Annotated in this window: 201 protein-coding genes and 5 pseudogenes (2 of these 206 cut by a window edge); 111 read left to right on the top strand and 95 right to left on the bottom strand. The window is 64.1% G+C overall.

Features of this window, described 5'->3' with window-relative positions:
* The 6 genes in view from AB4Y43_RS03320 to araH are tightly spaced (at most 56 nt apart) and all read left to right on the top strand, a layout consistent with a single transcriptional unit that may run on beyond the window.
* Positions 1-1089 carry the 3' portion of an MFS transporter gene (locus AB4Y43_RS03320; protein WP_342949032.1) on the top strand. Its footprint begins 267 nt before the window's first position, so 1089 of the gene's 1356 nt are visible here — the last part of the coding sequence; the start codon falls outside the window, past its left edge; its stop codon occupies positions 1087-1089.
* Positions 1090-1129: 40 nt separating this feature from the next.
* Positions 1130-2059: a dihydrodipicolinate synthase family protein gene (locus AB4Y43_RS03315; RefSeq protein WP_368727028.1), complete on the top strand. Its 930-nt coding sequence runs from the start codon at positions 1130-1132 to the stop codon at positions 2057-2059.
* Between the two features lie 56 nt (positions 2060-2115).
* Complete coding sequence (locus tag AB4Y43_RS03310) at positions 2116-3045, top strand: Gfo/Idh/MocA family protein (RefSeq protein WP_368618771.1); 930 nt, start codon at positions 2116-2118, stop codon at positions 3043-3045.
* A 56-nt stretch (positions 3046-3101) separates the two neighbouring features.
* Positions 3102-4106, top strand: coding sequence for an arabinose ABC transporter substrate-binding protein (locus AB4Y43_RS03305; RefSeq protein WP_069265832.1), 1005 nt, complete (start codon positions 3102-3104; stop codon positions 4104-4106).
* A gap of 55 nt (positions 4107-4161) precedes the next feature.
* Positions 4162-5700, top strand: a complete 1539-nt coding sequence (araG, locus tag AB4Y43_RS03300; protein ID WP_141710724.1) for an L-arabinose ABC transporter ATP-binding protein AraG — start codon at positions 4162-4164, stop codon at positions 5698-5700.
* A 27-nt stretch (positions 5701-5727) separates the two neighbouring features.
* On the top strand, positions 5728-6738 hold the full coding sequence (gene araH / locus AB4Y43_RS03295; RefSeq protein ID WP_069265834.1) for an L-arabinose ABC transporter permease AraH: 1011 nt from the start codon (positions 5728-5730) through the stop codon (positions 6736-6738).
* Positions 6739-6803: 65 nt separating this feature from the next.
* Here the strand turns inward: araH and AB4Y43_RS03290 are convergent, their stop codons facing one another.
* From AB4Y43_RS03290 to AB4Y43_RS03255, 8 genes are all read right to left on the bottom strand, one after another.
* Positions 6804-7529, bottom strand: coding sequence for a FadR/GntR family transcriptional regulator (locus AB4Y43_RS03290; RefSeq protein ID WP_069265835.1), 726 nt, complete (start codon positions 7527-7529; stop codon positions 6804-6806).
* A gap of 55 nt (positions 7530-7584) precedes the next feature.
* Entirely contained in the window at positions 7585-8394 is an 810-nt protein-coding gene (locus AB4Y43_RS03285; RefSeq protein WP_069265836.1) for an ATP-binding cassette domain-containing protein, read from the bottom strand.
* The gene (locus AB4Y43_RS03280) at positions 8394-9407 is read right to left on the bottom strand and encodes an ABC transporter permease (RefSeq protein WP_069265837.1); all 1014 of its coding nucleotides are present in this window, start codon (positions 9405-9407) and stop codon (positions 8394-8396) included. Before AB4Y43_RS03280 ends, AB4Y43_RS03285 begins: the two co-directional genes overlap by 1 nt.
* A gap of 27 nt (positions 9408-9434) precedes the next feature.
* Entirely contained in the window at positions 9435-10538 is a 1104-nt protein-coding gene (locus AB4Y43_RS03275) for a sugar ABC transporter substrate-binding protein (protein WP_342949029.1), read from the bottom strand.
* A 233-nt stretch (positions 10539-10771) separates the two neighbouring features.
* Positions 10772-11911: a galactofuranose ABC transporter, permease protein YjfF gene (yjfF, locus tag AB4Y43_RS03270; RefSeq protein WP_083245333.1), complete on the bottom strand. Its 1140-nt coding sequence runs from the start codon at positions 11909-11911 to the stop codon at positions 10772-10774.
* 40 nt (positions 11912-11951) lie between these two features.
* Positions 11952-12989, bottom strand: a complete 1038-nt coding sequence (locus AB4Y43_RS03265; protein ID WP_342949028.1) for an ABC transporter permease — start codon at positions 12987-12989, stop codon at positions 11952-11954.
* The gene (locus tag AB4Y43_RS03260) at positions 12986-14509 is read right to left on the bottom strand and encodes a sugar ABC transporter ATP-binding protein (RefSeq protein ID WP_069265840.1); all 1524 of its coding nucleotides are present in this window, start codon (positions 14507-14509) and stop codon (positions 12986-12988) included. The genes AB4Y43_RS03265 and AB4Y43_RS03260 overlap by 4 nt, the downstream gene beginning before the upstream one ends.
* Before the next feature lie 95 nt (positions 14510-14604).
* Positions 14605-15573 (bottom strand): ABC transporter substrate-binding protein, encoded by a 969-nt coding sequence (locus AB4Y43_RS03255; protein ID WP_069265841.1) that lies wholly within the window; start codon positions 15571-15573, stop codon positions 14605-14607.
* Positions 15574-15841: 268 nt separating this feature from the next.
* Here AB4Y43_RS03255 and AB4Y43_RS03250 point away from each other — a divergent pair, with 268 nt between their 5' ends.
* Complete coding sequence (locus AB4Y43_RS03250) at positions 15842-17584, top strand: IlvD/Edd family dehydratase (protein ID WP_069265842.1); 1743 nt, start codon at positions 15842-15844, stop codon at positions 17582-17584.
* A 46-nt stretch (positions 17585-17630) separates the two neighbouring features.
* Here AB4Y43_RS03250 and AB4Y43_RS03245 read toward each other — a convergent pair whose 3' ends face one another.
* Positions 17631-18638, bottom strand: coding sequence for an NAD-dependent epimerase/dehydratase family protein (locus AB4Y43_RS03245; RefSeq protein WP_368727027.1), 1008 nt, complete (start codon positions 18636-18638; stop codon positions 17631-17633).
* A gap of 130 nt (positions 18639-18768) precedes the next feature.
* On the opposite strand from AB4Y43_RS03245, the gene AB4Y43_RS03240 reads away from it, so the two are divergent.
* Entirely contained in the window at positions 18769-19665 is an 897-nt protein-coding gene (locus AB4Y43_RS03240; RefSeq protein WP_368727026.1) for a LysR family transcriptional regulator, read from the top strand.
* 8 nt (positions 19666-19673) lie between these two features.
* Here the strand turns inward: AB4Y43_RS03240 and AB4Y43_RS03235 are convergent, their stop codons facing one another.
* Positions 19674-20597, bottom strand: a complete 924-nt coding sequence (locus tag AB4Y43_RS03235) for a LysR family transcriptional regulator (RefSeq protein ID WP_368727044.1) — start codon at positions 20595-20597, stop codon at positions 19674-19676.
* A gap of 121 nt (positions 20598-20718) precedes the next feature.
* On the opposite strand from AB4Y43_RS03235, the gene AB4Y43_RS03230 reads away from it, so the two are divergent.
* Together AB4Y43_RS03230 and AB4Y43_RS03225 are read left to right on the top strand one after the other, a co-directional pair.
* Complete coding sequence (locus AB4Y43_RS03230) at positions 20719-21489, top strand: transporter substrate-binding domain-containing protein (RefSeq protein WP_368727025.1); 771 nt, start codon at positions 20719-20721, stop codon at positions 21487-21489.
* Positions 21490-21547: 58 nt separating this feature from the next.
* Entirely contained in the window at positions 21548-22666 is a 1119-nt protein-coding gene (locus tag AB4Y43_RS03225) for a succinylglutamate desuccinylase/aspartoacylase family protein (RefSeq protein WP_368727024.1), read from the top strand.
* Positions 22667-22681: 15 nt separating this feature from the next.
* Here AB4Y43_RS03225 and AB4Y43_RS03220 read toward each other — a convergent pair whose 3' ends face one another.
* From AB4Y43_RS03220 to AB4Y43_RS03195, 6 genes are all read right to left on the bottom strand, one after another.
* Positions 22682-23923 carry an ATP-binding protein gene (locus AB4Y43_RS03220; RefSeq protein WP_368727023.1) on the bottom strand — a complete coding sequence of 414 codons (1242 nt, stop codon included), beginning with the start codon at positions 23921-23923 and terminating at the stop codon, positions 22682-22684.
* 323 nt (positions 23924-24246) lie between these two features.
* Complete coding sequence (locus AB4Y43_RS03215; protein WP_368727022.1) at positions 24247-25581, bottom strand: epoxide hydrolase family protein; 1335 nt, start codon at positions 25579-25581, stop codon at positions 24247-24249.
* Positions 25582-25725: 144 nt separating this feature from the next.
* Positions 25726-26193, bottom strand: a complete 468-nt coding sequence (locus AB4Y43_RS03210) for a MarR family winged helix-turn-helix transcriptional regulator (RefSeq protein ID WP_028202370.1) — start codon at positions 26191-26193, stop codon at positions 25726-25728.
* Between the two features lie 140 nt (positions 26194-26333).
* Positions 26334-26603: a hypothetical protein gene (locus AB4Y43_RS03205; RefSeq protein WP_368727021.1), complete on the bottom strand. Its 270-nt coding sequence runs from the start codon at positions 26601-26603 to the stop codon at positions 26334-26336.
* A gap of 62 nt (positions 26604-26665) precedes the next feature.
* The gene (locus AB4Y43_RS03200; RefSeq protein WP_368727020.1) at positions 26666-27112 is read right to left on the bottom strand and encodes an Ohr family peroxiredoxin; all 447 of its coding nucleotides are present in this window, start codon (positions 27110-27112) and stop codon (positions 26666-26668) included.
* Between the two features lie 269 nt (positions 27113-27381).
* Complete coding sequence (locus AB4Y43_RS03195; protein ID WP_368727019.1) at positions 27382-27855, bottom strand: OsmC family protein; 474 nt, start codon at positions 27853-27855, stop codon at positions 27382-27384.
* Positions 27856-27974: 119 nt separating this feature from the next.
* On the opposite strand from AB4Y43_RS03195, the gene AB4Y43_RS03190 reads away from it, so the two are divergent.
* Positions 27975-28628 (top strand): GntR family transcriptional regulator, encoded by a 654-nt coding sequence (locus tag AB4Y43_RS03190; protein WP_368683422.1) that lies wholly within the window; start codon positions 27975-27977, stop codon positions 28626-28628.
* A gap of 111 nt (positions 28629-28739) precedes the next feature.
* A complete protein-coding gene (locus tag AB4Y43_RS03185) occupies positions 28740-29381 on the top strand; it encodes a GNAT family N-acetyltransferase (protein WP_368727018.1) in 642 nt (213 codons plus the stop codon).
* Between the two features lie 13 nt (positions 29382-29394).
* Here the strand turns inward: AB4Y43_RS03185 and AB4Y43_RS03180 are convergent, their stop codons facing one another.
* From AB4Y43_RS03180 to AB4Y43_RS03170, 3 genes are all read right to left on the bottom strand, one after another.
* Complete coding sequence (locus AB4Y43_RS03180; protein ID WP_368727017.1) at positions 29395-30966, bottom strand: EAL domain-containing protein; 1572 nt, start codon at positions 30964-30966, stop codon at positions 29395-29397.
* A 193-nt stretch (positions 30967-31159) separates the two neighbouring features.
* On the bottom strand, positions 31160-32890 hold the full coding sequence (locus AB4Y43_RS03175) for a diguanylate cyclase (RefSeq protein WP_368727016.1): 1731 nt from the start codon (positions 32888-32890) through the stop codon (positions 31160-31162).
* A gap of 202 nt (positions 32891-33092) precedes the next feature.
* Positions 33093-33734 carry an HD domain-containing protein gene (locus AB4Y43_RS03170; RefSeq protein WP_368618759.1) on the bottom strand — a complete coding sequence of 214 codons (642 nt, stop codon included), beginning with the start codon at positions 33732-33734 and terminating at the stop codon, positions 33093-33095.
* A gap of 337 nt (positions 33735-34071) precedes the next feature.
* On the opposite strand from AB4Y43_RS03170, the gene AB4Y43_RS03165 reads away from it, so the two are divergent.
* Positions 34072-35559, top strand: a complete 1488-nt coding sequence (locus AB4Y43_RS03165; RefSeq protein ID WP_368727015.1) for an ATP-binding protein — start codon at positions 34072-34074, stop codon at positions 35557-35559.
* Between the two features lie 24 nt (positions 35560-35583).
* Here AB4Y43_RS03165 and AB4Y43_RS03160 read toward each other — a convergent pair whose 3' ends face one another.
* A complete protein-coding gene (locus AB4Y43_RS03160) occupies positions 35584-36081 on the bottom strand; it encodes a thioesterase family protein (protein WP_069265858.1) in 498 nt (165 codons plus the stop codon).
* Between the two features lie 296 nt (positions 36082-36377).
* Between AB4Y43_RS03160 and AB4Y43_RS03155 the strand changes: the two genes are divergently transcribed.
* Positions 36378-37361, top strand: a complete 984-nt coding sequence (locus AB4Y43_RS03155) for a response regulator (RefSeq protein WP_368727014.1) — start codon at positions 36378-36380, stop codon at positions 37359-37361.
* An 18-nt stretch (positions 37362-37379) separates the two neighbouring features.
* Here the strand turns inward: AB4Y43_RS03155 and AB4Y43_RS03150 are convergent, their stop codons facing one another.
* A complete protein-coding gene (locus AB4Y43_RS03150) occupies positions 37380-39161 on the bottom strand; it encodes a methyl-accepting chemotaxis protein (RefSeq protein ID WP_368727013.1) in 1782 nt (593 codons plus the stop codon).
* Positions 39162-39311: 150 nt separating this feature from the next.
* Entirely contained in the window at positions 39312-40343 is a 1032-nt protein-coding gene (locus AB4Y43_RS03145) for a LacI family DNA-binding transcriptional regulator (protein ID WP_368727012.1), read from the bottom strand.
* 202 nt (positions 40344-40545) lie between these two features.
* Here AB4Y43_RS03145 and AB4Y43_RS03140 point away from each other — a divergent pair, with 202 nt between their 5' ends.
* The 7 genes from AB4Y43_RS03140 to AB4Y43_RS03110 all read left to right on the top strand — a co-directional run bounded on the left by AB4Y43_RS03140 (position 40546) and on the right by AB4Y43_RS03110 (position 48521).
* Entirely contained in the window at positions 40546-41718 is a 1173-nt protein-coding gene (locus tag AB4Y43_RS03140) for a sn-glycerol-3-phosphate ABC transporter ATP-binding protein UgpC (protein WP_342949010.1), read from the top strand.
* A gap of 23 nt (positions 41719-41741) precedes the next feature.
* Entirely contained in the window at positions 41742-43742 is a 2001-nt protein-coding gene (locus AB4Y43_RS03135; RefSeq protein WP_368727043.1) for a beta-galactosidase, read from the top strand.
* A gap of 71 nt (positions 43743-43813) precedes the next feature.
* Positions 43814-45076: an ABC transporter substrate-binding protein gene (locus AB4Y43_RS03130; RefSeq protein WP_368683428.1), complete on the top strand. Its 1263-nt coding sequence runs from the start codon at positions 43814-43816 to the stop codon at positions 45074-45076.
* Between the two features lie 143 nt (positions 45077-45219).
* Positions 45220-46119 carry a carbohydrate ABC transporter permease gene (locus AB4Y43_RS03125; protein ID WP_368618811.1) on the top strand — a complete coding sequence of 300 codons (900 nt, stop codon included), beginning with the start codon at positions 45220-45222 and terminating at the stop codon, positions 46117-46119.
* A 22-nt stretch (positions 46120-46141) separates the two neighbouring features.
* Positions 46142-46993: a carbohydrate ABC transporter permease gene (locus AB4Y43_RS03120; RefSeq protein WP_324159796.1), complete on the top strand. Its 852-nt coding sequence runs from the start codon at positions 46142-46144 to the stop codon at positions 46991-46993.
* 95 nt (positions 46994-47088) lie between these two features.
* Positions 47089-47592 carry a pyridoxamine 5'-phosphate oxidase family protein gene (locus AB4Y43_RS03115; RefSeq protein WP_342949008.1) on the top strand — a complete coding sequence of 168 codons (504 nt, stop codon included), beginning with the start codon at positions 47089-47091 and terminating at the stop codon, positions 47590-47592.
* Between the two features lie 125 nt (positions 47593-47717).
* Entirely contained in the window at positions 47718-48521 is an 804-nt protein-coding gene (locus tag AB4Y43_RS03110) for an FRG domain-containing protein (protein WP_069265867.1), read from the top strand.
* A 27-nt stretch (positions 48522-48548) separates the two neighbouring features.
* Here the strand turns inward: AB4Y43_RS03110 and AB4Y43_RS03105 are convergent, their stop codons facing one another.
* Positions 48549-48845 (bottom strand): YciI family protein, encoded by a 297-nt coding sequence (locus tag AB4Y43_RS03105; RefSeq protein ID WP_368727011.1) that lies wholly within the window; start codon positions 48843-48845, stop codon positions 48549-48551.
* Between the two features lie 34 nt (positions 48846-48879).
* Positions 48880-49467: an NUDIX domain-containing protein gene (locus tag AB4Y43_RS03100; RefSeq protein ID WP_368618754.1), complete on the bottom strand. Its 588-nt coding sequence runs from the start codon at positions 49465-49467 to the stop codon at positions 48880-48882.
* 103 nt (positions 49468-49570) lie between these two features.
* Here AB4Y43_RS03100 and AB4Y43_RS03095 point away from each other — a divergent pair, with 103 nt between their 5' ends.
* Complete coding sequence (locus AB4Y43_RS03095; protein WP_368727010.1) at positions 49571-50326, top strand: DeoR/GlpR family DNA-binding transcription regulator; 756 nt, start codon at positions 49571-49573, stop codon at positions 50324-50326.
* Positions 50327-50797: 471 nt separating this feature from the next.
* Here the strand turns inward: AB4Y43_RS03095 and AB4Y43_RS03090 are convergent, their stop codons facing one another.
* The 7 genes from AB4Y43_RS03090 to AB4Y43_RS03060 all read right to left on the bottom strand — a co-directional run bounded on the left by AB4Y43_RS03090 (position 50798) and on the right by AB4Y43_RS03060 (position 57316).
* Entirely contained in the window at positions 50798-51664 is an 867-nt protein-coding gene (locus AB4Y43_RS03090) for an MBL fold metallo-hydrolase (RefSeq protein ID WP_368727009.1), read from the bottom strand.
* A gap of 24 nt (positions 51665-51688) precedes the next feature.
* The gene (locus AB4Y43_RS03085) at positions 51689-52378 is read right to left on the bottom strand and encodes a class I SAM-dependent methyltransferase (RefSeq protein ID WP_141710726.1); all 690 of its coding nucleotides are present in this window, start codon (positions 52376-52378) and stop codon (positions 51689-51691) included.
* On the bottom strand, positions 52362-53885 hold the full coding sequence (mctP, locus tag AB4Y43_RS03080; RefSeq protein WP_368727008.1) for a monocarboxylate uptake permease MctP: 1524 nt from the start codon (positions 53883-53885) through the stop codon (positions 52362-52364). Before mctP ends, AB4Y43_RS03085 begins: the two co-directional genes overlap by 17 nt.
* Complete coding sequence (locus tag AB4Y43_RS03075; protein WP_069265872.1) at positions 53882-54106, bottom strand: DUF3311 domain-containing protein; 225 nt, start codon at positions 54104-54106, stop codon at positions 53882-53884. The genes mctP and AB4Y43_RS03075 overlap by 4 nt, the downstream gene beginning before the upstream one ends.
* The gene (locus AB4Y43_RS03070) at positions 54103-55335 is read right to left on the bottom strand and encodes a PLP-dependent aminotransferase family protein (protein ID WP_368683432.1); all 1233 of its coding nucleotides are present in this window, start codon (positions 55333-55335) and stop codon (positions 54103-54105) included. The genes AB4Y43_RS03075 and AB4Y43_RS03070 overlap by 4 nt, the downstream gene beginning before the upstream one ends.
* A gap of 165 nt (positions 55336-55500) precedes the next feature.
* Positions 55501-56403 (bottom strand): LysR substrate-binding domain-containing protein, encoded by a 903-nt coding sequence (locus AB4Y43_RS03065; RefSeq protein ID WP_069265874.1) that lies wholly within the window; start codon positions 56401-56403, stop codon positions 55501-55503.
* Between the two features lie 118 nt (positions 56404-56521).
* The gene (locus AB4Y43_RS03060; protein WP_368727007.1) at positions 56522-57316 is read right to left on the bottom strand and encodes an SDR family oxidoreductase; all 795 of its coding nucleotides are present in this window, start codon (positions 57314-57316) and stop codon (positions 56522-56524) included.
* Between the two features lie 128 nt (positions 57317-57444).
* Between AB4Y43_RS03060 and AB4Y43_RS03055 the strand changes: the two genes are divergently transcribed.
* Positions 57445-58362 (top strand): LysR family transcriptional regulator, encoded by a 918-nt coding sequence (locus tag AB4Y43_RS03055; protein WP_368727006.1) that lies wholly within the window; start codon positions 57445-57447, stop codon positions 58360-58362.
* On the opposite strand, the gene AB4Y43_RS03050 is transcribed toward AB4Y43_RS03055, so the two are convergent.
* Positions 58339-59319, bottom strand: coding sequence for a LysR family transcriptional regulator (locus AB4Y43_RS03050; protein WP_368727005.1), 981 nt, complete (start codon positions 59317-59319; stop codon positions 58339-58341). The genes AB4Y43_RS03055 and AB4Y43_RS03050 overlap by 24 nt on opposite strands.
* Before the next feature lie 294 nt (positions 59320-59613).
* Here AB4Y43_RS03050 and AB4Y43_RS03045 point away from each other — a divergent pair, with 294 nt between their 5' ends.
* On the top strand, positions 59614-60714 hold the full coding sequence (locus AB4Y43_RS03045; protein ID WP_368727004.1) for a YeiH family protein: 1101 nt from the start codon (positions 59614-59616) through the stop codon (positions 60712-60714).
* 70 nt (positions 60715-60784) lie between these two features.
* Here the strand turns inward: AB4Y43_RS03045 and AB4Y43_RS03040 are convergent, their stop codons facing one another.
* Positions 60785-61156 (bottom strand): DoxX family protein, encoded by a 372-nt coding sequence (locus tag AB4Y43_RS03040; protein ID WP_368602415.1) that lies wholly within the window; start codon positions 61154-61156, stop codon positions 60785-60787.
* Between the two features lie 79 nt (positions 61157-61235).
* Positions 61236-62108, bottom strand: coding sequence for an NmrA family NAD(P)-binding protein (locus AB4Y43_RS03035; protein ID WP_368727003.1), 873 nt, complete (start codon positions 62106-62108; stop codon positions 61236-61238).
* Between the two features lie 276 nt (positions 62109-62384).
* On the opposite strand from AB4Y43_RS03035, the gene AB4Y43_RS03030 reads away from it, so the two are divergent.
* From AB4Y43_RS03030 to AB4Y43_RS03005, 6 genes and pseudogenes are all read left to right on the top strand, one after another.
* A complete protein-coding gene (locus tag AB4Y43_RS03030; RefSeq protein ID WP_069265879.1) occupies positions 62385-62804 on the top strand; it encodes a helix-turn-helix domain-containing protein in 420 nt (139 codons plus the stop codon).
* Positions 62805-62900: 96 nt separating this feature from the next.
* Complete coding sequence (locus AB4Y43_RS03025) at positions 62901-63509, top strand: TetR/AcrR family transcriptional regulator (RefSeq protein WP_368602417.1); 609 nt, start codon at positions 62901-62903, stop codon at positions 63507-63509.
* An 80-nt stretch (positions 63510-63589) separates the two neighbouring features.
* Positions 63590-63793, top strand: a pseudogene (locus AB4Y43_RS03020) (short-chain dehydrogenase/reductase); the annotation flags it as partial.
* Positions 63794-63836: 43 nt separating this feature from the next.
* Positions 63837-64838: an NADP-dependent oxidoreductase gene (locus AB4Y43_RS03015; RefSeq protein ID WP_368727042.1), complete on the top strand. Its 1002-nt coding sequence runs from the start codon at positions 63837-63839 to the stop codon at positions 64836-64838.
* Positions 64839-65238: 400 nt separating this feature from the next.
* Complete coding sequence (locus tag AB4Y43_RS03010; protein ID WP_368610295.1) at positions 65239-66219, top strand: helix-turn-helix domain-containing protein; 981 nt, start codon at positions 65239-65241, stop codon at positions 66217-66219.
* 160 nt (positions 66220-66379) lie between these two features.
* Positions 66380-66679: a hypothetical protein gene (locus AB4Y43_RS03005; RefSeq protein ID WP_069265882.1), complete on the top strand. Its 300-nt coding sequence runs from the start codon at positions 66380-66382 to the stop codon at positions 66677-66679.
* Positions 66680-66691: 12 nt separating this feature from the next.
* Here the strand turns inward: AB4Y43_RS03005 and AB4Y43_RS03000 are convergent, their stop codons facing one another.
* The 3 genes from AB4Y43_RS03000 to AB4Y43_RS02990 form a co-directional block, all read right to left on the bottom strand.
* Positions 66692-68239, bottom strand: coding sequence for a methyl-accepting chemotaxis protein (locus AB4Y43_RS03000; RefSeq protein WP_342948995.1), 1548 nt, complete (start codon positions 68237-68239; stop codon positions 66692-66694).
* Positions 68240-68633: 394 nt separating this feature from the next.
* Entirely contained in the window at positions 68634-68903 is a 270-nt protein-coding gene (locus AB4Y43_RS02995; protein ID WP_254315880.1) for a hypothetical protein, read from the bottom strand.
* Between the two features lie 333 nt (positions 68904-69236).
* Positions 69237-70088: an intradiol ring-cleavage dioxygenase gene (locus tag AB4Y43_RS02990; RefSeq protein ID WP_342948994.1), complete on the bottom strand. Its 852-nt coding sequence runs from the start codon at positions 70086-70088 to the stop codon at positions 69237-69239.
* Between the two features lie 166 nt (positions 70089-70254).
* Here AB4Y43_RS02990 and AB4Y43_RS02985 point away from each other — a divergent pair, with 166 nt between their 5' ends.
* Positions 70255-70611 carry a hypothetical protein gene (locus tag AB4Y43_RS02985; protein ID WP_368727002.1) on the top strand — a complete coding sequence of 119 codons (357 nt, stop codon included), beginning with the start codon at positions 70255-70257 and terminating at the stop codon, positions 70609-70611.
* Between the two features lie 77 nt (positions 70612-70688).
* Here AB4Y43_RS02985 and AB4Y43_RS02980 read toward each other — a convergent pair whose 3' ends face one another.
* The 5 genes from AB4Y43_RS02980 to AB4Y43_RS02960 all read right to left on the bottom strand — a co-directional run bounded on the left by AB4Y43_RS02980 (position 70689) and on the right by AB4Y43_RS02960 (position 75604).
* Complete coding sequence (locus tag AB4Y43_RS02980; protein WP_256094804.1) at positions 70689-71147, bottom strand: PRC-barrel domain-containing protein; 459 nt, start codon at positions 71145-71147, stop codon at positions 70689-70691.
* 235 nt (positions 71148-71382) lie between these two features.
* A complete protein-coding gene (gene motB, locus AB4Y43_RS02975) occupies positions 71383-72321 on the bottom strand; it encodes a flagellar motor protein MotB (protein ID WP_368727001.1) in 939 nt (312 codons plus the stop codon).
* A 10-nt stretch (positions 72322-72331) separates the two neighbouring features.
* A complete protein-coding gene (gene motA, locus AB4Y43_RS02970; RefSeq protein ID WP_368727000.1) occupies positions 72332-73201 on the bottom strand; it encodes a flagellar motor stator protein MotA in 870 nt (289 codons plus the stop codon).
* 43 nt (positions 73202-73244) lie between these two features.
* Positions 73245-75197: an EAL domain-containing protein gene (locus AB4Y43_RS02965; RefSeq protein ID WP_342948991.1), complete on the bottom strand. Its 1953-nt coding sequence runs from the start codon at positions 75195-75197 to the stop codon at positions 73245-73247.
* 20 nt (positions 75198-75217) lie between these two features.
* A complete protein-coding gene (locus AB4Y43_RS02960) occupies positions 75218-75604 on the bottom strand; it encodes a hypothetical protein (RefSeq protein WP_368726999.1) in 387 nt (128 codons plus the stop codon).
* 285 nt (positions 75605-75889) lie between these two features.
* On the opposite strand from AB4Y43_RS02960, the gene AB4Y43_RS02955 reads away from it, so the two are divergent.
* From AB4Y43_RS02955 to AB4Y43_RS02915, 9 genes are all read left to right on the top strand, one after another.
* Complete coding sequence (locus AB4Y43_RS02955) at positions 75890-77797, top strand: PAS domain S-box protein (RefSeq protein ID WP_342948989.1); 1908 nt, start codon at positions 75890-75892, stop codon at positions 77795-77797.
* A gap of 342 nt (positions 77798-78139) precedes the next feature.
* Positions 78140-79081, top strand: a complete 942-nt coding sequence (locus tag AB4Y43_RS02950; protein ID WP_342948988.1) for a MurR/RpiR family transcriptional regulator — start codon at positions 78140-78142, stop codon at positions 79079-79081.
* Positions 79078-80073 (top strand): isoaspartyl peptidase/L-asparaginase, encoded by a 996-nt coding sequence (locus AB4Y43_RS02945; protein ID WP_342948987.1) that lies wholly within the window; start codon positions 79078-79080, stop codon positions 80071-80073. Before AB4Y43_RS02950 ends, AB4Y43_RS02945 begins: the two co-directional genes overlap by 4 nt.
* 47 nt (positions 80074-80120) lie before the next feature.
* The gene (locus AB4Y43_RS02940; RefSeq protein WP_069265894.1) at positions 80121-82022 is read left to right on the top strand and encodes a dipeptide ABC transporter ATP-binding protein; all 1902 of its coding nucleotides are present in this window, start codon (positions 80121-80123) and stop codon (positions 82020-82022) included.
* An 87-nt stretch (positions 82023-82109) separates the two neighbouring features.
* Positions 82110-83654, top strand: coding sequence for a glutathione ABC transporter substrate-binding protein GsiB (gene gsiB, locus AB4Y43_RS02935; protein ID WP_069265895.1), 1545 nt, complete (start codon positions 82110-82112; stop codon positions 83652-83654).
* 69 nt (positions 83655-83723) lie between these two features.
* Positions 83724-84644: a glutathione ABC transporter permease GsiC gene (gene gsiC, locus AB4Y43_RS02930; protein WP_368602428.1), complete on the top strand. Its 921-nt coding sequence runs from the start codon at positions 83724-83726 to the stop codon at positions 84642-84644.
* Positions 84645-84651: 7 nt separating this feature from the next.
* Positions 84652-85545: a glutathione ABC transporter permease GsiD gene (gene gsiD / locus AB4Y43_RS02925; protein ID WP_368726998.1), complete on the top strand. Its 894-nt coding sequence runs from the start codon at positions 84652-84654 to the stop codon at positions 85543-85545.
* A complete protein-coding gene (locus AB4Y43_RS02920; RefSeq protein WP_368726997.1) occupies positions 85542-86618 on the top strand; it encodes a P1 family peptidase in 1077 nt (358 codons plus the stop codon). The genes gsiD and AB4Y43_RS02920 overlap by 4 nt, the downstream gene beginning before the upstream one ends.
* Positions 86615-87448, top strand: coding sequence for a M55 family metallopeptidase (locus AB4Y43_RS02915; RefSeq protein ID WP_368726996.1), 834 nt, complete (start codon positions 86615-86617; stop codon positions 87446-87448). The genes AB4Y43_RS02920 and AB4Y43_RS02915 overlap by 4 nt, the downstream gene beginning before the upstream one ends.
* 101 nt (positions 87449-87549) lie before the next feature.
* Here AB4Y43_RS02915 and glgX read toward each other — a convergent pair whose 3' ends face one another.
* From glgX to AB4Y43_RS02885, 6 genes are all read right to left on the bottom strand, one after another.
* Positions 87550-89727, bottom strand: a complete 2178-nt coding sequence (gene glgX / locus AB4Y43_RS02910; protein ID WP_368726995.1) for a glycogen debranching protein GlgX — start codon at positions 89725-89727, stop codon at positions 87550-87552.
* Positions 89728-89954: 227 nt separating this feature from the next.
* Complete coding sequence (locus tag AB4Y43_RS02905) at positions 89955-90278, bottom strand: antibiotic biosynthesis monooxygenase (RefSeq protein WP_069265901.1); 324 nt, start codon at positions 90276-90278, stop codon at positions 89955-89957.
* Positions 90279-90582: 304 nt separating this feature from the next.
* Entirely contained in the window at positions 90583-91752 is a 1170-nt protein-coding gene (locus AB4Y43_RS02900) for a betaine/proline/choline family ABC transporter ATP-binding protein (protein WP_069265902.1), read from the bottom strand.
* The gene (locus tag AB4Y43_RS02895; protein WP_069265903.1) at positions 91749-92402 is read right to left on the bottom strand and encodes an ABC transporter permease; all 654 of its coding nucleotides are present in this window, start codon (positions 92400-92402) and stop codon (positions 91749-91751) included. The genes AB4Y43_RS02900 and AB4Y43_RS02895 overlap by 4 nt, the downstream gene beginning before the upstream one ends.
* Positions 92403-92417: 15 nt before the next feature.
* Positions 92418-93341 (bottom strand): glycine betaine ABC transporter substrate-binding protein, encoded by a 924-nt coding sequence (locus tag AB4Y43_RS02890; RefSeq protein ID WP_368602433.1) that lies wholly within the window; start codon positions 93339-93341, stop codon positions 92418-92420.
* A complete protein-coding gene (locus AB4Y43_RS02885; protein WP_342948980.1) occupies positions 93338-94054 on the bottom strand; it encodes an ABC transporter permease in 717 nt (238 codons plus the stop codon). The genes AB4Y43_RS02890 and AB4Y43_RS02885 overlap by 4 nt, the downstream gene beginning before the upstream one ends.
* Here AB4Y43_RS02885 and AB4Y43_RS02880 point away from each other — a divergent pair.
* The 7 genes from AB4Y43_RS02880 to AB4Y43_RS02850 all read left to right on the top strand — a co-directional run bounded on the left by AB4Y43_RS02880 (position 94053) and on the right by AB4Y43_RS02850 (position 101780).
* On the top strand, positions 94053-94181 hold the full coding sequence (locus AB4Y43_RS02880; protein ID WP_256094806.1) for a hypothetical protein: 129 nt from the start codon (positions 94053-94055) through the stop codon (positions 94179-94181). The genes AB4Y43_RS02885 and AB4Y43_RS02880 overlap by 2 nt on opposite strands.
* 714 nt (positions 94182-94895) lie before the next feature.
* The gene (locus AB4Y43_RS02875) at positions 94896-95921 is read left to right on the top strand and encodes a M23 family metallopeptidase (protein WP_368726994.1); all 1026 of its coding nucleotides are present in this window, start codon (positions 94896-94898) and stop codon (positions 95919-95921) included.
* Positions 95922-96091: 170 nt separating this feature from the next.
* A complete protein-coding gene (gene eat, locus AB4Y43_RS02870) occupies positions 96092-97525 on the top strand; it encodes an ethanolamine permease (protein ID WP_368726993.1) in 1434 nt (477 codons plus the stop codon).
* 20 nt (positions 97526-97545) lie between these two features.
* Positions 97546-98943 carry an ethanolamine ammonia-lyase subunit EutB gene (locus tag AB4Y43_RS02865; RefSeq protein WP_368726992.1) on the top strand — a complete coding sequence of 466 codons (1398 nt, stop codon included), beginning with the start codon at positions 97546-97548 and terminating at the stop codon, positions 98941-98943.
* Positions 98940-99740 (top strand): ethanolamine ammonia-lyase subunit EutC, encoded by an 801-nt coding sequence (gene eutC, locus AB4Y43_RS02860; RefSeq protein WP_368683454.1) that lies wholly within the window; start codon positions 98940-98942, stop codon positions 99738-99740. Before AB4Y43_RS02865 ends, eutC begins: the two co-directional genes overlap by 4 nt.
* Before the next feature lie 217 nt (positions 99741-99957).
* Positions 99958-100980 (top strand): helix-turn-helix domain-containing protein, encoded by a 1023-nt coding sequence (locus tag AB4Y43_RS02855; RefSeq protein ID WP_368726991.1) that lies wholly within the window; start codon positions 99958-99960, stop codon positions 100978-100980.
* A gap of 17 nt (positions 100981-100997) precedes the next feature.
* Positions 100998-101780, top strand: coding sequence for an alpha/beta fold hydrolase (locus AB4Y43_RS02850; protein ID WP_368726990.1), 783 nt, complete (start codon positions 100998-101000; stop codon positions 101778-101780).
* Between the two features lie 15 nt (positions 101781-101795).
* On the opposite strand, the gene AB4Y43_RS02845 is transcribed toward AB4Y43_RS02850, so the two are convergent.
* Both AB4Y43_RS02845 and AB4Y43_RS02840 read right to left on the bottom strand, forming a co-directional pair.
* A complete protein-coding gene (locus AB4Y43_RS02845; protein ID WP_342948973.1) occupies positions 101796-102332 on the bottom strand; it encodes a GNAT family N-acetyltransferase in 537 nt (178 codons plus the stop codon).
* 16 nt (positions 102333-102348) lie between these two features.
* The gene (locus AB4Y43_RS02840; RefSeq protein ID WP_342948972.1) at positions 102349-102921 is read right to left on the bottom strand and encodes an XRE family transcriptional regulator; all 573 of its coding nucleotides are present in this window, start codon (positions 102919-102921) and stop codon (positions 102349-102351) included.
* 251 nt (positions 102922-103172) lie between these two features.
* On the opposite strand from AB4Y43_RS02840, the gene AB4Y43_RS02835 reads away from it, so the two are divergent.
* From AB4Y43_RS02835 to AB4Y43_RS02825, 3 genes are read left to right on the top strand one after another with little or no spacing between them, the layout of a single operon-like run.
* The gene (locus AB4Y43_RS02835; RefSeq protein ID WP_368726989.1) at positions 103173-105716 is read left to right on the top strand and encodes an EAL domain-containing protein; all 2544 of its coding nucleotides are present in this window, start codon (positions 103173-103175) and stop codon (positions 105714-105716) included.
* Positions 105717-105762: 46 nt separating this feature from the next.
* Positions 105763-106071, top strand: coding sequence for a hypothetical protein (locus AB4Y43_RS02830; RefSeq protein WP_141710729.1), 309 nt, complete (start codon positions 105763-105765; stop codon positions 106069-106071).
* Between the two features lie 15 nt (positions 106072-106086).
* Complete coding sequence (locus tag AB4Y43_RS02825) at positions 106087-107721, top strand: methyl-accepting chemotaxis protein (RefSeq protein WP_368726988.1); 1635 nt, start codon at positions 106087-106089, stop codon at positions 107719-107721.
* A 4-nt stretch (positions 107722-107725) separates the two neighbouring features.
* Here the strand turns inward: AB4Y43_RS02825 and AB4Y43_RS02820 are convergent, their stop codons facing one another.
* Entirely contained in the window at positions 107726-108469 is a 744-nt protein-coding gene (locus tag AB4Y43_RS02820) for a FadR/GntR family transcriptional regulator (protein ID WP_368726987.1), read from the bottom strand.
* A 389-nt stretch (positions 108470-108858) separates the two neighbouring features.
* Between AB4Y43_RS02820 and AB4Y43_RS02815 the strand changes: the two genes are divergently transcribed.
* From AB4Y43_RS02815 to AB4Y43_RS02800, 4 genes are read left to right on the top strand one after another with little or no spacing between them, the layout of a single operon-like run.
* Positions 108859-109986, top strand: a complete 1128-nt coding sequence (locus tag AB4Y43_RS02815; protein ID WP_069265916.1) for a sugar ABC transporter substrate-binding protein — start codon at positions 108859-108861, stop codon at positions 109984-109986.
* Between the two features lie 37 nt (positions 109987-110023).
* Entirely contained in the window at positions 110024-111592 is a 1569-nt protein-coding gene (locus AB4Y43_RS02810) for a sugar ABC transporter ATP-binding protein (protein ID WP_342948968.1), read from the top strand.
* Positions 111589-112569, top strand: a complete 981-nt coding sequence (locus AB4Y43_RS02805) for an ABC transporter permease (RefSeq protein ID WP_069265918.1) — start codon at positions 111589-111591, stop codon at positions 112567-112569. Before AB4Y43_RS02810 ends, AB4Y43_RS02805 begins: the two co-directional genes overlap by 4 nt.
* Positions 112566-113552, top strand: a complete 987-nt coding sequence (locus tag AB4Y43_RS02800; RefSeq protein WP_368618717.1) for an ABC transporter permease — start codon at positions 112566-112568, stop codon at positions 113550-113552. Before AB4Y43_RS02805 ends, AB4Y43_RS02800 begins: the two co-directional genes overlap by 4 nt.
* A gap of 54 nt (positions 113553-113606) precedes the next feature.
* Here AB4Y43_RS02800 and AB4Y43_RS02795 read toward each other — a convergent pair whose 3' ends face one another.
* Positions 113607-114410, bottom strand: coding sequence for an SDR family NAD(P)-dependent oxidoreductase (locus AB4Y43_RS02795; RefSeq protein ID WP_368726986.1), 804 nt, complete (start codon positions 114408-114410; stop codon positions 113607-113609).
* Positions 114411-114552: 142 nt separating this feature from the next.
* Between AB4Y43_RS02795 and AB4Y43_RS02790 the strand changes: the two genes are divergently transcribed.
* The gene (locus tag AB4Y43_RS02790; RefSeq protein ID WP_368727041.1) at positions 114553-115506 is read left to right on the top strand and encodes a GlxA family transcriptional regulator; all 954 of its coding nucleotides are present in this window, start codon (positions 114553-114555) and stop codon (positions 115504-115506) included.
* Positions 115507-115520: 14 nt separating this feature from the next.
* On the opposite strand, the gene AB4Y43_RS02785 is transcribed toward AB4Y43_RS02790, so the two are convergent.
* Both AB4Y43_RS02785 and AB4Y43_RS02780 read right to left on the bottom strand, forming a co-directional pair.
* Positions 115521-116516 (bottom strand): GlxA family transcriptional regulator, encoded by a 996-nt coding sequence (locus tag AB4Y43_RS02785; RefSeq protein ID WP_368726985.1) that lies wholly within the window; start codon positions 116514-116516, stop codon positions 115521-115523.
* Between the two features lie 39 nt (positions 116517-116555).
* Positions 116556-117953 (bottom strand): MFS transporter, encoded by a 1398-nt coding sequence (locus AB4Y43_RS02780; protein ID WP_342948964.1) that lies wholly within the window; start codon positions 117951-117953, stop codon positions 116556-116558.
* Between the two features lie 161 nt (positions 117954-118114).
* On the opposite strand from AB4Y43_RS02780, the gene AB4Y43_RS02775 reads away from it, so the two are divergent.
* A complete protein-coding gene (locus tag AB4Y43_RS02775) occupies positions 118115-118402 on the top strand; it encodes a hypothetical protein (RefSeq protein ID WP_069265923.1) in 288 nt (95 codons plus the stop codon).
* A 20-nt stretch (positions 118403-118422) separates the two neighbouring features.
* Here AB4Y43_RS02775 and AB4Y43_RS02770 read toward each other — a convergent pair whose 3' ends face one another.
* From AB4Y43_RS02770 to AB4Y43_RS02760, 3 genes are read right to left on the bottom strand one after another with little or no spacing between them, the layout of a single operon-like run.
* A complete protein-coding gene (locus AB4Y43_RS02770; protein WP_368726984.1) occupies positions 118423-120717 on the bottom strand; it encodes a molybdopterin cofactor-binding domain-containing protein in 2295 nt (764 codons plus the stop codon).
* On the bottom strand, positions 120714-121175 hold the full coding sequence (locus AB4Y43_RS02765; RefSeq protein WP_069265925.1) for a (2Fe-2S)-binding protein: 462 nt from the start codon (positions 121173-121175) through the stop codon (positions 120714-120716). Before AB4Y43_RS02765 ends, AB4Y43_RS02770 begins: the two co-directional genes overlap by 4 nt.
* Positions 121172-122473 (bottom strand): cytochrome c, encoded by a 1302-nt coding sequence (locus AB4Y43_RS02760; protein WP_368726983.1) that lies wholly within the window; start codon positions 122471-122473, stop codon positions 121172-121174. Before AB4Y43_RS02760 ends, AB4Y43_RS02765 begins: the two co-directional genes overlap by 4 nt.
* Positions 122474-122611: 138 nt before the next feature.
* On the opposite strand from AB4Y43_RS02760, the gene AB4Y43_RS02755 reads away from it, so the two are divergent.
* From AB4Y43_RS02755 to AB4Y43_RS02725, 7 genes are all read left to right on the top strand, one after another.
* Positions 122612-123511, top strand: coding sequence for a LysR family transcriptional regulator (locus AB4Y43_RS02755; protein WP_069265926.1), 900 nt, complete (start codon positions 122612-122614; stop codon positions 123509-123511).
* Positions 123512-123680: 169 nt separating this feature from the next.
* The gene (locus tag AB4Y43_RS02750) at positions 123681-125009 is read left to right on the top strand and encodes an MFS transporter (RefSeq protein WP_368683469.1); all 1329 of its coding nucleotides are present in this window, start codon (positions 123681-123683) and stop codon (positions 125007-125009) included.
* 34 nt (positions 125010-125043) lie between these two features.
* The gene (locus AB4Y43_RS02745; protein WP_069265928.1) at positions 125044-126084 is read left to right on the top strand and encodes an amidohydrolase family protein; all 1041 of its coding nucleotides are present in this window, start codon (positions 125044-125046) and stop codon (positions 126082-126084) included.
* A complete protein-coding gene (locus AB4Y43_RS02740; protein WP_368683470.1) occupies positions 126081-126752 on the top strand; it encodes an RraA family protein in 672 nt (223 codons plus the stop codon). The genes AB4Y43_RS02745 and AB4Y43_RS02740 overlap by 4 nt, the downstream gene beginning before the upstream one ends.
* A 79-nt stretch (positions 126753-126831) precedes the next feature.
* Positions 126832-127224: a hypothetical protein gene (locus AB4Y43_RS02735; RefSeq protein WP_069265930.1), complete on the top strand. Its 393-nt coding sequence runs from the start codon at positions 126832-126834 to the stop codon at positions 127222-127224.
* A gap of 627 nt (positions 127225-127851) precedes the next feature.
* A complete protein-coding gene (locus AB4Y43_RS02730; RefSeq protein ID WP_342948950.1) occupies positions 127852-128997 on the top strand; it encodes a hypothetical protein in 1146 nt (381 codons plus the stop codon).
* A gap of 225 nt (positions 128998-129222) precedes the next feature.
* Positions 129223-129366 (top strand): hypothetical protein, encoded by a 144-nt coding sequence (locus tag AB4Y43_RS02725; RefSeq protein WP_368602458.1) that lies wholly within the window; start codon positions 129223-129225, stop codon positions 129364-129366.
* A 119-nt stretch (positions 129367-129485) separates the two neighbouring features.
* Here AB4Y43_RS02725 and AB4Y43_RS02720 read toward each other — a convergent pair whose 3' ends face one another.
* On the bottom strand, positions 129486-129752 hold the full coding sequence (locus tag AB4Y43_RS02720) for a DUF4148 domain-containing protein (protein ID WP_069265932.1): 267 nt from the start codon (positions 129750-129752) through the stop codon (positions 129486-129488).
* A gap of 191 nt (positions 129753-129943) precedes the next feature.
* Positions 129944-130981: a GGDEF domain-containing protein gene (locus AB4Y43_RS02715; protein WP_256094807.1), complete on the bottom strand. Its 1038-nt coding sequence runs from the start codon at positions 130979-130981 to the stop codon at positions 129944-129946.
* Positions 130982-131232: 251 nt separating this feature from the next.
* Here AB4Y43_RS02715 and AB4Y43_RS02710 point away from each other — a divergent pair, with 251 nt between their 5' ends.
* On the top strand, positions 131233-132486 hold the full coding sequence (locus AB4Y43_RS02710; protein WP_368683472.1) for a serine hydrolase domain-containing protein: 1254 nt from the start codon (positions 131233-131235) through the stop codon (positions 132484-132486).
* A 210-nt stretch (positions 132487-132696) separates the two neighbouring features.
* Here the strand turns inward: AB4Y43_RS02710 and AB4Y43_RS02705 are convergent, their stop codons facing one another.
* The 3 genes from AB4Y43_RS02705 to AB4Y43_RS02695 all read right to left on the bottom strand — a co-directional run bounded on the left by AB4Y43_RS02705 (position 132697) and on the right by AB4Y43_RS02695 (position 134447).
* Positions 132697-132930 carry a 4-oxalocrotonate tautomerase family protein gene (locus AB4Y43_RS02705; RefSeq protein ID WP_018442101.1) on the bottom strand — a complete coding sequence of 78 codons (234 nt, stop codon included), beginning with the start codon at positions 132928-132930 and terminating at the stop codon, positions 132697-132699.
* Positions 132931-133054: 124 nt separating this feature from the next.
* A complete protein-coding gene (locus tag AB4Y43_RS02700; protein ID WP_368602462.1) occupies positions 133055-133765 on the bottom strand; it encodes an SDR family NAD(P)-dependent oxidoreductase in 711 nt (236 codons plus the stop codon).
* Positions 133766-134024: 259 nt separating this feature from the next.
* On the bottom strand, positions 134025-134447 hold the full coding sequence (locus AB4Y43_RS02695) for a VOC family protein (RefSeq protein WP_368726982.1): 423 nt from the start codon (positions 134445-134447) through the stop codon (positions 134025-134027).
* A gap of 258 nt (positions 134448-134705) precedes the next feature.
* On the opposite strand from AB4Y43_RS02695, the gene AB4Y43_RS02690 reads away from it, so the two are divergent.
* The 5 genes from AB4Y43_RS02690 (at position 134706) to AB4Y43_RS02670 (ending at position 140246) form a co-directional block, all read left to right on the top strand.
* Positions 134706-135143: a MarR family winged helix-turn-helix transcriptional regulator gene (locus AB4Y43_RS02690; protein WP_368726981.1), complete on the top strand. Its 438-nt coding sequence runs from the start codon at positions 134706-134708 to the stop codon at positions 135141-135143.
* An 87-nt stretch (positions 135144-135230) separates the two neighbouring features.
* The gene (locus tag AB4Y43_RS02685; RefSeq protein ID WP_342948943.1) at positions 135231-136793 is read left to right on the top strand and encodes a DHA2 family efflux MFS transporter permease subunit; all 1563 of its coding nucleotides are present in this window, start codon (positions 135231-135233) and stop codon (positions 136791-136793) included.
* A 105-nt stretch (positions 136794-136898) separates the two neighbouring features.
* A complete protein-coding gene (locus AB4Y43_RS02680) occupies positions 136899-137336 on the top strand; it encodes a MarR family transcriptional regulator (protein WP_342949097.1) in 438 nt (145 codons plus the stop codon).
* Between the two features lie 56 nt (positions 137337-137392).
* A complete protein-coding gene (locus tag AB4Y43_RS02675) occupies positions 137393-138916 on the top strand; it encodes an efflux transporter outer membrane subunit (RefSeq protein ID WP_368726980.1) in 1524 nt (507 codons plus the stop codon).
* A gap of 34 nt (positions 138917-138950) precedes the next feature.
* On the top strand, positions 138951-140246 hold the full coding sequence (locus AB4Y43_RS02670; protein ID WP_368726979.1) for an HlyD family efflux transporter periplasmic adaptor subunit: 1296 nt from the start codon (positions 138951-138953) through the stop codon (positions 140244-140246).
* 95 nt (positions 140247-140341) lie between these two features.
* Here the strand turns inward: AB4Y43_RS02670 and AB4Y43_RS02665 are convergent, their stop codons facing one another.
* The 3 genes from AB4Y43_RS02665 to AB4Y43_RS02655 are packed head-to-tail and all read right to left on the bottom strand — an operon-like array spanning position 140342 to position 144074.
* Positions 140342-140641 carry a helix-turn-helix transcriptional regulator gene (locus AB4Y43_RS02665; protein WP_069265940.1) on the bottom strand — a complete coding sequence of 100 codons (300 nt, stop codon included), beginning with the start codon at positions 140639-140641 and terminating at the stop codon, positions 140342-140344.
* Between the two features lie 25 nt (positions 140642-140666).
* Positions 140667-141233: a DJ-1/PfpI family protein gene (locus tag AB4Y43_RS02660; RefSeq protein ID WP_368726978.1), complete on the bottom strand. Its 567-nt coding sequence runs from the start codon at positions 141231-141233 to the stop codon at positions 140667-140669.
* 18 nt (positions 141234-141251) lie between these two features.
* Positions 141252-144074: a 2-oxoglutarate dehydrogenase E1 component gene (locus AB4Y43_RS02655; RefSeq protein ID WP_368726977.1), complete on the bottom strand. Its 2823-nt coding sequence runs from the start codon at positions 144072-144074 to the stop codon at positions 141252-141254.
* A 311-nt stretch (positions 144075-144385) separates the two neighbouring features.
* Here AB4Y43_RS02655 and AB4Y43_RS02650 point away from each other — a divergent pair, with 311 nt between their 5' ends.
* Entirely contained in the window at positions 144386-145351 is a 966-nt protein-coding gene (locus AB4Y43_RS02650; protein WP_342948937.1) for a GlxA family transcriptional regulator, read from the top strand.
* Positions 145344-145910, top strand: a complete 567-nt coding sequence (gene mug / locus AB4Y43_RS02645) for a G/U mismatch-specific DNA glycosylase (RefSeq protein WP_368618697.1) — start codon at positions 145344-145346, stop codon at positions 145908-145910. The genes AB4Y43_RS02650 and mug overlap by 8 nt, the downstream gene beginning before the upstream one ends.
* Here mug and AB4Y43_RS02640 read toward each other — a convergent pair.
* Positions 145896-146918: a LysR family transcriptional regulator gene (locus tag AB4Y43_RS02640; protein WP_368726976.1), complete on the bottom strand. Its 1023-nt coding sequence runs from the start codon at positions 146916-146918 to the stop codon at positions 145896-145898. The genes mug and AB4Y43_RS02640 overlap by 15 nt on opposite strands.
* A gap of 503 nt (positions 146919-147421) precedes the next feature.
* Between AB4Y43_RS02640 and AB4Y43_RS02635 the strand changes: the two genes are divergently transcribed.
* The 6 genes from AB4Y43_RS02635 to AB4Y43_RS02610 all read left to right on the top strand — a co-directional run bounded on the left by AB4Y43_RS02635 (position 147422) and on the right by AB4Y43_RS02610 (position 159635).
* Positions 147422-149047, top strand: coding sequence for an MFS transporter (locus tag AB4Y43_RS02635; RefSeq protein WP_368618695.1), 1626 nt, complete (start codon positions 147422-147424; stop codon positions 149045-149047).
* 12 nt (positions 149048-149059) lie between these two features.
* Positions 149060-150148 carry an HlyD family secretion protein gene (locus AB4Y43_RS02630; RefSeq protein ID WP_368726975.1) on the top strand — a complete coding sequence of 363 codons (1089 nt, stop codon included), beginning with the start codon at positions 149060-149062 and terminating at the stop codon, positions 150146-150148.
* Positions 150145-151668, top strand: a complete 1524-nt coding sequence (locus tag AB4Y43_RS02625) for an efflux transporter outer membrane subunit (protein WP_368726974.1) — start codon at positions 150145-150147, stop codon at positions 151666-151668. The genes AB4Y43_RS02630 and AB4Y43_RS02625 overlap by 4 nt, the downstream gene beginning before the upstream one ends.
* A gap of 55 nt (positions 151669-151723) precedes the next feature.
* Complete coding sequence (locus AB4Y43_RS02620; RefSeq protein WP_368726973.1) at positions 151724-152050, top strand: LysR family transcriptional regulator; 327 nt, start codon at positions 151724-151726, stop codon at positions 152048-152050.
* Positions 152051-152319: 269 nt separating this feature from the next.
* Positions 152320-157848 carry an AAA family ATPase gene (locus tag AB4Y43_RS02615; protein WP_368726972.1) on the top strand — a complete coding sequence of 1843 codons (5529 nt, stop codon included), beginning with the start codon at positions 152320-152322 and terminating at the stop codon, positions 157846-157848.
* A gap of 269 nt (positions 157849-158117) precedes the next feature.
* On the top strand, positions 158118-159635 hold the full coding sequence (locus tag AB4Y43_RS02610; protein WP_368726971.1) for a CoA-acylating methylmalonate-semialdehyde dehydrogenase: 1518 nt from the start codon (positions 158118-158120) through the stop codon (positions 159633-159635).
* A gap of 103 nt (positions 159636-159738) precedes the next feature.
* Here AB4Y43_RS02610 and AB4Y43_RS02605 read toward each other — a convergent pair whose 3' ends face one another.
* From AB4Y43_RS02605 to AB4Y43_RS02590, 4 genes are all read right to left on the bottom strand, one after another.
* Positions 159739-160128, bottom strand: coding sequence for a nuclear transport factor 2 family protein (locus AB4Y43_RS02605; protein WP_368618689.1), 390 nt, complete (start codon positions 160126-160128; stop codon positions 159739-159741).
* The gene (locus AB4Y43_RS02600; RefSeq protein ID WP_342948930.1) at positions 160106-161140 is read right to left on the bottom strand and encodes an LLM class oxidoreductase; all 1035 of its coding nucleotides are present in this window, start codon (positions 161138-161140) and stop codon (positions 160106-160108) included. Before AB4Y43_RS02600 ends, AB4Y43_RS02605 begins: the two co-directional genes overlap by 23 nt.
* Before the next feature lie 114 nt (positions 161141-161254).
* Positions 161255-162154: a LysR family transcriptional regulator gene (locus AB4Y43_RS02595; RefSeq protein WP_368726970.1), complete on the bottom strand. Its 900-nt coding sequence runs from the start codon at positions 162152-162154 to the stop codon at positions 161255-161257.
* A gap of 92 nt (positions 162155-162246) precedes the next feature.
* A complete protein-coding gene (locus AB4Y43_RS02590) occupies positions 162247-163167 on the bottom strand; it encodes a LysR family transcriptional regulator (protein ID WP_368726969.1) in 921 nt (306 codons plus the stop codon).
* Positions 163168-163309: 142 nt separating this feature from the next.
* On the opposite strand from AB4Y43_RS02590, the gene AB4Y43_RS02585 reads away from it, so the two are divergent.
* The 9 genes from AB4Y43_RS02585 to AB4Y43_RS02545 all read left to right on the top strand — a co-directional run bounded on the left by AB4Y43_RS02585 (position 163310) and on the right by AB4Y43_RS02545 (position 175587).
* Positions 163310-164539, top strand: a complete 1230-nt coding sequence (locus tag AB4Y43_RS02585; RefSeq protein ID WP_368726968.1) for an MFS transporter — start codon at positions 163310-163312, stop codon at positions 164537-164539.
* A gap of 75 nt (positions 164540-164614) precedes the next feature.
* Positions 164615-167803 (top strand): efflux RND transporter permease subunit, encoded by a 3189-nt coding sequence (locus AB4Y43_RS02580; protein WP_368726967.1) that lies wholly within the window; start codon positions 164615-164617, stop codon positions 167801-167803.
* The gene (locus AB4Y43_RS02575) at positions 167793-168971 is read left to right on the top strand and encodes an efflux RND transporter periplasmic adaptor subunit (protein WP_368726966.1); all 1179 of its coding nucleotides are present in this window, start codon (positions 167793-167795) and stop codon (positions 168969-168971) included. The genes AB4Y43_RS02580 and AB4Y43_RS02575 overlap by 11 nt, the downstream gene beginning before the upstream one ends.
* Positions 168964-170388 (top strand): efflux transporter outer membrane subunit, encoded by a 1425-nt coding sequence (locus AB4Y43_RS02570; protein WP_368602538.1) that lies wholly within the window; start codon positions 168964-168966, stop codon positions 170386-170388. Before AB4Y43_RS02575 ends, AB4Y43_RS02570 begins: the two co-directional genes overlap by 8 nt.
* Positions 170389-170415: 27 nt before the next feature.
* Positions 170416-171810, top strand: a complete 1395-nt coding sequence (locus AB4Y43_RS02565) for a 1-deoxy-D-xylulose-5-phosphate synthase N-terminal domain-containing protein (RefSeq protein ID WP_368726965.1) — start codon at positions 170416-170418, stop codon at positions 171808-171810.
* 123 nt (positions 171811-171933) lie between these two features.
* On the top strand, positions 171934-172134 hold the full coding sequence (locus AB4Y43_RS02560) for a hypothetical protein (RefSeq protein WP_069265958.1): 201 nt from the start codon (positions 171934-171936) through the stop codon (positions 172132-172134).
* A 296-nt stretch (positions 172135-172430) separates the two neighbouring features.
* Complete coding sequence (ilvB, locus tag AB4Y43_RS02555; RefSeq protein ID WP_368726964.1) at positions 172431-174296, top strand: biosynthetic-type acetolactate synthase large subunit; 1866 nt, start codon at positions 172431-172433, stop codon at positions 174294-174296.
* A 186-nt stretch (positions 174297-174482) separates the two neighbouring features.
* Positions 174483-175124 (top strand): DsbA family protein, encoded by a 642-nt coding sequence (locus tag AB4Y43_RS02550; RefSeq protein ID WP_133179775.1) that lies wholly within the window; start codon positions 174483-174485, stop codon positions 175122-175124.
* Between the two features lie 100 nt (positions 175125-175224).
* The gene (locus AB4Y43_RS02545; RefSeq protein ID WP_368618684.1) at positions 175225-175587 is read left to right on the top strand and encodes a nuclear transport factor 2 family protein; all 363 of its coding nucleotides are present in this window, start codon (positions 175225-175227) and stop codon (positions 175585-175587) included.
* 65 nt (positions 175588-175652) lie between these two features.
* Here the strand turns inward: AB4Y43_RS02545 and AB4Y43_RS02540 are convergent, their stop codons facing one another.
* On the bottom strand, positions 175653-176360 hold the full coding sequence (locus AB4Y43_RS02540; RefSeq protein WP_342948920.1) for an SDR family oxidoreductase: 708 nt from the start codon (positions 176358-176360) through the stop codon (positions 175653-175655).
* A 172-nt stretch (positions 176361-176532) separates the two neighbouring features.
* On the bottom strand, positions 176533-177495 hold the full coding sequence (locus AB4Y43_RS02535; protein ID WP_368726963.1) for a GlxA family transcriptional regulator: 963 nt from the start codon (positions 177493-177495) through the stop codon (positions 176533-176535).
* Positions 177496-177824: 329 nt separating this feature from the next.
* Between AB4Y43_RS02535 and AB4Y43_RS02530 the strand changes: the two genes are divergently transcribed.
* The 4 genes from AB4Y43_RS02530 (at position 177825) to AB4Y43_RS02515 (ending at position 180777) form a co-directional block, all read left to right on the top strand.
* Positions 177825-178484, top strand: coding sequence for a response regulator transcription factor (locus tag AB4Y43_RS02530; protein ID WP_069265964.1), 660 nt, complete (start codon positions 177825-177827; stop codon positions 178482-178484).
* A 206-nt stretch (positions 178485-178690) separates the two neighbouring features.
* Entirely contained in the window at positions 178691-179035 is a 345-nt protein-coding gene (locus AB4Y43_RS02525) for a response regulator (RefSeq protein ID WP_176732913.1), read from the top strand.
* 201 nt (positions 179036-179236) lie between these two features.
* The gene (locus AB4Y43_RS02520; RefSeq protein WP_368626498.1) at positions 179237-180211 is read left to right on the top strand and encodes a LysR family transcriptional regulator; all 975 of its coding nucleotides are present in this window, start codon (positions 179237-179239) and stop codon (positions 180209-180211) included.
* 338 nt (positions 180212-180549) lie between these two features.
* Positions 180550-180777 carry a hypothetical protein gene (locus tag AB4Y43_RS02515; protein WP_069265966.1) on the top strand — a complete coding sequence of 76 codons (228 nt, stop codon included), beginning with the start codon at positions 180550-180552 and terminating at the stop codon, positions 180775-180777.
* 5 nt (positions 180778-180782) lie between these two features.
* On the opposite strand, the pseudogene AB4Y43_RS02510 reads toward AB4Y43_RS02515, so the two are convergent.
* Positions 180783-182236: pseudogene (locus AB4Y43_RS02510) on the bottom strand (PLP-dependent aminotransferase family protein).
* Between the two features lie 435 nt (positions 182237-182671).
* Between AB4Y43_RS02510 and AB4Y43_RS02505 the strand changes: the two are divergent.
* The 6 genes from AB4Y43_RS02505 (at position 182672) to AB4Y43_RS02480 (ending at position 187016) form a co-directional block, all read left to right on the top strand.
* Positions 182672-182875 (top strand): DUF2970 domain-containing protein, encoded by a 204-nt coding sequence (locus AB4Y43_RS02505; protein ID WP_069263591.1) that lies wholly within the window; start codon positions 182672-182674, stop codon positions 182873-182875.
* A gap of 188 nt (positions 182876-183063) precedes the next feature.
* On the top strand, positions 183064-183228 hold the full coding sequence (locus AB4Y43_RS02500; protein ID WP_368602544.1) for a hypothetical protein: 165 nt from the start codon (positions 183064-183066) through the stop codon (positions 183226-183228).
* Between the two features lie 184 nt (positions 183229-183412).
* On the top strand, positions 183413-183724 hold the full coding sequence (locus tag AB4Y43_RS02495; RefSeq protein ID WP_069263593.1) for a DUF485 domain-containing protein: 312 nt from the start codon (positions 183413-183415) through the stop codon (positions 183722-183724).
* On the top strand, positions 183721-185391 hold the full coding sequence (gene actP / locus AB4Y43_RS02490; RefSeq protein WP_368726962.1) for a cation/acetate symporter ActP: 1671 nt from the start codon (positions 183721-183723) through the stop codon (positions 185389-185391). The genes AB4Y43_RS02495 and actP overlap by 4 nt, the downstream gene beginning before the upstream one ends.
* A 23-nt stretch (positions 185392-185414) precedes the next feature.
* Positions 185415-185969 (top strand): cytochrome b, encoded by a 555-nt coding sequence (locus AB4Y43_RS02485; RefSeq protein WP_368618680.1) that lies wholly within the window; start codon positions 185415-185417, stop codon positions 185967-185969.
* Positions 185970-185972: 3 nt separating this feature from the next.
* Entirely contained in the window at positions 185973-187016 is a 1044-nt protein-coding gene (locus tag AB4Y43_RS02480) for an NAD(P)H-dependent flavin oxidoreductase (protein WP_368726961.1), read from the top strand.
* Between the two features lie 24 nt (positions 187017-187040).
* Here the strand turns inward: AB4Y43_RS02480 and AB4Y43_RS02475 are convergent, their stop codons facing one another.
* Positions 187041-187991: a LysR family transcriptional regulator gene (locus tag AB4Y43_RS02475; RefSeq protein WP_368618678.1), complete on the bottom strand. Its 951-nt coding sequence runs from the start codon at positions 187989-187991 to the stop codon at positions 187041-187043.
* A gap of 101 nt (positions 187992-188092) precedes the next feature.
* On the opposite strand from AB4Y43_RS02475, the gene AB4Y43_RS02470 reads away from it, so the two are divergent.
* The 3 genes from AB4Y43_RS02470 to AB4Y43_RS02460 all read left to right on the top strand — a co-directional run bounded on the left by AB4Y43_RS02470 (position 188093) and on the right by AB4Y43_RS02460 (position 191619).
* Positions 188093-188770 carry an MOSC domain-containing protein gene (locus AB4Y43_RS02470; protein ID WP_368726960.1) on the top strand — a complete coding sequence of 226 codons (678 nt, stop codon included), beginning with the start codon at positions 188093-188095 and terminating at the stop codon, positions 188768-188770.
* A 1158-nt stretch (positions 188771-189928) separates the two neighbouring features.
* A complete protein-coding gene (locus tag AB4Y43_RS02465) occupies positions 189929-190381 on the top strand; it encodes a MarR family transcriptional regulator (RefSeq protein ID WP_342948910.1) in 453 nt (150 codons plus the stop codon).
* A 14-nt stretch (positions 190382-190395) separates the two neighbouring features.
* Positions 190396-191619, top strand: coding sequence for an MFS transporter (locus tag AB4Y43_RS02460; RefSeq protein WP_368726959.1), 1224 nt, complete (start codon positions 190396-190398; stop codon positions 191617-191619).
* 42 nt (positions 191620-191661) lie between these two features.
* Here the strand turns inward: AB4Y43_RS02460 and AB4Y43_RS02455 are convergent, their stop codons facing one another.
* Positions 191662-193017, bottom strand: coding sequence for an MFS transporter (locus AB4Y43_RS02455; protein WP_368726958.1), 1356 nt, complete (start codon positions 193015-193017; stop codon positions 191662-191664).
* A 417-nt stretch (positions 193018-193434) separates the two neighbouring features.
* Here AB4Y43_RS02455 and AB4Y43_RS02450 point away from each other — a divergent pair, with 417 nt between their 5' ends.
* Both AB4Y43_RS02450 and AB4Y43_RS02445 read left to right on the top strand, forming a co-directional pair.
* On the top strand, positions 193435-194994 hold the full coding sequence (locus AB4Y43_RS02450) for a methyl-accepting chemotaxis protein (protein ID WP_368726957.1): 1560 nt from the start codon (positions 193435-193437) through the stop codon (positions 194992-194994).
* 53 nt (positions 194995-195047) lie between these two features.
* Positions 195048-196145: a lactonase family protein gene (locus tag AB4Y43_RS02445; protein ID WP_368726956.1), complete on the top strand. Its 1098-nt coding sequence runs from the start codon at positions 195048-195050 to the stop codon at positions 196143-196145.
* A 144-nt stretch (positions 196146-196289) separates the two neighbouring features.
* Here AB4Y43_RS02445 and AB4Y43_RS02440 read toward each other — a convergent pair.
* Positions 196290-196622: pseudogene (locus tag AB4Y43_RS02440) on the bottom strand (transposase); the annotation flags it as partial.
* A 602-nt stretch (positions 196623-197224) separates the two neighbouring features.
* Between AB4Y43_RS02440 and AB4Y43_RS02435 the strand changes: the two are divergent.
* From AB4Y43_RS02435 to AB4Y43_RS02410, 6 genes are read left to right on the top strand one after another with little or no spacing between them, the layout of a single operon-like run.
* On the top strand, positions 197225-199597 hold the full coding sequence (locus AB4Y43_RS02435; RefSeq protein WP_368726955.1) for a type VI secretion system Vgr family protein: 2373 nt from the start codon (positions 197225-197227) through the stop codon (positions 199595-199597).
* A gap of 6 nt (positions 199598-199603) precedes the next feature.
* Entirely contained in the window at positions 199604-201991 is a 2388-nt protein-coding gene (locus AB4Y43_RS02430; RefSeq protein ID WP_368726954.1) for a hypothetical protein, read from the top strand.
* Positions 201988-202743 (top strand): hypothetical protein, encoded by a 756-nt coding sequence (locus AB4Y43_RS02425; protein ID WP_368726953.1) that lies wholly within the window; start codon positions 201988-201990, stop codon positions 202741-202743. The genes AB4Y43_RS02430 and AB4Y43_RS02425 overlap by 4 nt, the downstream gene beginning before the upstream one ends.
* Before the next feature lie 11 nt (positions 202744-202754).
* Entirely contained in the window at positions 202755-203126 is a 372-nt protein-coding gene (locus AB4Y43_RS02420; protein WP_368726952.1) for a PAAR domain-containing protein, read from the top strand.
* Positions 203126-204442 (top strand): hypothetical protein, encoded by a 1317-nt coding sequence (locus AB4Y43_RS02415; protein ID WP_368726951.1) that lies wholly within the window; start codon positions 203126-203128, stop codon positions 204440-204442. The genes AB4Y43_RS02420 and AB4Y43_RS02415 overlap by 1 nt, the downstream gene beginning before the upstream one ends.
* On the top strand, positions 204408-208061 hold the full coding sequence (locus AB4Y43_RS02410; protein WP_368726950.1) for an ImcF-related family protein: 3654 nt from the start codon (positions 204408-204410) through the stop codon (positions 208059-208061). Before AB4Y43_RS02415 ends, AB4Y43_RS02410 begins: the two co-directional genes overlap by 35 nt.
* 140 nt (positions 208062-208201) lie before the next feature.
* On the opposite strand, the gene AB4Y43_RS02405 is transcribed toward AB4Y43_RS02410, so the two are convergent.
* From AB4Y43_RS02405 to AB4Y43_RS02350, 12 genes and pseudogenes are all read right to left on the bottom strand, one after another.
* Positions 208202-209416, bottom strand: coding sequence for an MFS transporter (locus AB4Y43_RS02405; protein WP_368726949.1), 1215 nt, complete (start codon positions 209414-209416; stop codon positions 208202-208204).
* Positions 209413-210204: a DeoR/GlpR family DNA-binding transcription regulator gene (locus tag AB4Y43_RS02400; protein ID WP_368726948.1), complete on the bottom strand. Its 792-nt coding sequence runs from the start codon at positions 210202-210204 to the stop codon at positions 209413-209415. Before AB4Y43_RS02400 ends, AB4Y43_RS02405 begins: the two co-directional genes overlap by 4 nt.
* Before the next feature lie 228 nt (positions 210205-210432).
* The gene (locus AB4Y43_RS02395) at positions 210433-211563 is read right to left on the bottom strand and encodes a patatin-like phospholipase family protein (protein WP_342948903.1); all 1131 of its coding nucleotides are present in this window, start codon (positions 211561-211563) and stop codon (positions 210433-210435) included.
* A gap of 143 nt (positions 211564-211706) precedes the next feature.
* A complete protein-coding gene (locus tag AB4Y43_RS02390; RefSeq protein WP_368602602.1) occupies positions 211707-212420 on the bottom strand; it encodes a GGDEF domain-containing protein in 714 nt (237 codons plus the stop codon).
* Between the two features lie 49 nt (positions 212421-212469).
* Entirely contained in the window at positions 212470-212856 is a 387-nt protein-coding gene (locus AB4Y43_RS02385) for a DUF1987 domain-containing protein (RefSeq protein WP_368726947.1), read from the bottom strand.
* Between the two features lie 18 nt (positions 212857-212874).
* On the bottom strand, positions 212875-213438 hold the full coding sequence (locus tag AB4Y43_RS02380; protein WP_069263628.1) for a SiaB family protein kinase: 564 nt from the start codon (positions 213436-213438) through the stop codon (positions 212875-212877).
* Positions 213439-213452: 14 nt separating this feature from the next.
* A complete protein-coding gene (locus tag AB4Y43_RS02375) occupies positions 213453-214685 on the bottom strand; it encodes a SpoIIE family protein phosphatase (protein WP_368726946.1) in 1233 nt (410 codons plus the stop codon).
* Between the two features lie 177 nt (positions 214686-214862).
* Entirely contained in the window at positions 214863-215171 is a 309-nt protein-coding gene (locus tag AB4Y43_RS02370) for a non-heme iron oxygenase ferredoxin subunit (RefSeq protein ID WP_069263630.1), read from the bottom strand.
* 43 nt (positions 215172-215214) lie between these two features.
* Positions 215215-216285 carry a fatty acid desaturase family protein gene (locus AB4Y43_RS02365; RefSeq protein ID WP_368726945.1) on the bottom strand — a complete coding sequence of 357 codons (1071 nt, stop codon included), beginning with the start codon at positions 216283-216285 and terminating at the stop codon, positions 215215-215217.
* Positions 216286-216424: 139 nt separating this feature from the next.
* A complete protein-coding gene (alr, locus tag AB4Y43_RS02360) occupies positions 216425-217546 on the bottom strand; it encodes an alanine racemase (protein ID WP_368726944.1) in 1122 nt (373 codons plus the stop codon).
* Between the two features lie 134 nt (positions 217547-217680).
* Positions 217681-218000 (bottom strand): annotated as a pseudogene (locus tag AB4Y43_RS02355) (alpha/beta fold hydrolase); the annotation flags it as partial.
* 95 nt (positions 218001-218095) lie between these two features.
* Positions 218096-218989, bottom strand: coding sequence for a LysR family transcriptional regulator (locus AB4Y43_RS02350; RefSeq protein ID WP_368618666.1), 894 nt, complete (start codon positions 218987-218989; stop codon positions 218096-218098).
* Positions 218990-219091: 102 nt separating this feature from the next.
* Between AB4Y43_RS02350 and AB4Y43_RS02345 the strand changes: the two genes are divergently transcribed.
* The 3 genes and pseudogenes from AB4Y43_RS02345 to AB4Y43_RS02335 all read left to right on the top strand — a co-directional run bounded on the left by AB4Y43_RS02345 (position 219092) and on the right by AB4Y43_RS02335 (position 220383).
* A complete protein-coding gene (locus tag AB4Y43_RS02345) occupies positions 219092-219517 on the top strand; it encodes a VOC family protein (RefSeq protein WP_368726943.1) in 426 nt (141 codons plus the stop codon).
* Positions 219518-219668: 151 nt separating this feature from the next.
* Positions 219669-219773: pseudogene (locus tag AB4Y43_RS02340) on the top strand (choloylglycine hydrolase); the annotation flags it as partial.
* 127 nt (positions 219774-219900) lie between these two features.
* Positions 219901-220383: a hypothetical protein gene (locus AB4Y43_RS02335; RefSeq protein WP_368726942.1), complete on the top strand. Its 483-nt coding sequence runs from the start codon at positions 219901-219903 to the stop codon at positions 220381-220383.
* 129 nt (positions 220384-220512) lie between these two features.
* Here the strand turns inward: AB4Y43_RS02335 and AB4Y43_RS02330 are convergent, their stop codons facing one another.
* Positions 220513-220824, bottom strand: coding sequence for a hypothetical protein (locus AB4Y43_RS02330; RefSeq protein ID WP_342948895.1), 312 nt, complete (start codon positions 220822-220824; stop codon positions 220513-220515).
* 350 nt (positions 220825-221174) lie between these two features.
* On the opposite strand from AB4Y43_RS02330, the gene AB4Y43_RS02325 reads away from it, so the two are divergent.
* Complete coding sequence (locus tag AB4Y43_RS02325) at positions 221175-223385, top strand: TonB-dependent siderophore receptor (RefSeq protein ID WP_368726941.1); 2211 nt, start codon at positions 221175-221177, stop codon at positions 223383-223385.
* 63 nt (positions 223386-223448) lie between these two features.
* On the opposite strand, the gene AB4Y43_RS02320 is transcribed toward AB4Y43_RS02325, so the two are convergent.
* The 6 genes from AB4Y43_RS02320 to AB4Y43_RS02295 all read right to left on the bottom strand — a co-directional run.
* The gene (locus AB4Y43_RS02320) at positions 223449-224114 is read right to left on the bottom strand and encodes a DUF2278 family protein (protein WP_342948893.1); all 666 of its coding nucleotides are present in this window, start codon (positions 224112-224114) and stop codon (positions 223449-223451) included.
* A 160-nt stretch (positions 224115-224274) separates the two neighbouring features.
* Positions 224275-224628, bottom strand: coding sequence for a RidA family protein (locus tag AB4Y43_RS02315; RefSeq protein ID WP_342948892.1), 354 nt, complete (start codon positions 224626-224628; stop codon positions 224275-224277).
* Between the two features lie 55 nt (positions 224629-224683).
* A complete protein-coding gene (locus AB4Y43_RS02310) occupies positions 224684-225865 on the bottom strand; it encodes an NAD(P)/FAD-dependent oxidoreductase (protein WP_368726940.1) in 1182 nt (393 codons plus the stop codon).
* Positions 225858-227288 carry an FAD-dependent oxidoreductase gene (locus AB4Y43_RS02305; protein ID WP_368726939.1) on the bottom strand — a complete coding sequence of 477 codons (1431 nt, stop codon included), beginning with the start codon at positions 227286-227288 and terminating at the stop codon, positions 225858-225860. Before AB4Y43_RS02305 ends, AB4Y43_RS02310 begins: the two co-directional genes overlap by 8 nt.
* Complete coding sequence (locus AB4Y43_RS02300; protein ID WP_368726938.1) at positions 227278-227652, bottom strand: (2Fe-2S)-binding protein; 375 nt, start codon at positions 227650-227652, stop codon at positions 227278-227280. The genes AB4Y43_RS02305 and AB4Y43_RS02300 overlap by 11 nt, the downstream gene beginning before the upstream one ends.
* Positions 227653-227659: 7 nt before the next feature.
* Positions 227660-228041, bottom strand: partial view of an NAD(P)/FAD-dependent oxidoreductase gene (locus AB4Y43_RS02295; RefSeq protein ID WP_368726937.1) — the final stretch only. The gene runs 761 nt beyond the window's last position; only the last 382 of its 1143 coding nucleotides appear in the window; its start codon lies off the right edge, out of view; its stop codon occupies positions 227660-227662.

The raw sequence follows: 228041 nt of genomic DNA, 5'->3' as shown, positions 1-228041 counted from the left end.
GCGCTCGCGCGCTTCGGCGCGCGCGTGTGGTTCGCGCGCATCCTCTTCACGTGGGGCGTGATCACGATGCTGATGGCGCTCGTGAGCGGCCCGAAGAGCTTTTACGCGTTGCGCTTTCTGCTGGGCGCGGCGGAGGCCGGGCTCTATCCCGGCATTCTGTATTTCCTCACGCAGTGGTTCCCCATGCGCCACCGCGCGCGCGTGATCGGCCTGCTCGTGCTCGCGCAGCCCATCGCCGGCATCGTCACGGGCCCGATCGCGGGCGCGCTGCTCGAAACGCACGGCTTTTTCGGCATGTCGAGCTGGCAGACGCTCTTCGTCGTGAGCGGCCTGCCTGCCGTGCTGCTGTGCATTCCCACGCTGCGTCTGTTGCCCGAATCGCCCGCGCATGCACGCTGGCTCGACGACACTGAGCGCCGCTGGATCGCGCGCGAACTCGCCGCCGACCAGCGCACCTACCGCCTCGACACGCATCGCAACCCATTCAGCGCGCTCAAGGACCGCCGCGTGCTGCTGCTTGCGCTGCTGTTCCTGCCGTTTCCGCTGTGCATCTATGGTTTGTCGCTCTGGTTGCCTACCATTATCAAGGCGTTCGGCGTGAGCGATTCCACGGCGGGCCTGCTTTCCGCGGTGCCGTATCTGTTCGCGGTAGCGGGCTTGCTGATCGTGCCGCGCCATTCGGACAAGCATCGCGAACGCTACGGCCACATCGTCGTGGTCTCGGGCGTCGCGGCGCTGACGATGGCCGCGAGCGCGTGGTTTCACGCGCCGGCGCTGCAACTGCTGTTCATCTGCCTGACCGCTTTTTCGATCTACTCGATTCAGGCCGTGGTCTGGGCGCTGCCCGGCGAGTTCCTCACCGGCGCGAGCGCGGCCGTGGGGATCGCGACGATCAACTCGCTCGCGAATCTCGGCGGCTATCTCGGCCCCTATGGCATCGGGCTCATCAAGGACGCGACGGGCAGCCTGGCGGCCGGGCTTTACTTTCTCGCGGCCACGCTGGTGTTCGCGGTGCTTGTGACGTTCGCCGTGCGCGCGGTGCTGCGCACGCCTCGCCGCAGCACGGGAGAGCTGGCGAGCGAATCGTGAAGGCGCGGCCTGACACTCTTTCTCAAGCAGGACTGAAGACATGACTACGAGCCGTACGCCCCGATTCAGGGGCATTTTCCCCGTCGTGCCGACCACGTTCACCGAAACGGGCGAACTGGATCTGGCAAGCCAGAAGCGCGCCGTCGATTTCATGATCGACGCGGGCTCGGACGGCCTGTGCATTCTCGCGAACTTCTCGGAGCAGTTCTCGCTCTCCGACGACGAGCGCGAAGTCATCACGCGCACCGTACTCGAGCACGTGGCAGGCCGCGTGCCCGTGATCGTGACGACCACGCACTACGGCACGCCGGTTGCCGCCGCACGCAGCAAGCGCGCGCAGGAGCAGGGCGCGGCGATGGTGATGCTCATGCCGCCGTACCACGGCGCGACCTTCCGCGTGCCCGAGCAGCAGATTTACGACTTCTACGCGCGCGTGTCCGATGCGATCGACATTCCGATCATGATCCAGGACGCGCCTGCGAGCGGCACGGTGCTCTCCGCCCCGTTCCTCGCGCGCATGGCCCGCGAGATCGCGCAGGTCTCGTACTTCAAGATCGAAACGCCGGGCGCGGCAAACAAGCTGCGCGAGCTGATCAAGCTGGCGGGCGAGGCCGTCGAAGGCCCGTGGGACGGCGAAGAAGCCATTACGTTGCTCGCGGACCTGAACGCCGGCGCGACCGGCTCGATGACGGGCGGCGGCTTCCCGGACGGTATTCGCCCGATTATCGTAGCCCACCGCGAAGGCCGCACCGACGACGCATTCGCGCTCTACCAGAAGTGGCTGCCGCTCATCAATCACGAAAACCGCCAGGCGGGCATGCTCGCCTGCAAGTCGCTGATGAAGGAAGGCGGCGTAATCGAGTGCGAACTGCCGCGCCACCCGCTGCCCGCGATGCATCCCGCGACGCGCGCCGAACTGATCGACATCGCGCGCCGCCTCGATCCGCTCGTATTGCGCTGGGGTAGATAAATCATTCGTCATGCAGAATAAAAAATCTCCCTGAAAAGAAGGGGCGGAGATACGTCATGAAAGCGTCCTATACGTTGGGTATCGTCGGCGTGGGCAAGATTGCGCGCGACCAGCATCTGCCCGCCATCGCGGGCAATCCCGGCTTCGAACTCGTCGCGAGCGCGAGCCGCAACGCGCAGGTCGAGAACGTGCGCAACTACAAGGACATCGGTGCGCTGCTGGCCGCCGAGTCCGATCTCGACGCCGTGTCGCTGTGCGCGCCGCCGCAGGTGCGCTACGCGCAGGCGCGCGCCGCGCTCGAAGCGGGCAAGCACGTCATGCTCGAAAAGCCGCCTGGCGCGAGCGTGAGCGAAGTCGAGGCGCTGCGCGAACTCGCGCAAAAGCGCGGCCGCACGCTGTTCACCACGTGGCATTCGCGCTGCGCGAGCGCCGTCGAACCCGCGCGCGCGTGGCTCGCCGAGCGCACCATTCGCGCCGTGCACGTGCGCTGGAAGGAAGACGTGCGCCGCTGGCATCCGGGTCAGCAGTGGATCTGGGAACCGGGCGGCCTCGGCGTGTTCGATCCGGGCATCAACGCGCTTTCCATCGTCACGCGCATCCTGCCGCGCGAAGTGCTGCTGCAGGGCGCGACGCTGCATGTGCCGAGCGATTGCTCGACGCCGATCGCAGCCGAACTCGATTGCATCGACACCGATGGCGTGCCCGTGCGCGCCGAGTTCGACTGGCGCCACGGTCCGGTCGAGCAATGGGAAATCGATGTGGAGACCACGGACGGCCTGCTCTCGATCGCGGAAGGCGGCAAGCGCCTCGCGATTGCGGGCGAGCCGGTCGCGCTCGACGCGGAACGGGAATATGCGGCGCTCTATGAGCGTTTTCACTGGTTGATCGCCCACGGCACCGACGACGTGGACGTGCGCCCGCTGCGCCTCGTGGCGGACGCGTTCCTGCTCGGCAGGCACGTCGAAGTCGAGGCCTTCGGGCATTAAAGACGCTTCTTTCAAGCATTACACACGCAGCACACCACACCTGAGGAGACAGGAGCATGACCAGCAAGATCCGCCGTTTGACCCTTCGTGCCGCATTCGCGGCGATGTGCATCGCCCCGCTCGGCATGAACGTGGCGGCGCACGCCGACTCGCCCGTGAAGATCGGCTTCCTCGTGAAGATGCCGGAGCAGGCATGGTTCATCAACGAGCAGAAGGCCGCTACGGCACTCGGCCAGAAAGAGAACTTCTCGGTGGTGAACATCGGCACGCCGGACGGCGAGAAGGTGCTCGCCGCCATCGACAACCTCGGCGCGCAAGGCGCACAAGGCTTCGTGATCTGCGCGCCGGACGTGCGTCTCGGACCGGCCATCCAGGCGCGCGCCAAGCGCTACAACATGAAGTTCGTGACGGTGGACGACCAGCTCGTCGACTCGTCGGGCAAGCCGATCGCCAGCGTGCCGCACCTCGGTATGTCGGCGCTCAAGATCGGCAATCAGGTCGGCCAGGCGATCACCGACGAAATGAAGCGCCGCGGCTGGAAGCCGGAAGAAGTGGGTGCGCTGCGTATCACCGACTATGAACTGCCCACGGCGAAGCTGCGCACGGACGGCGCGACGCAATCGCTGCTGGCCGGCGGCTTCAAGAAGGAAAACATCTTCGACGCCCCGCAAAAGACCACCGACGACGAAGGCGGCTTCAATGCGGCGTCGCCGGTGCTCGCCCAGCATCCGAACATCAAGAAGTGGGTGGTGTTCGCGCTCAACGAGGAAAGCGTGCTGGGCGCCGTGCGCGCGACCGAACAGCTGCACATTCCGTCGGCCGACGTGATCGGCGTGGGCATCAACGGCGCAGGCGAAGCGTTCGCCGAGTTCCAGAAGAAGCAGCCTACGGGCTTCTACGGCACGATCGCCGTGAGCTCGACGAACCACGGCAAGGAAAGCGCCGAGAACCTCGTCGAGTGGATCCGCGACGGCAAGCAGCCGGCCGCCGACACGCAGACCACCGGCAAGCTGATGACGCGCGACAACTGGACGGCCGTGCGCAGCGAGCTGGGTATCTAAGGACTGCGTAGAAGACTGAGGCGAAGCAAAGGGCAGGGATGCAATGACTGAAACGATGACTGATGCGAACGCGCAAGCGAACGCGGTGAAGGGCGCTCAACAGGGGAATCGCGCGTACCTGGAGCTCGACGGCATTACCGTGAGCTTCCCGGGCGTGCGCGCGCTCGACCGCGTGGCGCTGGAAGTGCGTGCCGGCGAAGTGCACGGCTTGATGGGCGAGAACGGCGCGGGCAAATCCACGCTGCTCAAGGTGCTCTCGGGCGTGAACCAGCCGCAGGAAGGCACGCTCGAGCTGAATGGCGTGGAGCACCGCTTCACGACCACGAAGGCGGCGCTCGAAGCGGGTATCGCGATCATCTATCAGGAACTGCATCTCGTGCCCGAGCTGACGGTGGCGGAAAACCTGATGCTCGGGCAGTTGCCCAATCGCCTCGGCGTGCTCGACGAAGGCACGCTCGTCAAGCGCGCGATGGATGAACTCAAGCGGCTTGGCGAGCGCATCGATCCGCGCACGCCGGTGAAGAATCTCTCCATCGGCCAGCGCCAGATGATCGAGATCGGCAAGGCGCTCATGCGCGACGCGCGCGTGATCGCCTTCGACGAACCGACCAGCTCGCTCTCGGCGCGCGAGACGGAGAACCTCTTTCGCATCATCAACGCGCTGCGCGCGGATGGCCGCGCGATCATCTACGTCACGCACCGCATGGACGAAGTCTATGAGCTCTGCGACCGCGTGACGGTGTTCCGCGACGGCAAGCGCATCGAGACGTTCGATTCGGTAGCCGATCTCGACCGCAATCGCCTGATCGCGGCGATGGTGGGCCGCTCGATCGAGGACGTGTACGGCTATCGTCCGCGCCAGGCGGGAGACGTGCTGATCGAAGCGAAGGGCCTGCTGGGTCCCGGCCTGGCCGAGCCGGTATCGTTTACGGCGCGGCGCGGCGAGATCGTCGGCTTCTTCGGGCTCGTGGGCGCCGGGCGCTCGGAACTCATGAAGCTGATCTACGGCGCGACGCGCGCCAGCGCGGGGCATGTCGAACTCGACGGCAAGCGCGTCAATTTCGCGAGCCCTCGCGACGCCGTGCGCGCGGGCCTCGCACTATGCCCCGAGGACCGCAAGCAGGAAGGCATCGTCGCGATCGCCTCGGTGGCCGACAACCTCAACATCAGCGCGCGCCGCCACTTCAGCCCCGCGCGCTTCCTCCTCGATGCGCGGCGCGAGCGCGATCTCGCGCAGGACTACATCAAGAAGCTCGCGATCAAGACGCGCAACGGCGACACGGCCATCGGCACGCTCTCGGGCGGCAACCAGCAGAAGGTGATTCTGTCGCGCTGGCTCGCCGAGCGCATCGAGGTGTTCCTGATGGACGAGCCCACGCGCGGCATCGACGTGGGCGCGCGCGCCGAGATCTACAACCTGCTGTACGAGCTCGCCGAAGCGGGCAAGACCGTGATCATGGTGTCGAGCGACCTGGCCGAAGTGATCGGCGTGTCGGACCGCATCATCGTCATGCGCGAAGGCCGGATTGCCGGCAGCCTGCCGAAGGCCGAAGCTTCGCCCGACGAACTGATCAAGATGGCGCTGCCGCGCTGAAATCCTTTTTGTAACGATGAACCAGAAATGAGTGAAGCCATGCAGCCACAGGGCACGCCTACCGTCAACGAAGCCGCCGCGCCGATTACCCCCCAGCGCGCGCGGGCGTGGGACATGATCAACAAATCGGGCATCGTGGTGGTGTTCGTGGTGCTGTTCGCGGTGCTATCCGCCACGGTGCCCGACTTCCTCACGACCCGCAACATTCAGGGCCTGCTGCTCTCCGTCACGCTGATCGGCTCGATTGCCGTCACGATGATGTTCGTGCTCGCGCTGGGCGAGGTCGATCTTTCGGTCGCCTCGATCGTGGCGTTCGCGGGCGTGGTGGCCTCCACGGTCATCACGCAGTCGCATAGCGTGCTGCTCGGCATTACGGCCGGCGTGCTCGCGGGCGGCGCGGTCGGGCTCGTGAACGGCGTGCTGATCGCGCGCTTCAAGATCAACTCGCTGATCGCCACGCTCGCGATGATGGAAGCGGTGCGCGGCCTCGCCTTCCTCACCTCGAACGGCGACGCCGTGATGATCTCCGAAGAGCGCTTCTTCGATCTGGGCGGCGGCTCGTTCCTGGGCATCTCGTACCCGATCTGGAGCAACATCATCGGTTTCGTGGTGTTCGGTTTCCTGCTCAAGAAAACCGTGTTCGGCAAGAACGTGCTGGCGGTGGGCGGCAATAGCGAAGCGGCGCGGCTTGCCGGCCTGCCGGTCACGCGCATCAAGATCACGGTGTTCGTGCTGCAAGGGCTCATTACGGGCTTCGCGGGCGTGATGCTGGCCTCGCGCATGAGCCTCGGCGACCCGAAGACTTCGGTGGGCCTCGAACTCGGCGTGATCTCGGCCTGCGTGCTGGGCGGCGTGTCGCTCACGGGCGGCGTGGCGACGATCTCGGGCGTCCTGGTGGGCGTGCTCATCATGGGCGCGGTGCAGGACGCCATGAGCCTCATGAACGTGCCGACGTTCTATCAGTACCTGATTCGCGGCGGCATCCTGCTGCTCGCGGTGCTGTTCGACCAGTTCCGCCGCAGCAAGCGGGCGGTGTGAGGCAAGCGCACGTCGATGGGCCGCGCAATGCGGCCCAGGTGCGGCGGCGCTTCAGTCTGCGACCCTCAGGTTTCCAGCCCCGCCCCGCCCAGAATCGACTTGGCGTCGGCGCGCGCATTGTCGAGTTGCACGACGCTCGCCTGCCGCGCCGCAAGCGCGTCGCCGTGCTCGATGGCCGTGAGAATCGCCTTGTGGCGCGGCAACGAAAGGGCGTGTGTGTTGGGATGGCGGCTCGTGAGCTTGATCGACTCGGAAAGCGCGAGCGAGAGCATGTTGCCGATGTACGCCAGCATGTTGTTATGCGTGGCGGCCATGATCGCGCGGTGGAATTCCAGATCGGGTTCGAGCAGGTCGGCGGCAGTCTCCGCCTGCTCCATGCGGGCGTAGGCCGCGGTGATGCGGGCGCGGTCTTCGTCGTTTGCTGAAATCGCGGCAAGTGCCGCGGCGGCGGGTTCGATGATCTGCCGCACGGTCATGAGCGAGCGGAAGAACTCGCCTTCGGGAATGCTGTTGACGGTCCAGTACAGCACGTCGGGGTCGAGCATGTGCCATTCTTCGCGCGGGCGAACGACACTGCCCACGCGCGGCTTCGACACCACGAGACCCTTGGCGACCAGCACGCGCGTGGCCTCGCGCAGCACGGGCCGGCTCACGCCGTAGGTTTCGCACAGCGTGGGTTCGGGCGGCAGGCGCTGCCCGGGGGCGAGCGTGCCGCCTACGATCTGCATGCCGAGCTCCTGCACGATGCGCGCGTGCATGCTCTTGCGTTTCTCTAGATTGCGGTAATCCATGATTGTCCGGCCGGGGGCTACCCGATCGGAGCGTCCCCCCTGTATGTGGGAACCATTACGCGCTGGTGGTGCGCATGGCCCGATATTCCCGCCGCACGATATCCATCAGTTCAGCCACCGATGTATTGGCGCTGTGCTGCTCGTATGTCACGCGGCCTCGCTGCATCAACATGATGCGATCCGCAATATCGAGCGTCTGCGCATAGTTGTGCATGATCATGATAATCGATAGGCCGCCTTTTTCCTTCAAACGCATGATGAGATCGATGATCAGACCCGCTTCGCGCGCTCCCATCGCGGCGAGCGGCTCATCGAGCAACAGGATTTTTGCGTTCGAATGGACGGCGCGCGCCACCGCGATCGCCTGGCGCTGACCACCCGAAAGCCGCTCCACAGGCAGGTCCACGGAGGGCACGTGCACGCCGATGTCGTCGAGCAGTTGCGCCGCGCGCTGGCGCATCTGCTTGTGATCGAGCAGTTTGAAGGGCCCGCGCCGCACAATCTCGCGGTTCAGGAACATGTTGTGGTAAATGCTCAGCGAATTCGCCAGCGCGAGGTCCTGATAAACACATTCGATGCCGAGCGAGCGCGCATGGTCCACCGAGCGCAGCAGCGTCTCGCTGCCGTCGATCTGCAGTGTGCCGCTCGTTTGCTGATGAAAACCCGTGAGGATTTTCACGAGCGTGGACTTGCCCGCGCCGTTGTCGCCGAGAATGCCGAGGATTTCGCCGCGGCCGAGCGTGAGCGAAACGCCGTCGAGCGCCGTGACCGCGCCGAAGCGCTTGACGATGTTCTCGCCGCGCACCGCGAGCGGGGCGTTGGCCGTGGCGGTTGCGCCGCCGGGGGAGGCTTGCGATTCGTCCATCATCGGCTCCCTTTGCGGCGCAGGCGCCCAACGTGGATGTTGAAGACCATGGCGGCGAGAATCGCGGCGCCGAGGATGATGTTGAAGGTGAACGCGTTGATGCCGATGAGCGTGAAGCCGTCGTTGAGAATGCCGAGCACCGCTGCGCCGATCAGGCCGCCCACGATCGTGCCCGAGCCGCCCGTGAGCGGCGTGCCGCCGATCACGGCCGAAGCCACGGCGAGGAACATGATCTGGTTGCCGCCCGCCTGCGGGTCGATCGAGGTGATGCGAAAACCTTCCAGAATGCCGGTGAAGCCCGCGAGCACGGCGGCAATGATGAAATTGCCGAGGCGCAGCCGGTTCACGTGAATACCAGCCTCGCTCGCGCCTAGCGGATTCGCGCCGGCCGCCTGCGTATGCAGGCCCCAGCGCGTGTGGCGCAGCAGCACGTGCATGGCAAACGCGATGACGATAGTCCAGAGGATCTCGCTATAGCCCCACGCGCCCATGAAGGCCGCGAATTCGGGCGAACCCGGCGTCTGCACCGGGGTGCCGCGCGAAACGGTGAGCGTGATGCCGTTGATGAGGAAGAGCGTGCCGAGCGTCGTGACGAACGAGGGCAGACGCAGCCACACGGTCACGGCCCCGTTCACGAAGCCGACGATGCCCGCGGCCACGAGCCCCGCGATCACGGCGAGCCACATGGGCGCGCCCGCGTCGTTGGCGAACACCATCATGAACGGCGCGAAGGCGAACACCATGCCGGCTGAAAGATCGATGTCGCCGCCGATCATCAGCATGATTTCGCCGAACGCGATGATCGCCACCGGCGCGATGAACTGCGAGAGGTTGACGAGACTCGCGTTGGTGAGCAGGAAATCCCGGTTGGAAAACTCGAAGTATGCCGCGAGGATCATCGCCACGAGCAGAATACGCAACTCGGGCGCCCACGCGGAGAGCCATTGCCCGCGCGGGCGGGCAACAGCCCGCGCGGAGACTTCAGCCTTGCCGGTTTCGTTCACAGAGTTCATCACTCGTAGTTCATTGCACTGGGTTCATTACGACTTGATCGCACCGCTCATCGGCACGATTTGCGGCTTGGTGGTCTTGCCTTCGAAACGCGTCGAGGTATTGAGGTACGGCTCGACGGTTTCCTTCGTCACGAACTTCAGACCCGTGTTCGTGTCGGCCGGCCCGACCAGCCCGCCCGAGGCGAGCGTCACGAACGCCTGCATCACCGTATAGAAGCCCTGCACGTACGGCTGCTGGTCGATCGTGAAGTCGAGATAGCCTTCGTGGATGAGCTGGACCGTGGTGGGCAAGAGGTCGAAGCCGCCGCCGTGCACGCCCTTCGAAGGCAGGTTGTTTTCCTTCATCACCTGCGCGACGCCCTGCGTGCTGCCCGCATCGACAGCGAACATGCCCTTCAGGTCCTGGTGGCCCAGGTAGAACGACTTGATCTTCGAAAGCTCTTCGTTGACGGTCGCGCCCGTGGCCACGGTCTGGATGTCGATCTTCTTGCCGGACTTCTTGATGGCGTCGCTCGCGCCGTCCAGACGCGGCTGGATGTTGAGCTGGCCAGGCGTGGCGATGAAGAGGCCGACGAGGCCGCTGTCGATCAGGCTCACGATACGCTCGCCCATCTGGTAGCCCGAGAGATACAGGTCCTGGCCGATATAGGCAAGCCGCGGGTTCTTCTTGCCGCGCGGCGCGTCGGCGTTATAGGCGAAGACGGGAATGCCCGCGTCGAGCGCCGCCTGAATGGGCTTGTCGAAAGCGGTGGGGTCGACGATCGGCACCGCGATCGCGTCGGCCTTTGCGGCGATGGCCGAATTCACGGCGCGCACCATTTCGCCCGCGTCGGACGTGGCCGAGCCGGTCCACTGGTAGTCCATGTTGAGCAGCGAGCACGCGTCCTGAATGCCGTATTGCGTCGGCACGAAGAACGGATTCGTGGTGACGTGATTGACGAACACGATCTTCCACTTCTTGTGCGAAGGGAAGCCCGATTCGGCGGCCTGCGCCGTGGAAATGAATCCGCCGCCGCCCACCGCACCGAGCAGCGATAGTGCCGCGCCCAGTCCCGCACCCTGCATCAGGCCGCGCCGGCCCGTGTCGATCAAGCCCTTACCGTCTTTTGTGTCATCCCGATCCTGCGCCATGTTTTCCTCCGGTCTTGTCATCGTGGTCGATGTAGGCGACTTTTCGTCGAAAAGCGTGCAGATACTGGCCAGTACCGGGGGAACGCGCTAGACATCCGCAGCGAACATGGGTTCGCCAGGCGCCGACGGTACCGCAAAAATCTTAGTGCAGCGTGATGAGGCCTCCTAATCCATGTATACCCGTAACTACTCCATACGCGCTGCCATGGCGACGATCGTCCATGACAAGCGGCTTACGCACCGCCCTTCGCCTCCTGCATGTGCGGCGGCGGGCTGGCGAGCTTGGCCTGGTCCATCGGCGCGGCGGCTTGCGGCCGCGTGGTGCGCGGGGCGCCGCGGCCTGTGCCGGTGGACTTGCGGCGCGCGGCGTGGCGCTCGGTTGCGCGCTGCATGAGGCAGAACGCGCAGAGCAGCGCGCCGATCACGATGCGCGTCCACCACGAGCTGAGCGTGCCGTCGAAGGTAATGAGCGTCTGGATCGTGCCCAGAATGCCCACGCCGAACACCGAGCCGATCACATAGCCCACGCCGCCCGTAAGCAGCGTGCCGCCGATCACGGTCGCGGCGATGGCGTCGAGTTCCATGCCTTGCGCCTGCAGCCCGTAGCCCGACAGCACGTAGAGCGTAAACACCACGCCGCCGAGCGCCGAGCAAAAGCCCGAGAGCGCGTACACGCCGATCTTGGTGCGCGCCACCGGCAGGCCCATGAGCAGCGCGGAGCGCTCGTTGCCGCCGATCGCGTAGACGTTGCGCCCAAAGCGCGTGAAGTGCGCGATGACGATGCCCGCAACGAGCATGGCGATGGCCGTGAGCGAACCGGTGGTGAGCGAGCCGCTGCCCACCGGAATGTTGAATTCGGAGAGCGCGTGAAAACCGGGGTCGTTGATCTGGATGGATTCGGTGGTGATGAGAAAGCAGGTGCCGCGCGCGAGGAACATGCCCGCGAGCGTGATGATGAAGGGCTGCAGCCGGAAGAAGTGGATCAGCGCGCCCATTGCCGCGCCGTACAACGCGCCGCAGAGCAATACGAGCGGCACGACCACGAGCACGGGCCAGTGCAGTTTTTCGGTGCCCACGGCGCAGAGAATCGTCGTGAGCGCGACCACGGCGCCGACCGAGAGATCGATGCCGCCCGAGATGATCACGAATGTCATGCCGATGGCGACGATCAGCAGGAACGCGTTGTCGACCAGCAGCCCGAAGGCCACCTGAAGCGAGAAGAAACCGGTGTACATGACCGAGCCGAAGCCGAACAGCACGGCAAACAGCACGACGGTCACGACGATGGGCAGCACGCGCGGATCGACGAAGCGGGTGGCGCCGCGCCGGCACGCTGCGAGCGTGTTCGAAAAGGACAGGGCAGGGCGGTTCATGCTCGGCTTCCCCCGAATGGGTGCGCTCGTGCTCAGGCGCTCAGGCGCGCGCGCGGCGCGCGAGAGCGATGCGCTTGAGTTGTTGAAAAGCGAAGGTGCGCGCGGCGGGCGACTGGATCAGGCACACGAGCAGCACGACCACGGCCTTCACGACGAGCGTGGCCTCGGGCGGCACGCCGATCGAATAGGTGGTGTAGGTGAGCGTCTGGATAATGAGCGCGCCGAGCACCGTGCCCGCGAGACTGAAGCGCCCGCCCAGCAGCGACGTGCCGCCGAGCGTCACGGCGAGAATGGCGTCGAGTTCGAGCAGAAGGCCCGCGTTGTTGCCGTCCGCGCTGCGCACGTTCGAACTGATGAGAATGCCGGCGATCGCGGCGGTCACGCCGCAGAACGCGTACGCGCCGAACACCACGGCTTGCGACGACAGGCCCGCAAGTCGCGCGGCCACCGGATTCACGCCGATCGAGCGGATGAACAGGCCGAGCGCCGTGCGGTTGACGATCAGCGCGGTGAGCGCGGTCACGGCAATCGCGATCCACACGGCGCACGGGATCAGCGCGAAATAGCCGCCGCCCGCGAAGAGATAACCGGGCGCGCCGATGGGGATGATCTGGCCGCCCGTGAGCAGCTGCGCCACGCCGCGGCCCGCCACCATCAGGATGAGCGTGGCGATGATCGGCTGCATGCCGACGAACGCGACGAGCAGCCCGTTCCAGATGCCGGCGAGCAGGCCCACCGCGAGCGCCGCGCCGAACGCGAGGCCCACGCGCGAAGGATCGGCGGCGAGCACCGTGGCGGCCGCCGCACCCGCGATCGCCACGACTGCGCCCACGGAAATGTCGATGCCGCGCGTAGCGATCACGAGCGTCATGCCGAGCGACACCACGACGAGCGGCGCGGCGCGCATGAGGATGTCGATGGGCGCGCCGAACAGGTGGCCGCCCAGCATCGTGATCGAGAGGAAGTTGCCGCGATGCACGACGTCGACGACGAAAAGCGCGATGAGCGTCACCGCGGGCCACACCAGCGGATGCCGGATGACGAGCGAAAGCCAGACGGGGAGGGCGGGGCGCGTCATCGACGGTCTCCGGCAATGAGGTCGTAGACTTCGTGCTCCGAGCGCGCCGCGCCCGAAAGCTCGGCCACCTTGCGCCGGTCGCGCAGCACGGCGATGCGGTCGGAGACACGCACCACCTCGCTGATCTCCGACGAAATGAACAGGATGCCGAGGCCCTTTGCGCAAAGCGCGCGCACGCGGTCCATGATTTCGAACTTGGCGGCCACGTCGATGCCGCGTGTGGGTTCGTCGAGGATCAGCAAACGCGGCTTCGTCGCAAGCCAGCGCGCGAGCAGCACCTTCTGCTGGTTGCCGCCCGAAAGCAGGCCAATGGGCTGTTCGGCGTCGCGCGCCTTGATGCCGAGTTGCTCGATATATTCGTTGGCCAGTTCGCGCTGGCGCGAGCGCCGTATCATGCGCCACCAGCCCAGTTGCGCCTGCAGCGCAAGCACGATGTTTTCGCGGATCGACAGATCGGCGACGATGCCTTCCTTCTTGCGGTCTTCGGGACAGTAGGCCATGCCGTGGCGCACGGCGTCTCGCGGCGAAGAAAGCTTCACCGCTTTGCCGTTGATATGCAGCGTTCCCGCATCGGCTTTGTCCGCGCCGAACAGCAGGCGGGCGGTTTCCGTGCGGCCCGAGCCGAGCAGGCCAGCGAGGCCGAGAATCTGGCCCGGCTGCACTTCCAGATCGAGCGGATTGAGCACGCCGCGGCGCGCCACGCCTTGCGCCGCAAGATACGGTTCGGCGTTCGTTGCCGCCGTCTCGCCGTGCACCGTTTCGGCTTGCGTGAGCCGCTCGCCCGCGTTCTGCAGGCCCACCATTTTCGCGACCAGCGTTTGCACCGGCAGGTCGGCGGCGAGATATTCGCCTTCGCGCTCGCCGTTGCGCATCACCGTGATGCGATCGGAGATCGCATAGGTCTGCTCCAGAAAATGCGTGACGAACAGGATCGCAATGCCCGACGCTTTCAGCTTGCGCAGCACGTCGAACAGGCGCGCGACTTCGCCTTCGTCGAGGCTCGAAGTCGGTTCGTCGAGAATCAGAATGCGCGCATCGACGGACACCGCGCGCGCAATCGCCACCATCTGCTGCATCGCAATGGGGTAGGTGTCGAGCGACTGCGTGACGTCGAGAGAGAGATTCAGTTGCGCGAGCGCTTCTTCTGCGCGGCGATGAATCGTTTTCCAGTCGATCAGGCCGAGGCCGCGCTTGCGCGGCTGGCGGCCCGCGAAAATGTTCTCCGCAACCGAGAGGTTCGGGCAGAGATTGACCTCCTGGTAGAGCGTCTGGATGCCGGCGGCTTCCGCCATCTGCGGCGTCGGGAAGTGCACCGCCTCGCCCGCGAGGCGTATCTCGCCCGCCTCGGGCTGGTGCACGCCGGTCAGCACGTTGATGAGCGTGGACTTGCCGGCGCCGTTCTGCCCCATCAGCGTATGGATTTCGCCGGGGTACAGACGAAAATCGACCCGGTCGAGCGCACGCACGCCGGGGAAGGTTCGGGTAAGACCGACGGTTTCGAGTATCGGGGCAACGCTCATAAGCAACCGTGAAAGAGGCCAGAGCGCGCGGTGTGCTGAGTCAACTCCTTAAATACTAAGGGCAACGAAGCACGCCGCGCCGCTTGCAGCGAAGTTTAGTACTTGCGCGACGGGAGCACCTGTGCCGCCACGTCCTCCGGGAACACCGTTTCGTTCGTCACGATGCGCTTGGGCAACTGCTTGCCCGCCACGACGTCCTTCACGGCGCTCATGAGCTGCGGCCCGAGCAGCGGGCTGCACTCCACGTCGACATTCATCTTGCCGGCGATCATCGCCTGGAAGCCGCCCTTGGTGGCGTCGAACGACACGACGCTGATGTCCTTGCCCGGCTTCATGCCGGCTTCTTCCATGGCCTGGATCGCGCCGAGCGCCATGTCGTCGTTATGCGCGTAGACCACGTTGATCTTGTTTCCATACGTCTTCGCGAATGCTTCCATGACCTGCTTGCCGCCGGCCAGCGTGAAGTCGCCGCTTTGCGACGCGATGATCTTGAACTTCGGATCGTTCTTGATCACTTCCATGAGGCCCGAGTGACGGTCGTTGGCCGGTGCGGAACCCACGGTGCCTTGCAATTCGACGATATTGATCGGGCCGGGGTTGTCCTTGTAGTGATCTTCAAGCCACTTGCCCGCGCGGCGGCCTTCTTCCATGAAGTCCGAGCCGATCATCGTCACGTAGAGCGACTGATCCTTCACGTCGATGTTGCGGTCCGTGAGGATCACGGGAATCTTGGCGCGCCTGGCCTCCTGCAGCACCGGCTCCCAGCCCGATTCGACCACGGGCGAGAACGCGATCACGTCCACCTTTTGGGCGATATACGAGCGGATCGCCTTGATCTGGTTTTCCTGCTTCTGCTGGGCGTCCGAGAACTTGAGGTTGATACCGGCGTCTTTGGCGGCCTGTTTGACCGACACCGTGTTTGCCGTGCGCCAGGCGCTTTCCGCGCCGACCTGCGCAAAACCTAGCGTAATCTGCTTGTCTTCGGCGTGTGCGACACCCGCCGCCAACGAGAAAGCGGCCGCCGCAGCGACCAACCCGCTTACCATGCGTGTTGCCAGTTTCATGCGTGTCTCCGATGTAGCTCTGTGCGTTGTATTTCTTTAATTCATGGCGCTACACCCGCGTCCATCACGGCCGGACAGTATCACGAGAAGTATCGCGCCATCCCTGGCCTTCGGTTATATCCTCTCGGTATACCGTTGGCCGCCCCTGCTGACCACAATAGACAAACTATATGCAACGACCAGGACGGTTTCGATTAGCGTTTTCCCGATAATCGCAGTCCATATAGTCATGCTATTTATAGGACTTTCTCACTAAGTGGGCAAAGCCATGAACACCCGTAAGCCCAAGCTTCGCTCGGCCGCGTGGTTCGGCACCACGGATAAAAACGGCTTCATGTACCGGAGCTGGATGAAGAATCAAGGAATACCGGATCATGAGTTCGCCGGCAAGCCGATTATCGGCATTTGCAATACGTGGTCGGAACTCACGCCGTGTAACGCGCACTTTCGCAAGCTCGCAGAGCACGTCAAGCGCGGCGTCTATGAAGCCGGTGGATTTCCGGTCGAGTTTCCCGTGTTCTCGAACGGTGAGTCGAACCTGCGGCCCACGGCCATGTTCACCCGCAACCTCGCTTCGATGGATGTTGAGGAATCCATACGAGGCAATCCGGTCGATGCCGTCGTGCTGCTGGTCGGCTGCGACAAGACCACGCCCGCATTGCTGATGGGCGCGGCCAGTTGCGACGTCCCTGCGATTGCCGTGACCGGCGGCCCGATGCTCAACGGCAAGCACGAAGGGCGCGATATCGGTTCGGGCACGGTGGTGTGGCAACTGAGCGAGCAGGTGAAGGCGGGCAAGATTTCGATCCACGAGTTCATGTCGGCGGAGTCGGGCATGTCGCGCTCGGCGGGCACCTGCAACACCATGGGTACGGCTTCGACGATGGCGTGCATGGCCGAAGCGCTGGGCGTCACGCTGCCGCACAACGCGGCGATTCCGGCCGTGGACGCGCGCCGCTACGTGCTCGCGCACATGTCGGGCATGCGTATCGTGGAGATGGCGCTCGAAGACCTGCGCCTCTCGAAGCTGCTCACGCGCGCGGCGTTCGAAAACGCCATTCGCACGAACGCGGCGATCGGCGGCTCGACCAATGCGGCGATCCACCTGAAAGCGATCGCGGGACGCATCGGCGTGCCGCTCGAACTCGACGACTGGACGCGCATCGGGCAAGGTACGCCGACCCTCGTCGACCTGCAGCCTTCGGGCCGCTTTCTGATGGAGGAGTTCTATTACGCGGGCGGCTTGCCCGCCGTGCTGCGGCGCCTCGGTGAAGCGAACCTGCTGCCGCATCCCGATGCGCTCACGGCCAACGGAAAAACGCTGTGGGAAAACGTGCGCGAAGCCCCCATTCACAACGCCGAAGTCATTCGCCCGCTCGACAATCCGCTCGTCAAAGACGGCGCGCTGTGCGTGCTGCGCGGCAATCTCGCGCCGAACGGCGCGGTGTTGAAGCCGTCGGCGGCCACGCAGAAGCTGTTAAAGCATCGCGGGCCCGCCGTGGTGTTCGAGAACTTCGACGACTACAAGGCGCGCATCGGCGACCCCGATCTCGACGTCACGGCCGATTCCGTGCTCGTCTTGAAGAACTGCGGGCCCAAGGGATATCCGGGCATGGCCGAGGTGGGCAACATGGGCTTGCCGCCCAAGCTTCTTGCGCAGGGCGTAACCGACATGGTGCGCGTGTCGGACGCGCGCATGAGCGGCACGGCGTACGGCACGGTGGTGCTGCACGTGGCCCCTGAAGCGCGTGCGGGCGGCCCGCTCGCGATCGTGCGGGACGGCGACTGGATCGAGCTGGACTGCGAGGAGGGCGTATTGCGCGTGGATATCAGCGACGAGGCGATCGTCGCGCGGCTCGACGAGTGGGCTGCGAACCAGCGGCCCATCCCCGCCGATCGCAGCGGTTATCGCAAGCTTTATGTCGAGCACGTGTTGCAGGCCGACGAGGGCTGCGATTTCGACTTCCTGGTGGGTTGCCGCGGCTCGGACGTGCCGAGCCACTCGCATTGACATTCGGAATCCGTATCAAATCGCGCAGCGCCTGAAGGCGTAACCATCAAGCCGCCTTCGGCGCGCGCTCGTCGGCGCCGAGGCAATTCAGACCCATGAGCGTCGCCTCGACGGCTTCGTCGAGCGGCGTATGCGGCTCGCGCCCGAGTTCGCGGACGAGGCGGGCGTTGTCGAGCTGCAACGGCTCGCTCCACAAATAGCGCATCTCCATCAGTTCGCGCAGCGTCGTCACGAAGGGCGAGATGGCGCGCATGAAGGCCCAGGCGAAGGGCTTGCTCTGCGGCTTCAGTCCGTGACGCCGGGCGACGCGGCAGATCGCTTCGACGAACTGCGAGCCATCGGCGTCCCAGTGGCCGGCCATGTGGAACACTGCGAACGCGGGCAGCGTGTCGCGCCGCTCGATCAGTTCGAGCATCGTACGCGCGACATCGGGCACGTACGACCACGCGTGGCCCACGCCGCGCGTCCCCGGCTGGCGTACGACCTGCACCGGCTCGTCACGCTTCACGATCCCTTGCGCAAACCAGCTATTGCCCACGTGCGGCCCGAAAAAGTCCCCCGCACGCACGACGATCGAGCGCACGCCATGCTCGCTCGCGGCCCGCATGCGCCGCTCCAGTTCCACGCGAATCGCGCCCTTGCGCGTGAGCGGCTGCTGGGGCGAATCTTCACGCAGTACCGGGAAGGTGTCGGGCCCGAAGTTGTAGATGGTGCCCGGCAGCACGACGGTCGCGCCCACGGCGGCCGCGGCGGCGAGCGTGTTGTCGATCATCGGCAGCACGACTTCCGCCCAGCGCCGGTATCCGGGCGGGTTCACGGCGTGCACGATCACCGCGCAACCCTGCGCGGCGCGTACCACCGCTTCGCGCGAGAGCGCGTCGCCGTCGACCCAGTCGATGGCGCCGGCGGCAGCCGTGCCCGGCGCACCGCCGCGCCGCAGCGCGCGGACTTGCCAGCCGGCGTCGAGCAACTGGCGCGCGACTTCGCTGCCGATTCCGCCGCTGGCGCCGAGTACGAGTGCGCGGTTCTGTCGATTGATGCGGGTGGCGTTCATGCGGGTTCTCCTGACGGGTGAGCGGTGATGAGGGGCATTCTGCGCCGCTTGCCGTCAATAGAAAATTGGCGAAAATAGACCATAAGCTATACATTTATGTATAGCCTGCGATCTGAATTGGGGACGAAGTATGGCCGACAAGGAACCGAACTGGGAGTGGTACCGGAGCTTTCTGCAGGTCCTGGAAAGCGGCTCGCTCTCGGCGGCCGCCCGCGCGTTGGGCATCACGCAGCCGACCGTCGGCCGCCACGTCGAAAGTCTGGAGGCGGCGCTTGGACTCACGCTGTTTACGCGCTCATCCGATGGGTTCTCGCCAACCGAGGCGGCCAATGAACTGCGGCCGTACGCGGTCGGCCTTGCGATGACGACGGCCGCCTTGCGCCGCACGGCGAGCGGTCACGGCTCGGGCGTGCGCGGGACCGTGCGGCTGACGGCGAGCGAAGTTATCGGCGTCGAGGTCTTGCCGCCGATCCTGGCGGCGCTGCGCCACCAATATCCCGAGCTGAGGATCGAACTCGTGCTGTCAAACAGGGCGGACGACCTCCTGCGTCGTGAAGCGGACATTGCGATACGCATGTTCCGGCCAGTGCAGGAGGCGCTGATCGCCAAACGTGTTGGCGCGATCGACGTCGGGCTGCATGCCCACGAACGATATCTGGCGCTTCATGGCGTGCCGAAGTCGATGAAAGAGCTGACACGCCATTCGGTCATCGGCTTCGATCACGAGAACGCGTTCATTCGTTCGGTTCAGCCCAGGTTCGCAGCCTACAGCCGTCATAACTTTGCATTTCGCGCCGACAGCGACCTTGCCCAGTTGGCCGCGATACGCGCTGGTTTCGGCATCGGCGGGTGCCAGTCGCCGTTGGCGGCAAGAGACCCGAAGCTGGTGCGCGTTCTGCGCGACGAGTTCTCGCTGAGCCTGGATACGTGGGTCGCCATGCATGAGGATCTGCGCACGAGCGCGCGTTGCACGGTAACTTTTGCGGCGCTGGCGTCGGGGCTTAGCGCTTACATAGAAGGCGCGTAACGATCGCCTCAGCGCGGCGCGCGGCCCGCCCGCGCATACGAAGCGAGCATGGTCGCGAGCTCCTGTGCGGCAGGCGTGAGCGGCACGGCCGCGCGCTGCAGCAAACAGACCTGCTGCGCCGCCGGCCGCTCGGCGATCCTGATGCGCGCGAGCCGTTCGGCAAACGGGCCGCGCGTGGCGACCACCGACGACTCCAGCGCGAGGCAATCCGTTTCGCTGACCCAATGCAGCGTTTCGAAGAGCCCCTCCACCGTCGCGACGATGCGCGGCGGCGGCAACCCGTGGTCGGTGAAGAACGTCGTGAGCCGGCTCGAAGCGAAGGCGTCCGCGATATTGGGCGAGCGCGTCGCGAGCCAGTCGCAGTGCGTGAGCGAGCGCAGCGTGCGCGCCCCCGCCTTCGGGTGGTCGCGGCGGCAGACGACCACCGGGTCCGACGGGTAAAGCTCCGTCACCGAGAGATCGGTCGTATCGGTCTGGTCGGAAACGAGTGCGAGCGCGAAATCGAGTGTGCCTTCGCGTATCCACGAGATCATCATGCGCGACGTGCCCGTGCGCAGACGCAGCGCCACGCGTGGAAACCGCGTGTTGTACTGCCCGAGCACGGGCACGAGCGCGTCCATGAGCGGATCGGTCGTCAGGCCGAACGCCACTTCGCCCGCGTAATCGCCGCGCAGTTGCTGCGCCTCTTCGCTCGCGCGCTCGCACTCGCCGAGAATCGACGCCGCTCGTACCAGCATGCGCTGGCCGAGCACCGTGAGCGTCACGCCGCGATTCGTGCGTGTGAGCAGCGGGCCGCCCAGTTCGACTTCGAGATTCTGCAACTGCTGCGTCACGCCGCTTTGCGCCACGCCGAGCGCGCGCGAAGCTGCCCGCACGCTGCCGCGCTGGGCGACGGCGACGAAGACGCGCAATTGGGAGAGCGTGAGACTCATGGGCGATGACTGACTGCGATCGGTATGAGTGATCATGATAGACGAATTCGAGCTTTTCCCGAACGCAGCGTCGTCCTACCATCGGTCGGCAGGAGACCCCCACGTTCACTGATCGCTCATCATGAAAAAAATCCCGTCGATCCTTCTTTCGCTCGCGCTGACGCTAAGCAGCAGTGCCTTTGCGCGCGAGGGCGACATCGTGCGCCTCGGCATCGATCCGACCTATCCGCCCATGGACGCCAAGGCGCCCGACGGCTCGCTCAAAGGCTTCGACGTCGATCTCGGCAACGAGATCTGCCGCCGGATTCACGCGCGTTGCCAGTGGGTCGAGCTGGAGTTCTCGGGCATGATCCCGGCGCTGCAGGCGCGCAAGATCGACGCGATCATGTCGTCGATGGCGATCACCGCGAAGCGCGAGCAGCAAATTCTCTTCACATCGAAGCTGTTCCAGTTCAAGTCGCGGCTCGTCGCACGCAAGGGCGCCCCGTTCGGCGCCACCGCGCAGTCGCTGGCCGGCAAGTCGGTCGGGGTGCAGGCGGGCACGCAGTTCGAGACCTATGCGCTCGCGAACTGGGCGCCGGCGGGCGTCCACGTCGTCACCTACAAGAGCCAGGACGAAGTGTTCGCCGACCTCGTCAACGGGCGGCTCGACGCCGCGCTGCTGGGCTACGTCGAAGCGGATTACGGCTTCCTGCGCACGCCGCAGGGCAACGGTTTCGCGTTTGCCGGCGGCCCGATTTCGATGGGCGACCGCGGCACGGGCATCGGCATGCGCAAGGACGAAACGGTGCTGCAGGCGCAGATGAACGACGCGATTGCGTCCATGCTCAAGGACGGCACCTACGCGCAGATCGCGCATCGCTATTTCGACTTCGATCCGTACGGAAACTGAGCGGGAAACTGAGCGGCAACTGAGCCGCTGCACACATTTTTGAAACCGCATCGAATTCATGAACCAGCAATCGATTCCGCTCCTGGGCGCCACGCCGGGCACGCACCGCGAACTGACCAGCTTCCATTTCGGCCCTGCCGACGCCTCACAGAAGGTCTATATCCAGGCGTCGCTGCACGCCGACGAAACGCCCGCCATGCTGACGGCCGTGTTGTTGCGCGCGCAACTGACGGAGCTCGAAGCACAAGGCGCGCTCGCCGCGCAGGTGGTGCTCGTACCGCTCGCCAATCCCGTGGGCCTGAACCAGCACGTGCTCGGCCAGTTCATCGGCCGGTTCGATCTTGCGAGCGGCAGGAACTTCAACCGCCACTTCCACGCGTTTCCGAAGCTGCTCGCGCGCGCAAAGGAGACGCTCGGCGCGGACGTCGACCGCAACCGCGAGCTGATCCGGCAACTGATGCGCGAAGCACTGGACGCGCAAGAGCCGCTCACGGAATTCGATTCGCTCCAGTTGGCGCTGCTGCGGCTCTCGCACGACGCCGATCTCATCATCGACCTGCATTGCTCGCTCGAGGCGGTCATGCACGTGTACACGAGCGAGGCCGGCTGGCCCGATGTCGAGCCGCTGGCCCGCTACCTCGGCTCGCGCGCGCAACTGCTCGCCACCGACTCGGGCGCGCAGGCGTTCGACGAGGCGCATAGCCTGCTGTGGTGGCAACTGCGCCAACAGATGCCGGCCACGCAGCCCGTGCCCGCCGGACCCACCGCGGTGACGATCGAGTGCCGCGGTCAGCGCGACGTGTCGTGGGAAACCGCGCAGCAGGACGCCGACGCGCTGATCGATTATCTGCGCTGGCGCGGTGCGCTCACCGGCGGCGACGTGAAGCCGCTGCCGGAGCTGCTGATGCCGGCCACGCCGCTCGCCGGCAGCGCGCAATGCTATGCGCCGTGCAGCGGCATTCTCGTGCACCGCGCGAAAATCGGCGACTGGATCCGCGAAAACGACCCGCTCTTCGATATCGTCGATCCGATGACGGGGGCAACGACGACGGTGAAGAGCACCGCGGAAGGCGTTTTCTATATGCGCAGGGCGATTCGCTTCGTCACGGCCGGCGCGCCGCTCGGTCGCGTGACGGGCACGCGTCCGATACGCAGCGGCGTGCTGCTGGGGGCTTGAGGGGAGGGTGTCGCGTCAGGCGTGCCGCGCTTTGTCCATCGGCACGATGACGCGCACCCAGAGCCCGCCCTCGGGATGATTGCCGATCTTGAGCTTCGCGTTGCACAGGCGCGCGAGGCGCCGGACGATCGACAGGCCCATGCCCCAATGCGAGTCGAGGCGAAGGCTCGCCGCGCGCGAGGCGGGCAGCGGCGACGCCGGCGCGCCGCCCTCGGGCAGACTCGCCGCTACGCCTTCGCCGTGGTCCCGCACGCTCAAGGTCCACGAGCGCGGCCCGCGCGCCGTGCAGATCTCGATGGGCGGTTTGCCGTGCGCGTGCGCGTTGCCCACGAGATTGTCGACGAGGCGCACGAGCGCGGAGCGCGGCAGCGCAAACGCCTCGCCGGCTTCCAGTCGCAGCACGATGCTCGCGTCCGCGTTCGCGCCATAGACGAAGCGGTCCTTCAGATACGCGTCCACGGTCACGGGCGCATGATTCACGCCGCCCTGGCCGGCCGTGTCGACGAACTGCCGCGCGAGATCCTGGAAGAGATCGATGTCCTCGACGAGGGCCACGCGCAAGTTCCAGCGCGTGACGTTCATCGTATAGGCGCGCAACCGCGCCACTCGCGATTCAGTCTGCCGCAGGAAAGCGGCGAAGGTAGCCGACTGGTCTTCGACTGCGCCGGTGCGGCGGCACAACAGATCGCCGATCGCGCGGGCAAGCCCATGCAGCTTGCGCGGGCAGTCCACGAGCGCGAGCGCGGGTGCCGGGCCGCTTGCGCTCGTCGCGGCGCGCAGGGTGGCGATCATGGCGAGCAGATCGTGGCGCACCGTCCGCAGCCACCAGGCGCGCAGCGCGAACAGCAACACCCCGAGCGCCAGCATGAGCGCCGCGAATCGCGCATCGAACCAGCGGGCGGCCATCTTCAGGCGCGTGAAGCCAGACGAACAGGCTTCGCGCAGATAGGAGGCGTTCGACGCCGTCCCGGCATGCGGCGCCCAGATGGCATCGCGCAGATGAGGCGTTACCTCGGCGCCGAGATTGACGATGTCCGGTTTGATCGACACTAGCGGCGCGATCCCACGGACGCTCGCACCTTGTGCGGCCAGTTCCAGTTCCAGTTCGGCGTCCTGCTGCTGGGCGACCTGCGTCGCGGAAGCCGGTTCGAATGCCGTGTCGCCGAAATCGAGCAGCGACTCTGCATCGAGATATCGAAAACCGACTTGCACCAGCATCAGCGACGCCATCCACAGCAGGAATATCCGGGCAAACACAACAATCACCTTTCTTTTTTTGACGTCGAAGTTTGACTTGCGCCGGTCGGCGCACGTTTGAAATAGCCGCAAATCGGGCTATGACCGGCATTGTCCGCGAGGTGCGCGATCTTCTATTCGTGGAAAAGCACTGGAATTTGCGCCGTTTTTCCGCTTGAGCGATCCTGGCAGCCATGCAGTGCAGTATTTGGGAAGGAGGCGCACCCGTTGTTGCAGTCCATCGGACGGCGCACGGGGCCGTTTGTAGTTGGGGGTGGACGTGAGCCTTCGGAGTCCTTGATAAAATCGTCGGACACCCGAAAGCTCACGCCTGCGGCATTTCGTCAGGCCGGCTGACGCAGCGTTCTGAAGGTCGCGCGAACTTCTTCCGTGAACGCGGCAGGCTGTTCCCATGCTGCGAAATGGCCGCCTTTCGGAAGGCGATTGTAGTGAACCAGCCTGGGGTAGGCGCGCTCCGTCCAGCTCTTCGGTGCGGCATAAATTTCGTCCGGGAAGACACTCACGCCAACCGGCAGCTCCACATGCTTGGGCGCGAAAAAGTTGAGCTTGTTTTCCCAATATAGGCGCGCGGAGGAGACCGCGGTCTTCGTCAGCCAATAGAGCGTGACGTTGTCGAGCACGTCATCCTTCGTCAGGCCTTCGGGTTGGCCTGCGAACACGCGCGCAATCATCGCCTGACCGCTCGCATCGTGGTCGAGCATCCATGCAGCGAGACCGACTGGCGAATCCTGGATCGCGTAGAGCGTCTGCGGGCGATTCGCCATTTCGAGGGCGTAGCCCAAGCCGTGCTTGTAAAAGTAATCGAGCTGGTCGTACGCGTGCTGCTCTTCCGCCGAGAGCCCGGCCGGGGGCGGCGTGCCGTCCTTGAGCGATTTGGCGACAGCGTCGGGCACGGTCGCTGGCATGTTGGTGTGAATGCCCACGAGTCCTGCCGGTTTGAGCAGCGCCAACTGCTCCGTCACGGCATTGCCCCAGTCGCCCCCTTGCGCGGCGTAGCGCTTGTAGCCGAGCCGATCCATCAGCACGACCCAGGCGCGAGCGACACGCTGGGGGTCCCAACCGGTTTTCGTCGGCTTACCCGAGAAACCGTAACCCGGAAGAGAAGGAATGACGACATGGAACGCATCGGATGCGCTCCCGCCATGCGCGGTTGGATTGGTCAACGGTTCGATGATTTTCAGCTGCTCGATGATCGAACCGGGCCAGCCGTGCGTGACGACGATCGGCAGCGCGTTCTCGTGCTTCGAGCGCACATGGATGAAGTGGATATCGAGCCCGTCGATTTCCGTGACGTATTGCGGCAGCGAGTTGAGCCGCACTTCCACCTTGCGCCAGTCGTAGTCGTTGGCCCAGTAGCTGGCGAGCCGTTGCATGGTCGCGAGCTGCACGCCTTGCGAGGCGTCGTCGACCGTTTCGCGCTCGGGCCACTGCGTCGCGACGATGCGGCGCCGCAGGTCGGTCAGCGCCGCTTCCGGCGCATGCACGCGCAGCGGACGAATCGCAGACGGATCGCCGGCGGCAATTTGCGTGAGTCCGCCGGCCGACGGCTTCGATTCCGCGAAGGCGAACCGGCTCATTGCGGCGCCTGCAAGCGTCACGGCAGCGGCCCCGATGAAGCGCCGGCGCGAAAGGGGCGTGGGATGAAGATCGTTTGACATATAATTCCTGATGGTGACGTTGGATAATGGCGCGCAGGAAGCATTGGACGTGCGCATGCCTTTCCCCAACCGCGATATGGGTTGTAATCCTAACTATTACTTATCGAAGCCGGCGCGCGGAAACTGTGCGCGTCGCTGCGACGGCTATTCGGTGTCGAGTGAACGAATCAGATTGGCACGCAGGTTCACGATCGCCCTTTGCAGTTTCATGAATTCGTCGTGGCCCAGCCCGGTCGCGTCGGTGAGATCCGCGATTTTCAGGCTCTTTTCGCGCAGCTTCCGGCCGCTCGCGGTCAGGCTGACTCGCACCTGACGCTCATCTTCCGGATCGCGCCGCCGCTGCACATACCCCATCGCTTCGAGCTTTTTCAGCATCGGTGTCAGCGTGTTCGATTCGAGAAAGAGCTTCTCGCCCAGGCCGCTCACCGTCTGGTTGTCCTGCTCCCAGAGCGCGATGATCGCGATGTACTGCGGATAGGTCAGCCCCAGTTCGTCCAGGATCGGCTTGTATGCCTTGCCGAATGCCAGATTGGTCGAGTAGACCGCGAAGCAAAGGTAGTCTGCGAGCGGCGCGGGCGTGGCGCCCTGCGCCGGGTGGTCCGTCGATTTCATGGTCATCCTCTTCGGGCAAAGGGCCTCAATGGCTCGCAAACTTGAATAAATCGCTTGCGATTATATCGTAGGCCGAAACCGGTTCCGCCGCACATCGCCATTGCGATGCCCGGCGAAACAGCCACGACGCCGTGGCGCAATCAATGGTGGGCGAAGAGGTTGTTTCGCTCCATCGAGACGCGGCTGCCCGCGCCCGTGGTGGCGTCGGCCATGCCGCCGTAAGCCGTCGCTGCGGTGCCGCTTTCGGCGCGCTCGGCGGCGAGCGTTTGCACGCTCTGGCCGCGTTGCGATGCCGGTGCGCCGACTTCGGGCCGGTACGACGGGGCCGGGCCGTAGCCGCTGGCGAATGCGGGGGCGGTTGCGCTGACAGAAAGGGCGATGAGGAGCTTGGCGATGAATTGGGTCTTCATGATCGGATCTCGCTAGGTGAATTGCAGTGAAATGGGGTGAAAGAGGCGATTGCGTTCGCCGGTTATGCGGTGACGACAGTGAGGCTCACGTCGATGTTGCCGTGCACGGCCTTCGAGTACGGGCAGATCTGATGGGCGCTGCGCGCGATGGCCTCGGCCACGTTTTGCTCGATGCCCGGCAGCGTGACCGTGAAGTGCGCGCCCAGGAACCAGGCGGCGCCGGTCTGGCCGATATCGACCCGAATGTCCACCGAGGCGTCCGCCGGCAGGGCGACTTTCTTCAGCGAGGCCGCGATGGCGAGCGCGGAGATGTAGCAGGCGGACCATGCGCCGGCGAACAGCTGCTCGGCGCGCGGGTGCGGTTCGCTCGCGACGATGTCGAGGGTTTCGCCGCTCGAAGACGACAGGTGGAGGTCGACCACGCCGAATTCGCCGCGTTGGGCCGCGGGGTCGTGATTGAAGGTGGTGTGGGTGTTGCCCGAGAACAGCACTTTGTCGATCGTTGCCATGTTGCGCTCCTTGATGGAATTCAGGGGTGGGTCATATGCATCGCGTAAGATCGAATCGCATGCGATGCATAATGGACAAGAAATTTCCCCGTGTCAAGCGCATAAGATTAAATCGCATACGATTTATATGGGGCTGTTTCGGAGGGAGCAGTCAGTCGTGACGACGTTCACGAACGTTGCAGCGGGAATTTGGGATCGAGCCCTTTTGTTTCCGGCACTCGCGGGAGTGCCGGCACGTTGGCCCGAGCCGCTTGGGGCGTTCGCGAGCGTTACGCAGCCAGTTCGATGGCCGGCTCGCACACGATGGGGAAGTTCACCGAATTGGCGATATAGCACTGCTCGTGCGCTGCGTGATGCAGCCGCTCGGCGAGGCTGCGGTTGTCGCTCGCGCGGATCGTGACGCGCGGGCGCAGCACGATCTTCGTGAAGGCGCCGCGCTGCGGCGTATCGGCCATCGTGCCTTCGGCCTCGTCTTCATAGGCGAGCACCGCGATGCCCGCCTCGGCGCACAGGTGCAGATACCAGAGCTTGTGGCACGCGCAAGCCGAGGCCACGAGCAGATCTTCCGGATTCCAGCGCGAGGCGTCGCCGCGAAAGGCCGGATCCGAAGAGCCCGGAATGTCCGGCTTGCCGTTCGCGCGGATCACGTGATCGCGGTCGTAGTCGCGATAACCCGAGGTGCCACTGCCGCGATTGCCCGTCCATTGCACCGAAACGCGATAGGTGTGTTCGCCCTGCGCCATGCTGAGTCTCCGTTCGATCGAAAAGGGGATGCGCCATTATGACCGCATTCGGCATTTTGGTATACCATTATGCCGAACGGGCCCAAAAACGAACCGGGCGCTAACCGGGCATGACACGCATGGAAACAAAATTCGACTCCACGGCGGACGCGGTTGCGTCCGGGTTGCGCGACCTGATCGTCAGCGGTGAACTGGGCAGCGGCGAGCGCCTTGTCGAGCGCGATCTCGCGGAGCGTTTCGAGGTGAGCCGCATTCCGCTGCGCGAAGCGATCCAGCGGCTCGCGCGCGAGGGGCTCGTCGAGATTTTCCGCAATCGCGGCGCGGTCGTGCGCATGCTCACGGTGCAGGACGTGGAGGAGATCTACGGCCTGCGCGCGCTGCTCGAAGGCGACGCGGTCTTTCGCGGGGTCAAGCGCATCGACGACGAAACGCTTGCACGCGCGGAACTCGTTCACCGGCTGCTGGGCGAAGCAGTTACCACGCAGAAGCAGGGCGAACTCAACCGTGAGTTTCACGAACTGATTTACGGCGCCTGCGGCAACACACGGCAGCTGGCGGCGATACGCGAACTGCGCGCGCAGGTGGAGCGCTACGAGCGGCTGCAAAATACGCTCCTTGCCGACACCCCCTCGTTTCAGCACGAACACGAGGCCATCCTGGAAGCGTGCCTCGCGCGCAACGCACGCGGCGCGCGCGCCTTGACCGTGGCGCATATCGATTCGGCACGACGCATCGTGCTCGCCGTGGTGGAGCGTATGGCCGAGCAAGGCTAGCGCGCATACACCACTGCATTCACAACCATCGCGCCGGTTTTTACGAGATTTTTTCTTGTGGCTCCTACGGCGCAACCCTAGACTGGAGGCATCGAAACGACTGGAGACGCCATGTCGATCTCGCGTGCAAGCCAGCGCCCGGACGAGCAGATCACCTCCGTGCAGCCCGGCCTCGGCCGGCTCGTGCTGAGGCGCTTCGATCCACGCCACGACTCATGGGAAGCGCTGACGCGTCTGCTGCATCGCGCGTTTTCGCGGCTCGCGTCGCTCGGATTGCACTGCTCATGTGCCGATCAGGCGGCGAGCCTCACGCGTGAACGCGCGCTGGCTGGAGATTGTTTCGTCGCTGTCTGCAATGGCAGGATCATCGGCACGCTCACGGTGGAAGGGCACGATAGCCATTCGCAGTGCGAACATTATCGCCAGCGCAGTGTGGCTTCGGTCCATCAGTTCGGCATCGAGCCAAAATGGCAAAGCCGCGGTATCGGCCGCGCGCTGCTTGCTTTCGCGGGGCGTTGGGCGGCTGCGCGCGGCTACACGCAGCTCGCGCTCGACACGCCGTTTCCAGCCGACCACCTCATCGCGTTCTATCGCGCACAAGGCTTTAGTCTCGTCGATGTCGTGCGTTTTGCCGGCCGTGGCTACGACAGCGCCGTGCTCAGCAAGGCGGCTGCGGCACGGTGCGGCGGCGTGGCACTCCCGCATTCGCCTGGCGAGGTGCCGCACGCCGCGTCGCCGGGTCAGTTCGCCTGAGCGTGCGCCACGCTCACGTCTCGCGCGTGCGCGCCGCTTCACGCTCCAGGTAGCGCAGGAATTCGTCGGCGGGCATGGCCTTCGCATAGAGCCAGCCCTGCGCGAACTGCACGCCGCGCTCGCGCAGATATTGCGCTTGCGCCTCGGTTTCCACCCCCTCGGCGACCATCAGCAGGTCGAGGCTGCGCGCCATTTCGATGATGTGCGGCACGATCTTGTTCATTTCCTCGCCGCTCGCCAGCGAGAGGAGGAACGAGCGGTCGATCTTGATGCCATCCACGGGCAATGCCTGCAGATACGAGAGACTCGAATATCCCGTGCCGAAATCGTCGATGAAGATGCGGTGACCGGCTGCGCGAAACGCTTCGAGAACGGGTGCGGAGCTGGCCGTATCCATGAGCGTGCGCTCAATCGCTTCGAACCAGATTTGTTCGGGGCGCACGCCATATTTCGCGAGGCTCGCCTTGAGGGTTTGGAGCACGCGTGTGCCGGCGAGATCCTTGCCGGCAAGATTGAGCGAGACGTGCAGATCGCGGCGACGCGCGAGCATCGCGCCGACGCCCTCGAACACGGACCGTATGACCTGATCGGTGATGGGCTCGATGAGATCGAGCGACTCCGCCATCGGAATGAACGTGTCGGGCGCGACAAGGGTGCCGTCTTCGAGCTTCCAGCGCACGAGCGCTTCGGCGCCGACGCAGCGCCCGCTCTCCAGCGAGACGAGCGGCTGCAGCCACGCCACGAACTTGCGCCGACGGATGCCCTGCAGCATCGCGTTGCGCGGCGTGCGCAGCGTGCGGCGCCAGCGCAGGACGAGCCACGTGCCGATGGCGCTCAGGACGAGCGCGGGCGGTAGCAGCGTTCTGAGCTGCGCCGGCACGTCGCGGCGCATGCGGTCCTCGGGCTCGTATGCGACCACCGCAATGGGATAACGGCTCGAGCGCTCGACGACGTAATAGCGGCCTTCGAAATACGGGCTGCCGGTGCGCTGGAGCGCGGCGCGTACGAGGGCGTCGTCCGTGTGCGGCCAGCTTGAAATCACGGCGCCGTGCTGCGTTTCGAGCACGGTGAGCTTGATGGTGTCGTCGAGCGGCACGATGTCGAGGTAGAAGCGCGGATCGATCACCACGACGTGGTTGCCCAGGCGCACGTTGAGCATCTGCCGCTCGTTGCCGCGCTTGCCGACTTCGGTATGCCAGGCGGTGAAGCCGCCTGCATAGGTCCATTCGGGCGGCGGCAACGCGATGTCGACAGCGCCGTGCAGCGAACTGCAGCGCAGCCGCATGTCATGGGTCGAGGCGACTTCGCGAATGTATCGAAACTGCTCCTCGACCTGCCGCAGGCGCTGCATGTGGTCGTTTGTGCACGGCGTGTCGGGGTACGACATGAGCTGGCGCAGCGCGGAGTCGGCTTCGGAGGTGACCAGTTCGGCGCGCAGCAGCGCGCGATTCGAAAAGACGTCCACCTGTTGGCGCTGCTGGCGTTCGTTGACGGCGTCCGACGCATACACTGCCGCCGTGAGCGTTGCCAGGACGGCGAACGCCACGACACAATAGGTCGTCAGGGCGGTGAGTCGGCTGCTCATGGCGTACGGTCGGGCTCCGGCGTCGCGGACGAAGGCGACGCGCGGCCTTCGTCGATCGCCGCTGCCGATGGTAGCGTCTTTCCGCTGGCGGCGACGCGCTGCTGTCCGGCGCGCAAGCGCAATCGCAGTGGCCGACGGGGTTCCGGCTCATGCGTGGCGCATGAATGCGGCCACCGGGATCGGCAAACGCACGTCAGGCACGCGCTGGATCGATCGATCTGGAATCCTCTGCAACGACGCGATTGCGGCCGCCTGTCTTCGCGGCATAGAGCCGCCGGTCGGCGACCTGCATGAGCGCTTCGTAGTGGGCGGCGCAGTCGGCGGGACTGGCCGCCACCCCAATCGAGACGGTGAACGCAATCGCATCCGGGTTCACGGCTTCGCCCGGCACACTGGCGCCATGCGCCGAGTCTGCCGCGTGCGCTTCGACCGCCCGGCGGATGCGCTCGGCAACGCTCGCGGCCGCCGTGAGATCGGCGCCGGGAAGCAGCGCCGCGAATTCCTCGCCGCCCACGCGCGCAGGCATTTCCGCGCTGCGCAGGTTGTTGCGCAGGATGTCCGCGAAGATCACCAGCACGCGGTCGCCGGCCGCGTGGCCGAAGCGGTCGTTCACGCGCTTGAAGTAGTCGATATCGAGCATCAGCATCGCCACGGCGGGCGCCGCCGTTTCACCGCCCTCGCGGGCGGCGCGTTCCAGTGTTTCGTCGAATACTTCCTGGAAGCGCCGGCGGTTCGCGAGGCCGGTGAGCGGATCGCTGCGCGCGAGCGTTTCAAGCCGCGTACTCGCTTCGACGTACTGGCCGAATATGTGCTTGACGATGCGCAGCGTGCCGACGAGCAGCACCGCGATCGCCAGCCAGGCGACGATCAGCGGGCTGTTGAACACGCGGCGCGCTGCTGCGAGCGTGAGTTCTGAGTCGTCCGTGTCCGTGAGCAGGATCCAGTGCGTATCGCCCACGTGCTGGAACAGCAGATACCGGCCCGAGTGCACGGCGTAGCCCTTGCCGCGCTTTAACCAGGCCGCCGCCGACGCTCGCGCGACGTCGAGCAGATACGGATCGAAGCGCGCGGGACGCTGCGCCGTGATCTCGCCATTGACGAAGTAGACAAGGTCGCCGTTACTGTTCAGCAGGCCGAACTCGGCAGGCGCCTCGTCGTCGGTCAGGTTCGAGGTGGCGAGCTGAAGCGCGAGCAGGCGCGAGGGTGCGACGTCCATCACCACGGCGCCGCGAAACTGTCCGTTCGTGTAGACGGGCGCGCTGAGCGTGGCGATCGCCTCGCTCTTTTTCGATTCCGTATAGATCGGAGTCCAGACGATATCGCGTCCCGCATTCTGGCCGGTGGCATGCAGGCGGTAGTAGGGCATGGTGCTGAAGCGCCGCAACAGGTCGGGCGCGTGCGCGTCCGGGCGCTCGGGCGAGAGCACGTACAGGCCGTTGGCCGAGATATACGCGACCGTGCTTTGCACCGCGTCGGCGTGCTGGCTGATCGCGAGGAGCGGGCTGATCGAGCGCGCGAGCACGATGTCGGCGGGCAGTGCGGCGGCGTCGCGGTCAAACCCCTCGATTCCCGCGAGCCCTTGCGCATTGGTGCCGAAAACGCGCGGTCCATCCATCGCGCCGGGAGCCTCCCATTGCGGCCGGCCGCTGTCGCGCAGCGCGGCCTGCACCTTCGGATTCTGCAAGCCGGCGCGCTGCTGGCCCGGCGAAGCGAGCAGATGTTCCGCATAGTCGCGCAGGAACAGCAGGCGCCGGCGCTCTGCGGAAATCAGCGCGTCCACGCCTACGGCGCGCACCTCCAGGTCGCGCTGGCGGCTATGGAGGTCGTAGCGCGTCATCTGGTAGAGGTGGCGCAGGCCGACGCCGCTCACCAGCGCCATGGCCGCAAGAAAGCACACCGTCACCACGAGATGCGGGCGTTTCATGACTATGCTGGAGAAGCCGTGCGGCCGCGTGCGGCCTGGCGTGTGCTGCATGAAGCCCTCGGGGGACTGTGACTGGACGCGCGCGCATCGCATTGCAGCGTGGCCCGGCAGCGCGTTTGCGGACATCGCGATGAGCATAGCATCGCCTGTCAGAACCGCGCCGCATGCCGCCTCAGACGTCCCGGATCGCTCCGGGTGTCACTCAACCGCGCCAGGCCGAATGGCGGATCACGCTGCAGAAGTTGCCGGCATGGAAGTGCGGGTCCTTGTCGGCGAGCACGTCGGCCTTGACGTTGCCGAACGTCGTGGCGGGCTTGTGCTTGATGCCGTCATAGAAGGTCTGGATGATGTCCTCCTTGAAGTGCTCGCTGCGCGGGTGCGCGTGCACCACGGCCTCGCGTTCGGTGTCGCTGAAGCGGTCGTAGGCAATGCCGAGCACGTCCATCTCGACGCCGGCCGTCACGAGCGCGATCACCGGATGCATGTGCTGCGGGATGCCCGGCGTCGTATGCAGCGCGATGGCGGTCCACACGAGGTCGATGTCCTGCTGCGAGATGCCATGGCCGCGCAGGAAGTCGCGCGCGGCATTCGCGCCGTCTACTTCGAAGCGCTCGTGCTCGCTGCTGTGCGCGTGCGTGAGGCCCATGTCATGAAACATTGCGCCGGCGTACAGCAGTTCGCGATCGAACTTCAGGCCGAGCCGGCGGCCGGCCAGCGCGCCGAAGTAATAGACGCGGCTCGAATGATGGAACAGCAGCGGCGATTCGGTGTCGCGCACGAGTTCGGTGATTTCGCGGGCGAGCTGGCTGTCGGGGATGGCGACATCGGCGAGGGTCGGGGTCATCTGGATGCTCCGTCGGGGTGGGTGATGAGCTCTATTCTGGGCGGCGCCAGGGTTGTCCTCAATCGACGGATGCCGTGGTTTTCTGCCAATTCGACCGAAATTGGGCCATCGCGGATTCGCGGCGCATAGCGGCGGTGCCGATAGCGGCAAAATTTCGCCGCAATCCGGGATTAGCGGCGATAATCGGCAAAATCGATTCGATCGGCGCGCATTTCATGCGCCTTGCATCGGGCGGCGAGATCCGGCCCGCGAATCGCACATTGGGCGCACGGGGAACGCTGCAGGGAACGCGCCGCGCCAACCAGGTCGGTAAGAACAAGAACCCACGCGACAGACTATGTACTCGATCCTGCCAGCGTTCGTGTCCGCGTTATTTCTCGGATTCGGCGTCTACGTGCTCCTGACCGAGGGCTTCACGCGCCTCTCGGTGCCGTTCGCCCTGATGTGCGCGACCACGTTCTTCTGGCAGGGCACCTGGGCCTTTCTGTTCCAGACGTCCGACCCCGAACTGTCCGGCGTGCTCGTGAAGGCCGGATACTTTTTCATCCTCTTTCTGCCTACCACGTTCTATCACTTCGTGACGGAAGTGAGCGCCCGGCGCGGCGAACGCCCGCTCCTCATCGCCTCGTATCTGCTCAGCGTGCTGCTCGCGGCGCTGCTGCTGTTGAGCGATTCCGTCGTGGACGGCTACGGCACGTTCTTCTTCGGCAAGTATCCGAAGGCGGGCATGCTGCATCCCGTGCACGTGGCGCAGACCGTGCTGCTCGCGTGCCGCAGCGCCTGGCTGCTGTACGCCGCGCGCGGTCAGACGCACGCGCACGATCGCCGCAAGCTGCTCGACCTGTGCTTCGTGAGCCTCGGCCTGTACACACTCGCCGCCACCGATTACGCCGTCAACTACGGGCTCGCGTTCTATCCCGTGGGCGCGGTGTTCATCGCGATCAGCCTTGGCATTCTCGCGGTCACGATCGTGCGTTTCGGCCTCATGCGCCCGTACCTCATCGCGGCTACGGTGGCGCACGAAGTCGCCACGCCGCTCGCGGCCATCGGCATGCATGCGGAGGAAATCGGCAACGTGTTGCCCGAACTCATGCGCGGTTATCAGCTGGCCGTGCAGCACCAGTTGTGCGTGGACGGACTCTACCCCGGTCAGTCGGAGCGCCTTTCCTCGCTCGCCACCTCGATACGCCGCCAGGTCGACAGCACGAGCACCGTGGTCGAAATGTCGCTGGCTTCGTTCACGCTCGACCGGCTCGACCGCCGCAGCTTCGAGACCTACCCGGTGCGCTCCTGCGTGAATGCGGCGCTCGAGCGCTTTCCATTCCGCACTGGCGAGCGCGACATGGTCGAGGTGGCACCCATCGACGCACAACTGAGTTTCTCGGGCTCGGATTCGCTCGTCGTGTTCGTGCTGTTCAATCTGCTCAAGAACGCGCTCTTCGCGATTCACGCGGAAATGGCCGAACGAAGCGACAGGGTGAGCGATTACGTGGGCCGCGTGGAGATCAGTGCAACGAGCGAAGCGGGCTTTTGCGTGCTGCGCTTTACCGACAACGGTTGCGGCATTCCCGCCGATATCCTGCCGCGCGTGTTCGATCCGTTTTATTCGACCAAGGCGCACGGGCGCGGGGCCGGCATGGGCCTCACATTCTGCCGCCGCGTGGCGGAGGCGCTGGGCGGCACGATCGCCTGCGAGTCCGAGCCGCACGTGTACACCACCTTCACGATCCGCCTGCCCGAGCCCGGCACGAGCGCCGACCGCGCGCTGCACGATGCGCCGGCGAAACCCCGCCGCTTTCCGGCGGGGCAGGATTTCGCGGGCTAGTTCAGGTAGCCGGGTTCAATCCGCTCAGTTCGAACCCGAAGGCAGGACCAGCTCGTATTCCTTCACGCGCTCGATGATGCCGGGCGGAAAGCGGCGAATGCGCTTATCGGTGCCGGCAAAGAGGATCTGCTGATAGCCGAGCGAAACGGGCCGCCCGTCGACGCAAAAGCGGAACACGAGATACGCGGAGCACTGACGCACCTGGAAGGTGTTGAGGTAGCAATCCACGCGCTGGAACGGAAAGGTTTCCTGCACGTATTCCTGGTGTGCGCGCTTGGTGACGAACACGCCCCCCGAGGCGAGCAGATTGTTGTGAATGCACTCGTGAAACCAGCGTTCGCGGCAAATGCCCTGCCATTCGAAATAACGGGCGAAATACGTGTTCATGAATGCGTTCGAGTCCTTGAGGTAGATGTCGATGACGTGATGAAACGTTTTGGTCGGCGTAGCTTCCATGATTTCGTCGGAGAATCCGGCGGTGCCACGGGACAGGACGGCGGGAATGGATTCGCGTGCGTACATCAGAGTGACTCCAGATAGGGACTGCAGGCGGCAGCCGCGCGTGCCTCCGGAGAAACGGAGGCATGCACCATTCTCTTCGCGTTCCTCTTCATCCAATACCGTGCTCCCCACATACGCAAACCGCTTCATGCTCGCTGGGTGCGATAACGTTTGCGCGCGTTCGATTGAGCGCGCACCTGCGGCTTCGGGTTGCTGTGTCCAGGCGAGACGCCGCATAATCGACATGTTTTCCGCGCGGTGCCGCTCCAGGTGTCGGGCGCGCCGCATGAGGCGCAGCGCGCTTACCGAGATCCAGCATGAGTTCCATCGTCAGACAGCCGGTTTACCATCCCGTCTCCGTCGTTTTCCTCGACGACAGCCCCGACTTCCTCTACGCGCTGCGCGGGCTCTTTCCGGGCGCGGGCACGGATCGCTACTTCACGAGCGCAAGAGAAGCGCTGGCCTTCGTCGCTTCGCACGAGGCGCGGCAGAGTGCGCGCAACCCCGCTGCGGGCGCGGCATGGTCGGAGTTCGAGAAGCGCGGCGGCAACGCGCTCGGTGAGGACGTAATGACCGACGCGGCGCGCTTCGGCGATATCGCCGCGCTCGTCGTGGACTACGAAATGCCGGAGATGACCGGCGTCGACTTCCTGGCCGCCGCGAAGGACGTGGCGTGCACGCGCATCCTGCTCACGGCCACGGCCGACGAATCACACGCGGTGGAGGCGTTCAACGCGGGGCTGATCGACTTTTACGTGAAGAAGTCCGATCCGGCGATGACCCGCAAGCTGCGCGGCGCGATAGAAGACGCCAAGCGCAAGTTCTGCGCACGGCGCGGCCATATCGGCGTGCACGGCGTGGGCGCGATCTACGCGAACCGGCGCGTCGCCGACGCGCTGCACGAAGTCGCGCTGCGCGAGCGCATCGTCGAGTACTACTGGCGCCCCGAGCAGAACGCCGTGCTCACGTTCGACGTCGAAGGCAACGCCGGCGTGTTTCTCGCGTGGGACAGTCACGACTGGGCGGCACAATGCGATGTCGTGACCGACGAAGGCGGTCCCGAAGCGTTGCGCGAGGAAATGGCGGCGCGCCGCGTCATGCCGGTTTACTGGCCGAACGAGGCGTATCGGCCCGGCATGTCGCGCGTGGAGTTCGCCACGCCGCAGCCGGTGGCGGGACTCGACGACACGCATACGAGCTGGACCCGTATCGGCGATCCGGGACTTGCGCCCGGGTTGATCACGTTTGCCGCATGGCGGGCGGCGCAAGGCGCGCCCGGTGAGGGCGGGCGCCTTGCGTGATCACCTCGCGACCGACGACTAGAACGTTTCCCAGTCTGCCGCTTCGTGAGCGGCGGTGGCCACGGGGATGGCCGATGCCGCCTTTGCTGTGACCGCGGGCGCTGCGTTGGCGGCCTTGCGGGCCGGCGTGGTTGCCGTGGCCTTCGCGGGCGCGGGGGCAGGGCGCTTGAGCGGTGCGGCGGGGCGCACGGCACGCGCGCGTTGAGCCGGAGCTGCAACCGTCGACGCAAGCGCAGACTCGGCCTGCGCCCCAACGCGGAATACCGTCACGACGTCGCGCAACCCGTTCGACTGCGCTGCCATCGACTGCGCCGCCGCCGATGCCTCTTCCACGAGCGCCGCGTTCTGCTGCGTCACTTCGTCCATCTGCGCGACGGCGCGGTTCACCTGCTCGATGCCGGTGTGCTGCTCTTCGGACGCCGCCGCGATTTCGCCCATCAGGTCGGCCACGCGGCGCGCCGAAATCACCACCTCGTCGATCGTCTTACCGGCTTCGTCGACGAGCTTCGTGCCTTCCGACACCTGCGCCACCGACTGTCCGATCAGGTCCTTGATCTCCTTGGCCGCCGTCGCGCTGCGCTGGGCGAGGCTGCGCACTTCGCCCGCCACGACGGCGAAGCCACGGCCCTGGTCGCCGGCGCGCGCCGCTTCCACGGCCGCGTTGAGCGCGAGGATGTTGGTCTGGAAGGCGATGCCGTCGATCACGCCGATGATCTGCTCCACGCGCTGCGAGCTGCTCGAAATCTCGTTCATCGTTTCGACCACGCGGCGCACGACTTCGCCGCCGCGCGCGGCGACTTCCGAGGCATTGACCGCGAGCGTGTTGCCCTGGCGCGCGTTGTCGGTATTGTGCTTGACCGTGGTCGTGAGCTCTTCGATGCTGGCGGCCGTTTCCTCGAGCGACGCGGCTTGCTCTTCGGTACGCGAGGAAAGGTCCAGGTTGCCCGCCGCGATTTCCTTGGCGCCCGTCGTGATCGATTCGGCCGAGGTCTGGATGCGCTGCACGGTGTCGACCAGTTGGCGCTGCATCTGCTGCATCGAATGAAGCAGGCTGTGCTGGTCGCCGGGCGCGAGATTCACGTGGGCCGTGAGATCGCCTTCGGCGATGCGCTGGCAGATCTGCGAGGCGTAGTCCGGCTCACCGCCAAGGCTGCGGCGAATCGTGCGGATGAGCCACATGAGGCCGAGCGTCACGGCCGCGCCGATCACCGTCACGAGCAAAAGGTTGCTGATCAGCGCGCTGCGGAAGGCGTCGTCGATGTCGTCGGTATAGATGCCGGTGAACACGTGCCAGTCCCAGCCCGGTACGAGGGCGGAGTACGTGATCTTTTCGACCGGCGCGCTCTTGCCGGGCTTCGGCCACCAGTAGCTGCTGTAGCCGTCGCCGCCCGTGGACGAGCTTTTGACGATCTCGAGCGCCACATGCGTGCCGCGCGGGTCCGTCATGTTCGCCTGGCTCTTGCCTTCCATCTCCGGCTTGGGCGGCACGAGCAGCGCCACGGCGTTGCTGTCGTAAATGCCGAAGTAGCCGCTCTGGTCGTCGCCGTAGCGCGTGCCGCGCAGCGTGGCGATGGCGAGGCGCTTCGCGTCGTCGGCGCTCATGTGGCCCGCGGCCGCTTCTTTCTGATAGTACGAGACCACACCCAGTGCGGTTTGCGTCTCCTGCTCGACGAGGGCCTTGCGGTCCGTCACCATGCCCGAGCGCGTCATGAAGGCGTTGGCCACCACCAGCACGACGAGCGAGATCCATAGCAGCCCGACGATGCCCCAGGCTTTCTGATTCAACGTTGTTCGCTTCACGTTCGTTTTTCTCCAGCCGTCTTCGATTTGTATTCTCGCGGCAGTGCACACGTGCAGCGCCAACGTGTTTAACGGATGGTTTGGAGGGAACCTTAACGTTTGCGTATGGGATCTTTGCGCTGGGTGGGACTTGTCATGCTAATTCTTTCGTTATGCTTTCGTTCCCGGCGCCGCCGTCGAAGCTCGCACGACCAGCCGCGGCGCCGGGACCACGCACACGCGCGCCGCCGCGCCGGCGGCCGAACCGGGCGCTTCGACCAGTTCCGTCAGCAACTCGACGGCCAGCTCTGCCGCCTCGGTCGTTGCGACCGCAACGGTCGTGAGCGGGGGCCGCGACTCGCGCGCCAGCTGAATATCGGTAATGCCGACCACGGAAAGCTCGCGCGGCACGTCGAGCCCGAGATCGGCGGCGGCCTGCATGGCGCCTAGCGCCGGCAGGTCGTTGGTCGCGAAGATCGCGGTGAGGTCGGGATGCCGCGCGAGCAACTCGCTCGTGGCCACATAACCGCCTTGCGTCGTGTCCGGCGCATAGCGTACGGGCGCGCCCGCACCGTCGAGGCCGGCGGCCTGCATGGCCGCGACGAAGCCGTCATAGCGTGCCGCGTGAATGCCGGAAACCTTGCTGCCGACGATCGCCCCAATGCGCCGATGCCCGAGCGTCAGCAAATGCTGCGCGGCGAGCTCCCCCGCGCGCCGGAAGTCCACGGCCACGCACGGCAGGCCCGGCGGGTCGAGCGGCCGCTCCCACATGCACAGCACGACCGGCGCGCCGCGCCGCACGGTGGCGCGCAGGTCGGCGAAGTCGAGATTGGCGTTCATCACGAGCACGCCCGCCGAGAGCGTGCCCGCAATCTGTTCGAGGTAGGCGCGGCCCGTTTGCGGGTCGCCATCCGTATTGCAGATGATGAGAAAGCGCCCGCTGCGCCGCAGCGCATTCTCCACGGCGAGCGCGAACTCCGGATAGAACGGATTCGCGATGCTCGACACCATCAGCGCAATGGTGGGCGGCCGCCCTTCGGCGAGCGCGCGGGCCGACAAATGCGGGCGATAGCCGAGCGCCTCCACCGCTTCGAGCACGCGTTGGCGCGTGGCTTCGCCCACGCGCCCGCGCTCGCGCAAGACGTTCGAGACGGTGGCCGGCGTGACGCCGGCGCGCCGCGCGACTTCGTTCAGGGTCGGCATGGGATCTCACATGTCCATCTCAAAATATGGGAAGGCGATTCAACATTTGCATGATTGTGACGGGCACTGCAACATTGGCCCGACAATCAAAGCGAATATCGGAGACAAGGCAGCCAGATCGCAGAAGCGATCGCTTTTTTATGGGCTGCTGATTAAGCGCTTAATCTCCGTGTCGCGCTGATTAGAACATGGAGACGGGACGATGGCGAGCATTTCGTTGCGCGGCGTTCAGAAGGCATACGGCGAGAATGCGCCGGTGATTCGCAACGTCGATCTGGAGATCGGCAGGAACGAGTTCTGTGTATTCCTCGGCCCTTCGGGCTGCGGCAAGTCCACGCTGCTGCGCATGATCGCGGGCCTGGAAGACGTCACCGACGGCGACATTTCGATCGGCGGCAAGCTCGTGAACGACGTGAGTGCCGCGCAGCGCGGCGTGGCCATGGTGTTCCAGAGCTACGCGCTGTTCCCGCACATGACCGTGTACGAGAACATGGCGTTCGGCCTCAAGCTCGCGAAAACGCCGAGGGCCGAGATCGATCGCAAGGTGCGCGAAGCCGCACGCATTCTTCAGCTCGAAGCGTTGCTCGAACGTCACCCCAAGGCGCTTTCGGGCGGCCAGCGGCAGCGCGTGGCGATTGGCCGGGCGATCGTACGCGAGCCCGGCGTGTTCCTGTTCGACGAACCGCTTTCCAATCTCGATGCCACGTTGCGCGGCCAGACGCGTATCGAGATCGCGCGCCTGCATCGCCAGTTCGAGCAGGCGAGCGTGGTGTACGTGACGCACGACCAGATCGAGGCGATGACGCTCGCCGACAAGATCGTCCTGCTGCATAGCGGTAAGGATACCGAACGATACGGCAGCATCGCGCAAGTTGGCGCGCCGCTCGAGCTTTATCACCGGCCCGCGAGCCGCTTCGTGGCGGGCTTCATCGGCTCGCCGCGCATGAATTTTCTGCCGGCGCGCGTAGCGGCCATCGAGACGAACGGCGTGAGCGTCACGCTCGACGAAAGCGGCGAAACGGTGCGGCTGCCGGTGCAGGGTGCGCGGCTCGCCGTGGGCGCGCCGGTCACGTTCGGCGTGCGTCCTGAGCATCTCGAACTGGTGGTGGAGGGCGTGGCATCGCGCACCTCGCGCGATGCTCAGGATGCCTTGACGATTGCGCGTCCCATCACGCTGATCGAGGAGCTTGGCGAACACAGCTATGTGCACCTCGATCAGCCGGGTGAGGCGGTGCTCGTCGCCAAGGCGCCCGGCGATGCCCGGCTCAGTAGCGGCGATACCGCGCAGTTCCGTGCGAGCGCGAGCGCCTGCCATCTGTTCGCGGAAGACGGCTTCGCCGTTGTGCCGCTCGCCACCGCCGATCAACCCGCATGAAAACAACAACCGAGGACACAGGGATGCGTCTTGGAGTCTGCTATTACCCGGAGCACTGGCCGGAGGCCATGTGGAAAGACGACGCCGCGCGCATGAAGGCGCTGGGCATCGCGCAGGTGCGTATCGCCGAATTCGCGTGGAGCCGCATCGAGCCCTCGCCGAGCGAATTCGACTGGGGCTGGCTCGATCGCGCGATCGACACGCTCGGTGCCGCCGGCCTGCAAGTGGTGATGTGCACGCCCACCGCCACGCCGCCCAAGTGGCTGATCGACCAGCATCCCGACATCCTGCCCGTGGGCGCCGATGGCCGCGTGCGCGGGTTCGGCTCGCGGCGGCACTACGATTTTTCGTCGCCGGCGTATTACGAGGCTTCGCGGCGCATCTGCGAGGCGGTCGCCGCGCGTTATGGCCAGCATCCCGCCGTCGCGTACTGGCAGACCGATAACGAGTACGGCTGCCATCAAACGGTGGTCAGCTACTCGACGGCGGCGGTGCAGCGCTTTCGCGAATGGCTCAAGGCGCGTTACGGCAGCATCGACGCGCTCAACACCGCCTGGGGCACCGTGTTCTGGAGCATGGAGTACCGCAGCTTCGACGAAATCGAGGCGCCCGTTGGCACCGTGACCGAGGCGCATCCGTCGCACCGGCTCGACTACCAGCGCTTCGCCTCCGATGAAGTGCAGCGCTACAACCGCATGCAGGTCGATATCCTGCGCGTGCATTCGCCGGGGCGGCCCATTGCACACAACTTCATGCAGCTCTTCATGGAGTTCGATCACTACAAGGTCGCCGCCGATCTCGACGTCGCGGCGTGGGACAGCTATCCGCTCGGCGCGCTCGACCAGCAGTGGTACGCACCCGACGTGAAGGCGCGCTATCTGCGCACCGGGCACCCGGACTTCGCCTCGTTCAATCACGACGTGTATCGCGGCATGTCGAAGCTGCCGTTCTGGGTCATGGAGCAGCAGCCCGGCCCCGTGAACTGGGCCCACTGGAACCCCGCGCCGCTGCCTGGGATGGTGCGTCTCTGGAGCTGGGAAGCGTTCGCGCACGGCGCGGGCTGCGTGTCGTATTTCCGCTGGCGCCAGGCGCCGTTCGCGCAGGAGCAGATGCACGCGGGCCTGAATACGCCCGACAACCGCCCCGACCTCGCCAGTGCGGAAGCGGCGCGCGTGGCCGAGGAAATCGAGGCCGTGCTCGCGGTGGCCAAGGGCGGCCGCGACTTCGACGTGAAAACGCCGGTTGCGCTCGTGCTCGATTACGAGGCGAAGTGGCTCTTCGAGATTCATCCGCAGGGCGCGGATTTCCACTATCCGCGCTTCGCTGTGGAGTACTACTCGGCGCTGCGCGCGCTCGGCTTCGACGTGGATATCGTTTCGGTGCACGCGCCGCTCGACGGCTACCGGCTCGTGGTTGTGCCGCCGCTGCCCGTCGTGCCCGACGACTTCGCGCAGCGCCTCGCCAGTTCGGGCGCGCAAGTGGTGATCGGACCGCGCACGGGCTCGAAAACCGCGGATCTGCAAATTCCCGCCAACCTGCCGCCGGGGCCGCTCGCGGCGCTGCTGCCGCTGCGCGTGTGGCGCGTGGAGTCGCTGCGGCCCAACATCAGCGAGCCGGTGCGCTTCGAGTTGGACGGCGCGCACGAAGGCCACGCGCGCCACTGGCGCGATCTGATCGAACTCGGCGCCGATACCGGCGAAAACGAATGGGCCGTGCCGGAAGTGCGCGCGACGTTCAGCGACGGCCATCCCGCGTACGTGAGGAGCGGCGCGGTCCACTACCTCGCGAGCCTGTTCGACGAGGCGAGCACGCAGGCGCTCTTTGCGCGCGTGGCGCGCGAAGCGGGCCTCACGCCGCAGCCGCTTGGCGACGCGATCCGCGTGAGCCGGCGCGGCGGCTTCACCTGGGTGTTCAACTACGGGCCGGGCACGCACACCCTTTCTGCGGATATTCCCGACGATGCATACGTGATCGGCTCGCGTACGATAGAGCCGCAGGGCGTGAGCGCCTACCGTTCGCAATAGACGCAAATAGACGTATTGCGCAGTTCCTGACGATGCAGCACCGACAACGACGTATAACCAAGGAGACACGCATGATCGGCAAGACCTTCAGACCACGCACCCTGCTCGTTGCTGCGACGCTGGCGGCGGGCGCGCTTGCAGGCGCGTTCGCGAGCGCGGCGCAGGCCGGCACGCTCGAAATGAACATTGCCTACAAGGGCGCAAGCCAGCGCGCCGTGTGGGAACAGGTGATCGAACAGTTCAAGAAGACGCACCCCGGCACCGACGTAAAGGTGTCGTTCGTCGACGAGGAAGCCTACAAGGTCCAGTTGCCGAACTGGCTCACGACCGCGCCGCCCGACATCGTGAACTGGCACGACGGCGAGCGCATGGCCTACTACGCGAAGCGCGGCCTTTTCGCGGATCTTTCGGACGACTGGAAAAAGAACAACTGGGACAGCATGTACGCCTCGACGAAGGAAGCTTCGTCGTACCAGGGCAAGCAGTACGCCGCGCCCACGGTGTATTACTCGTGGGGCATGTTCTATCGCAAGGACCTGTTCGACAAGGTAGGCATCAAGAGCGAGCCGAAAACATGGAATGAATTCCTCGATGCCTGCAAGAAGCTCAAGGCCGCGGGCATCGCGCCGATTGCCGTGGCCGGGCGCGACGCGTGGACACTGGCGGGCTGGTTCGACTATCTGGATCTGCGCCTGAACGGCAACGCGTTCCACCAGAAGCTGATGGCAGGCGAGGTGCCGTACACCGACCCGCGCGTGAAAAAAGTCTACGTCACATGGAAGCAACTGCTCGACGACGGCGACTTCATTCCCAATTCGCTCTCGTACGATCTCGATGCGGCGCAGCCGTTCCTGTTCCAGGGTAAGGCCGCGATGATGCTGATGGGTACCTTCATCACGGGCGGTTTCAGCCCGACGGTCAAGCAGCAGATGGGCTACTTCCAGTTCCCGATCATCGACCCGAACGTGCCGACCGCCGAAGACGGTCCGGTCGAATCGCTGCACATTCCGGGCAAGGCGAAGAACAAGGCCGATGCGCGTGCGTTCCTCGCGTTCGCGGAGACGCCGGATGTTGGCGCGCAGCTTGCCAAGGGGCTGGGTTCGCTTTCGGCCAACAGCAAGTCGCCGGAGCCCGAAGACCCGATTTCGAAGATCGGCTTCCAGATCCTCTCGAACACGAAGGGCGGCATTGCGCAGTTCTATGACCGCGACATGACGAAGGAAATGGCCGACGAAGGCATGAAGGGCATGCAGCAGTTCGTGTCCGATCCCACGAAGCTCGACTCGATTCTCGCGCAGCTCGAGCAGACGCGTCAGCGGATCTACAAGAAGTAAGGTGTTCGAAGCGAAGGCGGGTAGTGCGTCGGCGCTGCCCGCCGGGTAATCAAGCGGAGGTTTTTGCCGTGAGACAGGCAGTGAGTCACACCGTTGCGCATCGCGTGGACGGCGCCGCGCCGGCAGGCGGCGAGAACGGCGGCATGCAGCACGCAAGCGGGCGAGGCATTCAGCCGCGCCGCCGCGCGTCGCCCACCGCGCGGCGCCAGCGCCGTGCCGCGTGCCTCTTTCTCGCGCCCGCGGTCATCATGTTCGCGGTCTACGTGATCTGGCCGATTCTCTCCACGCTGCGTCTCTCGCTCTACAACTGGGACGGCATGACCGAAGCGAGCTTCGTGGGTTTCGCGAACTATATCGAGCTGTTCCACTCGCCCACGTTCTACACGGCGCTCAGGAACAACGTGATCTGGCTGGTGCTGTTCCTGCTCGCACCGCCCATGGGTCTTGCGATCGCGCTGTACCTCAACCAGGCCGTGGGCGGCATCCGCATCGTCAAGTCGCTGTTCTTCGCGCCGTTCGTGCTTTCTGGCGTGGTGGTGGGCCTCATCTACTCGTGGTTCTACGACCCCACGTTCGGCCTGCTCGCGCTCATGCTGGGCCGCGGCATTCCCGTGCTCGGCGACCCGAACTACGCCACGCCGGGCATCATCTTCGCCGCGCTCTGGCCGCAAACCGCGTACTGCATGATCCTCTATCTCACGGGCCTCACCACGCTCAACAGCGAGCAGATCGAGGCCGCGCGCATGGAAGGCGCGAAGGGCTGGACCATGCTCTGGCACGTGATCCTGCCGCAACTGCGGCCCGTCACGTTCATGGCCGTGGTGGTCACGATCATAGGCGCGCTGCGCAGTTTCGACCTCATCTCCGTGATGACGGGCGGCGGACCGTTCGAAAGCTCGACGGTGCTCGCGTACTACATGTACGACCAGGCGATCAAATACTACCGGCTCGGTTATTCGGCCGCGATTGCCGTCGTGCTGTTCGCGATCATGCTGCTCTACATCGTCTATCACCTGCGCCGCCTGCTGCGCAGCGAGCACTGAATTCGCTACGAGGAAGCCCCCCATGTTTCCGATTCCGGTCGACAAGTGGAAGCCCGCGTCGCGCCGCCTGTACAAGCTCTCGCTGCCCGTGGCGCTCGTCATCTGGCTGCTGCCGCTCATTGCCGTGCTGGTCACCTCGGTGCGCTCCACCGAGGAACTGAGCGAAGGCAACTACTGGGGCTGGCCGAGACACTTCGCGATGATCGAGAACTATCGCGACGCGCTCACGACTTCGCCCATGCTCCATTACTTCTGGAACAGCGTGCAGATCACGCTGCCCGCCGTGGCCGGGGCGATTGCGCTCGCAGCGCTGGCGGGCTATGCGCTCGCCATCTATCGCTTTCCGGGCAATGCGGCGCTGTTCGCGACCTTCGTTGCGGGCAACTTCGTGCCGATCCAGGTGCTGATGATTCCGGTGCGCGACCTCACGCTCAGGCTGGGTCTCTACAACACCGTCGGCGGCCTGATCCTGTTCCATCTGTCGTTTCAGACCGGTTTTTGCGCGCTCTTCCTGCGTAATTTCATCAAGCAGCTGCCATTCGAACTCGTGGAGGCCGCGCGCATCGAGGGCGCGAACGAATGGACCGTGTTCGTGCGCATCGTGCTGCCGCTCATCCGCCCAGCGCTCGCAGCACTCGCCATTCTCGTCTTCACGTTCGTCTGGAACGACTACTTCTGGGCCCTGTGCCTGACCCAGGGCGACGACGCCGCGCCGATCACGGTGGGCGTCGCGGCCCTCAAGGGGCAATGGACGACGGCCTGGAACCTCGTTTCCGCAGGCTCGGTCCTTGCTGCGCTGCCTTCGGTGATGATGTTCTTCGCGATGCAGAAGCACTTCGTAGCAGGGCTCACGTTCGGCGCGACCAAGGGCTGAACGGTTGCTGAAGGGCGGGGCGATTTGACTTCGGCGCGGCGCTACGGTCCAATTTCAAACGACCCGACGCACGCGATACCCGCAAGGAACGCCCCATGGAGCAAAACGAACCGGCCCCACAGGCGATGCAGCCCGCATCGCCCACGCAACTGCCCGCAGCGCTCGTTCGAGAATTCGACGGCGAGCACCTCGAAGCGCGTCTTGCCGATGCGGTTCGCCTTTCGACCGTCAGCGAGGACGGCTGGCCGCACGGTGCACAACTGAGCGCGGGCGAGATCCTGGCCGTGAACGCCACCACGCTGCTCATCGCGCTCTGGCCGCAGTCCAGCACCACCGCGAACCTTATGCGCGACGGCCGCCTCACGCTCTCGCTCGTGCATGACGGCGCGCTGCTGGAGATCCGCGCACGCTCACACGCCGTGGCGCAGCGGCAAACGGCACTCGAACTGAGCGTATTTCGCGTGGAAATCGAATCCATAACCGGGCATCGCGCGAAGTACGCCGAGGTGCTGAGCGGCGTGACGTTCCGGCTCTACGAGCCCGCGCAGGTGCTGAAGCGTTGGCGCGAGCAGATCGCGATGCTGCGTACATTCGCCTGAGTGTGCACACAGTGCGTGGCGAAACCTTCGTGATGTTGTCATTGTCGATGTGCTAGCGTGTCCAGCGGGGCGCGCGCTTCGCGCGACCCCGGCGCGACGCAAAAACGAACGCTACCGGAACCACGATGCAGACCACGGTACTCACAGACTGGCAGCAATTCATGGCGCTGACGACGCAGCTCGACGGCTGGGCGTTTCGCGGACAGCAGAACGCGCAGTGGCACCTCGAAAGCTCGCTCACACGCTACATGCGCGACTACGTGGGCGACCGGCTGCAATGGCGCCAGCGCGAGGAGCGCGCGATTCGCGTGTTTCGCCGCAAGGCGCACAACTTTCTCGCGCATCCGGACCTGCTCAAGGACGATCTGCGCTGTCTCGCGCTCATGCAGCACCACGGCGCACCCACGCGGCTGCTCGATTTCACCAAGAGCCCGTTCGTCGCGGCCTTTTTCGCGCTCGAACGCGCCACCGGCGACGCCGCCGTCTACGCACTGAACACGCCGGCGCTCTGGAACAGCCGCGCGCTGCCCAAGGTCAATCCCACGCTCACGCGCGATGTGATCGACCCGCGCGCGCACGACAACTTCGAGCGCTACTTCTTTAGCAACACGAACGAAATTCTCTGGTCGGGCGAGCCCACCGAGATGGACGACCGGCTCGTCGCGCAGTCGGGCACGTTCGTCGTGCCGGGCGTGATCGACAAGCCGTTGCAGGCCATTCTGGAAGGCTACGAGAGCCACGAGGAACTGCTGCACAAGATCGTGCTGCCCGAGCGCATCCGCATGGACGCGATGAAGTGGCTCTACCGCATGAACATCACGAATGCCTCGCTGTTTCCGGGGCTCGACGGGCTCGCGCGATCCATTGCGGTGGAGCTGGAGATCGTATGGTCGGGCATGGTGGTACCGGTTGCGGGCTCGCCGAACTGAACCGGCGCAAGCCCGCAGCGCCAACAATCAAGGCGTTTCGGGCCGCGGCAGATTGAGGCCGGGCGCGAGGCGCGTGGCCTTGAATTCCGTCACTTCGTAGTGGGCGACGCCTTGCTGCGCGAAGGGATCGGCGGAGAGCAGCGCATCGAGCCGCTCGCGCGGCATGTGCGAGGCGATGATCACGCCGCCGTCGCGCGGCATTTTCGGTCCTGCGGCAATGAAATTGCCGGCTTCGAACTGCGCGTCGAGGTACGCACGATGCGCGGGCAGGGCGTCGTCGATGCGTTCGAGCGCAGCGGTATAGAACAGCGAAACGATGTACATGGGCGATCGATGAAAAACGAGCGAAGTGTGTATGTTAGCGCGCGAGACCGCGCAATGCCGCGTGTTGTAACAGCATGATCGTCTTGCCGTCCACGATCTCACCGCGCTCGATCATGCTCAGCGCCTCGCCAAGCGGCATTTCGACCACTTCCAGATCCTCGCCTTCCTCTTCGACTCCGCCGCCCGCGCCGGGCCGCTCGGCGGGGTCGTATTCGCCCAGGTAGAAGTAAAGCTTCTCGGTCACGGAGCCCGGGCTCATGTACGCCTCGAACACCTTGCGCAGGTTGCGCACGCGGTAGCCCGTTTCTTCCTCGACTTCGGCGCGAATGCGCTCGTCGGGCGCGGCGTCGTCGAGCAGGCCGCCCGGGGCTTCGATCATCATGCCGTCGTGCCCGTTGACGAACGTCGGCATGCGAAATTGCCGCGTGAGCACGACGTTGCCGCTGCGCGGATCGTGCAGCAGGATGGTCGCGCCGTTGCCGCGATCGTAGGTCTCGCGGCTCTGGCGCTGCCACGCGCCGTTGCTGCGCAGGAAGTCGAAGGTCACCTTGCGGAGCACATACCAGTCGTCGGACAGCACGGTGGTTTCGATCATTCGCACGCGGTCTTTCGTTGCAGTCATCTCGTTCCCCTTGGTCGGCATTCGCCATTCATGGTATCGTGCAGTTTCGTGCAAAATCAAGAAAATTCGTGCAATCCCGTGTAACCCGGTGTGCGCCATTCCCATGCTCACAGATCAACGAAAGAAAGCGATACTCGCGGCGCTCAAGCGCGATGGCCAGGTGCTCGCCGGCGAACTTAGCGCGCAATTCGGCGTTTCCGAGGACACCGTGCGGCGCGACCTGCGAGAGCTGGCCGCCGAGGGCTTGTTGCAGCGCGTGCACGGCGGCGCGCTACCGGCTTCGCCGGCGGTGGCGCCTATCGCAGAGCGGCGCGGCATGGAGGTGGCAGCGAAGCGACGCATTGCGCAGAAGGCCGCGGACATGATCGCGCCGGGGCAGGTGGCGATCGTCGATGGCGGGACGACCTCGGCGCTTCTGGTCGAGTGCCTGCCGCGCGATCTGCAGGCAACCATCGTCACGCATAGCCCCGGCGTCGCGGTGGCGCTCGCGGAGCATCCCGCCATCGAAGTCGTGCTGATCGGCGGGAAGCTCTACAAGCATTCGGTGGTCACCGTGGGCGCGGCGGCCGTGGAGGCGATCGCGCACATTCACGCAGACCTGTACTTCATGGGCGTGACGGGCGTTCACGTGCAAGCCGGGCTGAGCACGGGCGATTTCGAGGAATCCTATGTAAAACGCGCGCTGGCTGCGCGCGCGGCTGAAACGGTCGTCCTGGCGTCGGCCGCGAAGCTCAACGCGGCGTCGCCGTATTGCATCGGTCCAATCGGTATGGCGCAGACCATCGTCGTCGAGCGTTCGGCGGACGCGAAGCTGATCGAGCCGATCGAAGCGGCCGGCGTGACGGTGGTGCGCGCCTGAGTGCGTGATCACGGCTATCCCACGATGCCAAGAACGAACGCATTCAAGCCCAAAAGCAATAGCAGCAGGATCGCAGGCAAATGGCGTATGACAAACGAGCCAGCATCGCGCTTGCCCAAACTGGGAGTCGCGTTGAATCTTGCACGTTTTCTCATTTCGAAGAATTCCCAAAGCGGCGCGCGCGACGACGATGTACCCATCGCAGCGAGGTGGTGGAGTCTCGCGTCACGGCGCGGAAGTTTCCAGGCAACGAACAGCGATGCTGTGTTCAGTAGGCAGCAGCCATCGAAAGCAGCAGGTAGCGCATGAGTTCGATTTCGTAGTCGACCGGCGCGGTCGGGGCGGCGCTGTTGTCCATTGATGGCGGAGGCGCATCTGCGTCGATGCACGCGCCGGTCGGAGCTTCCGTAGCGGCGCAAAACGCATTGCCACGGCCTGGACCCGCGCGCCGAAGCGACCTTAGCGCGCTGATCATGAGGGATCCGTCACGAAACAGGACTCGTCGATCGGAATCCGCATATAGCGACGGCCGTTGTCATCGGAAGCGGGCAGACGTCCGCCGCGCAAATTCACCTGCATCGCGGGGAACAGCAGCGCGGGCACCTTCAGCGTGAGATCGCGCGCAGTTCGCATCGCGACGAATTCGCTTTCGCTGATGCCGTCGCGCACATGGATATTGTGTTGCCGCTGCTCGGCAATCGTCGTTTCGAAGCGTACGTCACGCCCCGCAGGCGGGTAGTCGTGACAGACGAATACGCGGGTCGATTCGGGCAGTGCCAGGAGCCGCCGCACCGACGCGTAGAGCGTTTTCGCATCGCCACCGGGGAAATCGCAGCGTGCCGTGCCGAGGTCGGGCATGAACAGCGTATCGCCGACGAACAGCGCATCGCCAATCAAATAGGCCGTGTCTGCGGGCGTGTGTCCGGGTGTCGGAATCGCATGCGCCGTCATTGTGCCGATCGTGAATGCTTCCTCGGGTCCGAATAGACAATCAAAGCCGTGCTCGTCGGCGAGATCGAACGTCGTCGAGAACAGCGAGCGCACGTCGGCGATACGCGCGCTCGTAGCGATGGTGCCGCCCCTGCGCCGTTTCAGTTCGACGGCGCCCGATAGATGATCCGCATGCGCATGCGTTTCGAGAATCCATCCGACGACCAGATGCTGCTCCCCGATAAACGCGAGGATGCGATCGAGTGACGCGGTCGACGGGCGCCCGGACGCCGTGTCGTAGTCCAGTACCGGGTCGATCACCGCGCAAGTCGAACCCGCGCCCGCATGAACGATGTGACTGACAGTGCCCGTCACTGCATCATGAAACGATTGAACATGAGGAAACATAAAACACTCCTGAAGCGTGATCCACTACATGCACGAAGCGCGCACGAGAAAGAACGTGCGTTGCGCGGCGGGCGCGGGCGCCGCGGACCCGTGATCGACATAGCGTTCGATCTGCACGTGATCGAAGCCGGCTTCGAAGCAGGCTTCGCGAAAAGCGGTCGGTCCATGAACGCGAAAACCGTGGCGGCTGAACGGCATCGACAGCGCCGCTTCGGGTGTCATCGCCGCGATCACCAGTTGTCCTTCGTCGCGCAGCACACGGCGGATTTCCCGAAGGGCTGCCAGGAGGTCCGGCCAGAAGTAGACGCTGTTGATCGCGATGGCCTTGTCGAATGAGGCGTTTGCGTAGGGAATGCTGGCGACGTCCGCCGTCGTCAGCGCGACGCGTCCGCGCGCCAGCAACATGGCGTTGCGTTCGCGAGCCGCAGACGTCATCGTCGGCGATATGTCGATGCCCACGAGCGTCAGCCGTGGCGCACGCGTCAGCACGGACAGGATATGGCCGCCGTTGCCTGGCCCGATCTCGACGATGCGTTCGTCCGCCTGCGGATCGAGTCTGGTGAACGCTGCATCGATCAACGCGGCGTTGACGCGCTCCATCATGTCGCCGACCGCGAGGCCGGTTTCGGCCGTGGGGCACGCGAGGTGCGACATCAAGGTATCGATGTCGATGCCCGCGAGCGCAGCGTTGGTGCTATCAGTTCTGGAGGTCACCTTCGACTCCTTCTTCCTGCGGTTTCGTGAAAAGGACCGACGACGCGAGGACGATGACAAGGTTGGCAAGCAACGCGATCACAGCGGCATAGACCGGCATCGCGAGCGCGCCGACATGAATCGTGTAAGTAGCGGTCTTGAAGCCATTCACGGCCACCATCCACGTGCCGGTGCCCAGACCGGATATCCAGCCCGCCATCAGACTGCGCGCGCGCACGGCGGGCACGAAGAGACCCAGCACGACGGCAGGCAAGGTCTGCGTGATCCAGACGCCGCCGAGCAGCTGCAACTGAATGGCAAACTGAACGGGCATGAACAGCACGAAACCCAGCGCCCCGAACTTGACGAACAGCGAGACCTGCTTTGCCACCCGGGTCTCGCGCGCCGCGCTGCAATACGGCGCGAAATACGGCCGCCACACGTTGCGCGTGAAAAGATTGGCCGCGGCAATCGACATGATCGCGGCGGGCACCAGCGCGCCAATGCCGATCGCCGCGAACGCGACGCCGACGAACCACGAAGGGAAGTAGTGCAGGAAAAGTGCGAACACTGCGAAGTTCGGGCCGTATTGCCGGAACTGATCCGCGTACTCGGGCATCGCGCCGACACCCGCCGAGAGCGCCATCACACCAAGCAGTGCGACGAAGGCGAGCAGCAGCGAATACGCAGGCAGCAAGGCCATGTTGCGTCGGATCACGCGATCGGATGATGCGGAGAGTGTTGCCGTCATCGAATGCGGATAGAGCAGCAACGCAAGTGCCGAGCCGAGCGCGAGTGTTGCATACGACGAGTACGCGTTGAGGCTCGTGGCGTCCGGCGCTTTCAGCAGCAGCTTCGCTGGCGGCAACGCCGCGAACATGTGACCGAAGCCGCCAAGCCGCGCCGGGATCACGATCAGTGCCCCGATGATCGTCGCGTAGATCAGCAAGTCCTTGACGACAGCGATCATTGCCGGCGCGCGTAATCCGCTCGACCACGTATAGACCGCGAGTACGCCGAACGCGACGAAAAGCGGCGTTTCGCCGAGCCAGCCATGCGTCGGAAGGCCGAGCGCGCCGAGCGTGACCCGAATGCCCACCAGTTGCAACGCAATATACGGCATGGTCGCGAGAATGCCTGTCAACGCGATCGCGAGCGCAAGGGGGCGGCTGCCAAAGCGCTGTTCGATGTAGTCGGCGAGGGTCACGTGGCCATGCTTGCGCGCAACGCGCCACAGGCGCGGCAAGACGAGAAAGCCGAGAGGAAACGTGATGATGGTGTACGGCACCGCGAAGAAACCCGTCGCGCCCGCAGCGAAGACAAGCGCCGGCACGGCGACGAAGGTGTACGCGGTGTAAAGGTCGCCGCCGATCAGGAACCAGCTCATGACGGTGCCGAAGCGCCGACCGGCGAGTCCCCATTCGTGAATGGCGCTGAGATCGCTGCGCCGCCATCGCGCCGCCGCCATCCCCAGCACGCTCACCAGTGCAAAAAGTGCGATGAAGATACCTATCGACATTACGTTCATGCGGCACCTTCTTGCGATCGCGCTGCGGACTTGCGCACGGCGCTCGCGTCGAGCAGGTAAGCTGCACCCGTCAGCAGCGCGCCCGCGAGAACGCAGCCCGTTTGCCACCAGTAGAAGAATGGCCAGCCGTCGAGCGTGGGTGTCATGCGGTTGTAGAACGGCACGCTAAGCGCGGCAACAATGGGCGAGGCAAGCAACAGCAGAGTCAGCCGGGATGTCATCGGTCGAGTTCCAGGTCGAAAACGGGGGTGAACGCACGCGAGTGCGCGTTGATGAGCGCCGCCAGCCGTTCGATGCCGCGGTCGATCTGCTGCGGCGATACGGTCGCGAAGGACAGGCGCAGAAAGTGGTGGAGCGGATCGCGTGCAAAGAACGGCGCGCCGGGGACGAATGCGACATTGACGGCAAGCGCGTCTTCGAGCAGTGCCGCGCTGTCGATGTCGGGCGGCAGCGCGAGCCAGACGAACATGCCGCCTTCGGGCACGTTCCAGCGCACGCCTTCGGGCATATGCCTGTCGAGTGCGGATAGCATTGCTTCGCATTGCTGACGATAGAAACTGGCAAGTCGCGGTACGTGAGATTCGAGCAATCCGTCGCGCACGGTCTCGTAGACGATGTGCTGCGAAAGCGTCGAGCTATGCAGATCGGCCGCCTGCTTGACCTGCACGAACTTTTGCTGCAGCGCGCCCGGCACGATCATGTAGCCGACCCGCAATCCGGGCGCGAGGGCCTTTGAAAACGAACCCAGGTAAATGACGTTGTCGGGCGCCATCGAATGGATGGACGGCAACTGACCGCCGTCGAACGCAAGCGCGGCATAGGGATCGTCCTCGACGACGATGAGCCCGGTGCGGCGGGCGATTTCCGCGATCTTCCTGCGACGCTGGAACGGCAGACGCGTCCCCGTGGGATTCTGGAAGTTCGGCTGCAGATACAACAGCGCGGCGCGCTCGGGTTCGATGTATTCGAGCGCTTTCGACACGATGCCGTGGTCGTCCGTCTGCACGCTCACGAATTCGGGTTCGTATAGCGAGAGCGACTGCAACGCGCCGAGATACGTCGGCCGCTCCACGAGCACCGCGCTTTGCGGATCGACGAGCACCTTGCCGATGAGGTCGAACGCCTGCTGGGAGCCGCTCGTGATCAGCACGTTGGACGGCGTGACGGGATGCTGGCTGGTCGAGTGCGCGCGCGCGATCCATTCGCGCAATGGCGCGTAACCTTCCGTCGCGCTGTACTGGAAGATGTCGGCACTCGAAGCATGCGTCGCCCGAGCGGATGCATCGCGTAGTGCGGCGAGCGGAAACGAGGCGGGCGACGGAACGCCGCCCGCGAACGAGATCATGTCGGGTCGTTCGGTAAGCTTGAGAATTTCGCGAATCGCCGAACTGTTCAGCGATCGTGCGCGTTGAGCGATACGCCGCTCGGCACGGGACAACGTATTTGCCATCTGATTGCTCCTTCTTGAAGAGCGTCATCGTAGACAGCAGGGAAACAATGAAAAAGACGGCTTGAGGAGTAAAACTGTTTCCGCGTGGAAACGATGGGGACGGGGGACGAAATCGGGCCTGCGCCCTTTTTCATGCGCTCGAATGATGGCTGTTTGCGAAGGGAGTCAGTCGTTCATCAAGGCGGGCAACGCTTCGGCGAGATAGTCGACGGTCGCGCGCATCGCTTGCGTCATGCCGCGTTGCGACGGAAAGACGATACTTAACGTGCCGCGTGGGATGTGCCAGTCCGGGAGGACGCGCACGAGCCGACCGTCTGCGAGTTCGGCCTTGCACATCGGCGAGGGTAGGGCGACGACGCCTAGCCCCGCCTGGGCGGCGAACTTCGCGAACGGCGCGTCGTTGCAGCGAATCCTCGGGTGGTAGGAAACGGTCGCGGTGCGTCCATCCGAGGCATGCAGCAACCAGGTACAGCCGGTATCGCGACGCGCCAGCTGCATGCCGTCCGCGCCGTTCAGCTCAGCCGGCTCGGAGGGCGGTCCATTCGCAAAGAGCGTGGGGCTCGCGACGAGCACTACGCGCGTTTGCCCAACGGGCCGCGCGATCAGCGACGAACTTTGCAGCGGCTCCGTATGGCTGCGCAGCGCAATGTCATACCCTTCTTCAACGATGTCGACATAGCGGCTGGAGGTCTGCAGATCGATGTCGATTTTCGGATGCACGGCGAGAAACGGCGGCAGCACTCTATCGAGCGCCATCCGGACGATGCCAGCCGCACACGTGATGCGCACGCGTCCAACCGGCTCCGTCAGGCGCGCCTGTGCGGCCTGCTCGGCATCGCGTACCTCGTTCATTACGCGCAGGCAATGCGCATGGAAGTCCACGCCCGCCTCGGTGAGCGAGAACTTGCGCGTCGTGCGGTTCGCAAGGCGCAGTCCCAGCGCCTGCTCCAATGCCTGCAGGCGTTTGCTAAGGGTGCCCTTGGGTATCCCGATTGCATCGGCCGCAGCGGAAAAGCCACGTTTCTCGACCACGACCGAAAAGTAATACAGATCATTGAGGTCGATCATGGCGATCGTTTCCGTACTGAAACAATGAATCCATTCTAGACCGCTTTCAGTGCGGTTCTCATCTGACGAAATGGTGAACGAAGCGGCGCCGCGAGCCGAAGCGCGCCGCCCTCGCGAATCACAGAATGCCGCTGCCTAGGCCACCGTCGACCTGGATCGTTGCGCCGTTGATATAGCTCGCACGGGGAGAGGCCAGAAACGCGACCAGCGCGCCGAGTTCCTCCGGACGACCGAGGCGCCGCAAGGGGACTTCCGCGGCCAGTTCCGCGAGGCCCTGTTGTTCGCTTCTGCCGTCCGCGAGTTTCTGCTTGAGCGACGACTCGCGGATGCGGTCGGTCAGTATCAGTCCCGGCGCCACGTTGTTGACGGTGATGCCATTGCCGTTCGCCTCGCGTGACAGCAGCTTGGCGAGGCCGACTACGCCCAGGCGCATGCTCGTCGACAGAATCGATCCCTGCATTGCGTGCCGCACCGAAAAGCTGACGATATTGATCACGCGGCCCTCGCCGGAGCGGCGCAGATGCGGCAGCGCCAGGCGTGTGAAGCGCGCGATGCTCAAGAAGCTGAGCTCGAACGCCTCTTGCCACGCGGCGTCGTCAAACGTGTCGAACGAGCCGAAGGGTGGACCTCCGGCGTTGTTGACGAGAATATCGAGCGAGCCAAATTGGGCGACGGTATCGGCGAGCGCATGCGATGCGTCGTCTGGACGCCTTACGTCCACTGTGATCGCATGTGCGTTCGTCACGCCCGCTTCGCGTAGCTGCGCCAGTGCGTGTGCATGATGGCCGCCGTTCGACGAAGCGATCATCACGTTCGCCCCCTCGCGTCCCAGTTCGATTGCGCTCGCCAGACCGAGCCCGCGTGACGCGCCGAGTACGAGCGCCGTTTTTCCCGACAGTTTCAGATCCATCATCTCCCTCTTCGTTACGAGAACACGGTCAGTCTAGTTTCCGGCGATACTTGCATAAACGGTCGATTCGGTAATGCTGGATTCCATTCTTGAAACGACTGGTCGACGTGTTCGTCTGATGAAATGAACCTATGGACTGGAACAGATTGCGGTTTTTCATTGCCGTCTATCGGCATCGGACGCTTGCCGGCGCTTCGCGCGAATTGAACAGCAATCCGCCTACAGTCAGCCGTCAACTGGCCGCGCTGGAGCATGAACTGAAGGCCAGGCTGTTTCTGCGCACGCCCCGCGGCTATTTGCCGACAGACACGGCCGAAGCACTGGTCGACGTCGCGACGCAGATGGAGCGCAGTGCGCTGGAACTCGAGCGGCGCGCGGGTGGTGTAGATATGTCGCCGCGCGGTGTGGTCCGTGTTGGCACGTCGGATGTGCTGGGCACCGGGTATGTCATACCGGCCATTGCATCGGTGCGTCGCAAGTACCCGGAGATTCGCATCGAGGTGGATATCGCTTCAGCGTTTTCCAGGCTCGCACAACGCGAGAACGATATCGTCGCGCGCAACGTACGACCGCAGCAGGCGTCAGCTATCGTGCGTCGTCTTCCCGGTCTGACGACCGCGCTGTACGCGAGTCCGGCATACCTCGCGAACTTCCCGACGCCGCGTGATATTGGCGATCTCGTTGCGCACGAGTTCGTCGCGCTTGTCGCGGGCGACGGGATCCGCTGGTTCCCGCCGCTGCAAGCGTTGAGAACCAGCCTGCGGGTGCCGGGCGTACAGGTGAACTCGATTCTCGCGCTCGTCGCCTCCTTGCAAGGCGCGCTGGGCATCGGAGAATTGCCGACCTATATCGGTGATGCCATTCCTGATCTTGTGCGCGTGCTGCCCGATGTGGAAAGTGCCTACGATGTCTGGCTCGGCATGCATGCCGATTTTCACCGGACGGCACGCGTGCGTGTCGTCGTCGATATGATCGTTCAACAGTTTCAAAGCGGGGAGGGCGGTCGAGTCGCACGCATAGCCAAGTCAGGGATGGCCGCGGGGGGCTAGCCGGGCTTGGTCGCTCTGCATTGCCGGAGCGTCGCAAACATAAGCCCCCGCGATGGGAAAAGGACCGCCCGCATGCGCGGTATGCTCAAGGGCTAGTTCGAAGAAGGCCCGAGCGCATGGTGAAAGCGAACGCCTCTTGAGCCAGACCAGATTCAGCGCGCGTTCTATTCGCATGTCAGCCACCTCCAGGGTGCGGATTTCGCCACGGGCGATTTCCGTCTCGATACTGAGTGAGGACAGGTAGGCCATGCTCGGTTGCGAAACAAGCATGCGCTTGATGGCCTCCGTATCGCTCACCGACATGGAAGGTACCATCTCGAACCCGGCGCGCTGATACGCGGATTCGACCACCGCGCGCGTACCCGAACCCGGTTCGCGCAGGATCACCCTCCGTTCTGCAAGATTGCGCGCCAACAGTAGTTGCCCGTTGCTTTGACGTAATCCCGGCGCGGCTGCGAGTACGATTTCGTCGGAGCCAACATATTGCGCGTGCAGGCGTGCTTCGTCGTATGGACCCTCGATGAAACCGAGCGTGTAGTTGCCGTTACCGAGGCCGCGCACGACCTCCTGTGTATTGGTCACAGTCAGTTCGATGCTGACCTTTGGATAGCGCGTCGTGAACGTGGCGATCATCTTCGGCACGAGGTAGACACCTAGTGTTGCGCTCGCGCCTATTTGAAGGTGCCCTGAGTCAAGACCTGCGATTTCCTTCAATTCGGATCGGGCCGCCTCGGCGAGGGTGAATATCCGTTCTGCGTAATCGAATAGCAGTTTTCCCGCATAGGTGAGCGCCACGCCTCGGGGCAGCCTGTCGAACAGTAGGACACCCAGGCGATCTTCCAGTTCCTTGACTTCGCGGCTAACGGCGGGCTGGCTTACCCGCAGACGCAAGGCGCCGCCGCTCAAGCTGCCGGCGCGGGCAACTTCATAGAAAGCTAACAGATGAGTGAAATTCATTGGCAAGGCCCGCGAGAATCGCCGTGGCCGATTCATGGTCCGAAATCCGGCGACCCACGATTTCGCACGAGACGGCCACGATGGTAGCGCCGTTTCATCCGCCATTAAAGGATGCCGCAAGTGCAACACCGTTTCCTGTGGGAAACGATCGCTGTGATCAGCCTGCAGGGGGCTGCCAGAACCTGGAGATGAGGTGGCATAACTCAAAGTCAGGCAACAGCTGCCTATTTTGTATTTTTCACGACACCGAACGACGCATAGCCTAGTCACTCCGTTTAACCGACTGGTGTCGAAATGTCGTCTCTTTCGCCGAATCGCCGAACATCCCGTAGCAAGTATGCGGTTGGGCCCTGTTACCTTATTGGACTGATTCCCGGTGTTGCGCTCTGTGCCGGCGTATGCCTGATCGCATGGCTGCTGCAAACGCTGCAAGCGCGTCTATTTGGTCATGTGTGGCTTGAATCGCTCGTGCTCGCGATCCTCGTTGGCGCGCTGGTCCGTATGATATGGACGCCGGGTGAGCGTTGGACAAGCGGGATTACGTTCAGCGCCAAAGCCTTGCTGGAAATCTCCGTCGTGCTGCTCGGCGTATCATTTAGCGCCGCCGCATTGCAGGCGACCGGCCTCAAGCTGCTGTCGGGCATCGTTGTGATCGTCATCGCGGCCATCCTGGCGAGTTACGGAACAGGACGCGCACTGAAGTTGCCGCGGCGCATGGCGGTCCTGATCGCGTGCGGAAATTCGATCTGCGGAAATTCAGCCATCGCAGCTGTTGCGCCCGTGATCGGCGCCAGCCGCGACGATGTCACTGCATCGATCGCCTTCACCGCGGTGCTTGGCGTTGCGGTTGTGCTTGGCTTGCCGCTGCTGTCTGCGGCTCTTCATCTGAACGCCGTGCAGTATGGGACATTGGCAGGTATGACCGTCTATGCGGTGCCACAGGTGCTTGCAGCGACCATACCCGTTTCACCCGTCAGTGTGCATATTGGCACGCTGGTTAAACTGGTGCGTGTGCTCATGCTCGGACCGGTGATGCTGCTCCTGTCCACGCTTCTGCCTGTACGTGCTGCGAACCCAGGTACGCCGGAGCCGGGCGACGGTACGACGATGCTGCCCGGCAAGGTTCGTCTGACGAAGCTGGTGCCATGGTTTATCGTCGGCTTCGTTCTCCTTTGCGCGGCTCGAGCGACGGGGATGATTCCCATGCCGCTTTTGCAGCCGGCGAGCGAGCTAGGCAGCGCGCTCACGGTTGTTTCAATGGCTGCTTTGGGTGTAGGTACCGATCTGCGTACCGTCGCAAAGGCAGGTCCGCGCGTCACGTCGGCGGTGATTCTTTCGATACTGGTGTTGGCGGCGATGAGTCTGGTTCTGATCCACCTAATGCGCATTGAGTGATGTTGCCGTTAAACGCCTCAGATAGACGTCATGTGGGAAGCTTCGAGCGAATCCTCCTGCTCCTGCTGGTTTAGGCCCGAGCCAAAGAACCGGTAGTGAGCCGCTCGCGCCAGGCAATCCAGCCCACAACAATCGATAGTGTCGCCGCGACAAGCGGCGCCACCCCGTGTCCGAATTCGCCGTGCACTGCGACGGTTGCCAGCGCGGCCAACATTACGGTGCAGCCGAGCGCCGAGCCCCACAGCCGCGTCCGTGGTCGCGCGAGCAGAAGGGCAGTCATGAGTTCCAGCGAACCGGTTACGAAATGGAACCACTGCGGATATCCCCACTTCAGGTACTCCTCAAAGATGGATCGCGGGGCGACGATGTTGCTGAGCGATCCGACGACGAAAAAAGCGGCAAGAACCAAAGGTAATACCTGGCGCCAGGAAATCTTGGACATTCGTTCTACCTTCTCTGTTGGGTGCACAGCCGAGGACTAGTGCGGCCGCCCGTTCGACGAGACGGCCGGTCTCCGTTGTTCATGCCGTATTGGCCTTGTAGGCCGCCGCAAAGACATCGCGAGGAGACGTCGTGCCCGCGATGTGCTCCGTACCCGCGACGCCGAGATCCATCCAGCCCGCGTTGACGGCGTCGAACATCGCTTCGGCGGGCCCGGTCTGTCCCCTCGGGACGCCGAACTGTTCGAACGCTGCTGGCCAGCCGGCACGCGGAATGGAAAGGGTCTTGACGTCGCGCTGCAAGACTTCGCCCAGTTGGGCCGCGACTTCGTCCGCGCTGACCATCGAGCCAAGCTCGACGACGCGATGCCCGGACCACGGCTGCCCGGTCAGCAGCGCCGCCACTTCGGCGCCGATATCGTCGGTCGCGACCATGGTCGACTTCCGACTCATCGGGTTGTAGTAGACAGGTAGCGTGCCGCTCTGGGCGACGTGCAGGCCGTAAAGGAAGTTTTCGAAAAACCCGCCGGCTCGCAAATAGGCGATCGGCAACGTCAGATCGCGTAGTCCTTGCTCGAGAAGCGACAGGGCCGTGATCATTCCCAGGCCGCTGGTTCTGTTCGCCCCCATCGACGAGAGCACGACCACCCGCGGCGGCGCTGCTCTGGTCAGCGCCTCGACGTAGTTCGCGATCACGCCCTTTGCTTCCCTGAAATCAGGCGAGGGTGCCCAGACAGCCGGCAACATGACAAATGCGCCGTCGACTCCATCGAGCGCCCTCTCCACGGTGGCCGCATCATTCCAGTCGCCGTCGACGAGTTCCACGCCCCGATCCGCCCAATTCGCCGCCTTCTCGCGATTGCGGACCAGCGCCCGTACTTGCCGGCCTTGCGCCAATAGATGTTGGGCCGTTGCGCCACCTGCGCGTCCGGTAATTCCCATTACCAAAATCATGTAGTTCTCCTGAAATTAAAATTGCCCTTAAATGCCAACTCTTCTGCGGCTACTGCTGGATGCGGTAATGGTGGAATCTTCGGCTTCCGCCTGCGACTCGACGCGCCGGCCCAGATGCCCGCCGGAGTCAGCTACGGAAGGCGGCCGGGAACAGGGTTTGACATTCGAGCTCCCTGTGGAGCAGTCTTTGTTTGAGGGTAGGTCTATCATAGAGACCAATGCCTCGCGCCGGAAGGAGGCAGTTTTTTGTTACCAGAGGAGTTTAGGGGAACCCGAATGAGCACTGTCCAGAAGGCGATCGAGAGATTCAGCCGTTATCAACGTGAACTGGGCGCCGCCCAGCCTGCACACTGCGCGATTCGCGACGTGCTCGACCGCATCGGCGACAAATGGAGCATGCTCATGATCATGGAGCTGGCGACGCGATCGCGGCGCTTCAGTGAGCTTCACCGGGCCATCCCTGACATTTCCAAGCGCATGCTTACCCAGACACTGCGCGATCTGGAGCGCGACGGACTCATCACCCGCCATGTTTTTCCCACCAGCCCACCCAGCGTGGAATATCGTCTGGCTCCGCTAGGCCAGTCCCTGTTGGACCCGATGGCGGCCCTCATCGATTGGGCCGATCGTCGTTATCCCGACATCCATGCCGCGCGCGTGCGCTTTGACGGCGCATCCGGTGACGTCCCGCGCTAGATGCTCGAGCCGATGCGAGGTCGTCGGTGCCAGAACGAACGTTCGGGTGATCCCAACCGAGATTGCTTCGTGCAGCAAATTGCGCTGAAGTGGTATATGATGACCATCATGCAGAAACCGTCATCCAATCGAAAACCGGCCAGCCGCAAGGAAATCACGCACGAGCGCATCGTCGAGGTTGCCGCCCGCGCGATTCGACGCAGTGGCTACGACGGGACGGGAGTGGCCGACATCATGAAGGAGGCTGGCCTGACACATGGCGGCTTCTACGCGCACTTTCCATCGCGGGAAGTGCTGCTTGCGGAAGCGGCCGACCGCGCCGGTGCCGAGGCCGTGGCATTGTCGGAGCAAATCGCCGCCTCCGTGCCGCAGGAGCAGGCATTGCCGTCGATGGTGCGCGCCTATCTGTCGAAGGAGCACCGTGACGCCATAGAAACGGGCTGCCCGGTCTCTGCCCTTGGCTCGGAGATGCCGCGTCAGGCGCCAGTCGTGCGTCGCGCGGCCACCCGCCGCATCAAGGAGATGATCGATGTCGTCGCGCGCCAATTGCCCGACTGGGGGCAGCCGGGCGCGCATGAGCAGGCACTTCTGACTGTTGCTACCATGGTCGGCACCATGGTGCTGGCGCGCGCCGTCGACGACCCCAAACTGTCGGATAGTCTTCTCGAAGCCGCACTGAATACATTCGCACCCGCTGATGAGTAATCCGTGTGCCCGGTATCGGCTTTCGTTGGATCAAAAATATGACGTCTATCATATTTTTGATCCAACGACCAGGCGCGCACGATCGGCGAGTCAAGGAGGTAGTCGAAAGCGCTGACGGTCCTGAGGTTGTGGCCGAAACCGTATTGCGGGCCGCTCTCGCGGCGCGCCCGAACCTCCGCTATGCGGCGGGCGGACTCGCCGGCCGTCTCCGATTGCTACGCAGATTTGCCCCTGTGGGCCTGGTGGACGCCGGCATTCGCAAGGACCTGCGGCTCACAGCGTAGATGATTCACGCAACAAGAAACTGGCAAGGAACAACGAACCATGATGAAGGCATTCGTCGTCTATCGATATGGACGCGAGAATGGCATACGAGCCGGCGAAATGCCGGATCCGGAACTGCGTGAGGACGACGTACTCATCCAGATTCACGCCGCTGGCGTGAACCCGCTTGATTCGAAGATCAGGGACGGAGAGTTCAAGCTTATTTTGCCCTACCGCTTGCCGCTGATTCTGGGCAACGACCTCGCTGGGACCATTGTCCGCGTCGGATCACACGTGAGGCGATTGAAACCGGGCGATGAGGTGTATGCGCGACCGCCCAAAGACCGGATCGGCACTTTCGCGGAATTCATCGCGATCACGGAAGACGCCGTGGCGCTCAAGCCCAAAGCGCTGAGTATGGAAGAAGCGGCTTCGATCCCGTTGGTGGGCCTGACTGCGTGGCAGGCGCTGGTCGAACGAGCACAACTGAAGAAAGGGCAGAAGGTGCTCATACACGCTGGCTCGGGCGGTGTCGGCACCTTCGCCATTCAGCTGGCGAAGCATCTGGGCGCAACCGTCGCGACGACAGCGAGCGCCGCGAATGCGGGATTGATGAAGCAACTCGGTGCGGACATCGTCATCGATTACAGGAAGGACGACTTTGCCGCTGTATTGAAAGACTATGACGTAGTGCTGGATACGCAGGGCGGAAAGACCCTCGAAAAATCATTGCAAGTGCTCAAGTCGGGTGGCAAGCTGATCGGAATCGCCGGTCCGCCCGATCCTGAATTTGCCAGGCAGATGGGTGCCGCCTGGTTCCTGAGAGCGGCGATGCACCTTCTAAGCTATCGCATCCGAAAGGCGGCAAGACGTCGGAATGTCGACTATTCATTCCTCTTTATGCGTGCCGACGGAGATCAGCTAACCCAGATAGCCGGGCTCTTCGACTCTGCTGCGATAAAGCCTGTGATCGATCGTATATTCCCGTTCGAGTCAACGCGAGAGGCTTTGGCTTATGTTGAAACCGGACGTGCTAAGGGTAAGGTCGTTATCAAGATTCGATAAAAGGAGGGATCTGTGTTGGCTTCCTGGCAGAGGCAACGGCCCTTGCTGGGGCGGTATTCACTTCGTGAACTTGAATACACCTTGTAACAGTCCGCAGCAGCACGGGTAGCCGATGCAATGAAGCGGGCTCATCGGACCTTCCTCCTCTTTGTCGAAGACGGCGCCGCGCGTTGTGCATTTCAGCCTTTCCGGGGCATCGAATGGCCGCCCGTCCAGCGCGCAGCAAGGCGGATTCCCCTTACTCGTTTTTCCTTGCGCCGCCTGCTCTAAAGAATTTGCGCGCGCAACCGATAGCCCAGTAGTCGAGTGGAGGTTGCCCATCCCGTAGTCATTACGCATACCAAGGTGGCCTATGAGCCCAACGCCGAATTCCCTGCCTCATTCCACGTTCGATACCAGCGTGCTGCCTCGCGACCAGCAGTTTTCCGCGTGGCGCGAGGCAGTGAGCGTGATTTTCGACACGCAGACCGCAGAATCGCGCGACGCGGGATTCGGCACCAGCGTGAGCGGCTATCTGGTCGGCGACGTGGTGCTGGGCTCGATACGCACGGGCGCGCAGCGCTACGACCGCTCGAACGCGAAGATCGGCCGTGACGGTCACGATCAATATGTTCTGCAGTTCTATCTAGGTGGCCACTGCCGGGCGCGCGACGGCGGCCCGGAAGCGTGTACGCAGCCGGGCGACATGTTCATCGTGGACGCGGCCCAACCGCTCGCGACCGACACCACGCAGAGCGAATTCCTTAACCTGGCGGTGCCGCGGCGCTTGCTCGCCCCTTTGCTGACTGCTCCCGACCAGCAGAGCATGCGTGTGATTCGCGGCACCGATCCCACGGTCGCGCTGCTGCGCGAGCATCTGGGTGCGCTTTACCGACATGCCCCGCAGTTGACGCTCACCCACGCCCAGGCCGTCATGCCCGCCACGCTTCAACTTGCGGCCAGCGCGCTCAACGCGAGCGTGAGCCCGGAACACTGGCCGGCTGTTCAGGAATGTGTGTTCGTATCGATCTGCCGCTATGTGGAGAAGCGCCTGACCGATCCGCAACTGAACGCGGAATTCGTAACGCGTGCATTCGACATGTCGCGCGCCACGCTTTACCGGCTATTCGAACAGGAGGGCGGTTTCGCGACTTATGTGCGCGAGCGCCGCTTGCGGCGCTGCCGCGAGATGCTCGCCGACCCGGCGCGACGCGGCATGTCGATTGCCGACATTGCCGCCGCACACGGATTCACCGACGCCGCGAATTTCACGCGCGCGTTTCGCCGTTCGATTGGTCTCTCGCCGCGCGCGGTACGCATGCTGGCGCTCAATGGCGAGACCGAACTGGCGAAAGAGTCCGGGGCGGACGACTGGCGCTACTGGATGGCCTTGATGCGTTGAGCATGAAACACGTGGGTCGTGCAAGCCGCATGTGAGACAAAACAACAAGTATTTGAGACATAGCGACAGATTTGGCCCCAGGCACTGCCGATTCATTGCCGCGTCATGCGCCGCCTGCAAAGATGCAGGCGCCTGCCAGATACGGGCAAACGGGGGAAACATGAAAAAGGCCCACAAAAAGCCGCGTCAAGGCGGCCTGTACTACTACGAAGCGGCGTATTCGCTCGAACTCGCGCGTGGCGCGTCGCATATTTCCAGCATGCTTTCGACGGCGACACAGGAAGGTGCCGTGCAGGAAGTGATGCGCGAATTCATTGCGACGCACGGCAGGACCGCGCTGGACGTGTTTAGCTGGCTGCTGGCCGAGCGGCTGGACAAGCGTGGCTGCGCTGCGGCTGCCATGAAGGCCCGGGACTTCGACGCGTCCCGCCGGATGCCCGCGTTGGCCTGCGCAAGCTGAGCCGCAAACGGCTCAGTGCGCGAGCCTGAACGCACCAACGGCGTCGCGCAGCGAGTCGGCCTGCTCGCTGAGCGCCATCGCGGCCGCGGCCGCTTCTTCCACGAGCGCCGCGTTCTGCTGTGAGACCTGGTCCATCTGCGAGACCGCGAGATTCACTTGCTCGATGCCGTCGCGCTGCTCTTCGGACGCGTTCGCGATCTCGTGCATGATGGTCGTCACGCGGCCAATGGACTCGCCGATCTCGTTCATCGTCTCGCCGGCCGAGCGCACATATTCCGAACCCGACGACACGTGCTCGACCGATTCGGCGATCAGCGTCTTGATCTCTTTGGCGGCCGCCGCCGAACGCTGTGCAAGCGAGCGCACCTCGCTCGCGACCACGGCGAAGCCGCGGCCCTGTTCGCCCGCGCGCGCGGCTTCCACCGCCGCGTTGAGCGCGAGGATATTGGTCTGGAAAGCAATGCCTTCGATGATGCCGGTGATATCGGCAATCTTCTGCGAGCTGCCGTCGATGCGCTCCATCGTCTGCACAGCGTTGCTCACGACTTGCGAGCCGCGATCGGCGACTTCCTGCGCGCTGTTGGCGAGCGTCTGCGCGGTGCGCGCGTTTTCGGCGTTCTGCTTGACCGTGGCGGTGAGCTGCTCCATGCTCGCGGCCGTTTCCTGCAGCGAGGCCGCCTGTTCTTCGGTGCGCTGCGAGAGGTCGTCGTTGCCGGCGGCGATCTGCCGCGTCGCCGTGGAAATGGACTCGGAGCTGTGGCTGACCTTGCGCACCGTGTGCGCGAGCGCGTCCTGCATGGCCTTGAGGCTCGCCACGAGGCGGCCCATTTCGTCGCTGGAACGCGTTTCGAGGTTGGCGGTCAGGTCGCCGTCCGCGATGCGCTGGAGCGCGCCCTGCACGTTCTCGAGCGGCGCGGCGATCGCACGGTGCAGTCCCGCGGCGCATACGCCCGCCACCGCGAGTCCGAGCACGATCAGCGCGAGGCTGCCGGCCCGCAGCCATGAATAGCGGTCCTGCGCGCGGTCGAACGCCTGCTCGCCGTGCGCCTTCTGCCATGCCTCGAGCGCGGTCGAGGCCTTGGTGAGCGCGACCGAGAGCGGCGGAATCTGCTTCATCGCGATGTCATCCTGAGCCTGGCGGTCGCCTTGCTTGATCGCGGCCATGAGCGGCTGGATGCCTTGCTCCAGCATGCCGGTGAGGGCGGCTTGAACGCCGTCGGCGAGCGCCTGCTCTTCGGGAGCGTGCGGCAGCGAGCGGTAGACCTCCCAGGCCTTGTTCGAGGTGTCGACATAGTTCTGCGCCTTGTCGAGCAACGGCTGAATGTCGGGCGCGTCGGGGTGCAGGAGTATGCGGTCGAGCGTCGTGCGCGCGATCGTCAGATTCAGGTTGGCCTTGCCGATGTTGATGGCGGCGACCAACTGGTTCGAATAGGCATAGCCGAGCGCCGTATTGGTGCGCGACATGCCCGCAAGGCCGGAAACGCCGGCTGCCACGATCAGCAAGGCCAGCACTCCGACCGCGATGCGCAGACGGACAGAGATAGAGAGTCGTGCAAACACGAAGAGGGCTCCAGAACGCGAGGGGCTACGTAGCAGAAAAACGATCGTGCTTTGCGCGTGAGACGGCAAAGCACTGAACATGTTTACGGCGCTGGGCGAGGGAACTGAAGGTCGGCGCTGGAACCGTTGCGCAATGGTGGTTTTCCCCAGTCAATCGGGGAAAATTGCACGCGCCTCAGTGCGCCGCGGAGCTACCCAGTATGCGCTGACGAACTCTCAGTCGCCGCTGATGGCATTTCGACGACCGGGCGGTTGTCCGTTCAGTCGGTTGTCGTGGGGCACGACGCGACGAAGCCGCTGGTTGCCGTTGGTCACTCGGCCACGTTGACGAACGAGCAGGGCATGGATGGCGTCGTCGTGTTGCAGTGCCAGTGAGGCGCCTGGGCACGGCATTTTAGCTGCGCCCCGAATGCCTCAGGCGCTTGAGCACGAGCACGCAGAGCGCCGGCAAATGCACGACGCCCATGCCACACGCAATCACCGCCCACGGCGGCGCGATCGTGCCGGACATCATCGCGCCGACCACGCCGAAGCACAGGCCGGCCAGCAACAGCGTGGCGTGGGCGATGAGGCGCTTCGGGCCGCGCTCGGTGAAGCGCGGAATGTTCGCGTGGACATACACGACGATCAGCAGGGCGGCGGTGGCAACGGCGGGGAACAGCATATTCGAATCCTCGATTCCAGCAGTGATGACGGTAAAGTCTTCGACTGTAGTAGAGGAATGCCGTTGCGTCGATGGCTAGCGGGTTGCGGAAGGGGTTAGCACCACACCACGCTGTCGTATGCCACGGTACGGCGATACACGTTCTTGCCGCGCCAGCTGGAAAACTCCATATACGCGCATTCCAGCACCAGAATCCAGTTCGTGACCCGCATCGCCGCCCCCAAAGGTGTTCCCGGTTGTTCGTTCGACTGCGAGACCAGTCTATGACCCGGGAGCGGCGGACAATGCGGCGAGCAAGGCGCGATATCGCGTCCAGTTCGCCGCATTGCCGGATCAGGCGGGCGCCGCGAGCGGCACAAGCACGAAGTCGAACGTGGAGCGCCAGGGCGTGGCGCTGTCTGCCACCCGCTCGTACGGCGCGACGAGCGATGCTTTCACGCCGAACACAGCGTCCGACTGCAGGTAGGGATCGTCGCCCACGAAGGTATGCGTGACGACCTTCTGGAAGCCCGGCGCGGTGATGAGGAAATGCATGTGCGCGGGACGGTAGGGGTGGCGGCCGAGGTTTGCGAGCATCTTGCCCACCGGGCCGTCGTGCGGGATCGGGTACGAGACCGGCTTGATGCCGACGAAGCGATAGGCGCCGTCCGCGCCGGTCGTGAAGATGCCGCGGTTGTTCCACCTGGGCTGCACGCCGGGCTGCTGCACGTCGTAGTAGCCGTCGGCGTTGTCGGACCACACGTCGATGCGCGCGCCCTCCACCGGACGGCCTTCGAGATCGAGCACGCGGCCTTCGAACAGGCAGCGCTCGCCCTTGCCGTCGGCGGTGATGCACGCGCCCATCTCGTGCTCCGGCGCGCCGGCCACGTGGAACGGGCCGAACACGGTGTTTTCGGTGGCTGCGTCCGGGCGGCGGTTGTTGATGGCGTCCACGAGCATGGAAAACCCTAGTGTGTCCGAGAGCAGGATGAACTCCTGGCGCTCGGCGCTGCAGAGCTGGCCCGCCGTAGTGAGGAAGTCGATGGCGGTTTCCCATTCCGGCTGCGTGAGCTGCACTTCTTTCGCGAATGCGTGCAGATGGCGCACGAGCGCGCTCATCACCTCGCGCAGACGCTCGTCGGCGTTTTCGCCGATACGCGCATTGACGGCCTCGGCGGAGGCGGCTTCGCTGAAGAACTGGGTCATGGTTTGGGGTTACCTGTAGGGTTGCCAGGCGTTACTCGGTGTTGCCTCGTGTTCTCTGATCGCAGTGACATCGACGTCGTGCTGTAACAGCGCGTATTGTGCGCCTGTCGCCATCGGGAACCAAAATCTGGTCCAATGAGCCGATTCGATCAGCCGTGCCCCCTTCATGATGGGCCGCAGTTTCCTGTGCAATCCGCTGTTCGATGGACGCTTTCGCGCTCGCAATCTGCGCATTTTCGAGGAAGACCACGCCGTGCTGCGGCGCATCCGGCCGGTTCGCGTCCCGGAGAGTTGGCAGAACGAGGTGTCGGTGAAGTCGGATGCCTTGCAGATCGCGTTCAGGCAGCGCGTGCGGGCGCTGGCGGAGGACGGCTGGAGCGTGCCGGAGGCGTCGCAGGCGAGCCGCGTGGCCACGGTGATTGCCTGCCCGATGCGGCGCACGGTGGACACGTGGGCGTTGGAGGCGGCCGAGCCCCGCGAGGCACCGCCAATCGCCGCGAACACCGGGACCACGCCGCGCTGAACGCCGGCGCGCTCGATGCGATGCGCGGCTCCGAACGGCCGCTCACCCGCTCGGAGCCGTGTGCTGGACGACTACGCTCAGTGACGCGGCGTCACCGGCTCGACCGCGGCCCAGTAAGGCTCGGCGCCGTAGTACGCGTGCAGCGTGCTGCCCCAGCTCGCGTCGGCCATGGAGGGCCAGCTGTCCCGGTCGAAGCCCGGCGCTTCCTTCACGCGCTCGGACGAGACGTTGAGCAGGAAGCACTTGCGGCTCGTGTCGAGCATGAGCGCGCTCCAGGGGATGGCGAGCAGCTTGTCGCCGATGCCGAGAAAGCCGCCGCTCGACATCACCACGTAGGCTACGCGGCCGCTCTGCACGTCGAGCATGATTTCCTTGATCTTGCCGACTTCCTGGCCGTCCGAGCTCAGCACGCGGTCGCTGTCGAGCGTGCTGGCGGCCATCACGTCGGGGCCCGGCCCCGCGGCGCTCACGCGGCCCTTGCCGACGATGCGCACGCCATTGCCAGTTGGCATGGGCGGAGGAATGAAGGTGGGCATGCTGGTCTCCAGATATGAAGGGAACAATGTTGAGTCCGGCCAGACTCCCGACGATTCCCGTATCAGGCGGCAGGCGATGCCGCGGCGGTTCTGGCCGCCTGTCGCGAGATGCAGCAAGCGGCGTACCGCGGTCCCGCCCCTCGATTCGATGCGCCGGCGCGAGGCGCATCTGGGGCGTTCCTGCCTATCTGGAGACCCGCTCTGGAGACCCACTGCGGGTCGCGCCGTCGATGCCTTACGAAGCCGGCGCGGCCGCCTTTTGCGGGGTGTCCACGTCGTAGCGTTTGGCCTGCTCGAAGAACGCGCGTTCGGCGGCCTTGTTCATCACCAGAATGCTGATGCGCCGGTTCAGCGGGCTGTCCGCCGTGTCGTGGTCGAGCGGCAGGACGTCCGCGAGGCCGCGTACCTGGAGCAGTTTCTCCTCGCTCAGGTGGCCGGCCACCAGTGCGCGGCGCGCGGCGTTGGCGCGCTCGCTCGAAAGCTCCCAGTTCGAGTAGCCGGCGACGCCGCCCGAGTAGGGCACCGAGTCGGTGTGCCCAGCGATCGACACGCCGCTGTCCACGTCGTTCAGCGCGCTGCCGATCTGCACGAGGATCTCGTACGCGTAGTCCTCGAGCCTGGCGCTGCCGGTCGCGAACATGGGGCGTTTGAGCGAATCGACCAGCTCGATGCGCAGGCCTTCGTCCGTGATCGACATGCGGATCTGGTCGCGGTACGCGCGCAGCTCCGGCCTGCGCTCGATGAGCGCCGAGAGTTTTTCCTTGAGCTGCGAAAGGCGCGACTTGTCGACCGCTTCCACGGGTACGGCGTGCGACGGCGTGGGCTGCGCGTTCGAGCCGCCCACGGCCGGCGTCTTGCTCGACAGGTCACGGCCGCCGCCTTGCACCACGCTCGGGTTGGGGTTCGCGGCGTCGGGCTTGCTGCCGAGCATGGCCGAAAGCGGCGTGTTGAAATACTTCTCGATGCCGTCGCGGTCGTACTGCGACGTCGAGCCGAGCAGCCACATCAAGAGGAAAAACGCCATCATCGCGGTCACGAAGTCGGCGTAGGCGATCTTCCATGCGCCGCCATGGTGACCCTCGTGGCCGCCTTTCTTCACGCGGCGCACCACCAGCGTGGTCTTGCTGCTCTCGGTGTCTCGCGCGGCGCGCGAGCCTGGAGTACGTTCGGCCATCTCTGGACTCCTAAGCGGCCTTCGGCGTCCTGGTGGCGCGCACCGCTTCGTCGAGCTCCTGGAAGCTCGGGCGGTCGGCGGTGAACAGCACCTTGCGGCCGAATTCCACGGCCACGGGCGGCGCGTAGCCGGCGAGCGACGCGAGCAGCACGGCCTTCACGCACTGAAACGGCTTGCTGGCGGCGCGGCCCTTGGCGTTGAGCAGGTCGGCGATCGGACCGACGAAGCCATAGGCGAGCAGAATGCCGAGGAACGTGCCCACGAGCGCGCCCGCGATCATCTCGCCGAGCACGGCCGGCGGCTTGCCGACCGAGCCCATCGTATGCACCACGCCCATCACGGCGGCCACGATGCCGAAGGCGGGCAGGCCGTCGGCCATCTTCTGGATCGCGTTGGGCGCAATCGACACCTCCGAGTGATGCGTGTCGAGTTCTTCGTCCATGAGGTCCTGCATTTCCAAGGGATTTACGTTGCCGCTCGACATCATGCGCAGATAGTCGACGATGAAGTCGAGCAGATGATGGTCGTCGAGCACGCGTGCGTACTTCTGAAAAATCGGGCTGTTCTCGGGCGCTTCGATGTCGGCTTCGAGCGCCATCATGCCTTCCTTGCGCGCCTTTTGCAGCAGCTCGTAGAGGAGGGCGATCAGCTCCAGGTATTGCGCCTTCGTGTAGCCGCCGCCCTTGAAGCAGGTGGGCAGCGCCTTGAGCGTCTTGCCGAGCGTGGCGGTGGGGTTGCTCACCACGAACGCGCCCAGCGCCGCGCCGAAAATGCACAGGAGTTCGAATGGTTGAACGAGCGCGGGCAGGTGCCCCCCCACGCCCACGAAGCTCCCGATCACGGATCCGAGCACGACGATCCAGCCAATTGCTACAAACATGATGTCTACCTTTTCTTTCTCAAAGTACTACGGGTCAATCTGGTCAGGCCGGCTCGACGAGACGCTTGGGCCGCGCCTCGTTCGCCGCACGATCCACGTTGAGCAAAGCGTCGATTTCACGCGCCGCCATCGCCTTGCCGAAGAAATAGCCCTGCGCGTAGTCGCAGCCCTTCGCCGCCAGCGTGCGCGCGAGTTCAGCGGTCTCCACGCCCTCGGCCACGGTGCTCATGCCCAGGTTCGAGGAGAGCGCGATGATCGCGTCGACGATCTTGACGCTCTCGTTGCACGAGGACATCGAGAGCACGAAGGAGCGGTCGATCTTCAGCTTGTCCACCTTCAGCTCGCGCAGGTGCTGCAGGCTCGAATAGCCGGTGCCGAAGTCGTCGAGCGACATGCGCAGCCCCGCGTTGCGGAAGTCCGCGAGCACGGCGCGCGCCGCGTCGAAGTCGTACATCAGCGCCGATTCGGTGATCTCGATCTCCATGCGCTCGGGCGGCATGCCCTCGTCGGCGAGGATCCTGAGCAGCAGCGCCGCGAGTTGCGTGTCCTTGAACTGCGCGGGCGAGAGATTGAGCGCGAGGTGGTAGCGCGAGGGCCAGCCCAGCGCGTCGCGGCACGCGCGCCGCAGGATCGAAGCCGTGAACGCGGGCGAAATGCCCATCTGCTCGATGAGCGGCACGAACACCTCGGGCGAGATCCAGCCGCGCTGCTCGTGATGCCAGCGCGCGAGAATCTCGAAGCCGGTGGTCTGCCCGTCGGCGAGGCGCACGAGCGGCTGGTAGAACGGCCGAATCTCGCCGCCCGCGAGCGCGCGGCGCAGGTCCGATTCGAGCGAGGCCTGCAGGCGCAGCTCGTCGTCCATCTTCTGTTCGAAGAAGCGGTACGTGCCCTTGCCTTCGCATTTGGCGCGGTACATGGCGATATCGGCGGCGCGCAGCAGCGCGTCCGGGTCGCCGCCGTCGCGCGGGCAGCATGCGATGCCGATGCTCGCGTCCACGTTGATGCGCAGCTTGCCGATGTCGATGGGCGCGCGCGTGGCGGCAAGCAGGCGCTGCGCCAGCTCGCTCGCGGCCTCGATGTGGTCGTCGCGGTGCACGCGGGCGAGCACGGCGAACTCGTCGCCGCCCAGGCGCGCAACGGTGTCGCCGTCACGCACCACGCGACGCAGACGCGCGGCAATCTCGCACAGTACCGTGTCGCCCGCGGCGTGACCGTGAAAGTCATTCACGGGCTTGAAGCGGTCGAGGTCGATCACGAACACGAGGTAATCGGGCGAGCGGTGCTGCGTGCGCTCCAGCGCCGCGCTCATCTCCGCCGCGAGCAGACGCCGGTTGGGCAGGCCCGTGAGCGGGTCGTGGCGCGCCAGCGCCTGGGCATGGGCCTCGGCGGCGCGCGTGGCTTCGTGGGCGAGATGCAGCTCGCGGGACTTCTCGCACAACGTATCGAAGGCATGCGCCATCGCGCCGATCTCGTCGGTGCGGTTCATGTCGGGCAATGCGCGCATGTCTTCGCCGTGCGCGAGGCGCACGAGCGAATCGGTCAAGGTATGCAGCGGACGCAGCAGCGTACGCTCGAGGTAGTGCAGCAGCACGAGGCCAAAGGCGAGCGTGGCGAGCGCGATCGCGAAGGCGGCTTCGAGTGTGTGATGCACGCGCAGGATGCCGCGCTGGACCTGGTTGTGCAGCCGCTCGACCGCGAGTTCGCGCGGCGCGGCGGAGACGGCTTGCCTCGGTGGTGCTTCGGTTTCCTGCCCGGCGCTTTCATCGTGCCAGCTCGTATCCACGCGTTCGAAGGCGTGGCCAAACGCGATCAACTGGCTCGCAAGCAGTGTGGTTTGCGTGGCGAACAATGCAAAGAACAGGCCGATGAAAAACTTCGTGCGTGCGCGGATCGAGGCGCGCAACGTTGCGCGCGCACGCACTAACCAGGGAAGCGCCGCTGAGGGATTCAAGGCAGCGGCGGGACCGGGCATGGCCGCCACGGTTTCCTGTCTCATGTCTCGATGTCCGTGTGGCATTAGATTCTGCGTGTGCGCAACTGCGCCGCGAGGCGGCGCACGGCGTAGTGACACGACGTGCCGGTCTGCTCATGAGCGCTGCGTAACGGCGCTCGGCGCGCACGCGGCGCGGCGCTCATGCGCGCGCCGGCGCCGCGGCCGGCGGCAATACGCGCTGCGGTGGCGATGCGGGTAGTCTGTTTCAGTCGCAGGGTTTGCGCGAGGGTTCTCATGGTGACACCGGAAGGGTGGAGCTTTGCCCTTTTTACGGCCTTGAAAAAGCGTTGCTGAAGTCGCCAGACAAGTTTTTTTTGAGGGCTTGATCGATTTCGCAACGCGTTAACGAACCGGTTAAAAACCGCCTGTAATTCGGATATCGAAGTAATTAGACCGCTGTGACATTTCATGCAGAAAGTGCGCAACGTCCGTTGGGCCGGGCTACGCGAGCAGCGCGGGTGTGACGGCCGTGTCGCTCGATGATTGCGCGACCACGCGTATACCGAACGTTCGTGCGCTTATATTGCGATTCCTGCATAAGGGAAATGCCTGGCGCGCAAGGGTGGCGCGATAGGCGCGGTGTGGGCATTCCCCACGCTTCAGTTTTCGCTTGATCCGGCCGTAAACCCAGGTGAGGCGCGCCGGTGCGGAAAGCGCCACGCAAACCGTATCCGTCCTGCCGGGCCCCCCACACGATGATCACTGCTCCGCTTCCTCTGGATGAGGACGTCCGCCTTCGGGCGCTGCGGCAACTCGACATACTCGACACCGATCCCGAAGAGGCGTTCGATCGCATCTCGCGGCTCGCCGCCTTCGCGTTCGACATGCCGATCGTGCTGATCTCGCTCGTGGACGAAGACCGCCAATGGTTCAAGTCGCACCACGGGCTGGCCGCGTGCGAAACGCCGCGCAGCGTGTCGTTCTGCGCGCACGCCGTGCTGAGCAAGCGCATGCTCGTGGTGGAAGACGCGCTCGACGACGAGCGCTTTCTCGACAATCCGCTTGTCACGGGCGCGCCGAACATCCGCTTCTATGCAGGTTCGCCGCTGTGCCTCGCCGACGGCCAGGTGGTCGGCACACTGTGCCTGATCGACGAAAAGCCGCGCACGTTCGACGCGGCCCAGGCCGCCATGCTCGCGGATTTCGCGCATCTCGTCGAGCGCGAGCTGGAATTGCGCCGGCAGTTGAACCGCTCGCGCACGGCGCACGAGCGCGACCGCCGTTCGCTCGCCATCAGCGAGGCGCGTTTTCGGACCGTGTTCCAGCAAACGCCGATCGGCAAGGCCGTGGTCGATCTCGACGGCCGCTTTCTCGACGTGAACCAGAAGTTCTCGGAGATCATCGGCTACGAGGAGAGCGAACTGCGCCGCCGCACGTTCGCCTCGGTCACGCACCCGGCCGACATTGCCGCCGATCTCGCGCAAGTGGCCGAGCTGCTCGCGGGCCGCCAGGCCACGTATGCGATCGAAAAGCGCTATCTGCGGCGCGACGGCCAGGCTGTGTGGGTCAATCTCGCGGTGTCGCTCGTGCGCGACGTGTCGGGCACGCCGCTGCATTTCATCGCGGCGGTGCAGGACATTACGAGCCGCAAGAAGAGCGAAGAGGCATTGCGCAACTATCACGTCGAGCTCGAAGAGCGCGTGCGCGAACGCACGGGAGAGCTGCGGCGCAGCCGCGACGCGCTGCAGACCATCACCGACAACGTGCCGGCGCTCATCGCCGTGGTCGATCGCGATCTGTGCTACCAGTTCAACAACGAGACGTTCAAGCGCGTTTTCGGCGCGGAGCCGGCGGCGCTGCGCGGACGCAGCCTGAGCGAGACGCTGCGCCCCGAAGTGTTCGAGCAGTTGCAGCCGCTCTTTGCGCGCGCGCTGGCCGGTGAACGCGTGACCTGCGACGAGGTGCGGTATCGGGCCGATGCCGACCGCGTGTGGTCGGCCACCTACATTCCGGCCAAGCGCGAAGGCAAGGTGACGGGCTTCTACGTGATGGCGCACGACGTGACCGAGCAGCGCCGCACCGAGCAACGCCTGCGCGAGGGCGCGCTGATCGACCCGCTCACGGGGCTCGCGAACCGGCGCGCGCTGCAGGAGACGCTGCGCGAACTGCGCACGAGCGGTGAGCCCTTCGCACTCTTCTTCATGGACATGGACGGCTTCAAGTCCATCAACGACCGTCACGGCCACGACGTGGGCGACGCTTTGCTCAGGGAGGTCGCGCGCAGGCTCGTCGCCACCGTGCGCACGGGCGACGTGGTGAGCCGCCTGGGCGGCGACGAATTCGTGGTGGCGAGCCGCGGCGTGAGCGACGCGCGCACCGGCGAGCGCATCGCAGCGGCCATTTGCCGTGAAGTGTCGAAGGCGTTCATCGTCGCGGGCCGCGTGATCGAGACGAGCGCGAGCGTGGGCGTCGTGCTGACGGGCGTGACAGGCGCGGCCGGTGTGGTGGATGCAACGAGCGCGATGCTCTCGACCGAAGCCGGGAACAGGGCGCTGGCCGACGATGCGCTGTGTCTCGCCGATGCGGCCATGTACGAAGCGAAGCGCGCGGGGCGCAACACGTGGCGGTTGGCGCCGAGCGCTGAAGCGATGGTGGCGTCGTGAAGCTGCACGCTCCGTTCTCATGTGACTGATTCGATTGCCGCTAGCGTCTGGCTGTCGGCAAGTGCGGCGCCACTCTCCACGTGTAGCCGCGCCTTATCTCGCCTGCGGGCGAAATGCTTTCCGGCATCCGCCCCTGCCGGCTTCTCGTTCGAGGTTCCAGCAACGTGTTCGGCGCCCGCAGCTTCGCTCCTCGTTGCGCCCGATCAAGCCAAGTTCTCCCGCGTTTTGCTCGAATAGGGTAAACCCCGGGCGCGATGAAAATTAATTTTCACTAAGATCCGCCCATGTAATTTCATTTACGGCATGTGCCGTTCCCCTCAGCGTCCCGACTCCCGTTCACGTATGCCAACCCGACCGTCGACTCCCGACACGCCCGAAGCCGAGATCGTCGCGCGCATCACCGCCGCGATGCCCGTTCTCACACCGGGCCACCGGCGCATGGCCGAGTATGTGCTCGCAAACCTGTTCCATGCCGCGACCATGCGCATCGACGAACTGGCGGACGCGGTGGGCGCTTCGGTGGCCACGGCCAACCGCTTTGCGCGCTCGCTCGGGTTCGACGGCTATCCGCAGTTTCGCGAGGCGCTCGTGCGCGGCTTCGAGGCCACGCTCGCGCCGGTCGAGCGGCTGCGCAGCGCGCAGGAATCGCCGACCAGCGGCGCCGAGCTATTCGGCGCCTCGCTGGAGCAGGCCGAGTCGAACCTGCGTTTGTCGCGCCAGTCGATCGACAGCGCAGCGGCTGCCGCAGCCGTGGACGCGATTCTCTCTGCGCGCCGCGTCTACATAATCGGCTCGGGCACGAGCGCGTTTCTCGCCGGACTCATGGAGAACGCCCTGCTGCCGTATCTCGACAACGTGCAGGCGCTCGCCTCGGTCGGCGGCCCCACGCATTCGGCGCGCAGGCTGCTCGGCGCGAACAAGGACGATCTGGTGATCGGCATCGCGTTTCCGCGCTACGTGGACGACACGATCAAGCTCTCGCGCCACGCCGCGAAGCTGGGCGCGCGCGTGCTCGCGCTCACCGACAGCATCGACTCGCCGCTCGCGCGCTTCGCCGATCTCACGCTGCCGATCCGTTCCGAACGTCGCCTTGCGGCGAACTCGGAAGCCGCGGTGCTGGCCGTCATCGAAGCGCTTTGCGACGCCGTGGCGTTGCGCGCGAAGGATTCCGTCGTCGCTGCGGCGGCCATCACCGAATCGGTGCTGCCGTGGCTCACTTCGGCCCCGGCGCAGGCGTCTGTCGCGCCAGCCGCTCCGTCTTCCCCAACGAAAAAGAAGTCATGAAATCGAACGCAGTCATTGCCATTCACGGCGGCGCCGGCACGATCCTGCGCGCATCGATGGCGCCCGAAGTCGAAACCCAGTATCTCGACGCGCTGAGCGGCATTCTCGCGGCTGGCCAGCGCATCCTCTCGGAAGGCGGCAGCGCGCTCGACGCCGTCGAAGAAGCGGTGCGCCTGCTCGAAGACTGTCCGCTATTCAACGCGGGCCACGGCGCGGTGTTCACGTCCGCGGGCACGCATGAACTCGACGCCTCGATCATGGACGGCCGTACGCTCGAAGCGGGCGCCGTGTGCTGCGTCACGCGCGTGCGCAATCCGGTGCTGGCGGCGCGCCGCGTGCTGGAGCAGAGCGAACACGTGCTGTTCACGGGCGAAGGCGCGGAAGCGTTTGCAGCGGCCCAGGGCCTCGGATTTGTCGATTCCTCCTACTTCCACACCGATGCGCGCTACCGCCAGTGGCAGCTCGCCCGCGGCGAAGCGCGCGCGATGCTCGATCACGACGGGGCAACGCTCGAAGCAAAGGCAGCTGCAAACGCATCGGCGGACAGCCTGCCGCACGAGCCGATCGACCCGAACCGCAAGTTCGGCACGGTGGGCGCGGTGGCGCTCGACGCGCACGGCCACGTCGCGGCGGCGACTTCGACGGGCGGCATTACGAACAAGCAGGTGGGCCGCGTGGGCGACGCGCCGCTGATCGGTGCGGGCTGCTATGCCGACGACGCCACCTGTGCGGTGTCCACCACGGGATCGGGCGAAATGTTCATGCGCATGGTCGCGGCCTACGACGTGGCGGCGCAAATGAAATATCGCGGTGTTTCGCTCTCCGAAGCAGCCACGAACGTCGTGATGGAGCAGTTGCCGCGCATCGACGGCCGCGGCGGCCTGATCGCCGTGGATGCACAAGGCAACGTGGTCCTGCCGTTCAATACCGAAGGTATGTACCGTGGCTACGCGCGCGTGGGCGAAGCGCCCGTTGCGTCGATCTACGCTTAAGCGGCGCATCGTTTTGCGCACCAAACGAAGGAATCCTCATCGTGCAGATGTCCTCGAACCGTCCTGATATCGCGCCGGCCAGCGGAAAGGCCGCGCTGCCGCCGAATCGCGTGATCGACGTCCGTAACCTTTCCGTGTCGTTCAGGCGCGGCGCGGGCGCGTTCGAAGCCGTGCGCAATCTGTCGTTCCACGTCGACCGGGGCGAGACGCTCGCCATCGTCGGCGAATCGGGTTCGGGCAAGTCGGTCACATCGCTTTCGCTGATGCGGCTCGCCGAGCACGGCGGCGGTCGCATTACGGGCGGCAGCATCGACCTGCGCCGTCGCAACGGCAGCGTGCTCGATCTCACGCGTGCGAGTAGCTCGACCATGCGCTCGGTGCGCGGCGCGGATATCGCGATGATCTTTCAGGAGCCGATGACTTCGCTGAACCCGGTGTTCACGGTGGGCAACCAGATCAGCGAGGCGATCGCGTTGCATCAGCAGATGAACGCCGCGCAGGCGCGCGCCGAAACGCTGCGCCTGCTCGACCTCGTGCGCATTCCCGAGGCGCGCCGCGTGATGGACCGCTTCCCGCATCAGCTTTCGGGCGGCATGCGCCAGCGCGTGATGATTGCGATGGCGCTTTCGTGCAAGCCCGCGCTCCTGATTGCCGACGAACCGACCACGGCACTCGACGTGACGATCCAGGCGCAGATCTTGCAACTCATTCGCGGCCTGCAGGACGAGATGGATATGGGCGTGGTCTTCATCACGCACGACATGGGCGTGGTCGCCGAAGTGGCGGACCGCATTCTCGTGATGTATCGCGGGGAAAAGGTGGAAGAGGGCGCATCCGATGCGCTGTTCGCCGCGCCTTCGCACCGTTACACGCAGGCGTTGCTCGCCGCGGTGCCGAGGCTTGGCGCAATGCAGGGCACGGACTTGCCGGAGAAGTTCCCGCTGCTGTCGATGAGCGAAGCGGCGCGCCCGGTCGCCACGTCGAACCCTCCGGCGAACGCGCCAGAAACGAACGCGCCGCCGGTCCTGCGCGTGCGCGACCTCGTCACGCGCTTTCCCGTGCGCAGCGGATTGTTCGGCAAGGTCACAGGCCGCGTGCATGCGGTCGAAAAAGTCAGCTTCGATCTTCACGCCGGCGAAACGCTCGCGCTGGTGGGCGAGTCCGGTTGCGGTAAATCGACCACGGGCCGTTCGCTGCTGCGGCTCGTCGAGAGCCAGAGCGGCACGATCGAATTCGGCGGCCGGAATATCAGCACCCTCACGGGCCCCGCGCTACAGACGTTGCGCCGCGATATCCAGTTCATTTTTCAGGACCCGTTCGCCTCGCTCAACCCGCGCCTCACGGTGGGCTTCTCGATCATGGAGCCATTGCTCGTGCACGGCATCGCGAAGGGCGCAGAGGCGCAGGCCCGCGTGGAATGGCTGCTCGATCGCGTGGGCTTGCCGAAGTCGGCGGCGGGCCGCTATCCTCACGAATTCTCGGGCGGCCAGCGTCAGCGCATTGCCATCGCACGAGCGCTGTCGATGAACCCGAAAGTCGTGATCGCCGACGAATCGGTGTCGGCGCTCGACGTTTCCGTGCAGGCGCAGATCGTCAACCTGATGCTCGACCTGCAGCAGGAGCTTGGTGTGGCGTATCTCTTCATCTCGCACGATATGGCCGTGGTGGAACGCGTGAGCCATCGCGTCGCGGTGATGTACCTGGGGCAGATCGTCGAGATCGGCCCGCGCCGCGCCGTGTTCGAGAACCCGCAGCACGCCTATACAAGGAAGCTCATGGGCGCGGTGCCGATCGCCGATCCGGCGCGCCGCCACGCGAAGCGCGTGCTCGCCGCCGACGAACTGCCGAGCCCGATTCGCGCACCCGGCGACGAGCCGCAGGTCCTGCCGCTCGTGTCGGTCGGCCCCGGCCACTTCGTTGCAAAGCATCGGGTGGGCGGCGCGTACTGAACACGCCCGCATGCCACGCAACCGTTCACTGTTTAGCTGGAATATTTCGCCGAGTCGTCAAAATTCATTGCTATGGAGACCTGATTGATGAAAGAAGTCAAAACATGGATGAAGGGCAGCGCGCTCGCACTCGCGCTGATCGCCGGCGCGACTGCCGTACATGCCGCCGAACAGCGCGCGGTGATGGCCGTCGATTCGACCTTCTCGACGCTCGACCCGTACGACGCCAACGATACGCTTTCGCAGGCGGTTTCGAAGTCGTTCTACCAGGGCCTGTTCGGTTTCGACAAGGACCTCAAGCTCACCAACGTGCTCGCCACGAGCTATGAAGTCAGCGGCGACGGTCTCGTCTACACCTTCAAGCTGCGCGAAGGCGTGAAGTTCCAGGACGGCACCGACTTCAACGCGGCGGCTGTGAAGGCGAACTTCGACCGTGTGACGGACCCGGCGAATCACCTGAAGCGCTACAACATGTTCCGCCGCATCGCGAAGACCGAAGCGGTCGATCCGTACACGGTAAAGGTCACGCTGAACGCGCCGTTCTCGGCGTTCGTGAACGTGCTCGCGCACCCGTCGGCGGTGATGATTTCGCCGGCGGCCATGAAGAAGTGGGGCAAGGACATCGGCCTGCATCCGGTGGGCACGGGCCCGTTCGCGTTCGTGAAGTGGGACCCGGCCGGCGACCTCGTCGTGCACAAGTTCGACGGCTACTGGAAGAAGGGCTACCCGAAGATCGACGAGATCGACTGGAAGCCGGTGGCCGACAACAACACGCGCGCGGCGCTCATGCGCACCGGCGAAGCGGACTTTGCCTTCCGCATTCCGTTCGAGCAGGCGAGCGCGTTCCAGTCGAACCCGAAGGTGGACCTGATCGCCACCCCCTCGATCATCCAGCGCTACATCAGCCTGAACACCGCGAAGAAACCGTTCGACAACCCGCTCGTGCGCCAGGCGCTGAACTACGCAATCAACAAGGACGCGCTGGCGAAGGTGGCATTCGGGGGCTACGCGCTGCCTTCGGACGGCGTACTGCCACAAGGTGTGGACTACTCGATCAAGCTCGGCCCCTGGCCGTACGATCCGGCCAAGGCGCGCGAACTGCTCAAGCAGGCTGGTTACCCGAACGGCTTCGAAACGACGCTGTGGTCGGCGTATAACAACTCAACCGCGCAAAAGGCGATTCAGTTCGTGCAGCAACAGCTCGCGCAGGTGGGCGTGAAGGCGAACGTCGAAGCGCTTGAAACGGGCACGGCGGTCGCGCGCGTGGAAAGCGCGCAGGACCCGGCAACGGCCGGCGTGCGCATGTATTACATCGGCTGGTCGTCGTCCACGGGTGAGGCGGACTGGGGCATCTCGCCGCTGCTCGCTTCGGCATCGTGGCCGCCCAAGCTCATGAACACGGCGTACTACAAGAACCCGGCGGTCGATGAGGACCTCGCGAAGGCGCTCGAAACGACGGACCGCGCGCAAAAGACGGCGCTCTACACCGACGCGCAAAAGCGCATCTGGGCCGACGCCCCGTGGGTATTCCTCGTGAAGGAGAAGGTCGTGTACGCCCGCAGCAAGCGCCTGGCCGGCGCGTATGTGGCGCCGGACGGCTCGTTCAACTTCGACGAGATCTCGATTCGCTAATGCGTTGCGCGCCGCGCCGGATCGCTAGTGTCCGGCGCGGCGCGCACGCCCCGATGCAGTAACGCGCTCATGCTGAATTTCATTGTCAAACGCTCGCTGGGTCTGCTGCCGACGCTCCTGATCGTCGCGGTCCTCGTGTTCCTGTTCGTGCACCTGCTGCCGGGCGACCCGGCGCGCCTCGCAGCGGGTCCCGAAGCGGACGACGCCACGGTTGCGCTCGTGCGCGCCGATCTCGGCCTCGACCAGCCGCTGCCGCAGCAGTTCCTCCACTTCTTCGTGCGCATCGCTCACGGCGATTTCGGTGTTTCGATGCGCAGCAAGCGCCCCGTCGTCACCGAAATCGGCGAGCGTTTCATGCCCACGCTGCTGCTCACGCTCACCAGCATGGTCTGGGCCGTGGTGTTCGGCATGGCGATCGGCATCGTTTCGGCCGTGTGGCGCAATCGCTGGCCCGATCGTATCGGCATGGCGCTCGCGGTGTCGGGCATTTCGTTTCCGGCGTTCGCGCTCGGCATGGCGCTCATGGAGCTGTTCTCGGTGCACCTGGGCTGGCTGCCCGTGGTGAGCGACGGTTCGTGGCGCAGCTACGTGCTGCCGTCGGTCACGCTCGGCGCGGCCGTGGCGGCGGTGATGGCGCGCTTTACGCGGGCGTCGTTCGTCGAGGTGCTCAACGAGGACTTCGTGCGCACGGCGCGCGCGAAGGGCGTGGCCGAGCAATGGGTGGTGATCAAGCATTGCCTGCGCAACGCGATGATTCCTGTCGTCACGATGATGGGCCTGCAGTTCGGCTTCCTGCTGGGCGGCTCGATCGTCGTGGAGGTGGTGTTCAACTGGCCGGGCCTCGGGCGGCTGCTCGTCGATTCGGTTGCGATGCGCGATTACCCCGTGATTCAGGCCGAAGTGCTGTTGTTCTCGCTCGAGTTCATCGTCATCAATCTGATCGTGGACGTGTTGTACGCGGTCATCAATCCGACCATTCGATTCAGGTGAGCCCGCCATGAGCACGACCCTAAACGAAGCCGTACGCGCAGAGGACGAAGCGATCCGCACGCCGTGGCGCGAATTCTGGCGCAAGTTCCGCAAGCAGCACGTCGCGCTCGGCGCGGGCGCGTTCGTGCTGCTGCTGGTGGTGATCGCGGTGTTCGCACCGCATCTCGTGCCTTACGACCCGGAAAATTACTTCGATTACGACTCGCTCAACGCGGGTCCCTCGGCGGTCCACTGGTTCGGCGTGGACGCGCTGGGCCGCGATATTTTCAGCCGCATCCTCGCGGGCACGCGCATTTCGCTCGCGGCGGGTTTTCTTTCGGTGGCGCTTGGCGCTGTAGTCGGCACTTTCTTCGGCTTGCTCGCGGGCTACTATGAAGGCTGGTGGGATCGCATCACCATGCGTGTAGCCGACGTGCTGTTCGCATTCCCAGGCATTCTGCTCGCCATCGGCGTGGTGGCGATCCTCGGCAACGGCATGATCAACGTGGTGTGCGCGGTGGCGGTGTTCAGCATTCCGGCGTTCGCGCGGCTCGTGCGCGGCAATACGCTCATGCTCAAGCATCTCACGTATGTGGAGGCCGCGCGCAGCATTGGCGCGTCGGACTGGACGATCATCATGCGGCATATCCTGCCGGGCACCGTGTCGTCCGTGATCGTGTATCTGACCATGCGTATCGGCACGTCGATCATCACGGCCGCGAGCCTGTCGTTCATCGGCCTCGGCGCGCAGCCGCCCACGCCGGAGTGGGGCGCCATGCTCAACGAGGCGCGCGCCGATATGGTGACGGCGCCGCATATCGCGCTGTTCCCGAGCCTCGCCATCTTCCTCACCGTGCTCGCGTTCAATCTGCTGGGTGACGGCTTGCGCGACGCACTCGACCCGAAGCTGGACCGCGCATGAGCATCGATTGTGGAGATACTGCGCCGCATATCGGCACACTGGCGAGCGGCGCAACGGGAACGATTGCCGACGTCAGCGGTGTGCGCGTCGGGCACTGCACGCTCGACGCGGGCGACGTGCAAACGGGCGTGACCGTGCTGCTGCCGCATGCAGGCGACCTCTTTCGCGAGAAGGTGCCGGCGAGCGCTTGTGTGATCAACGGATTCGGCAAGAGCATCGGGCTCATGCAGCTCGAAGAGTTGGGCGTGCTCGAAACGCCGGTTGCGCTGAGCAACACGTTTGCGGTGGGCACGCTCGCACAGGCGCAGGTTCGCGCGGCGGTCGCGGCGAATCCGCAAATCGGGCGCGACCTGCCGACCGTCAATCCGCTCGTGTTCGAGTGCAACGACGGTTACCTGAACGACATTCAGGCGCTGGCCGTTCAGGAGGAACACTATCTCGCGGCCTGCGCCGCCGCGAGCGCCGACTTCGCACGCGGCAGCGTAGGCGCGGGGCGCGGCATGTCGAGCTTCGATCTGAAAGGCGGCATCGGCACGGCGTCGCGCGTCGTGCAGGCGGCGGGCATGCAGTACACCGTGGGCGCGCTCGTGCTGGCGAACTTCGGCCGCTTGCCGATGCTGACGATCAGCGGCGTGCCCGTGGGGCGCGAGCTTGCTGCGCGCGCGGCGTCGAACCACGCGACGCAGGCGCCGGAGAAGGGCTCGATCATCATGCTGATCGCCACGGACGCGCCGCTCGACGCGCGGCAGCTTCGACGCGTTGCGCTGCGCGCGGCAGCAGGTCTTGCGCGCACGGGGTCCGTCTATGGACACGGCAGCGGCGATATCGCCATGGCGTTCAGCACCGCGTACACATTGGCGCACGACGCATCGACCCACGCGTTGCCGCCCTTGCTCGCCGACTCGCAACTCGATCCGCTGTTTCAGGCAGGCGCCGATTGCGTCGAGCAGGCGATTCTCGACGCCTTGTGGAGCGCACGCACTGTGCAGGGCCGCGATGGCCACGTGCGTCTCGCGCTGCGCGAAGCGGCGCCCGATCTCGCCGATCTTCGTTCAGGCGGAGTGCACGCGTGAAGGTACTCATTTCGGTCGATATCGAAGGCATAGGCGGCGTCTTCAACGTTCAGCAAACGCGCGCGGGAAACGCCGAGTACGAACAGGCCCGCCGCTGGATGACGCTCGAGGCGAACGCGGCCGTGGAAGGCGCATTCTCGGGCGGCGCGAGCGAAGTGTGGGTCAACGACTCGCATGGCGGTTTCAACAACCTGCTGCTCGACGAGATCGACGCGCGCGCACGCGTGATACTCGGCAAGCCGCGCACGCTTGGCATGATGGCGGGGCTCGAGCACCGGCCCGCGCTTGTTTTCATGATCGGCTATCACGCGATGGCGCAAAGCCGCGGCATGCTTGCGCACACCATCAACAGCTTTGCGTTCGCGCGCGTGCTCGTGGATGGCGTGGCGACGGGCGAGGCGGGGCTGTATGGCGCGCTCGCGCAGGAATACGGCGCACGCGTGGCGCTGCTCAGCGGTGACGATGTATTCGAAGACGAAACGCGGCCCGCTTTTCCCGATGCGAAGTTCGTCGTGGTGAAGCGCGCCCGCGGCCACGCGAGCGGCGATCTGCTGACGCCCGCCGCGAGCCGCGAACGGGTTCGCGACGCGGCGCGCGAAGCCGCCGGGCACGTCGCACGCGACGGCGAATGGTGGGACCGCGCGTGTGCGGCGCCGCGTATGCGCACGTGCGAGCTGCACACGCAGACGACTGCGCTGGCGGATCTCTTTGCGCAGTGGCCGGATGTCGAGCGCACGGCGGGCTGCGTGATCCGGTTTGCGGCGCCAACGGCCGAGTTTCTCGTGCGCACGCTCAATAGCTTGTCGGCGATGTCGGCGGTGCTGCGATGAGGCGGCCGCTGGTCTCGGTATTGTGCAACTAACTGTCAGCCCCGTCACACCCAACAAAACGGACTGGCGGCCTCGCCGCCAATCCGCCAAAAGCCTGCCGTTCAACCCGTCAGGTCTTCCTCCAGCCGGTCGAACACCCGCTGTGTCGCGCCACGCGCATGCAGCGCGAACAGCAGCAGCGAACGGCCCGTCACCTGGTAGATATCGCCCGCTTCGAATTCGGGCAGTTCGTCGCGCACGGGCATGTTCGTGTCGATGAGGCAGTTCCACTGGTCGTTGCCCGGCACCGAAGGAAGCGTGAAATCCACCACGTCGTGATAGGCGTTGAACACGATGAGCATGGTCGCATCCGAGGCGAGGCGCATGATGCCACTCGTTTGCGATCGTCCATCGATCAGCATGCCGAAGCAACGCATGGCCGCATCGTCCCACTGCTCCTGAGCGAGCGGTACGCCTGCGGGCGAGAGCCATTCGACGTCGGTGACGTCGAGCGTCGCGTTGTGCTCGCCGATGAGAAACCGGTTGCGTCGCAGCACCGGCAGCGCATGGCGCAGCGCGGTAAGCTTGCGCACGAAGTCGGCGAGCGCGCGGCCCGTGTCGTCGATGCCCTCCCAGTCCACCCAGCTCACGTCGTTGTCCTGGCAGTACGCGTTGTTGTTGCCTCGCTGCGTGCGACCGAACTCGTCGCCCGCGAGCAGCATCGGCGTGCCCTGCGAGAGCAGCAGCGTGGCGAGGAAGTTGCGCTTCTGGCGCTCGCGCAGCGCGCGGATCTCGGGGTCATCGGTCGGGCCTTCCGCGCCGCAGTTCCACGAGAGATTGTCGCCGTGGCCGTCGCGGTTCTCTTCGCCGTTGGCTTCGTTGTGACGGTCGTTGTACGAAACGAGATCGTTCAGCGTGAATCCGTCGTGCGCAGTGACGAAGTTCACGCTCGACCATGGCCGCCGTCCGCGCCGGTTGAAGCTGTCGCCCGAAGCGCACAGGCGCGTGGCGAGTTCGGGCGCCTTGCCCTCGTCGCCTTTCCACCAGGCGCGCGCGGTGTCGCGAAAGCGGTCGTTCCATTCCATCCAGCCGGGCGGGAAGCCGCCCACCTGGTAGCCGCCCGGCCCGCAGTCCCACGGCTCGGCAATCAGCTTCACGCTCGCGAGAATCGGGTCCTGGCGGCAGCTGTCGAGAAAGCCGCCGCCTTCGTCGAAGCCATAGGGCTCGCGCCCGAGGATCGTCGCGAGGTCGAAGCGAAAGCCGTCCACGCCCATTTCGAGCACCCAGTAGCGCAGGCTGTCCGTGACCATCTGCAGCACGCGCGGGTGCGAGAGGTTGAGCGTATTGCCCGTGCCTGTGTCGTTGATGTAGTAGCGCCGGTCTTCGGGTAGCCGGTAGTACGAAGCATTGTCGATGCCTCGAAACGAGAGCGTCGGACCGAGTTCGCTGCCTTCAGCGGTGTGGTTGTAGACCACGTCGAGTATCACTTCGAGACCCGCCTGGTGCAGGCGGTCCACCATGTTCTTGAACTCGTCGATCGAGCCGTGCGCGCCCACCGAGTACCGCGGGTCCGGCGCGAAGAAGCCGATGGTGTTGTAGCCCCAGTAGTTCGTGAGACCGCGTTCGAGCAGGTGCGAGTCATTCACGAAGGTGTGGATGGGCAGCAACTCCACGGATGTCACGCCGAGCCCGCGGATATATTCGAGCACCGGCGTCTGCGCGAGCCCGGCGAAGGTGCCGCGCTCTTCGTGCGGCACGTCGGGATGGCGGATCGTGAAGCCGCGCACATGCGTTTCGTAGATGATCGTGCGCTCGCGCGGCACACGTTCGCGCATCGGGTGGTGCCATGTGAAGCCCTGATCGACCACGCGGCAGCGCGGCACATAACGCGCGCTGTCTCGCGTGTCGAACGAGAGATCGCCGTCGGGGCTCCCGATCGTGTAGCCGAACACGGCGGGATGCCAGCGCAGCGCGCCCACGTGCGCCTTCGCGTAGGGATCGAGCAGCAGCTTGTGCGGATTGAAGCGATGGCCCGCCTGCGGCTCGTAGGGCCCGTGCACGCGATAGCCGTAGATGGCGCCCGGTGCGAGGTCGGGCAGATAGACGTGCCACACCTCGTCGGTGTATTCGGGCAACTCGATGCGTTCGAGTTCGCGCAGGCCGCTCTTGTCGAAGAGACACAACTCGACCTTGGCAGCGTTCGCGGAGAAGAGCGCGAAGTTCACGCCGCGGCCGTTCCAGGTGGCGCCGAGCGGGAACGGCTGTCCTTCTACGATACGGGTGGCGGTTTTTTTCTTCATGGGCTCGTCGGTTGGGGACGCGATGGCGCGCGCCACCAATGCCGTTGCGCGCGAGGGCCGGCTTGTGTCAAGCAAGGTTTGGGCCCAGGGCCCGCAGCGCAGCGGATAGACGAGAAGGGAGGGGCCGGATACACGGGGCACCGCGGTGGTGCGCGCTGCGAGCGTGTAGCTTTGGCGCAGCGCGTGCCCAGATTTACCGATGTCGACCCAGACTTCGCGTGCAGCGCCTACTTCACGGTTTGCACGACTTCGAAGCCTTCGAACTCGGGATGGCTCAAATAGACCGGACGGTTTGCCCCTCCCGCATTGCCCGCGTTTCGATGCGCCGCGCGAAAGGCGTCGGAACGCGTCCAGTCTTCGAAGTGCGCGTGGCTCGCCCAGATCGTGTGGCTCGCGTAGAGCACGTGGTCTTCGCGCTGCGGGCCTTTGAGCAGATGAAATTCGATGAAGCCGGGCACTTGCTTCAAGTGCGTGTCGCGCGTGGCCCAGACTTCCTCGAATGCGGCCTCGGAGCCCGGCGCGACCTTGAAGCGATTCATGGCGATGTACATTGCGGCGTTCCTCTTCGCGTACGAAAAATCGATAGGCAAGGCGGCGGGTGACTGCGCCCGCCGCCGCTTCGAGATCCGATTATAAGAGGCCGCGAAGGCGCTCGCGCCGCGTCGGTCCGTCGGCCTCAGCCAACACGGAACACTTGTACGGTGCCAGCGCCGCCGCGTTCAGCGCGAGGATATTGGTTTGAAACGCGATGCCTTCGATGATGGCGCTTCGGCTTCCCCATAACGTATCTTCGCGTTGTCGTAGAGGTGCTTCTTGACTAGCCGCCGGGATTTAGGGCTGAGCCTGACCCGCCGCTCACGCGATCGCGGCCGCCGGACGCACCGCCGCGCTCGGCGGCTGTCCGGTCTGCTGCCGCGAGCGGCCCGAGCTGAGATAGTCGGCGATCGAATCCTGTGTGATCTCGCCCACGTAGGCGCCGTCGGCGTCGAGCACCGGCATCCACGAGGCGCGGAACTGGTACATCTTGGAGAGCACGATGCGCAGGTTGTCGTCGACAGAAACCGTAGCCGGGAAGGGCGTGATGCGATCGCCGCAGACGCCTTCGACCCCGCGCGCGGCGCGGCGCGCCACGAAGCCGAGCGCATGCTGTGCGTCGTCGAGCACGGTGAGGTAGCGCGAATCGCTTTCGTCCATCGCGGCGAACGCGTGGGAGAGCGGCGTTTCGGCGCGCGCCGTTTCGGGTTGCGTGGCGGCGTCGCCGGCCTTCACGAGCAACAGGCGCTTGAGTGTGCTGTCCTGACCCACGAACTGCGCGACGAAGTCGTCATGCGGGCGCGCGAGCAGCGTATCGGGGTGGTCGTATTGCACGAGCCTGCCGCGCCGGAAGACCGCGATGCGGTCGCCCAGCTTGATCGCCTCGTCGATATCGTGGCTCACCATGATGACGGTCTTCTTCAGTTGCCGCTGCATCTGGAAGAACTCGTTCTGTATGGCTTCGCGATTGATCGGATCGACCGCGCCGAAAGGCTCGTCCATGAGCAGCACGGGCGGGTCGGCAGCGAGCGCGCGAATCACGCCGATACGCTGCTGCTGCCCGCCCGAAAGCTCGCGCGGATAACGCTTCAAATACAGCTTCGGGTCGAGCGCGACCATCGACATCAGCTCTGCCGCACGTTCGGCGCAACGCTTCTTGTCCCAGCCGAGCAGGCGCGGCACGACCGTGATGTTCTCCGCGATCGTCATGTTCGGAAAGAGGCCGATTTGCTGGATCACATAGCCGATGCGGCGGCGCAGATCCACTTCGTTCAGGCCCGTGGTGTCTTCGCCGTTGATGAGCACGCGGCCCGAGGTCGGCTCGATCAGCCGGTTGATCATCTTGAGCGTGGTGGTCTTGCCGCAGCCCGAGGGGCCGAGGAACACGCAGATCTCGCCTTCGGCCACCGAAAGGCTCACCGAATCGACGGCGCGCACGGCCTGGCCGTCTTTCTGCGTGAAGGTCTTCGTCAGTTGGTCGAGTTCGATCATGTCTTCTGTACTCCTTTCGGTGTCAAAGCGCGCTGCAGCATCTGCAACAACAGGTCGGCGACGATCGCGAGCACGCTCACGAGCACGGCGCCCACGAGCAGCTTCATCATGCTGCTCTGGCCAATGGCGCGAATGATCAAGGTGCCGAGGCCGCCCGCGCCGATCACGGCGGCAATGGTCATCACGCCGATGTTCATCACGACCGCCGTGCGCACGCCCGCAAGAATCACGGGCACGGCCAGCGGCAGATCGACGAGACGCAGCCGCTGCCACGACGTCATGCCGATGCCGGTGCCGGCTTCCTTGATGCCCGCATCCACGTTGCGTAGCGCGAGGTAGGTGTTGCGCATGATCGGCAGCAGCGAGTAGAGAAACACAGCCGTAATGGCGGGCACCGCGCCAATGCCCTGACCGAAGCGCGAGAACACCGGGATCATCAGGCCGAATAGCGCGATGGAGGGCAGCGTGAGGATGATGGTCGCCAGTCCCAGCAGCGGTGCGGCGAGCCAGTCATGGCGGCTGATGAGCACGCCGAGCGGCACGCCCGCGATGATCGCGCAGCCCACGGCGATGCCCACGAGGTAAAGATGCTGGAGCGTGAGTTGCAGCAACTCGGGCCAGCTCGAAGCGAGATAGTCGAATACGTTCATAGGGCCTGGCCTCCTTCAGGGGAGCGTATGCGTGCGCAGGAACTCCGCCGCGACTTGCTGGGCGGACTTGCCGTCGAGATCGACGGCCTTGTTCATGTCTTGCATCGCGTCGTTGTTGAGGGCGGCGGACAGCGCGTTGAGCTGCGCGGCCAGTTTGGGATTGCGCTCCAGCACTTCCTTGCGTACCACTGGCGTGGCGTTGTACGGCGGGAAGAAGTGCTTGTCGTCTTCGAGCGGCACGATGCCGAAGCCCTTCACGCGGCCATCGGTCGTGTAGACGAGGCCGATCTTCAACTGGTTGTTATGCAGCGCCGTGTAGACGAGGCCGGGGTCCATCTGCTTCATCTGCGAGCGGTCAAAGCTCATGTCGTAGGTGGCGAGCAGGGGCTTGAGACCATCCGGACGATTCGCGAACTCGGCGTCCATGCCGAACACGTAGCGCTTCGCGTCGGGGTCCGTCTTCAACTTTTGCGCAAGCTGCGAGACCGTGGTGATGCCGGTTTCCTCGGCGAATTTGCTTGGCAGGCCTAATGCATACGTGTCGTTAAGCGGCGAGGCATTGAGCCAGACGAGACCGCGCGGCGCATCGAGCGCCTTCACGCGCTCGTACATCGCTTCGGGCGAAAGCTTCTCCGTCAGCTTGTCGTAGACGAGTGCCGCCGTGCCCGTGTAGTCCCAAACGAGGTCGAACTGGCCGTTCTCCAGCGCACTGCGCATGAGCGTGCTGCCAAGGCCGGAGCGCACCTCAACGGAATAGCCGCGCGAGCGCAGGTATTGCGCTGTGACTTCGGCTAGCACGTATTGCTCGGTGAAGTTCTTCGCGCCCAGTACGAGCTTGGGCTGTGCGAATGCGGGTGTGGCGGCGGCGACGAGCGCCGTGCCGATCAGGCAGGCCTGAACGAAGCGGCGCAGAGATTTGAACGGTGATGCGAGCATCATGCGAGCCCTCCGTGACGCGCGAGCCACTGATGGCTGCCGGCGGCAACCACGCCGTCGAGCACCAGCGCGAGCGCGGCCGTGAACGCGGCGCCGAGCAGCAGCAAGGGCTGATCGTTCAGATAGATGCCGGGGAAAATGAGCGAGCCGAGGCTGTCGGCGCCGATCAGATAGGCGAGCGGCGCCGTGCCCACGTTGATGGCGAGCGCGGTGCGCACACCGCCCACGATGATGGGCAGCGCGCCCGGCAATTCCACGCGCGTGAGCGACTGCCAGCCCGTCATGCCGATGCCGCGCGCGGCTTCGCGCAGCGCGGCCGGCACGTTCTTCACGCCTTCATACGTATTGCGCGTGATGGGCAGCAGCGACGCGAGAAAGAGCGCGACGATCGCGGGAACGTCGCCGATGCCGAACACGCCGAGTGCAATGGCGAGCACCGCGAGCGAGGGGATCGTGTTGCCCACGTTGAAGATCTGCATGAAGCGTTCGGCCTGTCGCACGAAGCGCGGCCGGCTCAGCAGCACACCGGCGGGTACGCCGACCACGATGGCGAGCGCCATCGAATAGCCGACGAGCAGCAGGTGCCGCCCAGTGTAGTAGGCGAGGTCGCCTGCGTGGCTGTGCCACGTATCGGCGCCGATGGCGCGTGAGAGGGCCCACGCGATGACGGCAAGGGCGATCAGGCTGCCCGCGAGCAGGGCAGAGCGTCGAGTCATGAAGGTACGCCTCCTTGTTTTTGTGCCGCGCGGCGCAACGCTGCGCAGCGGGGACGCCGATGAGGATGCTCAAGGCGCCGCGAAGGAAGTTCGTGATCCCGGCATGGCCGCGATTGGAACCGACTAAAACTACGGACCAGAAAACGAACGAAAACCAGTCCGCCCGCGCACGTTAGCTACGTGGCGGCAGTGATATGAACGCGCTTCTCGCGTTCTTCTGGTTGTCATGTTCAGCTCAACGGCACCGAGCAGATCGATGCGCGCTGGAGCAGGAAACCGCCTTTTGGCGGCTTGGATGCGGCGGTTTTGGGCCGCTACGCGAGGGCCGGAGGCCCGCTTGAATGGCGCTTGCGACGCAGTGGACCTTTAGCGTGGACCCTGTATCTCAATGCGCACGAGAACGACTTCGTGGTGATCGAAACGAGATGAGTATAGATCATTCGATTAGGTGCGTCTACCGTGGGGAACGATCGCGAGTTGACGGGCAATCGCTTACTTTATTCGGTATGTCATTTCCGGGAATTAATCAGGTATCCGATTAAAATATTTCGGTAGTATTTCCCGTTTAAAAAGTGACAGAAATAGTCACTGCGGCAGAATGTTCCGCTCATTGGGCGCTCATTGGCTTTCTTAAGTTTCGTTTAAGAAACGCCATTTATTTTGAACCTCTTCGCATCATCGATGCTCGCCGATTCAGCGATGCGGCCATCGATCTCACTTCCGAATTCACCTCGAGAAGCGCGGCGCGCGTTCGCATTTCTCTGCTCTGCAATCCGTCATTCGATTCATGGCATTTCGTGCAATAGCGGCCTCCCCCGGCCTCGCGGGCAGACTCATCGTTGTGTCCGCAATCGGTTTGACGAGCGCCGCGTGGCTCGCCCATCGGCACGCGAACATTGCCACCGACGATCCGCTTGCCGACGCGGCGACGGCGACGTCCGCAGCGCCGGCGCAAGATGCGGCGTCGCAGGCGGCCAGCGCGACGCCTGCGAGAGAAAGCGAGCCCGCGTTTCGCGTGGAGACCGCTGTGGTCGAACACAGCTTTTCCGAAGCCGCCCAGCGTCTCGGCGTGGATGCAGCGACGACGGCGAGGCTTGCGCGCGCATTCTCGGGCCGGCTCGATTTCCGGCGCGATCTGCAGCGTGGCAGCGAGATCCGCTTCGTGTTTCGCAATGACACAAACGGCGCGGATGGCGCGAATGGCGCGAGCGACGCAAGAGATACAGACGATGTGAGCCCTGCGAACGCCGGCGCGTCACAAAACGCATCGTCTTCGGACGACACGCCTGTCGCGATCCGCATTTCGAACGGCAACGTCTCGCACGATCTCTTTCTCTACCGGAACCTTGCGGGCAAGGCGTTCTACTATTGCGCAGACGGTCACGCCGCCGCGCCGTCGTTCTTGCGCTATCCCGTGAAGTTTACGCGCGTGTCTTCGTATTTCTCGCTGCGACGGCTCGATCCGGTCACGCATCGCGTGCAGCCGCACGAAGGTGTCGATCTCGCGGCGCCCGTCGGCACGCCCGTTCACGCGACCGCGCGCGGCACCGTGACGTTCGCCGGCTGGCAGACGGGCTACGGCAAGGTCGTGAAGCTCGAGAACTTCGGCCCGTACTCCACGACCTTCGCCCACCTTTCGCGCTTTGCGAAGCATTTGAAGGTCGGGCAGACGGTGAGCAAGGGACAGGTGATCGGATACGTGGGCGCGACGGGTTGGGCGACGGGCCCGCATCTGCACTATGAGGTGCACGTGGATCAGGTCGCGCAGGATCCGCTCACCGTCGACCTTCCGCATCGCGATCCCTTGCTGGGCGAGGACAAGCAACGCTTCGCCCAGCAGGTCGCGCTGATCGACCCGCTGCTCTAGGCACAACGCGCGAAAGGCTGCCGCAAGGAAGCGGGCAAAACGGCCTGTGCTGCGCCGCAGCCACGATTTGCCGATTTTCGATAACACGTCGATTAATGACTCAATAGCATGGTTCCACTCAACCGTGGCGGCCAGGGCCGGCCGCCCGGGCCACCCAGAGGGAGACAACCATGCAAGGCGAGTCGAACGCACGCCCCGCTGCAATTGGCACGACAGTCGGTACATCATCGGGCAAGCCAGGTGCGCCGGCGCTCAATCAAACGCTCGGCACGTGGCAGTTGTGGGGCATCGCAGTCGGCCTCGTGATATCGGGCGAGTACTTCGGCTGGAGCTACGGCTGGGCCAGCGCCGGCACGCTCGGCTTCGTCGTCACGGCACTGTTCGTCGCGGCGATGTACACCACGTTCATCTTCAGCTTTACCGAACTCACCACCTCCATTCCGCATGCGGGCGGTCCTTTCGCCTACGCCCGCCGCGCGTTCGGGCCGACCGGCGGGTATCTCGCGGGTGCGGCCACGCTCGTGGAATTCGTGTTCGCGCCGCCCGCCATCGCGCTCGCCATCGGCGCGTACCTGCACGTGCAGTTCCCCGGGCTCGAGCCAAAACACGCGGCCATGGGCGCGTATCTCGTGTTCATGGCGCTCAATATCGTGGGCGTGCAGATCGCCGCGACTTTCGAGCTGATTGTCACGCTGCTCGCCATCTTCGAACTGCTCGTGTTTATGGGCGTGGTGTCGCCGGGCTTCGCATGGACCCACTTCATGAAGGGCGGCTGGTCGGGCAACGATCACTTTTCGCTGGGTTCGTTTCATGGCATGTTCGCCGCGATCCCGTTCGCGATCTGGTTTTTCCTCGCGATCGAAGGCGTGGCCATGGCCGCCGAGGAAGCGAAGAACCCGCGCCGCTCGATTCCCATCGCCTATGTGGCCGGCATTCTCACGCTCGTCGCGCTCGCCGTGGGCGTGATGGTGTTCGCGGGCGGCGCGGGAGACTGGACCAAACTCGCGAATATCAACGACCCGCTGCCGCAGGCCATGAAGTTCATCGTCGGCGAGCACAGCGGCTGGATGCACATGCTCGTCTGGCTCGGGCTGTTCGGTCTCGTGGCCTCGTTTCACGGCATCATCCTCGGCTATTCGCGGCAGATCTTCGCGCTGGCCCGCGAAGGCTATCTGCCCGCGTGGCTCGCGAAAATCCATCCGCGCTTCAAGACGCCGTATCGCGCGATCCTTGCGGGTGGCGTGGTGGGCATCGCCGCGATCTATAGCGACGAGCTGATCCAGTTCGGCGGGCAGACGCTCACGGCCAACATCGTCACGATGTCGGTGTTCGGCGCGATCGTGATGTACATTGTCAGCATGGCGGCGCTCTTCAGGCTGCGCCGCGTGCAACCGGCCATGGACCGGCCGTTTCGCGCACCGCTGTACCCGCTTTTCCCGGCGTTCGCGCTCGTGGCCGCGCTCGTTTGCCTCGGCACGATGGTGTATTTCAATGCGCTGGTCGCGGGGGTGTTCGTGGCGTTTCTCGCGCTCGGCTACGCATATTTCCTTGCCACGCGCACGCAGCGCGAGGTGGTGCCCGCCGAGGGGCTGCTCGAGGAGTGAGCTTTGCAGGAGTCCAACGCATGAACTATACGGAGTCGATCGGCGCGCGCACATACCGCTTCGCGGACCTCAAGACGCTGCTCGCCAAAGCCAGCCCGCTGCGCTCGGGTGACCAGCTCGCGGGCGTGGCGGCGGCGAGCGAAGAGGAACGCGTGGCCGCGAAAATGGCGCTCGCCGCGGTGCCGCTCAAGGTGTTTCTCTCCGAAGCGCTCGTGCCGTATGAAGACGACGAGGTCACGCGCCTGATCGTCGACGATCACGACGCAGCCGCGTTCGCAGCCGTCGCGCACCTCACCGTGGGCGACTTTCGCGACTGGCTGCTTTCCGGCGCGGCAACGACCGAGGCGCTTGAATGCCTGGCGCCGGGCCTCACGCCCGAGATGGTTGCCGCGGTGTCGAAGCTCATGCGCAATCAGGACCTGATCGCCGTGGCGAAAAAGCGCCCCGTGGTCACGCGCTTTCGCAACACCGTGGGGCTGCCGGGCCGCATGTCGGTGCGCCTGCAGCCGAACCACCCCACCGACGACGTGAAGGGCATCGCCGCCTCGATGCTCGACGGCCTGATGTACGGCTGCGGCGACGCGATGATCGGCATCAATCCCGCCTCGGACAGCCTGGCGGCCATCGTGAAGCTGCTCGCGATGATCGACGGATTTCGCGAGCGCTATCGCGTGCCCACGCAATCGTGCGTGCTCACGCACGTCACCAACACGATCGCGGCGATCGAAAAGGGCGCCCCTGTCGATCTCGTGTTCCAGTCGATCGCGGGCACGGAAAAGGCGAACGCGAGCTTCGGCATTTCGCTGGCGCTTTTAAACGAGGCGCGCGAGGCGGCGCTCTCGCTCAAGCGCGGCACGGTCGGCAACAACCTCATGTACTTCGAGACGGGGCAGGGCAGCGCGCTGTCGGCAAATGCGCACTACGGCGTGGACCAGCAAACCTGCGAGGTGCGCGCCTATGCGGTCGCGCGCAAGTTCGAGCCGTTTCTCGTCAATACGGTGGTCGGTTTCATCGGCCCCGAATATTTGTACGATGGAAAGCAGATCATTCGCGCGGGTCTCGAAGATCACTTCTGCGGCAAGCTGCTAGGCGTGCCGATGGGTTGCGACATTTGCTATACGAACCACGCCGAAGCCGACCAGGACGACATGGACACGCTGCTCACGCTGCTGGGCGCGGCCGGCGTCAACTTCATCATGGGCATTCCGGGCGCTGACGACGTGATGCTCAACTACCAGAGCACCTCATTTCACGACGCGCTCTATGTGCGCGATCTGCTCGGCCTGCGCCGCGCGCCGGAGTTCGAGGAGTGGCTGGAGACCATGGCGATCGTCGACGCGAAAGGCGCGCTCCTGCCAGGCTCCGCGCGCGTGCCGCTGCTCGCGGGCGCGCACGAATGGATGGGGATCGACGCATGAGCGACGCCGTCGAAAAGAACCCATGGGGCGGGCTCAAGGCGTTCACGAACGCGCGCATCGCGCTCGGGCGCGCGGGCAGCGGCTTGCCCACGGCGCCGCTGCTCGCGTTCAATCTCTCGCACGCGCAGGCGCGCGACGCCGTGCATCACCCGCTCGACGCCGAAGCATTGCGGCGCACCCTCGAAGCCGAAGGGTTCGCCACGCTCGGCGTGGAAAGCGCGGCGCCGGACCGGCAGCATTATTTGCGCAGGCCGGACCTCGGGCGGCGCTTGTCGGAGGCGAGCCGGGCAGCGTTGGTCGAAGCGGCGGGTCCGGCCATCGCAGCGCATGAGGAGCCGCCTGAAGTCGTATTCGTGATCGGCGACGGCCTTTCGGCGATCGCTGCCGCGAAACAGGCAGCGCCGCTGCTCCTCGCGGTTCGCGCGCGCCTTGCGGACTGGCGCATCGGCCCGGTGGTGGTCGCGCGCCAGGCACGTGTGGCGCTCGGCGACGAGATCGGCGAGCTGCTGGGCGCGAAGCTCGTGGCCATGCTGATCGGCGAGCGGCCTGGGCTGAGTTCGCCAGACAGCCTCGGTGTCTATCTCACCTACGCGCCGAAGGTGGGCTGTCATGACGCGCAGCGCAACTGCATCTCGAACGTGCGTCCCGAGGGGCTGCCGTATGAGGCGGCCGCGCACAAGCTCCATTACCTCCTCACGCACGCGCGGCGGCTCGGGCTGACCGGCGTCGGGCTGAAGGACGATAGCGACGCGACGCTGCCGGGCATCGGTGCGCGTGGGCAGATCACGTCTGCGTGACGGGCCACACGCGGCTGCATCGGCTGCAACCATCGAAGCCGGCGACGCACCCGGCGGTGCTGCCGCTTGCGCAGGGATTGAGCACTCCGCTAACCGCCATTGCGCCGCCGTGGAGCAGCGCGGCGCCCGGCATGGCCATTGCGCATACCGTTGTCGCTGGCCCGACTCTTGCATCACTCGACGATCGATCGAAGCAAGTGCGTGCTGGGAGGCAATCATGAACGAAACGGCAGAGCGAACCGAAGCCACGGCAGGCCAAGCGCAATGCAGCGCGCATGGCGCCCGCACCGTCGTTAGCGTCGCGCACGACGCCGACGAGCAGGCGCGCAACCTCGTGGGATGGCGGCAGACCTACGACCAGCTCGCGGCGGGCCGCTTCGTCGGCACGCTCACGGAGCTGCCGCTCGACACCATGAAGGTGTTTCGCGAGACCACGAGCCATACGCTGCGCCAGGCGTGCGAAGTGCGCGGCGACGCCTGGTGGTTCGGCATACCGGTTGCGCGCGAAGGCGAGGCGCGTATCGACGCGCTGGCCTTTGGCGCGCAGGCGTTTGCGCTGCGCCCGGGCAACGTCGAGTTCGAGCTTCTCACACCGGCGCAATTTTCGATCTACGGCGTGGTCGTGCGCGGCGACGTGCTGCGCCACTACGCAGCCACGGTCGAGCGTACGGCGTTCGAGGAACGTCTCACGGGTGCGCCTGTCGTGCAGGCGGCCGCTGCGTGCATCGAGCGCCTTTGTGCACGGCTCGCGAGGTGTCTCGACGATGGCGGCCAGGCGCATGAGAACGTGCCGGTCTCACCGCTTTCGAACGTCGAGCGCAATGCATTGCAGGCGGAAGGGCTCGCCGCGCTATTCGACGCCTGCGCGGGCAGTGAGGGTGAGGGTGCGGTTGCCGAACCCGCATCGCGACGCCGCTGGATCGTGGCGCAGGCGCGAGACTATGTGCTCGCGCATCGCGGACGGCCAGTCGGGGTGCCGGAGCTTTGCGAGCAGTTGCATGTGAGCCGGCGCACGCTCCAGTACTGCTTTCAGGACGTGCTTGGCATGGCGCCCGCAACCTACCTGCGCGCGCTGCGTCTGAACGGCGCTCGCCGCGACCTGTGCGGGCGCGCGGCCGGTTCGGTGCAGGACGTTGCGGCGGCCTGGGGCTTCTGGCATCTGAGCCAGTTCGCCACCGATTACCGGCGCATGTTCGGCATGCGGCCTTCGGAGGCATTGCGCGCGGTGGCAATGCCCTGAATTTCCTGGACGAGACTATGAATTCATTCGCCATCGATGACAGGGAGAACGTCCTTCGCTACGTGGATTTATATTCCGCCACGAACTCGTCCGAGCCGCTTCTCTTCGTTCATGGTTTGGGTTGTGCGTCCAGCAGCGATTACCCACTGGTAGTGGGTTCACATTCGTACTCGAAACGCCGATCGCTCCTCATCGATCTCATCGGAGCGGGGTTCAGCGATAAGCCAGAGGACGGAACCTATACTTCGGGTGCCCAGGCGAATGTCATCTCAAACCTCGTCACGAGCGAGCATTTCACGCGGGCGAATATCTTCGGTCATAGCGCTGGGGCGTTCATCGCACTGAAGCTCGCAAAGCGCCTGGCGGTCCCCGTGGGCAGCGTGATTTTATGTGCGCCCGGTCTGAACGAGTACGGCAAAGCGATGTTGTCGGAAATCACGTCGATGACCGAAGCGCAATTCGTCGCGGAAGGGTTTCCGCAGCTTCTGGCGCAGTTAAAAGCGGCGGGCGGCAACGACGCCTGGCTGGGGCCGTTTGCCGTCGCATCGCCTCATGCCATTTACCAATGGGCAACATCCGCGCTGGACGATAACGCGGAAAACTGGCTCGAAGATTTCGCGAGGCTGAGTTCGAATAAAGGGGTGATTCTCCCGGATACGGCTGCGAGTGAGGAAATTGCCCAGTTCGAGCAAGCCGGCTGCGCCGTCGAACTCGTTGCCAATACCGAGCACATGATGGCATACGACAATCCGGATGGCCTCGCGCGCGCCATCAGTAATAGGCTCGAACGAGGCGCGTGAGGAACCGGCGGTGTCTCACCGACTCAGCAGTTGCTTGTGATAGAACGTGGTGCCGCAGAATGCGCCGTCCGGCATCAGCGCGTAATTCGGCACGGCGCCCACCCGCTCCCACCCCGCACGCACATAGAGCCGTTCGGCCGCGCCGCCCGTCACGGTGTCGAGCACGAGCACCGATTTTCCGGCCTGCCTTGCCGCCTCGTCGATCGCGAGCATGAGGCGCAGTCCCACACCTTGTCCGCGCGCGGTGCGGTGCACCAGCACCTTGGCGACATCGGCGCGATGCGGCTGGTTTTCCGGCTGCGCCGTCACGAGCTGCGCCGTGCCCACGATGCGCTGCTGCGCGTCTTCGGCCGCGAGCAGAATGCGTTCGCCGCGCACCACGTTTTGCGCCACGCCGAGCCAGAACGCGAGCGCCGTCTCGCGCGCAATCGGCAGCATGAAGCTCACCGAGGCGCCCCCTTCGACGCAGTCGATGAGTAGGTCTGCAAGCGCGCTCGCGCAGGTTTGCGCCTGTTCGGCGGTGAGGCGGCGTACCTTGATGGCTTCGCTCATGTGAAGGTGAACCCGGTTAATTAGTGATCCTGCAGAGCGCGACGACATAACGCGCCGGCTCCTTCGTGGGATTGCGATAAACGACAGGGCAATCAAGGCGCATCGCGAGGCAGTCGCCGGTTTCGAGCCGCCACAGGCGCTCGCCCACCGTCATCTCCATCACGCCTTCCACCACCCAAACCTGCTGATGAATCTCCGCGTCGCGCAGGCTCGTGTCGTAGGCCACGCGCTGGCCGGGCGGAAAGTGCACTTCCACGAGCTGGATGGGCGACCATGCGGGCGGCGAGAGATTGCGCCGCACATAGCCCGACTCGGGATCGGTCCAGAACGCTTGATCGCGGGCCGCGGCGTGCGGGGAAGGGGCCTGCAGCACTTCGTCGCCCGGCGCCTCGAAGAGCGACGCGAGCGAGACGCCGAGTGCCGTAGCGAGTTTGTCGAGCACGACGGCCGTGGGGCTGCTTTGGCCGCGTTCGATGAGCGAGATGTTCGAGCGGCTCACCGAACTGCGTTCGGCCAGCGCTTCGAGTGACCAGCCTTTGGCGTCGCGCAGTTCGCGCAGACGGCGGGCGATGTTGGTGTGGATATCCATGTTGTCTAGTTTAATGGATTCATTCGTTCAGTAAACTAGATTGTGCGATTGCACATAGAAAAGTTTATGCGCATCAAGTTTGTCGCAGGCGTGCGACACATGATGCCGCCCTGATATTCCGGTTAGCCGATGCGCAAACGTTTGCGTCATCCTCGGCGGCCAAAACCTTGATTTTCGTCAATTGACGGCCTCCAGCCCGCTGGTAGCTTCCCGCTATCTCAAAAGACATCGCAGTGCGGTTCGGGGCGCAAATGCAACACCACACGCTGGACCTGGAAATCGGGCAGCTACTTTCAGGGCCGCCGCTTGCCTGCGGGCCAGACCTGCCTATTCGCGAAGCGGCGCGGATGATGAGCGAGCGGCGCTATAGCGCCATCGTGATTACCGAAATGGGGCGGCCCGTCGGCATCTGGACCGAGCACGACGCGCTCGCGTTGGGCGAAGACGCCGCCGCGCTCGCGCTACCCATCCGCCATGCCATGAGCCATCCAGTGCGCGCGCTGCCTGCGAGCACGCGCCTGCGCGACGCCGCCTTGCGCTTCAAGCGCGAGGGCATCCGCCATTGTCTCGTCGTGGACCAGGCGGGCCGCTCGCTCGGCATCGTCACGCAAACCGACCTGGTCATGAACCAGGGGCTCGAGTGCTTTCTGCGGCTGAAGATGGTCGGCTCGGTCAACGCGGCGATGCCGCTCGTGGTCGACGCGCGCATGTCCATGCACGAAGCCATGCAGCGCATGCGTGCGCGGCGTCTGAGCGCGCTCGTCGTGAGCTATGCCGAAGGCGACTTCGGCATCGTGACCGAGCGCGACGTGGTGCGCCTCGCTGCGGCCGGCGCGCTCGACGGCACGGTCGGCGCGCGCGCGAGCCGGCCGCTGCGCTCGCTTGCGCACTCGCAAAGCCTCTATGCGGCGCGTCAGTATCTCGTCGAACACCGCATGCGCCACGTGGGCGTGATCGGCGAAGACGGGCGTCTCGCGGGCCTGCTCGACCTCTCGCATATCCTGCACGACATCGAAGACGGCTTCGTGCGCGAGCTGCAGCTGGCGCTGCGCGAGCGCGACGACGCGCTGCTCGCCTCGCGCGCGAACCTGCGCCTCGCCGACCAGGTGGTGGAATCGACGCTCGATGGTGTGATGATCACCGACCTCGACGGCACCATCGAGCGCGTGAATCCCGCTTTTACACGGCTCACGGGCTATACGGAGCACGAGGCGCTCGGGCGCAACGCGAGCCTGCTCAACTCGGGCCGCCAGGGCGCGGCGTTCTACAGCGCGCTCTGGCGCAGCCTGCAGCAGAACGGCCACTGGAAGGGCGAAATCTGGAACCGCCGCAAGGACGGTGCGCTTTACCTGGAATACCTGACGATTTCCAGCATCTGCGACCCGAGCGGCCGCTGCACACATTACGCCGCGATCTTCGCGGACATCACGCAGCGCCGCGAGACCGAGGAGCGCCTGAGCTACCTCGCGACGCACGACGCCTTGACGGGCCTGCCCAATCGCACGCTCTTCACGGAGCGCCTCACGCTCTCGCTCGCTCGCGCACGCCGCTCGGGCAAGCGCGTCGCCGTGATGTTCCTCGACCTCGACCGCTTCAAGCTCATCAACGACACGATGGGCCACGGCGTGGGCGACGAGGCACTCACCGTGATCGCCACGCGCCTGCGTGAAGCGGTACGCGAGACCGATACGGTGGCGCGCCTCGGCGGCGACGAGTTCACGCTGCTGATCGAGGATATCGAAGACGTTCGCCATGTCGGGCAGATCGCCCAAGGGCTGCTCGCCCGCGTGGGCGCCGCGATGCACATCGGCGAGCAACTGCTGTTCGTCACGCCGAGCATCGGCATCAGCATGTATCCGGACGACGCGCACGATCCGCGGCAACTGCTCATGCAGGCCGACCGCGCGATGTACGAGGCCAAGGACGCGGGCAAGAACAACTTCCGCTTCTTCGCCGCGCCGATGACGTCTTCGGCAATGGAGCGCATCGTGCTCGAAAGCGAGTTGCACCACGCGCTGGAAGCTGGCGAACTCGTGCTGCACTATCAGCCTGAATTCGATGTGGCGAGCGGGGCGCTCGTCAACATCGAGGCGCTCGTGCGCTGGCAGCACCCGCGCCGCGGGCTCGTGCCGCCCGACCAGTTCATACCGATTGCCGAGGAATCCTCATTGATCGTGCCGCTCGGCGCGTGGGTGCTGCGCGAGGCCTGCCGGCAGGCGCGCGACTGGCTGGACGAGGGCTTCGACTTCGGCCGTATCAGCGTGAATCTTTCGGCGCGTCAATGCCTGCACGACGGCTTTCTGCATCAGCTCACGACCCTACTCAGCGAAACGGGCCTGCCAGCCATGCGCCTGCAGCTCGAACTCGTGGAGAGCATGGCGATGACGTCGGGCCGCGGCGGTATCGAAGCGTTGCTGCAAGAACTCGCGGCGCGCGGCATCAGCCTCGCGATCGACGACTTCGGCACGGGCTATTCGTCGTTCAAGTATCTGCAGTCCTTGCCGGTCGACACGCTCAAGGTGGACCGGTCGTTCCTCGCGGACATGGCCGAACCGGGGCCGGGGATGTCGCCGCGTGTGAAGAAAAGCGCCGCGCGAGACCGCTCGATCGTGCGCGCGATCGTCGCGATGGCGCGCACGCTCGGTGTCACGGTGGTAGCCGAGGGCGTCGAGACGCCACGGCAACTCGAGTTCCTGCGCGAGATCGGCTGCGACCGCGCACAAGGTTTCCTGCTTGCGCGTCCCGCGCCGGCTGAATTGATGCCGCGCGCGCTCGAAGCGTGCGTGGCTGGCTGAAGGCCGGCTTTTCTTTTCCCTTTAGCCGAAGTATCTGGAGAGTTCCGTGAGCACCAGTGACGAGATGTTGTTGAACTCGATGACCGCGCTAGTGAGCGCGCATGGCAAGGCCATCTCGCGCTTCGGCGCGAGTGTGGTGGTGATGACAAAGTTCGTTGAAGCGGTGCTGCCGCAACTGTCCACGGCGCAGATCGACCGCACCCTCCTCGCGTTTCGCGCGCAGCTTGCCGAAGCGATGGCCGTGGCCGACGACGTGCTGTTGCCCAGCGAATACCGCGCCACGCTGATCGAACAGGCGAACATGCTGCTGGCCCGGCTGGGCAGCGATGCAGTGCCAACCATGTTGAGGCCCTGACGCGGGAATAAGGTAATGCGAAATCTGACGATTCGAAAGGGGCTGCTGCTCGTGCTCTGCACCTTTGCGGCGATGCTTGTGGTGGGTGCAGCGGTAGGTGTCCTCATGATTGGCCGCGCCGACGATTCGGCGCGCTTCATCCACGAAGTTGCGCGCCAGGACGCGCTCGCGCTCGCCTTGCGCGAGGACGCGGCGCTTGCGCAAACGGCGCTGGCGCGTGCTTATCAGGCCGAGAAGGAGAAAGGCGCCGCCGGAGCACAACAGCACGCGCAGCAGGAAGCACGCGATCTCCTCGATCAAGCCTCGACGCGCAGCAATGCGCTGCGCGAGAGCGCACCGTTCGACGCTCATGCGGCCCAGCAGCGCGACACCTTGCTCGGCGCGTGGAGCGCACTCGCGCAGTCGCTGCAGCGCGCGGCCACGGCGCTCGAATCGGGCGACACGACAACCTATGCCACGCTGGCCGCCGGGGATGTTGCCAATGCGAACACGCAGTTTTCGGCGAGCGTGGCCGCATTGCGCGCGAACGCCGATGCTGCCACGCGCACGACGCTCGACCAGTCCGTGCGCGAGCACAACTGGGTGATGGCGATGGTGGCGGTGGGCCTGCTGGGTGCGCTGGCGCTCGTCGTTGCGACCCACATGGCGCTGCGCCGCCTCGTGACGGCACCGCTCAAAGAGGCGGTGGAAGTGCTGAACCAGATTGCCGCGAACGATCTCTCGGTCCACATCGAAGGTGGCGGGCGCAACGAAATCGGCCAGTTGCTCGGCGCGATGCGGCGCATGCAGGGAGGCCTGAGCCACACGGTGCGCAGCGTGCGATCGAGCTGCGATGCGATCAACACGGGCGCACGCGAAATCGCCGCGGGCAATCTCGATCTGTCGAGCCGCACGGAACAGCAGTCTGCGTCGCTCGAGCAGACGGCGTCGAGCATGGAGCAGCTCACGTCGAGCGTGCGCCAGAACGCGCAGCATGCGAACGCCGCGAGCGCACTCGCCACGGGGGCTGCGGATGTCGCGCAGCGCGGCGGACGCGTGGTCGAGCAGGTGATCGACACGATGGAAGAGATCAGCCGCAGCTCGGGCAAGATCGCGGACATCACGGGCATCATCGACGGCATTGCGTTTCAGACCAATATTCTCGCGCTCAACGCTTCGGTCGAGGCCGCGCGCGCGGGCGAGCAGGGGCGTGGCTTCGCCGTCGTCGCGGGCGAGGTGCGCATGCTCGCGCAGCGCAGTGCCTCCGCGGCGCGCGAGATCAAGTCGCTGATCGACGCCTCGGTGCACGACGTGCGCAACGGCCGCTCGCTCGTCGGCGAGGCGGGCGCGACGATGGCGGAGATCGTCGCTTCGGTGGACAAGGTGTCGGGCCTCATGAAGGAGATCGCCTCGGCCACCGTCGAGCAGAGCGCCGGCATCGAGCAGGTCGAGACCTCGGTGAGCCAGATGGATCAGGTCACGCAGCAGAACGCGGCGCTCGTGGAACAGGCGGCGGCGGCCGCCGAGTCGCTCGAGCAGCAGGCGAGCCAGATGGCCGAGGCCGTGGCGACGTTCCGCGTGAGCGAGACGGCGGACATGCTGCCCGTGACGCCGCCCGTCACACCGTTGGCGGTTGTGCACGAGGAAAGCGCGCTGCCTGCGGCGGCATAAGCGGCTAACGCCAGGCCTGCGTGAACTCGCCGATCACGCGTGCGAGATGCGCCTGCATCGCCGCACGCGCGGCCTCTGCGTCGCGCGCCATGATGGCCGAAAAAACGCGCTGATGATCTTCCTGCGAAGCCGCGCGTAACGCGGGCGTATGGAAGTGCTCCTCGATTTTTTTCCACAACGGGTCGGCGCGCGAGTTGTCCCACATCGCGCTCACCACGTGCCGCAGCATGTCGTTGCCGGTCGCGCCCGCAATCGCCAGATGGAATTCGCGGTCGGCGGCCTCGTACGCGGCCTTGTCGTCCATGGTTTCGCGCATCGCGCGCAACGCGGCGAACAGGCGGTCGAGGTCCGAATCCTTGCGTTCGGTCGCGGCGAGCGCCGCGATCCCGCTCTCGATCACTTCGCGCGCGCGCAGCGTCTCGATCGGTCCCGGCCCGCGCGGCAGTTCGAACGCGACGGCGCGCGCCTCCTGCGCGTCGGCCACATAGATGCCCGACCCCACGCGCACCTCGACCACGCCCTGCACTTCGAGCGCAATGATCGCCTCTCTCACCTGTGTGCGGCTCACGCCGAAACGCTCGGCGAGCGTGCGCTCGGAAGGCAGACGGGCTCGAGGCGCGCCGGGCGCGCGCCCGACGTCGCCTGCCGCGATCAGGTCGTAGATCTGTTTCGCGAGGCCGACGTAGGAGCGGTCGGTTGCGTCCGCATCGGCGGCACGACCGGTTGGCGTGTGCGAAAGATCGGCCATCCAGGATTCTCGAAAGCGTCGAAGCCGCCGGGCGGCGGTTGAAGTTCGCAGAATGGTACACCAGTTGCCGCGCCGCCAAGCTTACGGATGGCGCGGGTTTCCGCCCGATTGCCGGCCAATCGGGCCTGCGCCGGGTCCAGTGGTAAACCACTATCGCGCGCGGATTGGTATGCCAGTACTGTCAGACGGGGAGGCGTTCACGCATGCCCGTCGTTTTGCTTCGAGGGGACGCCTTTGAAGAGGTCATTCCGCTGGTCCGGCGCGTCCGGTCCAGTCCCGCTGCAGCACATCCAGCAAGATTCCCTGCGTCACGCACACGGTGTCGGCCATTCCCGACGAACCCGGTGTGCCGGCAATCAGTAAGTTCTATCCGACAAAAAGGAGACAACATGCTTTCAGGAATCCAGGTGCTTCGAGCGGCGGCGACCGCGGCAATGGCGCTGTGCGCAGGCGCGGCTTTCGCGCAGGCATCGATCGTTTCCGGCCCGTCCAGCGACCCAACGTGCATGGTCCCCTGGAAGACCGACACCAAATTCATCAAGTATCCGAAGAAGAGCGGGCCGTATCGCGTCGCGCTCGTGAACGGCTACATCGCCAACACCTGGCGCATCCAGATGATCAAGACGGCCAAGGCCTATACGGCGGAGCCGGCCGTCGCCGCCAAGCTCAAGGAGTTCAAGGTCGTCTCGACGGGCGAGGACGTGCCCGCGCAGATCTCGGCCGTCAACAACTTCATCGATGCCGGCTACGACGCGATCATCGTCGACGCGCAGAATCCCGCCTCGTTCGGACCCGCGATCCGCCGCGCGAAGAAAGCCGGCGTCGTGCTGGTCGCGTTCGACAATACGCTCGACAGCGAAGACGCGATCAACGTGGACGTCGACCAGTACGGGCTCGGCGTGCTGTGGGCCAAGTGGCTCGCGACTCATGTGCCCAACGGCGGCAAGGTGCTGGAAGTCCGCGGCGTGGCTGGCACCTCGGTCGACACCGATCGGCACAACGGCTTCACGAAGACGCTCGACGAGACCGGCAAGAAGTGGAACGTCGTGCAGGTCTACGGCAAGTGGGACGACGCGGTCGCGCAGAAGGCCACCGCCGACGCCATCGCCGTGCAGGGCCATTTCGACGGTATTTCGGCGCAGGGCGGCGACACGGGGGTGGTGCGCGCGATGATCGATGCGAAACATCCGTTCGTGCCGTTCGGCGGCGAGACGGAGAACGGCTTTCGCAAGTTCTGCGCGCAGTACGGCGCCCAGGGTCTGAAGTGCACGTCGGCGGGCACCGGTCCCGCGCAGGTGGCCGTGGCGATCAAGACGGCGCTCGCGGCGCTCGATGGGCAGACCATTCCCGTGGCGATCAAGCTGCCGCTGGACGTCACCGACGATTCGATGCTGAAGGCGGGCACCAACTATTTCCCGAACGAGTCGGACAACTTCTTCGTGGGCAACTCGTTTCCCACTTGCGGCATCAACTTCTCCGCCCAGGCAATCATGAAGCAGAGCCAGGGCAACCAGTGACCGCGTGATTGCCACGTGACGTGACGGGAGGCGAAGCATGCAGCAGGATGCAGGGCAGCCGTTCTTTCAGATGTCTGGCGTGTCGAAAAGCTATGGCGGCGCGGTGGCGCTGGATCATGCGGACCTCGCGGTGCGCCGGGGCCGCATTCACGCGATCCTCGGCGAGAACGGCGCGGGCAAGTCGACGCTGCTGAAGGTGATGTCCGGCGTGGTGCAGCCGGACGAGGGCGTGATGCACCTCGAAGGCCGTGAAGTCGCGTTCGCCTCGCCCGCCGAGGCGAACGCGGCGGGCATCGTCTGCGTGTATCAGGAGCTGTCGCTGATCCCCGACCTGAGCGTGGCCGACAACATCTTCGCGTCGAACCCGCCGCGCCGCTTCGGCATGATCGACCGCCGGGCCCAGCGCCGCCAGGCCGAGGAAGCGCTGGCCCGCGCGGGCGCGGCCGACATCAACCCGCTCGCGAAAGTGCGCGACCTGCCGCTGTCGCGCCAGCAGATGGTCGAGCTGGCCAAGGGGCTCGCGCACGAACCGCGCATCCTGATTCTCGACGAGGCCACCTCGGCGCTGACCGCCGCCGACGTGGCGCGCGTGATCGAGGTGCTCAAGCGGCTGCGCGAAGAGGGGCTCGCGCTGCTCTTCATTTCGCACCGCATGCACGAGGTGAAGGCGCTCGCGGACGAATGCACGGTGTATCGCAATGGCCGTCATGTGATGAGCTTCGAGGCGGGCACGCGCTCGGATAATGAGGTCATCGAAATGATGATCGGGCGGAAGTACCAGCATGTCTTCCCCGACAAACCCGCGGAAAAGGCCGAGCGCCCGCCGGTGCTCGCCTGTCACGATCTCGCGTGGAGCGACACGCTGCAGGGCATCAGCTTTTCGCTGCAGCCCGGTGAAATTCTCGGGCTGGGCGGTCTCGACGGGCAAGGGCAGCGCGAACTGTTGCTCGCGCTGTTCGGCGTGCTACGCGGCTGCGCGGGCAAGATCGAGATCGACGGCAAGGCCGTGTCGATCGGCAGCCCCGTTGCCGCGCGCGCAAAGGGAATCGGCATGGCGCTGATACCGGAGGACCGCAAGACTGAAGGCCTGATGCTGCCGATGTCGGTGCGCGAGAACCTCTCGTTTGCCGCGCTCGATCGCATGTCGACCGCAGGCGTAATCGATCGCACCCGCCAGCAGTCCTTCGTCGACCGGATGATGGAGCTTCTCGCGATCAAATCGCACGGCGTCGACGCGCCCGTGGGCTCTTTATCGGGCGGCAATCAGCAGAAAGTGGTCATCGCGAAGTGGCTGATGCGCAAGCCCAGAATCCTGCTCCTCAGCGACCCGACGCGCGGCATCGACGTGGGCACCAAGCAGGAGCTTTATCAGCTGCTCAGGCGCCTCGCCGACGAAGGCGCCGCGATCCTGTTCTATTCGACCGACTACGACGAACTGATCGGCTGCTGCGACCGCGTGCTCGTGCTGTACGAAGGCAGGATCAAGAAGGAACTCGTCGGGCCGGCGATCACCGAACAGAACCTGATCGCGAGCGCACTGGACCTGCCGGTTGGACAAGTCGGACAGGTTGCGCAGGGTTCGTCTTCCACGGGAGTCGCGCCATGAGCGGGCTGCGTTACTGGTATGCGGAAAATCGCGGAACGGTGTTCGCGTTCGGCCTGTTCGTGCTGATGTTCGCGATTTACCTCGTCAACTATCCGTCGAGCTTATCGGCGAACGTGTTTCAGACCGCGGCGAACAAGGCCGTGCTGCTCGCGCTGGTGTCGATGGGGCAGGCGCTCGTCGTGCTCACGGCCGGCATCGATCTCTCCATCGGCATGATGCTCGTGCTGACGAATTGCATCGCCTCGTGGATCGTCACGGGCGACGCGCTGCACAGCGCGCTCGGCATCGTCGGTGTGCTCGCGGCGGGCGCGCTGTGCGGCGCGCTCAACGGCGTGATCATCATTTTCGGCCGCCTTCAGCCGATCGTGACGACGATCGCGACCGGCGCCGTGTTTTACGGGCTGGCGCTGCTGCTGCGCCCCGTGCCCGGCGGCACGATCAACGAAGATCTCGCCGACGCCCTGACCGGCAAGGTCGCGGGCGCCGTGCCGGCGAGTCTGCTGATCCTGATCGCGACCGTGGTGATCGTCTGGATTCCTTTCAAACGCTCGGCGGTGGGCCGTGCGGCGTATGCGACGGGTTCCTCCGAACCCGCGGCCTTCCTCTCCGGCATGCCGATCCGTCGCGCCAAGTTCGCGAGCTATACGCTGGCGGGCCTGCTCGCCGCAATCGGCGGCCTGTTTCTGACCTTCTTCACCGACACCGGCGAAGCGAGCCTTGGCAGCGCGAACTCGTACACGCTCTTTTCGATTGCCGCCGTGGTGATCGGCGGCGTGTCGCTGCTCGGCGGCAAGGGCAGCGCGATCGGCGCGATCTTCGGCGCGTTCGCGTTCCGCTCCATCGGCGACCTGCTGTTCGTCTTCAACGTCGATGCGCTCTGGCAGCCGCTATTCCAGGGCGTGATTCTGCTGCTTGCCGTCGCGATCGGCGCGTGCGGGTTGTTCAGCGTGCGCAACCGTCTGGAGTGGTTCCAATGAGCGGCGTTTCTGCAAGCACCCGCACCACCTTCGTGTCGAGGCTCACGCGCAGGATCGACAAGCCGATCCTGATCTCGTTCGGGTGCATCGTTGCGCTGCTGCTCGTCGGCGGGATGTATTCGCGCAACTTCACGTCGCCGGAATACATCCTGCTGCAGCTGAAGGTCGGCGCGTTTCTCGGCATCATCGCCACCGGCTTGATGATGGTGATTCTGCTCGGCCACATCGACCTCTCGTTGCCGTGGACGATCACGGTGGGCGCAATGATGGCCTGTGCCGTCGCCGGACATGGCGAACTCGGGCAGATTCTCGCGATTCCGGTCGGCATTGGCTGCGGCGTGCTGATCGGCATCGTCAACGGCATTCTCGTCGCACTCCTGCGTATTCCTTCGATGATCGCGACGCTCGCGACCAACGCGGTCGCGCAGGGCATCATGATCGTCTATACGGGCGGATCGTCGCCGCAGGATTCCGCGCCGCTCGTCATGCGCTGGCTCGCCGCGGGCTGGCTCTTGCCGGGCGTGCCGAATGCCGTGGCGCTGTGGGTGGTGATCGGGGCCGCGACGATGTTCCTGCTCTCGCGCACGACCTTCGGGCGCACGCTGTACGCGATCGGCAACACCGAGCGCGCGGCGTATCTTTCCGGCATCGATACGCGGCTCGTGACCGTGGCCGCGTTTGCCGTGTGCAGCGCCTTCGCCGCGTTCGGCGGCGTGCTGCTCGCGGGCTATGCGTCGAAGGCCGCGCAGTCGATGGGCGACGCCTACCTGCTGCCCGCGATCGCGGCGGTGGTGCTGGGTGGCACCTCCATTCTGGGCGGCCGCGGGTCGTACCTCGGCACTGTCGCCGGCGCGATCCTCATCACGCTGCTGCAGTCCATTCTCTCGGTCGCGCAGATGCCGGAGGCGGGGCGGCAGATCATTTACGGCGTGGTGATCGCGGCCATGCTGCTGCTGTACGGGCGCAGCAAGCGCGAAGTCTAGGGCGCGGGGGCGAGCCCCCGCTTCATGCTCAATCCATCTGAACGAACCGGAACGTCACTGCGCGACGCGATAGCGCGGCGCGGGCGTGTTGCTGGACAGCTGCGTGGACATCGCGCGGCGAGCCGTCTCGAACGCGTTCCATTGCTCCACGTCGTGCAGCGACGGAATCGTCACGGTTTCACCGCGCTCGAAGCCGGTGAGGGCGGCGCGCACCATGTCCTGGGCGGACATGACGATCGCGCTGTCGAGATGTTCGAGCGGCAGGCCGCCCGTCTCCCAGAACTCCGTGGCCGTGGCGCCGGGCAGCACCGCCTGCACGCGGATGCCCTTGCTCGCCAGTTCGTGATGCAGCGACTGGCTGAACGCGAGCACGAAGGCCTTGGTGCCGCCATACACGCCGTTGAGGATCTCGGGCGCGATGCTCACGATGGAAGCGATGTTGATGATCGCCCCCTGGCCGCGCGCCACGAAACCCGGCACGGCCGCATAGGTGAGCCGCGTGAGCGCAGTGACGTTCAGCTCGATCATGCGCGTCATGTAATCGACGTCGCTCTCCACGAGCGGCGTGTGCGTGCCGATGCCCGCGTTGTTCACGAGCAGCGTGAGGCTTGCGTCGTCGCGCAGACGCGCTTCCACGGCGGCGAGATCGTCACGGTCGTTGAGATCGGCGGCGAGCACTTCCACGTCGCGCCGGGTTTCGCTCGTGATGCGCTCAGCGAGCGCGGCGAGCCGGTCGCGATTGCGCGCGACGAGCACGAGGTCGTAGCCCTGGCGCGCGAGTTCGGCGGCATACACGGCGCCGATGCCGGACGATGCGCCGGTGACGAGGGCGGTGCCGCGATGGGTTGGCTGGTTCATGATCAAGCTCCTTGGCGTAGCGGCGCGGGTGGTTAGGTAACGTGCAAGTGGCGCTGCTGTGAATACATTCTGGCCGCGATTGACCGTGGCGCAAATGACGTATAAGATCGTGATTCAGGACATGCAGCGACAGGAACAGGACATGCACCGCATCGGCTACCTTTTGAGCGACGAATTCCAGGTGATGGCGCTCGCGACCCAAAGCGTTTTCGAATACGCGAACATGATGGCCGACTCGCCGTTCTACGCGATCGAGAACTATTCGGTGGAGGGTGGCGCGGTGCGTTCGTCGCTCGGCATGAGCGTGAATACGCTGCGCACGCCCGCGCCCGCGCGCAGCCGCGTGGACACCTGGATCGTGGCGGGCGTGAACGACCCGCGTACCGTGGACGCGGAGCCCGCGGTGCTGGCGTTCCTGCGCCGCGCGAGCGGCCGCGCGCGGCGTGTGGCGGGTATCTGCACGGGCGGTTTCGTGCTGGCCGAGGCGGGCCTGCTCGACGGTCGCCGCGCCACTACGCACTGGTACTACGCGCGCGATCTGCAGCAGCGCTTTCCCGAAGTGCGCGTGGAAGACGACCGCATCTATATCGTCGACGGGCCGGTCTGGACTTCGGCGGGCATGACGGCGGGGCTCGATCTCGCGCTTGCCATGGTCGAACGCGACCTCGGCGCTGAGACGGCGCGCTCGGTGGCGCACAAGCTAGTCATGCATCAGCGGCGCTCGGGCGGCCAGTCGCAGCATTCCGAAATGCTCGCGCTCGCGCCGAAATCGGACCGCATTCAGAACGCGCTCGACTACGCGCGCCGCAACCTGAGCAGCGCGCTCACGGTGGAGCAGCTTGCAGAGGCCGTGCACCTGAGCCCGCGCCAGTTCAGCCGCGTGTTCACAGCGGAAACGGGGCAGTCGCCGGCGCGCGCCGTGGAAGGCCTGCGTCTCGAGGCCGCGCGGCTCATGATCGAACAGAGCACGCATCCGCTCGATGTCATCGCACGCGAGACCGGCTTTCGCGACCGGCGGCACATGCGCGAAGCGTTCGTGCGTGGGTTCGGCGTGCCGCCGCAGGCGGTGCGGCGCGAGATGCGGGCGGGGGCGTAGGCGCAACGAGGCTGCTAGGTATCGGCCTTTGCGGTGCGTTTGGCTTTTGTTGTGACAGCGCCGAAGTGCGCGCGATATTGCTGCGGCGTGGTGCCCAGCTTGCGCTTGAACGCCACGCGCAATTGGTCGGCGTCGCGCATGCCGCATCGAAAGGCCACCGTCTTCAACGGCGCCGTGCTGTTTTCCAGCATCACGCGCGCGGCGTCGATGCGTGCGCTCTCGACAAATTCGGCGGGCGTCACATTGGTGTCGCGCACAAAAATTCTCGCGAAGTTTCGCTTGCTCATCTGCGCGACGCCGGCGAGCACCTCAACGCCAAGATCTTCATTCAGATGCCCGAGCACGTACTGCTGCACCTGGGCGATGGGCGACGTCGCTTCCGCGTAGGGCGTGAGATACGGGCTGAATTGCGACTGGCCGCCCGCGCGCTGCACGAACACCACGAGCCGTCGCGCCACCTGCAGCGCGATTTCCGGGCCATGATCCTGAGCGAGCAGGTACAGCGAGAGATCGATGCCCGCCGTCACGCCCGCCGAGGTATAGAGATTGCCGTCCTGTATGAAGATGCGGTCGAATTCGACGTTCGCGGTCGGGCACATCGCGGCGAGCGCGGCTGCATCGTTCCAGTGTGTCGTCACGGTGCGGCCGTCGAGCAAGCCCGCGCGCCCCAGCGTCAGCGCGCCGTTGCAGATGGAGCCGAAGCGCCGGGCGCGCCTGCTGGCTTCGCGCAGCCACGCGTGCGCCGCATCGGCAAGCGGCTGCTCAACGAGCGATGGGCCGCCCGCAACGAGCAGCAAATCGTAATGGCCGCCTGCTTCGTCGAAGTACCGGTCCGCGCCGATCCGCACACCGCTGGAACAGCGTACGGTGTCGCGTTCCGTTGCGATCAGCTCGAGCTGGTATTGCGCCTCGGGCGGCAGCAGGCGATTGGCTTCCGAGAAGACGTCGGTGGGCCCGAACACATCGAGGGCCTGGACGCCTGGAAAGACGAGTAGCGCAACGGTCAGCATCGTGTTGAACGAAGAACGGAATCAGGGATCGGAGGTTCGCTAGCGTCGCGCGAGAATATGCGCGCCCGCGCTGCGCGGCAGCAGCACGCTGTCGACCACGCCAAGCGCCGCGAGCGCCGTGATGAACCAGAACGCGAGATGGAAGTCGGCTGCGCCCGCCGTGCCCGCATGGGTGCCGCGCAGCGCCTCGGCAACCGAGAGCGCCAGCGCACCCACGGCGATCCCCATGCCGGCGTTCATCTGCTGCAGCACGGAGAAGAGCGTCGTCGCGTCGCGCATCTGCGCCTGGGGCACGTCGGCGAAACCAATGGTGTTCAGCGCGGTGAACTGCATCGAGCGCACGAGGCCGCTGAAGAACAGCAACGCGGCCACGACGACGCGCGGCGTATCGGCCCCGAGCAGCGTGAAGCCCGCAAAGCCGAGCGCGACCAGCGTGCCGTTGCCGATCAAGACGGTGCGAAAGCCGAAGCGGTTCATGACCCACGTGGTGCCCGGCTTCATGCATAGATTGCCGGCGAACAGCCACAGCAGCAGTGCGCCCGATGCCACGGCGCTCCACCCGAACGCCACCTGGAACATGAGCGGCAGGAGAAACGGCGCGGTGCCGATGGCCGTGCGAAACAGCGAGCCGCCGAACACGGTCACGCGAAAGGTGTTGATCTTCACGGGCGCGAGATCGAACAGCGGATGCGGCACGCGCCGCACATGCACGACGGCCGCCGCCAACAGTGCAATGCCCGCCACGCAGGTGCCGATCGACACGGGCGCGGTGACGTCGGAGCGGCTCGCCATCTCGATGCCGCTCATGACGAACGCGAAGCCGAGGCCGCTCAACAAGAAGCCGAAGGTATCGAAGCGCCGCGGTTGCGTATGCTCGTCGCGCAGGAGCAGCAGAGCGGCCACGAGCGCGGCCACGCCCAGCGGCAGGTTGAGCAGGAAGATCCAGTGCCAGCTCCAGTGCGTGCTGATCCAGCCGCCGAGCGGCGGTCCGAGAATCGGCGCGACCAGCGCGGGCCAGGTGAGGATCGCAATGGCGCGCACGATCTCGTGCTTCGGCGTGTCGCGCAGCACGACGAGCCGGCCCACCGGCACCATCATCGCGCCGCCCAGCCCCTGCAGCACGCGCGCGGCGGTGAAGGCGAACAGGCCCGAACTCAGCGCGCACAGCAGCGAGGCCACGCTGAACACGGTGATGGCCGTGGCGAACACGCGCCGCGCGCCGAAGCGCTCGGCGAACCAGCCGCTCACGGGGATGAACATCGTCAGCGCGACGAGGTACGCGGAGACGCCGATCGAGAGATACGCGGGCGCCGTGTGAAAGTCGCGCGCGATGATGGGCAGCGAGGTGGTGATGACGGTGGCGTCGAGGTTCTCCATGAAGAACGTTGCGGCCACAAGGAATGCGACGGCGGTGCGGCGATCGAGGGCGTGCGGCATCAGGCGTGTTCCAGGATTTTCCGGGCGTGATTCTTCGTCGGCCGCCGGATTCGGTGCTCAGTGTCCCTCATTCTACTGAAGTTGGCCCCGCTGCCACTGGCACGGTCCCTGCATGATCTGGCGGGACCATGCGATATCCATCGCGAAGGGAGGTCGATACGATGAGCAACCAGTCCGACGAGTCCGAACATCCCGAACAGCCCGACGATGCACCGGAACCGCGCGGCACGGATCTGCCCAAGCCAATTGGGGACGCTGTGCCTGCACCCACCGAGCCGGGTCTCGATCAGCCGCTGCCACCCAAGACTTTGCCAACGGAGGAGGCGGGCAAGGACCCAGGCGAGAAAGATCGGGCGCCGCACAACGACATTTCCAGGCCGCTGGGCGATGCGGTGCCCACGCCGGTCGAGCCCGGCCTCGATCAGCCTCTGCCGCCTAAACAGCACTAGCGAAACACGCGGCGGCTTCGCTACGCCTTGAGCGCGTTCCGCGACTTCGGCCCGAGCAGCGGCAAGTCGCGGATTCTCACACCGGTCGCGTCGGCAATCGCGTTGGCGAGCGCCGCCGCGGCCGGTCCTTGCGCCGCTTCGCCCACGCCGAGGAACGGCAGGCCGGGGCGGTCGATCAGCACAACCTCCACGCGCCTCGGCACCGACGCGAAGCGCATGATCGGGTAAGTGCTCCAGTCGAAGCTCGTAATACCTTCGCGGTCGAAATGCGTTTCCTCGAAGAGCGTCCAGCTCGCGGACTGCAAAATGCCGCCTTCGACCTGGTTGCGCACGCCATCCGGATTGACGATCTGACCGCAGTCGATGGCGGAGACCACGCGCTCGATACGCACCTCGCCGGTATCGCGCATGACGGTCACGTCCATGGCAATGGCGAGGTAGGCCATCAGGTTCTTGTATTGGGCGAATGCAAAGCCGGAGCCGGACGCGCGCACGTCCGGGTGCGTCGCACGCGCGGCATGTGCACGCCAGCCGAATCGATCGGCCACGGCATGAATGACGGCTTGCGCGCGTGGGTCGTCGAGATGCTTGAGCCGGAACGCGACAGGGTCTGCTTGCGCGGCACTCGCAAGCTCGTCGATCAAGCTCTCGATGGCGAACACGTTCATATGCGCGCCGAGCGAGCGCATGGCCGAGACGCGTATCGGCATATCGGGCAGGAAGTGATGCTGCACGTGCAGCATCGGCACGCGGTAGAGCGGAATGCTGTTGCGGTCGCCGCCGCCTTCCGGCATGGGAATCGGCTTGGGCGGCGCGGGCGTGAAGGGTTGCGCGAGCAGCTGCGCCGGCAAGAGCCGGCCCGCGTTCTCGATGCGATTGTTATGGGTATTGCTCCATAGTTCGTATTGCCAGGCGACGATCGATCCTCCGGCGTCGAGCGACGCGCTCGCCTCCACGGTCATCGCGGGGCCGAACGGCTCCCACAGGTGTTCCTGCTCGCGCATGAACTGCACGCGCACCGGCCGGCCGGGCAGCTCGCGGGCGATGAGCGCGGCGTCACCGGAGGCGTCGTCCGCGCCGTTGTGTCCGTAGCAGCCCGAACCTTCCACGTGCACGCAGCGCACTTTCTCGCGCGGCATGCCGAGCATCTCGGCTATGCCGGCGCGCAGCGGATAGACGCCTTGCGTGTGCGTCCAGACCGTCATGACGCCGTTGTCGAGTTGCGCGAGCGCGCACGAAGGCCCGATCGATCCGTGCGTCAAATAGGGCTTCGAATAGCGGGCTTTCAACGTCACCGCCGACTGGCGTGCGGGCGCGCCCTGATCCGCCACGACGATTTCCTGTGCGGGCAGGTTCATTAGGAACGCGTGAATTCCGGCGGGATCGGGCAGCGGAGGGCCCGGCTGCCACTGCGCCGCGAGCGCGAGTTCGCGCATGGCGACGATGGAGCGCCATTCGTCGTCGGCGACCACGGCGAGGTAGTCGCCGTTGCGCACGACCTTGACGACGCCGGGCAGCGCGGCCACGCGCGCGCTATCGACAGCAACGAGCCGCGCGCCATAGGAGGGCGGCCTCACGACGCGCGCGTGCAGCATGCCGGCGAGCCGTAGGTCCTGAACATAGCTCGGGCCGCCCGTGACCTTGCCCGGAATATCCACGCGCGGCAGCGTGTGCCCGATCACGGCGTAGTGCGCGGGCGGCTTTGTCGCGGCGTTGGGTTGCGCGTCCTGATGCAGGTTCGCGTGCTGCACCGCTTCGCCGTAGGTCACTCGCCTTCCGTCGGCGGCGAGGATCGCGCCGTCGCGCGTGGTGAGCGCGGCGGCATCGACGCCCAACTGCGCCGCTGCGCTTTCGACGAGCAGCGTGCGCACCTGGGCCGCCGCGTTGAGGATGGCCGTGCCGCTGTCCGCCATCGTGTGGCTGCCCGCCGTGTAGCCCTCATTCGGCGTGGCGGCCGTATCGGCCGTAATCATTTCGATCGCGTGAGGCGCGAGGTCGAGTTCTTCGGCGGCGAGTTGCAGGAGCGCCGTGCGAACGCCGGTGCCCAACTCCACCTTGCCCGTGAACACGCTCACCTGACCGTCCGGTGCGACCTTGATCCACGCGTCGAGCGATGGCGTGGTCTTGAGGCTGCCGGGCAGCTTCGGGGCGCTCGCGTGGAAAGTGCCCGCTTCGGTGGTGGTTTGGGCGAGGGCGGCCATGCCCGGCACGATGGCGAAGCTCACCATGAGCGAGCCGCCCACGAGGAAGCGACGGCGCGTGGCGTCGTCGGGGCCGCCAGGGGCGAGCGAAGAGGATGGGCGAGTGCGGCTCATGACTGCGTGGCCGCCGCTACTTGCCGGATCGCCGCGAGGATGCGCATATGCGTGCCACAGCGGCACAGATTCGGCTGCATATAACGGCGAATCTCGTCGTCCGTGGCGTGCGGCGTGCGCTCCAGAAGCGTTTGCGCGCGCATGATCATGCCCGCGATGCAGTAGCCGCACTGCGCGGCCTGCTGATCGATAAAGGCCTGTTGCAGCGGCCCAGGATGATCTGCGCTGCCGAGTCCTTCGACGGTGCGCACGGGCCGCTCGGCCACGGCCACGACCGGCAGCAGGCACGAGAACACCGGCTCGCCGCCCACGCTCACCGTGCACGCGCCGCATTGCCCGAGCCCGCAGCCGAACTTCGCGCCATTGAGCCGCAACTGGTTGCGCAGCACATAGAGCAGCGGCGTGGACGGATCGGCATCGACGGTATGGCTGACGCCGTTGACGTTGAGCGTAATCATCGTGATGGGCTTTCCTTGCGAAGACGCGCCACGGCCTGGGCGTCGAGCGCGGACCAGGGGCCAAGCGCGGTGAAGCGCACGCGCGTGTAGTTGGCAAGCTCCGCGATCTGCGTGTCCGTGAAGGTGCCGGCAAATGGCGGCATGAAAGACCCGGCTTCGCTCTCGTGCCAGGCAATGCCGTCGAGCATGATGCGCACCATGTTGCGCGGGCTATCGGCGTTGACGGCGCTGGAGAGCGACAGCGACGGACGATGGCCGTCGATCGACATCGCCGCGCCTTCGCCGTGGCACGACGCGCAGGCCGCGGCAAACAGGGTAGCGCCGTTGGCGGGCGCAGTCGAGACATGGACGCTGGCGGCGGCAGGCGGCGCGGCGGCATTCGGATTGGACTGCAGTGTCATCAGATACGCGGCGATCGCCTCGACGTCTTCGGCAGACGCGTCGCCGAGCGAGCGCGTCACCGTACGCATTGGGCCCGCCGCCGCGCCATGCTCGCTGGCGTAGCCCGTACGCAGATAGTTCGTCAGTTGTGCTTGCGTCCAGGGTCTTGGGCGTGCCGTGAGGTCGGTGAGCGCGGGCGCGTCCCAGCCCTCGAGGGTGCCGCCCTGCAACGCATGGTCGCGGCGCTCGGCGCCGAGACGGTTGAGCGGCGTGTGGCACGCGCCGCAATGACCGAGGCTCTCGACGAGATAGCGGCCGCGCGCGACCTCGGGCGCTTGTGTGTCTGTCGAGGTGGCAGACGGAGCAGACGTAGGCGGCAGATAGAGCTTATTCCACACTGCCATGAGCGGCCGGAACCCCAACGGAAAAATCAGCGCATTGTGCGGCGCCGGCGCGTTGACGCTCGCGCGGCTCATCAGCCACGCATAGAGCGCGGCGATATCGGCGTCGCTCATCTGCGCGAAGTGCGGGTACGGGAACGCGGGATAGAGCAGATGCCCGTCGCGCGAAACGCCGCGCCGCATCGCGCGCGTGAACGCGTCGAGCGACCAGTCGCCGATGCCGGTGTCCTTGTCCGGGGTGATGTTGGTCGAGTAGATCACGCCGAAGGGCGTTTGCAACGGCAGACCGCCCGCGAGCGGCTGACCTTGAGTCGCGGTATGGCACGTCATGCAATTGCCGACGGCCGCGAGCTTCGCGCCGCGCGCGATGGCCGCGGCGTCGCCCGCAGGCGGCGAGGGCGCGGCCACCGGTGCGAGCCCTGGTTCCCAGGCGTGCGCAACGTGGCCGCCGTAGGCGGCAGCGAGAGCAAGAAGGACAACGGCCATGCCCGCCATCCGTACCCGCGTGCCTTTCATCGAGCCTCCAGAGCCGAGAGGGCCATCGCTCAACATGGCGATCGGCATGCGCCGTTCGATCGCGCGCAAATAGCGTGCCCGGTTCGCAGGTGGTTCACTGTATTACGATGCTGGGCAAATCGATACGGAGATGACGGGATGAACGAGCTTCGGGGCCTGCAGTGTTTCGTGACACTCGCCGAGGAACTGAACTTCAGCCGCGCCGCGGAGCGTCTGCACATCGCGCAGCCGGCCTTGAGCCAGCAGATCCGCTCCCTCGAGGACCGGGTGGGCACGCAACTGATCGATCGCACGCGCCGCCCGCTGCGCCTGACGGAAGCGGGCCAGTACCTGGCCACCGAAGCGCGGCAGATTCTCGGCTCGCTCGCCGAGGTGACGCACGGCGCGCTGGAGATCGGCGTGGGCCGGCGCGGCTGGCTCAGTGTCGGCTTCACGCGCTCGTCGATGTACAGCGTGCTGCCGCCTGCGCTCAAGGCGTTTCATCAGGCGTATCCGCAGGTCGAACTCAAGCTGTTCGAAATGCTGACCGACGAGCAGACCGACGCGTTGCGCGACATGCGCATCCATATCGGCATTGGGCGGCAGCCGCTCGCCGTGCCCGGCTACACGACCTTGCCGCTGCTGCGCGAGCGGCTCGTGGTGTTGATGGCGTCGGATCACCCGCTCGCCAAACGACAGAAGGTGCGCATCGATGAGCTCGCCGATACGCCATTGATCCTCTACCCGAAGCATCAGAACGCGCAGTTCAAGCGCACGGTTCAGGCGCTCTACCGCGACGCGGGCGTGACGCCCTTCGTCGCGCACCAGGCCTATGAGATCCAGACCGCCATTGCGCTCGTGGCGGCGGGGCTCGGCGTGACCGTGGTGGGCGAGTCGGTGGCGCGTCATGGCCGCGCCGACGTCGTGGCGCGCCACCTCGCGGGCCCTGGCGCCGCACAGCGCACCGTGCTGGCCGCGACGTTCCGCAGCGACGACGCCTCGCCGCATCTGCGCGCGTTTCTCGAATGCCTGCCGCCGCCGCTCGCCAGCACACTATAAGCGCACGCTTATAGAAGCATAAGTATCGCGTCTTGGACTCGACGCCTCCCGCTTCTTATTATCGAAACTCAGGCGCCCTGTCTCGCGGGGTGCCGCCGGCAACGCTCACCGCTGCCGGCCGATAACTATGCAGCGACGGCACCGCCCGTCGCCATGAAGCGGAGACAGCATGAGTCACTTCGATGAAGCAGCAACCATGCGAAAGGTTTACAAGCGGCTCGTGCCGCTCCTTTTCTGCATGATGTTTTTCAATTATCTGGACCGCATCAATATCGGGTTCGCCGCACTCGACATGAACTCGGACATGGGCTTCGACCCTGCCGTGTTCGGCTTCGCGGGCAGCATTTTCTTTGTCGGCTACATGCTGCTGGAAGTGCCCAGCAATCTGTTGTTGCACCGCGTGGGCGCGCGCCGCTGGATCGCGCGCATTCTGCTCACGTGGGGTGCCGTTGCGGCCGCAACGGCCTTCGTCTTCAACGCGTCGAGCTTCTACGTGCTGCGCTTTTTGCTCGGCGTAATGGAAGCGGGCTTTCTGCCGGGTATCGCCGTGTATCTGACCTACTGGTTTCCGGAGCGCTATCGCGCCCGCGCCGTGGGCGGGTACATCATCGCGGGGTCGTTCTCGGCCGTGCTGGGCGGCCCGCTCTCGACCACCGTCATGACTTACGCGAATGGCGTGCTCGGCATGCACGGCTGGCAGTGGATGTTCATTATCGAAGGCGTGCCCGCCATGCTGCTCGGCCTCGTCACGCTGCGCATCATGACCGAGCGCCCCGCCGACGCCGACTGGCTTTCCACGGAAGAGAAGCAATGGCTCGAAGCCACGCTCGCCAAGGAGCGCGAGGCGCTGGGCGGCCATCGGCATTTTCCGCTGCTGAAGGTCGCGAGTGACATTCGCGTCTGGAGTCTCGCGTGTCTGTTCGGCTGCGCGCTGGTCGGCATTTATGGCCTGTTCCTGTGGCTGCCGCAGATCGTGAAGAGCCTGGGCCACCTCAACAACATCGAAGTAGGTTTCCTCTCCGCCGCGCCGCCGCTGCTGGGCGTGCTGGGCACGTTCCTCGTGAGCCGCAGCTCGGACCGCACCGGCGACCGCAAGTACCACCTCGCATTCGTCTACGGCATGAGCGCGCTAGCGATTGCGGGCAGCGCGTATGCGCCGAATCCGCTGCTCGCGTATGCGCTGCTTTGCGTGACGGGCCTCTTCATCTACGCGGGCAACCCGCTGTTCTGGAGCCTTGCCGCTTCGTTCAGAACCGGTGCGGCAGGTGCGGCGACGATCGCGCTCATCAACACGATCGCCCAGTTCGGCGGCGTGGTGGGGCCGTGGACCATCGGTCTCGTGCGTCACGCCACCGGCAACTTCAAGCTCGCGCTGCTCACCATCGCCGCGTTTCTCGTGGTCGCCACGCTCATCGCCATCGTGATGCGCGTGAAGCCTGCCGAGCGCGGCGCCTCGAACCCGGCGCTCGTCGGCCATGACGAAGCGACGGAAAGCTGACTTGATTCATCCGTACACCTGATGGAATTGCTACATGATCATTGATTGCCACGGTCACTACACGACTTCGCCGCCCCAGCACGAAGCCTGGCGCGCCAAACAGATCGCCGCGCTCAAGGACGGCACGCCGATGCCGCCGCGCCCGTCGATCAGCGACGACGAGATTCGCGAAAGCATCGAAAACGGCCAGCGCCGCATTCAGCGCGAGCGCGGCACGGACCTGACGATCTTTTCCCCGCGCGCTGCGGGCATGGGCCATCATCAGGCGGGCGCGGAGGCAAATGCGCTTTGGTCCAGCGAATGCAACGATCTCGTGCATCGCGTGTGCGCGCTTTTCCCGCAGCATTTCGTGGGTGTTTGCCAGTTGCCTCAAGCGCCGGGCGTGACGCCGGAAAACTGCATTCCCGAGCTGCGCCGCTGCGTGGAGGAACTGGGGTTCGTCGGCTGCAATCTCAACCCGGACCCCTCGGGCGGGCACTGGTCGGGGCCGCCGGTCACGGATCGCTCGTGGTATCCGCTTTACGAGGCCATGGTGGAGCTCGACGTGCCCGCGATGATCCACGTTTCGTCGTCGTGCAATCCCAACTTTCATGCGACGGGCGCACATTACATCAACGGCGACACCTCGGTGTTCATGCAGTTGCTGCAGGGCGATCTGTTTGCCGACTTCCCGGCCTTGCGCTTCATCATTCCACACGGCGGCGGCGCGGTTCCGTATCACTGGGGACGCTATCGCGGCCTGGCGCAGGACATGAAGCGCCCGCTCCTGAAGGACTACCTGCTCAAGAACGTGTTCTTCGATACCTGCGTTTATCACCAGCCGGGCTCCGATCTGCTCGCCAAGGTGATACCGGTTGAGAACATTTTGTTCGCCTCGGAGACGATCGGCGCGGTGCAGGGCATCGACCCGGAAACCGGCCACTACTACGACGACACGCGCCGCTATATCGACGCGATCGAATGGCTCAGCGACGCCGACCGGCAACGCATCTACGAAGGCAACGCGCGCGCGGTGTACAGCCGGCTTTCCGCGCAGATCGAACGACAAACCGCACTGGAAGGGATCACAAAATGAACCAGATTGGCTGGCGCGAAAACGAGTCTGCCCCGCAGGCCGGCGCAGCGACGCTCGCCGCGTTGCGCGAACTGCAGGTGTCGCTCCTGAGCGACAACATGGCGCGCTCGAGCGGCATTCTCGGCCTGCAGCCGTTCCATAAGCCCAGGCCGATGGCGGGCACGGCGGTGACGGTGCGCACGCGTCCCGGCGACAATCTCGCCATCCATCGCGCGTTCGACTTCTGCCGGCCGGGCGACGTGCTCGTGATCGATGGGGCGGGCGAGGCGACCCAGGCCCTGATGGGCGACATCATGTCGAGCTACGCGGAAAGCCTCGGTGTGCAGGGGCTCGTGATCGACGGCGCGATCCGCGACGTCGGCGCGATTCGTCAGCGCGACTTTCCGGTGTATGCGCGCGGCGTAACGCATCGCGGGCCCTACAAGAACGGACCGGGCGAAATCAACGTGCCGGTGACCATCGGCAGGATGGTCGTCAATCCCGGCGACATCATCGTGGGGGACGAGGACGGCTTGCTCGCCATCGCGCCCGCAGATGTGGAGGCCGTCATTGCGGGCGCGCGCCGGCAGGCCGAAAAGGAGGCCGCCGCATTGCAGGCGATCTCCGAAGGGCGCTTCGACCGCGCATGGGTGATGCCCCACATCGAGCGCATGAGAAGCGGCGCCTGAGGAGCCCAGGCGGCTCCAGGCGTTAAGATGCGCGCTGGAGCTTGTGCTCCCTCGCTCAACCGCAGACCCCTCTTGTTCCATGACCCGATATCTTGACGCTGCCGCGCTGCGCGAACTCGCCGAACGCGCGGAGCAAACCGACCCGCCGCCGTGTACCTGCACGAAGACGCCGCTGGATGGCTGGCAATCGCAGCCGCTCTCGCTCGACGAGCGGCAACTGGAACAGATCGGCACGCTCGTTAGCGCGGACGAAGCCGAACCGACCTTCGCCGAACATCTGCCTGGAGAGACGGGCTACTGGTCGGAGAATGCGCCGATCGCGCCCCGGTACTTTCCGTATAACCGTTGCGGCGTGTGGAAATGCACGCTGTGCGGACGGCTTTACCTTCGTTATACGGAAGGTGGCGGCTATTTCGTCGATCAGCGTATCCGTGCGTTGAAAGCGCGTTTGATCGAGGATGTGCCGCTTTGAACTTCTGATTCCCGCGCGCTTATATTCGTGGTGAATCAAACGGAGGTCAGGCTTTTCCCTGGCCTCTAATTCATTTCTGGCGGCTTGATCTTCGAATGACCGCCAATGTCGCTTTCGACTTCACAACCGAACCTTACATGCGTGTCCCGTTTGCGCGCGGCTCAATCGACGCCGCGCCAAACGCCGCATATCGATGTGCCCCCGCATCAAAACCTCCCACGACAAGCTAAAGCTCGCGCTTCAAGGCCCTCGCGGCATTGCAGTGCAGGAAATGGCGCGGCACAGCACGTCCGGATTCTTTTGCCGATCTGATCAATTCTGAGTTTCATTCCAGAAAAAAAGATGTGAACCGAAACTTACTGAGCGCGATGCTTCTAGTCCTCGATAAGTTTCTACAGCCATACATTCATAGGCGCTTTTAAATAGAAACGATCAATTTCTTTTGCTGTGCATTATTACCGCTCGTTGCGCATCCTTACGTCCATATCGAAGCCCGCCATTGCGCCGCTTCAAGAAAATGGATGACGTGAGCCGCGGCGCGATGAGGATTCATCGAGGCGCTCCCGCAGATTCCGATAGGCATTCGCGTGTTGATCCACTTGTTCTGTTGCTCAAAGGAGCCGACTGATGAATAAACCCTTATTGGCCTTTCTACTCGCGGCGACGGTGGCCGTTGCCGGTTGCGGAGGCTCGGACTCATCGAGTTCCAACCCGGCGTCGGCCGCGGCCACACCGTCTGCGCCCAAACTGCTCTCGAACATTGTCGTGCCCAATACGACGAGCCCGGCGTTCAGCTTCGATATCGGCTATGTCGAAGCGGGCCGGTACTATCTGGCCGATCGCAACAACAAGTCCGTCGATGTCGTCGATACCAAAACGAAAGCGCTGCTCGCGCAGATTCCGGGCAACTTCACCGGTGCGGGCGCGAGCACCGATGCGTCCGGGCCTGACGGCATCGTGGGCGTGACGGGAACGAATACGCTGTACGTAGGGGACGTCGATAGCGTGAAGATCGTCGACACGTCCGCGATGCAAACGGTCAAGACGATCCCCATCAGCACGTCGGGCTCGCGCGTCGATGAAGGCTGCTACGATCCCGACGACCATCTCGTCATGTTTGCGAGCCCCGGCGACACGCCGCCCTACGTGACCTTCATTTCGACCACGACGCAAGCTGTCGTCAACAAACTGGTATTCAACGGCTCTTCAGGCCTGGAAGCCTGCGTGTACGATCCGGTCTCGAAGAACTTTCTCATCAACAACGACGGAACCGCCGCCAACCCCGACGGCGAACTCGACGTGATCACCGCCAGTTCGGTCACGTCGGGCGCGCCTGCGGTGAGCAAGGCGTTTGCGCTCGGCAAATGCGGCCCCTCCGGCATTGCGCTCGGTCCCAACAGCGACGTGCTGATTGGTTGCGATCCTTCTGCGGGCGATCCGCTCATTACGCTGATCCTCGATCGCAATGCGGGTACGCAACTCGCGTCGGTGCCGTTCGGCGGCGTGGACCAGGTGGCTTATGATCCCGCGTCGAATCGCTACTTCCTGCCTGCGCGCCACTACGTCACGAGCGGGACCGCGGCGTCTTCGGGCTATACGCCGACCATGGGTGTGATCGACGGCGCGACGCGCAAGCTCATTTATACCGTGGCGGTGGGGACAGGCGCGCACTCGGTGGGCATCGACAGCAGCCTTGGTGAAGTCTTCGTGCCGTACCAGCCCGGGTCGACGGCATTCCCGAATGGCGGGATATCGGTGTTCTCGACGCAGTAGCCGCAAAGTTTCAGGCCCTGGCACACAGCCGGCGGACGTGAAAATCGTCCGCTGGCTTTTTCGTTTCTTCCGCCACTTCGGCCCAGCGCTCCCTTACGGTGACGACGTTTCGCACGGCGCGGGCTCCCGGACCTGTTCCAACATCATTGAACCGGCGCATGGGTGTTCGGGAACTCGCCAATGTAGTGAAGCTGTCCGTTTCGGCCGTGTCGCGCGCCTGACGGCGTGAACGAATCGTTGCCGCTCACCCTGCGGCAATGGCCCGAACTGCGCGATGCCGGCGAGCTGAATGCGCAAGCGGCAGAGTCGGGCGTGCAGGTGCAGTTGCCGTCGGGCGGCGGAGAGGTCGTGTTGCGCATTCGGGCTTAACAACGCGCAACGCGAGGCGTTGCGGACGCCATAAATGCGACTGGCCCGCCATCGCAACACACTGCGATGGCGGGCCAGAAGGCAACGACTACAAAAGCGCGGCTATTCAGCCTGGCAACTTACTGCGCTGCCTGACCGGCTTGCGACGAACCGTTGTTCACGCCGCCCACTGCGCTGTTTTGCGCAGCGACGCGAGCTTCGGCGGCTTGAACGTTCGCCGGATATTCATTGGGGTTCGAACGTGCCGGATTGAAGCCGGCCTTTTCGACCTGGACCATGTCTGCACGGACTTGCGCGCGCGTCACGGGCTGGTTCGACTGGGCGAACACGGCAACGGGAGCGGCGAGGGCGGCAGCGATAACGACGGCTTGGACGAGCGATTTCATGACTAACCTCCAGATTTACTTTCTTCTTGAACTGCCTACAGGGTTGTAAGCAGCGGTGAAGTCAGTGTAGGAGGGCCGGGCACTAGGGTAAATACCTAATAGCCGAATTCACTGTTTCCGCCAGGAGAACAATCCGGGCACGACGGTGGCACGAGCCAGCAATTCCCCGAACGCGGCGGGAGCGAATGGGGTCAGACTATGCCCGGCGCGACACCGACCGTATCGACGAACTCGGTCTTGCCCATGCCGCGCGACTTGGCCCGGTACATGGCGCTGTCCACGGCGCGCATCAAGGTTCGCGCATCGAGCGAGCGGCTGCCGCTGCCTTCCGTGAGCAGGCACACACCGATGCTGCACGACACGGTCACCGGATAGCCGCCTACGGTGCGCATGTTGGCGAGAATCGCGTGGATGCTGTTGGCGACGGTGAGCGCGTCGTTCTTGTCGTAGACGTGACGCGCCAGCACCACGAACTCGTCGCCGCCCAATCGTGCGAGCGTGTCGCCGCGCCGCATGCGGCGCACCAGTGCCGCGGCGAAGCTGCGCAGCAGTTCGTCGCCTACCGCGTGCCCGAAGGAGTCGTTCACTTCCTTGAAGCCGTCGAGATCGACGAGCAGCATGGCCGTGCGATCGACTTCGGCGGTGCGCGTAAAGAGCGTGCGCCCAATGGCCTGCTCGAGACGCACGCGGTTGTAGAGCCCGGTGAGCGGATCGGTCGAGGCTTGGCGTTCCAGCCGGTGGACGAGTACCGCCAGATAGATGGATGTCGCAACGATGCTGAGCGCAATGCCGAGCGCGGCCGTGATATTGGCGCCCCACCACGGTTGCCAATGCATCAGGCCCATGATGCCGACGAGCGCCACGAAGCAGGAAAGGCCCAGCATGCGCTGGCCATAGCGGCAGCCCGCGCCGACCAGAAACCAGAAGGCCACCCACAAGAGCGGCAGCGCGGCCGTTCCACCTACGGCCAGCGCGCCGGTGACGATGGCCTGATCGGCGAACGTGGCGAGCGTGAGGCGTACGAGCGAGCGCGCTGGCGCGACGGTGACTGCCACATACGATATGACGCCGAACGCCACATAAGCGGTGACCGCCAGAAGCGTTGCGTAGACGTGGGTCGAGCGATAGATCGAGCAGGCAACGAGGTAGGCGAGAAGGACGACGGAACCGAGCGTGATGCGCAGTACGGCCTGCTCCTTCTCTGGGTCCTTCGGAAATGCACGAAACAACGCTTTCCCGGGCCAGGAATATGTTTCCGTCTCGCCCATCGCAGCCCCCCGCTGTAATTCTGTATTTTGTCGCCCGGTAGTGTACCCCACACATACTGCGAGTCGAGGCGCTAAAAAAACGAAATTTCAGCTCGCAGGATGGCGGCGCGTGTGGCAATGCGACTTCGCGCCGAATGACCGATACTGTGACGCGCATCGCGTGCAATCCATCGGTTCCGAATACGCTCGGTCAATGCATTCAAGGAGGCGTCATGGGTAGGGAAGGTCTGGAAAAGCAGGGCATGTCGTGTGAGCGGCTCGCGCGGATCGAACGTTTTCTCGAAGAGAACTACGTCGCGACCGGTACGCTCGCGGGCACCGTCACGCAGGTATGGCGGCGTGGCGAACTCGCGCTGAACTCGGTGCTGGGTCTCGCCGACCGCGAACGGCGCACGCCGATGGCCGAGGACTCCATCTTCCGCATCTACTCGATGACCAAACCCGTTACGTCGGTGGCGATCATGATGCTGGTCGAGGAGTGCAAGATTGCGCTCGACGACCCCGTCAGCAAGTACATCCCGTCGTGGGAAAAGCTTGGCGTGTACGCGGGCGGTTTCATGGAGAGCTTCCAGACGCGCCCGAGCGCGCGCCCGATGCGCGTGGTCGACCTGTTGCGGCATACCTCGGGGCTGACCTACGGCTTTCAGCAGAACACCAATGTCGATGCGGCCTATCGCAAGCTGAAGGTGGGCGAGCTTGCGACCGCGGGCACGCTCGACGAAATGATCGGGAAGCTGGCCACGCTGCCGCTGGAATTCTCTCCGGGCGACGCGTGGAATTATTCGGTTTCCACGGACGTGCTCGGCTATCTCGTCGGCAAGATCAGCGGCATGGCCTTCGAGGACTTTCTGAAAACGCGGATCTTCGATCCGCTCGGCATGGTCGACACGGCCTTTTATGTGCCGCCGGAGAAGGTGTCGCGCTTCTGCGCCTGCTATGCCATCGGCGCGCTCGGCTCGAAGGTCGTTTCCGAAAAGGGTCCGGAGCTGCAGGACGATCCTCACACGAGCCCATATCGCGAGCCGCCCTCGTTCGTTTCGGGCGGTGGCGGCCTCGTTTCCACGGCGGCGGATTACATGCGGTTCGCGCGCATGCTGCTGCAGGGCGGCGAGCTGGACGGCGTGCGGCTCCTGGGGCCGAAGACCATCGAGCTGATGACCGCCAACCATCTGCCGGGCGGTGTCGACCTGCCGCGCCTCTCGCGCTCGATGTTCACCGAAGCGGCTTATGAAGGCGTTGGCTTCGGGCTCGGCTTCGCCACGACGATTGCGCCCGCATCCACGCTGATTCCGGGCAGCGCGGGCGACTTCTTCTGGGGCGGCGCGGCCAGCACCTTCTTCTGGGTCGATCCGCGCGAGGACATGATCGTGCTGTTTCTCACCCAGCTCCTGCCTTCGACTGCGTACCCTATTCGCCGGCAGTTGCGCACGCTCGTTTACAGCGCGATTACGGAGTGCGAACGCTGAGCGGCGCGCCTGGCGTTTGGCAATTGCATAAGAGGCTTGCTGGCGGGACTGCTGGCGGCCTCTTTTACGTTCCGCAATATCTTCCCGTTAATTGGAAGATAGGTTCCTGATATCAACGGATTCTCTCGCGATTCAAAGTGCGTAGCATCTGCCGCGATGCAAGCGGTGCATAGGCGCGCGAAGGCCCGCTCTCGAGCGGGCCGCGCGCGCTTACTTGATGAGTCCCTTCTGTCGTCGATAGACGTCGGTAGGCAGCCCGCCCCATCCCCAGTTTTCCGTTGGTACTTCTTCGATGACGACGAAGGTCGCCTCCAGCGGTTTGTTCAGCACGTCGAGCAGGAGTTGGCTCACGCCCTTGATGAGCTGCGCCTTTTCTTCCGCCGTGACGGAATCCGTGCCGGGCCGCGTGCCCTCGCGTGTAACCTGAATTGTGACGATCGGCATTTCGCTTTCCTCGGTGTTGATCGTTGCAGGGAGCGCCGGCCAGCGGCGCTCCCTCGTCGCCCGGTGGGGCCCCGTGGAGCGCAGTGCGCCCGTAGTGCGCCCGTAGTGCGCCTCTAGTGCGCCTCTAGTGGCCGGCGACCTGGCCGCCGTCGACGTGGAGGATTTCGCCCGTCACGAAGGGGGCAGAGTCGAGATAGAGGATGGCGTTCACGATGTCGCTCATCTCGCCCATATGCCCCATCGGATGCAGCGCGCCGAGCGCGGCGTGGGTTTCGGGCGCGTGCATCGGCGACTTGATGATGCCGGGCGATACCGCGTTGGCGCGAATGCCGCGCTTGGCATACTCGATCGCCAGCGAGCGCGTTGCGGCAGCAAGACCGCCCTTGCTCAGCGAGGCCAGCACCGACGGTACGCCGTCGATTGCGTGATCGACCAGCGTCGTCGTGATCGTCACGACGTGACCGCTCTCGTGCTTTTCCATCTCTGCAATGGCGAGCTGCGTGATATGGAAGAAACCGTCGAGGTTGGTGCCCTTGATCGCCGCGTAGTCTTCCGCGGTGTATTGCGTGAACGGCTTCGCCACGAAAATGCCCGCATTGTTGACGAGCGTATCGACGCGGCCAAAACGCGAGACGGCCGTTTCGATGACGCGGCGAGCCGTGGCCGGGTCGGCGATATCGCCGGCCACTGCGACGAGATCGCTATCGTCAGTCTGTTTGATGTTGCGCGACGTCGCGACCACCTTGTGGCCGAGTGCGCGGAATGCCCTGGCCGCTTCGGCGCCGATGCCTTGCGATGCGCCAGTGATCACGATGACTTTGGGGGATTGACTCATATGAACCTCGAAGTACGTTGGACTCAGTTTCTGATCGGGTTTGCTGCTCCGATGACGACCAATTTACGCATCCACGCCCCCCGTTTGAATACAGGACGCGGACAAACAGTTGTGAGTCGAAGGAACAAATGAGAGCGGGCAGGGGGCGACGGCGGACGGCGGAAAAAGTCATGCGAATGACGCTTGTGTCGATTTGGATAACTGATTAATTTGGGCGGACCTTCCCGCGTGAACCCTCACACGCGGTTGTCTGTGTAGCTCAGGAGGCTTGCGTGCGCGGATCGTGGTCGAATTCGAGCCTGATCCCGCCCGGTTCGTACACCATGGTATGGCGTTTCGGCCCCGGACCCAGGTTTTCCGGCGCAAATTCGATTTTCACGCCGGGCCAGTCGGACACGCGCGAAAAGATATCGTCGAGCGCTTCTTCGCTGCCTACGCGCAAGGCAAGATGATGCAGGCCCACATGGGTCTTGCGGTCGAACTCGACCAGGCGGCTTGGGTCGGTGACTTGCCAGAGGGTCAACATGACGTGACCGTCCGAAACGAACGCCGCTGGATAACTGGGTCTTTCGCCAACCTGTTTCCAACCCAGGCAATTCACGAAGAAGTCACGCGTGAGATTCAGGTCGCGCACAGTCAGTCCGACGTGATCGATGCCCAGCGTAAGCGGTTTGTCAGTCATGTTTCGATTCTCCTGAATAAAGAGTGCGTCGATCCCGCGTTCCGCACTTCACGCATCAAAACTCTGCCGAAACAATATAGCTGTGAAGATCGGCGTCGATTATCGCTTGCCGGTCACATCACTTTTTACACCGTGTATCGCGTCGCGCAGAGGGCGGTTGGGCGAGGCGCCGGCCCGTCTCATGCGGCTTCGGAAACTTTCTTGCACACATCTGCAAGGTCAGATATAGTCTGAATCAGATATCCAGGAGGGCAATCGATGAACGATCCCGTCAATGAAGATTTCGAGCGCACGCAGAAGCTGGCGTTTGTGCTCGGTCAGGCGCACCACTTGATGGCCACCGAACTCAGGGCAGGGCTCAAGGACGCCGGGCTGAACCTTCAGGAGCGCGGCATTCTGCTGACGCTGGCCGGTGGGAGCGCGAAGACGCCGGCGGCGCTGGCAAAGCTGCTTGGCGTCCACCCGGCCCGGATGACCCGCGTGCTGGACAAGCTCGAAACCAGCGGGCTCGTGGAGCGCGCGCGCAACGGCACGGACCGGCGCCTCGTGGACGTTTCGTTGACGCGGGAGGGCAGCCTGGCCGCGGCGCGAAATACAGACGTCGCGCCTGGCGCCTGGAGCGAGCGGCTCTCGCACTTCTCGAAGTCCGACTTCGACGCGTTGAGCACGCTGCTTTCCAGACTGCTCCATGGCTAGGGCGGCTTTTTTTTGTTCATTTATCAGACATGTCAGATAACGGCCCGTGGTTGACGGGACATTCGCATCCAGACGAGAGAACCTAACATGAATTCATCGACCAACCCAGGCGGGCCGCCCCAGCTGACTGGCGCGAAGTTCGCACTGGGCACCTTCGCCGTGGCGCTCGCCACCTTCATGAACGTGCTGGATTCGTCGATCGCCAACGTTGCGATTCCCACGCTCTCCGGTAACCTCGGTGTGTCGATCGACGAAGGGACATGGGTCATCACGCTGTTTGCCGCGGCCAATGCGGTGTCCATTCCGTTGACCGGGTGGCTGACGCAGCGCGTGGGCCAGGTCAAGCTGTTCGTCTGGGCGATCCTGCTGTTCGTGCTTTCGTCGGCAGCGTGCGGCATGGCCCCGAACCTGCTGACACTGCTGGTCGCCCGTATCGTTCAGGGCGCCGTGGCGGGGCCGCTGGTGCCGTTGTCGCAAGCCCTGCTGCTCGCTTCGTTTCCAAAGGAAAAGAGTTCGAACGCGCTGGCGCTGTGGGCGATGACCGCAACCGTCGGACCGATCGCGGGCCCGGCGCTCGGCGGCTGGATCACCGACAGCTACAGCTGGTCGTGGATCTTCTACATCAACGTACCGGTCGGCCTCTTTGCCGCGGGCGTGGTATGGGCAATCTATCGCGACCGCGAGACGCCGGCACGCAAACTGCCCATCGACAAGGTCGGGCTGATCTCGCTTATCGCGTGGGTCGCGCCGCTGCAGATCATGCTCGACAAGGGCAAGGACCTCGACTGGTTCAGCTCGCCGGTCATCTGGGTGCTCACGATCGTCGCCGCGGTCAGCTTCGTGTTCTTCCTGATCTGGGAATTGACAGAGGAAAAACCGATCGTCAACCTGCGGCTGTTCGCCAAACGCAACTTCCTCGGCGGCACGATTGCGATTTCGGTCGCGTATGCGATCTTCTTTGCAAACCTCGTGATCCTGCCGCAGTGGATTCAGGGCTTTCTCGGCTACCGCGCGGTGGATGCGGGGCTCGTTACCGCGCCTCTGGGGATTTTCGCGGTGATCCTCGCCCCCGTGATGGGCAAGGTCATGCCGCGCTCCGATTTGCGGGTGCTAGCCACCCTGGCGTTCGTGGGCTTCGCCGCCGTGTTCTTCATGCGCTCGAACTACACGACCGGCGTGGATGCGTGGACGCTGATTCTGCCGACGCTGCTGCAAGGCATTCCCACGGCGCTGTTCTTCACGCCGCTCACCGGCATCATCCTCTCGGGTCTGCGGCCCGACGAGATTCCGGCGGCCGCGGGTCTGTCCAACTTCGCGCGCATTTTCGCCGGCGCCGTGGGTACGTCGCTGATGAGCAACGCCTGGAACGACCGCACTATCCTCCACCACGCCCGGCTCGCCGAGCAGACGAGCGTCGAGAATCCCGCGTTCACCGGCGCCATTGCGCACTTGCAGGCGACGCTGGGCGGCGGCGTTCCCAAGGCCACGGCCTTCTACGAAAGCTCGCTCAACGCGCAAGCCACCATGCTGGGGTTGAACGACATCTTCTGGATATCGGCGGTGATCTTCGTCGTCATCATCCCGCTGATCTGGGTGACGAGGCCGGTCAAGGGCGGTGGCGCGGGCGCGGCAGCCGCTGGCGGACACTGAATTCTGCAGTTGAACCCGGTCCGGAGGGCCGACGAGTCTCGCGTGTTTTTCTTGACAGTATCTGATAATGCAGATATTGTGCCGTTCAACACGGAGGATGTCGCGATGGACCACTACACGACGAGAAATTTCATGCTTACGGAAAGTGTCGGTTTCAGGATCGTCAAGGCGCGCAATCTGATCGTCGCTGAGATGGATTCCGCGCTCAAGGACCTCGACATCACGGGCCAGCAAATGGGCATTCTGCTTTCGCTGAAGCAGGGTGTGGCGACCACGCCGTTCGAACTGTCGAAGCTGCTCGGCATCGATACGGGCCTCATGACGCGGATGCTGGACAAGCTGGAAACCAAGGGATTGCTGGAGCGTTCGCGCGACGCAGATGATCGTCGCGTGGTCAATCTGAACCTCACGCCAAAGGGACTGGAAACGGCAGCGCAGATTCCGGAAGTCGCGCCGCAAGTGTTGAACGCACGCCTGCGCAAATTCACCAAGGCGGAGTTCGCCGAACTGAACCGCCTGCTTCGCAAGTTCACAGACGACTGAACGGTGCGGCCGTGGCGCCGCGCTTTTTTTCGACCATTAATCTGATATGTCAGAAAATGAAATCTCAGACTTCTAAAGCAAGCATCGGTACCCATACGCTGAAGCTGGGCGTATCGGCGATCGCAATGGCCACGCTGGCGGCTTGCGCCAACTACGCGGGCATCCACAGCGACAAGCAGATGGCCCAGCCGCAACAGTTCGAGACGGCGCAGAGCCTGCCGCAGGAGCAGGGGCACTGGCCGTCTGCCGATTGGGTCGACCAGTTCGGCGACGCGCAGCTCAAGGCGCTGATTGCCGAAGCGCTGCAGGGTAGCCCGAGCGTCGAGCAGGCCAAGGCACGGGTGGCCCAGGCGCAGGCCTATAGCGAAACCGCGAAAGCGGGCACGCTGCCGCGCGTGGACGCCAGCTACACGCTCACGCGTCAGCAGTACAGCAGCACGGCGCTGATTCCGCCGCCGTATGCCGGCTCGTGGCAGACCGAGAACAAGGGGCTGCTCACTGCATCGTACGATCTCGATCTGTGGGGCAAGAACCGCGAGGCACTGCGCGCAGCCGTTTCGGAGACGGCCGCGAGCGAGGCCGACGAGGAAGTGGTCAAGCTGACGCTGGATACCTCGATCGCACGCACCTACAACCAGCTGGCGCGGCTCTACGCGCTGCGCGACATCGCGCAGGAAGAAGTCACGCGCCGCGAGCAGATCGACCGCATCACGGCGGGCCGCATTGCCACGGGTCTCGACACGCAGGTGGAACGCAAGACCGCGCAGGCGAACCTGGCGACGAGCCGCTCGCGGGTGAGCGCGCTCGACGGCAGCATTCTCACGACGCGCTACCAGCTGGCCGCGCTGCTGGGCAAGGGCCCCGACCGCGGACTCGCGATCACGCGGCCGACGCTCGGCGTGGGCGACGAGGTGCGTTTGCCGGACAACCTGCCCGCCGACCTCGTGAGCCGGCGCCCGGACATCGTCGCGGCCCGCTGGCGCGTGGACGCGATCACGCACGAGGTCAAGGAGGCCAAGGCCGAGTTCTATCCGGACATCAACCTGAGCGCCGCGCTCGGTCTCGACGCCTTCGGCTTCGGCCGCTTCCTGACCGCCGCGAGCCGCACGGCGTCGGTCGGCCCCGCGGTCCATCTGCCGATCTTCGACGGCGGCGAACTGCGTGCGCAGTTGAAGGGCCGCTACGCCGAGTTCGACTACGCCGTGGCCGCTTACGACCAGACGCTCATTGGCGCGCTGAGCGGCGTGGCCACGCAGCTCGCGCAGATCCATTCGAGCGACGCACAGCTCGTCGATGCCGAAACCGCGCAGCAGGCGGCACGCGACGCCGACCAGCTCGCGATCACGCAATACAAGGGCGGCCTGACCAATCAGCTCACGGTGCTCAACGCCGACGTCACGGCACTGAACGCCGACGAAGCCATCGCCAACCTGAAGATGGATCGCCGCGACGAGCAGATTGCGCTGGCTTCGGATTTGGGCGGCGGCTATGTCGACACTTCGGCCGATGCCGGTCACCACGCCGACCTTGCCGCCCAACCGAACCCTCAAACCAATTCCATCATTGCCGCCGCGCGTTGAACGGCATGTTTGCATACCCGTCAGGAGAACTGAAATGAGCGAAACGATCACGACCGACCGCGAGCCGGTGGATCAACTCGACGAGAGCAAAGGCGGCGCGCAAGCGACCCCGGCCAAGGACGACCAGCAGGCCACGCCCCCGGGCCGCCGCAAGCGTCTGATCGCGCTGCTCGGCGCCGTGACGTTGATTGCGGGCGCGGCGTACGGCGCGTACTACTTCACGGAAGGCCGCTTTTACGAATCGACCGACGATGCCTATGTGAGCGGCAATCTCGTGCAGCTCACGCCGCAGGTCACGGGTACGGTGGTGGCCGTCGACACCGACGACACGCAGATCGTGAAGCAGGGCGACCCGGTCGTGACGCTCGATCCGGCCGACGCAAGAATCGCGCTGGCCGATGCCGAAGCGTCGCTCGGCCAAACCGTGCGACGCGTAAGCGGCCTCTATGTCAACAACGACTTTTATGCAGCGAATGTGGCGCAACGCGAATCGGACCTGGCCCGCGCCAACGACGATCTGCGCCGTCGCACGGCCGTCGCGGACTCGGGCGCTGTGTCCGCAGAAGACATCGCCCACGCGCGCGACGCTGTGCAGGCCGCCCAGGCCGCGCTCGACGCCGCACGCCAGCAAGGGGCGGCGAATCACGCGCTGACCGATCGTACATCGGTCGAACAGCATCCGGATGTGCAGGCGGCCGCCTCGAAAGTGCGTGCGGCCTGGCTCGCGTATGCGCGCGATACCTTGCCCGCGCCCGTGACGGGTTATGTGGCGCAGCGCCAGGTGCAGGTGGGCGAGCGCGTGTCGCCCGGCACGCCGCTCATGGCAATCGTGCCGCTCGACGGCGTGTGGGTGGACGCGAACTTCAAGGAAGTGCAGCTCAAGCACATGCGCATTGGCCAGCCGGTGACGCTCGTTGCGGATGTCTATGGCTCGAGCGTGAAGTATCACGGTCGTATCGAAGGCTTTTCGGCGGGCACGGGCAGCGCCTTCGCGACGCTGCCGGCGCAGAACGCCACGGGCAACTGGATCAAGATCGTCCAGCGCCTGCCGGTGCGTATCGCGCTCGATCCACGCGAACTCGCGGCGCGTCCGCTGCGCATCGGCCTTTCGATGACGGTGGATGCCGATACGCGCGACGAGTCGGGCTCGCAGCTCGGCGCGGCGCAAAACACGCGCTATCGCACCGACGTCTTTGCACAGTACGACGCGCAAGCCGACGGCGAGATCGAAAAGATCATCAAGCAAAACGAAATGGCTGCACCGGCGACTGCGTCACAACCCTCGCCGCAACGTGTGGCTTCGCACAATCATAAGGGCAACGCGGGCTAAGGAAGGCTGGCTGCCCGGCCAGGCGCTTGCGCATCCGCTGCAAGCGCTTTGGGCACCGCCTCGCGCAGGTAGTCCATGAACGTCTTGATCCTGGCCTATAAATGCAGGCGAATCTGCTCGGCAAAGGTCCGTATCACTTCTTCGTTACGTGAAAGAAACATCCATTGTCCGATTCGCGTCGAAACGAGCAGTCCCGCTTCGACCAGTACGGCAAGATGCGCGGATACGGTGGACTGCGAGAGCCCGCTGCGCGCCTGGATGGCGTGCGCGGGCACGCCGTGGCCCAGATCGACGTGACCCTCTGGAAAGGCGTCGGCGGGGACCTTCAGCCACGCGAGAATGTCGCGCCGCAGTGGATTGGCGAGGGCCTTGTGAATACGGTTCGCGTCTATCATGGCGTTCCTTGTGCGCTCGCGTGCTTCAATGCGGCTGCATCAACAACGTTCTGGCGATGGTTCCCGCCGCGCTTTCCCCAAGGTCTTCCCGCACGATCGACAGTGCCAGATGAATGCCGGCGCTTGCGCCGCCCGACGAATAGAGGTTGCCATCTTTCAGGCAGCCGGGATTGGACATGACGTGCACGCGTGGATGTTCCGCCGCGAGGCGGTGAGCGTCGCGCCAATGCGTGGTCAGCCAGCGACGGTCGGCAACGCCGGCGCGCGCCAGCAGGAACGCGCCATTGGAAATGCAGGCCAGCCTGCGCGTGGCGGGGCCGGCGTCGCCGAGCCACGTCACGAGCTCGCGATGCTCACTCGACGAACTCACCACGGGAGATCCGGGCACCACGACGACGTCGAACGGCGCGCGCGTTTCGAACAGGCATTCCGTGGTGCCCACCGCCGTGCCGTTGGAAGACAGTACTGGCCCAGGCGAGGTCCCGACGAGGTGTGGTTCATACAATGCGCTGCCGAACAGGCGATTCGCTGCATGAAACACATCCATCGGGCCGCTCGCTTCGAGCAGTTGAAAACCTGCGTAAAGCATCATCGCGACACGCATGCGCCGTTACCCCGTGAACGCCTGCTCGACCAGCGCGGATTGCCGCGCAACGTGCGCCGAATGGTAGCCCGGCGCGGTCGATGCACCGGCGTCGGGACCGGCGTAGGCGAGCTTCGCGCCCGTTGGCAGGAGCTCGCGCAGCTGCGGCTCGACGAAACTCCATGCGCCCTGGTTGCGTGACTCTTCCTGACACCAGACGACGGTCTTCAGGTTGGGATAGCGCGCGAGTTCGGCGGCCAACTGCATTGAGGGAAACGGATACAGCTGTTCGACGCGGATGATCGGCGTGTCGGTCGCGTCCGCCCGGCGATGCTCGAGCAATTCGTAGTACACCTTGCCCGTGGCCACGATGACGCGCTCGACGCTGGATGCCCGCGACGCGTCGACCTGCGTATCCGGCAGAACTTCGCGGAATTCGCCCTCGCTCAACGCTTCGAACGTGCTGACCGCTTCAGGGTGCCGCAACAGCGACTTGGGTGTCATGACGACAAGCGGGCGACGATCGGCGGCGAGCGCCTGCCTGCGCAGCAAATGGAACAGCTGCGCGGGCGTGGTCGGCTGGGCGACGCGCATGTTGTCCTGCGCGCTCAACTGCAGATAGCGTTCGAGCCTCGCCGATGCGTGCTCGGGTCCCGCGCCTTCCTGCCCGTGAGGAAGGAAGAGCGTCAGGCCGCTGCGTTGCCCCCACTTGGCGGCGGCCGCTGCGATGAACTGGTCGATCACCACCTGCGCGCCGTTTGCGAAGTCACCAAATTGCGCTTCCCAGATCACCAGCGCATCGCGGTTCACCGTCGTGTAACCGTATTCGAACGCGAGCACCGCTGCTTCGGAGAGGATGGAGTTCGTCACGCTGAAGCGGCCAGGTGCGTTGCCACTCGCATCAGCGAGATGATCGAGCGGAATATAAACGCCATCCGGCCGGTTCATGCGCGTTTGATCGTGCAGCACGGCGTGACGATGATTGAACGTCCCGCGCGCGCTATCCTGCCCGCTCAGTCGAACGCTGATCCCATCGGCGAGCAGCGAAGCGAAGGCCAGATGCTCGCCCATGCCCCAGTCGAGTGGCCGTTTTCCCGAGGCCATTTCCTGGCGGCCGGTGATCATCTTCTTGACGAGCGGGTGCAGCGCCAGGCCTTCGGGAACGGTCGAAATCTGCTGCGCGAGACTGCGCAGCGCTTTCGTCGACGGGGCGGGGTGGGCCGGGCTGGGCGCTTCCTCCCGTGAAGAGACGGACTCCGAGCTGTCGGTTTCATTCGCACGCTTGAGCAGTTCACGCCGTTCGCCGACGTAGCCCTCTGCTTCTTCGGCTGTCAACACGCCTTGTTGAACCAGCTTCTGTGCGTAGCGCGTTCTCACGCCGGGATGACTTGCGATCGCGCGATACATTAGCGGCTGGGTGATGCCCGGCGTGTCCTGTTCTTGGTGCCCGAATTTGCGGAAGCACACGAGATCGATGACCACGCTGCGCTTGAACGCGGTGCGATAGTCGAGGGCAAGGCGCACCGCCATCGCGACGGCTTCGGGGTCGTCGCCGTTCACGTGCAGGATAGGCGCCTCGATCATCTTCGCGACGTCCGTGGTGTAGAACGACGAACGCGTGTCGCGCGGATCGGAGGTCGTGAAGCCGATCTGATTGTTGACGACGATATGAACCGTGCCGCCCGTGCCGTGGCCGCGCGTATAGGAGAGGCTCAACGTTTCCATCACGACACCCTGGCCGGACATCGCCGCGTCGCCGTGAATCTCGACCGGCAGAACCTCGACGCCGTCGGCGCTGCCGAGGAGCTCGCCCTTGGCGCGCGCCATGCCTTGCACGACCGGGTTGACGATTTCCAGATGCGACGGATTGAACGCGAGCATCACTTCGACCGGCCCGTCAGGCGTATCGACCGTACTCGTAAAGCCCTTGTGATACTTCACGTCGCCCGCGGTAAGTCGTTCGGGATCCTTGCCATCGAACTCGTCGAACAGCGCGCGCAACGGCTTGCCGACGATATTCACCAGAACATTCAGGCGTCCGCGGTGCGCCATGCCCATCACCACCGCGCGCAGCTTTTTCGAAGCGCCGTAGCGGACGACTTCGTCGAGCATCGGAATCAGCGACTCCGCGCCCTCGAGCGAGAAGCGCGTTTGCCCGACGTAGCGTGCGTGAAGGTACTTCTCGAGGCCTTCTGCCGCGCTCAGGCGTTCCAGCAGCAGGCGTTTCTCGGTGGCCTGCAGCGACGGCCTCGCCCGCGTGGATTCGAGCTGCATCTGCCACCAGCGCCGCTGCTCTGCGTCGGTCAGATGCATGAACTCGGCGCCGAGCGTGCCCGTGTAGGTTTGCTTCAGCGCCGCGACGAGTTCCTTCAGCGTGGTGTCGTCGTCGAACAGGAACGTGTCGGCAGTGCTGAAGATCGTCGCCATGTCCGCGGCCGTCAGGCCGTAGTAAGCCGGGGTCAACTCGGCGTAGGCGCGTGGCGGCGTCCACATCAGCGGATCGAGATCGGCCGTGCGCGTACCGATCATGCGGAACGCGGCGATCAGCGACTGTACCGCGACCTGCTTGCGTGCGAGGCCGAGGCCGGCGTCATTCGCGAGGGTAGTGTCGGCATGAGCGATCGCGCGCGGCGGCCGCTTCGCAAGCTCGACAAAGCTGGAAATGACGGGGGCGTGCGGTTCGTCGTCGCGATCGCTGCCGTCGATAGCCGGCGTTTCGCGCAGTGCATCGAACCACGCCCGCCATTCACCGGTGACCGCATCCGGGTCAGCCAGGTAAGTTTCATATTGCTCTTCGACGTAAGGGGCGTTGCCCCCGAAGAGGAAAGAGCTCTGACGTTCTTTCAACATGATCAATCTGCCTTTGGTCGGTGTGCGGTCCAACGTCGGGCGCAACACGTGGAATGATGGCGACAACGCCTTCCGGTCCGCCCGGGTTGTTTGCCCAGCCGCAGTCGTGAACACAGTCTAGTTATGCGGGGCAACGGGCGAAATACGCGCGTGGTGCCGCCGCCTGCCAACTAGTGGACGTTTTGGGCCACACTGCCGATTTGTTACACCGACGCAAAATACTTTTTCCGGGGGCAGACTGCATGCGCTAACGACGATGCGTTAAGCTGCGCCACGGTCCTGGTTGGGACACCACCTCTGAAGGTCACGGCATGAAAGTCGCCATTGTTGTATTCGATGGTGTGCAGGCGCTGGATGTTGCAGGCCCACTCGATGTATTCGCCGAGGCGAACACATTCCTCTCCGAGCATCAGCGCTACGAGGTGACGCTCGTCGGGCGCGAGGCGGGCGCCGTAACCTGTTCGAACGGCATGCAACTGGCGGTCTCGCGCGGCTATGCGGACAGCGACACGCAATGGGACCTGCTGCTCGTGGCCGGCGGCCCTCAGTTGCCCGACGTGCATCCGTCGAATGAGTTTCTGGCCTGGCTGCAAGGTCAGGCGCGCAGCGCGAGCCGCTTCGGTTCGGTGTGCAACGGCGCATTCGTGCTGGCGCATGCGGGGCTGCTCGATGGCAAGGAAGTGACGACCCACTGGTCGGATGCCGGGCGCCTGTCCAACGAATTCCCGCACGCCAACGTGCAGCCGGACCGCATTTTCGTGCGCGACGGGCGGCTGTTCACGTCGGCGGGCGTGACCGCGGGCATCGATCTGTGCCTCGCGCTGGTGGCGGAAGACTGGGGACACGAACTGGCGGTGCGGGTGGCGAAGCGGCTGGTGGTGTATATCCAGCGCGAAGGCGGTCAATCTCAGTACAGCCCGTATATCGGCGCCGGCAAGGACGAGGACCCGATACTCAGCAAGGTGTATCGCTACGTGAGCGAACATATCACCGATACGCTTTCGATCGAGGCGCTGGCGAGTGCGGCTGCCGTGAGCCGGCGCACCTTGTCGCGCATCTTCGCCAAAAATGCCAAGGTCACGCCCTCCGTATTCGTCGAGCAGGTTCGCGTCGACACGGCGAGAAAGCTTCTGGAAGATACGGATGCGCCGCTCAAGACGGTCGCATTCAAATGCGGCTTTCATAGCGCCACCCATATGCGCACGACGTTTTCGCGGCGCCTGAACGTTACGCCAAAACAATATCGCCTGCGATTCCGCGGGGAGGCGAGTGCATAGCGACGATTCCCTGGCGGAGCTGGCAAACGCCAATGCCGCGCCATTCCTTCCCGATATCATCGCGCCCGGCTTGTCGGTATTGTTTTGCGGGATCAATCCAGGCATGCGTGCGGCGGCCACGGGGCGCCACTTCGATGGCAGAGGGAACCGCTTCTGGCGTGTGCTCCATCGTGCAGGTTTTACGCCGCAGGAGTTTCGCCCCGAGAACGACCGTGAGTTGCTGCAGCATGGCTTTGGTCTGACTACGGCGGTCTCGCGCGCGACGGCACGCGCGGACGAGTTGTCGAGAGCGGAGATACAGGCTGCCGCGGCGCAATTCGAGTTGAAGGTTCAACACTACGCACCGCGATTTATCGCCTTTCTCGGCAAGATGGCGCTTGCCGAAATGTCCGGCAAGCGCGATATCCAGTGGGGTTTGCAATCCGGTAGCTTCGGCGGCGCGCGCGTGTGGGTTCTGCCGAACCCGAGCGGCTTGAATCGCGCATTCAGCCTCGACGCGCTCGTGGGCGCGTACCGCGAACTGCGTACCGCAGCTCAGTCGTCTTCAGTTGCCGAGTGAATGAACAAGCGGTTGTAGATATGGGGCATGCGCTTCGGAATGCCTCGTGGCGAGTTCGCGATTGCCTTGACATGGAACGCATTCGCCTTCGCTCGTCAATCCGCTCGCACATTGAAGATTCGTGTTGTTGCGCAGCGTTTCGGTGACGAACTCCACGAAGGAGCGGATCTTTCCACTCGTCCCGCGCCGTTCGACATGAAGCAGGCTGACCGGCGTCGATTCGGGCTCATAGGCCCGCAAAATCGGCACCAGATTTCCGGACGCGACTTCGCTTGCGGCCTGATAAGACAGCAACTGCGTGATACCCACGCCGTCTTCCGCGGCCGAAATGGCGGCGGGCGCCAGATTCACGATCAGGCGCGGCTGCAGCCGCACAGGAATCTTTGCGTTATTTTCGTAAAACGTCCACTCGAGCGGTTGGGAGACGCCGGTAAAGGAAACGCAATGGTGGCCGACCAGGTCTCGCGGATACATGGGCTCTCCATGCGCGGCGAGATAAGCGGGGGACGCAAAGGTCTGCCGCCGCACGGACCCCAGGCGCACCGCGAATGTCGACGAGTCTTCGAGATGACCAATCCGTATGGCGATATCCACGCCTTCTTCGAGCAGGCGCGTGGGACGATCGAGGTAAGCAGCGTTCACGCTGACGTCGGGATAGCGCAGCGTGTAGGCGTTGACGAGCGGCGCGATGAAGCGCTGGCCGAGTTGCACCGGGGCTGTAATCGTGAGCGTGCCCACCGGGTTGGCGAGATCCGTGGCGATGTGCGACTCAGCATCGCTGATGCCATCCAGCAGCTTGCGGCAGGCTTCAACGTAAGCGACACCCGCGTCCGTGGGCCGGACCGAGCGTGTCGTACGCGCGAGCAGCTGGGCGCCCAGGCGCGTTTCGAGCGAGTTGACCGCCCGCGAGACCGCCGCGCGCGATAAGCCGAATTTATCGGATGCGGCGCTGAAGCTGCCGCGTTCGACGATGGCTACAAACACCTCCATCTCACGTAATCTGTCCATCTTGACTTCCCAATCTGAATCTCTTGCAAACGGAAAACAACAGTAAAAACCGTTTGGCGTCTACCGTTGCCGGTTCGTTTTCAAACCTTCGTAAATCGTGTCTATCGCGATCAACGCGCGGCCTGAATGCCTACGCCGCGATTCTAAGCATCGTGTGCCGTCTGGTATCGCCGTACGACCTCAATTGGCCCAAAAGCGTGCAGAAATGACCCGCGCATAATCAGACAGGTTTGCGTTGACGCAGCGCATACGCGCCGGGCAGATCACGACCGGACAGCCTGGCAAAATTCTCGTACTAGATGGCCCAAAATCAGACCAGGCGAGACTTTAAGAAATTGGGTTCATCTCTGACAATAAAGCCGTCAGTGAACAGCAACAATGCGCGGCGAAACCGGAGGTGTGGTCATCGCCTGGCGTGAGGATGCAGGACGCTGAATAGCCTCACAGTGAACTAGCTACATCAAACAGTACAGCTAACGAAACCCGGGAAGTTTCTGATCGCCATGACAACTGCGAACCCTTTGACGACTGGAACGGAAGCGGTAACGGCCCCACAGGCGTTGGAACCACGTCCTGTGCGCGAAGCCGCGGCGCCGGCGCAGCCTGCCCCCGCGCAAGTGGCGTTCACGGGGCGCATCGTGGTGGGCCTGCTCGGCATGTTGTTCGCTTCGTTGCTGGCCATCCTCAACGAACAGGTGACCGCTGCGGCGATGGCCGATATCCAGGGCGCGTTCCTGATCGGGCATGACGACGGGACGTGGCTCACCTCGCTCTTCGAAGCCGCCAACGTCGCGACGATGGTGTTCGCCCCCTGGTTCGGCATCACCTTTACGCTCAAGCGCTTCACGATCGGCGCTGTGCTCGCCACGATGTTGTTCGGGTTGCTGTGCCCGTTCGCTCCGAATCTGGCGACGCTCTATGTCCTGCGTATCTTCCAGGGAATCGCGGGCGGCTGTCTGCCCCCCATGCTGATCATCGTGGCGCTGCGTTATCTGCCGCCCAGGTTCAAGCTGTATGGGCTCGCCGGCTATGCGCTCACGGCAACCTTCGGGCCGGCGCTCGGGACACCGCTCGCCGCGTTGTGGACGGAGTTCGTGAGCTGGCGCATGGCGTTCTGGCAAATCGTTCCGCTTGGCGTGCTGTGCTGTATCGCGATTCAGCAGGGGCTGCCCGCCGATCCGGTCAAGCTCGAGCGCTTTCGTACTTTTAACTGGATAGGTTTGGTCACGGGCTTCCCGGCGTTCGCCATGCTCGTGACCGGGCTTTTGCAAGGCGACCGGCTCGACTGGATCGAATCGGAGTTTATCCGCGTGATGTTGGGCGGCGGCGCACTGCTGCTCGTGGTCTTCCTCGTCAACGAGTGGTTTCAGCCCGTGCCTTTTTTCAAGCTCCAGTTACTCGAGCGCAGGAATTTCACGCACGGCCTCTCGACCTTGGTCGGCACCGTGATCCTGCTGGTGGGCGTCGCCGCTATACCCGGGCAGTTTCTCGCCAAAGTTCATGCGTACCGGCCGCTGCAGACGGCGCCGCTCTCGCTGCTGCTCGCCATTCCGCTGCTGATTACGCTTCCCTTGACGGCGGCTCTGTTGAATACGCGGCGCGCCGATCACCGCTGGGTGATCGCAATCGGTCTGTCGCTGATGTTCACGACCTGCGCACTCGGCAGTTTCATGACGTCCGAGTGGATTCGCGACAACTTCTACGTGCTGCAGGCGCTGCAGATCATCGCGCAGCCCATGGTGATCATGTCGATCCTCATGGGCGTCACGACGGGGTTGCCGCCAACGGAGGGCCCGTTCGCTTCGGCCATGTTCAATACGGTGAAGACGTTCGCCGCCGCCATCGCGACGGGGGTGATTGAGGGCGTAGGCACCGCGCGCGAACATTTCCATTCGAGCATGCTCGTCGACCAGTTGGGCAACCGCGCGCTGGTGACGGGCCCCGGCCTAGACACGTCTTACGCGCTGGGGCAACTCGCGCACCGTATTCACGAGCAGGCCGTCGTGCTGACGTCCGCCGATCTCTACCGGGTGATGGCGTGCGTTGCGCTCGTTCTGCTTCTTCTTGTTCCGGTGCTGCCGGTGCGGATCTATCCGCCGTGGAGCACTACGCCGCCGGCTTCGAAATGAGGTACGTTTTCCATGTCATCGACCAAACCCAACTCCACGCCGTCCAGACTGAAATGGCTACGTATTGCAGCAGTCGTCGCCGTTGTCGGCGTCGCTGCCTGGGCAGGCACGAAGCTCCTGTCTCACTCCAGTGCGGAATCCACGAACGACGCCTACGTCACCGCGGATTTCACGCTGGTCGCGCCGCGCGTCGCGGGGCAGATCACGGACGTACTGGTGAACGATAACGAGAACGTGAAGGCGGGCCAGCTGCTGGTGCGCATCGACGACCGCGACTATCACGCCGCGTTGATGAGCGCCGAGGCCGAGGTGGCGGGCGCGAAGGCGTCGGTGGCGAACTTCGACGCGCAGATCGCGCGCCAGCCCTCGCTCGTCGATCAGGCGCGTGCCACGCTGCGCTCCGACGACGCGTCGATCGGCTTCGCGCGGGCCAACGCGGCGCGCTACCAGAATCTTTCGACGGCGGGGGCAGGGACCGCGCAGGAGCAGCAACAGGCTTCGAGCACGCTCGCCCAGCAGCTTGCGCAGCAGTCGCACGACCAGGCGGTGCTGACGGCCACCCAGCAGAATCTGGACGTCCTGCGCACCGAACGCGACAAGGCCGCTGGCGCGCTTCAACACGCCGAAGCGGTGCTCGAACAGGCGAAGCTCAACCTCTCCTATACGGAAATTCGCGCCCCCGTCGACGGCAAGGTGGGGCGCCGCTCGGCGCGGGTCGGCGCCTTCGTGACGCCCGGCGCCCCCGTGCTCGCAATCGTGCCGCTTTCGGATGCGTATGTCGTCGCCAACTTCCAGGAGAGCCAGATCACCAACATGCGGCCCGGCGAAAGCGTGCGCGTGACGGTCGACAGCCTGCCCGGCGTCGTGATTCATGGCCGCATCGACAGCCTGGCGCCGGCGACTGGCGTGAGCTTCGCGCCGATCGCACCCGACAACGCCACGGGCAACTTTACGAAGGTGGTGCAGCGCGTGCCCGTGAAGATCACGATCGATCGCGGGCAGCCTGCTGCAGCGGCATTGAGCGTCGGGCTCTCGGTGGAAGCCGAAGTGGCCGTTGGCCGGGGCGCAGAAGCGACGGCTGAGGGAGCGGAAAGAAAATGAACACGAGTCAATATTCTGTTCGCGCAATCCTTCTCCCGGTTCTCGCGTGTCTCGCAATGGCGGCTTGCACCGTCGGTCCCAACTTCGAACCGTCAAAGTCGCCCACGCCGGAGGTCTTCAACCGCACGCAGACGGCGCAGGCGCCGAGCAAAGCCGTGGAAGGCCAGTTCGGTCCGGAATGGTGGACGCTGTTCAACGATCCGGTGCTGAACGGTCTGGAAAAGCAACTCGCCGATGCGAACCTGGACGTGGCAGCTGCCTCCGCGCGCCTGCTGCAAAGCCGCGCCGAGCGCCGCGTAGCGGGCGCAGCCGAATATCCGACGCTGGACGGCGCCGCATCGTATAACCGCGAACGCGGCAGTGAAAACGGCATCCTCTCGCTGCTTGGCGTGACGCCGACGCAGAGTCAGCCGCAGTCGGCCTCGGGCAGCGCGCCGCTCGGCGTGGCGGCCATGCCGGGCTCGAAGGGTTCGCCCGCCTATAACCTGTATCAGGTCGGCTTCGACGCTTCATGGGAAGTCGACATATGGGGGCGTGTGCGACGCAGCGTGGAAGCGGCGACGGCGCTTTCGGAGGCCTCTTATGAGGACCGGAACTCGGTCTTGCTGAGCGCGCGTGCGGAGCTTGCGCGAGACTATATCGAACTGCGCGACACGCAGGAACTCCTGCAGATCGCGCGTCAAAACCTGGACATCGCCAACGACGCGCTGAAGCTCACGCAGGTACGCGCGCATGAAGGCGTGACCACGGACCTCGATGTCTCGAACGCTTCGGCGCAGGTGGAGAATATCGAAAGCCTGATTCCCACGCTCGAATCGCACTCCGAAACGACGATCAATGCCATCGGCCTGCTGCTCGGCGAGGAACCGGGCGCGCTGCGTCAGACGCTCGCCGCAACGCAGGAGGTGCCCGTACTGCCGGCGCAGGTGCCGATCGGCTTTCCTTCCGAACTCGTGCAGCGCCGTCCGGATATCCGCAAGGCGGAAGCCGAACTGCACGCGGCGACGGCGTCGATTGGCGTGGCGAAGGCCGATTTTTATCCGCGCATCATGCTCAATGGCAGTGCAGGCTTTCAGAGTCTTCAGCTCTCGAGTCTGGCCAGTTGGGCGTCAGGGCAGTTCGTCGTTGGCCCTTCCATTACGTTTCCTATCTTCGAAGGCGGTCGCCTGAAAGGAACGCTCCAGTTGCGCGAGGCGCAACAGCAGGAGGCGGCGATTGCCTACAAGGCGACGGTGCTGCGCGCGTGGCAGGAGGTGGACGACGCGCTCGTCACCTACGACGCCGAACAGCGCCGCCGCGACCGGCTGGCCCAGGCCGTGACGATGAACGAGCGCGCGCTCTCGGTCGCGCGGGAGCGGTACAAGGCCGGGGCGCTCGACTATCTCGACGTCTTGAACGTGCAGAAGCAACTGCTCGAAGCACAAAGCAATCTCGAACAAAGCAGAGCCACGGCGGCTACGAATCTCATTACGCTTTGTAAAGCGCTGGGAGGGGGATGGGAGTCGACTTATGGCGGGTAAGCCATAGCCCGGATGCGCGCTTGTCATTCGGAACGCGCGCCGTTTAACGATAACAATGATTCGTATGTCCGGACACGACGACGTATGGGAATCGACAGCACGACGCCGGCCGGGGATTGCGCGCAACTTTTCCAGCGTGATCGGCTTCATCAACGTCGCGCTCACGGGCAGTCTTGCCGAGGCTTCACGCCAGCTGGGTGTTTCCTCGCCTTCGTTGAGCAAGAGCATCGCGCGGCTTGAGTCCTCAGTTGAATGTACGCTTGCTGGTGCTTCGTGGCGCGCCGTCTTTGCGAGTCGGGGCTCGTGGTCTGCGCCGCGCTGGCCTGTCTTGCGCAACACGGCGCGCCGATTGCCATCGACGATCTGCTGCGGCACAGGCTGATCTTGCAGAGAAACGCAGATTCGGGCCGGACTGCCGAATGGGTGTAGGCTATTTCGTCTGCTACCGCAACCGGCCTCGCACGCCTTTGAGAATCAAGGTGTTCGCCGACTATCTCTTCAGCTTTCTGGCCGGCTGTTGATTCCTATGTTGCCTTACGTCGATGCATCGAAGGTTAGGTGCATCCGCTCATCATTGTTCAGGACAATCAATGATTCCGCGGCGCTCGCCATGGCGCGCGTGCAAAATCATTTCCGGATGAAGATCGCATCATGACAGGAGCGTCCGTCGTGGATCTCGCTGGATATGAGCTGGTGCCGCTGCGCGATGACAGCGATTTTTCACTGTATCGCGCCCGCAAACGCAGCCATCCCGGCTCGGTGCTCACGCTGGTCGCCAGACGGGCGGACCCGGTGGGCGTGAAGCGGCTCGAGCGCGAATACGCCCTCGCCGAGCTGCTCGATTCCAGCTGGGCAGCGCGGCCGCTTGCGTTCTACCGGCACAGGGAGCCGCCCATGCTCGTGCTCGACGACGACGGCGGAGAACCACTCGATCGCTCGCTTGCTGGCCCGTTCGAACTCGCACGGCTGTTGCGCATTGCGGTCAATCTCGCGAAGGTGGTCGGCCACGTGCATCGATGCGGCCTCGTTCACAAAGACATCAAGCCAGCGAATGTGCTCGTGGACAGTGGCGGCAACGTGCGCCTCACCGGCTTCGGTATTGCTTCGCAACTGGCGCATGAACATCAGCCGCCTGCACCGCCCGAGATCGTCGCCGGAAGCTTTGCCTATATGGCGCCTGAGCAGACCGGTCGCATGAATCGTTCGATCGACACGCGCAGCGATCTCTATTCGTTCGGCGTCACGCTGTACGAGATGCTCACCGGGGCGCTGCCGTTCAAGGCCTCGGATGCGATGGAGTGGATTCACTGCCATATCGCGCGCAAGCCCACGCCGCCCCGGGCGCGCCGCGACGCAATTCCACAGGCGCTCGAGGGCATCGTGCTCAAGCTGCTCGCGAAGGCCGCCGAGGACCGCTATCAGACCGCGGCGGGACTCGAGGCCGATCTGCGTTCTTGCCTCACGGCATGGGAAGCGCACCATCGCATCGATCCATTCCCACTGGGGGAGCACGACGCGTCCGACCAGTTGCTGATTTCCGAAAAGCTGTACGGGCGCGAGCCGCAAATCGAAGCGCTGACCAGCGCGTTCGATCGCGTGGTGGGCAGCGGCTCGGTCGAACTGGTGCTTATCTCGGGCTATCCGGGCATCGGCAAGTCGTCGGTCGTGAACGAGCTGCACAGGGTGCTCGTCCCGCCGCGTGGTCTCTTCGCATCCGGCAAGTTCGACCAGTACCGGCGCGGCATTCCGTATGTGCCATTCGCGCAAGCCTTCCAGACACTGGTGCGCAACCTGCTGAGCAAGCGGGAAGCCGAGGTCGTGCCGTGGCGTCGCGCACTGATGGAAGCACTCGGGCCTAACGGTCAGCTGATCGTGAATCTGATTCCTGAACTTGCGCTCATCATCGGCGAACAGCCGGCTGCGCCGACGCTGCCGCCGCAAGACGCGCAAAACCGCTTTCAGATCGTATTTCGACGCTTTCTCGGTGTATTTGCGCGGCCGGAGCATCCGCTCGCCTTGTTTATCGACGATCTGCAATGGGTGGATACGGCGACGCTCGACCTGCTCGCGCATCTCGCCACGCATCCGGACGTGCGGCACGTGCTGCTCGTGGGCGCCTATCGGGACAACGAGGTCGACGCTTCGCACCCGTTCGCGCGCACGCTGGAGTCGATTGCCCGCGCCGAAGGCAAAGTGCAGCAAATCGAGCTTGCGCCGCTCACGAGGGACAGCGTGACACAACTCGTGGCGGATGCGCTGCACTGTGACCGCGCGAGCGCCGCTCCGCTGGCGGAACTGGCACATGAAAAGAGCGGCGGCAATCCGTTCTTCACGATTCAGTTTCTAACCGCGCTCGCCGATGAAAACCTGCTTGCATTCGACCCGCGCGCCGCGAAATGGGGCTGGGAACTGCCGCGCATTCGCGCGAAGGCCTACACGGAAAATGTCGCCGATCTCATGGCGGGAAGGTTGGGCCGGCTGCCGCCCGCGGTGCGCGACGCATTGGGCCAGTTGGCGTGCCTTGGCAACGTCGCCGAAGTCGCCGCGTTGGCCTGGGTTCAGGGCGGCTCCGAAGAGAAGCTGCACGCGGACCTGTGGGAAGCCGTGCGAACGGGGCTCGTCTTTCGCGAGGCCAATGTCTATGAATTCGCGCACGATCGCGTGCAGGAGGCAGCGTACGCGCTGATTCCCGCCAACGACCGTGCTGCCGCGCATCTGCGGATCGGGCGGGCACTGGCGTCGCGCACGCCGCCGGACGCACTGGAAGCTGCGATTTTCGACATCGTGAACCACCTCAATCGCGGCGCGGCGCTGATCGCGGACGCAACGGAGCGCGAGCAGGCGGTTGCCTTGAACCTCGTCGCGGGCAGGCGGGCCATGGGGTCGACGGCCTATGTGGCCGCACGCGGCTATCTTGCGCAAGGCGTGGCGTTGCTGTCGCCCGATGCGTGGACGCAACGCTACGAGAGCACGTTCGAACTCTATCTCGCGCTTTCGGAGTGCGAATATCTGGTGGGCGACTTTGCGAAAGCAGATGCCCTGGCGGACATGATGCTCGCGAGAGCCCGCTCCAGTCTCGATCGCGCCAGGGTCTACAGCTTACGCATCGAGTTGTACCAGCTTGCCGGACGATATGACGAAAGCTTCGCTGTCGCGCTCGTTGCGCTGCGCGGCTTTGATATCCACTTTCCCGAGACCGAAGAGGGTATTCAGGCGGCGTTCCATGCCGCCCTGCACGACGTTCAGGTCAATCAGGCGGCCCGTGCCATCGCCGAACTCGTCGCGGCACCGGTGGCGATGGACCCCGCGATCCACGCGATCGTCAATCTGCTCCTTCAGGCGATGAACTGCGCGTTTGCCGCGCGGCCCGCGTTTTATCCGCTCATCACGCTCAAGGCGGTCAATCTGTCCTTGCAGCATGGCATGACCGATAACTCGAGTTTTGCGTTCGGCAATTACGCGCTCATGCTGGTTTCGCTGATCGGCGATATTCCCACGGCGGTTCAGGTTTCGGAGATGTCACTGAAGCTCAACGAGAGGTTCGGCAATCGGCACCTGAATGGAAAGCTGCTTCATCTGTATGGCGCCCATGTCAATTTCTGGCGCCGCCACATCGCCGCGAATCTCCCGGTGCTGGAAAGGGCGACCGCCGAGTGCATGGAAGTGGGCGATTTCGTTTTTGCCGGCAACGTGGCGTTCAATGCCGTCTGGCAGTCGCTCGAGAGCGGCGCTGCGCTCGAAGACGTGCAGGCGATCGCCGAGAAGTACGCGTCGCTCATGCGGCAGAGCCACAACGACGCCGTCTACGAACTGGTTCGGGTCGAACGGCAATGCGTCATCTGTCTGCGGGGCAGGACCACTAAACCGTTCGATTTGAATGACGAGACCTTCGACGAAACCGCCTGTTTCGAGGCGATCGTCAGGTCGAATTTTGGTTGCGCCATTGGCGTCTATCGAATCATCAAGGTCATGCTCGCGTTTCTCGACGGCCGCTACGTCGACGCGCTGGCGGCCGTGCAGCAGGCGCAGGCCGTGCTGAATTCGGTGATGGCGCTGGCGATCGAACCGACCTTTCACTTTTTTCATATGCTCACCTTGGCGGCCCTTTTTCCCGAGTCATCTCCCGAGCAGCAGGAAATGTACAAACGCATGCTCGCAGAGACACTCGAGAAGTTTGAAATGTGGGCCGGACAGTGTCCCGAAAACTATCAGAACCGCCATGCGTTGCTCAGCGCGGAATTCGCGCGTCTGGAGGGGCGCGAGCTCGACGCCATGCGCCTGTACGAGGAGGCCATTCGCTCTGCCCGCGAGAACGGCTTTGCGCAGCATGAAGGACTTGCGAGCGAACTGGCGGGCCGTTTCTACTTGCGTATGGGCCTCGCGACGAGCGCCGAAGGTCATTTGCGCAATGCGCGCCGGTGCTTCGACGCGTGGGGCGCGCAAAGCAAGATCATGCAGCTCGACAGCGAATTCCCGCGCCTCGCCGACCTGGAAGGGAGCACGCTGACGTCGACGCACAGCTTCGACTGGCGCGAGTTCGACGCAGCAACACTGCTCAAGGCTTCTCACGCGCTCTCCAGCGAGATCGAACTGAAGCGGCTGGTCGAACGCCTGATGACGATCGCGCTGCAAACCGCAGGCGCCGACCGTGGGCTGCTGATCGTGCCCGAGCAGCCGGACGGCTACCGCATCGAGGCGGAGGCGCGTATCGACGGCAACGGGATCGAGGTGAGGCGATTACCAGGCAGCGGCTCGGCCACCCCAGCCGCGCTACTGCGCTACGTCATGCACACGGGCAAGCGCGTCATCATCGACGATGCCGTGACGTCCAGTCTCTTTCCCGAAGACGGGTATCTGGCGAGCGGCGCCACGCGCTCCGTGTTCTGTCTGCCGCTCGTCAGGCAGGGCGAACTCAGTGGGCTGCTGTATCTGGAGAACACCGAGACCTCGCACGTGTTCACCGCACGCCGCTCCGCACTGCTCGATTTGCTCGCGTCCCAGGCCGCCATTTCCCTGGAGAATACCCACCTGTATGCGGATCTTCAGGAACGCGAAGCAAAGGTGCGGCGCCTCGTGGACTCCAATATCATTGGCATCCACATCTGGGACTTCGAAGGCAATGTCGTCGAAGCCAACGATGCGTTTCTGCGCATCGTGGGCTACACGGCCGCAGACCTGCGCTCCGGGCAGATTCGCTGGCCCGACCTGACGCCGCCGGAATGGCATGAGCGCGACGAACAGGTGAAGGCCGAATTGCAGGCCACGGGTAGCGCCAAACCGATCGAGAAGGAATATATACGCAAGGACGGCAGCCGCGTGTCCGTCATGGTCGGCGCGGCGGCGTTTGGCGACCGCGAGGGGCAGGGCGTCGCGTTCATACTCGACCTGACCGACCAGAAGCGCGCGCAACAGGAAGTGCAAGACAGCGAACGACGCTACCGCGAACTCCAGACGGTGCTGGCGCATTCGAACCGCGTGGCGACCATGGGGCAGTTGTCGGCGTCGATCGCGCATGAAGTGAAGCAGCCGATCACCGCCATCGCGGCGTACGCGAGTGCAGCCTTGCGCTGGCTCGCGGCGCGCCCGCCGAATTTCGACGAAGTGCGTCTCGCGCTGACCCGCATCGTCGCGGATAGCGACCGCGCCAACGGCATCGTCGACAGGACCCGCGCCTACTTCAAGAAAGAGCCGCTGCGCACCGATGGGCTCGACGTCAACGACATGATTCGGGAACTGATCGCGCTCGTGCGCGGCGAAGCCAGCAAGTGCGGGGTCGAACTCACGGTGCAACTCGCCGAGGGCTTGCCGCGCGTGCAGGGCGACCGGGTGCAATTGCAGCAGGTCATGCTCAATCTGATGATCAACGCCCTCGAGGCGATGAGCGAAGTGAAAGCCGGCGAGCGCACGTTAGTGATCCGAACCGGCAGGAATGACGATAACGAACTTTGCATCACCGTGCAGGATTCCGGGCCGGGACTCGCCGCCGGCAACCTCGAGGGCGTATTCGAGGCGTTCTTTACCACCAAGCCCGACGGTCTCGGCATGGGGCTGCCCATCTGCCGCTCGATCGTGCAAAGCCACGGCGGGTGCCTGTGGGTGACGCCGAACGCCCCCGTTGGCGTCAGCTTCCATTTCACGCTTCCTGCACAAGGTAACGCTTCGCCCCCAGCGCGCATTTAGCGCCGCCTCGCGAAACCATTCGACCCTTCGGATCGCCGCGATTTCCGCCTTGTCGCGATGGCCGGAAACGCGCCGGGAATGTCCCCAAACCGTCGCAGCTAGTCCCTCGGCCGGGAGCCGTAAAACGTAGACTGTTCTCGTCGGCGGTCAATGACTGCCGGTCCTGGCGGGGAGTCATGGAGATGCCCGGCCACTCGACTTGACGCGCGCTGCGATGCGGACTCTCTTCGGTCCGCGCGCAGTGCCCAGATTCCCTAAAGGAAGGACGTATGAGCGAAGCAAACCAGGGCGCGGTGCGCCAACTGAAACATTTCATCGACGGTCAATACACCGCTGGCGTGAGCGGGCGATTCAACGACGTCTACGATCCCGCGCAGGGCCGCATTTCGGCGCGCGTGCCGGTTGCGAATACCAGTGAGGTTGCCGCCGCCGTCGCGGCCGCCAAAAGCGCGTTTGCGGCGTGGAGCGAAACCCCGCCGCTCAAGCGCGCGCGCCTGATGTTCAAGTTCAAGGAACTGCTAGAGGCGCATCTCGACGAAATCGCCGAACTCATTACGCGCGACCACGGCAAGCTGTTTTCGGACGCGAGGGGCGAAGTCATGCGCGGCATCGAAATCGTCGAATTCGCGTGCGGCATTCCGAACCTGCTCAAGACCGGTTTCACCGATCAAAGCAGCAGCGGCGTCGACAGCTGGAATTTGCGTCAGCCCGTGGGCGTGATTGTGGGCGTCACCCCGTTCAATTTCCCGGTGGTGGTGCCGTGCTGGATGTTCGTCATGGCCACCGCGACCGGCAACACGTTCATTCTCAAGCCCTCGGAGCGCACGCCGTCGTCGTCGATCCGGCTGGCGGAACTCTTCATCGAGGCGGGCTTCCCCAAAGGCGTGTTCAACGTGGTGAACGGCGACAAGGGCACCGTCGACGCGCTGATCCAGCATCCCGATGTGGCCGCGATGTCCGTCGTCGCCTCCACGCCGGTGGCCGAATATATCTACGCAGAGGGCGCCAAACGCGGCAAGCGCGTGCAGGCGCTGGGCAGTGCAAAGAATCATCTCGTCGTCATGCCAGACGCGAATCTCGATCAGGCCGTCGATGCGCTGATCAACTCCGCATACGGCTCGGCGGGCGAGCGCTGCATGGCGACCTCGGTCGCGGTGGCGATAGGCAGCATCGGCGACGAACTGATCGAGCGTCTCGCGCCGCGCGTGCGCGCGCTGCGCATCGGCGCGGGCATGGAGCCCGATCTGGACATGGGGCCGCTCATCAGCGCCGCGCATCGCACCAAGGTGCTGGGTTACATCGATGCAGGCGTCGAGGCTGGCGCGAAGCTCGTCGTGGACGGGCGCGGCCATACCGTGGCGGGACACGAAGAGGGCTTCTTCCTGGGCGGCTCGCTTTTCGACGACGTGAAGCCGGATATGAAGATCTATCGCGAAGAGATTTTCGGGCCGGTGCTTTCGGTGGTTCGCATGCCGGATCTGGCCAGTGCTATCGAGCTTGTCAACGCACACGAACTCGGCAATTGCGTCACGCTGTTCACGGCCGATGGCGCCGCGGCACGCACGTTTACGCGGCAGATTCAGATCGGCATGGTGGGCATCAACGTGCCGAGTCCGGTGCCGTCGGCGTGGCATTCGTTCGGGGGCTGGAAGCGCTCGCTGTTCGGCGATCATCACGCCTACGGCGAGGAAGCCGTGCGCTTCTACACGCGCTACAAGAGCGTGACGCAGCGCTGGCCCGGCAGCATCGACAAGGGCGCGGAGTTCGCCATGCCCGCTTCGAAGTAAGTCGGGCGCGGCGTGAAAACGCCGCGCGCTTGAAGATGGCCGGCGCGGTCATGGCCGGCTATCTCGCTTTGCAATTTGCGTAATCGATTTTTCGAAGCGAACGTTAGCTGGCCGTGATCTTCTGAACCCATTGGCTGCGCCAGGCGGGCGCTTCAAAGGGATCCGAAAAATATTGGGTCTCGTGAACGACCTTGCCGTCATGGAATTCCATGATGCTCACGGTGAAAGCGGATCGCCCCTGGTAAGCGATGATGTATTCGGTCACCCACAGATTGCCTTCGCCCTGCATTCGTCTGACTTCGAAACCGGACGGCTTGCCGGGATGATGGCCGCGCAGGGCCTGCAAATTCCTGCGCCCGAGAATGCGTTCGCCGGATTGAGGGTAGTCGCAGATGGCGTCGTCGGCGTAGATGTCGTGTTCGGCTTCGAGATCGCCGGCCGCCGACGCCTGCCAGTGCGCATTGAGCGCTTCACTTATGTTCGTGTGTTGCATGAAACACCTCCGGGACAAAGTACGGCAACACTTCGCTGTGCAACTCGTCGAGTACGTCGGCGTAAGGGCGCGGCGTGACTTTCGGATTCAGCGCGACGTGGCTCACGCCCGCTTCGCGTGCCGCTTCGAGAAAATGTCTGAGCGAACGGCTGCCGATAGCGAAGCCGCCCTTGATGGCGCGGAACGGGTAATCGGGCCGCGGATGCAGATAGAGGTACCCGCCAAAGGCAACCGGTTTGAAGGCTTCGCGGCCCATCGACCGGGCGACCTGGTCTTTCCAGCTGCGCACGAATGCGTCGAGCGCGGCGGGGCCGGGCACGAAGCCGAGGTAGCCGTCCATATGTGCCGCGATCCATTCGAGGCTCTGCTGTGCCCGGCCGACGGCAATGGCCGGGGTGCGTCCGTAAGGCGGCTTGGGCAACATGTCGAGCGTGCCGCCCGATTTACCGAAGCGTGGCGAGGAAAACACGGGAAAGGGCTGCTCGCTCACTGTTCGATAGGTCTCGAACGCGTCGCGAAACCGCTCGCCACGCGTATCGAAGTCGATGCCGAAAACGGGATACTCGGAAGGTCTGTCTCCCGAGGACATCCCTAACAGAAGCCTTCCATTCGTCAACTGGTCGAGTGAATTCACCTGCTTGGCCAGCAAAAGCGGTTCGCGCATCGGCAAGACGATGCCTGTCGTGCCGAGCGCGATTTCCTTCGTCACTGCCGCGAGGCTGGCGATATACACCAGCGGCTCGAAGATCTGGCCCGCATCGCCATACGCAGGATCGTAGAACGGAATGTCGCGCATCCACAGCGCGGCCACGCCCATTGCTTCGGCGCGCTGAGCCATGGCGATGTGATCGCGCATGGTCGGAACCGGCGAGTCCGGATGCGTTTCGAGCGGCAGGATCAGTCCGACCGTGAGCGCGTCCTCGCGAAACACGCGGCGCCACGCGGGCTGCGCTGAAAGCGCATGCTCGGCGGGCGCGGAAGCCTTCATTGCGGTGATTGCTGACATATCCATTGCGTTTCGCCTTGCGCTTTCCCATTTGCGAACCAAGGTTACGCACGAACGGCGCTGATAAAAACCACCGGCGATGAACAACAGTTGATACTCGCGCTCAATAACGCGGGGAATTCAAACAGCGGACATGCGCGCCTTGAGGCGCGGCGACATGAAGTCGAGAAACGCGCGCAGCTTGAGCGGCAGCGGCGTTTGGCCGGCATGGACGAGATGGATCGGCATGGGCGCCAGCCCGAAGGTTTCCAGAACGAGCTGCAAGCGGCCTTCCTGCACGGCGTTCGCGACCTGATAAGAGAGAACCCGCGTCAAACCGGTCCCGAGCGTCGCGGCATCGATGGCCGATTCCGCCGTGTTTGTCACGAGCCGCGCGTGGATCGGCACGTTCTGCTCCGACTTTTCGCCGGCAAACGTCCACGTGCGCGACGCATTGATTCCCTCGAAACCGATGCACGCATGATCGGCGAGATCAGCCGGGTTTTGCGGCGTGCCGCGCTCGGCGAGATACGCGGGGCTCGCGCACACCACAGGGCGCGTTTCGCCGAGGCGTATCGCCACGAGACTGCTGTCCGGCAGCTGGCCGATGCGTACCGCAACGTCCACGTGGTCTTCGAGAAAATTGACGTTGCGATCGGTCAGCACGAGGCGGGCGTCGATCTGCGGATATTGCGCGAGAAAGGCCGCCATCACAGGGACCACATGCAGCCGCCCGAAGACCACGGGCGCCGTGGCCACGAGCGAGCCCTTCGGCGCCGCGTATTCGCCGGTCACGGCGCGTTCGATTTCGCCGATGTCCTCGAGAATGCGCCGGCACGACGCGACATAAGCCTCGCCGGCCTCGGTGAGCGAGAGGTGCCGTGTGGTGCGATGGAGCAGGCGGGTCTTCAGGTGCGCTTCGAGATCGCCGACCTTGCGGCTGACTGTCGCCAGCGGCTGGCCGAGTTGCCGGGCCGCGGCTGACAAACTGCCTGCATCGACGACTGCGACCAGGATGGACATCCCTTCGAGACGGTCCATGGTCTTCTCGATCACTGGAAGGGAGATCCCGATGTTAGCGGATTCTCTTCCGGCGCGAGCGCGCAGCGCCTTTGCGCGCGCGGCTCAGGCCGTCATGCGCTCTCGGCGTTGACGAGTTCGCCCGCAGTGCGCTCGCGCAGGCGCGGCGATGCGAAGTCGAGGAACGCGCGCAGCTTCAGCGGCAGGGGTGCTTGCCCCGCATGCACGAGATTGACGGGCAGCGGCGCGGCTTCAAATGTGTCGAGCACGACGCGAAGCTCGTTGGCCCGAACGGCGCGTGCAACCTGGTAGGACAGCACGCGTATCAAACCCACGCCGAGGACCGCGGCTTCGATGGCGGCGTCCGCCGTATTCACGGCAAGCCGCGAATGAACGGGCACGGACTGCTCTGACTTGCCGGAGCCGAAAGACCACGCCCGCAGCGACGCGAGCGCCTCGAAGGTAATGCATTGATGGCCTGCCAGGTCCGCGGGTTCGGCTGGCACGCCGTGCTTCGCGAGATAGGCGGGGCTGGCGCAAATGACGCGGCGCACCGTGCCCACGCGCGTTGCGATCAACGTGCTATCGGGCAACTCGCCAATGCGGACCGCGACGTCCGCGTGTTCATCCATCAGATGAACGACACGATCGGTCAGCAGGAGATTGATGTCGATCTCCGGATACTGCGCGAGGAATTCCGCCACCACCGGCACCACGTGCAAGCGGCCAAACGCAACGGGCGCGGTAACCACGAGTCCGCCTTTGGGCGCGGCGTATTCGCCCGTGGCTGCACGCTCGGCTTCGCCGATGTCTTCGAGAATGCGCCGGCAGGCGGCCACGTATGCGGCGCCGGCTTCCGTCAACGAAAGCTTGCGCGTCGTGCGGTGAAAGAGACGCGTCTTCAGGTGTGCTTCCAGTTCCCCAACCTTGCGGCTGACCGTGGCGAGCGGCATGTCGAGATGCCGCGCGGCAGCCGAGAGACTGCCCGCATCAGCGACCGAAACGAGGATGGCCATGGCTTCGAGGCGATTCATGGACCCTATCAAATAGTGGAAGGATGAATCTTGATCGTGAGGGATTCTCTTCGTAAATGCAAGCGCGTAACGTTCGACCTCAATCTGGATCGCGGCAATCCGCTGCAAAGACCGGAGAAATTCAACGAATAAGGAGGTTGTCGTGAGCGGCTTATCCAGCACCCCAGAAAGTGCAGCAACGCCCGCCGTCGCATCGCGCGGCAAGATCGTCATGATGGCGGTCGTCGCAGGCGCAGTGATCACAAACATCTACTGCACGCAGCCGATCCTGCCGCTGATCGCAGCGGGTCTGCGGGTCAACATCACAACGGTGGATCTCGTCGCAGCGGCGGCGCTGCTCGGCTTCTCGACCGGTCTCGCGTTGCTGCTGCCGCTTGGCGACCGCTTCGACCGGCGCAAGCTCGTGCTCACTCAAATCGCGCTCGCACTCGTTTTCGCGGCGACAGCGGCGGTGGCGCCCGGCATCTGGGCACTGATCGCGGCTTCGTTTGCGCTTGGGATCGTGAGTTGCGTGCCACAGCAGCTCGTGCCCTTCGCCGCCGTCATGTCGTTGCCGAGCGAGCGGGGGCGTAACGTCGGCACCGTCGTGAGCGGCATCATGGTCGGCATCCTCGTCGGCCGCACGATCGCGGGCGCAATTGGCGCGGCGTGGGGCTGGCGCGCGGTGTACGGCGTGGAAGCCGCGTTCATGGTGCCGGTCTTTATCGCCGCCGCTGCGTTGCTGCCGAAGGGCGTGCCCTCCACGAATCTTTCGTATGGACGTCTGCTTGCTTCGCTGTGGCCGCTCGTTCGCGACAATCGCCCGATTCGCGAATCGATGATCATCCAGGCGCTGCTGTGGGCCTGTTTCAACGCCTTCTGGGTCAATCTCGCGGCGCTGCTCAAGAGCGGGCCGTGGCACCTCGGCAGCGCGTGGGCGGGCGGCTTCGGCATCATCGGCGCAGCCGGCGCGTTCGCCGCATCGCTGGGTGGCAATGCCACCGACCGCGTGGGCTTTCGCAAGGTCATCGGCGCGAGCATCGTCATCGCGACGCTCGCCTACGTGCTTCTTTCCGGCGCGGCCACGTCGCTCACGCTGCTGATCGTGGGCGTGATCGTGCTCGATATCGGCGTGCAGTCCGGTCTCGTTTCTAACCAGACTCGCGCTTTCTCAGTCGATCCGAAAGCACAAGGCCGAATCAACAGCCTCTATATGACGGCCACGTTTTTCGGCGGCGCAGTCGGTGCGACGGTCAGCGGCTGGCTCATGAGCCGCTTTGGCTGGTCGGGCATCGTCGCCTTCGGCGTTGTGCTCGGAATTGTGGCTTCCGCTATCCACTGGATCGGTGCGCCTCGCGAGTCCGCGGGCCGGATCCCATCAAACGCAGATTGATTCAAGGCATCGAGAATCTGCTTGCTGGAATCCGCCGCGGTTAGGGGCGATGCCAGCTTCAATACTGGAATTATCATGATTGGCATCGTGCGCGTCGCGCTGAAACGGCCTTATACATTTGTCGTTCTGGCCGTGTTTATCCTGATCGTCGGCGTTTTGTCGGCGTTTCGTACCCCTACGGATATTTTTCCTCCGATCAATATCCCTGTGATTAGCGTGGTATGGCAGTACACGGGGCTTTCGCCCGACCAGATGGAAGGTCGCGTGATGGCTCCGTATGAGCGGGTGTTGACGACCACCGTGAACGGCGTTCAGCACATCGAAGGCACGTCGCTTACCGGCTACGGCATTGTCAAGATCTTCTTTCAGCCTGGCACCAACATTGGTACCGCGAATGCGCAGGTGACCGCCATTTCGCAGGAGATTTTGAAGCAGCTGCCGCCCTCGGCGACGCCGCCGTTCATCATCAATTACAACGCGTCGACGGTTCCGATCATCCAGCTCGCGCTTTCGGGCAAGGGCCTCTCGGAACAGAATCTGGCGGACCTCGGCAAGAACCAGTTGCGGCCGATTCTCGCGACGGTGAACGGCGCTGCGATCCCGTTTCCGTTTGGCGGCAAGGACCGGCAGGTTCAGATCAACATCAAGCCGTCCGAACTCGAAGCGCGCTCCTTGTCGGCCGAGGACGTGCTCAATGCGTTGACGGCGCAGAACCTCGTGACGCCGGTCGGCACCGAAAAGATCGGCAACTACGAGTACACGCTGCAACTGAACGATGCGCCGGAGACGATCGCGGCCATTGCGAATCTGCCGATCAAGTCCGCCAATGGCACCGTGGTGCACATGCACGATGTGGCTGACGTGACCGACGGCAGCCCGCCGCAGCCCAATATCGTTCACGTGGAAGGCAAGCGTTCGGTGCTGCTCACCGTGTTCAAGAACGGTTCGGCATCCACATTGTCGATCATCGGCGGCATTCGTCAGAAGGTTGCCGACGCGAAGGCCTCCTTGCCCGACGCGCTCCAGATCGACGCAATTGGCGACCAGTCGATCTTCGTGCGGTCTGCAATCAAGGGCGTGGCGCGCGAGGGCTTGATTGCCGCCTTGCTCACGAGCGTGATGATCCTGCTGTTCCTGGGTAGCTGGCGCTCGACGATCATTATCGCGACCTCGATTCCGCTCGCGATTCTCGGGTCGATTTCAGTGCTCTCGGTGCTAGGCGAAACGCTCAATATCATGACGCTCGGCGGGCTCGCGTTAGCGGTGGGGATTCTCGTGGACGACGCCACCGTGACCATCGAGAACATCAACTGGCACCTGGAGCAAGGCAAGGACGTCGAAAGCGCGATTCTCGACGGCGCGGCACAAATCGTGACACCCGCGTTCGTCTCGCTGCTTTGCATCTGCATCGTGTTCGTGCCGATGTTCTTCCTGAATGGCGTGGCGAGGTTCCTGTTCGTGCCGATGGCCGAGTCGGTGATCTTCGCGATGATTTCCTCGTTCATTCTCTCGCGCACGCTCGTGCCGACGATGGCGAAGTACCTGCTGAAGTCCCATGCGAATGAGCAGGGACATCACGAGTCTGCCGGCGTGTGGGCGCGCTTTCACCGTGGATTCGAGCAGCGCTTCGAACGCGTGCGTGCGAACTATGCCGCGATGCTCGAACGGGTGCTGGAACGTCGCCGCACGTTCGTGATTGGCTTCTTTGCATTCGTCGTGGCGTCGTTCGCGTTGATGCCGCTGCTCGGGCGCAACTTCTTCCCGGACGTCGATGCGGGCCAGATCCTGCTGCACGTGCGTGCGCCCGTGGGTACGCGTGTGGAGCGAACCGCCGAGATCTTCGCCGAGGTGCAAGCGCAGGTGCGCGCGACGATCCCGCCGTCCGAACTGGGCACCGTGGTGGACAACATTGGACTTTCCACCAGCTCCATCAATACGGCCTACAACAACACGGGCACGATCGGCCCGCAGGACGGCGACATCCAGATCTCGCTGAAAGAAGGCCATGGGCCGACGGCCGCTTATGTGCGCAAGCTGCGCGAATCGCTGCCGCGCGCGTTCCCCGGCGTGACGTTCTCGTTCCCGCCCGCGGACATCGTGAGCCAGATCCTGAACTTCGGTTCGCCCGCACCGATCGACCTGCAGATTCGCGGCAACAATCTGCCGGCCGACTTCGCCTACGCGAACTCGTTACTGCGTCAGATCCGCCACGTGCCCGGCGTCGTCGATGCGCGCATCGAGCAGTCGCAGGCCAATCCGCAGTTCAATATCGACGTCGATCGGGACCGCGCATCGCTTCAGGGCCTCACCGAACGCGATGTGACCAACAGCCTCGTGGTGCACATGGCGGGTTCGAGCCAGATCGCCCCGACCTACTGGCTCAACGCGGCCAATGGCGTGGAGTATTCGATCGTGCTGCAGACGCCGCAGTACAGCGTGGATTCGCTCTCGTCGCTCGTGAATCTGCCGGTGAGCGGCGGGGCCGAGGCCAACGATGGGCAAATTCTCGGCGGGGTCGCGAGCATTCACCGCACGGCCAGCAACGAAGTGGTGAGCAACTACAACGTGCAGCCGATGGTCGAGGTGTTCGCCACGACCCAGGGCCGCGATCTCGGCGCCGTCGCCGCCGACATTCGCCACATCGTCTCGGCCAATGCCAAGGAAGCGCCCAAGGGGGCGAAGGTCGTTCTGCTTGGCCAGGCTCAGACGATGAACAACGCCTTCGGCGGGTTGTCGTTCGGGATTCTGGGCGCGGTTGTGCTGATTTACTTGCTCATCGTCGTCAATTTCCAGTCGTGGTCCGATCCGCTCGTGATCGTGGCGGCATTGCCTGGTGCGTTGGCCGGCATCGTCTGGATGTTGTTTGCGACGGATACCACGCTCTCGGTGCCCGCACTGACCGGCGCAATCATGTGCATGGGCGTGGCTACGGCCAATTCGATTCTGGTGGTGAGTTTCTGCCGCGAACGTCTGACCGAGCACGGCGACGCGTTCAAGGCTGCATTGGAAGCCGGTACGACCCGGTTTCGGCCGGTCCTCATGACGGCACTCTCGATGATCATCGGCATGGCGCCGATGGCATTGAGTCTTGGCGAGGGCGGAGAGCAAAACGCGCCGCTGGGCCGAGCGGTGATTGGCGGACTGCTGTTCGCCACTGCCGCAACGCTTTTTCTCGTGCCCGCTATTTTTTGCATGATCCACTCGCGTCGGGGTCGCACATCGACGGCCGCGCAGATTACCGGAGATTCGATCCATGTCCTCTGAACCCACAACACGCGCCGCACTCGCGCAGCGTCAGCTTTCTTTAACAGGCATTGTCGGCGGTGCGCTCGCCGTCCTCATCGTGGCTGGTGGCGTCTCGCTTCGCATGAAGCATGAGCATCAACTCAAAGACTGGACCGAGGCGCAAGCCGTGCCGTCCGTGAATGTCGTCGTGCCCGCGCCGGAGGCGCCGGGCGGCGCGCTGGACCTGCCCGGCAGACTGGAGGCTTTCGAAAGCGCGCCCATCTATGCACGCGTGAGCGGATACCTGAAATCGTGGAGCGTCGACATCGGCACACCGGTGAAGGCAGGCCAGACGCTCGCCGAGATCGAAACGCCCGAACTCGATCAGCAGTTGATCCAGGCGAAGGCCGACCTCGCGAGCGCGCAAGCCGATGCCGCGCTCGCGAAAACGACCGCGGCACGCTGGCAAAGTCTTCTGGACTCCGATTCAGTATCGCGCCAGGAGGTCGATGACCGCACGCAGGACTACGTGGCGAAGCAGGCCCGCGTGGCGGCAGCGCAGGCCAATCTGGACCGGCTGGTCGCGACCAAGGGCTTCGCGCGGATCGTCGCCCCGTTCGACGGCGTGATCACTGCACGCAACACCGACGTTGGCGCATTGATCAATGCGGGCGGCGGTACGGGGCCGCAACTCTTCTCTGTATCGAGCGTGGACAAGCTGCGCGTGTACGTACGCGTGCCGCAGGAATACGTGCCGGCGGTCAAGCCCGGTGGAACTGGCACCTTCACCGTACCGGAGTATCCGGGCAAGACATTCACCGCCACGGTGGTGGGTCAGGCCGACTCGGTGAACGCCGCATCGGGCACGTCGCTCGTCCAGCTGATGGTCGATAACCCCGGTCATTTGCTGTTGCCGGGCGACTTCGTGAATCTGCATTTTTCGCTGCCGGCGCGCGCCAACGCACTGCGGGTGCCGGCGAGCGCGCTGATATTCGACAACCGGGGGCTGCGGCTGGCCACTGTCGATCGCAGCGACACCGTTCACTTCAAACCCGTTTCGATCGTGCAGGACCTCGGCAACGCGGTCGATATCGGCTCGGGGCTGGCGCAGAGCGACCGCGTGGTCGACGCGCCGCCCGATGGTCTTGTCGAAGGCGACCATGTTCAGGTGATCGCGTCCACGGCCAAAGGTGACAAGCATGACTAAGTATCTGAAACTCGCCACGCTGGTGAGTGCCGTGGTGCTCGCCGCGTGCTCGCTCGCGCCGCACTACGAGGTTCCGGAAACACCCGTGGCGGCGCAGTACCAGACCCAGGGACCATGGACCGTGGCCAGCCCCGCTGACCAGCTCGATCGCGCGGGATGGTGGAAGCTGTACAAGGAGCCGGAACTCGACGACCTCGAGCAACGGCTGATCGCGAATAACCCCGACCTGAGCGCGGCGCTGTTTCACTATGAGCAGTCGCAGGCGTACATCAGGCAGGTCAAGTCGCAGATGTACCCGCAGGTTTCCGCTGTGGGCAATGTCCAGCGCGACCGCGAGTCGGACTCGCGGCCGTTGCGCAGCCCGACTGGGCCGACCGATTACAACTCAGCCACGCTGGGTGTCGAAGTCGACTACGAAGTGGACCTTTGGGGACGCGTGCGCGATTCCGTCGCCGCAAGCAAGGACGAAGGTCAGGCGTCGAAAGCGGATCTCGCCTCGACGCAGTTGAGCCTGGAAATCGAGCTGGCCCGAAGCTATATCGACATGCGGGGTCTCGATCAGCAGATTCAGCTGATCGAGGGGACCCAGGAGGCGTACCAGAAGGCGCTCGACCTGACCCGCAACCGGCATGGCGCGGGCATCGTGTCAGGTCTCGACGTGGCGCGCGCCAGCAACCAGTTGTCATCGGTCCAGTCCGAACTCACCCAGATCAAGGCAAGGCGCGCATTGCTCGAACACGCGGTGGCGGTGCTGGTCGGCGCTTCGCCTTCTGAGTTCCAGCTCGCACCGAGTACCGATTCGATCGCGTTGCCCGTGATTCCGGTCGGGGTGCCGTCGACGTTGTTGCAAAGGCGGCCTGACGTCGCCGCAGCCGAGCGGCGCATCGCGGCGGCCAATTCAAAAATTGGCGTGGCGCGCGCGGCGTATTTCCCGACGCTCACGCTCAGCGCGCAGGGCGGCGTGCAAAGCTCGGTGCTCGGCAATCTGCTCAGTCTTTCCAGTTCGTATTGGGCGATCGGACCGTCGCTGGCGGTGTATCTGCTGGACGGCGGCAAGCGCCACGCGCAGCTGGATTCGGCGAAGGAGGCCACGGCGGAGGCAGGGGCACGCTATCGCAGCGTGGTGCTGGCGTCGTTCCGGCAGGTGGAAGACAACCTCACGTTGCTCGACGATCTGGGCACCGCGACGAATCAGCAGCAGGACGCCGCCAATGCCGCCCAAACCGCGCTCAACCTGGCGCTCGCGCGCTATCAGCGCGGCGCGGTGAGCTACCTGGATGTGGTCGAGGCTCAATCGGCCGAGCTGGAATCGCAACGCAGTGTCATCGCGCTTCGCACGCGGCAACTGGATGCGAATGTCGACCTCATTCACGCGCTCGGCGGCGGCTGGACCACGGACGACCTGAAGGCCGGTTGAATTTCATACAACAAGGACAGCAACGTCATGAACCTGCTTGACATGATCGATTTCCCGAGCAATCTGCGCGATCTGGATGAGCGTGAGCTTCAGCGCCTCGTGGACGAGGTTCGGGAATTCGTGATCGAAAGTGTGTCGAGTACCGGCGGCCACCTGGCATCGAACCTCGGTGTGGTGGAGTTGTCGGTTGCCCTTCACTATGTATTCGACACGCCGCAAGATCGCCTGGTGTGGGACGTGGGGCACCAATGCTACCCGCACAAGATCCTGACGGGCCGAAAAGCGGCCATGGCAAGCGTGCGGAAAGTGGGCGGGATGGCCGGTTTCCCCGCGCGCGAAGAGTCGCCTTACGACGCGTTCGGTGTCGGGCACGCCGGCACGTCGATTTCGGCGGCGGTCGGCATGGCCCTGGGCCTGCGCGGTCGGGACGCCCGCGTCGTTGCGGTGATCGGCGATGGCTCATTGTCCGCGGGGATGGCGTATGAAGCGCTGAATCACGCAGGGTCCTGCGAAACGCTGCCGCTGACGATCGTTCTGAATGACAACCGCATGTCGATTTCACCGGCGGTCGGCGGACTGAATGATCATCTCGAGGCGCTGGTTACGCGCTGGCGCGACGAAGCGAACGTCCCCATATCCACGCTATTCGAAACGCTAGGTCTGGACTACGTCGGTCCCATCGATGGCCACGATATGGCGAATCTACTCGCCACGCTGCGGGACGCGAAGACACGCAACCGGCCGCACGTCATCCACGTGGTGACGAAGAAAGGAAAAGGTTATCGACCTGCGGAACTGGACCCCGTTGCGTACCACGGGCCGAGCCCGTTCAAACCCGATACCGGGTTGGTGCGCAAGAAGGGCGGCAAGCTGACCTATAGCCAGGTATTCGGTCAATGGTTGTGCGACGCGGCGGCAACGGATGAGCGCATCTTGCGATACCCGCGGGCGACAACGGGATCTGAAGTCATTGAGCAGACGAAAGAAACACTGCCGCTCGGAAGAGGCATGGTTTGCCGCGTCTCCGGCAAGCGGGACAGCGCGCGGGTGGCGTTTCTCGCGTTCGGGCCCTTGCTCTCGGTCGCGATGGAAGTCGCAAGGGAGATCGATGCGACCGTGGTCGATATGCGCTTCGTCAAACCGCTCGATGAAGACTTGCTGCTGACGGTTGCCAACGAGCACGAGGTGATCGTGACGATCGAAGAGGGCACCGTGCTTGGCGGCGCGGGCGCCGCATGCGCCGAGCGGATCGCGGCGGAAGGGTGGGCCGTACGCATGCTGCGGCTCGGACTTCCCGACGCCTTTGTCCCGCACGGCGACCGTGCCGAACTGCTCCGTTTGAATGGTCTCGGAGTCTCAGGCGTGCGGGAAGCAGTCCTGGCGTTTACCGAGGCGGTAGACCTGCTCGACCCGGTTGAATGACTGCCCCGCGCCTCCGGTTTGGGTTACGCGATGTAAAGAGTGAATTGAGGCTGGCCTGGTTGGTGGCGTGGGGCGTTGATCCTATAGTTATCGAGACTGGTTATCCAGACAGAGAGGTGAAAAATGAAGTTCGCGATGAAAACTGAAATCCGCCCGGACGATCTTTCGACGATCGTCCATGCGATGAAGTCGGTGGACGCCGACGCGAAGGTCGATGTCGATGTTGGCGCGCAAACCGTGAGCGTCGATTCGTGGTTGATGCCCGAAGAGTTTCTGGTTGCGTTCTACGACGAGGACATGGATGTCGGCATTGCCGAGTGGTAGGAAACAGTCAGCCGTCAGCCACGGTGGCCCGGATGCGACGCATCCTGGCCCATAAACAACCGTATTGCTGACGCGCGCCGCTTCAATCGTTGTCAGAATTCTTGGAACCCTTTCTCACAGTATTTCCAGGCGTACGTCAAAAGAGTGCCGGGTGGACTGTGCTTCATGCGGAGAACCCCCTGACGCTGTCGTCCACGAGCTGGTAGGGGACATACGCTGTTCTTGAGTCGGAAGGGAAATGATCCGTTGTGTTTGGCCGCTGACCGCATCAGCGCCCGTTTCCGTGCGAGCCTCGTATGTCCCAGAACCCGAATATTGCTCCAGAAAGCTCCCAGAAAGCGCCACTTCCCGGCGAACCGATGTCGGGCGCCGACATCATCTTGCGCGTACTTAGCGAACAGGGTGTCGATACCGTGTTCGGCTATAGCGGCGGCGCGATCCTGCCGACCTACGACGCCGTGTTCCGTTTCAACGAACTGCACGCCGACAAGCCCGAGCGTCAGATCAACCTCGTCGTACCCGCCAACGAACAGACCGCCGGCTTCATGGCCGCGGGATACGCGCGCGCGAGCGGAAAGGTCGGTGTGTTCATGGTGACGTCCGGTCCCGGCGCGACCAATGCGGTGACACCGATTGCCGATTGCAATGGCGACTCGGTCCCGGTGGTTCTCATCTGCGGGCAGGTGCCGCGTGCCGCTATCGGCAGCGACGCTTTCCAGGAAGCGCCGGTGTTCAACATCATGTCGGCGTGCGCCAAGCAGGTGTTTCTCGTTACCGACCCGGACAAGCTCGAACAAACGCTGCGCACGGCGTTCGAAGTCGCGCGCACCGGCCGTCCCGGGCCGGTTGTGGTGGATGTGCCCAAAGACATCCAGAACTGGACCGGCACCTGGCAGGGGCACGGCACGCTGGCGTTTCGCGGCTACTCCGACCGCCTTCGCAAGGTGGCGAAGGGAGCACGTCTCGAAGCGGGCAAGCGCGACGAATTCTTCGATCTGCTGGCGCAAAGCAAGCGCCCGCTGCTGTATGTGGGCGGGGGCGTCATTACCGCTGGCGCCACCGCGGAATTGCGCCTGTTCGCCGAGCGCTACCGCATTCCCGTGGTCAACACGTTGATGGGGCTCGGCACGATATCCGTGAAGCACGAATTGGGGCTCGGCATGCTGGGCATGCACGGCGCGGCTTGTGCGAACTACGCGGTGGAAGATTGCGACTTCCTGATTGCCGTGGGCGCGCGATTCGATGATCGGGTCGCCGGTGGCCGCCCCCATGCATTTGCACCGCGAGCACGGTATGTCGCGCACGTCGATATCGACGAAGCCGAAATCAACAAGGTGAAGCGCGCGCACTGGACTCATGTGGGCGACGCGAAAGACGCGTTGCTTTCGCTGATGCAAGACGAAGCGCACGTGCAAGCGCCTTTGGCTTGGCTCGACCACATCAGGGAGCTGAAGCAGCGCTACGGCATGAACTATGACCGCGCGAGCCCGCTCGTTCAGCCGCAGTTCGTGGTGGAAAAGCTGAGCGAGATTACCGGCGGCCGGGCTATCGTCACCACGGGCGTGGGCCAGCACCAGATGTGGGCTGCGCAGTTTTTCGACTTCGTCGAGCCGCGCAGCTTTCTCACGTCGGGCAGCATGGGGACAATGGGCTTTGGCCTGCCCGCTGCAATCGGCGCCCAGATGGGACGCCCGGATGCCCTCGTGATCGACATCGACGGTGACGGCAGCATGCGCATGAATATCGGCGATCTGGAGACCGCGACCACGTATGGCGTGCCGGTCAAAGTGCTGCTGTTCAACAATGTCGGTGACGGGATGATCCGGCAGTGGCAGCGTCTTTTCTACGACGGGCGCCTGTGCGTGAGCGACAAGTCGCTTCATCGAAAGGACTTTGTCATGGCCGCGCGTGCCGACGGGTTCGAATTCGCGCAGCGCGTCGAGGTCCTGAGCGAAGTCGAGGAAGCACTCCGGGCTTTCGTGGCGTTCGACGGTCCGGCTTTCCTCGAAGTCGTGATCGATCAGGATGCCGATGTGTTTCCGATGGTTGGGCCCGGCATGAGCTATTCGGAGATGATCACCGGCCCGTTCATCCCGTCGAGGGATGGCGAGGAGTCGGGGGGCGCGCGTGCAGGTCATCAAGCGGCTTCTGACATGTTCTAGGCCAGCATGGCAACGCCACTCTGCTTGTGAAGAGCCTTTCGTCTTTCCGCCATGTAACAAAAGAAGTTCTGGCTACGGCGTTTATCGAGTGAGGCCAGAAACCTATAGTCACTCTGATGGCTGGGAGCGATGCGGGGCATGGGGTCCTGCGGGCCCCGCGTTGTCTCTTCACTTGGGCGAGCAAGAATGAAATTGATCTATGTTGGCGATCCGATGTGTTCGTGGTGCTATGGCTTTGGCAAAGAGCTGTCGGCGCTCGTCGCGCGCGTGCCGGACCTGAAACTGGAAATCGTGGTCGGCGGTATTCGCGCCGGGGCGACCGATGTTCTCGATGCGACCGGCAAGCGTTTTCGGTTGCAGCACTGGCAACGTGTGGAAGCGCTGAGCGGCTTGCCGTTCAATCGCGAAGCGTTCATGGCGCGCGAGGGGTTCGTCTACGATACCGAGCCGATTTGCCGTGCTGTTGTGGCGGCGCGCCGCTTCGCCAGTGGCGATGCCTTGCTTTCGGTGTTCCGTGCGCTGCAGAACGGCTTCTACGTGCAAGGGCTGGATACGACCGACGGTCGCGTGCTGAGCGATATCGCCGTGACCGCGCTGGATGCTGTAGGCGTTCAGGTAAGTGCCGACGCGTTCTACCAGGCGTGGGAAGCAGCGGAAACGAAGGAAGAAACGCAGCGCGATTTCGCCCGTGCGCGAGCGCTTGGGGTCGCGTCGTTCCCGACCTTGATGCTTGAAGAACAAGGCCGGACTTACGCCGTGCATTCGGGCTATGCGAGCGTCAACGTACTCGAAGAAAGGCTCAATGAGATCGAGGGGCCGCTTGCCTGATCGTTCTGATCCGGGTTGTTCGAAGCGGGCTGCGCAAGCGTTTGCGCAGCCCGCTTCGAATTGACGGACCGAGTCGGGAATCAATAGGGAGTGTGATGCAATGAACGACAGCAACGAAATCGTCGAACTCGTGCAGCGCTATTTCGATGCCACCTGGCGCGGCGATGTGGAACAGCTGAGAAAGGTGTTCGACGCGCGCGCGATCGTGGCGGGGGAGGTGAATGGCCAGCCCTACTACAAGACGATCGACGAGTATCTTGCGGGTGTGGCAATCAGGAAATCGCCGGCCGAATTGGGCGAACCGGTCGAAACAGAACTGCTGATGCTCGATGTCCAGCAGAACATCGCGACGGCGAAACTGCATGTGCGCATGCTGGGTTTCAATTACTACAATTATTTTTCGATCATGCGCCAGCGCGACAGATGGCTCGTCATCACGAAGACGCTGACTAACGTGCAATAAGCGGCCGCCACGCGCCCGCGCCCCGGCGAGCCATCGAGGCCGGGGCGCGGGCAATGCTCAACCGCTTAGTGACCTGCGCTCTGGCCGCCGTCCACGTGCAGGATCTCGCCGGTCACGAACGGTGCCGAGTCGAGATAGAGGATGGCGTTGACGATGTCGCTCATTTCGCCCATGTGACCGACCGGATGCATCGCGCCGAGCGCGGCGTGCGTTTCGGGAGCATGCATCGGCGACTTGATGATCCCAGGCGAAACCGCGTTGGCACGAATGCCCGCGCGCGCATATTCGATTGCGAGCGAGCGCGTTGCAGCGTTCAGGCCGCCCTTGGTGAGCGACGCAAGAACGGACGGGACTTTGCTGTTCGCCTTGTCGGCAAGCGTGGTGGTGACGTTCACCACGTGGCCGCTGCCGTGCTTCTGCATCGCTTCGATCGCATATTGCGTGATGTGGAAGAAGCCGTTCAGGTTGACGTTCAGGATTGCGGCGTAGTCGTCGGCGGTGTACTGCGTGAAGGGCTTCGCAATGAAAATGCCCGCGTTGTTGACGAGCGTATCGACACGGCCGAAGTGCTCGATGGCGGCGTCCACCACGCGGCGAGCCGTGGCGGCGTCGCCGATGTCGCCGGCCACGGCGACATAGTCGGCCTCAGCGGCCGGCGTGATGGAGCGGGCCGTGGCGACCACGCGATGGCCCTGCGCGCGGAAGGCCTTGACGGTTTCGGCGCCGATGCCTTGCGATGCTCCGGTGACGATGACGACCTTGGAAGTGCTCATTGTGTGTCTCATAGTATGGGTAAGTCGGCCGGGTGGCCGTTCGAATCGATGGATCCGATGGAAAACCACTGTAGGCGTATCCGTTGCGAGTGCGAACACACACCATGGACAAAGAGTCTTGCGCCGCGAGAACAAATCGCGGCGGGATGGCGATTGCGCCCGTGGCAATCACTCAGGCGGCGGCCTCGGTCGTGTGGGACTGTTGGCGGTATTGCCGGGGAGTGAGCTTGAGGCGCCGTTGAAACACCATGCGCATGTGCGCGGCGTTATGAAAGCCACAGTCGAACGCGACGGTTTTCATCGGAACGTTGCGCTCCTCCAATAGCCGCTTTGCGGCACCCACACGAACCTGGTCCACGAATGCGGAAGGGGTCGTGTGGAGATACTTCGCGAAGATTCTCGATAACGTGCGCCGGCTCACGTAGACCGCCTCGGCGAGCTGCTCTATCGAAAGCACATCGGAAAGATGGTCGTCGATATGGCGATGTACTTTTCCGATAATCGAACTTTCATCGCCTGGAGGCGCAACGTAAGGATGACGTTGGTAGGGCTCGCTTTGCAGATTGGCGCCAAGACGTCTTGCCACCTGTTCGGCGAGCTTCTGGCCCCAGTCTTGCGCGACGAGCGCGAGGCCCAGATCGAGTCCGGCGGTCGTGCCGGCAGACGAAATCAGGCGTCCATCGCGAATCAGGTTCTTGTCAGGACGTATGCGGGCACGCGGGAATCCGCCGGCCATACGGCTCGCGTCGGTCCAGCGCGTGGCAATCTCCCTGCCATCGAGCAGACCGGCGCGCCCGAGCAGCCATGCGCCGTTGCAGACGCAGCCGTATCGCTTCGACTCGAGTGCGCGGCGCCGCAGCCAGTCCAGGAAATCCGGTTTCGGCCCGTCGTGCGTGGCGTGTGCGGAGCCTGTCACCAGCAGCACGTCGATGTTCGCGCGAAAGTCCCCATAGACCCACGGCACGCAAAGCTGCATCGCGTTCGAGCAGGCGACCGCGCCTGCGTGCTCGCCAACGAGGGGCACCTGATACTGGCGCGTCTCGCCGAGCAAACGGTTCGCTTCGCAGAACACGTCGAGCAGGCCTGCGATATCCATGGCCTGTACACCGTCAAGCACCACAATAGCGACTTTCATTTTGCACACCCAACCTGAGCAGTGATCCCGATAGCGCGATGGCCCACTGGAAAAAGGTTAGGCGTGCAGCGCCAGGCTGACCATTCTCCGAATGGCTGAAGCTGCATCTTGCCGGCATGTGGTCCCTCATACGCAGGGATGAGCCGCGTAGGTCCCAGGCGTGGTACGCGAAAAAGAGCGAGGCTGAAAAGTATGATTTATGTGGGTGCCTGCTTCAAAGGAAGTCATCGCCCACGGTGTGCAAGCGGTGGCGATAAGTCTTGCTATTGCTTACCATATGGCGAGCATCGGCACTTTTTCGCCATCACGAACTTTTCGAAGATCGAGCGATGAAACACGATAGCGTTGGGACGCGAAGTGAACAACTACCGGACTCGCTCGTGTACGTGATCGACGACGACGAGTCCATTCGTGGTGCGCTGACCAGTCTGCTCATGTCAGTGGGCATCGAGGTGCGGGCGTTCGAATCGGCTGACGAATTTCTCGCCGTGCAAATGCCGGACGTGCCGAGCTGCCTCATTCTCGACATCCGGTTACGCGGCGAGAGCGGCCTCACGCTTCAGCAGGAAGCCTTCAAGGAGAGCATTCGATTTCCCATCGTCTTCCTGACGGGACATGGCGATATCGGCATGACCGTCAAGGCGATGAAAGCGGGCGCTTTCGATTTCATGACGAAGCCATTCAAGGACCAGGATCTGCTCGACACGATCGCCGCCGCGCTCAAACGCGATGGCGAATTGCGGCGCCAGGCGAGGCTCGTCGCGGGTATTCGTCAAGCGTACGATTCGCTCACGGCGCGCGAGCGCGAAGTCATCGGTCTGGTCTCGGAAGGTCTGTTGAACAAGCAGATCGCGGACCTGCTGTGCCTGAGCGAGGTCACGGTCAAGATCCATCGGGCCCAGGCCATGCACAAACTCAATGCGCGCTCCGTGGCCGAACTCATCAAGAAGTTGCAGCAGGTGCAGCCGGCTCCGCAGAGCGCCAGATAGGCATTTTGCATTCGCTGCGCCATGGCTGCCTGCGTCGGCGCACGGATCTCGCCCCGCTAATACGCACTGTCACAAGAATCATCCGATAGTGTGATTGCTGCCCCCTCGGCGCGCCTGTACTTTGCAGAAAGATTCTACCTTTCTGCCTCATTTCGATGGCCACCGGACCCCAGATAAAACCAGCGCGGCCGCCTGCGACGATCGGCATGGTGGACGACGATGAATCCGTCCGGATGGCGCTGTCCAGTTCGCTGCGTTCGGCAAGCTGGAACGTGATCGACTACGCATCCGCACACCATCTTCTGGACGATACGCGCCGCTCGACACTGAAACTCGTCGTCGCCGATATCCAGATGCCGGGCATGGACGGCTTTGCGCTGCTCGAGTCGATCAAGCGATGGAAGCGTCCCATCCCCGTCATTTTCGTGACGGCGTATGTGACCGAGGACGTGCGCGAGCGCGCAAAAAATAACGGCGCCGCCGGTTTCTTTTCGAAGCCCGTGGATGACGCAGGACTTCTCGCACGGATTAGTGAATTGCTGAAAAAGTGATGCGGCCGAACGCCTGAAATTCGGGCGCTGCCGGGCCTGGCGAAACGGCGGCTATGCCGGCCGCCCATGCAGGCCATCCGGATGTATTAGACGCGCACGCGGCTGCATAGGACGTCACACCACATCGGACGATACCGTCGCGCGGCTTGCGCGCCTACGCTTTGAATCGTCGGGCAGGGCAAAACACTTGTGAGGTGCGAGATGGATCAGCTTTACATGTTGCGTGCATTCGTCGCCGCTGCGCGGTATCAGAGTTTCAGCAAGGCCGCCGAGTCATTGAATGTGACGACTGGGTCCGTGTCGAAAGCGATCGCAAAGCTCGAAGAATGCGTCCAGACGCGAGTCTTGCTCAGGACTACGCGGTCCGTTTCCTTGACGGACGCCGCGCAATCGTACTACCTGATTTGCTGCCGTCTGCTCGAAGAACTGGACGAAGCGAATCGGCGCATTGCGATGGAGCACGAGGTCAATGGCGGAAAGTTGCGGCTCGTCGTGCACCCCACACTGGTGAACGGCGCGTTTTCGCGGTTGATGCGGCGCTATCGCGCCATCGCTCCTCATGTGAGTCTGGTGGTTTCCGTTGAGGACCACGTCACGAATCTGTTCGACGGCCGTTTCGATATCGCCATTCTTCCGCCTCAGCTCGTCGAGCAGTCCACCGTGATTCGCCGCACGCTATTGCGCTCGCCACGCATTCTCGTAGCCGCGCCCGCGTATCTCGAGCAATACGGTGTGCCGGAATCCACTGCGGAGCTCCCCAACCATTTTCTGCTCGTCGATCCGGAAACGAGAAAGAAGAGTGCGGACTTCATCGAACTTCATGAGGGCGGCCGGAAAGTGAGTATTTCGCCCAATTCGTCGATGGAAGGCAACGACGTGCTGCTGCGCGCGGCAGCGCTCGACGGCACCGGCATTGCCACGCTGCCTGAAACCATGATTCGCGAAGATATCGATATGGGACATCTCGTGCACGTCCTGCCGGAATGCACGGCATCCGATAGCCGCGTTGAACTATGCCTTTTTTATGCTCACCGTGAACTGATCCCGGCACGGCTCAGAATGTTCGTCGACTTTTGCATCGAGTTCTTTCGGGCGCCTGCGAAGGCGGGTACCGATGACGTCATACGCATACCGCAAACGATGAAGCGAAGTGAAGCTCACGCGATGATGTCGTGACGGCTTGCCGCGAGAGGCAAACGAATTCGTTCTACGCCGAAGAGGTAGCGATGTCTTACGTATTGCACAACTGGATATTCGTTGGCAGTACTGCTTATGACGAATACACCTTCGTTCCCTGGCTCAACAGGAATGTCTATCGCCGCACGGTGGATTTGAGCCGTGTTTGTCTGCTGTGAGCGGCCGCGTGTTGTGCGCGAGCCGGATTCTCGATACTCCCATGGAATGGAAGGATCATTCCCGCGGTTGCAGGATTCTCTTGATTGGTGAAAGTGATTAATCTGGCCAGGCTGTTTCCCCGGAGGCGTCGCCTCCATCACCTTGCTAGAGAGATTGAAATGAAATTGCTTACTGCTGTCCTCTTCGCCTGTTCGCTGTCGGCCAGCTTCGCTGTCCACGCCGAATCCGTCGCTCCCGCGCAGACGGATGCTCAACAAACGGCCCAGACCAATACGTCCCGGGCGAATACGTATCAGGCGCCGCAGCGTCCGGCCAAGACGCAGGCACGGGACGCCAAGACCTGTGTGGGCCCGGCGAGTTTCTGCAACCTGTTCTTTGGCAGTTAAGGTCGCTATGGGTTGGTGCCGCGCGCATCGATCGAGCGCGATTGTGCACACACATCGGGATGAACGAGCAGTTCGCCCAGTGTGCGGATCGCTTCATCGATGCGCGCCGACCAGGGATGCCCGTAATTGAGCCGTATGCAGTTTTTTCGAATGCGCGTGACGCGGAAAAGAGCGGGCCGGGCGCGACACTGATCCCGCGTTCGATCGCGAGACGATGGAGCGCCATGGCGTCGATGCGCTCGCGAAACGTGAGCCACAGAAAATAGCCGCCCTCGGGCCGCGTGTACTGTGTGCCTTCAGGCAGCCACCGGCGAATCGCCTCGATCATCGCATCGCGCTGCGTCTGCATGGCCAGCCGAATCTTCTTCAAATGACGCTCGTAGCCGCCATGCTCGAGGTAGTCGGCAATGCCGGCCTGGGCGGGAATGCTGGCCGAGATCGTCGTCATGAGCTTCAGGCGCTGCACGCGTTCCGCGAAGCGCCCAGCGCTCGCCCAGCCTACGCGATAACCCGGCGCCAGGTTCTTCGAGAACGAGCCGCAGTGCATGACGAGGCCACGCCGGTCGAACGCGATGGCCGGCGGCGGATAGTTCGGCGCGTAGTGCAACTCGCCGTACACATCGTCTTCGATGAGCGGGACCTCGTGTTTCGCGAGCAGCTCGACTAACGCTTCTTTCTTCGCCGCCGACAACGTGACGCCCGTGGGGTTCTGGAAATTCGTCATGAACCAGCAGGCACGGATGGGGTGCTTGTCCAGCGCTTGCGCCAGCGCGTCGAGGTCGAGCCCGGTGGCGGTATCCACGGGAATTTCGACTGCCCGCAGGCCGAGCCGTTCGATCGCCTGAAGCGCCGCGTAAAAGCCCGGCGATTCCACGGCGACGATATCGCCGGGCTGCGTGACCGCCATCAGGCAAAGATTGAGCGCTTCCAGCGCGCCGTTGGTGATGATGATGTCCTCGGCCGGCTGCGAGATGCCAACCCGCATGTAGCGCAGCGCAATTTGCCGCCGCAGGTTCTCGTTGCCGGGCGGCAGATCGACCACCGTGCTCCACGGGCTCACGCTGCGCGCGGCCTGGCCGAGCGATTTCGCCAGGCGCGACAGCGGAAACAGCAACGGGGAAGGGAAGGCGGAGCCGAGCGGCACGATACCGGGACGCTTGGCGGCGTCGAGCACCGAGAACACCAGCTCGCTGATATCGACGGTGGCGGACTCGCCCGTCGTTGCGCGCGAGTCCGTCTTGTTGGGCTTCGAGAGCGGCGCGACGTAGTAGCCCGAACGTTCTTCGGCGCGCACGAGGCCCCACTGCTCGAGCACGTAGTAGGCACGCGCGGCCGTGGACTGACTGACACCGTGCTGCGCAATGATTTGCCGCAGCGACGGCATGCGCGAGCCCGGCTTCAGGTTGCCGGAGCGAATCTCGGCGGCCATGCTTTGCGCGAGGCGTTCGTAGCGTGTCATGCGTGCCGGTTCTTCCAAAGAGGTCATGGGTGGACTCGTGCTTCGAGCGATTTTCTCATGGTGCGCACGACCGCGAATCCGATCTGCTACGGTCAATTATGCGTCGACTGCTTCTATACGCGCTTGCTGGGAGGGCGGATCATTGCGGCCAGTGCGCATCGCAGTCCGGGTCTGTTCTCCCGGGATGCGCCGGGATAACTGCGCGAGTGCCTGGATCATCACCTAAACCCGCAGAGCTTGCGGCTCTTTTTGCCTGTAGCGTGGCAAGCCTTTCGCCCCGGTGCGCGAGTACCGGGGCGTTTCTTTGTCGGGTTCTACCGGCGCGTGAATCGGCTGCGTCGCTCGAATCGTTCGCAACTGCTGATTTTTTTGGCAACGCGCAAGGTTGAAGATCAGGCTATCCGATCCACCTGATCGACGTAACCGGAGTCAATGATGGAACTCGTTCGAATGATGCGCATGGTTCTGTGGAGCTTTTTCGGCGTGCGCAAGAGCGCGTCGCACGAAGCCGATTTGGCCAGCGTGAACTTCAAGTGGCTGCCGTTCGTGGCGGTCGCGCTGGCCGCGATGATCGGGGCTTGCATACTGGGCGTCGTGCTGCTGGTCGCGCATTCTACGGGAACCGCACAAGGCTTCTGAGCATGCGGTGTTGCCGAAAACATGGGGCGGCGGCGAAGCATCGTGACACGCGAGATTGTTCGGCGTTTCATAACGGTGATTTCGTCGGCGCCGCGTTGATCTTTGTGGTGCCGCGCGTAATCTGACTATCAAGAGGCGCTGCATATCACGCGACGCGATTCGCCCAGTTTTCAGGCAAGGAGTATGAGATGGATATCCTCAATCTCGCCCGACAATCCGGCATGGCGGTTGTGCTCGACGCACGCATCGGCCAGCAGGAATACCACTCCGTTCACAGCAGCGTGGCCGCGCTGGAACGGTTTGCCGCGCTGCTCGAGGCGCACAGGCAAGCTGAATCTGGCAAGCGCGTCTGATTGAATCGTGATGGCAAGCGCCACGCTTCACTCAAACAGATTGCAGCCATCACGAAACATCATTTGAGGAGATTTTTGGTTCGACCTATTGTGAAGTTCACGAGAAGCGGCTGCCCCCTGTGGATCAACGGCGATATCACGGGAGAGGGCATGTCGGATACCTTCCATGGACGGAGACAATCGGATGAACCCCACGACCCTGCATGGGATTCGTAGCAATCCCCTGTTCGCCACGCTGGTCAAACGCCGGCGCAGATACATTGCCTGGCTGACGGCCATCACGCTGATTCCCTATTGCGCGTTCATTGTGCTCGTCGGATTCGCCCCCGCTTTGCTGGCCATCCGGCTTTCCGCAGACAGTATCGTCAATATCGGCTGGCCGATCGGCGTCGCGCTGATCGTCGGCAGCTGGTGTCTCACGGGCTTGTACGTTCGCCGCGCCAATGGCGAATTCGACGCGCTCACCGCTGAGATCCTGGCGGGAGCGAAACCATGAAGCGCGCCGGTCTTGCTCTCGTTTTCCCGCTCCTGCTGGGCGTCGCGACTCACGTGGCGGCTGCTGAGGTCCTGCACGACGTCGAACGGCGTCCCCTCAATCTCACCGCGATCGCGATGTTCCTGGTCTTCGCCGTGGCGACGCTGGGCATCACGTACTGGGCGGCGTCGCGCACCCGTTCGATGGACGACTTCTACACCGCCGGGGGCGGCATCACCGGATTCCAGAACGGCATGGCGCTGGCCGGCGACTATATGTCGGCGGCGGCGTTGCTGGGCGTGACCAGCATGATCTTTTTCCACGGCTACGACGGCGTGATCTACGCGATCAGCTTTTTCGTCGCGTGGCCGCTGGTGCTGTTCCTGTTCGCGGAGCGCATCCGGAATCTGGGCCGCGTGACGATTGCCGACATCGCATCGTACCGGCTCGACCAGAACCGGATCCGCACGATGACCGCCTTCGGTTCGTTGACCGTCGTCTGCTTTTACCTGGTTGTCCAGATGGTCGGTGCGGGGCAGTTGATCCAGTTGCTGTTCGGCCTTCCCTATAACGACGCGATTATCGTGGTCGGCCTGCTGATGGTGGTCTATGTGACCTTCGGCGGCATGGTGGCCACCACGTGGGTGCAGATCATCAAGGCCGCGTTGATGCTGTTCGGCGGCACATTGCTGGCCGTTCTCGCACTGTACCGGTTTGGCTTTTCGCTGAACGCGCTGTTCGAGCAGGCGGTCGCCGCGCACAGGAACGGCACGCACATTCTGCTGCCGAGCGGGCAGGTGTCCGATCCCATTGCGCTGATTTCGCTCGCGATCGGCCTGGTGTTCGGCACGGCGGGGCTGCCGCACATCCTCATGCGCTTTTTTACCGTGCCGGATGCGAAAGAAGCGCGCAAGTCGGTGTTCGTTGCCACGGGCTTCATCGGCTTCTTTTATCTGGTCATCATGGTGCTCGGCGTGGCGGCGATCGCGATTGTCGGCAGCAACCCGTCGTTCTATGTGGGCGGCCTGACGGGCGGCAAGCTAATCGGCGGCAGCAACATGCCAGTCATGCATCTCGCCCAGGCGCTCGGCGGCAATCTGCTGCTCGGTTTCCTCTCGGCCGTTGCGTTCGCGACCATCCTCGCTGTCGTGTCCGGGCTCACGATGGCGGGTACTTCCGCCATCTCGCATGACCTCTACCTGATGGTGCTCAAGAAGAACCGGGCCGATCCCGCGAGCGAGCGGCGGGTCTCCAGAATCGCATCGGTGTGCATAGGCGTGGTGTCGGTGCTGCTGGGCATCGTGTTCAAGGATCAGAACATCGCCTTCCTCGTCGCACTGACTTTCGGCGTCGCCGCCTCGGTAAATTTTCCGGTTCTCGCGCTTTCGATGTACTGGAATGGGCTGACGACGCGCGGGGCGCTCTCCGGCGGCATCGCGGGCCTCGTGAGCGCCGTCACGCTCGTCATTCTGTCGCCCGCCATCTGGGTCACGGTGCTGGGCCATGCGAAGGCGATCTTCCCCTACGACTATCCCGCCATCGTGTCGATGAGCATCGCGTTCCTGTGCGCCTGGCTGGGTTCCGTTACGGACCGCAGCCAGCGCGCGCAGCGCGAGCGGGACGACTTCGGCGAACAGGCCATCCGCGCGCAGACCGGCTTCGGCGCGTCCGGAGCGGTGAGCCACTAGAGAACGCCAACAAGGAGACAATCATGCAAATGCGTGACAACGGTCTGGGCTTTTCGCCCATCACGATCGCGCTGCACTGGGTCGTCGCTGCGCTGCTGCTGTCGATCGCCGGATGCGGCATCGCGCTCATGTTCACCGCGGACGACGCGCAACGACTGAGTCTCGTGCGTACGCAGAATCTGCTGGGGGCCGTGCTGTTCGTCGTGTCGATCTACCGGCTCTGGGCGCGGCTTTCTTCGTATCATCCGCTGCCCGTGGGCACGCCGAACCCCGTCGAGGTGATCGTCAGCCGCTCCGTCGCGGTGGGCCTCGCGCTCGCCGTGGTGCTTCTGCCGGTTGCCGTATGGCTTTCCCGGGCGGCAGCCGGTGTCGCCGTCGAGTTGCCGTGGGGATTGGCGATCCCCACGCTCATCGAGCCCAGCGTAGCGGTGCAACGGGTCGTGGATATTCTCTTCGATATCGGGGCGACGGCGTTTCTGCTGGGCTTCGCGTTGCATCTGTTCGGAGCACTGAAGAATCATTTCGCGCTGGGAAATGACGCCCTCAAGCGGATGCTTGGCAAACACGTGGAGCTTTGAGCGATGAGCGAATTCAAATCGGTATCGGTATTCGGCGGGAACGCGGTCACGCGACTGTGCGGTGTCCGCTATCCCGTCTTTCTCGGCGGCATGGCGGCGATCTCCGGCCCGAAGCTCGTTGCCGCGGTGGCGAATGCCGGCGGCATGGGGACGCTTGGCGGGCTGCGTTTGCCGCCGCTAGCGCTGCGTAGATGGATACGGGAAACGCGGGAGCAGACGGACAGGCCCTTCGGCGTGAATCTCGTGCCGAAGTTCGGCGGACCGACCGTGTTCGAAGCCCAGTTCCAGGTCGTATTGCAGGAGCGGCCGCGCATGCTCTCGTTATTCTACGCCGAAGACTATGCGGCGGACATGATCCCTCGTGCCAAGGATGCAGGCATGATCGTCATGGTTCAGGTGGGGTCCGTTGCGCTCGCCCGGCACGCGATCCGGAACGGCGCGGATATCGTCGTCGCGCAGGGCAGCGAAAGCGGCGGCCACCTCAACCGGGGGACGATCGGCGTCATGTCGCTGTTGCCCGCGATCTGCGAGGTCGCGCAGGGGCGTCCCGTGCTGGCGGCTGGGGGCATCACGACGCGCGATGATGTCCGGGCTGCGATGCTGCTTGGCGCGTCAGGGGTGCTCGTGGGCACCGCGTTCGTTGCGACCGACGAATCGAATGCGCACCCGCTATACAAGCAAAAGATCGTCGAAGCGAGCGTGGACGACATCGAGTATCGCACCGGGTATTCGTTCGGCTGGCCGTACGGCACGCCCCATTGTGTGATTCCCAATCGCGACAAATGGAACCTGCTGCGCTTCGTTGGCGGCGGTGCACGCATGATCGACAAACCGCGCATGGCGCAGAAGCTTTCGCTCTATGCGGGGCAGGGCGTCAGCAAGATCGACAGCGTGGTGCCGGCGGCCGAGCGCGTGGCGGAACTGGTGGCGGGACTGCCGCCGTCGACGGTTGCGGCGAATGCCCAGGCGATGCTCGATGGCCTGGCATACGGCGCAAGCCGTGCATTGCCGCAAGTGGAGCCGGCCGAGTGCCGCGCCGCATGCTGACCCTGGTGCATTCGACGGCGGTGCTCAGGCCGCTGCCGTCGAACGCCGCGTGCTCTTGCGATTCGGCGTATTCGTGCGCTTCGCTTTCGTGTCGTCACTGGAAAGCGCGAGCTGGTCGCGCGCGAGCGCGACAAACGCGCTCAATGCCGGTGTCGCGAGCGTGTCGTTGCGGCGGATGAAGACCGTCTTGACGTTGGCGAACTCGCGCGGCAGCGCGTGAAGGGCGATGGCCTGGCGCGCTGCATAGTTTTGCGCAACGGCCTTTGGCAACAGCGTCACACCCATGCCCGCGGCCACGCAGGAGAGGATGCCGTCGAGCGTGCCCAGTTCGAGCACCTGGTTGGGCACGAGCCCGACCTGATAGAACCAGTGTTCGAGCGTGGAGCGATAGAAGCAGCCCGTGCGGAAAACCAGCACCGTCTGCTGCGGCATGACGTGAATGAGTTCGCCGAGCGAGGCGAACTCGCAACTGCTCACGAGGACGAGCTCCTCCTGGAAGACCTCGTCTTGCGCAAGCACCGGATTCTGGTGCAGACCGCCGACGAATGCGCCGTCGAGGCGATGGCTTTCGACGGCCTTGATCAGCTCGGCGGTCGTGCCGGTGAGCAGTGACAAGTGGACCTGAGGATACTTCTCGCGGTATCTGGCCAGCACCTGGGGCAGGCGTATCGCAGCGGTCGTCTCCATCGAGCCGAGCCTCAGCGTGCCTGCCGGCGTTGCGGTATCGAGCAGCGCGTTGCGGCTCTCTTCAGTGAGCTGGAGGATGCGCTGGGCGTAGCCCAGAAACGTTTGCCCGGCCGAAGTGAGGACCACGCCGCTCTTCTGCCGGATAAACAGTGGCTGACCGAGTTCGGCTTCGAGTTCCTTGACGCGCATCGTGACGTTGGACTGCACGGTGTGCACTTTCTCGGCCGCCGCTGTGAAGCTGCCGTGCTCCGCCACCGCACAGAAAATCTTCAGCTGACGCATCTCCATGGCGAATTCCAAGAATCACAATTAATGATGGGTTTCATCACTTTCCATCACTTTACTGGATTGAATGGCGCGAGCACAGTGTCGTAAACGCGAACGGGGGGATGCACGTGGAGATGGTGTCGAGTACGAACATCGAGTGCCTGTTCGCCGGCGGGATGGGTTATCTGGACCACGAAGGGCAGCGCAGCGGCATTTTCAAACGGCCCATGGCCGGACCGGCTCGCGTGGAAGTGCACGGGATTGTCGGCGACGAGCATGGCGATCCGCGCATCCACGGCGGCCCGGAAAAGGCCGTTCATCACTACGCGGCTGAGAATTACGTCCGCATCGCGGAGGCATTCGCGGAGTGCGTCGCGGCCCTGGTGCCCGGCAGTCTAGGCGAGAACATCTCGGCTCGGGGGCTGTCCGAACGCAACGTGCACATCGGCGACATCTACGAGGTCGGCGGCGCCATACTGCAGGTCTCGCAACCGCGCAGCCCGTGCTGGAAGATTAATCATCGCTTCGGCGTCGAGCGCATGTCGATGCATATCGCCGAGGGGCGAATCACCGGGTGGTATTACCGTGTCCTGCGCCCCGGCATGATTGCGCCAGGCGACGCTGTCACGCTCGTCGACCGGCAAACGGAGCGCTTCTCCATCGACGAGTTCTGGAAGGTGCAGTTGTCGCATCGTCCGTCCATCGATGCGCTGGTCGAGCTGATCGCCGTTCCGGGCCTTGCGCCTGACTGGAAGCGGCGCCTGGGTGAACGGGAAAAGTGGCTGCGTTCGCGCCGGTGATGGGGACAACTAAGGCTGTTGAAACTCTTCGGTATTAGAGCAGGCTCCGGCGGGCGTTCCGTCCGTAAATTGACTAATCGGTACGATTGGCAAACTGCGCCTAAAGTCTGTCGAACCCGGTCAAGGAGGATCCGAGACTGGTCGACATGCTCCGATGCGAGATGTGTTTGAGGTAGGCGTTGACGCCCTCTGGTGAGCGCGCACGCGCCAGGGCATCGGCACAGATGTGGCAGGCGCCGCACCGGCGGCGCCCACCACGTCAATAGAAGACTGCGAATCCTGTGTGTCGCCTTATTTCAGGAGGCGTTTCCTGCATTTCCGGCTCGTTACTTCTGCTTCAGTCTGGCCGGCGTCCTGCTCCCGGCGCCTTGGCAGTTTTCGGTTCTGCGTCCAACGCTCAGTTTGTTCCTGATTTTGCCTCGCGGGTATTCCGCCCCTAGCGCTTTGACCGTTGCCCTGTCTGCGCCTCGTAACCGGTCGATGGGGTGAAACTCATGCGCAAAGGTCCCACAAAGCTTTGCCACCATAAGAAGGATGGAGACTGCGACTGCCGCGATTGTCTTTGCATTCAACCACGTTTTAACCCTGCTTTTCTTTCCCGCCTTCCTGGTGTGCTTATCCGCTTTCTTCCAGTTCTTGAGGATCTTTCTGATCTTTCGCTCTTTCATTTCTGGCTCCGAAGAGACACCCGGAGCCAACTGAGCTTTTAGTACATACCTTAAGAGTCGATCTTTTATTTGCTGCAACTGCCACTGAAGACCTCCTTGCTCAGCTTGCACGACGCCGGAAATTGGACGCCGGTTGGGTTGATGGGATTTGTGGTATTGCAGCAAGAACTACCGGAATCTGCGCGGTAGAAACCTGTCCGCTACCACATCCTAAAAGTAGCACGGTTTGGTTTGCGAATCGGGTGTTTTCGGCGCGATCGGCGCTCGACGTATCGTCGACAAGCCCGTCCGTTTCGGGCAACTCGACGCGGCTACCTTGGCGGTCTTGAGTTCTGCAAATAGCCAACAGTAGTCCGGCCGACTCAATTGCTTCGCGACAGACTCAATTGTTTCGCATCACGTCGATGATACGTTCGGGCGTACTTTCCACGTCACTGGAGATGTGAAGGTTATCTTTGCAGTTTACCTTCGCATCACCTAGAATGCGGGGATGACCGAACGCGCCCAAACTCCCCCTCCCGACCTCGCCGCGGCACTTGCCGGCGACCTGCGCGCACTGGTCGGGCAGCTGCGCCGCCGTTTTCGCGAGCAGGCGATCCTCGGCGACTTCACGCCTTCCCAGATGGCCGTGCTGCAGCGACTCGAGCGCGAGGGGCCGTCCACGGTGTCGAGCCTCGCGCGCGCGGAGGGCATGCGCCCGCAGTCCATGGGGACGCTCATCGCGCCGCTCGAGGCGGCGGGCCATATCAGCGGCGCACCCGACCCGAACGACGGGCGCCAAACGCTCTGGTCGCTCACTCAAGCCTTTCGCGAGTGGCTCAAGGAAGGGCGGGCGGCGCGCCAGGACTGGCTCTCGCGCAGGATCGACACGCGCCTTTCGGCCGCCGAGCAACAGCAGCTAGCCGCGGCAGTCGAACTGCTCAAGCGGCTCGTGGCCGACTAAGGCGAGGCGGTCACATGGGCGCTCCAGCATCCGGATTCTTTCGTTCGCTCAGGACTTACAACTATCGCGTGTGGTCCGCTGGCGCGCTCGTCTCGAACGTCGGCACGTGGATGCAGCGCACGGCGCAAGACTGGCTCGTGCTCACCGGGCTCACGCATCACAGCGCGGCGGCGGTCGGTATCGTGATGGGCTTGCAGTTCGGCCCTCAAATGCTGTTCATGCCCTGGTCGGGCTTCGCCGCCGACCACTTCGACCAGCGCAAGCTGCTCATGGTCACGCAGGCGCTGCTCGGCACGCTGGCCATTGCACTGGGCGTGCTCACGGCAACGGGGCTCGTGCAGCTTTGGCACGTGTACGTGTTCGCGTTCCTGTTCGGCTGCACGACGGCATTCGATGCCCCGGTGCGGCAAACCTTCGTTTCGGAGCTGGTGGGCGACGCCGATCTCTCCAACGCCGTCGCGCTCAATTCCACCTCTTTCAACGCCGCGCGCATGATCGGCCCGGCCGTGGCGGGACTCGTCATTGCGTCGGTGGGCGTGGGCTGGGCCTTCCTGCTCAACGGCCTGTCGTTCGTCGCCGTGCTGGTTTCGCTTACGCGTTTGCGCGTGGACGAACTGCGTTCGGCAAGACGTACGCAACCCGCGAAGGGCGGGATTGCCGCGGGGTTCCACTACGTGTGGGCGCGTCCGGACCTGCGGGCCATTCTCGTCATGCTGTTTTTGATCGGCACCTTCGGGCTGAATTTTCCGATCTTCATCTCGACGATGGCCGTGAACGTCTTTCACGCCGACGCGGGACGCTATGGACTCCTGTCTTCGATGATGGCGGTGGGCACCATGAGCGGCGCCTTCTTCGGAGCGGGGCGCAGCCATCCGCGTTTCATCTCGCTGCTGTTCGCAGCGGCGGCGTTCGGAGTGGGTTGCGTGCTGGCTTCTGTTGCGCCGGGCTACTGGTGGTTCGGCGGCGCGCTCGTGATGATCGGCATCGCGGCGCTCACGTTCACCACCGAAACCAACAGCCTCATGCAGCTTTCCACCGAGCCCGGCATGCGGGGCCGCGTGCTGGCGATTCGGCTGGCCGTGGCGCTGGGCGGCACGCCCATCGGTGCGCCGATCGTGGGGTGGGTCGCCGACCACTGGGGGCCGCGCTGGGCCTTGCTGGTCGGCGCGGCTTCAGGCTTCGCGGCGGCGATCGTCGCGGCCCGCACGCTCGCGCGGCGGGCCCACGAGAAGCCATAGCGCGCCGCACGGTTACCCACAAGCACGCGCAATCACGCACTATCAGGCGGGCTTCAACTCCACGCGCTTGATGTCCTTCACGATCACGAGATAGCTGATCACCGTAACGATCGCGTTGATGCCGACAAAGGCGAGCGCGCCGTTGAACGAGCCGGTTTCCGCCACGAGATAGCCGATCACGATCGGCGTGACGATGCCGGCCACATTGCCGAACATGTTGAAGATCGAGCCCGAGAGGCCGATGGCTTCGCGCGGCGCGGTATCGGCGATCACGGCCCAGCCGAGCGCGCCCAGACCCTTGCCGAAGAACGCGAGCGACATGAGCGCGACCACGATCCAGTCGCTGTTCACATAGTTGCAGCCGACGATGCACGACGAGAGCACCATGCCGCCGACGATCGGTACCTTGCGCGCCATGGTGAGCGAGCGGCCCGAGCGGATCAGGGCGTCCGAAGCCACGCCGCCCAGCACCCCGCCCAGGAAGCCGCAGATCGCCGGCAGCGAAGCAATGAGCCCAGCCTTCAGGATGGTCATGTGGCGCGCCTGCACGAGGTAGATCGGGAACCACGTGAGGAAGAAGTACGTGAGCACGTTGATGCAGTACTGCGCGAGATAGACGCCCAGCAGCATGCGGTTGCCGAGCAGCTGGCGGATGACCGCCCAGTTCGCGCCCTTACGTTCCCTGCGCTCGCCGCGCGCTGCGTGTTGATGCCCGTTCACTATGCCGCCGCCCGCCTCGATGTATTCGAGTTCCTGCTGGTTCACGCCCGGATGATCGGCCGGATTCTTCATGAAGCGGATCCACGCGAAGGCGAGCACGAGGCCGCCCACGCCCATCACGATATAAACGTGATGCCAGCCATACGCATGCGTGAGCCACGCCATGAGCGGCGTGAACACGACGGCTGCGAAATACTGCGCCGAATTGAAAATCGCCGACGCCGTGCCGCGCTCTTTCGCCGGGAACCAGCTCGCCACGACTTTCGCGTTGGCGGGGAAGGCGGGCGCTTCGGCCGCGCCCATCGCGAAGCGCAGCGCGAAAAGGCCCGCAATCGCGGCGCCCGCGCTGCCGAGCAGGCCAATCGAGCTTTGCAGCAGCGTGAAGAGCGACCACAGGAAGATGCTGCCCGCGTACACTCTGCGCGCGCCGAAGCGGTCGAGCACCCAGCCCGCGGGAATCTGCGCGAGCACATAGGCCCAGCTGAACGCCGAGAAGATGTAGCCCATGTGGATGGCGTCGAGACCGAACTCGGTGCGCATGGCCGAGCCCGTGACCGAGAGCGTGGCGCGGTCCGCGTAGTTGAGCGTGGTGATGATGAAGATCAGCGAGAGAATCAGGTAGCGCACCTTGGTGCGCCTGGCGACATCGGACTGCGTGGCGGTGCGGCTCAACGACATGTGGATCGACCTCTCTCGTGCGCGAGACGCAGGCCGCTGCGCTCACGCCGCGGCCTGCCTCTGCTGTCTCCGGACGGCGCGCCTCGTGCACGCCGCATCTACTTACGCAAGAACGCGCCTGACTCGCGTCAAGCGCGTTCTGTTTGCGGACCTGATTCGCTGCTTGTTCAGTCAGTTGTCAGAAAGTTGTTTGACATCGTGACTAGTTGTCTGAGCTAATCGTACAACGCCCGGGAAGCCGATGCAACCGGACCGTATGCCTCTTGAGTGGGCCTCAGGGTAAACTCGAATTTCAGGATAGTCGCGCGATTATGGATGATGCGGCCAAGTTGTTGGACAACATGGCGATTGGCCCCTCAAGACTCCGGCATTTGAGCCGTAAAGAAGAACACCATGGAAACCGGGGATTGAAGCAACATGCGCAACACGACGGTACGAGCCAGCCTCCTTGCAGTGCTGGTGATCTTTGGCGTGATGATCCTGATTGGCGGCTTCGCGGGCGTGTTCTCGCTCAGGGAGTCGAACGCCAGCGCCCAACGCCTGCATGAAATCGCGCGTCAGACCATTCTGGTCAACGACGCCTACAAGGACACCACACGCACGCGTTCGGCGCTCGTGCGCGGCTACAGCGCGCTCAAGGAACGCAACGACACGGCGACGCGCGACTCCGCGCTGAAGAGCGCGGCCCACAGCTTCGAGCTTTCGACGAGCGAGACGCAGGCCTTCGCCAATGCGCCGGCTTTCGACGGCATGGACGCGGACCTCAAGCGGCAGTTGCTCGAGTCGGCGGCGCAACTCTCGAACACGCTCACGCGCGCCACCGACGCACTGCGCAACGGCGACACGGCCGCGTACGTGGCAGTGAACGACACCGACATCACCGCCGCGGGCGCAGCCTATTCGGTGAACGTGGAGAAGTTCCAGAAGCTCGCCAACGCGCTCGCCGAGGCGACGCTCGACGACGGCAACGCGCGCTATGGATGGATCGTCACGCTCGTGGGCGTGGGCGTGGCCATCGCGCTGGCGCTCGTCGTCGTCACGTATTTCGCCTTGCAGCGCATCGTGTCGCGCCCGCTGGCCGACGCCGCGGCCGTGCTCGATCGCATTGCCTCGAATGATCTCACCGTGCGCGTGCCCGAAGCAGGCCGCAACGAAATCGGCGTGCTGTTCGCGGCCATGCGACGGATGCAGGCGGGGCTCTCGCACACCGTGGCCGGAGTGCGCGACAGTTGTGACGCAATTCACACGGCCGCGCGCGAGATTGCGGCGGGCAATCTCGATCTGTCGAGCCGCACGGAAGAACAGTCCGCCTCGCTCGAAGAAACGGCCGCGAGTATGGAAGAACTCACCTCCACGGTGAAGCAGAACTCCGTGAACGCATCCGAGGCCAGCACGCTCGCCACGGGCGCGGCCGAACTCGCGCAGCGCGGCGGCGACGTGGTGGGACGCGCCGTGCAGACCATGCAGGACATCAGCGCCAGCTCGCAGAAGATTGCCGAGATCACGAGCATGATCGACAGCATCGCGTTCCAGACCAATATTCTTGCGCTCAACGCCGCCGTGGAATCGGCGCGCGCGGGCGAGCAGGGACGCGGCTTCGCCGTGGTCGCGGGCGAAGTGCGCACGCTCGCGCAGCGCAGTGCAGGCGCCGCGCGCGAGATCAAGGAGCTGATCGGCGCTTCGATGGAAGACGTGCGCAACGGCAACGCGCTCGTCGCGCAGGCAGGCGAGGCGATGAGCGAGATCGTCAACTCGGTACGCAACGTCGCCACCATCATGGCCGAGATCACGACGGCCACCGCCGAGCAGAGCACGGGCATTCAGCAGGTGGGCATGGCCGTGAGCCAGATGGATCAGGTCACGCAGCAGAACGCCGCGCTCGTCGAGCAGGCCGCTGCCGCCGCAAGCGCGCTCGAGCATCAGGCGCAATCGATGAAGGAAGCAGTTTCGGTGTTCCGCGTCGGCGCGCTTGCGTGAAGATGGATATGCGCAAGACCAATCAATAGAACTAACAAACCAGAAAGGACGACATGAAGAAGAAGGCAATCTTGCGCAGCGTGGTGGGTGCCGCTTTGGGCCTCGCGGCATCGGCGGCCGTGCATGCGGCTAGCTACGTGTACGTGTCGAACGCCGACAGCCAGGACATTTCGGTGTTTCGCCTCGATGCGCAAAACGGCGCGCTGGCCGCGGTCGAGACCGTGCCTGTGGGCGGCACGGTGATGCCGATGGCGTTCTCGCCCGATCATCACCATTTGTACGCGGCGCTGCGCTCGAAGCCGTATCGCGTGGTGAGCTTCGCCGTGAATCCGCTCGACGGCCGTCTCGTCGAACTCGGCCGTGCGCCGCTCGCCGAGAGCATGGCCTATGTCTCCACTGATGGCACGGGGCGCTATCTGCTTTCCGCTTCGTACGGCGGCAATTTGCTGGCGGTCAACCCCATCGGCGAAAACGGCGTGGCGGGCGACGTGCAGCAAACCGTGAAGACAGGCCCGATGGCGCACATCATTCGCACCTCGCCGGACAACCGCTATGCGTTCGCGTCGGTGCTCGGCGCCGACGCCTGGCTGCGCCTGAAGTTCGACGCCTCGACGGGCGCGCTCACCGAAGACGCGAAGCCCGCTTACTCGCTGCCGAAGGATTCCGGTCCCCGTCACTTCCAGTTTTCGCCGGACCAGCGCTTCGTCTATCTGATCGACGAACTCGACGGCAAGCTGCACGTGCTCGCCTTCAACGCGGCGAACAATACAGTCAAGCCGATCCAGACGATCTCGATCCTGCCCGCCGGTTTCTCCGGCGACAAGCCGTGGGGCGCCGACGTGCACCTCACGCCCGATGGCCGCCACCTGTATATCTCGGAGCGCACGTCGAGCACGCTGGGTGCGTACCGCGTGAACCAGCAAACGGGCAGGCTCACGCGCATCGGCACGTACGCCACCGAGAAGCAGCCGCGCGGCTTCAATATCGATCCGTCGGGCCAGTATCTGCTTGCCGTGGGCCAACTCTCGCCCACGCTGAGCGCGTACCGCATCGATGTGAAGAGCGGTGCGCTGCATGAGCTTGGCAAGTACCCGGTGGGCAAGGGTGCGAACTGGGTCGAAGTGGTGGATTTCGACGGTTCGAACGACTAGGGAGGGTCTGCACCACTCCTTTTTGGAGCACTGATTTTTTACTAGTGAGTCGTATTAGCCGTAAGAGCCTGCTGGCAGACTGGTCGTCCGCTCTTGAGGCGTGACGACATCCGTGTGCCGCGACTCGCGGCCTGAACCTCAGTTTCAGGCATTGCGTAAAGCCTTGCGTGCCATCCAGAGGTTGCCCAGGGCGAACAGTTTCGTGATCTGCGCGGTGTTCTTCAATAACCCTCGGTACCGGGTCTTCGTATAGCCAGATTGCTGCTTGAGCACGCGGAGCGGATGTTCAACCTTGGCGCTGATGCCCGCTTTCAAGCGTTCAATCTAGTCGGATATCGCGTCCAGACGATCGTTCAGGGCCAGTTGTCGACGCTGGCGTGTCCGCATCGCGACATGCCAGCGAACCGGGTTCGTCTGGCATCGCGTTTCGATACCCTGATAGCCGGCGTCGGCGTACACACCCGTTTCCTGACCGTGTTCAGCGGAGGCAGGCATTGCCGTCGTTAGAGCGGCGTGCGCAACATTGAAGCGCCGGCCACCGACGTCGCCGTACTTGCCTGGACACCATCCGATGCGGCCAAGGGACGCCGAATCGTTAATTCGAAGTCCTATATACCTGGCGCGTCGTATATCGCACGCGTAATCACGGTGCTAACGAGTCAGCACTGGCGTACCTGAACTGCGCAGGCCTCGCGCGTTCGTCTGCGTTTGAGGCCACGCCTACGACATCGCGGATAGCGATTACTGCACGTGTTGACCGTGCCGGAGCACAAGGCGACGCGCGGACTCTTGTCCTGAAGGGGCGAACTGGCGGCGCGCTCTCGCCGAATCGCTGTTCTACCCGGGGAACTTGTGAAAGGCTCCCCCTTTCACTCGATTGCGCAGCCATTACCGCTCAATCGCATCTCGAAAAATGAGATGAGTCAAATTTGTCATTGTTTGACATAACCGTTGATTAATTCCGACGTCTCCGTTCAATATGATTGACGCGTTTCCGTTCCCACCCCTAGATTTCGGTGCCGATAGCTGCGAAAGCAACGATCTCACCTCGTGCCTTTCACCCGGAATGGGATGTGTGAATGAATGCTGTGACGAAAAGCTTCACCGATGCTCTGCGCCACCCGAGCGCGCGTCTGAGCCAGCGTCTGCGGGTCTGGGTCGGGATTCTCGAACACGACCTCGATGTGGTGAAGTTCCGGGTGCGCGGGGGATTCTGCAAGGACTATACGGCAGATGTGACGGTGACCTCGTCGCAGCTCGATCTCGACGGCAAAGAGTACGTCGGACGGCGCGCGGGGTTGCAGATCGACGAACGCGTGGCGGTGCCCTCGGTCAGCTATGTCGAACCCGTCGATCATGAAGCAGCTATCTTCAACGGCGTGATCACGCGCATCGAGCGTATCGGCGTAAGTCGCGACGAAGCCACCTACCGGCTGCGCATCGAGCCGCGCTTTGCCGCTCTCTGCAAGCGGATCATCAAGTCCGATACCTTCAAGGACGTGACGCTGCAGGAGATGATCCGGCAGGCACTGGTCGACCGCAAAAACTTCGACGCCTTCGACGTGGAATTCCAGATCGAAGGGCTGCTGGAGAAGATGGAACAGGTGGTGATGTATGAGGAGTCCCTATGGAGCTTCATCACCCGACACTGCCGCCGCAAGGGCGTTTTCTGGTTCTACAAGCAGGGGCGCGGCAAGAGTGGCCAGCTCGATACGATTGTCTTTGCCAATAATCCGCGTGCCTATATTCGTTCGGTCGAGGTTCCGCTCATCGCGGATTCGGGCCTCTCGGCCGGGTGCCACGAAGCGGTGCTGTCGCTCAATGACGCGCGTACCCTCGTGCCCGCCACGATTGAGCTGTATGAGCGCAACTACCGCACGCCGGACGATCCGCTACGGGCGACGGCGAACGTCTCCAGTGAAGCAGGCGACCGCTCGGTGTTCGGACAGGTCAGCCGCAGCGCGGAGTTCCACCTGACACAGCGGCAAGGAGAGGCGCTCACGCAGATGCGGCGCGACGAACAGATCGCGCGGCAGGTGACGCTTTCCGGTACGACGAACGCCTTGGGCGTTGCGCCGGGCGTCGTGGTCAAGACGACCAATGTGAAGGTGGCGTGTGCCCAATACGGGTTTGTGATCACGTCGATGGTCATGAAAGGCAGTCGCACGACACCGGCACACGCCCGCTTCAAGGCGATGCCCGCGCATCTGACGTACCGGCCTCGTTTCGACTTCGAGCGGGACTGGCGTTTTCTGAAAGGTCCCGTCGTAGGCGTTGTGACAACTTTTGATTCGACGCCGTACGGCTGTATGGACGAGCACGGTCGTTATCCCGTCCTGCCGAAGTTCCTGCAGGGCGCGGGCAACACCGACCGGCAACTGCTGAAACTGCGCCTGGTGCGTGTGTCCTCATCGGATCAGGGCGGTTTGCACGCGCCGCTGCTGCCGGGGACCGAGGTGCTGCTGGACGCCGCGCATGCGGACGTGGACCGCATGCATATCACCGGAGCCTTGCATGACTATGCGCATCGCGATCCTGTTCGGGGCACGGACGCATTGTATAGCTATGCCATCTGGCGCTCTCCATTGCTCGGTGCCGAGGTCGTTTTTAACGATCTGCAGGGCAAGGAGAGCGCACGCATTGCGACTGTGTACAGCCAGTCGGCCTTCAACCAGGGATATCTGCTTAACAGCAGAAAGCTTCCTCGCGGAAACGGGTTTGAGGCGACGACCCAGGGGTGGGGAGCGGTGCGGGCGGCGAAGGGTCTGTTCTTCACGGCGGACGCTGCAGCCGGAACGGATACGCCGCACCTTGAGATGCCTGCCGCCGTCGCCCAGCTCAAGGCCGCGCTGCAGCGTGTGACGGACCTCGCTGCGGCAACGACGCAGGCCGGGGGCGATCCGGCCGATCGTGCCACGCAGTCGGCGCTGCTCGACGGCCTGAACCAGCTGCGCGACGCGGGGTTGCTCGCGAGCGCGCCCGGCGGCATGGCGTTCGTGACGGCGAAATCGCTCCAGCACTCGGCCGGCGAAAGCGTGATTGTGACCGCGGGCAAGGACCTCGACGTGAGTATTGCGAAGCGCCTGCGTATGGCGGTGGGTGACATGATCTCGCTGTGCGCGCACAGGCTCGGTATCAATCTCACCGCCGCGAAGGGGAAGTTCACGGCCTCGGCGCTGACGGACGGGATGGACCTGTTCGCGAAGCAGCAGGTACGCATGGCCAGCGAAAGCGCAGACATTCAGCTGGCCGCGAAAACGAAGATCGCGCTCAACAGCGGCGGGGGCTCGCTCGTGATCGAGAACGGCAACATGACGTTCCATTGTCCCGGGGCGTTCACCATCAAGGCAGGCTCGTTCACGTTCGTTGGCCCCGATAACGTGCCGGCGCAGTTGCCCATCCTGCTGAAGAGCGAACTGAAGCTCAACGATCGTCCCCCCCATACGAACTGAAACGCCATGATCATCAGCCCTCCCTTTCTGCCCGAATCGGCCCTCACGTCTGACGACAAATCGAAGCCTGACCCGATGATGGACGCCGTCGACAAGTTCGAACTTGCGCACGGCATCTATCCGATTGCGGCCGACCGGAGTTGGCATTGCGGCGTCCATCTGGCGCCCGACATGCACGGTGCGGTGCATGCAATTGCCGACGGCGAGGTCGTTGCCTACCGGGTCTGCCAGCACGCCATTGATTCCGGCAATGGCAACGCGGGTTTCGTTCTGCTTAAGCACACGACCGAAACGGGCGGCGATCGCGCACTGACCTTCTATTCGCTCTACATGCACCTGTTGCCGCTCGCCGAATACCACAGCTTTGGATTCGACGACACGGGCTTGGCCGACTTCCTGCAGAAGCCATCTGGAGCGGATACCAAGGGACAGGTAACGCCTGCGGCAAAGGGGAATGGCCAGAAGGTTCGCCGCAAGGACACCCTGGGCTATGTCGGGCGCTACCAGGGCGTCACGTACCTGCATTTCGAAGTCTTTATGCTGCCGGTCGATTTCAACGCGTATTTCGACCATACGCAACTCGGCAATGGTGCGCCGAGCACGCCAACGACTTCGGACTGTTGGGGTCATACCTACTATATGATTCCTGCCGGGCAGCAGTTCCTTGCGTTGCCGCTGGGGACTGACGAACACAACAAGCTGCACGGCATTGCATTCCAGCCACGGCGGACAGATACGAACGCATTCCCGCTCATCGTCGAAACCTACTTCACCAAGGGAGCGAAGTACACGAACGTATGGAGTGTCGCCGCGGACGGTTCGCGCACGCTGCTGACCCCCGATCCTGTCGAGGAAAAGAACTACGAATACGACCTCTATCATCGCGCGGACGCGCTTTATGCCACGTGCCCGAGCGACGGGTACGAATTGCTGCGCTTTGGACGGATTCTTTCGACGCCGGCCACATTGACGGATCAGACTGCCAGCTCGCCGCCCCCGGTCAGTGGAGCGTTGCCAGGCAATCCGCATCCGGTCGCGATACCCAACCAACGTGCGACGTGGGCGCAAGTGACCTTCGCCCAAGGGGCACAGGGTTATATCGATATCAACAAGGCAGAGATTAAGAAGCTGTCCGACGCGGATTTCCCATCGTTCATGGGCTGGCAGAAGATCAGCGATGGCAATACTCCTTTCGACAGCGACGGATTGTGCGATGTTGACGCGCTTAAGAGAATCGTAAAGGACGCTGCAGACAGTGAGCAGCCCACGGCAGTAGTCAAAACGACAAACATTCAGAAGGCGGACGTGCTTTCGAGCTATGTCAAAGGTCATGACGCCGTACGCCAGGCGTTGCGCGGGTTTGTCTGCAACGCGCCCAGCGAATGGGATAGCGCGAACAACGAGACACGCTATGCGAAGCTACTTGATGAGGGGGGCTTCTATCACGGCGACGACGATGGATACAACAAGTTCCTCAAGTACCTCAAGGAGATCCAGTTCTGGGACACGACAGGGTTGCCTGCCGGACAGAAGCTCTGGTTCTTCCATCCTCTCGCTTTTATCCGTCATTTCAGGAAGTGTGTCTGGTTAAGCCTTCAGGAGCAGATTCAACTGCTACCTCGTAAATCGATATCTGATGCTGGCGGTCACATATCGTGGGTCGAAAGCAAGAAGCGATTTGTTGATGGCAACGACGATTCGAGGGGGCAATCGCCGAAGCGCTTGTGGCTAGCGCTGAATCAGATGTTTCTAAAGTACGGATTTAAGAATGACCTTCGGAAAGCCCATTTTTTGGGGCAGGTTTTCAAGGAGACCGGAGCTTTATGCTCGACAAGAGAAAATGGAAACGCAGATTACTTCCGGAAAATGTACGAGAGCTATACCGCGAGTGATGCGGCCTATGATTTCGACAACAAATACAATTGGCTTAAGAATCTTGGCTTTCTGAAGAACCGTGATCGCGCTACATACATAGCTCAGCGTCCTGGTGAGGTTCACGCGAAAGCCGTGGCTGGTGGGAATGTGCAATCGGGTGACGGTCCTCGCTTCTGCGGTCGCGGTTTGATTCACCTCACATGGCGAATCGGGTATAGCGAATATGGCAAGTACCGCGCCAAGGACTATACGACAGACCCTAACCCCACGCTGCTGCAATCCGACGCAGAGACGGCTGCCGATTCCGCTGGCTACTTCTGGGCCAAGACTCAGATCGATGCAAAAGCTGACGGCGGCGCATCCGATACCGATGTCAGGAATTGTTTTGGTTTGGTTGGCGGTGCAGGCGGTTTGGCTGCGCGGCAGCAGTTCTTTCGTTACACCTATTTCATACTTGGCGATACGCTAAGAATGCCGGCGGATAGCACATTGGAACGTCAGACGGAGGAAGGCGCGTGATCTGCTTTCCCCGTCGAAAAAATACGACGTGTTCAGATGGCATCCTCGGTTTTTCTCGGTTGAGAAATATCTCGGTTGAATTTATCAGAGGCTCGGTTGTTATGAATATTCGGTGGACTTCTACATTTCTTCTATTGTTGGCGTCGTTTTTTCTATTGATTTACCGGCAGACCTATGCAGGAGACATTCCTGCTGCGGTTCAGGCGGCGGTAAGTGCTCGTACCGGTGAAGGTCAAAAATTGCAGCCACCGATCATTGATGCCGGACCTGCGATGCAAGGAGCGTACATTTACTTTTTGACGAACACGTCCGATGTGCCGGGTTATACAAAAGATAACAGACCTTACATATTGGATGCGCATCTACTCTTTTCAGACGGAAACCATATTTGGCACGATGAACTATTTGATCGCTACTTGAAAGATGATGGTATTCCAGAAATTGCTAATGTCTTTTTTGCGAACGCCGATCGTGATCCAAAAGATAAGGAGGTGGTCATTCTCGTGCGAACGCCGCTCAATCACTACGATTACGGCGGTGAATATTTCGATGGTTACATTTACAAGTTAACTGGAAGCGCTCAGAAGGGTGCTGTTTTCGTGGGATTGCAGAGCGATGCTAGCGCACCCTTTGTGGATCAATGTGAATGTGGTTTTCGCGATGGTCACTCTACACATGCACAATATAAGGACGCTGAGTCAATTCGAAAGGCACTCGCGAAAAGATATCCTGTAGCCCCTAAGTTGAAGTGAAAGATGCGGGGATGAGTCTGGTTTTGCGGTCTTTGATTGATATTTTAAATCAACCAATCGTCTCCCACGCAAAAAACATCTTTCTTCTGGTCACGCTTCAAAACCGCAGTACAAGTGCAATGATGAAATCTCCCGTCCGCAAAGGCGACAAACTGGAAAACGGCGGCGAAGTGACTGGCGGCTCTGAATGGTTCGTAGTCATGGGGCGCCCGCTCGCCCGCAAGGGCGATGAGGTAATTTGTAACGAGCACGGGCCGACCGTCATCGACGAAGGCTACGAGGAGTTCTCAGATCGCGACGGCAAGTGGGTTGCCTTCCATCACTACCGCTGCGCGTGCGGATGCCGTCTTCTCTCGTCGCTGATGAACTTCAATATCGAGTAATGCCGATCGATCTTTCTCCCGCCGGACGGCCGAGCGCCTATCCGTGCCGTCCCCGGTTCTGGCCGTGGTGGTTCTGCATCTGGCTTGCCTTCAACGTCTTTGGTGTCGCCGTTGCCATGCTGCTGTGGCCAAAGGGGCAACCCGCGAGCGGAGGATGGTTCTGGTTCTGCTTTGTTTGCGCTCCTAACGGTGCGTTCCTGATCCTGCTTGGTATCGAGCGGGCGGGTTACGAGGGTCTCTGGTATCGGGCGCACTGGCGCAACCATCACCGTAGCCGCTGGCTGACAACGCGGCTGCGAAAGGCGCAGAAGCCTCTCCAGGTGCTCGGTGTCGGCTACCGCTTGCCGGTTGGTGAACAAAGCGAACATTCCCTTGCCGGTGCGATCGCCGCCGGCAAACGCATGGCCGGTGCGCAGATACCGCGCACCGGAGCCAAGCTCGTATTGCACTGCCGCTTCAAGGAATCGGACTGGATGGTTAGCGAGCCAGCAACGGTCGGTCCCGAGGTTGGCAAAAAAAGCATCGAGGTGGAACTGGAGACGAAGCAGGTTTCACTGCTGACGCTCAAGATTGCCCAAGCGCTGGAGCCACTGGGGGCAAGCCTGTACGCACTCACGTGCTACGAGCGGCAATGGTGGCCGCAAGTGCGCGTACTAAGCGCCTCGGGCCGGGAGCAGGGGGACGTGGCAATGGTCACCGACGCCCTGCGCATCGCGGGCCTGCCGCCGCTTGCGGTTCAGGCAGTAGCCGCAGCGGACGGCCTGATGGTCGCGGATGCGTGGCTCGATGCGAAGGAAGTGCGACCGCTGCTCATCGTGGCGACTGCATGGCATGAAGCTGGTCCGCCCGAAGGCAGCACTGAGGGGTGTGTCGCCGTACTCATGACGGCGGGATACTTCCGGCTGCCGGAAACAGTCAAGGTCGCCGCACTACTGCACCGGCCCGTCACCGGGCTCGCTGGCGAGGTCGAATACGGCTTCGCCAATGCTGCCGTATGGGGCAAGGCTGACTTCGCTTCGATTGTACGCGCGTGGATAACCCGCCCGGTGGATGGCTGCGACAAGGCGTTGCGTGCGGCCCATATGGACGCCATCCTGAAAGACGACTCACAGCGGCGCCCGGACCGCATTGCCGGTGATCTCGGTGATGCTAACGGCTGGCTGTCCATCATAGCGGCGATCGAATCAGGCGCGGCAGACGGCCCGCAACTCATCATTGACGGCTTACAGTCCGCAGTCCTGCGCGTAACGCCCGCAACAATCGATAACAACCGGAATACCGATGAACGACCCCAAGCTTATTCTGCGCTCGCTTGAGCCCACCACTACGAAGGAGGAATCCGCGCCGTCGCGCCGTCTGGCGATCTGGGGAATCCCCGTCGCGGCGCTGATCGTCGCGCTGCTCGCAATCGGCATTGTATCGCTGCGCGGCGACTTGGTCGGCGTCAGCGCAGGAGAGCCGCGGCTGAGAGCGATCATCGTCATCCTGTCAACCTTCGCAGTCGTTGTCGTCGTTCACCTCGTTCTGTTCGCGACTAGCGCTTACGGCTTCGCGGCGCGACTCTTTCGCAGTGAGACCGGAGACCGCACGAAGGCGGCGAAGCCGCTCAAGCGCGATGCGCGGTTGCAACACATGTACGAGGAACTGCGTGTCTCGCATGGCTGGTTCTGGCGCAGCCGTCTGCGCTGGCTGATGGTAGACGGCACCGATGAGCACGTCGATCAGGTGGCCCCCGGCCTCAAACAGGCGGGCGTCATGCACGTTGGCGAAATCGTCCTTGTTCACGCCGCGCCGGACGGTATCGAGAAAGAAGTGTGGCTCGGCCAGATCCGCCGGTTGTGCCGCCGTCGCCCGGTGGATGGCCTCGTGCATGTGGCTCGCGCTGAAGAAGCCAGTGCGGGCCTGCCCCGCGAACTCTCAATGATCGCCACCTCACTTGGTTGGGCTGCGCCCGTCACGTTCCTGCATCCGGTCGAGGTGAAGGGTAGCCTTTCTGAACTCTTCGACGCGGTCGGCGCCTTCTTGCGGAGCGAGTCGCGCAGGCAGGCGCAGGAGGCGGCCACCAGAGCGCCAGAGTTGCTGAACACAGTCGAGCAATGGTCGGCGGACGCTGGCGTGCGCCTTCATACGCGGGAGAAGGCAACCTGGCTGATGGAAGTTTCGAAGTACATCAGCGACCACGCTGAACGGATTGGTGAAAACCTGCGCGCACTCGCCACCTCGAACTGGCTGCGCGCGCCGTTGGCGGGTGTCCTGTTCGCACCGGTCTTTCCGGGGACGACCGTCGTGCCGGTGCCGGTGGCTAATGATGGTGACGACGCACCCGCCGGGGCCGCGACGGCGGTGCCGGCGGCCGAAGTGACACGCGAGCAGCCGCGTGCCCTGCTGCCGGTGTGGCGCCAGATTGCGGTCTCCATGCCGAACTATCGAGGTCGCCGCACGGGGTTGTACTGGCCCGATGCGCTTGCGTGGTGCGTCGTGATCGGGGCCATCGTGTGGATCATGCTGATGGTGATCTCGGGGCTGGGCAACCGGGCACTCGTCAAGGATGCAGAAACGACCGCAGCCCAGGCGCTCGCGGATACGCCCGGTACGCCGCGCGCGTTGCGCGCGCAGCTCGCGCTGCAGAATGAAATCGCGATGCTCGAATATCGCCAGCAGCATGGGGCGCCGTGGTACCTGCGCGCGGGCCTGTCGCGCAACGACGACGTGCTCGCTGCGTTGTGGCGGCCCTACCAGACCGTGGCCGCCCGCAACCTGCGCCAGCCGGTCGTGCAGGCGCTGGAAGGACAACTCGCGCAGCTTTCGCAGGTTCGCGCCGACGAACAGCAGAGTCACGACGCACAGCAGCTCGCGTACGACCGTCTCAAGGCGTACCTGATGCTCGCCACCCCGGCGCGCACCTACGCGCCTCTCCTGAAGGCGCAGATGCTGGCGGTCTGGCCCGCCGTGGCTGGCATGCGCGTGGGTGAATGGCTTGACACTTCGCAGCAGCTCGCCGGGTTCTGGTCGGATCACCTGAAGGCGCATCCGGAGTGGCGCATCAACGCATCGATGCAGCTCGTCACGCAGATGCGCTCGACCCTCGTGAACCAGATCGGCCTTGCCGCGAGCGATGATGTGCTCTACCAGCGTGTGCTTGATGAGGCGCGCGGCAAGTACGCCGATGTCTCCCTCGCGACGCTGCTCGCTGGCGCGGACGCGCACGGTCTGTTGACGACCGCGCAGACGGTGCCGGGCATCTTCACGCGTGCAGCGTGGGAGGGCGTGATCGAAAAGGCCATCGACGACGCCGTGAAAGGACAGCATGTCGAGGGCGACTGGGTGCTCGCCGGCGACCAGCCGACCGCCCGAATCAGTGCCACCGCCGTGGAAGGCGCGGTCGACGCGGCGCAGGCTGCACTAGACGCAAGGAAGAATGCCGGCGAGCTGAGAAAGCGCCTGCGCGACCGGTATTTCACGGACTACACGGCAGCTTGGGCGGCCATGCTCAACAGCTTCCAGTGGATTCCTGCGACCAGCTTCTCGGGCGTGATCGACCAGCTCACGCGCCTGACCGATGTGCAGACTTCGCCGCTGTTGGCGGTCATGAAGTCGGTGCAGTACCAGGGCGAGGCAGGCCGTCCCTCGCGGGCGCTGACCGACACTCTGGTGCGCAAGGCGCAGGGGCTGCTGGGCGGGAGCGACAGCGACCCGGTGCAGGCTCCCGTGGTCAATCCGCTGGACCGCACGTTTGGCCCGCTGCTGGCGCTGATGGGTGACGCCAATGGAAGTGCCGCCGCCGGGCAAGGCAGCGCGGCCAGATCAGCAAATGCGGCGGCGTTCAGCGGCGTGAGCCTGTCGCGCGTACTGACTGCCGATACGACCGTGCGCCTGAAACTGCAGCAGATCCAGGCGAGCCCGGACGCGCAGGCGATGGCGCGCTCGATCGCACAGGCGATCTTCCAGGGCAAGCTCTCCGATCTGTCGCAGGCGCGCGACGATGCGGCGCTGACCGCCGCGAGCCTGGGCGCACAGTGGGCAGGCTTCGGGCAGACACTCTTCGTCCAGCCACTCGATGCGGCCTGGCAGGCGGTCCTGCAGCCCGCCGCTGCGAGCCTGAACGACGCATGGCGCGCTGCCGTGGCAGCCCCGTTCCAGTCGTCGTTTGCCTCACGCTACCCATTCGCGTCGACAAGTGCCGATGCGTCCTTTGCCGAATTCGGTCGCTACGTGCGCCCCGACACGGGACTCATCAACCGCTTCATCGACATCGAACTGGCCGGCGTACTCAAGCGTCAGGGCGACCAGTGGGTGCCGAACGAACTCACGCCGCAGTCGTTGCAGTTCGATCCGAAGTTCCTCGCGATGCTGCGGCTGATCGGTCCGCTCGGCGCCCGTCTCTACGCGCAGGGCGAGGCCGGTTACCATTTCGAGCTGATGCCGCAGCCGACGCCCACCGTGACGCGCACGGAACTGACGGTCGACAGTCATCAGGTCGTCTACTTCAATCAGCACGAAGCGTGGTCGCCGCTGGCATGGCCTGGCAATGGCCTGAACGGCCATGCGTCGTTGAACTGGCAGTCGCTGGATGCGGGCACGCGCATCGCATTCGACGCGACAGGTGACTGGGCATTCCTGCGCATGCTTGAAAAGGCCCGCGTGAAGCCGCTCGACGATACGCGCTTCGAGCTGGTCTGGAACGGCGGGGCAGGTGGCGACGCGGCGAAGGCCGTTTCCGCGGCATCTGCAGCGGCCAGCACTGCCAGCGATAGTGCTGAGGGCAAGACGGCACCGCTGCGCTACGTGCTGCGCACGCAGGCGGGAGCCGGACCGCTCGACTTGCTGAAGCTGCGCGGCTTCCAGATGCCCGAGCGCATTTTCATAACGGGTCGGGCCGGGCAGATCTCCGGACTACCGTCCCTGCCACCGTTGCCCCCGGGGTTGCAGCCATGACCGAACCGTGGAAGCAGTACCAGGCCGACCGGCCGAATCCTTTCCTGACGAAATCCATTGGGGAGATGCGCTACGCAGGGCGATTGCGTGGAGATATCCGCATCTTGTCAGTGATATTCGATGCGCCGGGCGAAGGCAGCTCAGTCCGCCTCGATACGATCGGCGTCGCGCGAATCTTTGCGCACCGGCGCATGCGTTGCCGATTCGCCGCGCGACGCATCGACATCGCGAACCGCACGACTACCCGCAAAGCACACCGCGAGCGTCGCGAGCACCAGCACCCCGAGCGCGAGCTGCAGCCCCACCAGCCCCGCACCGAAGCCGATGATCGGCGGTCCCACGAGAAAGCCCGCATAACCCGCAGTCGCCGCCATCGACACGCCGGTCACGGGCGGATCGGTCGTACGCCCGGCCGCGCTGAAGATCACCGGCACCACGTTGGCGAGCCCAATGCCGACGCAGATGAACCCTGCCACTGCTGTGGCGAGCGCCGGCGCAGCGAGCACGGCGGCAAGGCCAGCAGCCGAAAGCAGGCCGCCCAGCGCGACCACGCGCACCGCGCCCAGCCGCCGTACGAACGCGTCGCCCCCCACGCGGCAGGCCGCCATCGCGAACGCGAACGACGTATAGCCGATGCCCGCGCTATCCGCATGAGCGGGCAAGGCGGTGCGCAGGTACACGGCGCTCCAGTCGGCAATGGCGCCCTCGGTCATCATGCACAGGAACGCGAGCGCGGCGAGCTTGACGACGCCCGCCTGCGGCAACGCGAAACCGCCGCTCGACGCAGCCTGCGGGCGCGTGCCTACGTCGCGCAGCGAGAACAGCGCCGCGCCGACGATCAGCACGGCGATGGGAATGGCGGGCAGCGCAAGCCCGCTCAGCACACCGAATCCTGCTTTCTGCAGCACCGTGCCAACGGCCGCGCCCGCCAGACCGCCCGCGCTCCAGGCCGCGTGAAACGACGACATGATGGGCGCATGCCAGATTTTTTCGATTGCGCTGGCATGGCCGTTCATGGAAACGTCGAGCGCGCCATTGAGCGCGCCGAGCAGCAGCAACGCGGCGCACAGCAGCGCCGCGTTGGGCGCGAGCGCAGGCAAGGGAAACGCGGCGACGAACAGCACGCCGAGCAGGGCGGTCGCGCGGCCACTGCCGAACTTCGGCGCGAGACGCCCCGCAAGCGGCATGGCGACGATGGCGCCGAGCGCGAAGGCAAACAGAGCGACGCCAAGCAGGGAGTCGCCAAGGAGCAGCTTGTCCTTCACACGCGGCACCTCGACGGCCCACGCGCCAATGCCGAAGCCGTTCGCCAGAAAGACCGCCGTGGTGGCGTAGCGTTCGCGCAGGGGCCTCATCGCGCTACCGTCACGTCGCCGCATGCGGCTTTCAGCTGTTTCAGATGGAGCTTCGGCACATCAGCATCGACGACCAGATAGTCGAGCGAGGCGCACGGCGCGATGACGAAGGGCGCGGATGTCATGAGCTTTTCCGTGGTGACTGCTGCCGCGATCTGGCCGCTTGCCGCGACCATCGCGCGCTTCATTTCGGCATCCTCTGCATCGAAGGCCGCGATGCCTTCGGACGGATCGAGCGCGCACGCGCCGAGAAAGCAGAGATCGGCCTTGATCTGCTGAATCTGCACGAGCGCCGTCGCGCCCAGCGCGCCCGCGGCCTGTGCGCTCACACGCCCGCCGATCAGAATGACTTCGATGCCCGGGCGCTCGAGCAGGCGCACGCAAGCCTGGGGCGAAGTGGTGACGACCGTGAGGCCGGCGTTCTCGGGCAGGGCCGCAGCGATCTCGACGTTCGTGGAGCCCGCGTCGAGCAGGATCACCTGGTTCGGCTTGACGAGTGCGGCGGCGGCGCGCGCAAGGCGCGCCTTGGCGGGCAGTTGCTCGCGCATGCGCACGGAGGCGGGTTTGTTGGCGGGCGAGATGAGCAGCGCTCCGCCATACACGCGCTTGCAATGCCCCGCTTCGGCGAGGTCGCGCAAATGGCGCCGGATCGTGTGCTCCGAGGTGTCGAACTGCGCGGCGAGTTCGGTGGCCAGCACGCGGCCCTCGGCGCGCAGTGTTTCGAGGATCAGGCGCTCGCGCTCGTCGGGGAGCAGGCCTTCACTGGCCTCCAGCCGTGTTCGTTGCATGGGTTTCGGTTCCCGCTTGCTCGTTGGCTTGCTCGTCAAATCGAGCAAAAACGAGCATAAAGTATCGTAAACGGGAAATGGATGCAACCGACAGCGGAGTGTGCGGCGCGCATCGCTTCACGCACCCGATCAAGGGGGTGGTCGGCAGGATATATATCTCGGGCTCGGCGCAACGCGGAAAACCACGCCAGAGTGGGGCGCTATGGCTTCGTGCTCTATCGCTTTCTTTTATTCTTCATCCGCGCTGTAGACGCTGAGGCCTTCTATCGGGTCCATCGGGGCATCCCAGGGTCTTGCGTCGATCGCGCGCATGGCGGCTTCGTAGCCCGCGCGCCGGCGCGCGGCAATGCCGGACGGCGTGAAGTCGATATCCTTCAACTGGTCGTCGCCGTCGAGTCGTGGCGCCGCGAGCTTGATGAGCCGCATGGTGGTCTCGCAGCCCCATGCCGCCAGCTCCTTCACATCGAGTGCGTCGCGCTCGTCAGCGGGCACGCGCTTCGCCAGTTCGCGGATCACGTGGCGCAAGCGGTGGATCTGCTGCTGGCGCGCGATATGGCTTTCGGTGCGGCTCGCGTATTGAATGTCCTTTTGCCGTTCTGCGATCTGCCAGATGCTTTGCGGTTCGGGGCCCGCTGGATTCCACACCTGCACCGAGAAGATCACCGAGCTGTGGCGCGGCTTGTCGTCCAGCACGACCTCGACCGGCGTGTTGGAGTAGATGCCGCCGTCCCAGTACGGCTCGCCGTCGATGCGCACCGCCGGGAACGCGGGCGGCAGTGCGCCCGAGCTCATGACGTGTTCGACATTCAGGCGCTGGTCGCGCGAATCGAAATAGCGCATCGCGCCCGTGCGGGCGTTTACCGCGCCCACGGTAAGGCGCGGGTGCCCGGCGTTCAGCAATTCGAAGTCGACCAGGGAAACGAGCGTGTCGCGCAGCGGGGCGATCCTGTAGTAAGACGCGCGATCGACGCCGAGATGTGCGAGCGGACCGAACCACGATACCGGGTTGGGCTGAAAGAACCCGGCAATGCCGCCGCCGATGATCATCAGCTTTGCAAACGTCTTGTCCCAGCCGGGCGCGAAGCCAGGCCACGTTGCTGCCACGTCGAGGCGGGTGCGGTCCGTGACGCGATGCCAGAATTCGTCCAGACGCTCGAAGCGGTGCTCGGGAGCGTTTCCGACGATCAATGCAGCGTTGATGGCGCCAATGGAAGTGCCGATCACCCAGTCGACATGGATGCCGGCTTCGTGCATCGCCTCATACACGCCGAGTTGATAGGCGCCCAATGCACCGCCACCCTGCAATACGAGTACGACTTGCCCTGGCAATGCCAGGCTTGCCGGCTGCTTCGCTGTCATCGATCGCCTCGCTGTTTTGCTCGACCGACGCGCGTTTTCGTGACCTGCATTCTTCATACGCGTCGCCGTTTTCTCCGCACCATTGTAGTGGCGTTCGGAAAAGACGAGCGTTGCGTGGCAACGGCCCAACCGGCCGCCGTCCCTCAACCTGCCGAGGCGATTTGCCCTTCGAACGTCACGCAGTTGCGGCCGCCGCGCTTGGCGGTGTACAACGCGGAATCGGCGAGTCCGTATGCCGTGTCGAAATCGGTGCCGGCCGGATTGTCGCTGACACCGAAACTGGCGGTAATGGCGCGACACACCGGCGCCGGGAACGCGTGATTCGCAATCGCTTCGCGCATACGCTCGGCGAGTTGCAAGGCATCGGCGATGTCGAAGCCCGGCAAGACGACCGTGAACTCTTCGCCGCCCACGCGTCCGATGATGCCGGTCTCGCCGAGAATGCGGCGCAGGCAGTTCACGATGCCCGAGATCACGCTGTCGCCGGCCGGGTGCCCGAAGTCGTCGTTGACCTTCTTGAAGTCGTCGATGTCGAGCAGGATCATCACCGCCCGATTCGCGCGCAGCGCCTTCACCGTGCGTTCGATCACGGCGCTGCGATTGAGCACGCCGGTCAGCGCGTCGTGCGTCGCGCGATATTGCAGTTGCTGCGTGAGCGCCTGCATTTCGCGCTCGGCGCGATCGCTGCGCCCGATCAGGCGGCGCGTTTCGCGCATCAGGCGCTCGTAGTGATGGATCAGCTCGATGAGCGCCTCGCGATGACTGTGCGCGTACGCCTCCGGAGCCTCGGCAATCATCCGGGCCCGCTCCAGCGCCTCGCTTTCGCTGCGGAACAGGTCGAGGTAGTGATCCTTCATTGCGTCCCGCAAGCCAGTCGTTTCCACGCGCGTCGTCCTCAAAGCATCCTCACGTTGCAACCGGGCAATCATTGAACTTGATTGCGGTGAAGTCGGTTTGCAGTTCCTCGCCGAATTCGAGGATCGTTTCGTCTTCTTCGTCGCGGTACCAGTTCACCTGCACCTGGTTGCCCGCCGCCGCGGCGTGATCCAGGGCGTCGAACACGCTGAACAGCATTTTCGTGCTCGAGCTGTTGAAGTAGGTGAGCGTGACCTCGACCGTGATCGCGGCGTTTTTGCAATCCTTGAGCCAGAGATTGAGCCGCTCGATGATCGGCGCATAAAACGCGGCGGCATTCTCGGGATACGATTCGCCTCGCAGTGACAGCACGTTTTCGTCGAAGCGGAAGTCGATTTCCGGCGACGTTGCCGCGGCGGCGATAAAAAGGTTTTCCATTATGTACGCGTGCCCTGGTCAGATGATGGTCTTGAGGCAAAACAGTGTGGTGCCCGTATCGTCTTCGCGTGGATGAAACGCGAATTCGAGCGGCGCACTGGCGTCGCGCGCCATCGTCAGAAAACCCAGTCCCGCGCCTTTGCTATCGGCAGGCGTGTCGGCGCGCAGCGACATCTTGTAGGCCTGCTTGATTTCTTCGATCGACATGTTGCGCAGCGGCTCCAGCTTCTTGCGCAAGTCGTCCACGGCCGCCGTGGCGATGGGATTCACGCATACCATGAGGTGGCGCTCGCCTTCGGCGGAAATGCACATCGCGCCTTCGCGTATTGCGCCGCCCTGGCCTTGGTCTTCCGATAGCGCCTCGCACGAGTAGTGCACGATATTGTGCGAAAGCTCGATGAACGAGGAGAAGATCTTTCTGCGCGTGGACGAGCTCAGTCCCGCCACTTCCAGTTGCAGCTTGACGACCTCGCTCATCGCCGCGACGATGCTGTGCGAGAAATAGCCTTTGTGATAGAAGAGCAAACTGCGCTTCTGTGCGATTTCGAAGAAGCAGCAGTTTTGATCCAGAATTCCAGACATATTGGTGAACTACCTCAAACTCGTGCGAAGAAAAGCGTGACATCGTCACGGCGCGCTTGCGAGCCTTGCCATTCGGCAAAGGTTTCGAGCAAGCGCGCGCAGATGAAAGAAGAAGCGTGCTCGCGCTCGGCGAGAATCCGGTCGAGCGTTCGGCGTTTGCCGAAGGCGATTTTTCGCGGACCGCCAATCTGATCGGTCAGGCCATCGGTGGAAACGAACAGCAGGCTGCCGTGCGGCAAAGCTATGGCGTGCTGGGTCCACGTGTAATCGGCGAGGCTGTCGACATAGCCCACGCCCATGCGGTCGCCGGCTATGCTTTCGAACTGTTGAGCGTCCGCACGCAAGACATGCAGCGCGACGCGCGCACCTGCAAAGTGGAGCACCTGGCTGGCGGCGTCGAACCAGAAGAACGCGGCGTCCAGGCCGTCGTTGGACTGCGGGGCGTCGCCCGTGCCGTTGATTTGACCGAGCAGGCCCTTCACATTGCGATTGACGGCTGCCAGCAGCGCGGAGGGGTTGCGCGGGCCGATCTGCTCGAGGGCCTGCGAGAGCGACGCCGAGGCGAGCAAGGTCATGAACGCACCGGGCACGCCGTGTCCCGTGCAATCGGCCACCGCGCCGAACCAGCCGTCGGCGAACGCAGCGAAATGGTAGAAGTCGCCGCCCACCACGTCGCGCGGTTCCCAGACGAGCGCGGCATCGGGCAACATGGTCGCAAGCGTCTCGCGCGAGGCGCGCAGCATGGCTTGCTGGATCACGCTCGCATACTCAATGCTCTGCATGATCTGCCGATTCTTTTCCGCCTGCATCTCCGCGACGATGGACAGCAGGCGCAAGCCGTTGCCCACGCCAGCGAAGCGGCCTTCGCGCGTCACGATGAAACCGTCGACCAGCGCCTTTTCGCCGACTTCAACGGTTTTGAACGTGAGGGCCTCGATGCTCATGGCCGCGTCGACGATCAATGGTTCCTTGTCCATGAACGCGATGCAGCTCTTCTTGTCGTATAGCTCGCGATGAAACGGCTTGCTCATTTGCGACATGAAAATATCGCGGTTGATGAGCCCGATGGGGCGATCGTTTTCGATCACCGCGAGACTGGCCATGTCGCGCCTCGAATAGAAAATCTCCATGACGAGAGAATTCGAATCCGAAGCGTCGATGGCGGGCACTTCCAGAGCCAGTTCTCCGGCGCTGCGCGGGCCTACGGGAAGACCCGGACGACGAAACTGCGCGAGCGCGGGGTGCATGACTATCCGTTCCGATTAATATGGAGAATCAGCACGCTAATGGCTATTTATGACATTCTCGTTACATGGACGAGAGTAAGCGCCTAAGTTGGCTTGTTTAATACACCATAATGATCGGTGAGTGCCACGCTAACGTTTGCGCGTTTTTTTCGCTTCCTTTTGCAAGGTTTCGGTGCATCACACTTCAATATAAATTCGTCCGTCTTCGACCCTGGCCGGGTACGTGGCGAGCTTCTCACATACCGGTGCACAAAGCGGCTTGCCGTCGCGCACGTCGAAACGGCCATTGTGCTTCGGACATTCGATCACATGGCCCATGACGAGCCCGTCGCTCAGGTGCACATGTTCATGTGTGCAGAGCCCGTCGCTCGCGTAGACCTGATCTTCCACGCGGTAGATCGCAAAGGTGCGTCCGCCGTGGTCGAAGCGCATGACGTCTTCGTCTTCGATATCGTCCAGTGCGGCTGCGTCGATCCATTGGGCCATGAAGTGTCTCCAGATTGATATTGAACGTTGTGTGCGCAACGGCTCAGGCTTCGGCGTGGCCCGGTAGCGGGCGCGCCACGTGATAGTAGGGGTCGCGTGTTTGCCGCACGAGCGCGGGAATGATTTCCGCGTAGGCGGCAAGGCTGCTGCGATAAGGCGGCGGCATGTCCGTTTTCACGACTTCGTGCAGGCGCGGCAGCGCGTGAAAAGGAACCATCGGAAACATGTGATGCTCGACGTGATAATTCATGTTCCAGTAGAGAAAGCGGAATACGGGATTCATCATCACCGTGCGGCAGTTGCGCCGGTGGTCGAGCACGTTCTCGGGCATGCCGGCGTGCTGCGTGAGGCCGAAGTAGAGATAAAGCCACGCGCCGTAGAGGCTCGGCAGGCCGATATAAAGCAGCGGCAGGATGGTGCGAAAGCCGATGCAGGCGCCAATCGCGATTGCGTACACGAGCAGGCTCAGGCGCGCTTCGCGAATGGCCTTGGGCCATTCAGAGGCGGGCACGAAGCTTTGTTCTTCCTCGCCGAGGCGTCCGCACGCAGCGGAGATCATGCGCGGCAACTCGCGCGAGGCGTGCTTGAGCGCGAAGATGTTGAGGGCGAGCGAGAGCCAGTCGGTGGGGCGCGGCGCGGCGATCTCGGGATCGCGGCCCACCACCAGCGTGTCGGTGTGATGGCGCGCGTGGCTCCAACGCCAGATCGTCGCGCAGCGGAATACCTGGAACGAAGCGATCTGATAGAGCGCGTCGTTCATCCAGCGCGTTTTGAATGCGGTGCCGTGACCCGCTTCGTGCCAGCGCGAATCGGCGGGACTGCAATAGAGCGTGCCGTAGAGGAGAAACGCGGGTACGGCCCACCACGAATGCGCGTGCCAGAGGAACCCGGCGAGCGCGCCGCTCGCGACGATGGCCGCATACCAGATCACGGTGTCGCGTATGGCGCGCGCGTCGCTGCGCTGCATCAACTGCTTCATCACGGGGCGCGGCACGGCGCACCGGTACCAGTCCGCGTTGACGAGGCCCGCTGCGCGCGCGCGTTCGCCTGCACCGCCGATGAGCCGGTAGTCCGCATGATGCGGCGCGTAGGCGTGAGTCTCCTGGTCGGCCACGAGTGTCTCCTTGAAGTGTTGGCAGCGCGCGGCGTGCGGCGTGCGGTGCGCTGCGCGTGTCAACACAAAAATAGGTGACGCAAGGCCGGGGCTCAACCGGAAGTTGACGAAATTTCGTCAGCGAGCTTTTTCGGCGGCGTCAGGCTGCTGCGCGCTCGCCGCTCGTTCGCGCTGCGCGGGACGTATCCGCGCCGTCGGCCACGACCACCGGCACGCGCAGCGCGAGGGCGCACATCAACTCATAGCCGATGGTGCCCGACGCTTCGGCCACCTCGTCGACGCGCACGTGGTCGCCCCACAGTTCGACGCTCGAACCGATTCCCGCTTGCGGGCACGGCGTGAGATCGACCGTCAGCATGTCCATCGAGACGCGCCCGACCACGCGCGTGCGTACGCCATCCACGGCAATCGGCGTGCCGGTGGGCGCGTGGCGCGGATACCCGTCCGCATAGCCGCACGCCACCACGCCGACGCGCATGGGCCGGTCGACCTCGAAGGTGCGGCCATAGCCGATGGTTTCCTGCGGCGCGAGCGTTTGCACGCCGATGATGCGGCTCGTGAGCGTCATGGCCGCGCGCAGGCCGAAGCCTTCCACGTGCCGCGCCACGCCCGTGGGCGACGCGCCATAAAGGATCGTGCCGGGGCGCACCCAGTCGCGATGCGCGCGCGGGTGCCAGAGCACGCCTGCCGAATTCGACACCGACTGCTCGCCGGGAAGGTCTTGCACCACCGCGTCGAAGGTGTCGAGCTGCCAGTCGATGTGGCCGTCGTCGGCGTTCGCGAAGTGCGTCATGAGGCCGATCGCGCCGATCGACGGAATCGCGCGTGCGCGCTCCCACGCGGCGCGATACGCATGGGGACGGAAACCCAGGCGGTTCATCCCCGAGTTCATCTTCAGCTGGATTTCGATGGGATGCTGCGGCTTCGCTGCCGCGAGCAGATCGAGTTGCTCGTCGCAATGCACGGCCACAGTGAGCCGGTACGTTGCGGCCAGCTCGATGTCGGCGGGTTCGAACACGCCTTCGAGCAGCAGCAGGGGTTTGGTCCAGCCCAGTTCGCGCACGCGCACGGCTTCATCGAGGTCGAGCAGGGCGATGCCGTCGGCGCCCGCGAGCGCCGGATAGATGCGCTCGATGCCGTGTCCGTACGCATTGGCCTTGATCACGGCGAAGGCGCGCGAGCCGGCGGCACTTTGTTTCGCCAGCTGCAGGTTGTGACGGATGGCGTCGGGTTGAATGCGGGCGACGATGGGGCGCGGCATAGGCGTTCCTGTGGGTTGGACGGCGACGGTCTAGTGGTTTGTGCAATCGTATTGATTTTCGTCCAGTTATATTTAATGTATTTTTCGACGAATTTGGTTGAAACGACTGTCGCTCGTCCCCGCCATGCATCCGGTCAGTCCGCCATCAAATGGGTATCCACGAGCGGCGCCAACGCTTGTGCGTGGACGCTCGCGAGATCGTGCTCGCCGCCGCGCACCACGTGCAGCGCGGAATTGGCGAGCAGGGCGTTGAGCCGCTCGCCCACGGCGACGGGACTCAAGGGATCGTTGTCGCCCCAAAGCAGCAGGGCCGGCTGGGTGATGCTGGCGATCTGGTTCGAAAGGTCCGTATGGAAGAGACGAACCACTCCGGGAAGGCGCTCGTGTCGCCCGCGCGCCAGTTTTGCGCGCCGAGCGCCGCGGAGTCGATGCCGCCGGACGTGACCGACGTCATCGCCGTACGCGCGGCGCTCGAGAAGCCGCAATTCGTCACGCATCTCGGGGGCGCTCACGTGTGTTTCTCCGGTGGGCCTGCAAGGCATGATGGGTTCATTGCGGCTCGTCCGCTGGCTGTTGCTCGCGGGCGCGCGATTCGAGTAGCTGGATCAGCAGGCGCGCTGGGTCGCTCAGCGTGCCCGGCGCGCGATGCACGAGGCCGACGTCGCGGTGGAACGTGTGCTGCCCGAGATCGATTGCGCGCACTTTGGCAGGCCAGCGCCGCCACGCCGACGTTTGCGGCACCAGCGCGACGCCCACGCCGTTCGCAACGAGGCCGACGATGGCTTCCAGTTCGTCGAGTTCGCTCAGGTCCTGCACGGTGTAGTGCATGCGGCGCAGGAAGCGGTCTACCTGGCGTCCGCCAAACGATGCCCGATCGTAGCGGATGAAGGGTTGCGTCGCCAGCAGTTCGGCCCAGTCGTGGCCTTTCACATGGCGCGGCACGATGAGCCGGAACGGCTCGCGCGCGAGCGTGGTCCACCGCAAATCGCTTTGCAGTGCGAAGGGTGGCCGGATGATGGCCGCCATGTCGATTTCGCCCGCATCCACGAGATTGTGAAGCTCCATCGAAACGCCGGGGATCACACGCGTGCGGCAGCCGGCACAGCGGCGGTGGAATTCGCCAAGCGCCTCCGGCACCAGCGCGCGCTGCACGGAAGCGATTGCGCCGAGCGTGACGCGCTCTGTCGCCGCGGGACCCGCCGCGCTCGAACTCAGGTTTTCATAGAGGCGGATGACTTCCTGCGCCTGGGCGAGGATCTGCTGGCCCATCGCGTTCAGGCGCGCGTTGCGCCCCTCTCGGTCGAACAGCGCGAAGCCCAGCTCCGCCTCGAGGCGCTGCATTTGTGCGCTCACGGCGGCCTGGGTCAGGCCGATCTTCTGTCCGGCCGCAGCGAACGTACCTTCTCTCGCCACCGCAACGAGGGTTCTGAGTTCGCGTATCATTCATCAATAATATTTGTGTATTGGAAAATTATATATTGATTTTGTTTTTGATTTGGCCTGTCTACCATGGCGGGATCGCTTTCGACGACAGTGGAGACACGCATGTCGCTTTCCTCCTTTCACCTCGCCATTCCCGTTTATGACCTCGCCGCCGCGCGCGACTTCTACGGCCGCGTATTCGGGCTGGCAGAGGGGCGCTCCAGCGCGCAGTGGGTCGACTTCGACTTCTTCGGCCACCAGCTCGTGATTCACGAGCACCCGAAAACGCCTTCGCAGGACCATGCGCACACGAACCCCGTGGACGGCCACGACGTACCGGTGCCGCATTTCGGCGTCGTGCTGAGCTGGAGCGACTGGGAGGCGCTGGCCGAGCGCCTCAAGACCTTCGGCGTGAAGTTCGTGATCGAACCTTACGTGCGCTTCAAGGGGCAGGTGGGCGAGCAAGCCACGATGTTCTTCCTCGACCCATGCGGCAACGCGCTCGAATTCAAGGCTTTCAAGGACATCGGCCAGCTGTTCGCCAAATAAGCGTGAAGGGTCGCGAGGCGATCAAGGCGCCGGCGCTGGCATGAACTTGAACGACGGTGTCGCCACGACATTGCCCGCCACCTCGCCTGAATACACCTGGCCCGAATCGATCGTGAGCTTCATCACGGGCGCGCCGGGTTTGAGATCGAGCTTGCTCAGCGTGGCGAGCGTCATGAGCCTCATGCGCTCGGTGAGCGTGCCGCTCGGCATCACCACGCCCAACATGCCGAATCTTTCGTCGACGATCTGGCGCACGGATTCTTAATCGTGGATCAATGCAAAGGCACCGGCGCGTTTTAAGCGAATTTTAATTCTCGCTCGACATAGTAAAAGACGCCTCCCGGCGCACACCGCGCGTGGAGGCTCGAACAATGGAGGATGAGATGCGTTTTCGCACTGCTATGGCGGCGGTCGCACTGGTGTGCGCACCGGCCCTCGCATTGACGGCCCAGCCGCTTTTCGTCAACGTCGACGGCCACCTCGTTCCGGCTCAAGGCGAGACCCATGTGGTCCAGACTTCTGCTGGCCCGGTCAAGATCAGCACGTGGAGCTGGCATAGCCCGAACGGCGCCAGTAGCATTCAGGTTCAGAGGAGCAGCGGCGGACCGCCGCCCGCGTGGGCGCTGCAGCAGATGCGCGCGATGACCACGCGGATGTGGGCCATGCAGGCTCAGATGCAGCAGCTCCAGCAGGCGGCATTCAGCGGTGAATTCGCGATGCCCACACCGATGCCTGTGCTGTTCGCGGTGCCCGCATGGGCAATGCCGGGGCCTGTGATCGTCGTCTATCCGGGGCATGCGCCAGCGCCTGCATCGGGACAACCGCCAGCGGTCGCACCGCCGCACGCGCCGGCTGTGAAAGCGTAAGCACGCGCATCAGCAGAGAGCCGCCAGTTCATTCTGGCGGCCGGCAAATATAATCAGGAAAGCTGAATATCGTAAGAGTGCAAGCGTGCTGGGCTGAACAGGCGCAAGCATACATCGCGTGAACAGGCGCTAGGGCTGCTGCCAGTGGAAACGATCGCCGCGCAAGCGGGCGCCGTCGCCGTTATCGTCGAGCTTTTTATCGCCGCCCGGGAGCGCTTCGAAATACGACTTGTCGTCTTTCTGGGGCCCCGTATGCAACGCGGCGCGCGAAATGCCCGGCGGGATGGACGAGGGCGAGGCGGGAGGCCAATGTAGCGTGGCAGGCGCCACGCTCTGGGGAGAGGGCAGATCCGTGTTTTCGTTCGCTGCGGCGAAGCCCATGGCCCATGCGGCCGGGACCGAAGCCAGAACGATCAGCACGGGGAACGTAGCGTGTCTCATACGCGGTCACCACGTGAATGCACTGACTGGGTCTGTATTTTATGACGCGACTTAGCGTATTTCCAGGCGCGGGCATTACGCACAGCAGCAAGCTGGGCGCGAGCGCGCTACCTTCGTACTTCGGTCCAATCCAGACGATTTTCGGTGATTCTTGCGCGAAATGGACATGGTCGGGCCGCCTGGCGTCCGTTTTGAGCACTATTTCGAGGGAATCCCTCAAATCCGACGAATGAGTCGCGGGTTCTAGGAAAAGTCGTAAGGGTTTGTTAATATCGCCCGCCAGTGAAAATGAGAATGCTTCTCATTGAAGTATCCGGCCAGCACTGGCGAGACGACCCTTCCAAAACGACATGAACAACCGAGAACACGCGCGGCAAGCGCGACGCACGCTGCCGCGACCGTTGCATATTGCAGCCTGGCTTACTTTCGCGACGGCTCAGGCCGCTGTCGCCCAAACATCGACGCAGGACAGCGCCGCGGCAAGCACAACCCAGAAGGTACCGCCTCGAGCCGCCATAACCGGTACGGCCGGCACGGAGCAGGCGCTGCCCGCCGTGAAGGTGAGCGCAAGCCAGGTCGCCGATTCGCCGCTGAACCTGAACACGCCGGTGAACAGCGGCGCGCTCGGCACGCGCTCGCAGCTCGACACGCCGTTCTCGACCACGGTCGTGACGGGCGAGAATCTGGCCGAGCGCCAGGTCTACAAGCTCGGCGATGTGTTTGCCGGCGACGCCTCGGTCACCAACAACAGCAACGCCTATAACGCGTGGGCCACCTACATCACCATTCGCGGTTTGCCGGTGGACTGGCAAAACGGCTTTCGCATCGACGGCAATCCGTTCATCTCGTACGGCATCACCATGCCCTACGAGCAACTGGAGCGCGTGGAACTGCTCAAGGGCCTGGGCGGCTTCATGTACGGGTTCGCGCAGCCGGGCGGCCTCGTCAACTACGTGACGAAGCGGCCGGAAAAGGACCCGGTCACGAGCCTCGACGTGGGCTATCGCATGGACGGCGTGCTGAGCACGCACGTCGACCTGAGCCGCCGATTCGGCCCGGACGACATGTTCGGCGCGCGCCTGAATTACACGAAGGAAGCGGGCAAGACCTATAACGCCGGCGATATCAACCGCAACTCGGTTTCGCTCGCACTCGACGGCCAGCTCACGCGCGACCTGCAGGTATGGTTCAACGCGCTCTACCAGACGATCCGTTCCAGCGGCCAGACGCCCGCGATCTACACGGGCAGCTACACGGCGTCGAGCCTGCCCGCGGTGATCAGCGGCGGCAGCAACCTGCTCGGCGGCACCGACCAGCACATCAACACCAACCTGCAGCTCTACACGGCGGGCGTGCGCTACCAGATCACGCCCGACTGGTCGTTCACCACCTCGGGCAGCTACAGCAAGTCGGCGCGCGACCGCAACGAGAGTACGCTCACGCTGCTCAACCAGGCAGGCGACTACACCGACGCGCGCTGGAACGGCGACGAAGCCCATCAGGACGTTTACTGGCAGGGCATGTTCGAAGGCAAGGTGAAGACCGGGCCGTTCACGCATCAACTCGTGATTGGCGGCGCATACCAGCACCAGACCAACAACTACGCGTTGAACTCGATCTATACGGTGCTCGGTAACGGCAATCTGTATCAGCCCAACCCGTGGCGCTTCTATTCGGGCGGCGGGCTCGAAACCTACCGTACGAGCGACATCACGCAGGCTTCGGCGTTCGTGAGCGACACGATGCAGATCACGAGCCGCTGGTCGGTGCTCGCTGGCCTGCGTTACACGAACTATAGTCAGAACAACTACGCAACCACGGGCGAAAAGACGTCCCAGTACAGCCAGAACGGCGTGCTCACGCCGACCTTCGCGCTCATGTACAAGCTCGAGCCGAACACGACGCTGTACGCGAGCTACGTCGAGGCGCTGGAGCAGGGCGCGATCGTGGACAGCATCTACGCGAACGGCGGCGCGATGCTGCGTCCGCTGCGCTCGCGTCAGTATGAAATTGGCATCAAGAGCGAACACGAGCGCTGGAGCGCAACGGCGGCCCTGTTCCGCATCGAGCGCGGCGCGGCCTACGCGAACGCCGACAACGTCTACGTGCAGGACGGCAATTCGATTTACGAAGGTGTCGAGGCGGCCGGGAGCGTGCGGCTCGGCCGAAGCTGGCAGGTCGCAGGCAGCGTCACGCTGCTCGACACGTGGTACGCGAAGGGACAGTCGTACAACGGCAATCGTGTGGCTGGCGCGCCGACCTTCGTCGCCGCGGGCCGCGTGACTTACGACGTGCCTTACGTGCAAGGCCTGCAGCTTGGCGCGGATGCGAAGTTCACGGGCAGCACGCAGGTGCGCCCAGCCAACAATCTCGAAACGGGCGGCTACATGCTCGTGAACGTGGGCGCGAACTATTTCACCCGCATTGGCGGCCACGACGTGACGCTGCGCGCGGCCATCGACAACATCACGAATCGCCGTTACTGGATGTTCCAGTATTCCGATTACATCGCGCCGGGCGATCCGCGCACGGTCAGCCTCAATGCGAAGATCGACTTCTAAACGGTCGATTCGCTTCAACGAGCGGGCGCATGGCGGGATTCCGGCATGCGCCCGCTTGCCGTTTTACGAAATCGGCTGCGAATCTGGCGTGGGGTTGCCGAGATTGTCGGTGGGCACGTATTGCTGATCGAACGCCGCCACATACAACGCCCATTCGGGGTCGCCCAGGTCCACGAGCAGCGCGCCGTCCTGCCAGATGTCGTTGTGGTCGTTCGCGTCGTTGCCGGCCTTGTGGATGAACTCGCCCTTCGAGCCTTGGTTCATGTGGACGTCGTGGATGCCGTCGCCTTCGCTGTAGAAGCGGCCAAACACGTAGATGTCGAGCGACGATTGTTGCGCGCGCAACAGCAGGCGCTGCAGCGAGGCGACGGGCTCCACCTGGTCGGAGCCGTCCATGACATCGCTGTTGCGCCATGCGCCCGTATTGGCGAGAAAGTCGCTGCGCTCGAAGTCGATGGCCGGCAGCGCTTCGGTGCCCGTGAGATCGGTCGAGCCTTCGGCCGCGCCCTCGAGCGTGGTCAGCACGTTGTGGTTGAAGTCGAACACGAGCTTGTACTTGAGCAGGTCATCCGCGTCCGTGGTGCCGACGTTCACAGCGATGTCCCAGCGCGCGCCGTTGACCGTCACACCGAAGTGCAGGTGATACTGGACTTCGTGTGGCCGCCGCGTGGCCTTCAACTGCGGCGCGGAAACAATTTTCGCCTTGACGTAGCCGTAAGGAAGGGCCATCGTGCGCTCCTCTAAGTTCGGGTGGGTTCGCCATTGTGCCGCGCGAACGTGAACTTGCGCTTACAGCGTGCGCGCGATGCCGTGCCCCCGTCGCTTTACGGTTGCTCGACTGCGGCTGTCGACGCGCTTTCACGGCGGCGCCGGCAGCTTCACACGGCGCTTAGGCCAGCGCCACGACCGCGATTTCCACGAGCAGTTGCGGCGACGCCAGCTGCGCCTGCACTGTCGCGCGTGTGGGCGCGCAACCTTCGGGCACCCACGCGTCCCACACTTCGTTCATGCCGGCGAAGTCGCGCGCGATATCCGCAAGCCAGACCTGCGCCGAGACGAGCCGCGTCTTGTCGATGCCCGCCTTGGCGAGAAAGCCATCGACTTTCGCGAGCACGGCGGCGGTCTGGACCTTCACGTCGGGCGACGGATCGGCCGACGTCTGGCCGCCCACGAACACGAGCCCGGCGGCTTTCACGACTCGGCTCATGCGCTGATTGGTTTCGATACGAACAATATCGTTCATGTGTCTGCAAGCTCCTTCGCCGTAATGGCGAGACAGGGTGAGGGAATCGAAGGCGTCAGTGCGCGGCAACGCCGGCTAGCGGCGCCTGCACCGCGCGGCGCTCGAAGCGGTCGATCGCGAACGCATCGAGCGAGAGCGAAGGCGCGCCGTCGAGCACGAGTTCGGAAACGAGCTTCCCGCACGCGGGCCCGAGTTGAAAGCCGCTGCCGCAATAGCCGAACGAGTAGTACAGATTCGCGGCACGCAGGCTCGCCGAAATGATCGGCAGCGAGTCGGCCGTGAACGCTTCCACACCGGCCCATGCCCGGTTCACGCCCAGATGGCGCAGATGCGGAAACAGATCGACGACGGTCTGTGCGCTTTTCACGAGCCGCATGAAATCGACTTCGCCGTGCCGCCCCGGCAGATCTGCGATGCCGATCAGCTTGCCGCCGATCACCACGGTGCCGTTGTCGAACTGCTTGAACGAAAGCGGCCGTCCGGTTGCGCCGAGCGTCGCGCGGCAGAAGGGCGCCACGCGGTGCGTAACCATCAGCATCAGACCCTCGGGATAAACGGGCACAGGCTCGCCGGCCTGGCGCGCCAGTTCGCCCGACCACGCGCCCGCCGTGACGAGCAGCTTGCGCGCGGCAAAGGCGCCGCGCGAGGTTCGTGCGATCCAGCGCTCGCCGCGCGGCTCGATGTGCGTGACCGCCGTGCCTTCGTAGAAGCGCGCGCCGTGCTTTTGCGCGGCGAGGCGAAACGCCGTGGTGGTGCGAAAGGGCAGCGCATAGCCGTCGCGTTCGACCCAGATGCCGCCCGTCACGTGCTTCGCCAGTGCCGGTTCGAGTTCGAGCACCGTTTCGCGGTCGATCAGCTTTTCGTGCGTGAAGCCGTGCGATTCGAGCAGCGCGACGCGCTCGCGGCACTCTTCCAGTTCGGCCTCGGTCTCGGCAATCTTCAGTTGTCCGGAAGGAACGAAGCCGCCGTCGTCGCCGACGCTGTCGGGCAGCGCGTGCCAGATTTCGCGCGACATGAGCGCAAGCGGAATCTCGGCGAGCGGGCGGCCGAGCGTGCGCACGCCGCCCGCGTTCACGCCCGACGAATGTCGGCCCACGTAGTCGGCTTCGAGAACGATCACGCTCGCGCCGCGCCGCGCCATGTGAAAGGCGCTGCTCGAACCGTGCAGGCCGCCGCCGATCACGAGCACATCCGCTTCCTGCACGGCGCTCGCAGGGGGAATACGGGCGTCATTCACCGGCGAGTTCTCCGAGCGTGAGCGGCTTGATCGGCGGGCGGATGCGGTAGTAGCCCACCTCGGCTGGCGGCACCTTGCGCGCCTCGGCGATCACTTCGGTCACGGTAAGGCCGCACATGCGGCCCTGGCAGGGGCCCATGCCGCAGCGGCCGAACGACTTCGCCTGGTTCGGGCCGAGGCAGCCGAGGCCGACGAAGCCGCGCAACTCGCCCGCCGTCACTTCTTCGCAGCGGCAGACGATGGTGCTGTCGGCGGGGATGCGGTTTGCGTCACGCGGGCGGTAGAGGCTGTCGAGGAACGGGCGGATGCGCATCACGCGTTCGAGTTCCGCGCGATGGGAGGCCGCCTCGCGATCGCGCGTGGCTGAATCGATCGAGCCTAGCTGTGCGGCGGCGGCGAGCGCCGCGAGCACGCCCTGCTGCGCCGCGGCCTGGGCCCCGCCGATGCCCGCGCCGTCACCGGCCACGAAGATGCCGGGCACGTCGAGTTCGCCCCATGCATCCGTTTGCGGTGTGAAGCAAAGCTGCCCGTTGTCCCAGCGATGCGTAGCGCGCAGCGCCTGCGTGAACTGCGTGTTGGGTACCACGCCCTGATGCAGCAGGATCACATCGGCCTCGACGCGGTGCGCGCGGCCTTGCGACGTGAACGTGAGTGCAGCGGCGCGCTGCACGCCGTCGCTGCCCTGGTGGCCTTCCACGGCGAGGTCGTCGGCGGCTTCGAAAATGGGAACCTTGGCCTCGCGCAGCGTGCGGATCAGATGCAGGCCTTTGCTCAGGAACGGCCAAGAGCGCAGCGCGGCAAGCAGGTGGCGTTTCGCGCGCCAGCGGTCTTCGTGGCGCGTGGTGTCGACGAGCGCGCGAATCGGCACGCCTGCCCGGACGTATTGCCAGCCGAGCAGGTAGAGCAGCGGCCCGCAGCCCGCGAGCACGGGCGGCGAGGCGGGCACTTCGCCCGCGCTCTTGAGCAGGATCTGCGCGGCGCCCGCCGTGAGCACGCCGGGCAGGGTCCAGCCCGGAATGGGAAACGGCCGCTCCAGCGCGCCGCTCGCGAGAATCACGCGCTTGGCCTGGAAACTGCCTACTTTGCCGTCCTTGAGGTAGTGAACGGCATGTTCGCGCGTGACCTGCCAGACGGAGGCATGGGCGACATGCTGCGCGCCGGAGCGCGCGAACGCCTGGACGATGGCGTCGCCCGCCGCGTAGTCGGGGCCCAGTATCTCCTTGCGGCGCGCGTCGGCGCGGCCTATCGCGCGATAGATCTGGCCGCCCACGGCGTCCTGCTCATCGATCAGGACCACTGAGAGTCCGGCGTGCGCCGAACGGGTGGCCGCGCTCATCCCGGCGGGACCGGCGCCGATCACGACGACATCGACGGCTTGCGCATTGAAATCGGCTCTGGCATCGCCTTGATAATCACCGGGCATGAGCGTTCTCCTCGAGCGTGTCGGCATTTGCGCCGGGTTCGGGCGGCAAGTCCCGCGCGCCTTCCTGCGAGCGGATCTGCATGCCCGCGCGCACGGGCACCATGCAGCTCTGGCGGCTCGGCACGCCGTCGATCTCCACGAGGCATTCGAAACACGCGCCCATCATGCAGAACGGCGCGCGCGGCGCACCCGAAACGGGCGTCGCGCGAAAGCGCGATACGCCCGCGGCAAGCAGCGCGGCGGCGACGGAGCGGTCGGCGGGCACGGACAGCGGCTGGCCGTTGAACCAGATATCGACGCGCGTTTCGGCGTCGGAGAGTGTCTTGAACAGCGGCGCGAGCGCCTGGGGAGATTGGGCTGTCATGGCGGGATCAGTGAGCGAGGATCGGTTCGGCAGCCGCGTCGGTCGCGAAGCGGCGCGCGGAGAAAGCGGGCAGTTCGGCGGGCATCGGGCCGCCCGTGATCCACGGCGCGATGCGCAGCGCGTGGGCCGCGGCGAGCGTCACGCCGCTATGGCAGGTGACGACGAAGGCACCCGGATGCGCCTCGGACTGGTCGTAGATCGGAAAGCCATCGGGGCTGTACACGCGCAGCGCGGCCCACATGCGTACGAGCCGCACATGGGCGAGCATGGGAAACGCGCGCACGCCGCGCGCCGCGATCTGGCGCAGGATCGGCGTGGTGGTGAAGTCGTTGAAGCCGGCTTCTTCCATCGAATCGCCGAACTGCACCGTGCCTTCGTCGGTCTGCCGC

It is taken from the genome of Paraburkholderia sp. BR10872 (assembly GCF_040965835.1).
Lineage (GTDB): Bacteria > Pseudomonadota > Gammaproteobacteria > Burkholderiales > Burkholderiaceae > Paraburkholderia > Paraburkholderia nodosa_A.
Note: the sequence above shows the minus strand (reverse complement) of the source record. Positions and strands in the feature narration are given on the sequence as shown.

Coding starts and splice junctions, on each gene's coding strand:
- AB4Y43_RS03315 (WP_368727028.1), top strand. CDS start 1,130: ATGACTACGAGCCGTACGCCCCGATTCAGGGGCATTTTCCCCGTCGTG.
- AB4Y43_RS03310 (WP_368618771.1), top strand. CDS start 2,116: ATGAAAGCGTCCTATACGTTGGGTATCGTCGGCGTGGGCAAGATTGCG.
- AB4Y43_RS03305 (WP_069265832.1), top strand. CDS start 3,102: ATGACCAGCAAGATCCGCCGTTTGACCCTTCGTGCCGCATTCGCGGCG.
- araG (WP_141710724.1), top strand. CDS start 4,162: ATGACTGATGCGAACGCGCAAGCGAACGCGGTGAAGGGCGCTCAACAG.
- araH (WP_069265834.1), top strand. CDS start 5,728: ATGAGTGAAGCCATGCAGCCACAGGGCACGCCTACCGTCAACGAAGCC.
- AB4Y43_RS03290 (WP_069265835.1), bottom strand. CDS start 7,529: ATGGATTACCGCAATCTAGAGAAACGCAAGAGCATGCACGCGCGCATC.
- AB4Y43_RS03285 (WP_069265836.1), bottom strand. CDS start 8,394: ATGGACGAATCGCAAGCCTCCCCCGGCGGCGCAACCGCCACGGCCAAC.
- AB4Y43_RS03280 (WP_069265837.1), bottom strand. CDS start 9,407: ATGAACTCTGTGAACGAAACCGGCAAGGCTGAAGTCTCCGCGCGGGCT.
- AB4Y43_RS03275 (WP_342949029.1), bottom strand. CDS start 10,538: ATGGCGCAGGATCGGGATGACACAAAAGACGGTAAGGGCTTGATCGAC.
- yjfF (WP_083245333.1), bottom strand. CDS start 11,911: ATGAACCGCCCTGCCCTGTCCTTTTCGAACACGCTCGCAGCGTGCCGG.
- AB4Y43_RS03265 (WP_342949028.1), bottom strand. CDS start 12,989: ATGACGCGCCCCGCCCTCCCCGTCTGGCTTTCGCTCGTCATCCGGCAT.
- AB4Y43_RS03260 (WP_069265840.1), bottom strand. CDS start 14,509: ATGAGCGTTGCCCCGATACTCGAAACCGTCGGTCTTACCCGAACCTTC.
- AB4Y43_RS03255 (WP_069265841.1), bottom strand. CDS start 15,573: ATGAAACTGGCAACACGCATGGTAAGCGGGTTGGTCGCTGCGGCGGCC.
- AB4Y43_RS03250 (WP_069265842.1), top strand. CDS start 15,842: ATGAACACCCGTAAGCCCAAGCTTCGCTCGGCCGCGTGGTTCGGCACC.
- AB4Y43_RS03245 (WP_368727027.1), bottom strand. CDS start 18,638: ATGAACGCCACCCGCATCAATCGACAGAACCGCGCACTCGTACTCGGC.
- AB4Y43_RS03240 (WP_368727026.1), top strand. CDS start 18,769: ATGGCCGACAAGGAACCGAACTGGGAGTGGTACCGGAGCTTTCTGCAG.
- AB4Y43_RS03235 (WP_368727044.1), bottom strand. CDS start 20,597: ATGAGTCTCACGCTCTCCCAATTGCGCGTCTTCGTCGCCGTCGCCCAG.
- AB4Y43_RS03230 (WP_368727025.1), top strand. CDS start 20,719: ATGAAAAAAATCCCGTCGATCCTTCTTTCGCTCGCGCTGACGCTAAGC.
- AB4Y43_RS03225 (WP_368727024.1), top strand. CDS start 21,548: ATGAACCAGCAATCGATTCCGCTCCTGGGCGCCACGCCGGGCACGCAC.
- AB4Y43_RS03215 (WP_368727022.1), bottom strand. CDS start 25,581: ATGTCAAACGATCTTCATCCCACGCCCCTTTCGCGCCGGCGCTTCATC.
- AB4Y43_RS03210 (WP_028202370.1), bottom strand. CDS start 26,193: ATGAAATCGACGGACCACCCGGCGCAGGGCGCCACGCCCGCGCCGCTC.
- AB4Y43_RS03205 (WP_368727021.1), bottom strand. CDS start 26,603: ATGAAGACCCAATTCATCGCCAAGCTCCTCATCGCCCTTTCTGTCAGC.
- AB4Y43_RS03200 (WP_368727020.1), bottom strand. CDS start 27,112: ATGGCAACGATCGACAAAGTGCTGTTCTCGGGCAACACCCACACCACC.
- AB4Y43_RS03195 (WP_368727019.1), bottom strand. CDS start 27,855: ATGGCGCAGGGCGAACACACCTATCGCGTTTCGGTGCAATGGACGGGC.
- AB4Y43_RS03190 (WP_368683422.1), top strand. CDS start 27,975: ATGGAAACAAAATTCGACTCCACGGCGGACGCGGTTGCGTCCGGGTTG.
- AB4Y43_RS03185 (WP_368727018.1), top strand. CDS start 28,740: ATGTCGATCTCGCGTGCAAGCCAGCGCCCGGACGAGCAGATCACCTCC.
- AB4Y43_RS03180 (WP_368727017.1), bottom strand. CDS start 30,966: ATGAGCAGCCGACTCACCGCCCTGACGACCTATTGTGTCGTGGCGTTC.
- AB4Y43_RS03175 (WP_368727016.1), bottom strand. CDS start 32,890: ATGAAACGCCCGCATCTCGTGGTGACGGTGTGCTTTCTTGCGGCCATG.
- AB4Y43_RS03170 (WP_368618759.1), bottom strand. CDS start 33,734: ATGACCCCGACCCTCGCCGATGTCGCCATCCCCGACAGCCAGCTCGCC.
- AB4Y43_RS03165 (WP_368727015.1), top strand. CDS start 34,072: ATGTACTCGATCCTGCCAGCGTTCGTGTCCGCGTTATTTCTCGGATTC.
- AB4Y43_RS03160 (WP_069265858.1), bottom strand. CDS start 36,081: ATGTACGCACGCGAATCCATTCCCGCCGTCCTGTCCCGTGGCACCGCC.
- AB4Y43_RS03155 (WP_368727014.1), top strand. CDS start 36,378: ATGAGTTCCATCGTCAGACAGCCGGTTTACCATCCCGTCTCCGTCGTT.
- AB4Y43_RS03145 (WP_368727012.1), bottom strand. CDS start 40,343: ATGCCGACCCTGAACGAAGTCGCGCGGCGCGCCGGCGTCACGCCGGCC.
- AB4Y43_RS03140 (WP_342949010.1), top strand. CDS start 40,546: ATGGCGAGCATTTCGTTGCGCGGCGTTCAGAAGGCATACGGCGAGAAT.
- AB4Y43_RS03135 (WP_368727043.1), top strand. CDS start 41,742: ATGCGTCTTGGAGTCTGCTATTACCCGGAGCACTGGCCGGAGGCCATG.
- AB4Y43_RS03130 (WP_368683428.1), top strand. CDS start 43,814: ATGATCGGCAAGACCTTCAGACCACGCACCCTGCTCGTTGCTGCGACG.
- AB4Y43_RS03125 (WP_368618811.1), top strand. CDS start 45,220: ATGCAGCACGCAAGCGGGCGAGGCATTCAGCCGCGCCGCCGCGCGTCG.
- AB4Y43_RS03120 (WP_324159796.1), top strand. CDS start 46,142: ATGTTTCCGATTCCGGTCGACAAGTGGAAGCCCGCGTCGCGCCGCCTG.
- AB4Y43_RS03115 (WP_342949008.1), top strand. CDS start 47,089: ATGGAGCAAAACGAACCGGCCCCACAGGCGATGCAGCCCGCATCGCCC.
- AB4Y43_RS03110 (WP_069265867.1), top strand. CDS start 47,718: ATGCAGACCACGGTACTCACAGACTGGCAGCAATTCATGGCGCTGACG.
- AB4Y43_RS03105 (WP_368727011.1), bottom strand. CDS start 48,845: ATGTACATCGTTTCGCTGTTCTATACCGCTGCGCTCGAACGCATCGAC.
- AB4Y43_RS03100 (WP_368618754.1), bottom strand. CDS start 49,467: ATGACTGCAACGAAAGACCGCGTGCGAATGATCGAAACCACCGTGCTG.
- AB4Y43_RS03095 (WP_368727010.1), top strand. CDS start 49,571: ATGCTCACAGATCAACGAAAGAAAGCGATACTCGCGGCGCTCAAGCGC.
- AB4Y43_RS03090 (WP_368727009.1), bottom strand. CDS start 51,664: ATGTTTCCTCATGTTCAATCGTTTCATGATGCAGTGACGGGCACTGTC.
- mctP (WP_368727008.1), bottom strand. CDS start 53,885: ATGAACGTAATGTCGATAGGTATCTTCATCGCACTTTTTGCACTGGTG.
- AB4Y43_RS03075 (WP_069265872.1), bottom strand. CDS start 54,106: ATGACATCCCGGCTGACTCTGCTGTTGCTTGCCTCGCCCATTGTTGCC.
- AB4Y43_RS03070 (WP_368683432.1), bottom strand. CDS start 55,335: ATGGCAAATACGTTGTCCCGTGCCGAGCGGCGTATCGCTCAACGCGCA.
- AB4Y43_RS03065 (WP_069265874.1), bottom strand. CDS start 56,403: ATGATCGACCTCAATGATCTGTATTACTTTTCGGTCGTGGTCGAGAAA.
- AB4Y43_RS03060 (WP_368727007.1), bottom strand. CDS start 57,316: ATGATGGATCTGAAACTGTCGGGAAAAACGGCGCTCGTACTCGGCGCG.
- AB4Y43_RS03055 (WP_368727006.1), top strand. CDS start 57,445: ATGGACTGGAACAGATTGCGGTTTTTCATTGCCGTCTATCGGCATCGG.
- AB4Y43_RS03050 (WP_368727005.1), bottom strand. CDS start 59,319: ATGAATTTCACTCATCTGTTAGCTTTCTATGAAGTTGCCCGCGCCGGC.
- AB4Y43_RS03045 (WP_368727004.1), top strand. CDS start 59,614: ATGTCGTCTCTTTCGCCGAATCGCCGAACATCCCGTAGCAAGTATGCG.
- AB4Y43_RS03040 (WP_368602415.1), bottom strand. CDS start 61,156: ATGTCCAAGATTTCCTGGCGCCAGGTATTACCTTTGGTTCTTGCCGCT.
- AB4Y43_RS03035 (WP_368727003.1), bottom strand. CDS start 62,108: ATGATTTTGGTAATGGGAATTACCGGACGCGCAGGTGGCGCAACGGCC.
- AB4Y43_RS03030 (WP_069265879.1), top strand. CDS start 62,385: ATGAGCACTGTCCAGAAGGCGATCGAGAGATTCAGCCGTTATCAACGT.
- AB4Y43_RS03025 (WP_368602417.1), top strand. CDS start 62,901: ATGATGACCATCATGCAGAAACCGTCATCCAATCGAAAACCGGCCAGC.
- AB4Y43_RS03015 (WP_368727042.1), top strand. CDS start 63,837: ATGAAGGCATTCGTCGTCTATCGATATGGACGCGAGAATGGCATACGA.
- AB4Y43_RS03005 (WP_069265882.1), top strand. CDS start 66,380: ATGAAAAAGGCCCACAAAAAGCCGCGTCAAGGCGGCCTGTACTACTAC.
- AB4Y43_RS02995 (WP_254315880.1), bottom strand. CDS start 68,903: ATGCTGTTCCCCGCCGTTGCCACCGCCGCCCTGCTGATCGTCGTGTAT.
- AB4Y43_RS02990 (WP_342948994.1), bottom strand. CDS start 70,088: ATGACCCAGTTCTTCAGCGAAGCCGCCTCCGCCGAGGCCGTCAATGCG.
- AB4Y43_RS02985 (WP_368727002.1), top strand. CDS start 70,255: ATGATGGGCCGCAGTTTCCTGTGCAATCCGCTGTTCGATGGACGCTTT.
- AB4Y43_RS02980 (WP_256094804.1), bottom strand. CDS start 71,147: ATGCCCACCTTCATTCCTCCGCCCATGCCAACTGGCAATGGCGTGCGC.
- motB (WP_368727001.1), bottom strand. CDS start 72,321: ATGGCCGAACGTACTCCAGGCTCGCGCGCCGCGCGAGACACCGAGAGC.
- motA (WP_368727000.1), bottom strand. CDS start 73,201: ATGTTTGTAGCAATTGGCTGGATCGTCGTGCTCGGATCCGTGATCGGG.
- AB4Y43_RS02965 (WP_342948991.1), bottom strand. CDS start 75,197: ATGAGACAGGAAACCGTGGCGGCCATGCCCGGTCCCGCCGCTGCCTTG.
- AB4Y43_RS02960 (WP_368726999.1), bottom strand. CDS start 75,604: ATGAAATGTCACAGCGGTCTAATTACTTCGATATCCGAATTACAGGCG.
- AB4Y43_RS02955 (WP_342948989.1), top strand. CDS start 75,890: ATGATCACTGCTCCGCTTCCTCTGGATGAGGACGTCCGCCTTCGGGCG.
- AB4Y43_RS02950 (WP_342948988.1), top strand. CDS start 78,140: ATGCCAACCCGACCGTCGACTCCCGACACGCCCGAAGCCGAGATCGTC.
- AB4Y43_RS02945 (WP_342948987.1), top strand. CDS start 79,078: ATGAAATCGAACGCAGTCATTGCCATTCACGGCGGCGCCGGCACGATC.
- AB4Y43_RS02940 (WP_069265894.1), top strand. CDS start 80,121: ATGTCCTCGAACCGTCCTGATATCGCGCCGGCCAGCGGAAAGGCCGCG.
- gsiB (WP_069265895.1), top strand. CDS start 82,110: ATGAAAGAAGTCAAAACATGGATGAAGGGCAGCGCGCTCGCACTCGCG.
- gsiC (WP_368602428.1), top strand. CDS start 83,724: ATGCTGAATTTCATTGTCAAACGCTCGCTGGGTCTGCTGCCGACGCTC.
- gsiD (WP_368726998.1), top strand. CDS start 84,652: ATGAGCACGACCCTAAACGAAGCCGTACGCGCAGAGGACGAAGCGATC.
- AB4Y43_RS02920 (WP_368726997.1), top strand. CDS start 85,542: ATGAGCATCGATTGTGGAGATACTGCGCCGCATATCGGCACACTGGCG.
- glgX (WP_368726995.1), bottom strand. CDS start 89,727: ATGAAGAAAAAAACCGCCACCCGTATCGTAGAAGGACAGCCGTTCCCG.
- AB4Y43_RS02905 (WP_069265901.1), bottom strand. CDS start 90,278: ATGTACATCGCCATGAATCGCTTCAAGGTCGCGCCGGGCTCCGAGGCC.
- AB4Y43_RS02900 (WP_069265902.1), bottom strand. CDS start 91,752: ATGATCGAACTCGACCAACTGACGAAGACCTTCACGCAGAAAGACGGC.
- AB4Y43_RS02895 (WP_069265903.1), bottom strand. CDS start 92,402: ATGAACGTATTCGACTATCTCGCTTCGAGCTGGCCCGAGTTGCTGCAA.
- AB4Y43_RS02890 (WP_368602433.1), bottom strand. CDS start 93,341: ATGATGCTCGCATCACCGTTCAAATCTCTGCGCCGCTTCGTTCAGGCC.
- AB4Y43_RS02880 (WP_256094806.1), top strand. CDS start 94,053: ATGAAGGTACGCCTCCTTGTTTTTGTGCCGCGCGGCGCAACGCTGCGC.
- AB4Y43_RS02885 (WP_342948980.1), bottom strand. CDS start 94,054: ATGACTCGACGCTCTGCCCTGCTCGCGGGCAGCCTGATCGCCCTTGCC.
- eat (WP_368726993.1), top strand. CDS start 96,092: ATGCAAGGCGAGTCGAACGCACGCCCCGCTGCAATTGGCACGACAGTC.
- AB4Y43_RS02865 (WP_368726992.1), top strand. CDS start 97,546: ATGAACTATACGGAGTCGATCGGCGCGCGCACATACCGCTTCGCGGAC.
- eutC (WP_368683454.1), top strand. CDS start 98,940: ATGAGCGACGCCGTCGAAAAGAACCCATGGGGCGGGCTCAAGGCGTTC.
- AB4Y43_RS02855 (WP_368726991.1), top strand. CDS start 99,958: ATGAACGAAACGGCAGAGCGAACCGAAGCCACGGCAGGCCAAGCGCAA.
- AB4Y43_RS02850 (WP_368726990.1), top strand. CDS start 100,998: ATGAATTCATTCGCCATCGATGACAGGGAGAACGTCCTTCGCTACGTG.
- AB4Y43_RS02845 (WP_342948973.1), bottom strand. CDS start 102,332: ATGAGCGAAGCCATCAAGGTACGCCGCCTCACCGCCGAACAGGCGCAA.
- AB4Y43_RS02840 (WP_342948972.1), bottom strand. CDS start 102,921: ATGGATATCCACACCAACATCGCCCGCCGTCTGCGCGAACTGCGCGAC.
- AB4Y43_RS02835 (WP_368726989.1), top strand. CDS start 103,173: ATGCAACACCACACGCTGGACCTGGAAATCGGGCAGCTACTTTCAGGG.
- AB4Y43_RS02825 (WP_368726988.1), top strand. CDS start 106,087: ATGCGAAATCTGACGATTCGAAAGGGGCTGCTGCTCGTGCTCTGCACC.
- AB4Y43_RS02820 (WP_368726987.1), bottom strand. CDS start 108,469: ATGGCCGATCTTTCGCACACGCCAACCGGTCGTGCCGCCGATGCGGAC.
- AB4Y43_RS02815 (WP_069265916.1), top strand. CDS start 108,859: ATGCTTTCAGGAATCCAGGTGCTTCGAGCGGCGGCGACCGCGGCAATG.
- AB4Y43_RS02810 (WP_342948968.1), top strand. CDS start 110,024: ATGCAGCAGGATGCAGGGCAGCCGTTCTTTCAGATGTCTGGCGTGTCG.
- AB4Y43_RS02805 (WP_069265918.1), top strand. CDS start 111,589: ATGAGCGGGCTGCGTTACTGGTATGCGGAAAATCGCGGAACGGTGTTC.
- AB4Y43_RS02800 (WP_368618717.1), top strand. CDS start 112,566: ATGAGCGGCGTTTCTGCAAGCACCCGCACCACCTTCGTGTCGAGGCTC.
- AB4Y43_RS02795 (WP_368726986.1), bottom strand. CDS start 114,410: ATGAACCAGCCAACCCATCGCGGCACCGCCCTCGTCACCGGCGCATCG.
- AB4Y43_RS02790 (WP_368727041.1), top strand. CDS start 114,553: ATGCACCGCATCGGCTACCTTTTGAGCGACGAATTCCAGGTGATGGCG.
- AB4Y43_RS02785 (WP_368726985.1), bottom strand. CDS start 116,516: ATGCTGACCGTTGCGCTACTCGTCTTTCCAGGCGTCCAGGCCCTCGAT.
- AB4Y43_RS02780 (WP_342948964.1), bottom strand. CDS start 117,953: ATGCCGCACGCCCTCGATCGCCGCACCGCCGTCGCATTCCTTGTGGCC.
- AB4Y43_RS02775 (WP_069265923.1), top strand. CDS start 118,115: ATGAGCAACCAGTCCGACGAGTCCGAACATCCCGAACAGCCCGACGAT.
- AB4Y43_RS02770 (WP_368726984.1), bottom strand. CDS start 120,717: ATGAGCCGCACTCGCCCATCCTCTTCGCTCGCCCCTGGCGGCCCCGAC.
- AB4Y43_RS02765 (WP_069265925.1), bottom strand. CDS start 121,175: ATGATTACGCTCAACGTCAACGGCGTCAGCCATACCGTCGATGCCGAT.
- AB4Y43_RS02760 (WP_368726983.1), bottom strand. CDS start 122,473: ATGAAAGGCACGCGGGTACGGATGGCGGGCATGGCCGTTGTCCTTCTT.
- AB4Y43_RS02755 (WP_069265926.1), top strand. CDS start 122,612: ATGAACGAGCTTCGGGGCCTGCAGTGTTTCGTGACACTCGCCGAGGAA.
- AB4Y43_RS02750 (WP_368683469.1), top strand. CDS start 123,681: ATGAGTCACTTCGATGAAGCAGCAACCATGCGAAAGGTTTACAAGCGG.
- AB4Y43_RS02745 (WP_069265928.1), top strand. CDS start 125,044: ATGATCATTGATTGCCACGGTCACTACACGACTTCGCCGCCCCAGCAC.
- AB4Y43_RS02740 (WP_368683470.1), top strand. CDS start 126,081: ATGAACCAGATTGGCTGGCGCGAAAACGAGTCTGCCCCGCAGGCCGGC.
- AB4Y43_RS02735 (WP_069265930.1), top strand. CDS start 126,832: ATGACCCGATATCTTGACGCTGCCGCGCTGCGCGAACTCGCCGAACGC.
- AB4Y43_RS02730 (WP_342948950.1), top strand. CDS start 127,852: ATGAATAAACCCTTATTGGCCTTTCTACTCGCGGCGACGGTGGCCGTT.
- AB4Y43_RS02720 (WP_069265932.1), bottom strand. CDS start 129,752: ATGAAATCGCTCGTCCAAGCCGTCGTTATCGCTGCCGCCCTCGCCGCT.
- AB4Y43_RS02710 (WP_368683472.1), top strand. CDS start 131,233: ATGGGTAGGGAAGGTCTGGAAAAGCAGGGCATGTCGTGTGAGCGGCTC.
- AB4Y43_RS02705 (WP_018442101.1), bottom strand. CDS start 132,930: ATGCCGATCGTCACAATTCAGGTTACACGCGAGGGCACGCGGCCCGGC.
- AB4Y43_RS02700 (WP_368602462.1), bottom strand. CDS start 133,765: ATGAGTCAATCCCCCAAAGTCATCGTGATCACTGGCGCATCGCAAGGC.
- AB4Y43_RS02695 (WP_368726982.1), bottom strand. CDS start 134,447: ATGACTGACAAACCGCTTACGCTGGGCATCGATCACGTCGGACTGACT.
- AB4Y43_RS02690 (WP_368726981.1), top strand. CDS start 134,706: ATGAACGATCCCGTCAATGAAGATTTCGAGCGCACGCAGAAGCTGGCG.
- AB4Y43_RS02685 (WP_342948943.1), top strand. CDS start 135,231: ATGAATTCATCGACCAACCCAGGCGGGCCGCCCCAGCTGACTGGCGCG.
- AB4Y43_RS02680 (WP_342949097.1), top strand. CDS start 136,899: ATGGACCACTACACGACGAGAAATTTCATGCTTACGGAAAGTGTCGGT.
- AB4Y43_RS02675 (WP_368726980.1), top strand. CDS start 137,393: ATGAAATCTCAGACTTCTAAAGCAAGCATCGGTACCCATACGCTGAAG.
- AB4Y43_RS02670 (WP_368726979.1), top strand. CDS start 138,951: ATGAGCGAAACGATCACGACCGACCGCGAGCCGGTGGATCAACTCGAC.
- AB4Y43_RS02665 (WP_069265940.1), bottom strand. CDS start 140,641: ATGATAGACGCGAACCGTATTCACAAGGCCCTCGCCAATCCACTGCGG.
- AB4Y43_RS02660 (WP_368726978.1), bottom strand. CDS start 141,233: ATGATGCTTTACGCAGGTTTTCAACTGCTCGAAGCGAGCGGCCCGATG.
- AB4Y43_RS02655 (WP_368726977.1), bottom strand. CDS start 144,074: ATGTTGAAAGAACGTCAGAGCTCTTTCCTCTTCGGGGGCAACGCCCCT.
- AB4Y43_RS02650 (WP_342948937.1), top strand. CDS start 144,386: ATGAAAGTCGCCATTGTTGTATTCGATGGTGTGCAGGCGCTGGATGTT.
- AB4Y43_RS02640 (WP_368726976.1), bottom strand. CDS start 146,918: ATGGACAGATTACGTGAGATGGAGGTGTTTGTAGCCATCGTCGAACGC.
- AB4Y43_RS02635 (WP_368618695.1), top strand. CDS start 147,422: ATGACAACTGCGAACCCTTTGACGACTGGAACGGAAGCGGTAACGGCC.
- AB4Y43_RS02630 (WP_368726975.1), top strand. CDS start 149,060: ATGTCATCGACCAAACCCAACTCCACGCCGTCCAGACTGAAATGGCTA.
- AB4Y43_RS02625 (WP_368726974.1), top strand. CDS start 150,145: ATGAACACGAGTCAATATTCTGTTCGCGCAATCCTTCTCCCGGTTCTC.
- AB4Y43_RS02620 (WP_368726973.1), top strand. CDS start 151,724: ATGATTCGTATGTCCGGACACGACGACGTATGGGAATCGACAGCACGA.
- AB4Y43_RS02615 (WP_368726972.1), top strand. CDS start 152,320: ATGACAGGAGCGTCCGTCGTGGATCTCGCTGGATATGAGCTGGTGCCG.
- AB4Y43_RS02610 (WP_368726971.1), top strand. CDS start 158,118: ATGAGCGAAGCAAACCAGGGCGCGGTGCGCCAACTGAAACATTTCATC.
- AB4Y43_RS02605 (WP_368618689.1), bottom strand. CDS start 160,128: ATGCAACACACGAACATAAGTGAAGCGCTCAATGCGCACTGGCAGGCG.
- AB4Y43_RS02600 (WP_342948930.1), bottom strand. CDS start 161,140: ATGGATATGTCAGCAATCACCGCAATGAAGGCTTCCGCGCCCGCCGAG.
- AB4Y43_RS02595 (WP_368726970.1), bottom strand. CDS start 162,154: ATGGACCGTCTCGAAGGGATGTCCATCCTGGTCGCAGTCGTCGATGCA.
- AB4Y43_RS02590 (WP_368726969.1), bottom strand. CDS start 163,167: ATGAATCGCCTCGAAGCCATGGCCATCCTCGTTTCGGTCGCTGATGCG.
- AB4Y43_RS02580 (WP_368726967.1), top strand. CDS start 164,615: ATGATTGGCATCGTGCGCGTCGCGCTGAAACGGCCTTATACATTTGTC.
- AB4Y43_RS02575 (WP_368726966.1), top strand. CDS start 167,793: ATGTCCTCTGAACCCACAACACGCGCCGCACTCGCGCAGCGTCAGCTT.
- AB4Y43_RS02570 (WP_368602538.1), top strand. CDS start 168,964: ATGACTAAGTATCTGAAACTCGCCACGCTGGTGAGTGCCGTGGTGCTC.
- AB4Y43_RS02565 (WP_368726965.1), top strand. CDS start 170,416: ATGAACCTGCTTGACATGATCGATTTCCCGAGCAATCTGCGCGATCTG.
- AB4Y43_RS02560 (WP_069265958.1), top strand. CDS start 171,934: ATGAAGTTCGCGATGAAAACTGAAATCCGCCCGGACGATCTTTCGACG.
- ilvB (WP_368726964.1), top strand. CDS start 172,431: ATGTCCCAGAACCCGAATATTGCTCCAGAAAGCTCCCAGAAAGCGCCA.
- AB4Y43_RS02550 (WP_133179775.1), top strand. CDS start 174,483: ATGAAATTGATCTATGTTGGCGATCCGATGTGTTCGTGGTGCTATGGC.
- AB4Y43_RS02545 (WP_368618684.1), top strand. CDS start 175,225: ATGAACGACAGCAACGAAATCGTCGAACTCGTGCAGCGCTATTTCGAT.
- AB4Y43_RS02540 (WP_342948920.1), bottom strand. CDS start 176,360: ATGAGCACTTCCAAGGTCGTCATCGTCACCGGAGCATCGCAAGGCATC.
- AB4Y43_RS02535 (WP_368726963.1), bottom strand. CDS start 177,495: ATGAAAGTCGCTATTGTGGTGCTTGACGGTGTACAGGCCATGGATATC.
- AB4Y43_RS02530 (WP_069265964.1), top strand. CDS start 177,825: ATGAAACACGATAGCGTTGGGACGCGAAGTGAACAACTACCGGACTCG.
- AB4Y43_RS02525 (WP_176732913.1), top strand. CDS start 178,691: ATGGTGGACGACGATGAATCCGTCCGGATGGCGCTGTCCAGTTCGCTG.
- AB4Y43_RS02520 (WP_368626498.1), top strand. CDS start 179,237: ATGGATCAGCTTTACATGTTGCGTGCATTCGTCGCCGCTGCGCGGTAT.
- AB4Y43_RS02515 (WP_069265966.1), top strand. CDS start 180,550: ATGAAATTGCTTACTGCTGTCCTCTTCGCCTGTTCGCTGTCGGCCAGC.
- AB4Y43_RS02505 (WP_069263591.1), top strand. CDS start 182,672: ATGGAACTCGTTCGAATGATGCGCATGGTTCTGTGGAGCTTTTTCGGC.
- AB4Y43_RS02500 (WP_368602544.1), top strand. CDS start 183,064: ATGGATATCCTCAATCTCGCCCGACAATCCGGCATGGCGGTTGTGCTC.
- AB4Y43_RS02495 (WP_069263593.1), top strand. CDS start 183,413: ATGAACCCCACGACCCTGCATGGGATTCGTAGCAATCCCCTGTTCGCC.
- actP (WP_368726962.1), top strand. CDS start 183,721: ATGAAGCGCGCCGGTCTTGCTCTCGTTTTCCCGCTCCTGCTGGGCGTC.
- AB4Y43_RS02485 (WP_368618680.1), top strand. CDS start 185,415: ATGCAAATGCGTGACAACGGTCTGGGCTTTTCGCCCATCACGATCGCG.
- AB4Y43_RS02480 (WP_368726961.1), top strand. CDS start 185,973: ATGAGCGAATTCAAATCGGTATCGGTATTCGGCGGGAACGCGGTCACG.
- AB4Y43_RS02475 (WP_368618678.1), bottom strand. CDS start 187,991: ATGGAGATGCGTCAGCTGAAGATTTTCTGTGCGGTGGCGGAGCACGGC.
- AB4Y43_RS02470 (WP_368726960.1), top strand. CDS start 188,093: ATGCACGTGGAGATGGTGTCGAGTACGAACATCGAGTGCCTGTTCGCC.
- AB4Y43_RS02465 (WP_342948910.1), top strand. CDS start 189,929: ATGACCGAACGCGCCCAAACTCCCCCTCCCGACCTCGCCGCGGCACTT.
- AB4Y43_RS02460 (WP_368726959.1), top strand. CDS start 190,396: ATGGGCGCTCCAGCATCCGGATTCTTTCGTTCGCTCAGGACTTACAAC.
- AB4Y43_RS02455 (WP_368726958.1), bottom strand. CDS start 193,017: ATGTCGTTGAGCCGCACCGCCACGCAGTCCGATGTCGCCAGGCGCACC.
- AB4Y43_RS02450 (WP_368726957.1), top strand. CDS start 193,435: ATGCGCAACACGACGGTACGAGCCAGCCTCCTTGCAGTGCTGGTGATC.
- AB4Y43_RS02445 (WP_368726956.1), top strand. CDS start 195,048: ATGAAGAAGAAGGCAATCTTGCGCAGCGTGGTGGGTGCCGCTTTGGGC.
- AB4Y43_RS02435 (WP_368726955.1), top strand. CDS start 197,225: ATGAATGCTGTGACGAAAAGCTTCACCGATGCTCTGCGCCACCCGAGC.
- AB4Y43_RS02430 (WP_368726954.1), top strand. CDS start 199,604: ATGATCATCAGCCCTCCCTTTCTGCCCGAATCGGCCCTCACGTCTGAC.
- AB4Y43_RS02420 (WP_368726952.1), top strand. CDS start 202,755: ATGAGTCTGGTTTTGCGGTCTTTGATTGATATTTTAAATCAACCAATC.
- AB4Y43_RS02415 (WP_368726951.1), top strand. CDS start 203,126: ATGCCGATCGATCTTTCTCCCGCCGGACGGCCGAGCGCCTATCCGTGC.
- AB4Y43_RS02410 (WP_368726950.1), top strand. CDS start 204,408: ATGAACGACCCCAAGCTTATTCTGCGCTCGCTTGAGCCCACCACTACG.
- AB4Y43_RS02405 (WP_368726949.1), bottom strand. CDS start 209,416: ATGAGGCCCCTGCGCGAACGCTACGCCACCACGGCGGTCTTTCTGGCG.
- AB4Y43_RS02400 (WP_368726948.1), bottom strand. CDS start 210,204: ATGCAACGAACACGGCTGGAGGCCAGTGAAGGCCTGCTCCCCGACGAG.
- AB4Y43_RS02395 (WP_342948903.1), bottom strand. CDS start 211,563: ATGACAGCGAAGCAGCCGGCAAGCCTGGCATTGCCAGGGCAAGTCGTA.
- AB4Y43_RS02390 (WP_368602602.1), bottom strand. CDS start 212,420: ATGAAGGATCACTACCTCGACCTGTTCCGCAGCGAAAGCGAGGCGCTG.
- AB4Y43_RS02385 (WP_368726947.1), bottom strand. CDS start 212,856: ATGGAAAACCTTTTTATCGCCGCCGCGGCAACGTCGCCGGAAATCGAC.
- AB4Y43_RS02380 (WP_069263628.1), bottom strand. CDS start 213,438: ATGTCTGGAATTCTGGATCAAAACTGCTGCTTCTTCGAAATCGCACAG.
- AB4Y43_RS02375 (WP_368726946.1), bottom strand. CDS start 214,685: ATGCACCCCGCGCTCGCGCAGTTTCGTCGTCCGGGTCTTCCCGTAGGC.
- AB4Y43_RS02370 (WP_069263630.1), bottom strand. CDS start 215,171: ATGGCCCAATGGATCGACGCAGCCGCACTGGACGATATCGAAGACGAA.
- alr (WP_368726944.1), bottom strand. CDS start 217,546: ATGCCGCGCCCCATCGTCGCCCGCATTCAACCCGACGCCATCCGTCAC.
- AB4Y43_RS02350 (WP_368618666.1), bottom strand. CDS start 218,989: ATGATACGCGAACTCAGAACCCTCGTTGCGGTGGCGAGAGAAGGTACG.
- AB4Y43_RS02345 (WP_368726943.1), top strand. CDS start 219,092: ATGTCGCTTTCCTCCTTTCACCTCGCCATTCCCGTTTATGACCTCGCC.
- AB4Y43_RS02335 (WP_368726942.1), top strand. CDS start 219,901: ATGCGTTTTCGCACTGCTATGGCGGCGGTCGCACTGGTGTGCGCACCG.
- AB4Y43_RS02330 (WP_342948895.1), bottom strand. CDS start 220,824: ATGAGACACGCTACGTTCCCCGTGCTGATCGTTCTGGCTTCGGTCCCG.
- AB4Y43_RS02325 (WP_368726941.1), top strand. CDS start 221,175: ATGAACAACCGAGAACACGCGCGGCAAGCGCGACGCACGCTGCCGCGA.
- AB4Y43_RS02320 (WP_342948893.1), bottom strand. CDS start 224,114: ATGGCCCTTCCTTACGGCTACGTCAAGGCGAAAATTGTTTCCGCGCCG.
- AB4Y43_RS02315 (WP_342948892.1), bottom strand. CDS start 224,628: ATGAACGATATTGTTCGTATCGAAACCAATCAGCGCATGAGCCGAGTC.
- AB4Y43_RS02305 (WP_368726939.1), bottom strand. CDS start 227,288: ATGCCCGGTGATTATCAAGGCGATGCCAGAGCCGATTTCAATGCGCAA.
- AB4Y43_RS02300 (WP_368726938.1), bottom strand. CDS start 227,652: ATGACAGCCCAATCTCCCCAGGCGCTCGCGCCGCTGTTCAAGACACTC.